206 protein-coding genes, 6 tRNA genes and 1 pseudogene (1 of these 213 cut by a window edge) are annotated in these 228,838 nt (G+C 69.6%); 110 read left to right on the forward strand and 103 right to left on the reverse strand.

Annotated features, from left to right (window positions below; all coding sequences use genetic code 11):
- Positions 1 to 218: hypothetical protein (locus IM767_RS20605; RefSeq protein ID WP_206759220.1), on the reverse strand; the 218-nt coding region annotated here is incomplete at its 3' end.
- Here IM767_RS20605 and IM767_RS09265 point away from each other — a divergent pair.
- The 3 genes from IM767_RS09265 (at position 217) to IM767_RS09275 (ending at position 2,264) form a co-directional block, all read left to right on the forward strand.
- The gene (locus IM767_RS09265) at positions 217 to 567 is read left to right on the forward strand and encodes a hypothetical protein (protein WP_109210098.1); all 351 of its coding nucleotides are present in this window, start codon (positions 217 to 219) and stop codon (positions 565 to 567) included. The two genes, IM767_RS20605 and IM767_RS09265, sit on opposite strands and share 2 nt — an antisense overlap.
- A gap of 3 nt (positions 568 to 570) precedes the next feature.
- Positions 571 to 1,164, forward strand: coding sequence for a recombination mediator RecR (gene recR, locus IM767_RS09270; protein ID WP_109210099.1), 594 nt, complete (start codon positions 571 to 573; stop codon positions 1,162 to 1,164).
- Between the two features lie 170 nt (positions 1,165 to 1,334).
- Entirely contained in the window at positions 1,335 to 2,264 is a 930-nt protein-coding gene (locus IM767_RS09275; protein WP_109210100.1) for a DMT family transporter, read from the forward strand.
- A gap of 36 nt (positions 2,265 to 2,300) precedes the next feature.
- On the opposite strand, the gene IM767_RS09280 is transcribed toward IM767_RS09275, so the two are convergent.
- Positions 2,301 to 2,789 (reverse strand): hypothetical protein, encoded by a 489-nt coding sequence (locus IM767_RS09280; RefSeq protein ID WP_109210101.1) that lies wholly within the window; start codon positions 2,787 to 2,789, stop codon positions 2,301 to 2,303.
- 266 nt (positions 2,790 to 3,055) lie between these two features.
- Here IM767_RS09280 and IM767_RS09285 point away from each other — a divergent pair, with 266 nt between their 5' ends.
- The gene (locus IM767_RS09285; protein ID WP_109210350.1) at positions 3,056 to 4,342 is read left to right on the forward strand and encodes an aspartate kinase; all 1,287 of its coding nucleotides are present in this window, start codon (positions 3,056 to 3,058) and stop codon (positions 4,340 to 4,342) included.
- On the opposite strand, the gene IM767_RS09290 is transcribed toward IM767_RS09285, so the two are convergent.
- A complete protein-coding gene (locus IM767_RS09290) occupies positions 4,321 to 4,938 on the reverse strand; it encodes a TetR/AcrR family transcriptional regulator (protein WP_109210102.1) in 618 nt (205 codons plus the stop codon). The genes IM767_RS09285 and IM767_RS09290 overlap by 22 nt on opposite strands.
- Positions 4,939 to 5,013: 75 nt before the next feature.
- On the opposite strand from IM767_RS09290, the gene IM767_RS09295 reads away from it, so the two are divergent.
- The 5 genes from IM767_RS09295 to IM767_RS09315 all read left to right on the forward strand — a co-directional run bounded on the left by IM767_RS09295 (position 5,014) and on the right by IM767_RS09315 (position 9,761).
- Positions 5,014 to 5,583, forward strand: a complete 570-nt coding sequence (locus tag IM767_RS09295) for a dihydrofolate reductase family protein (protein ID WP_109210103.1) — start codon at positions 5,014 to 5,016, stop codon at positions 5,581 to 5,583.
- Positions 5,584 to 5,822: 239 nt separating this feature from the next.
- Positions 5,823 to 6,893 carry an aspartate-semialdehyde dehydrogenase gene (locus tag IM767_RS09300; RefSeq protein ID WP_109210104.1) on the forward strand — a complete coding sequence of 357 codons (1,071 nt, stop codon included), beginning with the start codon at positions 5,823 to 5,825 and terminating at the stop codon, positions 6,891 to 6,893.
- Between the two features lie 169 nt (positions 6,894 to 7,062).
- Entirely contained in the window at positions 7,063 to 8,562 is a 1,500-nt protein-coding gene (locus IM767_RS09305; protein ID WP_198425836.1) for a malate:quinone oxidoreductase, read from the forward strand.
- Between the two features lie 9 nt (positions 8,563 to 8,571).
- A complete protein-coding gene (locus IM767_RS09310) occupies positions 8,572 to 9,009 on the forward strand; it encodes a pyrimidine dimer DNA glycosylase/endonuclease V (RefSeq protein ID WP_109210106.1) in 438 nt (145 codons plus the stop codon).
- 104 nt (positions 9,010 to 9,113) lie between these two features.
- On the forward strand, positions 9,114 to 9,761 hold the full coding sequence (locus IM767_RS09315; RefSeq protein ID WP_109210107.1) for a thymidine kinase: 648 nt from the start codon (positions 9,114 to 9,116) through the stop codon (positions 9,759 to 9,761).
- Between the two features lie 15 nt (positions 9,762 to 9,776).
- Here IM767_RS09315 and IM767_RS09320 read toward each other — a convergent pair whose 3' ends face one another.
- A complete protein-coding gene (locus IM767_RS09320) occupies positions 9,777 to 10,607 on the reverse strand; it encodes a DUF1295 domain-containing protein (protein WP_109210351.1) in 831 nt (276 codons plus the stop codon).
- A gap of 148 nt (positions 10,608 to 10,755) precedes the next feature.
- On the opposite strand from IM767_RS09320, the gene IM767_RS09325 reads away from it, so the two are divergent.
- A complete protein-coding gene (locus IM767_RS09325) occupies positions 10,756 to 11,526 on the forward strand; it encodes a FadR/GntR family transcriptional regulator (protein WP_239453265.1) in 771 nt (256 codons plus the stop codon).
- Positions 11,527 to 11,544: 18 nt separating this feature from the next.
- The gene (locus IM767_RS09330; RefSeq protein WP_109210109.1) at positions 11,545 to 12,933 is read left to right on the forward strand and encodes an alpha-hydroxy acid oxidase; all 1,389 of its coding nucleotides are present in this window, start codon (positions 11,545 to 11,547) and stop codon (positions 12,931 to 12,933) included.
- A gap of 95 nt (positions 12,934 to 13,028) precedes the next feature.
- Here IM767_RS09330 and IM767_RS09335 read toward each other — a convergent pair whose 3' ends face one another.
- From IM767_RS09335 to IM767_RS09350, 4 genes are all read right to left on the reverse strand, one after another.
- Positions 13,029 to 13,802: an HAD-IIB family hydrolase gene (locus IM767_RS09335; protein ID WP_109210110.1), complete on the reverse strand. Its 774-nt coding sequence runs from the start codon at positions 13,800 to 13,802 to the stop codon at positions 13,029 to 13,031.
- 51 nt (positions 13,803 to 13,853) lie between these two features.
- Positions 13,854 to 13,930: transfer RNA gene (locus IM767_RS09340), tRNA-Pro, on the reverse strand.
- Between the two features lie 29 nt (positions 13,931 to 13,959).
- The gene (locus tag IM767_RS09345) at positions 13,960 to 14,907 is read right to left on the reverse strand and encodes a metallophosphoesterase (RefSeq protein ID WP_109210111.1); all 948 of its coding nucleotides are present in this window, start codon (positions 14,905 to 14,907) and stop codon (positions 13,960 to 13,962) included.
- Entirely contained in the window at positions 14,907 to 17,732 is a 2,826-nt protein-coding gene (locus IM767_RS09350; RefSeq protein WP_109210112.1) for a transglycosylase domain-containing protein, read from the reverse strand. Before IM767_RS09350 ends, IM767_RS09345 begins: the two co-directional genes overlap by 1 nt.
- Positions 17,733 to 17,841: 109 nt before the next feature.
- Between IM767_RS09350 and IM767_RS09355 the strand changes: the two genes are divergently transcribed.
- On the forward strand, positions 17,842 to 18,057 hold the full coding sequence (locus tag IM767_RS09355; protein WP_109210113.1) for a Sp36 family protein: 216 nt from the start codon (positions 17,842 to 17,844) through the stop codon (positions 18,055 to 18,057).
- Between the two features lie 2 nt (positions 18,058 to 18,059).
- Positions 18,060 to 18,527, forward strand: coding sequence for a RidA family protein (locus tag IM767_RS09360; RefSeq protein ID WP_109210114.1), 468 nt, complete (start codon positions 18,060 to 18,062; stop codon positions 18,525 to 18,527).
- A 173-nt stretch (positions 18,528 to 18,700) separates the two neighbouring features.
- Here the strand turns inward: IM767_RS09360 and acs are convergent, their stop codons facing one another.
- Positions 18,701 to 20,695, reverse strand: a complete 1,995-nt coding sequence (gene acs / locus IM767_RS09365; RefSeq protein WP_109210115.1) for an acetate--CoA ligase — start codon at positions 20,693 to 20,695, stop codon at positions 18,701 to 18,703.
- A gap of 862 nt (positions 20,696 to 21,557) precedes the next feature.
- On the opposite strand from acs, the gene IM767_RS09370 reads away from it, so the two are divergent.
- From IM767_RS09370 to IM767_RS09410, 9 genes are all read left to right on the forward strand, one after another.
- Positions 21,558 to 22,469, forward strand: a complete 912-nt coding sequence (locus tag IM767_RS09370; protein ID WP_109210352.1) for a TadA family conjugal transfer-associated ATPase — start codon at positions 21,558 to 21,560, stop codon at positions 22,467 to 22,469.
- A 47-nt stretch (positions 22,470 to 22,516) separates the two neighbouring features.
- Entirely contained in the window at positions 22,517 to 23,563 is a 1,047-nt protein-coding gene (locus tag IM767_RS09375) for a type II secretion system F family protein (protein ID WP_239453266.1), read from the forward strand.
- 191 nt (positions 23,564 to 23,754) lie between these two features.
- The gene (locus IM767_RS09380) at positions 23,755 to 23,997 is read left to right on the forward strand and encodes a DUF4244 domain-containing protein (protein ID WP_109210117.1); all 243 of its coding nucleotides are present in this window, start codon (positions 23,755 to 23,757) and stop codon (positions 23,995 to 23,997) included.
- A complete protein-coding gene (locus tag IM767_RS09385) occupies positions 23,997 to 24,329 on the forward strand; it encodes a TadE family type IV pilus minor pilin (RefSeq protein ID WP_109210118.1) in 333 nt (110 codons plus the stop codon). The genes IM767_RS09380 and IM767_RS09385 overlap by 1 nt, the downstream gene beginning before the upstream one ends.
- Positions 24,330 to 24,363: 34 nt before the next feature.
- On the forward strand, positions 24,364 to 24,708 hold the full coding sequence (locus tag IM767_RS09390; RefSeq protein ID WP_109210119.1) for an Rv3654c family TadE-like protein: 345 nt from the start codon (positions 24,364 to 24,366) through the stop codon (positions 24,706 to 24,708).
- A gap of 39 nt (positions 24,709 to 24,747) precedes the next feature.
- Complete coding sequence (gene topA / locus IM767_RS09395) at positions 24,748 to 27,474, forward strand: type I DNA topoisomerase (protein WP_109210120.1); 2,727 nt, start codon at positions 24,748 to 24,750, stop codon at positions 27,472 to 27,474.
- Between the two features lie 80 nt (positions 27,475 to 27,554).
- Entirely contained in the window at positions 27,555 to 28,166 is a 612-nt protein-coding gene (gene tmk / locus IM767_RS09400) for a dTMP kinase (protein WP_109210353.1), read from the forward strand.
- A 64-nt stretch (positions 28,167 to 28,230) separates the two neighbouring features.
- The gene (locus tag IM767_RS09405; protein WP_109210121.1) at positions 28,231 to 29,427 is read left to right on the forward strand and encodes a DNA polymerase III subunit delta'; all 1,197 of its coding nucleotides are present in this window, start codon (positions 28,231 to 28,233) and stop codon (positions 29,425 to 29,427) included.
- Entirely contained in the window at positions 29,424 to 31,034 is a 1,611-nt protein-coding gene (locus tag IM767_RS09410) for an alpha/beta hydrolase (protein ID WP_422613772.1), read from the forward strand. The genes IM767_RS09405 and IM767_RS09410 overlap by 4 nt, the downstream gene beginning before the upstream one ends.
- 77 nt (positions 31,035 to 31,111) lie before the next feature.
- Here the strand turns inward: IM767_RS09410 and IM767_RS09415 are convergent, their stop codons facing one another.
- The 3 genes from IM767_RS09415 to IM767_RS09425 all read right to left on the reverse strand — a co-directional run bounded on the left by IM767_RS09415 (position 31,112) and on the right by IM767_RS09425 (position 33,797).
- Positions 31,112 to 31,771: a methionine ABC transporter permease gene (locus IM767_RS09415; protein ID WP_109210122.1), complete on the reverse strand. Its 660-nt coding sequence runs from the start codon at positions 31,769 to 31,771 to the stop codon at positions 31,112 to 31,114.
- A complete protein-coding gene (locus IM767_RS09420; RefSeq protein WP_109210123.1) occupies positions 31,764 to 32,801 on the reverse strand; it encodes a methionine ABC transporter ATP-binding protein in 1,038 nt (345 codons plus the stop codon). The genes IM767_RS09415 and IM767_RS09420 overlap by 8 nt, the downstream gene beginning before the upstream one ends.
- A gap of 87 nt (positions 32,802 to 32,888) precedes the next feature.
- Entirely contained in the window at positions 32,889 to 33,797 is a 909-nt protein-coding gene (locus tag IM767_RS09425; RefSeq protein WP_109210124.1) for a MetQ/NlpA family ABC transporter substrate-binding protein, read from the reverse strand.
- 256 nt (positions 33,798 to 34,053) lie between these two features.
- On the opposite strand from IM767_RS09425, the gene IM767_RS09430 reads away from it, so the two are divergent.
- The 8 genes from IM767_RS09430 to IM767_RS09465 all read left to right on the forward strand — a co-directional run bounded on the left by IM767_RS09430 (position 34,054) and on the right by IM767_RS09465 (position 42,437).
- Positions 34,054 to 34,129: transfer RNA gene (locus tag IM767_RS09430), tRNA-Thr, on the forward strand.
- A 202-nt stretch (positions 34,130 to 34,331) separates the two neighbouring features.
- Complete coding sequence (locus IM767_RS09435) at positions 34,332 to 35,234, forward strand: nucleoside hydrolase (RefSeq protein ID WP_109210125.1); 903 nt, start codon at positions 34,332 to 34,334, stop codon at positions 35,232 to 35,234.
- Positions 35,231 to 36,346 carry a Gfo/Idh/MocA family protein gene (locus IM767_RS09440; protein ID WP_109210126.1) on the forward strand — a complete coding sequence of 372 codons (1,116 nt, stop codon included), beginning with the start codon at positions 35,231 to 35,233 and terminating at the stop codon, positions 36,344 to 36,346. The genes IM767_RS09435 and IM767_RS09440 overlap by 4 nt, the downstream gene beginning before the upstream one ends.
- The gene (locus tag IM767_RS09445; protein ID WP_162564260.1) at positions 36,343 to 37,626 is read left to right on the forward strand and encodes a DUF1593 domain-containing protein; all 1,284 of its coding nucleotides are present in this window, start codon (positions 36,343 to 36,345) and stop codon (positions 37,624 to 37,626) included. The genes IM767_RS09440 and IM767_RS09445 overlap by 4 nt, the downstream gene beginning before the upstream one ends.
- Before the next feature lie 62 nt (positions 37,627 to 37,688).
- On the forward strand, positions 37,689 to 39,227 hold the full coding sequence (locus tag IM767_RS09450) for a glycoside hydrolase family 43 protein (protein ID WP_109210128.1): 1,539 nt from the start codon (positions 37,689 to 37,691) through the stop codon (positions 39,225 to 39,227).
- A gap of 2 nt (positions 39,228 to 39,229) precedes the next feature.
- Positions 39,230 to 40,246 carry a LacI family DNA-binding transcriptional regulator gene (locus tag IM767_RS09455; RefSeq protein WP_109210129.1) on the forward strand — a complete coding sequence of 339 codons (1,017 nt, stop codon included), beginning with the start codon at positions 39,230 to 39,232 and terminating at the stop codon, positions 40,244 to 40,246.
- The gene (locus IM767_RS09460; protein ID WP_109210130.1) at positions 40,243 to 41,082 is read left to right on the forward strand and encodes a DUF6807 family protein; all 840 of its coding nucleotides are present in this window, start codon (positions 40,243 to 40,245) and stop codon (positions 41,080 to 41,082) included. The genes IM767_RS09455 and IM767_RS09460 overlap by 4 nt, the downstream gene beginning before the upstream one ends.
- Complete coding sequence (locus IM767_RS09465) at positions 41,079 to 42,437, forward strand: serine hydrolase domain-containing protein (protein WP_162564261.1); 1,359 nt, start codon at positions 41,079 to 41,081, stop codon at positions 42,435 to 42,437. The genes IM767_RS09460 and IM767_RS09465 overlap by 4 nt, the downstream gene beginning before the upstream one ends.
- Here IM767_RS09465 and IM767_RS09470 read toward each other — a convergent pair.
- The 7 genes from IM767_RS09470 to IM767_RS09500 are packed head-to-tail and all read right to left on the reverse strand — an operon-like array spanning position 42,377 to position 48,956.
- On the reverse strand, positions 42,377 to 43,042 hold the full coding sequence (locus IM767_RS09470) for a rhamnogalacturonan acetylesterase (protein ID WP_109210132.1): 666 nt from the start codon (positions 43,040 to 43,042) through the stop codon (positions 42,377 to 42,379). The two genes, IM767_RS09465 and IM767_RS09470, sit on opposite strands and share 61 nt — an antisense overlap.
- Before the next feature lie 4 nt (positions 43,043 to 43,046).
- Positions 43,047 to 43,982, reverse strand: a complete 936-nt coding sequence (locus IM767_RS09475) for a carbohydrate ABC transporter permease (RefSeq protein ID WP_109210133.1) — start codon at positions 43,980 to 43,982, stop codon at positions 43,047 to 43,049.
- Positions 43,979 to 44,443, reverse strand: coding sequence for a hypothetical protein (locus IM767_RS09480; protein ID WP_109210134.1), 465 nt, complete (start codon positions 44,441 to 44,443; stop codon positions 43,979 to 43,981). The genes IM767_RS09475 and IM767_RS09480 overlap by 4 nt, the downstream gene beginning before the upstream one ends.
- Complete coding sequence (locus tag IM767_RS09485) at positions 44,440 to 45,708, reverse strand: glycoside hydrolase family 28 protein (RefSeq protein ID WP_109210355.1); 1,269 nt, start codon at positions 45,706 to 45,708, stop codon at positions 44,440 to 44,442. Before IM767_RS09485 ends, IM767_RS09480 begins: the two co-directional genes overlap by 4 nt.
- Before the next feature lie 25 nt (positions 45,709 to 45,733).
- Complete coding sequence (locus tag IM767_RS09490) at positions 45,734 to 47,257, reverse strand: extracellular solute-binding protein (protein WP_109210135.1); 1,524 nt, start codon at positions 47,255 to 47,257, stop codon at positions 45,734 to 45,736.
- Positions 47,254 to 47,982, reverse strand: a complete 729-nt coding sequence (locus IM767_RS09495) for a YesL family protein (RefSeq protein ID WP_109210136.1) — start codon at positions 47,980 to 47,982, stop codon at positions 47,254 to 47,256. The genes IM767_RS09490 and IM767_RS09495 overlap by 4 nt, the downstream gene beginning before the upstream one ends.
- Positions 47,982 to 48,956, reverse strand: a complete 975-nt coding sequence (locus tag IM767_RS09500) for an ABC transporter permease (protein ID WP_109210137.1) — start codon at positions 48,954 to 48,956, stop codon at positions 47,982 to 47,984. Before IM767_RS09500 ends, IM767_RS09495 begins: the two co-directional genes overlap by 1 nt.
- 337 nt (positions 48,957 to 49,293) lie before the next feature.
- Between IM767_RS09500 and IM767_RS09505 the strand changes: the two genes are divergently transcribed.
- Positions 49,294 to 49,689, forward strand: coding sequence for a hypothetical protein (locus IM767_RS09505; protein WP_109210138.1), 396 nt, complete (start codon positions 49,294 to 49,296; stop codon positions 49,687 to 49,689).
- Between the two features lie 67 nt (positions 49,690 to 49,756).
- On the opposite strand, the gene IM767_RS09510 is transcribed toward IM767_RS09505, so the two are convergent.
- Positions 49,757 to 50,707, reverse strand: a complete 951-nt coding sequence (locus tag IM767_RS09510) for an EamA family transporter (protein WP_109210356.1) — start codon at positions 50,705 to 50,707, stop codon at positions 49,757 to 49,759.
- A 74-nt stretch (positions 50,708 to 50,781) separates the two neighbouring features.
- Here IM767_RS09510 and IM767_RS09515 point away from each other — a divergent pair, with 74 nt between their 5' ends.
- From IM767_RS09515 to IM767_RS09535, 5 genes are read left to right on the forward strand one after another with little or no spacing between them, the layout of a single operon-like run.
- The gene (locus tag IM767_RS09515; protein ID WP_109210139.1) at positions 50,782 to 53,181 is read left to right on the forward strand and encodes an MMPL family transporter; all 2,400 of its coding nucleotides are present in this window, start codon (positions 50,782 to 50,784) and stop codon (positions 53,179 to 53,181) included.
- On the forward strand, positions 53,178 to 53,768 hold the full coding sequence (locus tag IM767_RS09520; protein ID WP_109210140.1) for an isochorismatase family protein: 591 nt from the start codon (positions 53,178 to 53,180) through the stop codon (positions 53,766 to 53,768). The genes IM767_RS09515 and IM767_RS09520 overlap by 4 nt, the downstream gene beginning before the upstream one ends.
- Entirely contained in the window at positions 53,761 to 54,441 is a 681-nt protein-coding gene (locus IM767_RS09525; RefSeq protein ID WP_198425828.1) for a DNA alkylation repair protein, read from the forward strand. Before IM767_RS09520 ends, IM767_RS09525 begins: the two co-directional genes overlap by 8 nt.
- Before the next feature lie 19 nt (positions 54,442 to 54,460).
- Positions 54,461 to 54,910 (forward strand): GNAT family N-acetyltransferase, encoded by a 450-nt coding sequence (locus IM767_RS09530; RefSeq protein WP_109210141.1) that lies wholly within the window; start codon positions 54,461 to 54,463, stop codon positions 54,908 to 54,910.
- Positions 54,907 to 55,215, forward strand: coding sequence for a hypothetical protein (locus IM767_RS09535; RefSeq protein WP_109210142.1), 309 nt, complete (start codon positions 54,907 to 54,909; stop codon positions 55,213 to 55,215). The genes IM767_RS09530 and IM767_RS09535 overlap by 4 nt, the downstream gene beginning before the upstream one ends.
- Before the next feature lie 78 nt (positions 55,216 to 55,293).
- Here the strand turns inward: IM767_RS09535 and IM767_RS09540 are convergent, their stop codons facing one another.
- The 8 genes from IM767_RS09540 to IM767_RS09575 form a co-directional block, all read right to left on the reverse strand.
- Positions 55,294 to 56,517, reverse strand: a complete 1,224-nt coding sequence (locus IM767_RS09540; RefSeq protein ID WP_109210143.1) for a nitrate/nitrite transporter — start codon at positions 56,515 to 56,517, stop codon at positions 55,294 to 55,296.
- Entirely contained in the window at positions 56,514 to 57,302 is a 789-nt protein-coding gene (gene narI, locus IM767_RS09545) for a respiratory nitrate reductase subunit gamma (RefSeq protein WP_109210144.1), read from the reverse strand. Before narI ends, IM767_RS09540 begins: the two co-directional genes overlap by 4 nt.
- The gene (gene narJ / locus IM767_RS09550) at positions 57,302 to 57,925 is read right to left on the reverse strand and encodes a nitrate reductase molybdenum cofactor assembly chaperone (RefSeq protein WP_109210145.1); all 624 of its coding nucleotides are present in this window, start codon (positions 57,923 to 57,925) and stop codon (positions 57,302 to 57,304) included. The genes narI and narJ overlap by 1 nt, the downstream gene beginning before the upstream one ends.
- Entirely contained in the window at positions 57,922 to 59,619 is a 1,698-nt protein-coding gene (narH, locus tag IM767_RS09555) for a nitrate reductase subunit beta (RefSeq protein WP_109210146.1), read from the reverse strand. The genes narJ and narH overlap by 4 nt, the downstream gene beginning before the upstream one ends.
- Positions 59,619 to 63,317: a nitrate reductase subunit alpha gene (locus tag IM767_RS09560; RefSeq protein ID WP_109210147.1), complete on the reverse strand. Its 3,699-nt coding sequence runs from the start codon at positions 63,315 to 63,317 to the stop codon at positions 59,619 to 59,621. The genes narH and IM767_RS09560 overlap by 1 nt, the downstream gene beginning before the upstream one ends.
- 80 nt (positions 63,318 to 63,397) lie before the next feature.
- Positions 63,398 to 63,470: transfer RNA gene (locus IM767_RS09565), tRNA-Lys, on the reverse strand.
- Between the two features lie 47 nt (positions 63,471 to 63,517).
- Complete coding sequence (locus IM767_RS09570) at positions 63,518 to 65,020, reverse strand: serine/threonine-protein kinase (protein ID WP_109210148.1); 1,503 nt, start codon at positions 65,018 to 65,020, stop codon at positions 63,518 to 63,520.
- Between the two features lie 194 nt (positions 65,021 to 65,214).
- A complete protein-coding gene (locus IM767_RS09575) occupies positions 65,215 to 65,877 on the reverse strand; it encodes a fasciclin domain-containing protein (protein WP_109210149.1) in 663 nt (220 codons plus the stop codon).
- 206 nt (positions 65,878 to 66,083) lie between these two features.
- Between IM767_RS09575 and IM767_RS09580 the strand changes: the two genes are divergently transcribed.
- From IM767_RS09580 to IM767_RS09615, 8 genes are all read left to right on the forward strand, one after another.
- Positions 66,084 to 67,811 carry a cytochrome c biogenesis protein CcdA gene (locus tag IM767_RS09580; RefSeq protein ID WP_109210150.1) on the forward strand — a complete coding sequence of 576 codons (1,728 nt, stop codon included), beginning with the start codon at positions 66,084 to 66,086 and terminating at the stop codon, positions 67,809 to 67,811.
- A 33-nt stretch (positions 67,812 to 67,844) separates the two neighbouring features.
- Positions 67,845 to 68,447 (forward strand): ECF RNA polymerase sigma factor SigK, encoded by a 603-nt coding sequence (gene sigK, locus IM767_RS09585; RefSeq protein ID WP_109210151.1) that lies wholly within the window; start codon positions 67,845 to 67,847, stop codon positions 68,445 to 68,447.
- Entirely contained in the window at positions 68,447 to 69,301 is an 855-nt protein-coding gene (locus IM767_RS09590) for an anti-sigma factor (protein WP_109210152.1), read from the forward strand. Before sigK ends, IM767_RS09590 begins: the two co-directional genes overlap by 1 nt.
- A 123-nt stretch (positions 69,302 to 69,424) precedes the next feature.
- The gene (locus IM767_RS09595) at positions 69,425 to 69,772 is read left to right on the forward strand and encodes a helix-turn-helix transcriptional regulator (RefSeq protein WP_109210358.1); all 348 of its coding nucleotides are present in this window, start codon (positions 69,425 to 69,427) and stop codon (positions 69,770 to 69,772) included.
- A gap of 68 nt (positions 69,773 to 69,840) precedes the next feature.
- A complete protein-coding gene (locus IM767_RS09600) occupies positions 69,841 to 70,248 on the forward strand; it encodes a VOC family protein (RefSeq protein ID WP_109210359.1) in 408 nt (135 codons plus the stop codon).
- 83 nt (positions 70,249 to 70,331) lie between these two features.
- A complete protein-coding gene (locus tag IM767_RS09605) occupies positions 70,332 to 70,970 on the forward strand; it encodes a response regulator transcription factor (protein WP_109210360.1) in 639 nt (212 codons plus the stop codon).
- A gap of 760 nt (positions 70,971 to 71,730) precedes the next feature.
- Entirely contained in the window at positions 71,731 to 72,219 is a 489-nt protein-coding gene (locus IM767_RS20775) for an endonuclease domain-containing protein (RefSeq protein ID WP_239453267.1), read from the forward strand.
- A gap of 509 nt (positions 72,220 to 72,728) precedes the next feature.
- A complete protein-coding gene (locus tag IM767_RS09615; protein ID WP_109210153.1) occupies positions 72,729 to 73,616 on the forward strand; it encodes an aminodeoxychorismate lyase in 888 nt (295 codons plus the stop codon).
- 57 nt (positions 73,617 to 73,673) lie between these two features.
- On the opposite strand, the gene pstB is transcribed toward IM767_RS09615, so the two are convergent.
- From pstB to pstS, 4 genes are all read right to left on the reverse strand, one after another.
- Positions 73,674 to 74,453: a phosphate ABC transporter ATP-binding protein PstB gene (pstB, locus tag IM767_RS09620; protein WP_109210154.1), complete on the reverse strand. Its 780-nt coding sequence runs from the start codon at positions 74,451 to 74,453 to the stop codon at positions 73,674 to 73,676.
- A 33-nt stretch (positions 74,454 to 74,486) separates the two neighbouring features.
- Positions 74,487 to 75,593, reverse strand: a complete 1,107-nt coding sequence (gene pstA / locus IM767_RS09625) for a phosphate ABC transporter permease PstA (protein ID WP_109210155.1) — start codon at positions 75,591 to 75,593, stop codon at positions 74,487 to 74,489.
- Between the two features lies 1 nt (position 75,594).
- Positions 75,595 to 76,539, reverse strand: a complete 945-nt coding sequence (gene pstC / locus IM767_RS09630; RefSeq protein WP_109210156.1) for a phosphate ABC transporter permease subunit PstC — start codon at positions 76,537 to 76,539, stop codon at positions 75,595 to 75,597.
- Positions 76,540 to 76,610: 71 nt separating this feature from the next.
- On the reverse strand, positions 76,611 to 77,726 hold the full coding sequence (gene pstS / locus IM767_RS09635; protein WP_109210157.1) for a phosphate ABC transporter substrate-binding protein PstS: 1,116 nt from the start codon (positions 77,724 to 77,726) through the stop codon (positions 76,611 to 76,613).
- Between the two features lie 239 nt (positions 77,727 to 77,965).
- On the opposite strand from pstS, the gene IM767_RS09640 reads away from it, so the two are divergent.
- The 3 genes from IM767_RS09640 to IM767_RS09650 are packed head-to-tail and all read left to right on the forward strand — an operon-like array spanning position 77,966 to position 84,358.
- Positions 77,966 to 79,105, forward strand: coding sequence for a hypothetical protein (locus IM767_RS09640; protein ID WP_162564262.1), 1,140 nt, complete (start codon positions 77,966 to 77,968; stop codon positions 79,103 to 79,105).
- A gap of 1 nt (position 79,106) precedes the next feature.
- Complete coding sequence (locus tag IM767_RS09645; protein ID WP_422613773.1) at positions 79,107 to 83,072, forward strand: Pls/PosA family non-ribosomal peptide synthetase; 3,966 nt, start codon at positions 79,107 to 79,109, stop codon at positions 83,070 to 83,072.
- On the forward strand, positions 83,069 to 84,358 hold the full coding sequence (locus IM767_RS09650; RefSeq protein WP_109210158.1) for a M1 family metallopeptidase: 1,290 nt from the start codon (positions 83,069 to 83,071) through the stop codon (positions 84,356 to 84,358). Before IM767_RS09645 ends, IM767_RS09650 begins: the two co-directional genes overlap by 4 nt.
- A gap of 69 nt (positions 84,359 to 84,427) precedes the next feature.
- On the opposite strand, the gene IM767_RS09655 is transcribed toward IM767_RS09650, so the two are convergent.
- From IM767_RS09655 to IM767_RS09670, 4 genes are all read right to left on the reverse strand, one after another.
- Positions 84,428 to 85,000, reverse strand: coding sequence for a 4'-phosphopantetheinyl transferase family protein (locus tag IM767_RS09655; protein WP_109210159.1), 573 nt, complete (start codon positions 84,998 to 85,000; stop codon positions 84,428 to 84,430).
- Positions 85,000 to 85,938, reverse strand: coding sequence for an NUDIX hydrolase (locus IM767_RS09660; RefSeq protein ID WP_109210160.1), 939 nt, complete (start codon positions 85,936 to 85,938; stop codon positions 85,000 to 85,002). The genes IM767_RS09655 and IM767_RS09660 overlap by 1 nt, the downstream gene beginning before the upstream one ends.
- Entirely contained in the window at positions 85,935 to 88,100 is a 2,166-nt protein-coding gene (locus IM767_RS09665) for an RNA degradosome polyphosphate kinase (protein ID WP_194398852.1), read from the reverse strand. Before IM767_RS09665 ends, IM767_RS09660 begins: the two co-directional genes overlap by 4 nt.
- Positions 88,101 to 88,167: 67 nt before the next feature.
- Positions 88,168 to 88,866 carry a response regulator transcription factor gene (locus tag IM767_RS09670; protein ID WP_109210162.1) on the reverse strand — a complete coding sequence of 233 codons (699 nt, stop codon included), beginning with the start codon at positions 88,864 to 88,866 and terminating at the stop codon, positions 88,168 to 88,170.
- A gap of 140 nt (positions 88,867 to 89,006) precedes the next feature.
- Between IM767_RS09670 and IM767_RS09675 the strand changes: the two genes are divergently transcribed.
- The 4 genes from IM767_RS09675 (at position 89,007) to IM767_RS09690 (ending at position 92,298) form a co-directional block, all read left to right on the forward strand.
- Positions 89,007 to 89,297, forward strand: coding sequence for a hypothetical protein (locus IM767_RS09675; protein WP_109210363.1), 291 nt, complete (start codon positions 89,007 to 89,009; stop codon positions 89,295 to 89,297).
- Between the two features lie 168 nt (positions 89,298 to 89,465).
- Positions 89,466 to 90,068 (forward strand): heme-binding beta-barrel domain-containing protein, encoded by a 603-nt coding sequence (locus tag IM767_RS09680; RefSeq protein WP_109210163.1) that lies wholly within the window; start codon positions 89,466 to 89,468, stop codon positions 90,066 to 90,068.
- Positions 90,068 to 91,174, forward strand: coding sequence for a CAF17-like 4Fe-4S cluster assembly/insertion protein YgfZ (gene ygfZ, locus IM767_RS09685; protein WP_109210164.1), 1,107 nt, complete (start codon positions 90,068 to 90,070; stop codon positions 91,172 to 91,174). Before IM767_RS09680 ends, ygfZ begins: the two co-directional genes overlap by 1 nt.
- Before the next feature lie 11 nt (positions 91,175 to 91,185).
- Entirely contained in the window at positions 91,186 to 92,298 is a 1,113-nt protein-coding gene (locus tag IM767_RS09690) for an FUSC family protein (RefSeq protein WP_162564263.1), read from the forward strand.
- Positions 92,299 to 92,304: 6 nt separating this feature from the next.
- Here IM767_RS09690 and IM767_RS09695 read toward each other — a convergent pair whose 3' ends face one another.
- Positions 92,305 to 93,123: a class I SAM-dependent methyltransferase gene (locus IM767_RS09695; RefSeq protein WP_109210165.1), complete on the reverse strand. Its 819-nt coding sequence runs from the start codon at positions 93,121 to 93,123 to the stop codon at positions 92,305 to 92,307.
- An 82-nt stretch (positions 93,124 to 93,205) separates the two neighbouring features.
- Here IM767_RS09695 and IM767_RS09700 point away from each other — a divergent pair, with 82 nt between their 5' ends.
- A complete protein-coding gene (locus IM767_RS09700; protein ID WP_109210166.1) occupies positions 93,206 to 93,955 on the forward strand; it encodes a phosphoglyceromutase in 750 nt (249 codons plus the stop codon).
- Between the two features lie 94 nt (positions 93,956 to 94,049).
- Here the strand turns inward: IM767_RS09700 and phoU are convergent, their stop codons facing one another.
- A complete protein-coding gene (gene phoU / locus IM767_RS09705) occupies positions 94,050 to 94,730 on the reverse strand; it encodes a phosphate signaling complex protein PhoU (protein WP_109210167.1) in 681 nt (226 codons plus the stop codon).
- Between the two features lie 165 nt (positions 94,731 to 94,895).
- Between phoU and IM767_RS09710 the strand changes: the two genes are divergently transcribed.
- Both IM767_RS09710 and IM767_RS09715 read left to right on the forward strand, forming a co-directional pair.
- Positions 94,896 to 96,698: a sensor histidine kinase gene (locus tag IM767_RS09710; RefSeq protein ID WP_339327393.1), complete on the forward strand. Its 1,803-nt coding sequence runs from the start codon at positions 94,896 to 94,898 to the stop codon at positions 96,696 to 96,698.
- Positions 96,695 to 97,378: a response regulator transcription factor gene (locus IM767_RS09715; protein WP_109210168.1), complete on the forward strand. Its 684-nt coding sequence runs from the start codon at positions 96,695 to 96,697 to the stop codon at positions 97,376 to 97,378. Before IM767_RS09710 ends, IM767_RS09715 begins: the two co-directional genes overlap by 4 nt.
- A gap of 98 nt (positions 97,379 to 97,476) precedes the next feature.
- On the opposite strand, the gene IM767_RS09720 is transcribed toward IM767_RS09715, so the two are convergent.
- The gene (locus IM767_RS09720) at positions 97,477 to 97,914 is read right to left on the reverse strand and encodes a DNA modification methylase (protein WP_109210169.1); all 438 of its coding nucleotides are present in this window, start codon (positions 97,912 to 97,914) and stop codon (positions 97,477 to 97,479) included.
- A 270-nt stretch (positions 97,915 to 98,184) separates the two neighbouring features.
- Between IM767_RS09720 and IM767_RS09725 the strand changes: the two genes are divergently transcribed.
- Entirely contained in the window at positions 98,185 to 98,667 is a 483-nt protein-coding gene (locus IM767_RS09725) for a CarD family transcriptional regulator (protein WP_045298114.1), read from the forward strand.
- Positions 98,668 to 98,787: 120 nt separating this feature from the next.
- Entirely contained in the window at positions 98,788 to 99,990 is a 1,203-nt protein-coding gene (gene ispD, locus IM767_RS09730) for a 2-C-methyl-D-erythritol 4-phosphate cytidylyltransferase (RefSeq protein ID WP_109210170.1), read from the forward strand.
- A 29-nt stretch (positions 99,991 to 100,019) separates the two neighbouring features.
- Here ispD and IM767_RS09735 read toward each other — a convergent pair whose 3' ends face one another.
- Positions 100,020 to 100,487: a GNAT family N-acetyltransferase gene (locus tag IM767_RS09735; protein ID WP_109210171.1), complete on the reverse strand. Its 468-nt coding sequence runs from the start codon at positions 100,485 to 100,487 to the stop codon at positions 100,020 to 100,022.
- A gap of 47 nt (positions 100,488 to 100,534) precedes the next feature.
- Positions 100,535 to 101,515, reverse strand: coding sequence for a DMT family transporter (locus tag IM767_RS09740; RefSeq protein WP_239453268.1), 981 nt, complete (start codon positions 101,513 to 101,515; stop codon positions 100,535 to 100,537).
- A 62-nt stretch (positions 101,516 to 101,577) separates the two neighbouring features.
- Here IM767_RS09740 and cysS point away from each other — a divergent pair, with 62 nt between their 5' ends.
- The 3 genes from cysS to IM767_RS09755 all read left to right on the forward strand — a co-directional run bounded on the left by cysS (position 101,578) and on the right by IM767_RS09755 (position 104,751).
- On the forward strand, positions 101,578 to 103,002 hold the full coding sequence (gene cysS, locus IM767_RS09745; RefSeq protein ID WP_109210173.1) for a cysteine--tRNA ligase: 1,425 nt from the start codon (positions 101,578 to 101,580) through the stop codon (positions 103,000 to 103,002).
- Positions 102,995 to 103,999: a 23S rRNA (guanosine(2251)-2'-O)-methyltransferase RlmB gene (rlmB, locus tag IM767_RS09750; RefSeq protein WP_109210174.1), complete on the forward strand. Its 1,005-nt coding sequence runs from the start codon at positions 102,995 to 102,997 to the stop codon at positions 103,997 to 103,999. Before cysS ends, rlmB begins: the two co-directional genes overlap by 8 nt.
- Positions 104,000 to 104,109: 110 nt before the next feature.
- A complete protein-coding gene (locus IM767_RS09755) occupies positions 104,110 to 104,751 on the forward strand; it encodes an NAD(P)-dependent oxidoreductase (RefSeq protein WP_109210175.1) in 642 nt (213 codons plus the stop codon).
- Positions 104,752 to 104,856: 105 nt separating this feature from the next.
- Here IM767_RS09755 and IM767_RS09760 read toward each other — a convergent pair whose 3' ends face one another.
- Positions 104,857 to 106,164, reverse strand: a complete 1,308-nt coding sequence (locus IM767_RS09760; RefSeq protein ID WP_109210176.1) for a DUF4032 domain-containing protein — start codon at positions 106,162 to 106,164, stop codon at positions 104,857 to 104,859.
- A 73-nt stretch (positions 106,165 to 106,237) separates the two neighbouring features.
- Positions 106,238 to 107,341 carry an ABC transporter ATP-binding protein gene (locus tag IM767_RS09765; protein WP_109210177.1) on the reverse strand — a complete coding sequence of 368 codons (1,104 nt, stop codon included), beginning with the start codon at positions 107,339 to 107,341 and terminating at the stop codon, positions 106,238 to 106,240.
- A 223-nt stretch (positions 107,342 to 107,564) separates the two neighbouring features.
- Between IM767_RS09765 and IM767_RS09770 the strand changes: the two genes are divergently transcribed.
- From IM767_RS09770 to pucL, 10 genes are all read left to right on the forward strand, one after another.
- Positions 107,565 to 108,515 (forward strand): DsbA family protein, encoded by a 951-nt coding sequence (locus IM767_RS09770; RefSeq protein ID WP_109210178.1) that lies wholly within the window; start codon positions 107,565 to 107,567, stop codon positions 108,513 to 108,515.
- Positions 108,516 to 108,553: 38 nt separating this feature from the next.
- Positions 108,554 to 108,629 (forward strand) — tRNA-Thr (locus tag IM767_RS09775).
- A 63-nt stretch (positions 108,630 to 108,692) separates the two neighbouring features.
- Positions 108,693 to 109,649 (forward strand): DMT family transporter, encoded by a 957-nt coding sequence (locus IM767_RS09780; RefSeq protein ID WP_109210179.1) that lies wholly within the window; start codon positions 108,693 to 108,695, stop codon positions 109,647 to 109,649.
- 118 nt (positions 109,650 to 109,767) lie between these two features.
- Complete coding sequence (locus tag IM767_RS09785) at positions 109,768 to 111,054, forward strand: DUF6986 family protein (RefSeq protein ID WP_109210180.1); 1,287 nt, start codon at positions 109,768 to 109,770, stop codon at positions 111,052 to 111,054.
- Positions 111,051 to 111,863, forward strand: a complete 813-nt coding sequence (locus tag IM767_RS09790) for a bifunctional allantoicase/(S)-ureidoglycine aminohydrolase (protein ID WP_109210181.1) — start codon at positions 111,051 to 111,053, stop codon at positions 111,861 to 111,863. Before IM767_RS09785 ends, IM767_RS09790 begins: the two co-directional genes overlap by 4 nt.
- A gap of 17 nt (positions 111,864 to 111,880) precedes the next feature.
- Complete coding sequence (gene allB, locus IM767_RS09795) at positions 111,881 to 113,233, forward strand: allantoinase AllB (protein WP_109210182.1); 1,353 nt, start codon at positions 111,881 to 111,883, stop codon at positions 113,231 to 113,233.
- Between the two features lie 181 nt (positions 113,234 to 113,414).
- Positions 113,415 to 113,903, forward strand: a complete 489-nt coding sequence (gene bcp / locus IM767_RS09800; RefSeq protein WP_109210183.1) for a thioredoxin-dependent thiol peroxidase — start codon at positions 113,415 to 113,417, stop codon at positions 113,901 to 113,903.
- Between the two features lie 23 nt (positions 113,904 to 113,926).
- Positions 113,927 to 114,424: a 2-oxo-4-hydroxy-4-carboxy-5-ureidoimidazoline decarboxylase gene (gene uraD, locus IM767_RS09805; RefSeq protein ID WP_109210184.1), complete on the forward strand. Its 498-nt coding sequence runs from the start codon at positions 113,927 to 113,929 to the stop codon at positions 114,422 to 114,424.
- Positions 114,421 to 114,747, forward strand: a complete 327-nt coding sequence (uraH, locus tag IM767_RS09810) for a hydroxyisourate hydrolase (RefSeq protein WP_109210185.1) — start codon at positions 114,421 to 114,423, stop codon at positions 114,745 to 114,747. The genes uraD and uraH overlap by 4 nt, the downstream gene beginning before the upstream one ends.
- 2 nt (positions 114,748 to 114,749) lie before the next feature.
- Entirely contained in the window at positions 114,750 to 115,649 is a 900-nt protein-coding gene (gene pucL / locus IM767_RS09815; protein ID WP_109210186.1) for a factor-independent urate hydroxylase, read from the forward strand.
- A 51-nt stretch (positions 115,650 to 115,700) separates the two neighbouring features.
- Here pucL and IM767_RS09820 read toward each other — a convergent pair whose 3' ends face one another.
- Both IM767_RS09820 and msrB read right to left on the reverse strand, forming a co-directional pair.
- Complete coding sequence (locus IM767_RS09820; RefSeq protein ID WP_109210187.1) at positions 115,701 to 116,237, reverse strand: nitroreductase family protein; 537 nt, start codon at positions 116,235 to 116,237, stop codon at positions 115,701 to 115,703.
- On the reverse strand, positions 116,237 to 116,653 hold the full coding sequence (msrB, locus tag IM767_RS09825) for a peptide-methionine (R)-S-oxide reductase MsrB (RefSeq protein WP_109210188.1): 417 nt from the start codon (positions 116,651 to 116,653) through the stop codon (positions 116,237 to 116,239). Before msrB ends, IM767_RS09820 begins: the two co-directional genes overlap by 1 nt.
- A 215-nt stretch (positions 116,654 to 116,868) precedes the next feature.
- Here msrB and IM767_RS09830 point away from each other — a divergent pair, with 215 nt between their 5' ends.
- From IM767_RS09830 to groL, 5 genes are all read left to right on the forward strand, one after another.
- Positions 116,869 to 117,885 carry a DUF2332 domain-containing protein gene (locus IM767_RS09830; RefSeq protein ID WP_109210189.1) on the forward strand — a complete coding sequence of 339 codons (1,017 nt, stop codon included), beginning with the start codon at positions 116,869 to 116,871 and terminating at the stop codon, positions 117,883 to 117,885.
- A 9-nt stretch (positions 117,886 to 117,894) separates the two neighbouring features.
- Positions 117,895 to 118,143: a DUF3263 domain-containing protein gene (locus IM767_RS09835; RefSeq protein ID WP_109210190.1), complete on the forward strand. Its 249-nt coding sequence runs from the start codon at positions 117,895 to 117,897 to the stop codon at positions 118,141 to 118,143.
- A gap of 67 nt (positions 118,144 to 118,210) precedes the next feature.
- A complete protein-coding gene (locus IM767_RS09840; protein ID WP_109210191.1) occupies positions 118,211 to 118,783 on the forward strand; it encodes a LytR C-terminal domain-containing protein in 573 nt (190 codons plus the stop codon).
- A 130-nt stretch (positions 118,784 to 118,913) separates the two neighbouring features.
- Complete coding sequence (locus tag IM767_RS09845; protein ID WP_109210192.1) at positions 118,914 to 119,114, forward strand: cold-shock protein; 201 nt, start codon at positions 118,914 to 118,916, stop codon at positions 119,112 to 119,114.
- 190 nt (positions 119,115 to 119,304) lie between these two features.
- The gene (groL, locus tag IM767_RS09850; protein WP_109210193.1) at positions 119,305 to 120,924 is read left to right on the forward strand and encodes a chaperonin GroEL; all 1,620 of its coding nucleotides are present in this window, start codon (positions 119,305 to 119,307) and stop codon (positions 120,922 to 120,924) included.
- Positions 120,925 to 121,007: 83 nt separating this feature from the next.
- On the opposite strand, the gene IM767_RS09855 is transcribed toward groL, so the two are convergent.
- The 3 genes from IM767_RS09855 to IM767_RS09865 all read right to left on the reverse strand — a co-directional run bounded on the left by IM767_RS09855 (position 121,008) and on the right by IM767_RS09865 (position 123,904).
- A complete protein-coding gene (locus tag IM767_RS09855; RefSeq protein WP_109210194.1) occupies positions 121,008 to 121,295 on the reverse strand; it encodes a WXG100 family type VII secretion target in 288 nt (95 codons plus the stop codon).
- Between the two features lie 141 nt (positions 121,296 to 121,436).
- Complete coding sequence (locus IM767_RS09860; protein ID WP_239453269.1) at positions 121,437 to 123,107, reverse strand: sensor histidine kinase; 1,671 nt, start codon at positions 123,105 to 123,107, stop codon at positions 121,437 to 121,439.
- A gap of 104 nt (positions 123,108 to 123,211) precedes the next feature.
- A complete protein-coding gene (locus tag IM767_RS09865) occupies positions 123,212 to 123,904 on the reverse strand; it encodes a response regulator transcription factor (protein ID WP_109210196.1) in 693 nt (230 codons plus the stop codon).
- Positions 123,905 to 124,039: 135 nt separating this feature from the next.
- On the opposite strand from IM767_RS09865, the gene IM767_RS09870 reads away from it, so the two are divergent.
- A complete protein-coding gene (locus tag IM767_RS09870) occupies positions 124,040 to 125,260 on the forward strand; it encodes an NAD(P)/FAD-dependent oxidoreductase (RefSeq protein WP_109210197.1) in 1,221 nt (406 codons plus the stop codon).
- Between the two features lie 197 nt (positions 125,261 to 125,457).
- The gene (locus IM767_RS09875) at positions 125,458 to 127,266 is read left to right on the forward strand and encodes a bifunctional metallophosphatase/5'-nucleotidase (RefSeq protein WP_239453270.1); all 1,809 of its coding nucleotides are present in this window, start codon (positions 125,458 to 125,460) and stop codon (positions 127,264 to 127,266) included.
- Between the two features lie 57 nt (positions 127,267 to 127,323).
- On the opposite strand, the gene IM767_RS09880 is transcribed toward IM767_RS09875, so the two are convergent.
- The 3 genes from IM767_RS09880 to IM767_RS09890 all read right to left on the reverse strand — a co-directional run bounded on the left by IM767_RS09880 (position 127,324) and on the right by IM767_RS09890 (position 131,036).
- Positions 127,324 to 128,982 (reverse strand): DNA repair helicase XPB, encoded by a 1,659-nt coding sequence (locus IM767_RS09880; protein ID WP_109210198.1) that lies wholly within the window; start codon positions 128,980 to 128,982, stop codon positions 127,324 to 127,326.
- A 64-nt stretch (positions 128,983 to 129,046) separates the two neighbouring features.
- A complete protein-coding gene (locus IM767_RS09885) occupies positions 129,047 to 130,768 on the reverse strand; it encodes a helicase-associated domain-containing protein (protein ID WP_109210199.1) in 1,722 nt (573 codons plus the stop codon).
- Between the two features lie 4 nt (positions 130,769 to 130,772).
- On the reverse strand, positions 130,773 to 131,036 hold the full coding sequence (locus IM767_RS09890) for a multidrug ABC transporter ATPase (RefSeq protein WP_109210200.1): 264 nt from the start codon (positions 131,034 to 131,036) through the stop codon (positions 130,773 to 130,775).
- Positions 131,037 to 131,196: 160 nt separating this feature from the next.
- On the opposite strand from IM767_RS09890, the gene IM767_RS09895 reads away from it, so the two are divergent.
- The gene (locus IM767_RS09895) at positions 131,197 to 131,580 is read left to right on the forward strand and encodes a cold-shock protein (RefSeq protein ID WP_109210366.1); all 384 of its coding nucleotides are present in this window, start codon (positions 131,197 to 131,199) and stop codon (positions 131,578 to 131,580) included.
- Positions 131,564 to 132,799: a DUF3027 domain-containing protein gene (locus IM767_RS09900; RefSeq protein ID WP_109210201.1), complete on the forward strand. Its 1,236-nt coding sequence runs from the start codon at positions 131,564 to 131,566 to the stop codon at positions 132,797 to 132,799. Before IM767_RS09895 ends, IM767_RS09900 begins: the two co-directional genes overlap by 17 nt.
- A 78-nt stretch (positions 132,800 to 132,877) precedes the next feature.
- Here IM767_RS09900 and IM767_RS09905 read toward each other — a convergent pair whose 3' ends face one another.
- The 6 genes from IM767_RS09905 to IM767_RS09930 form a co-directional block, all read right to left on the reverse strand.
- Complete coding sequence (locus tag IM767_RS09905; RefSeq protein ID WP_239453271.1) at positions 132,878 to 135,232, reverse strand: exo-beta-d-1,3/1,6-glucosidase; 2,355 nt, start codon at positions 135,230 to 135,232, stop codon at positions 132,878 to 132,880.
- Positions 135,229 to 136,314 carry an ABC transporter permease gene (locus IM767_RS09910; protein WP_109210202.1) on the reverse strand — a complete coding sequence of 362 codons (1,086 nt, stop codon included), beginning with the start codon at positions 136,312 to 136,314 and terminating at the stop codon, positions 135,229 to 135,231. Before IM767_RS09910 ends, IM767_RS09905 begins: the two co-directional genes overlap by 4 nt.
- 1 nt (position 136,315) lies before the next feature.
- Positions 136,316 to 137,296, reverse strand: coding sequence for an ABC transporter permease (locus tag IM767_RS09915; RefSeq protein WP_109210203.1), 981 nt, complete (start codon positions 137,294 to 137,296; stop codon positions 136,316 to 136,318).
- A complete protein-coding gene (locus IM767_RS09920) occupies positions 137,293 to 138,099 on the reverse strand; it encodes an ABC transporter ATP-binding protein (RefSeq protein ID WP_109210204.1) in 807 nt (268 codons plus the stop codon). Before IM767_RS09920 ends, IM767_RS09915 begins: the two co-directional genes overlap by 4 nt.
- Positions 138,096 to 138,983 (reverse strand): ABC transporter ATP-binding protein, encoded by an 888-nt coding sequence (locus tag IM767_RS09925; RefSeq protein WP_109210205.1) that lies wholly within the window; start codon positions 138,981 to 138,983, stop codon positions 138,096 to 138,098. The genes IM767_RS09920 and IM767_RS09925 overlap by 4 nt, the downstream gene beginning before the upstream one ends.
- A 122-nt stretch (positions 138,984 to 139,105) precedes the next feature.
- Positions 139,106 to 140,764, reverse strand: coding sequence for an ABC transporter substrate-binding protein (locus tag IM767_RS09930; protein ID WP_109210206.1), 1,659 nt, complete (start codon positions 140,762 to 140,764; stop codon positions 139,106 to 139,108).
- A gap of 200 nt (positions 140,765 to 140,964) precedes the next feature.
- Here IM767_RS09930 and IM767_RS09935 point away from each other — a divergent pair, with 200 nt between their 5' ends.
- Complete coding sequence (locus tag IM767_RS09935) at positions 140,965 to 141,621, forward strand: TetR/AcrR family transcriptional regulator (protein ID WP_109210207.1); 657 nt, start codon at positions 140,965 to 140,967, stop codon at positions 141,619 to 141,621.
- Positions 141,622 to 141,667: 46 nt separating this feature from the next.
- On the opposite strand, the gene serC is transcribed toward IM767_RS09935, so the two are convergent.
- Positions 141,668 to 142,783: a phosphoserine transaminase gene (gene serC / locus IM767_RS09940; protein WP_109210208.1), complete on the reverse strand. Its 1,116-nt coding sequence runs from the start codon at positions 142,781 to 142,783 to the stop codon at positions 141,668 to 141,670.
- 143 nt (positions 142,784 to 142,926) lie between these two features.
- On the opposite strand from serC, the gene IM767_RS09945 reads away from it, so the two are divergent.
- The 3 genes from IM767_RS09945 to IM767_RS09955 all read left to right on the forward strand — a co-directional run bounded on the left by IM767_RS09945 (position 142,927) and on the right by IM767_RS09955 (position 145,679).
- Positions 142,927 to 143,628: an iron-dependent transcriptional repressor DtxR gene (locus tag IM767_RS09945; protein ID WP_109210209.1), complete on the forward strand. Its 702-nt coding sequence runs from the start codon at positions 142,927 to 142,929 to the stop codon at positions 143,626 to 143,628.
- Between the two features lie 250 nt (positions 143,629 to 143,878).
- Positions 143,879 to 144,808 carry a M23 family metallopeptidase gene (locus IM767_RS09950; RefSeq protein ID WP_109210210.1) on the forward strand — a complete coding sequence of 310 codons (930 nt, stop codon included), beginning with the start codon at positions 143,879 to 143,881 and terminating at the stop codon, positions 144,806 to 144,808.
- Between the two features lie 373 nt (positions 144,809 to 145,181).
- Positions 145,182 to 145,679 carry an HNH endonuclease gene (locus tag IM767_RS09955; protein WP_109210211.1) on the forward strand — a complete coding sequence of 166 codons (498 nt, stop codon included), beginning with the start codon at positions 145,182 to 145,184 and terminating at the stop codon, positions 145,677 to 145,679.
- Positions 145,680 to 145,849: 170 nt separating this feature from the next.
- On the opposite strand, the gene IM767_RS09960 is transcribed toward IM767_RS09955, so the two are convergent.
- The gene (locus IM767_RS09960) at positions 145,850 to 146,371 is read right to left on the reverse strand and encodes a MarR family winged helix-turn-helix transcriptional regulator (protein ID WP_109210368.1); all 522 of its coding nucleotides are present in this window, start codon (positions 146,369 to 146,371) and stop codon (positions 145,850 to 145,852) included.
- A 40-nt stretch (positions 146,372 to 146,411) separates the two neighbouring features.
- On the opposite strand from IM767_RS09960, the gene IM767_RS09965 reads away from it, so the two are divergent.
- The 4 genes from IM767_RS09965 to IM767_RS09980 all read left to right on the forward strand — a co-directional run bounded on the left by IM767_RS09965 (position 146,412) and on the right by IM767_RS09980 (position 153,514).
- Positions 146,412 to 147,317, forward strand: a complete 906-nt coding sequence (locus IM767_RS09965; RefSeq protein WP_198425830.1) for an EamA family transporter — start codon at positions 146,412 to 146,414, stop codon at positions 147,315 to 147,317.
- A 70-nt stretch (positions 147,318 to 147,387) separates the two neighbouring features.
- Entirely contained in the window at positions 147,388 to 148,248 is an 861-nt protein-coding gene (locus tag IM767_RS09970; RefSeq protein WP_239453272.1) for a hypothetical protein, read from the forward strand.
- A 1-nt stretch (position 148,249) separates the two neighbouring features.
- A complete protein-coding gene (locus IM767_RS09975) occupies positions 148,250 to 149,980 on the forward strand; it encodes a DNA polymerase Y family protein (protein ID WP_194398853.1) in 1,731 nt (576 codons plus the stop codon).
- Positions 149,981 to 150,049: 69 nt separating this feature from the next.
- Positions 150,050 to 153,514 carry an error-prone DNA polymerase gene (locus IM767_RS09980; protein ID WP_109210212.1) on the forward strand — a complete coding sequence of 1,155 codons (3,465 nt, stop codon included), beginning with the start codon at positions 150,050 to 150,052 and terminating at the stop codon, positions 153,512 to 153,514.
- A 47-nt stretch (positions 153,515 to 153,561) separates the two neighbouring features.
- On the opposite strand, the gene IM767_RS09985 is transcribed toward IM767_RS09980, so the two are convergent.
- The 3 genes from IM767_RS09985 to IM767_RS09995 form a co-directional block, all read right to left on the reverse strand.
- The gene (locus IM767_RS09985) at positions 153,562 to 153,768 is read right to left on the reverse strand and encodes a DUF2188 domain-containing protein (RefSeq protein WP_109210213.1); all 207 of its coding nucleotides are present in this window, start codon (positions 153,766 to 153,768) and stop codon (positions 153,562 to 153,564) included.
- Positions 153,769 to 153,797: 29 nt separating this feature from the next.
- The gene (locus IM767_RS09990) at positions 153,798 to 154,127 is read right to left on the reverse strand and encodes a hypothetical protein (RefSeq protein WP_109210214.1); all 330 of its coding nucleotides are present in this window, start codon (positions 154,125 to 154,127) and stop codon (positions 153,798 to 153,800) included.
- A 110-nt stretch (positions 154,128 to 154,237) separates the two neighbouring features.
- Positions 154,238 to 154,711, reverse strand: coding sequence for a CinA family protein (locus tag IM767_RS09995; protein ID WP_109210215.1), 474 nt, complete (start codon positions 154,709 to 154,711; stop codon positions 154,238 to 154,240).
- A gap of 260 nt (positions 154,712 to 154,971) precedes the next feature.
- Between IM767_RS09995 and IM767_RS10000 the strand changes: the two genes are divergently transcribed.
- The 4 genes from IM767_RS10000 to IM767_RS10015 all read left to right on the forward strand — a co-directional run bounded on the left by IM767_RS10000 (position 154,972) and on the right by IM767_RS10015 (position 159,560).
- A complete protein-coding gene (locus IM767_RS10000; protein ID WP_109210216.1) occupies positions 154,972 to 155,307 on the forward strand; it encodes a DUF7882 family protein in 336 nt (111 codons plus the stop codon).
- A gap of 220 nt (positions 155,308 to 155,527) precedes the next feature.
- Positions 155,528 to 156,385 carry an ABC transporter ATP-binding protein gene (locus tag IM767_RS10005; RefSeq protein WP_109210217.1) on the forward strand — a complete coding sequence of 286 codons (858 nt, stop codon included), beginning with the start codon at positions 155,528 to 155,530 and terminating at the stop codon, positions 156,383 to 156,385.
- Between the two features lie 35 nt (positions 156,386 to 156,420).
- Positions 156,421 to 157,455 (forward strand): iron-siderophore ABC transporter substrate-binding protein, encoded by a 1,035-nt coding sequence (locus IM767_RS10010; protein ID WP_109210218.1) that lies wholly within the window; start codon positions 156,421 to 156,423, stop codon positions 157,453 to 157,455.
- On the forward strand, positions 157,452 to 159,560 hold the full coding sequence (locus IM767_RS10015) for an iron ABC transporter permease (protein WP_275426018.1): 2,109 nt from the start codon (positions 157,452 to 157,454) through the stop codon (positions 159,558 to 159,560). The genes IM767_RS10010 and IM767_RS10015 overlap by 4 nt, the downstream gene beginning before the upstream one ends.
- A 195-nt stretch (positions 159,561 to 159,755) precedes the next feature.
- On the opposite strand, the gene IM767_RS10020 is transcribed toward IM767_RS10015, so the two are convergent.
- The 3 genes from IM767_RS10020 to IM767_RS10025 form a co-directional block, all read right to left on the reverse strand.
- Positions 159,756 to 160,232 (reverse strand): hypothetical protein, encoded by a 477-nt coding sequence (locus IM767_RS10020; RefSeq protein WP_109210219.1) that lies wholly within the window; start codon positions 160,230 to 160,232, stop codon positions 159,756 to 159,758.
- Between the two features lie 6 nt (positions 160,233 to 160,238).
- On the reverse strand, positions 160,239 to 160,370 hold the full coding sequence (locus IM767_RS21005; RefSeq protein WP_275426019.1) for a hypothetical protein: 132 nt from the start codon (positions 160,368 to 160,370) through the stop codon (positions 160,239 to 160,241).
- 83 nt (positions 160,371 to 160,453) lie between these two features.
- Positions 160,454 to 161,194 (reverse strand): SDR family NAD(P)-dependent oxidoreductase, encoded by a 741-nt coding sequence (locus IM767_RS10025; protein WP_109210372.1) that lies wholly within the window; start codon positions 161,192 to 161,194, stop codon positions 160,454 to 160,456.
- 219 nt (positions 161,195 to 161,413) lie between these two features.
- Between IM767_RS10025 and IM767_RS10030 the strand changes: the two genes are divergently transcribed.
- The 3 genes from IM767_RS10030 to IM767_RS10040 all read left to right on the forward strand — a co-directional run bounded on the left by IM767_RS10030 (position 161,414) and on the right by IM767_RS10040 (position 164,129).
- The gene (locus IM767_RS10030; RefSeq protein ID WP_109210220.1) at positions 161,414 to 162,364 is read left to right on the forward strand and encodes an alpha/beta hydrolase; all 951 of its coding nucleotides are present in this window, start codon (positions 161,414 to 161,416) and stop codon (positions 162,362 to 162,364) included.
- A gap of 25 nt (positions 162,365 to 162,389) precedes the next feature.
- Positions 162,390 to 163,136: an alpha/beta fold hydrolase gene (locus IM767_RS10035; RefSeq protein ID WP_109210221.1), complete on the forward strand. Its 747-nt coding sequence runs from the start codon at positions 162,390 to 162,392 to the stop codon at positions 163,134 to 163,136.
- A gap of 63 nt (positions 163,137 to 163,199) precedes the next feature.
- Positions 163,200 to 164,129: an alpha/beta fold hydrolase gene (locus tag IM767_RS10040; RefSeq protein WP_109210222.1), complete on the forward strand. Its 930-nt coding sequence runs from the start codon at positions 163,200 to 163,202 to the stop codon at positions 164,127 to 164,129.
- A gap of 75 nt (positions 164,130 to 164,204) precedes the next feature.
- Here IM767_RS10040 and IM767_RS10045 read toward each other — a convergent pair whose 3' ends face one another.
- From IM767_RS10045 to IM767_RS10070, 6 genes are all read right to left on the reverse strand, one after another.
- Positions 164,205 to 164,999 (reverse strand): alpha/beta fold hydrolase, encoded by a 795-nt coding sequence (locus IM767_RS10045; RefSeq protein ID WP_109210223.1) that lies wholly within the window; start codon positions 164,997 to 164,999, stop codon positions 164,205 to 164,207.
- Between the two features lie 176 nt (positions 165,000 to 165,175).
- Entirely contained in the window at positions 165,176 to 165,772 is a 597-nt protein-coding gene (locus tag IM767_RS10050; RefSeq protein WP_162564264.1) for a phosphotransferase, read from the reverse strand.
- Positions 165,773 to 166,568: 796 nt separating this feature from the next.
- Complete coding sequence (locus IM767_RS10055) at positions 166,569 to 166,733, reverse strand: hypothetical protein (protein WP_194398854.1); 165 nt, start codon at positions 166,731 to 166,733, stop codon at positions 166,569 to 166,571.
- Positions 166,734 to 166,761: 28 nt separating this feature from the next.
- Positions 166,762 to 166,965, reverse strand: coding sequence for a hypothetical protein (locus tag IM767_RS10060; RefSeq protein ID WP_109210225.1), 204 nt, complete (start codon positions 166,963 to 166,965; stop codon positions 166,762 to 166,764).
- 87 nt (positions 166,966 to 167,052) lie between these two features.
- On the reverse strand, positions 167,053 to 168,456 hold the full coding sequence (locus IM767_RS10065; protein ID WP_109210226.1) for a plasmid pRiA4b ORF-3 family protein: 1,404 nt from the start codon (positions 168,454 to 168,456) through the stop codon (positions 167,053 to 167,055).
- Positions 168,457 to 168,488: 32 nt separating this feature from the next.
- A complete protein-coding gene (locus IM767_RS10070) occupies positions 168,489 to 169,133 on the reverse strand; it encodes a hypothetical protein (protein WP_198425831.1) in 645 nt (214 codons plus the stop codon).
- 119 nt (positions 169,134 to 169,252) lie between these two features.
- Here IM767_RS10070 and IM767_RS10075 point away from each other — a divergent pair, with 119 nt between their 5' ends.
- Both IM767_RS10075 and IM767_RS10080 read left to right on the forward strand, forming a co-directional pair.
- Positions 169,253 to 169,432 carry a MerR family transcriptional regulator gene (locus IM767_RS10075; RefSeq protein WP_239453273.1) on the forward strand — a complete coding sequence of 60 codons (180 nt, stop codon included), beginning with the start codon at positions 169,253 to 169,255 and terminating at the stop codon, positions 169,430 to 169,432.
- 648 nt (positions 169,433 to 170,080) lie between these two features.
- A complete protein-coding gene (locus tag IM767_RS10080; protein ID WP_109210229.1) occupies positions 170,081 to 170,356 on the forward strand; it encodes a hypothetical protein in 276 nt (91 codons plus the stop codon).
- A gap of 764 nt (positions 170,357 to 171,120) precedes the next feature.
- Here the strand turns inward: IM767_RS10080 and IM767_RS10085 are convergent.
- Entirely contained in the window at positions 171,121 to 174,558 is a 3,438-nt protein-coding gene (locus tag IM767_RS10085) for a hypothetical protein (RefSeq protein ID WP_239453274.1), read from the reverse strand.
- Between the two features lie 372 nt (positions 174,559 to 174,930).
- A pseudogene (locus IM767_RS21235) lies at positions 174,931 to 175,275 on the reverse strand (helix-turn-helix domain-containing protein); the annotation flags it as partial.
- Between the two features lie 391 nt (positions 175,276 to 175,666).
- Here IM767_RS21235 and IM767_RS10090 point away from each other — a divergent pair.
- Positions 175,667 to 177,841, forward strand: a complete 2,175-nt coding sequence (locus IM767_RS10090) for a phage infection protein (RefSeq protein WP_109210231.1) — start codon at positions 175,667 to 175,669, stop codon at positions 177,839 to 177,841.
- Between the two features lie 86 nt (positions 177,842 to 177,927).
- Here the strand turns inward: IM767_RS10090 and IM767_RS10095 are convergent, their stop codons facing one another.
- From IM767_RS10095 to IM767_RS10160, 14 genes are all read right to left on the reverse strand, one after another.
- Positions 177,928 to 180,666, reverse strand: a complete 2,739-nt coding sequence (locus IM767_RS10095; RefSeq protein ID WP_109210232.1) for an AAA family ATPase — start codon at positions 180,664 to 180,666, stop codon at positions 177,928 to 177,930.
- Positions 180,667 to 180,999: 333 nt separating this feature from the next.
- Complete coding sequence (gene drmB / locus IM767_RS10100; protein WP_109210233.1) at positions 181,000 to 182,919, reverse strand: DUF1998 domain-containing protein; 1,920 nt, start codon at positions 182,917 to 182,919, stop codon at positions 181,000 to 181,002.
- Positions 182,920 to 182,921: 2 nt separating this feature from the next.
- The gene (locus IM767_RS10105) at positions 182,922 to 186,443 is read right to left on the reverse strand and encodes a helicase-related protein (RefSeq protein ID WP_109210234.1); all 3,522 of its coding nucleotides are present in this window, start codon (positions 186,441 to 186,443) and stop codon (positions 182,922 to 182,924) included.
- On the reverse strand, positions 186,440 to 188,143 hold the full coding sequence (locus IM767_RS10110; RefSeq protein ID WP_109210235.1) for a nuclease-related domain-containing DEAD/DEAH box helicase: 1,704 nt from the start codon (positions 188,141 to 188,143) through the stop codon (positions 186,440 to 186,442). Before IM767_RS10110 ends, IM767_RS10105 begins: the two co-directional genes overlap by 4 nt.
- Entirely contained in the window at positions 188,131 to 189,657 is a 1,527-nt protein-coding gene (locus tag IM767_RS10115; RefSeq protein ID WP_109210236.1) for a hypothetical protein, read from the reverse strand. Before IM767_RS10115 ends, IM767_RS10110 begins: the two co-directional genes overlap by 13 nt.
- Positions 189,654 to 190,688, reverse strand: a complete 1,035-nt coding sequence (locus tag IM767_RS10120; RefSeq protein ID WP_198425832.1) for a hypothetical protein — start codon at positions 190,686 to 190,688, stop codon at positions 189,654 to 189,656. Before IM767_RS10120 ends, IM767_RS10115 begins: the two co-directional genes overlap by 4 nt.
- Before the next feature lie 366 nt (positions 190,689 to 191,054).
- Entirely contained in the window at positions 191,055 to 192,314 is a 1,260-nt protein-coding gene (locus IM767_RS10125; RefSeq protein ID WP_109210237.1) for a DNA cytosine methyltransferase, read from the reverse strand.
- A gap of 45 nt (positions 192,315 to 192,359) precedes the next feature.
- A complete protein-coding gene (locus tag IM767_RS10130) occupies positions 192,360 to 192,818 on the reverse strand; it encodes a very short patch repair endonuclease (RefSeq protein WP_275426020.1) in 459 nt (152 codons plus the stop codon).
- A 19-nt stretch (positions 192,819 to 192,837) separates the two neighbouring features.
- Complete coding sequence (locus IM767_RS10135) at positions 192,838 to 193,548, reverse strand: hypothetical protein (RefSeq protein WP_109210239.1); 711 nt, start codon at positions 193,546 to 193,548, stop codon at positions 192,838 to 192,840.
- Between the two features lie 39 nt (positions 193,549 to 193,587).
- Positions 193,588 to 194,274 (reverse strand): protein NO VEIN domain-containing protein, encoded by a 687-nt coding sequence (locus tag IM767_RS10140; RefSeq protein ID WP_162564266.1) that lies wholly within the window; start codon positions 194,272 to 194,274, stop codon positions 193,588 to 193,590.
- Between the two features lie 157 nt (positions 194,275 to 194,431).
- Positions 194,432 to 196,186: a DEAD/DEAH box helicase gene (locus IM767_RS10145; RefSeq protein ID WP_109210241.1), complete on the reverse strand. Its 1,755-nt coding sequence runs from the start codon at positions 196,184 to 196,186 to the stop codon at positions 194,432 to 194,434.
- Between the two features lie 41 nt (positions 196,187 to 196,227).
- The gene (locus IM767_RS10150; RefSeq protein WP_109210242.1) at positions 196,228 to 197,652 is read right to left on the reverse strand and encodes a ParB N-terminal domain-containing protein; all 1,425 of its coding nucleotides are present in this window, start codon (positions 197,650 to 197,652) and stop codon (positions 196,228 to 196,230) included.
- Between the two features lie 83 nt (positions 197,653 to 197,735).
- Positions 197,736 to 199,580 (reverse strand): DUF2075 domain-containing protein, encoded by a 1,845-nt coding sequence (locus tag IM767_RS10155; RefSeq protein WP_109210243.1) that lies wholly within the window; start codon positions 199,578 to 199,580, stop codon positions 197,736 to 197,738.
- The gene (locus IM767_RS10160) at positions 199,567 to 199,887 is read right to left on the reverse strand and encodes a nucleotide pyrophosphohydrolase (protein WP_109210244.1); all 321 of its coding nucleotides are present in this window, start codon (positions 199,885 to 199,887) and stop codon (positions 199,567 to 199,569) included. Before IM767_RS10160 ends, IM767_RS10155 begins: the two co-directional genes overlap by 14 nt.
- Positions 199,888 to 200,204: 317 nt before the next feature.
- Here IM767_RS10160 and IM767_RS10165 point away from each other — a divergent pair, with 317 nt between their 5' ends.
- Complete coding sequence (locus IM767_RS10165) at positions 200,205 to 201,335, forward strand: site-specific integrase (RefSeq protein ID WP_109210245.1); 1,131 nt, start codon at positions 200,205 to 200,207, stop codon at positions 201,333 to 201,335.
- Between the two features lie 208 nt (positions 201,336 to 201,543).
- Here the strand turns inward: IM767_RS10165 and IM767_RS10170 are convergent.
- Positions 201,544 to 201,615, reverse strand: a tRNA-Arg gene (locus IM767_RS10170).
- 189 nt (positions 201,616 to 201,804) lie between these two features.
- Between IM767_RS10170 and IM767_RS10175 the strand changes: the two genes are divergently transcribed.
- The 3 genes from IM767_RS10175 to IM767_RS10185 all read left to right on the forward strand — a co-directional run bounded on the left by IM767_RS10175 (position 201,805) and on the right by IM767_RS10185 (position 204,946).
- Positions 201,805 to 202,608 carry an N-formylglutamate amidohydrolase gene (locus tag IM767_RS10175; RefSeq protein WP_109210246.1) on the forward strand — a complete coding sequence of 268 codons (804 nt, stop codon included), beginning with the start codon at positions 201,805 to 201,807 and terminating at the stop codon, positions 202,606 to 202,608.
- Between the two features lie 98 nt (positions 202,609 to 202,706).
- A complete protein-coding gene (locus tag IM767_RS10180; protein ID WP_109210374.1) occupies positions 202,707 to 203,906 on the forward strand; it encodes a peptidase MATCAP family protein in 1,200 nt (399 codons plus the stop codon).
- Positions 203,903 to 204,946 carry a glutathione synthetase gene (locus IM767_RS10185; RefSeq protein ID WP_109210247.1) on the forward strand — a complete coding sequence of 348 codons (1,044 nt, stop codon included), beginning with the start codon at positions 203,903 to 203,905 and terminating at the stop codon, positions 204,944 to 204,946. The genes IM767_RS10180 and IM767_RS10185 overlap by 4 nt, the downstream gene beginning before the upstream one ends.
- A gap of 79 nt (positions 204,947 to 205,025) precedes the next feature.
- On the opposite strand, the gene IM767_RS10190 is transcribed toward IM767_RS10185, so the two are convergent.
- The 6 genes from IM767_RS10190 to IM767_RS10215 form a co-directional block, all read right to left on the reverse strand.
- A complete protein-coding gene (locus IM767_RS10190; RefSeq protein WP_109210248.1) occupies positions 205,026 to 205,307 on the reverse strand; it encodes a Fe-S cluster assembly protein HesB in 282 nt (93 codons plus the stop codon).
- A 149-nt stretch (positions 205,308 to 205,456) separates the two neighbouring features.
- Complete coding sequence (locus IM767_RS10195; RefSeq protein ID WP_109210249.1) at positions 205,457 to 207,205, reverse strand: carbohydrate-binding domain-containing protein; 1,749 nt, start codon at positions 207,203 to 207,205, stop codon at positions 205,457 to 205,459.
- On the reverse strand, positions 207,187 to 208,032 hold the full coding sequence (locus tag IM767_RS10200; protein WP_109210250.1) for a polyphosphate polymerase domain-containing protein: 846 nt from the start codon (positions 208,030 to 208,032) through the stop codon (positions 207,187 to 207,189). Before IM767_RS10200 ends, IM767_RS10195 begins: the two co-directional genes overlap by 19 nt.
- Positions 208,029 to 208,643, reverse strand: a complete 615-nt coding sequence (locus IM767_RS10205) for a DUF4956 domain-containing protein (RefSeq protein ID WP_109210251.1) — start codon at positions 208,641 to 208,643, stop codon at positions 208,029 to 208,031. Before IM767_RS10205 ends, IM767_RS10200 begins: the two co-directional genes overlap by 4 nt.
- Positions 208,640 to 209,794, reverse strand: coding sequence for a glycosyltransferase (locus IM767_RS10210; protein WP_109210252.1), 1,155 nt, complete (start codon positions 209,792 to 209,794; stop codon positions 208,640 to 208,642). The genes IM767_RS10205 and IM767_RS10210 overlap by 4 nt, the downstream gene beginning before the upstream one ends.
- A 4-nt stretch (positions 209,795 to 209,798) precedes the next feature.
- Complete coding sequence (locus IM767_RS10215) at positions 209,799 to 210,836, reverse strand: phosphodiester glycosidase family protein (protein ID WP_109210253.1); 1,038 nt, start codon at positions 210,834 to 210,836, stop codon at positions 209,799 to 209,801.
- A gap of 287 nt (positions 210,837 to 211,123) precedes the next feature.
- On the opposite strand from IM767_RS10215, the gene IM767_RS10220 reads away from it, so the two are divergent.
- Entirely contained in the window at positions 211,124 to 212,692 is a 1,569-nt protein-coding gene (locus IM767_RS10220) for a Re/Si-specific NAD(P)(+) transhydrogenase subunit alpha (RefSeq protein ID WP_109210254.1), read from the forward strand.
- Positions 212,689 to 214,104: a Re/Si-specific NAD(P)(+) transhydrogenase subunit beta gene (gene pntB / locus IM767_RS10225; protein ID WP_109210255.1), complete on the forward strand. Its 1,416-nt coding sequence runs from the start codon at positions 212,689 to 212,691 to the stop codon at positions 214,102 to 214,104. Before IM767_RS10220 ends, pntB begins: the two co-directional genes overlap by 4 nt.
- Before the next feature lie 28 nt (positions 214,105 to 214,132).
- Here pntB and IM767_RS10230 read toward each other — a convergent pair whose 3' ends face one another.
- Positions 214,133 to 214,486 (reverse strand): histone-like nucleoid-structuring protein Lsr2, encoded by a 354-nt coding sequence (locus IM767_RS10230; protein WP_109210256.1) that lies wholly within the window; start codon positions 214,484 to 214,486, stop codon positions 214,133 to 214,135.
- 143 nt (positions 214,487 to 214,629) lie between these two features.
- On the reverse strand, positions 214,630 to 215,493 hold the full coding sequence (locus IM767_RS10235) for a LuxR C-terminal-related transcriptional regulator (RefSeq protein WP_109210375.1): 864 nt from the start codon (positions 215,491 to 215,493) through the stop codon (positions 214,630 to 214,632).
- 199 nt (positions 215,494 to 215,692) lie between these two features.
- Between IM767_RS10235 and IM767_RS10240 the strand changes: the two genes are divergently transcribed.
- Together IM767_RS10240 and IM767_RS10245 are read left to right on the forward strand one after the other, a co-directional pair.
- Positions 215,693 to 216,049 (forward strand): DUF485 domain-containing protein, encoded by a 357-nt coding sequence (locus IM767_RS10240; protein ID WP_109210257.1) that lies wholly within the window; start codon positions 215,693 to 215,695, stop codon positions 216,047 to 216,049.
- Positions 216,046 to 217,665, forward strand: coding sequence for a solute symporter family protein (locus IM767_RS10245; RefSeq protein WP_109210258.1), 1,620 nt, complete (start codon positions 216,046 to 216,048; stop codon positions 217,663 to 217,665). The genes IM767_RS10240 and IM767_RS10245 overlap by 4 nt, the downstream gene beginning before the upstream one ends.
- Before the next feature lie 64 nt (positions 217,666 to 217,729).
- On the opposite strand, the gene IM767_RS10250 is transcribed toward IM767_RS10245, so the two are convergent.
- Complete coding sequence (locus tag IM767_RS10250) at positions 217,730 to 218,356, reverse strand: methylated-DNA--[protein]-cysteine S-methyltransferase (RefSeq protein ID WP_109210259.1); 627 nt, start codon at positions 218,354 to 218,356, stop codon at positions 217,730 to 217,732.
- 202 nt (positions 218,357 to 218,558) lie between these two features.
- Between IM767_RS10250 and IM767_RS10255 the strand changes: the two genes are divergently transcribed.
- Both IM767_RS10255 and IM767_RS10260 read left to right on the forward strand, forming a co-directional pair.
- Positions 218,559 to 222,320 (forward strand): AAA family ATPase, encoded by a 3,762-nt coding sequence (locus IM767_RS10255; RefSeq protein ID WP_198425859.1) that lies wholly within the window; start codon positions 218,559 to 218,561, stop codon positions 222,318 to 222,320.
- Positions 222,307 to 222,525: a hypothetical protein gene (locus IM767_RS10260; protein WP_109210261.1), complete on the forward strand. Its 219-nt coding sequence runs from the start codon at positions 222,307 to 222,309 to the stop codon at positions 222,523 to 222,525. The genes IM767_RS10255 and IM767_RS10260 overlap by 14 nt, the downstream gene beginning before the upstream one ends.
- On the opposite strand, the gene mscL is transcribed toward IM767_RS10260, so the two are convergent.
- Genes mscL through IM767_RS10275 form a run of 3 tightly spaced genes read right to left on the reverse strand, consistent with a single transcriptional unit; the run spans position 222,522 to position 223,913 of the window.
- Positions 222,522 to 222,956: a large conductance mechanosensitive channel protein MscL gene (gene mscL / locus IM767_RS10265; protein WP_109210262.1), complete on the reverse strand. Its 435-nt coding sequence runs from the start codon at positions 222,954 to 222,956 to the stop codon at positions 222,522 to 222,524. The genes IM767_RS10260 and mscL overlap by 4 nt on opposite strands.
- 46 nt (positions 222,957 to 223,002) lie before the next feature.
- Positions 223,003 to 223,296 (reverse strand): FmdB family zinc ribbon protein, encoded by a 294-nt coding sequence (locus IM767_RS10270; protein WP_109210263.1) that lies wholly within the window; start codon positions 223,294 to 223,296, stop codon positions 223,003 to 223,005.
- A 20-nt stretch (positions 223,297 to 223,316) separates the two neighbouring features.
- Complete coding sequence (locus IM767_RS10275) at positions 223,317 to 223,913, reverse strand: 5-formyltetrahydrofolate cyclo-ligase (protein WP_109210264.1); 597 nt, start codon at positions 223,911 to 223,913, stop codon at positions 223,317 to 223,319.
- Between the two features lie 77 nt (positions 223,914 to 223,990).
- Between IM767_RS10275 and galU the strand changes: the two genes are divergently transcribed.
- From galU to IM767_RS10295, 4 genes are all read left to right on the forward strand, one after another.
- Positions 223,991 to 224,878: a UTP--glucose-1-phosphate uridylyltransferase GalU gene (galU, locus tag IM767_RS10280; RefSeq protein WP_109210265.1), complete on the forward strand. Its 888-nt coding sequence runs from the start codon at positions 223,991 to 223,993 to the stop codon at positions 224,876 to 224,878.
- Between the two features lie 24 nt (positions 224,879 to 224,902).
- Complete coding sequence (locus IM767_RS10285; protein ID WP_109210266.1) at positions 224,903 to 225,532, forward strand: GNAT family N-acetyltransferase; 630 nt, start codon at positions 224,903 to 224,905, stop codon at positions 225,530 to 225,532.
- Positions 225,533 to 225,648: 116 nt separating this feature from the next.
- Positions 225,649 to 226,674, forward strand: a complete 1,026-nt coding sequence (locus tag IM767_RS10290; RefSeq protein WP_109210267.1) for a large exoprotein — start codon at positions 225,649 to 225,651, stop codon at positions 226,672 to 226,674.
- Between the two features lie 66 nt (positions 226,675 to 226,740).
- A tRNA-Ala gene (locus tag IM767_RS10295) sits at positions 226,741 to 226,813 on the forward strand.
- On the opposite strand, the gene IM767_RS21010 is transcribed toward IM767_RS10295, so the two are convergent.
- The 3 genes in view from IM767_RS21010 to hemL are tightly spaced (at most 20 nt apart) and all read right to left on the reverse strand, a layout consistent with a single transcriptional unit that may run on beyond the window.
- Positions 226,805 to 227,779, reverse strand: a complete 975-nt coding sequence (locus tag IM767_RS21010) for an O-acetyl-ADP-ribose deacetylase (protein ID WP_198425834.1) — start codon at positions 227,777 to 227,779, stop codon at positions 226,805 to 226,807. The genes IM767_RS10295 and IM767_RS21010 overlap by 9 nt on opposite strands.
- Before the next feature lie 4 nt (positions 227,780 to 227,783).
- Positions 227,784 to 228,422, reverse strand: coding sequence for a DUF6624 domain-containing protein (locus IM767_RS10305; RefSeq protein ID WP_109210268.1), 639 nt, complete (start codon positions 228,420 to 228,422; stop codon positions 227,784 to 227,786).
- A 20-nt stretch (positions 228,423 to 228,442) separates the two neighbouring features.
- Positions 228,443 to 228,838: the 3' portion of a glutamate-1-semialdehyde 2,1-aminomutase gene (hemL, locus tag IM767_RS10310; protein ID WP_109210269.1), read on the reverse strand. The gene runs 921 nt beyond the window's last position; the window shows 396 of its 1,317 coding nt (coding positions 922-1,317); its start codon lies off the right edge, out of view — the gene reads right to left on this strand; the stop codon is at positions 228,443 to 228,445.

Below are 228,838 nucleotides of genomic sequence, written 5' to 3' on the forward strand. Positions count from 1 at the left end.
GTCGGCGCGGCGCCCGCTGACGCACGGTCCGCCTCGCGACCGTCGGCCGCCGCACCGCGAGCTTCGATCGCCGCGCCGCCCGCCTCGGCCGCGCCGCGCGCTTCGTCGGCTCCCGTTCCGCGGGCCTCCGCCGCGGCGACCCCGGTCACCGACTGGGCGGTCGCGCCCATCCCGTCCGACGACGACGCTCCGCCGCCCGACCCGGGGCCTGCGGCCATGCCCGCCTCGGCTCCCGGGCAGTTCGCGGTGGACGACGAGCCGGAGGACGCCGCAACCGAGACGCAGGCTCGGGTGGCCACCCTCGCGCCCCCGCGCGAGGGCGACGTGCTGCCGCCCGCAGAGGTCGCGCCCTCGATCGAGCGCGAAGAGGACGACGAAGAGGGCGAGGCTGACACGGATGCCGCGGCCGACCTCCCCGTGCCGCCCACGGTGGTGCCGCCGCTGACCCCCGTCGTCACGACGCGCAACGGCGGCGTCCAGCGCTACGGCGAGGCCGTGGTGCGCCAGGTGCTCGGTGCCACGTTCATCCGCGAAGAGCCCTACGAACCGCCCACGAGGTTCAGCTAGCCCATGTACGACGGCATCGTCCAGGACCTGATCGACGAGTTCGGCCGCCTCCCCGGAATCGGCCCGAAATCGGCGCAGCGCATCGCGTTCCACATCCTCCAGACGCCCAACTTCGACGTCTCGCACCTCGCCGAGCTCCTGCGCGACGTGCGCGAGAAGGTGCGCTTCTGCGAGGTCTGCGGCAACGTCTCCGAACAGGAGCGCTGCTCGATCTGCCGTGATCCCCGCCGCAACGAGACGCTCATCTGCGTCGTCGAGGACGCGAAAGACGTCGCCGCGATCGAGCGGACGCGGGAGTTCCGCGGGCTGTACCACGTGCTGGGCGGTGCGATCAGCCCGATCGCCGGCATCGGACCGGACGACCTGCGCATCGCTCAGCTCATGCAGCGGCTGGCCGACGGCACGGTGCAGGAGGTCATCCTGGCCACGAACCCGAACCTCGAAGGCGAGGCGACGGCGACGTACCTCAGCCGCCTGCTGCACACGCTCGAGATCCGGGTGACACGGCTCGCCTCCGGCCTCCCCGTCGGCGGCGATCTGGAGTACGCCGACGAGGTCACCCTCGGCCGCGCGTTCGAGGGCCGACGCTCCGTCTGAGGCGACGATGTCCGATGCCCGTCGTAGATTGGCGGTCGGCCGCCTCGTGAGGCGCGGGCTCGGTGAGCCATCGTGGTGGGTGCGACGGTGAGCCGCCGCAGCCGCAGCCGCTTCGGCGGCCCACACCGCCTGCGGCACCTCAGCGGCGAGACCCTACGGAGACACCTCGGATGAACCACTCGCAGCGCTTCGACACACGCGCGTGGCTGCTCTTCGCCGCGATGGCGCTGCTGTGGGGCATCCCGTACCTGTTCATCAGCGTCGCCGTCGAGTCGTACTCGCCGGCCGCGGTGGTCGCCGGCCGCACGCTCCTGGGCGCGCTGCTGCTCCTGCCGTTCGCGATCAAGCAGAAAGCCCTGCGCCCGGCGTTCGCGAAGATCGGCTGGGTGCTGGTGTTCGGCGCGATCGAGATGGCGGGCCCCTTCCTGCTGCTCGGCCACGCCGAGCAGACGCTGCCGTCCGGACTGACCGGACTGCTGGTGGCGACCGTCCCGCTGTTCGCCGCGATCATCGCGTTCGGCGGCGGCGACCGCTCCGTCCTCAGCCCCGCGCGGAGCATCGGGCTTTTCATCGGCTTCGTCGGCGTCTTCGTCATCGTCGCCGGCCCGGGGCTCGCCATCGAGGGCGGGGGCGGGCTGATCGCCGTCGGCGAGGTGCTGCTCGTCGCCCTGCTCTACGCGATCGCTCCGTTCGTCATCGCGACCAAGCTGCGCGACGTGCCCTCCCTGGGATCCATCACCCTGGCCCTCCTCGCGGTGGGCATCTTCTACACGCCGATCGCGTTCCTCACCCAGCATCAGGTGCCCACGGTCGAGAGCACCGTCTCGCTCATCGCCCTCGCGGTGCTGTGCACCGCCCTCGCCTTCATCGCCTTCTTCGCGCTGATCGCCCGCGTCGGCCCGGTGCGAGCGCCGCTGTTCACGTACGTCAACCCGGTCGTCGCGATCGTGCTCGGCACGCTCATCCTGGGCGAGCCGCTGACGGTCGGGTTGCTCATCGGCTTCCCGCTCGTCATCGTCGGGTGCTGGCTCGCCGCGACCGGAGGCGCGCTGCGCGCCCCGAAGCCCGAGACCGAGCTTCCTCCGGTGGCGTCAGGCTGACACCCCCGTCCCGCTGCCGGAACGAGGTCGCCTCGGTCAGCGAAGCACCTCGACCAGCACGATCCACGACACGAGCAGGGCGGCGACGATCGCGACGATCGAGCCCGCGGCGAACCACACGAGCCCGTCCGGCTGACCCGCGAGGAGCATCGCACCGCCGATCCCGTAGGCGACGGGTGAGACGAAGCCGACCGCCGACTTGAGTCCGCGCAGCCGGTTGGCCGGATGACGGTTCGCGAAGATGCGGCGGGCCGCCTGCACCTGGAACACCGCCGCGCCCACGGCGAGAAGGATCATCGCGATGCCGTAGGGGAGCGCACCTACCTCAGGCATCAGCCCGATCGCCGAGCCGATGAGCGCGAGCACCAGGCCGGAGATTCCGGCGGCGAGCCGGGCGGTCAGCGACGCCTCCTTGATGATGTCGCCGATGTTGACGCTCGCCGCGACGATCACGAGGCCGGCGAGCGCCGCCGTCGCCCCCACCATCGCGACGTTGAACTCCGACCACGCCTCGATCTGCTCCATTCTCGGATGCTAGCGGCGCGTCGGTTCCCCGCGCAGAATCGGATCCGCGCCAGCGGATCGACCGGGAGACACGCCGGCCGCCGCGGCCGAGGTGCGGCGTGGCGCGTGCGTCCTCCGCACCGGCGGATCCGATTCTGTGGTGGCCGCCGCTGCCAGACCCGGCCGGCGGGGCGACACATGGCCGGGCGCGCATGAGCGCGTCCGTAAGATGGACGTTCGGGTGCGGCATCCGTTCTCGCCCACCCCAGACACGCGTGGAGTTCGATGTGGCGCTGATCGTCCAGAAGTACGGCGGATCGTCGGTCGCTGATGCCGAGAGCATCAAGCGCGTCGCGAAGCGCATCGTCGACGCGCGCCGCGCCGGCCACGATGTCGTCGTCGCCGTGAGCGCGATGGGCGACACCACCGACGAGCTGCTCGATCTCGCCGGCCAGGTCGCTCCGATCCCCGCGCCGCGCGAGCTCGACATGCTGCTCTCCAGCGGCGAGCGCATCTCGATGGCGCTGCTCGCGATGGCCATCCACTCGATGGGCTTCGAGGCTCGCTCGTTCACGGGCAGCCAGGCCGGCATGATCACGACCGCCGACCACGGCTCCGCGCGCATCGTCGATGTCACGCCCATCCGGCTGCGCGAAGCCCTCGACGAGGGTGCGATCGTCATCGTCGCGGGCTTCCAGGGCTTCAACCGCGACACGCGCGACATCACGACGCTCGGCCGCGGCGGCTCCGACACCACCGCGGTCGCCCTGGCCGCGGCGCTCGAGGCCGACGTCTGCGAGATCTACAGCGACGTCGACGGCATCTTCACCGCCGACCCGCGCGTCGTGCCGAACGCGAAGAAGCTCAGCGTCGTCTCGGCGGAGGAGATGCTCGAGCTCGCTGCGAACGGCGCGAAGGTGCTGTACATCCGCGCCGTCGAGTACGCGCGCCGTCATGGCGTGCTGATCCACGCCCGCTCCACGTTCAGCTCGGGCGTGGGGACCTATGTGCTCGGCCCCGGGATGAACATTCCCGAGGGTGAAAAGGGAGAAGAGATGGAAGAGCCCATCGTCGCCGGCGTCGCCACCGACCTCGGCCAGGCCAAGATCACGGTCATCGGTGTGCCGGACGTGCCCGGCAAGGCCGCCGAGATCTTCAAGGTCGTCGCCAAGTCCGGCGCCAACGTCGACATGATCGTGCAGAATGTGTCGGCCGCGACCACGGGCCGCACCGACATCTCGTTCACGCTTCCGAAGACCGACGCGGCGACGGCGCTCAAGGCGCTCGCGGGCGACCAGGCCGAGATCGGCTTCCAGAACCTCGTCCACGACGACCAGATCGGCAAGCTCTCGGTCGTTGGTGCGGGCATGCGCACCCACTCCGGCGTCTCGGCCACGCTGTTCGAGGCGCTCTCGGTCGCCGGCATCAACATCGAGATGATCTCCACCTCCGAGATCCGCATCTCCGTCGTCGTGCGCGGCGACGATCTGGCCGAGGCCGCGCGCGTCGTTCACACGGCCTACGGTCTTGACGGGGACATCGAGGCGACGGTCTACGCCGGCACCGGCCGCTGACGCGCCGGCGTTCGGTCGGCCGAGGGGGCCTTGGTCAGCAGTCCCGCCACCAGCGCCTCGACCACGTCGTCTGTGGGAGTGTCGGGATCGATCGACGCCGTGAGGCGGTCGAGGATGAGCCCCTCGATCGCGTAGTGGAACAGCGCGATCTCGAAGGCGTCGCCCGGGAGGCCCGCGGCACGGTTGAACGCCACGTCAGCGGCGAAGCCCGCGCGCATCCATTCGCCCAGGGCTGATGCGATCGAGGGGGAGCGCGCCCCTTCGAGCCGGAGCGTGAAGAGGGCCAGCGTGACTTCGTGGTTCGTCGTGAGCCGCCGCACGATGTCTCGGGTGTAGTCGGCGAACAGCGCCGCGTCGGGCGTGCGCCCCTGCCACTGCCCATGTACGGCGGGGTCGGGGGCGAGGCGTTCGCCGATGCGTTCGACGAGCGCCGCGACCAGCTGCTCTCGCGTGCGGAAGTAGTTCGAGGCGGTCCCCGTCGGCACGCCCGCCTGCGCGTCGACGGCCCGGTGCGTCAGCCCTCGCATCCCCTCGGCCGCCAGCACCGCGATTCCCGCGTCCGCCAGTTCTCGTCGCCGTTCATCGTTTCGCGCCATGGACTGACTCTAGCCAATCCACGACAGATGTTGTAGTTTCCTTCATGTACGACAGATGTCGTGAAAGGAAATCCCATGCGTGAACTCGTCTACTACGCCGCCGTCTCCCTCGACGGCCGCATCGCTGCACCGTCCGGGGCGTTCGACGCCTTCCTCGCCGAAGGCGATCACGTCGACGCCATCAACGCCGACTGGGCCGACACGGTTCCCGGCGCCGTCTACGACGCCCTCGGGCTGACCGCGCCCCGGGGGCGCTTCTCGACCGTGCTGATGGGGTGGAACACCTTCGCGGCAGGACTGCCGTTCACCGACGACCCGTACCCGCACCTCGAGCAGATCGTCTTCTCGCGCTCGCGCGGACAGGGCGACGTCGGACCCGGCGTGCGCGTCACCGCGGAGGATCCCCGCGCAGTCGTGGCCGACCTGAAGTCGCGGGACGGCGCCGACATCTGGCTGTGCGGCGGGGGAGACCTCGCCGGCCAGCTCCGCGACGACATCGATCGGCTCGTGCTGAAGGTGAACCCGCGGGTCTTCGGCGACGGCCTCCCGCTGTTCGCGGCAGCGTACGATCCGGTGCCGTTCGCGCTGGAGCGGTCGCGCACCTTCGAGTCGGGCGTGGTGATGAACCAGTACCGCCGGGCGTGACGGTGGGCTCCGGCGCCGAGTCGCGGAGACGCGGTTGAGGGGAGCGGATGCCTCGGGCCGAGGCATCCGCTCCTCCCCGTCGTTCGCGCGCGAACGGCAGGAATCGCGCGAACGACGGCCGTCGAAGGCGGTAACGCCGGCGTCGCTGCGCAGGCGGGGCCGGTAGAATCGCCCAAACCCCGCGCGTCCGACGATGCCCGCGCGTCCGCTCCACGCTCGTGCCCACGCTGAGGAACACCATGACCCGCATCTCCGATTCAGGACTCTCCGTCGCCGTCGTCGGCGCCACCGGCCAGGTCGGGACGGTCATGCGCGAGATCCTCGCCGAGCGGAACTTCCCGATCCGCGAGCTGCGCCTGTTCGCGACCGCGCGCTCGGCCGGCACCGCCGTCGAGTTCGCCGGCGAGACCGTGATCATCGAGGACGTCGCGACCGCCGATCCGTCCGGCATCGACGTCGCGCTCTTCTCGGCGGGTGCGACCGGCAGCCGCGCCCATGCCCCGCGCTTCGCCGAGGCCGGCGCCATCGTCATCGACAACTCCAGCGCCTGGCGCATGGACCCCGAGGTGCCGCTCGTCGTCAGCGAGGTCAACCCGCACGTCATCGCGAACCCGCCCAAGGGCATCATCGCCAACCCCAACTGCACCACGATGGCCGCGATGCCGGTGCTGAAGGTGCTCGACGCCGAGGCCGGCCTCGAACGGCTCATCGTGTCGACCTATCAGGCGGTGTCGGGCTCCGGCCTCGCCGGTGCACAGGAGCTGCTCGGCCAGGTCGAGGGCGTGCTCGCGCAGGGGCGCACGCTCGACCTCGTGCACGACGGCTCGGCCGTGGACTTCCCGCAGCCCGAGAAGTACGTCGCCCCGATCGCCTTCGACGTCATCCCGCTGGCCGGCAGCATCGTCGACGACGGCTGGAACGAGACCGACGAGGAGAAGAAGCTCCGCAACGAGAGCCGCAAGATCCTCGAGCTGCCCGACCTCCGCGTCGCCGGCACCTGCGTCCGCGTGCCGGTGTTCACGGGCCACTCGCTCTCGATCCACGCCGAGTTCGCGCGGGACATCACCCCCGAGCGGGCCCGCGACATCCTCGCGTCGGCGCCCGGCGTCGCGCTCGAAGAGGTTCCGACCCCGCTCCAGGCCGCCGGCAACGACCCGAGCTACGTGGGCCGCATCCGCACCGACCAGTCGGCCCCCGAGGGCAAGGGCCTCGTGCTCTTCATCTCCAACGACAACCTGCGCAAGGGCGCCGCGCTCAACGCCGTGCAGATCGCAGAGGTCGTCGCAGCCAACCTCGGCGTGAGCGCCTGACGCTCCGCTCGAACGACTCGAGAGCGAGCGGATGCCGGGGGCCCCGGCATCCGCTCGCTTTCCGTTTCGGCAAGAACCGCCGGTCTTTCGGTGCAATGACCCGCCCCCGGTCGGGGGTGCTTTCCAGCCGAACTAGAATCGACTGGTGACCGAAAAGCCCTCCGACGCCCTGCCCAGCCCTGACGACAGCGATCTCCCCACGGGAACGGTCGACGTCCTGCTGATCGGCGGCGGCATCATGAGCGCGACGCTCGGCACGCTGCTGCAGGAGGTGCAGCCCGACCTCAAGATCGCGCTCTTCGAGCGGCTGAGCGACGTCGCACTGGAGAGCTCCAACGCGTGGAACAATGCCGGCACCGGCCACGCGGCGCTGTGCGAGCTCAACTACATGCCCGAGAGCAAGGACGGCTCGGTCGACCCCGCCAAGGCGATCTCGATCAACGAGCAGTTCCAGCAGAGCCGCCAGTTCTGGTCGTCGCTCGTGGAGGCCGGCGTGCTGGACGCGCCCTCGACGTTCATCAACTCCACCCCGCACATGACGTTCGTGCGCGGCGAGAAGGATGTCGCGTACCTCAAGAAGCGCTACGAGGCGCTCAAGGAGGAGCCGCTCTTCGCCGGGATCGAGTACAGCGAGGACTCGCGCGTCATCAACACGTGGGCACCGCTGCTCATGCAGAAGCGCCGCAAAGGTGAGCCCTTCGCGGCGACCCGCGTGCCGGCCGGCACCGACGTCGACTTCGGCGCCCTCACGCGCCAGCTGCTCGACCGCCTCGCCGAGAACGGCGCCGACGTGCGCACCAACACCGAGGTGCGCAGCCTCAAGCGCCTGCCCGACGGCACGTGGCGCGTGAAGTACCGGCGCACGGTCGGCCGCACCCCCGGCGAGATCCGTGCGAAGTTCGTCTTCGTGGGCGCGGGAGGCTGGGCGCTCAAGCTGCTGCAGCGCTCGGGCATCCCCGAGATCTCGGGCTACGGCGTCTTCCCGATCGGCGGCCAGTTCCTCAAGACGTCCAACCCGGCGATCGTCGCGCAGCACAAGGCCAAGGTGTACTCCCAAGCCTCGGTCGGCGCACCGCCCATGTCGGTGCCGCACCTCGACACGCGCGTCGTGGACGGCGAGGCGTCGCTGCTGTTCGGCCCGTTCGCGACCTTCAGCCCCAAGTTCCTCAAGACCGGCTCGTGGTTCGACATCGTCGGCCAGGTGCGCCCCGGCAACCTCGGGCCGATGCTGAAGGTCGCGTGGGACAACCCGAGCCTCATCTCGTACCTCGTCGGCGAGCTGCTGAAGAACCACAAGAAGAAGGTGGACAGCCTCCGCGTCTTCATGCCGACGGCGAAGGACGAGGACTGGCAGATCATCCAGGCCGGCCAGCGCGCGCAGGTGATGAAGAAGGACCCCGACAAGGGCGGCATCCTGCAGTTCGGCACCGAGGTCGTCACCGGCGCCGACGGCACGATCGCGGGTCTGCTGGGGGCCTCTCCCGGAGCCTCGACCGCCGTGTCGATCATGCTGGGGCTGCTGAAGACCTGCTTCCCCGACCGCATCGACGCCTGGGAGCCGCGCCTGCGTGAGCTGATCCCGAGCTACGGCGAGACGCTGAACGCCCGCCCCGAGGTCGCGCGCGAGTCGCTCGGCGAGACGGCCGGGGCCCTGGCGCTCACGGCCTGACACGCGCCCATGCGGCTCTGGTCGGTGCATCCGTCGATCCTCGATCGGATGGCGCTGGTCTCGTCGTGGCGCGAAGGGCTGCTCGCGCAGCGAGTCCTGGTGGGCGGTACGCGCGGCTACACGAAGCATCCGCAGCTGGAGCGCTTTCGCGCGACTGACGAGCCGCTGGACGCGATCGGCCACTTCCTGACCGCGGTGCGCCTCGAGGCCGTGCGCCGCAGATACGCGTTCGACGGCTCGCGCGTGCTGCGACCGGATGCCGCCAATCCCGGCATCCCGGTGACGACGGGCCAGCTGGCATTCGAGCTCGCCCATCTGCGCGCGAAGGTGATGGTGCGCGACGCGGCCTGGCTTCCGCGCCTGCCCGCGATCGCACCGCCCGCGCCGAGCTTCGCGGAGACTCCGGGCGACATCGAATCGTGGGAGCGTGGCACGCTCGACCCCTAGGGTGGAGCACCGCGGTCGAGCGGGATGCATGGCGGTCTGCTCCCGGCCGACGCGGAGCGGGCGGCCCGGCAGGGCGGAGGATCCCGACCGACTACGCTCGATCCGTGGCCAAGCTCTACTTCCGCTACGGGGCGATGAACTCCGGCAAGTCGACGTCTCTCCTCCAGGCCGCGTACAACTACGAGGAGCGCGGCCAGCACGTGCTGCTGGCCAAGCCCGCCGTCGACACCAAGGGTGCGGACCAGATCGACAGCCGTCTGGGCGTGAAGCGGACGGTCGACTTCCTCATCGCGCCTGGTGACGATCTGCGCACCCTCTTCGCGGAGCATCGCGCGAGGGTGAAGGCGGACGCCGCGACCTCGCTCGTGCCGGAGTCCGAGGAGCACGAGGTCGACGTCGCGTGCCTCCTCATCGACGAGGCGCAGTTCCTCACCCGCCGCCAGGTGGACGACCTGCTGCGCATCGTCGTGATGGACGGCGTGCCGGTGCTGGCGTACGGCATCCGCACCGACTTCCAGACGCAGGCGTTCCCGGGATCGGCTCGGCTGCTGGAGCTCGCCCACAGTCTCGAGGAGCTGAAGACCATCTGCCGGTGCGGCCGCAAGGCGCTCTTCAACGCCCGGCTGGTCGGCGGCCGATTCGTGTTCGACGGCGACCAGGTCGCGATCGACGAGCTCTCGGCCGACCGCGTCACCTACGAGTCGCTGTGCGCCGAGGACTATCTGCGCGCGTCCGGCGGCCGCCTGGAGTAGGCGCCGGCCGGCGGCTCACGCCGTCTCGGGCGCGCGCCCGCGCCGCCGCGGGAGCGGCAGAAGCATCGAGGTCGTGCGCTGGTACTCCCGGTAGGCGGGGTACTTCGCTGCCGAGATGGACTCGGTGAAGACGGTCGAGCCGATGAACAGCACCGTCAGCAGTGCGGGGCCGGCGATCGTCCAGTTCAGCCAGCTGCCGCCGTCGGCGACCAGCGCCACCGCACCGAGGGCGTAGAAGGCCCACCACTGCGCCTGCTCGAAGAAGAAGTTCGGGTGGCGACTGTAGGCGAACAGACCCGTGTTGAGGAAACCCGGCGGGAGCGTGCCGCCCGCCGCCTTCTTGGCCCGGTGGAACCGCCACTGCTGCTGATCGGCGATCGTCTCGCCCACGAGGAACGCGGCGAAGAGCACCGAGAAGACGGCATCCCATCCGTTGAACGGCGCCGGATGCTGCCATGCGATGTAGGCGGGCAGCGTGATCAGCACCAGCAGCGCGCTCTGGAACAGCACGATGAACAGCAGATTGAAGAGCTGGAACTGCCACCGCGTCATGCGACCGCGCAGGATCGCCCAGCGGTAGTCCTCCATGCCGGTGTACCCGCCCTTGCGGGCGAAGTTGAACGTCAGGCGGGCGCCCCACGCCGTCACGAGGACCGCCATCACCAGCAGGCGGACCGGGTCGATGCCCGCGAGCAGAGCCGAGACGGCGAAGACCCAGACGTAGACCACGGGGACGACAGACCAGAGCCGGTCGATCCACGACGTCTCGTGGGTGATGAGGGAGGTGATCCAGCAGAACGCGGCAGAGACTCCGGCCAGGATCAGGACGAGGGCGAGGGGATCCATGGGGTCAGAGTAGCGCCCGGGATGACGGACGCGGACGACATACGCCGACACGCGGGTTGTCTGTGGTCCGACCACAGGCTATCGTGGTCTGACCACACCGTGCCCTTCAATGGGGAGGGCGCCGGATCCGACATCGACGAGGAGATCCGTGGCAGGCACCCCCGAACCGCCGCCCGCGGTCGCGCCCGCACGCGCGTGGCGGGTCGTGCTCGAGAAGATCGAGACCGACCTCCTCGACGGCACCCTCAAGCCCGGCGACAGGCTCGCGCCCGAGCGCGAGCTCGCCAGCACGCTGGGCGTCGGTCGCTCCAGCGTCCGCGAGGCGCTGCGGGTGCTCGAGGTGATGGGCCTCATCCGCACCGGCACCGGGTCGGGTCCGACCTCGGGCGCCATCATCATCGCGACCCCCGAAGGCGGCATGTCGGCGCTGCTGCGCCTGCAGGTGGCGGCCCAGGGCTTCCCGTTCGACGACGTCGTCGCGACGCGCCTCGTGCTCGAATCCGCCGTCGTGGACGCCGTGGCAGCCGACCCCGACCGATCGACCGACCGCGCCCGCGCCGTGCTGGAGGCCATGGACGACGACGGCCTCACAGCGCCGGAGTTCCTCGCCCTCGACGCGCAGCTGCACCTCGCCCTCGCCGAGGCGTCGGGCAACGTCGTCATCGTGGCGATCATGGCGGGACTGCGCACGGCGATCGAGTCCTACGTCCAGGCGGGAGCAGCCGGAATCGCGGAGTGGGATGCCGCGGCCCGGCGCCTCCGCCGCGAGCACCACGCCATCCTCGATGCGGTCGACGCCGGCGATGCCGCCGCTGCGCGCCGCCTCGTGCACGACCACATCGTCGGCTATTACGCCGCAGCAGGACTGGATCGCACTCCCGCTGCCGCCGCCGTCGCATCAGCCCCGCCGCAGACCTGACCCATCGGAGAGAGATTCATGGTCACCCGCCAGTTCCCCAAGCCCGCAGAGCTCCTCGAGCTCATGCAGTTCAAGAAGCCCGAGCTCGACGGCAAGAAGCGCCGCCTCGAGTCCGCGCTCACCATCTACGATCTGCGCGACATCGCGAAGCGCCGCACCCCCAAGGCCGCCTTCGACTACACCGACGGCGCCGCCGAAGGCGAGCTGTCGCTGGCCCGCGCCCGCCAGGCGTTCGAGGATGTCGAGTTCCACCCCGACGTGCTGCGCCCCGCCGAGAACGTCGACATGTCCACCGAGATCCTCGGCGGTCCGTCGGCAATGCCGTTCGGCATCGCGCCGACCGGCTTCACCCGTCTCATGCAGACCGAGGGCGAGGTCGCCGGCGCCGGCGGGGCAGGTGCCGCCGGCATCCCGTTCACTCTCTCGACGCTCGGCACGACGTCCATCGAAGGTGTCAAGGCGGCAAACCCGAACGGTCGCAACTGGTTCCAGCTGTACGTGATGCGCGACCGCGACATCTCGTACGGCCTCGCGCGCCGTGCCGCGGAGGCCGGGTTCGACACCCTGCAGTTCACGGTCGACACGCCGGTCGCGGGCGCGCGCCTGCGCGACAAGCGCAACGGGTTCTCGATCCCGCCGCAGTTGACCCTCGGCACGATCATCAACGCGATCCCGCGCCCGTGGTGGTGGTACGACTTCCTGACCACCCCGAAGCTGGAGTTCGCGTCGCTGTCGACCACGGGCGGCACCGTCGGCGAGCTGCTGAACGCCGCCATGGACCCCACGATCAGCTACGACGACCTCACGGTCATCCGCGACATCTGGCCGGGCAAGATCGTGGTCAAGGGCGTGCAGAACGTGGCCGACTCGAAGCGTCTCATCGACGCCGGCGTGGACGGCATCATCCTCTCGAACCACGGCGGACGCCAGCTCGACCGCGCGCCCATCCCGTTCCGCCTGCTGCCCGAGGTGGTGCGCGAGGTCGGCAAGGACGCGACAGTCATGGTCGACACCGGCATCATGAACGGCGCCGACATCGTCGCCTCGATCGCGCTGGGCGCGAAGTTCACGCTGATCGGCCGCGCATACCTCTACGGCCTGATGGCCGGCGGTCGCCAGGGCGTAGATCGCACGATCGCGATCCTGCGCAGCGAGATCGAGCGGACGATGAAGCTCCTGGGCGTGTCCAGCATCGCCGAGCTCGAGCCCCGCCACGTCACCCAGCTGCAGCGCCTCGTGCCCGTCGGGGTGGCGGCACCCGCACCCGAAGCGGCCGCATCGGTCCCGGCACCGCGGCCGCGCACGCCGCGCGCCACGGCCGCGAGTACGGCGAAGACGGATGCCGCGGCATCCCGCCCCGCGAAGCCCTCGGCCGCGAAGAGCACGGGGTCGGCCACGAAGGCCTGACCCCGTTTGGTCTCGCTTCGCTCGCTCGACGACCGCGACAAGTCCCGGTCGTCGAGCGAGCGAGGCGAAACGTCGTGCGGTTCGGCGCTCCGCCGTCAGACGCGGACGGGGAGCGTCGGGATGAGCTGCTCGAGGTAGGTCACCGTGTCTTCCCAGCCGTCGACCGCGTGGCAGCGCACGCCCATCGCGAGGACCGGGTAGTCGTTGCCGTCGGGGTCGAGGCGGTCGCCGACGAAGAGCATGTCGTCCAGGGCGATGCCGGTCTGCTCCGCGAGCTGTCGCATGCCGTACGCCTTGTCGATGCCCTGCTCGGTGATGTCGACCGAGGTGGAGCCGCCCGAGCGCACCTCGAGGTCGGGCAACAGCGTCTGAACGGCGGCGCGCAAGGTGTTCTTCTTCTCGCCGGTCGGGTCCCAGGCCATCTTCGCGGGGACGGGCGCCTGCTGGCCGAGGGCGGAGAAGGTGATCTGCGACCCGCGGTCTTCGAGGATGTCACCCCACGTCTCCGACTCCCAGAGTCCGAGGCGACGCGCCTCGCCCTCGACGGCGGCGAGTGCGCGGGACTTCTGGTCGTCCGTCAGTGAACGCTGGTAGACCGTGACGACCTCGTCCTCGGTCAGGCGGTAGTACTGGGTGCCGCACGTCGGCAGGAGATGCATGCGGGCGCGGGACTCAGCGGAGCCGTCGGGGAGCTGGTCGACGACCTGGCTCGTGAACTGGGCGAGCTGGCCGCCGGAGATGATCGCCACCTCGACGCGCTCCGCGAGCGCGACGAGCAGCTCGCCGATGCGGGTGTCGATCCGGCTCTTGGACGGCGCGAGGGTGTCGTCGAGATCGAAGGCGACGAGGCGCGGTGCCGGCTCGGTCATCTGTGCGCTCCTTTCATGAAAGAGGCTCCGCCTACCGGCGGAGCCTCTCTGTGGTCGGGGTGACAGGATTTGAACCTGCGGCCTCTTCGTCCCGAACGAAGCGCGCTACCAAGCTGCGCCACACCCCGTTTTGCAACCCTCCGAGTCTAACCGATCGTCAGGGGTGCTGTTGACCACGCCGCGGCACGAGCGTGATCAACGACGCCTCAGGACGGCACGCGAAGCGCACGGGTGCGTAGATCGAGTGGCCCAGTCCGGCGCTCACACTGAGGGGTACGGTCCGGCCCTCGTTCTTCCAGGTGCTCAGTCCGCGCGCCTGCCGGAGCGGGATGTCGCAGTTGGCCACGAGCGCGCCGAACCCGGGCACGCGCACCTGGCCGCCGTGGGTGTGACCGCCGAAGATCGCATCCGCGCCGAGGTCGACGAACTCGTCGAGCACGCGCCGGTAGGGCGCGTGGGTCACGCCGATCGACAGGTCGGCTGACTCCTCGGCACGCAGGGCCGCCAGGGGCTCGGGGAGTGCCTCGAGCCGGTCCCAGTAACGGTGGGCGTCGCTCACGCCGAAGGCGGCGATGCGCAGGCCCGCGGCATCCAACGATCCGACCTTGTTGTTGAGGTCGAGCCAGCCGAGCTCGTCGGTGAGGTAGTCGTCGAGCGCTTGGGTGTCGAGGGGCTCGGCGGTGTGCTTCACCTTCGACGGGCCGGTGAAGTACTTCAGCGGGTTGCGGGGCGAGGGGGCCGCGTGATCGTTGGATCCGTGCACGAAGACTCCCGGCACACCGCTCAGCGGGTCGAACGCGCGACGCAGGCCGCGAAGGCCGTCGAAGTGGCCCATGTTGTCACCGGTGTTGACGACGAGGTCGGGCTGGAGCTCGGCCAGGGCGGCGATCCAGTCCTGCTTGCGGCGCTGCCACGGCGCCATGTGCGCGTCGGACAGGTGCAGCACGCGCACCGGCGCGGAGCCCTCCGGAAGCACCGCAATCTCATGGAAGCGGACGGTGAAGAGGTACCGCTCGATGCCGACGCCCCAGATCGCGGCGCCTGCACCGACCGCCCCCACCACGCCGAGCGCGGTGAGGGCGGTGCGGGTCGGTGCGGTAGGCACTACCCGTTGCCGTTGCCGTTGCCGTTGCCGCCGCGGCCACCGCCGCCACCGCCGCAGACCGCAGCGCTGTAGTCGACGGCGATCGACGTGTTGCGGTTGACGACGCTGCCCGCGGCCGGGTTCGTCGCCGTGGAGCGGGTCTGCGTGCCTGCGGCGGCATCGACCGTGCAGGCGCCGTCGCTCACATTGCCGAAACCGGCGCTGCGCAACGCGCGTTTGGCGTCTTCCAGCGTGCGGCCCGATACGTCGGGCACGGTGACGCCCTGCCCATTGCTCGGACTGATCGTCACGGTGCTGCCGCCGGCGACCTTTCCGGGTCCGGGGTTCTGCGCGCCCACGACGCCTTCGGGCTGATCGGAGTCGACCGGCCCGCCAACCTCGACGGTGAAGCCCGCCTCGGTGAGGATCGTCGTCGCCTCGTCGATCGACTTTCCGACCACGTTGGGCAGATCGGTGAGCACCTGCTTCGTCAGCTCGCTGTCGGGGCCGGCGAACCGGTCGCCGCCGTAGGCCGCGTTGGCTGCGCCCTGGACGTCGCGGGTGATGCGGTACCGGATGTCGGCGAGGCGGAGACCGTTGAAGTACGTCTTGAAGATGTCGCCGCCGCCCTGGACGTTGCCGGCCCAGGTCGCCGTCGCGACCTTCGTGCTCGCCTCGACGAGCCAGGACTGCAGCTCCTCGTGCGTTCCCGTCTTTCCGATGAGAGGCACGTTGTCGCGCGGCTTGCCCTGAGCGCCGGTGCCGCCGTTCATCACGCCCTGGAGCGCGTATGCGGCAGTCGCGGCGACCTTGGGATCGAGAACCGGGGTGCAGGTGCGCTCGGGCTTGGGGAGCTCGTTGCCGTCGGAGTCGGTCACCCGGTCGATCGCCTGCGGCTGGCAGTAGGTGCCGCTGTTGGCGACCGTGGCGTAAGCCTCGGCCATCGCGAGCGGCGACACCGCTTCCGTGCCGATGACGGAGTTGAGGGTGTCCATGTCGATCGGCTCGTTGTCGAAGGTGTCGATGACGCCCATCTTGTTCGCGACTGCCGCGATGTCGCAGTAGTCGAGCTTCTCGGCCATGGCCAGGTAGCCCGTGTTCAGCGACGACGCGGTGAACTGCATGGGTGTGCCGAACCGGCCGCGGTCGCCGCCGAAGTTGCCCGTGGGCTTGGTTGCGCCGGTCCCTCGGCTCTCTCCGCAGTAGGTCATCTTCTTGAAGACGCGCAGCGTGCCGTTGAGCGTCTCATTGACGGACTTGCCCTTCTCGAGCCAGTCGATCAGCGTGAAGAGCTTGAACGTCGATCCGGCGCTGAAGCCCTTCGAGTTGCCGAAGGTCTGATCTCCCGCGTACACCTGCGCGGAGTAGTTGAAATCGGCGGAGTTGGCGGCGTCCTCGCTGAACTTCGTGTTCTGCGCCATGGCGAGGATGCGGCCGGTCGACGCCTCAACGCTCACGGTTGTCGAGCCGAATCGTCCGGTGCTGGGGACGTTGGTTCCCTGCCGCATCTCGATGGCGGAGGGCGCATAGGTCGCCATGGACTGCTCCGCCGTCACCTGGAGGCGCGGGTCGAGAGTGGTGTAGACGTTGAGTCCACCGCGCTGGAGCGTGTCGAGGCGGTCCTCGCTGGTCTCGCCGAACGCGGGATCGTTCAGGATGACGTACTTCACGTACTGGCAGAAGTACGCGGCTCCGCCCGCGTTGGCGCAGCCGGTCTTCGGCTCGACGACATTGGGCGTGATCGGCCACACTGCGGCCTCGACGTACTGCTCCCGGGTGATCTTGCCATCCTCGAGCATCCGGCTGAGCACGTACAGCTGGCGCACCTTCGTTGAGGTGTAGCCGTCCGCCGCGGCGAACTTCTGCTCCTCGGTGATGTCGCCCGATGCGACGAGCGCGTCCAGGGCCGCCAGATTCGCCCCTTCGTCGATGACACCGTCGGCCGCCTTGTTGAACGACGTGCCGTCGGCGCTGAAGATCGAGCCGCCCGCTCGGTCGATGCGGTAGCTGTTCGGGTTCTGCACCATGCCCGCGAGGGTCGCCGCCTGGGCGACAGTGAGGTTCGCGGCGGTCGTGGCGAAGTAGCGGCGAGCGGCGGCCTCGATGCCGTACGTGATGCCGCCGAAGTTCGCGATGTTCAGGTAGCCGAGCAGGATGTCGTTCTTCGAGTACTTCTGCTCGAGCGAGATCGCGTAGCGCATCTCCTGCAGCTTGCGCGTGTAGCCCTCGGCGCCCTCGGCCGTGGTGGCGTCGCTCCAGCAGTTGAGGAGCGCCTGCTCGCGGCTGACCTTCTCGATCGGCAGACCGGTCGCCTCGTCCTTGACGATCTCGCCGGCCTCATTGGTCTCGTACTCGGCTTCGGCGTTCTGCTCGCACTTCTGGATCAGCACGTTCTTGACGTACTGCTGGCTGATCGACGAGCCACCCTGCGTCTCGCTGGCTCCGCCGGCGTTGGACAGGAGCGCGCGCGTCGTGCCGATCAGGTCGATGCCGCCGTGCTGGTAGTAGCGCGGGTCCTCACTGGACAGCAGCGCGTCGTACATGACGGGGTTGATCTGGTCGAAGCCCACCGGAGTGCGGTCCTGCTCCAGGAACTGCGTCATGAGCTGCGGCTGACCCGTGCCGGGATCCGTGTAGTAGAAGTTGCTCGGAAGCATGAGCTTGTCGATCTCGAGCGAGCTCGGCAGGTTGTCGAACATCGTGATCGCGCGCTCTGCCGCGGTGCTCGTGATCGCGACCGCGGGGGTGACGGTCGCGGCGATGAGGACACCGGCTGCGGCACTGAGTCCGACGAGCCCGGCGAGTCCGCCGAGCACACCGGTGGCCGTGCGTTTGGTATCAGGCATAGGCTTGATCGTAGGGGAACTACCTGGGCGATTCCCTCACGGACGTGCGCCCGCCAAGGTGTTTCCCAGTCTTCACCAGCCGTCCCTTTCGCCTACTCGAGGAGTCGCGATGACGACGTGGGAGTACCTCACCACGCCCCTTCTGATCCACAACACCGCCGCGATCCTCAACAACTGGGGCAAGCAGGGCTGGGAGCTCGTCCAGGTCGTGCCCGGCCCCGAGGGCGGCCTGGTCGCCTACTTCAAGCGTCCCGCCGGCGGCGGCGAGCAGAACGCCGGGCTCGGCGCAGCGGCCCAGGCCGCCAAGCAGTTCGAGGAAGCCTGAGCATGGCCGTCAGCGACCGGCTCGCCGAGCTCGGCATCGAGCTGCCCGACGTCGTCCCTCCGGTGGCCGCCTACGTACCCGCCAAGGCGCACGGCGACCTCGTCTACACCGCGGGTCAGCTGCCGATGGTCTCGGGCGCACTGCCCGCCACCGGGAAGGTGGGCGAGGGGCACGGCCTCGTGCCCGCGGCCGACGCCCAGTCCTACGCACGGCAGAGCGCCCTCAACGCGATCGCCGCCGCCGCTGCTGCCGTCGGGGGTGTCGACCGGCTCACCGGCGTGCTCAAGGTCACCGGGTTCGTGGCATCCGTTCCCGAGTTCACCGGACAGCCGGGCGTGATCAACGGCGCGAGCGAGCTGCTGGGCGACGTCTTCGGCGATGCCGGCAAGCACGCCCGCTCCGCCGTGGGCGTACCCGTGCTCCCGCTGGATTCCCCCGTCGAGGTCGAGGTCGTCTTCACCTACGCCTGACCGCATGTCCCCTCGTTGAGCGAGCGAGGAATGAGCGAGACGAAACGCCCCGGACGGCGCGAACGCGCCCGGGGCGTTTCCGCTGCGGGTGCCAGAGCGCCTTTCGATCGACGACCGCGGACGACAGAGCGGATGCCGCGGCCCAGGGCTGCGGCATCCGCTCTTCTCGTTCTCTACTTCAGCTGCGCGGAGATCACCGACATGACCGCGGTGTCGGCGAGCGTGGTCGTGTCGCCGACCTCGCGGCCCTCGGCGACGTCGCGCAGCAGGCGGCGCATGATCTTGCCGGAGCGGGTCTTGGGCAGCTCGCCGACGATGTAGACGTCGCGCGGGCGTGCGATCGGGCCGATCTGCTCGCCGACCCACCCCCGCAGCGTCTGCGCGAGGCCGTCCGGGGAGTGCGCGTCGAGGTACGACTGCTTGATGATCACGAACGCGACCACCGCCTGGCCTGTCGTCTCGTCCGATGCGCCGACGACCGCAGCCTCGGCGACCGCCTCGTTGCCCACGAGGGCCGACTCGATCTCGGTGGTCGACAGGCGGTGCCCCGAGACGTTCATCACGTCATCGACGCGGCCCAGCAGCCAGACATCGCCGTCGTCGTCGAGCCGCGCGCCGTCGCCGGCGAAGTAGTAGCCCTGCTTCTGGAACTTCTCCCAGTAGGTCTCGACGAAGCGCTCGGGATCGCCCCAGATGCCGCGCAGCATCGACGGCCACGGCTCGGTGATGACCAGGAGGCCGCCGTTGCCGTTGCCGACGTGCGTGCCGTCCTCGTCGACCACGTCGATCGAGATGCCCGGCAGCGGGACCTGCGCCGAGCCCGGCTTCGTCTCGGTCACGCCTGGGAGCGCCGAGATCATGATCGAGCCGGTCTCGGTCTGCCACCACGTGTCGACGATCGGGGCCGTCTTGCCGCCGATGATCTTGCGGTACCACATCCACGCCTCGGGGTTGATGGGCTCGCCCACCGATCCGAGCAGGCGCAGCGAAGAGAGGTCGAACTTCTTGGGAATCGCGCGGCCGAGCTTCATGAACGAGCGGATCGCGGTCGGCGCGGTGTAGAGGATGGTCACGCCGTACTTCTGCACGATCTCCCACCAGCGGCCGGGGTGCGGGGCATCCGGTGTGCCTTCGTAGAGCACCTGCGTCGCGCCGTTGGCGAGCGGGCCGTAGGTGACGTAGCTGTGCCCGGTCACCCAGCCGATGTCGGCGGTGCACCAGTAGACGTCGGTCTCGGGGTGGATGTCGTGCACCACCTTGTTGGTGAACGCCGACTGGGTGAGGTAGCCGCCGGAGGTGTGAAGGATGCCCTTGGGCTTTCCGGTGGTGCCCGACGTGTAGAGGATGAACAGCGGGTTCTCGGCGGGGAAGGCCTGCGCCTCGTGCTCGGCCGATGCGGCAGGCACGACGTCGTGCCACCACAGGTCGCGTCCGTCGGTCCAGTCCACCTCGTTCTCGCCGCGCTTGACGACCAGCACGTGCTCGACCGTCTCCTGCGCGCCGGTGCCGCGGTCGCCCAGGGCCAGGTCGACGGCCGGCTTCAACGGCGACACCTTGCCCTTGCGGTAGCCGCCGTCGGCGGTGATGACCAGCTTGGCGCCGGCATCGTCGATGCGGGCCCGCAGGCTGTCGGCCGAGAAGCCTCCGAACACGACGGAGTGGATCGCGCCGATCCGGGCCACCGCGAGCATCGACGCGACGGCCTCGGGGATCATCGGCAGGTAGATCGCGACGCGGTCGCCCTGGCCGATGCCGAGGCCCTCCAGCACGTTCGCGAGGCGCTTGACCTCGTCGGTGAGCTCGGCGTACGTGACGCGACGCTCGTCGCCCGGCTCGCCCTCCCACAGCAGCGCGACCCGGTCGCCGTTGCCGGCCTCGACGTGGCGGTCCAGGCAGTTGTAGGCGACGTTGAGCTCACCGTCGGCGAACCACTGGGCGAACGGCGGGTTCGACCAGTCCAGCACCTCGGTGAACGGCTTGTGCCAGTGCAGGGCGCGGGCCTGATCGGCCCAGAATCCGAGCCGGTCGGCTGCCGCCTGCTCGTACAGCTCCGCGTTCGCGATGGCGTTGTCGGCGAACTCGGGCGCGGGCGCGAAACGCCGGTCCTCGTTCAGCAGGTGGTCGATCTGGCTGCTTCCGGGGTGTGTGACAGCGGTCTGTTCGCTCATTGAGCGCGCTCCTTTGCGGGCTGGTGGAGGCCGAAGACTGTCGGCGAGTCTGCCAGGAAATGTACTCAGCGGCCCGGGTGCCGACTACCCCCGATAGTGGGTGGCTCGGGTGATTTTGGACTGGACCGATATATCAGTGAGAATCCTCTCCTTTTCGTTTTGTCAGGACCCCTGCCTCGCATATGCTGACCGGTGGCCGAACATCGATTCTGGCATTGCGGCACCCGACGTCACCCCCCGAAGTTCGGGTCCGCGCACGGCGGCATCCCATTCCCCCCATGGGATGCCGCCTTCATTTATGGGAGCGATCCCGCTGGGCGCCGGCTCCTCCACAGCGGCTCGGCGGACGCGGTCGTCCACGGATGAACTCCGGCGAAGACACGGCGGGGGAGCAGGCTCCTAGCGTCGGAGCATGTCCGCACCGTTCGTCGTCCGTCGCCGCGTAACGCCCGGCGGGCGTCTCGGCGATTTCGGGGAGACGGATGCCGCGACCCGGCCGGCCGCGGCTGCGCCTGCTCGCGCCGCGGCTCGCACCGCCGCGGGTGTGGTGACAGGCGCCGCGGCGAGTGTGGCGGCGGGCGCTCCGACGCGAGTCGGAGAGGACGCTGCGACCCGACTGACGGGCGCTCCGATGCGGTGGACGAACTCTCCGACCCGGTCGGCGGAGGTGGGACCTTCGGCCGGATCACCGCCGGCGTGGATCCCACGGCGCATCGAAGGTGAAGACGGCGCCGCCCAGCTCCCTGCATCACCCGACCAGCGCGCCGCGGTCGCCTCACGCCCGTCCACGCCGCCCGCGGGCGTCGGGGCGGCCGGCGCTGCGCCGCCCGCCGAACGGCACCCGGTGCTGACCCCCTTCGCGATGTATCTGGACGATCCCTCCGTCACGGATCTGTTCGTCAACGGCGCGGCCGGACTGTTCGTCGACCGCGGGGCGGGGGCGATCGCCGCGCGTGAGTGGCGAGCGACAGAAGAAGAGGTACGCGATCTCGCCGTCGCCCTCATCGGTCTGGGAGGGCGACACATCGACGATGCGTCGCCCTGCGTGGACGTGCGCCTGGAAGGCGGCATCCGCGTGCATGCGGTGCTGCCGCCCATCGCGCCCGAAGGAACGGTCCTCTCCATCCGCGTGCCGCGCGCCGCGGTAGCGACCCTCACCGACCTCCAGCGGACGGGCATGTTCGACGATCGGGTGCGACGCCGCCTCGACGAGGCGATCGGCCGCCGCGAGAACCTCCTGGTGACGGGCGCCGCAGGCGCCGGCAAGACGACGCTCCTGGCGGCACTGCTCGCCGAAGCTCCGGTGGAGGAGCGCATCGTCACCATCGAGGACGTCGCCGAGCTGCGCATCCGTCATCCGCACCACGTGCGCCTCGAAGCCCGGCAGCCCAACATCGAGGGAGCGGGCGGCATCGGCCTGGCTCGACTGGTGCGCGAAGCGCTGCGGATGCGGCCGGACCGGCTGGTGGTGGGGGAGTGCCGCGGCGAAGAGGTGCGTGAGCTGCTGTCGGCGCTGAATACCGGGCACGACGGCGGAGCGGGCACGCTGCACGCCAACAGCCTGCGGGATGTGCCCGCACGGCTGGAGGCGCTGGGCGCTCTGGCCGGTCTCGATGACCGGGCTCTCGCCCGGCAGGCCGCGAGTGCGATCGGGACCGTGATCCACGTCGAGCGCGGGACCGATGGTGTGCGCCGTGTCACCGGGGTCGGACGTCCGGTCGTCGACAGCGAGGGCAGACTCGCCATCGAGGAGGAGCGATGGGGGCCGTCGTGAAAACCTCCTTTCGGCGACCCGTCGACGACGTGCGGCAGGCAGCGGACGTGTCTGAGACCGTGCTGCGGCTCGCCGTGCTGCTGCAGGCCGGCGTCTCACCCGCCCGCGCGTGGGGGCATCTTGCGCGCGCGGGTGATCCGGCGGCCGCTCACGTCGTGTCGTCGATGGACGACGGGATGCCGCTGGCCGAGGCCGTCGCGGCGGCCGGCACCTCCGCCTGGCGCGAGGTGGGAGCGGCATGTCAGGTCGCCGTCGTGGTCGGCGCTCCCTTGGCGGAATCGCTGCGTGGACTCGCCGTCGCACTGCGCGACGCGCAGGAGGCGGCGGACGACGTGCGGGTGGCGCTGGCCGAGCCCGCGGGCACCGCGCGACTCATGGGCTGGCTGCCTTTCGTCGCGGTCGGCCTGGGTGCGGCGCTCGGCTTCGACACCTTCGGCACTCTGCTGACCCAGCCTCTGGGCATCGGCTGCCTGGTCGCGGGCGCGGCGCTCATCCTGCTCTCGCACGGCTGGACCTCGCGTCTGGTGCGCAGCGCACAGGCGGGCGGACGGATGCCGGGGCTCGATGCCGAGCTCATCGCCATCGCGCTGAGCGGCGGCGTCTCGATCGAGCGCGCCCGAGCAGTCGTGCGGGAGGCGAGCGCGCTGCGCGGTGGTGGTGTGCTCGCGACCCGTGCCGGCACGCGTGGCGAGAGCGGCCGCGGCGGGGCCGGGGCGCGAGGCGGCCCAGGCGGCGGCGCGGGGGCCGGAAGCTCCGGCGACGGCGCGGCGGAGACCGGCGGCGCCCAGGTCGGAGTCGGCACATCTTCCGCCGGAGCCGGCGCCGTAGACGCAGGGGCCGCCCGTGGAGCCGGCGACGACGTCGACGAAGTCCTTGCGCTGTCGCGGACGGCGGGTGTCCCCGCAGTGGAGCTCCTGCGCGCGTCTGCCGCGCACGCGCGGCATCGCGCGCGCGTGGACGGACGGCTGCGCGCAGCGAAGCTCTCGTCGAGGCTGCTCCTGCCGCTGGGAGTGTGCACGCTGCCCGCGTTCCTCCTTCTCGGAGTGGGCCCGATGCTCCTCAGCGTCATGTCGACGATGTCGGTGTCGCTGTGATCACTCGGCCGCGGTTCGCGGTGCTCGACCAAAGCCCGGAATCCGGGGTGTGCCCGCCCCGCGCTTCGGTGCCGCGGCGCCCGTCCGGCGCTTCGCGCTGGGGCGCCGGACCATCATCTCGCGATCGCGCCGCTGTGCGCCTCGCCCCCAGACCGTGCCCGCACCACTGGATCCATCGAACGGAGACCCCCATGTCGAAAACCCGGAACGCCACCACGATCCCGCGTCTCACGCGGCGTCGCGCGGAGCGCCTGTTCGCACCGCCGGGCGCAGAGCGCGCCGGCTCCGACGACACCGGTGCGGCGACAGCCGAGTACGCGATCGCGACCATGGCCGCTGTCGCCTTCGCCGGCCTTCTGGTCGTGATCATGCGCAGTGACGAGGTGCGCGGCATCCTGACCGAGCTCGTTCGGCGCGCGCTCACGGTGGCGTGATGCGGCCGCGGCTGGGCGACGACCGCGGGTCGGTCGTCGCCGAGTTCGCGGTCGCCCTCCCGGCGATCGCTCTCGTGCTCGTGGCCGGCGTCGGCGCGCTCGCGGGCGCGGGACGGCAGGTGCGGCTTCAGGACGCCGTCGCCGACGCCGCCCGACTGAGCGCGCGAGGCGAGTCCGACGACCGTGTCCGCAGTGCCGTCGCCGGGGCGGTGGAAGAGGCATCCGTCGACATCCGACCCCGCGGCGAGCTGGTGTGCGTCACCGCGTCGGCGCCCGCGCTGCTCGGCCTCACCCTGACGGCGTCCGGATGCGCGCTGGCGGGCGGCCTGTGACCTCGCTCGCGCGGGCCGCACCGAAGGTCGCCTGATGGCGGGGACGATGGTGGCCGTGGGAGCCGTCGCGGCATGCGCCGTCCTCGCGAGCGGCCTCGCTGCGGTCGGCGCCGCGGCGGTCGCCGGTCAGCGTCTCTCGGCGGCAGCCGACGCGAGCGCGCTCGCCGCAGCGGATGCCGCCTCGGGCGCCGTGCCCGGGATCCCGTGCGAGCGAGCGGGCGAGATCGCCGTCGCCCACGGCGCCGAACTCGAGGCGTGTGAGCTGGACGAGCTCATCGCCACGGTGACCGTTTCGACGCGGTTGGGTCCGCTCGAAGCCCTGGCCTCGGCTCGTGCCGGACCACCCCCTGATTCCGGCTCACAGCGCCCGCACCGATGAGTGGCGTGTATGGTTTGCGTCGAAGAAAGGACGCCCCCGTTGGCAGAAGGCAAGAAGCTCGTCATCGTCGAGTCACCGACGAAGATGAAGTCGATCCAGGGTTACCTCGGCGATGGCTACGAGGTGCTCAGCTCGGTCGGGCACATCCGCGACCTCGCGGACAAGCGCGACATCCCGGCAGACAAGAAGCAGGCGTACGGGAAGTACTCGATCGACATCGACAACGGCTTCGACCCCTATTACGTTGAGAGCGAGCGTGGCAAGAAGACCGTCGCCGAGCTCAAGCGCGCGCTGAAAGGCGCGGACGAGCTCCTGCTCGCCACAGATGAGGACCGCGAGGGCGAGGCCATCGCGTGGCACCTGCTGCAGACGCTCAAGCCCAAGGTGCCCGTCAAGCGCATGGTGTTCCACGAGATCACCAAGGACGCGATCCAGGCCGCCGTCGGCAACACGCGCGAGCTCGATCTCGCGCTCGTCGACGCGCAGGAGACGCGCCGCATCCTCGACCGCCTGTACGGGTGGGATGTCAGCCCGGTGCTCTGGTACAAGGTGCAGCAGGGCACGTCCGCCGGCCGCGTGCAGTCCGCCGCCACCCGCCTGGTGGTCGACCGCGAGCGCGAGCGCATGGCGTTCGTGTCGGCGTCGTACTGGGACATCGAGGCGCTCGCCGCCCCGAACCGGCCGCAGGGGCTCGACGAGTCCTTCTCCACCCGCCTCGCGCGCGTCGACGGCGCAGTCCTCGCCCGTGGAACCGACTTCGACGACCGCGGTCAGCTGAAGAAGGCCGTGCTCGTCCTCGACGAGGCTCAGGTGCGCGAGCTCGCCGCCGCGATCGAGGCGGCGGCCGAGGCATTCGTCACCGCCCTCGAGTCCAAGCCGGGAACCCGCAGCCCGAAGCCGCCCTTCACGACCTCGACGCTCCAGCAGGAGGCCGGTCGCAAGCTCTCGATGAGCGCCAAGCACGCCATGGGCGTCGCGCAGCGTCTCTACGAGAAGGGGTACATCACCTATATGCGCACCGACTCGACCGCGCTGTCGACGCAGGCGGTGCAGGCGGCGCGCGAGCAGGCGGTGAAGATGTACGGCGACAAGGCGGTTCCGCCGAACCCCCGTTCGTACCGCAACAACAGCAAGAACGCGCAGGAGGCGCACGAGGCGATCCGCCCGTCGGGTGAGACCTTCCGCACGCCGTCGGAGGTGTCGGGCCAGCTCGACCGCGACGAGCTGCGCCTGTACGACCTCATCTGGAAGCGGACGATGGCCAGCCAGATGTCCGACGCGAAGTACGAGACCACCACGGTGACCCTCGAGGTCACCGCCGCTGGCCGCCGGGCGGAGTTCACGGCGTCCGGCACCGTCTACACGTTCAAGGGCTTCCTCGAGGCGTACGAGGAGGGCCGTGACGAGAAGCGCGGCGACGCCGACAAGTCCGACGACCAGTCGCTTCCGGCCATGGCGGTGGGCGACGTCCTGCGCATGCGCGAGGTCGAGCCCAAGGGGCACGCGACGAGCCCCAAGCCGCGTTACACCGAGGCCAGCCTCGTGAAGGCGCTCGAGGAGAAGGGGATCGGCCGTCCCTCGACGTTCGCGAGCATCATCGACGTCATCCTCAACCGCGGGTACGTGAGCAAGCGCGGTCAGGCGCTCATCCCCAGCTGGCTCGCCTTCAGCGTCGTGCGACTGCTCGAGCAGCACTTCGCCGACCTTGTCGACTACGACTTCACCGCGGCGCTCGAGGACGATCTCGACGCCATCGCGCGCGGCGAGCAGAAGCGTCAGGACTGGCTGCAGGAGTTCTACTTCGGGTCGGGCGAGCACGTGGGCCTGCGCAACATCGTCGACAACCTCGGCGAGATCGACGCCCGCGCCCTCAACTCGACGCCCATCGGCGACGTCGCGACGCTGCGGTTCGGCAAGTACGGCCCGTACCTCGAGGTCGCCGACAAGGCGAACCCCGAGGCCGAGCCGCGTCGCGTGAACATCCCGGAGGACCTCGCACCAGACGAGCTGACCCCAGCCAAGGCGCAGGAGCTCATCGATGCGCCTGTCGCCGGTGATCGCGTGCTCGGCGAGAACACCGCCAACGGCAAGCTGGTCGTCGTGAAGGACGGTCGCTTCGGGCCCTACGTGCAGGAGACGGACCCGCCCGCGGCCGAAGAGGTCGACGAGGAGACCGGCGAGGTGCTGCCGGTCGCCGAGCCTGCCGAAGCTCCCGCGCCGAAGAAGCGCGGCGCCAAGAAGGAAGCCGCGCCCAAGCCCCGCACCGCGTCGCTCTTCAAGTCGATGTCGGTCGACGCCATCGATCTCGACACCGCGCTCAAGCTCCTCGATCTGCCGCGCACCGTCGGCATCGATCCCGAGACGGAAGCGCCGATCACCGCGCAGAACGGCCGCTACGGGCCGTACCTCAAGAAGGGCACCGACTCGCGCACGCTGCAGAGCGAGCAGCAGATCTTCGACATCACGCTCGAAGAGGCGCTCGCTGTCTACGCGCAGCCGAAGTACGGGGCCCGCGGCGCGAGCTCCGCGCTCAAGGAGTTCGAGGCCGACCCGACCAGCGGCAAGGCGATCAAGCTGAAGGACGGCCGCTTCGGTCCCTACGTGACCGACGGCGAGACCAACGCGACCATCCCGCGCGGCGAGGACGCCATGGAGGTGACGTTTGAGCGCGCGGTGCAGCTGCTGGCCGACAAGCGCGCGAAGGGCCCGGCGAAGCGTCCTGCGCGCCGCACCACGACCACGCGCAAGCCCGCGGCGAAGAAGTGACGCGCGCCGGCGACACCCCACCGGTCCCTGCCGTCCGCCCGGTCGGCGATCCCGTCGAACCACCTCAACCGGCGGAAGGGCTGTTCGTCACGTTCGAGGGCGGCGACGGCGTCGGCAAGACGACGCAGGCGGCGCTCCTGGAGGAGTGGCTGACGGATGCCGGGCGCACGGTCGTGCGCACGCGCGAGCCCGGCGGCACAGAGGTCGGCGTGCTCATCCGCGACATCGTGCTGCACCACCGGGGCGAGGTCGCGCCGCGCGCCGAAGCGCTGCTGTACGCGGCGGACCGCGCGCACCACATCGAGACGCTCGTACGGCCTGCGCTGGCGCGCGGCGAGGTCGTGATCCAGGACCGCTACCTGGACTCCTCGGTCGCGTACCAGGGGGCGGGGCGCGTCCTCGGCCGGGACGAGGTGCGGGACCTCTCGCTCTGGGCGACCGGCGGTCTGCTGCCCGACGTCACCGTGCTCCTCGACCTCGATCCGGCGACCGCCCGCGCGCGGCTGGACGCCGACGACAAGCCCTTCGACCGCCTCGAGGCCGAGCAGGAGCACTTCCACGCCCGCGTGCGCGAGGAGTTCCTCTCGCTGGCCGCAGCAGAGCCCGGCCGGTTCCTCGTACTCGATGCCGCTCGTCCGGCGGACGAGCTCGCCGTCGCCGTGCGTGAGCGGGTGGAGCCGCTGCTCGGCTGAGCATCCGCCGGGGCTGCCCCAGCGGCGCGGCGCGGCGTCGGCGGCCACGGTTAGGCTGGGCGGGATGGATGCCGCGACCCAGCCCGCCAGCGCGGGCGCACCCGACGCGCGCGACGCCGTGGCCGAGAGCGTGCCCTGGGGCGACGTCTGGGGGCAGGACGCCGCGGTCCGGACGCTTCGCGAGGCGGCATCCGATCCCGCGTCCATGACGCACGCGTGGCTGATCACGGGCCCGCCGGGCTCGGGTCGCTCGACGCTCGCGCACGCGTTCGCCGCCGCGCTCATCGCCGAGCCGGGCGACGAGCGCACGATGCGCCAGGTGCTCGCCGGTACCCACCCCGATCTCACGGCGCTGCGCACCGAGGGCGTCATCATCTCCATCAAGGACGCCCGCGCCCTGGTCGAGCGCTCCTACTTCGCGCCGTCGCTGGGGCGCTACCGCGTCATCGTCATGGAAGACGCCGATCGCATGGCCGAGCGGACGTCCAATGTGCTCCTGAAGGCGCTCGAAGAGCCGCCCGAGCGCACGGTCTGGGTGCTGTGCGCCCCCAGCGACGCCGACCTGCTCCCGACGATCCGCTCGCGCGTACGTACTCTCCGGCTGCGCGAACCCGACGTCGACGACGTCGCCGATCTCATCGTGCGCCGCAGCGGCGTCGACCGGGCGATCGCTGAGCAGTCCGCCCGGCACGCGCAGCGCCACATCGGCATGGCGCAGCGACTGGCGACGGATGCCGCGACCCGCGCACGCCGCGACGCCACGCTGCGCGGCGTGCTCGCCGTGCGGGGCGTGGGCGACGCGGTCGAGGTCGCCGGTGCGATCGTCGCCGCCGCGACCGACGACGCGAAGGCCTTGACGGCGGAGCGCGACGAGGCGGAGCGGACGTCGCTCCTGCGCACGCTCGGCATCGCCGAAGGATCCCCGGTGCCGCCCGCGGTCCGCTCGCAGCTCTCCGCGCTCGAGGACGAGCAGAAGCGGCGCGCCACCCGCAGCCTCCGCGACGGGATCGACCGCGTGCTCACCGACCTCGAGTCGATGTTCCGCGACGTCCTCATGCTGCAGTTCGGCCGGGAAGGCGTCCTCATCAACCGCGAGCTCGAGCCCGAACTCCGCGCCCTGGCGACGGCGTGGACCCCCGACCGCACGCTCACGGTGGTCGACCGCATCGGCGTCACGCGCGAGAACCTCGAGCTCAACGCCGCCCCGACGCTCGCCCTCGAAAGCATGCTCGTCACCGTTGCGAGCGGAAGGATCCCGTGAACCGCACCCGCCCCCGCCGCGCCAGCCGCCACCCGCACGCCGAAGACCCGACGGGTCCGGCGCGCAGCCGCGGTCTCCGCAGGATTCCCGCGGTCCTGGCCGGCCTGGTCGCGGCATCCCTCGTCCTCAGCGGATGTCTGTACTCGATGATCCCTGACGCGGCACCGCGGCCGACCACGAGCAAGTCGCCCGACGTCGGGGGAGTTCCGGCCGAGCTGCTGCCCTTCTACGAGCAGACCCTCGACTGGGAGGCATGCGGCGACTTCGACTGCACGATGGTGACGGCGCCGCTCGACTGGGCCGACCCCTCGAAGGGCGAGATCGAGCTGTCGCTCATCCGCAGCCGCGCCGAGGGCACGACCGAGCCGATCGGCTCGCTGCTCACGAACCCCGGCGGTCCGGGCGTGAGCGGCGTGTCGCTGATCCGCGATTCGGTGGACTTCGCCGTCGGCGACCCCGTGCGGGCGCAGTTCGACACCATCGGATTCGATCCGCGCGGCGTCGGCGAGTCGACGGCTGTCACGTGCTTCGACGCCGCCGACATGGATGCGTACCTCTACGACATCCCGGAGAACCCGCGCGGCACCGAAGCCTGGACCGACGAGCTGCGCGAGCGCAACCGCGACTTCGCCGAGGCGTGCGAAGACAACAGCGGCGGCATCCTGCCGTACATCACGACCGACAACTCCGCCCGCGACATGGATCTCATCCGCGCGGTGCTGGGCGACACCGAGCTGTACTACCTGGGGTACTCGTACGGCACCTTCCTCGGCGCGACGTACGCCAAGCTCTTCCCCGACAGGGTCGGCCGGCTCGTGCTCGACGGCGCGGTGGACCCCGCGATCTCCGGGAACGACGTCGGCGTGACGCAGGCGATCGGCTTCGAGTCCGCTCTCCGCGCCTACATGGAGTCGTGCCTCGCCGACGACGAGTGCCCCTTCCGCGGGACCGTGGACGACGCGATGGCCGACCTCGGCACCCTGCTGGCCAGCGTCGACCGCGATCCGCTGCCCAACGCAGACGGCAGGATGCTCGGCGCCGACACTCTCATGACCGCCATCGTGCGCCCGCTGTACGCGGAGAGCACGTGGCCGTACCTCACCACCGCGCTGACGGACGTTCTGCAGGGTGACCCGGCGTTCGCGTTCCTGCTCGCCGACGACTACAACTCCCGTGTCGAAGGCCAGTACATCGACAACGGCACCGAGGCGTTCAACGCGTACAACTGCATGGACTACCCGCTCGACACGACGGAAGAGACGCAGGCCGAGGCCGATGCGCTGCTCGCGGCCGAGGCTCCGACGATCGCACCGTTCTGGGGCGGCTCGGACCCGTGCGAAGTCTGGCCGTACCCGCCGACGGGCGTCCGCGAGCCGATCGCCGCCGAAGGCGCCGCTCCCATCGTCGTGGTCGGCACCACGAACGATCCGGCGACGCCGTACGAATGGTCCGTCTCGCTCGCTGAGCAGCTCTCGTCGGGCGTTCTGGTGACGCGCGTGGGGGAGGGCCACACCGGGTACAACAAGGGCAACGAGTGCGTCGACGCGGCCATCGAGACATATCTGCTCGAGGGCACCCCGCCCGACGGCGACCTGCGCTGCGAGTGACGCGCTCTAGATGAGGAGAGCGGATGCCGCGGGCCGCGGCATCCGCTCTCCCCATTCCTGGACGCGGGCGGCGTCGCTCAGCGGCGCAGCACCCGGCGCGCGAGCGCGTTGCCGATGAACTGCACCAGCTGGACGATCACGATGATCACCAGCACCGCAGCCCACGTGACCCACGGGTTGAACTGCTTGAAGCCGTAGACGATCGCGAACTCGCCGAGACCGCCGGCGGCGACCGCGCCAGCGATGGCCGTCATGTCCACGAGCGCGACGACGATGAACGTGTAGCCGAGGATCAGCGGTCCGAGCGCCTCGCGGGGCAGCAGGCGCAGCAGGATCCGGGATCGGCTCGCACCGGTGGCACGGGCGGCCTCGATCACGCCAGGTCGCACCGTGAGGAGGTTCTGCTCCACGATGCGGCTGATCGCGAAGAGCGAAGCGATCGTGATCGCGAAGATGCCGAACTCCGGGCCGATGCCCGGGATGCCGATGCTGCGGGCGAGCGGCTGCACCGCCGCCAGCAGGATCACGAAGGGAATGGGGCGGAAGAAGTTGACGATGACGTTGAGCGTCCCGAACAGGAACCGGTTCGGGAACAGGCTGCCCGGTCGCGTCGCGTAGAGCGCGAGTCCGACGAGCAGTCCTGCGATGCCGCCGAACACCAGGCTCAGCGACACGACGTACAGCGTCTCGGCCGTGGCCGCCCAGAGCTCCGGGAGCAGATCGACGAGCCTATCCACGGACGTCCTCCTCGATGAGCGGCGCGAACGTGGACGCGGCCCGGATCGCCTGCTCCACGGCGTCGGCCTCTCCGGTCAGCGCCAGTGTGAGATGCCCGAACACGCGGCCGCCGATGTCGTTGATGCCGCCGTGCACGAGCTCGAACCGCACGCCGTGCGACGACAGCGCGGCGAACACGTCGGCCTGCGTCACGTCGCCCTCCCGGATCGTGAACGTCACGATGCGCCCGGGGTGGCGGTCGTGCAGTGTGCGCAGCTGTTCGCCGACCGGCACATCCTCGATGATGCTCGCCACGAACCGCCGCGTGGCCGCGTGCTGCGGGGCGGACAGCACGTCGAAGACGTCGCCGCTCTCGATCACGCGGCCGTGCTCCATCACGATGACGCGGTCGGCGAGCGTGCGGATGACGTCCATCTCGTGTGTGATCACGAGGATCGTGACGCCGAGCTCGTCGTTGATGCGCTTGAGCAGACCCAGCACCTCTTGGGTCGTGTCGGGGTCCAGAGCGCTCGTCGCCTCGTCGGCCAGGAGGATGCGCGGGCTGGTGGCGAGCGCACGCGCGATGCCCACGCGCTGCTTCTGCCCGCCGGAGAGCTGCTCGGGATAGTTGCGTGCCTTGTCGGAGAGTCCGACGAACCGCAGCAGCTCATCGACCCTCGAGGCGATCTCGGCTCGCGGGCGGCGGGCGACCTCCAACGGGTATGCCACGTTCCCCGCGACCGTGCGCGAGTCGAACAGGTTGAACTGCTGGAAGATCATGCCGATGTCGCCGCGCAGCTCGCGCAGCTCGCGCTCGCGCAGGTTCGTCACGTCTCGTCCGTCGATCTCGACGGTGCCGGAGGTGGGAGTCTCGAGGGCGTTGACCAGGCGGAGGACGGTGCTCTTGCCGGCGCCGGAGTAGCCGATGATGCCGCACACCTCGCCGGCGGCGATGTCGAGCGAGACGTCGTCGACGGCGACGACGGGGGAGCCGCCCTTGCCCGACGGCGGGAAGGTCTTGGTCACGCCGGTGAGGCGGATGAGAGTCATGGAGTGCTCCTGGGCGGAACGCGCGTGTGCGGCCCGTGCGCGCGAGGCGCATCGGGCCGCACATGCGGTGCCGTGGTGTGGCGGGCGTTACGAGCCGGCGCGGATGTCGTCCTCGACGTCCTTCAGGGACGTCAGGAGGTCGTCCACGGGCGTCTTGACGAGCACGGCGGACCCGCCGGACACCTCGAGGACGCCGTCCTGCACCGCCTGGGTGTTCTGGTAGATCTCGACGAGCTTGCGGTACGTCGGGTTGTCGGCGTCCTCGGCCTTCGCGGCGAAGATGTTGATGTACGGGAACGCCGACGGGTCGGACGGGTCGTCCTGCGCGAGCAGCTCGTCATCGGTCAGGCCCGACTTCGTGACGAAGTCGTTGTTGACGATCGCGCCCGCGAAGTCGGGGAGCGACGACGCGGTGAAGTCCGCGGCGACGGCTTCGACGCGCACCTTCGACTCGTCCTCGATCACCTCGGCGGGCGTCGAGAACGCCGAGCCGCCGTCCTCGAGCTCGATGAGTCCCGCGGACTGCAGCACGAGCAGCGCGCGGGCGCCGTTCGACTCGTCGTTGGGGATGGCGATCGTCGAGCCCTCGGGGATGTCGTCGACCGAGTCGTACTGGGTCGAGTAGAGGCCGAGCGGGTAGATCGCCGTGGCGCCGATGGGCTCGAGATCGTCGCCGCTCTGCACGTTGTACGTGGCGAGGTAGATGATGTGCTGGAACTGGTTGAGGTCCAGCTCGCCCGCCGACAGTGCGGGGTTGGGCTGCGAGTACTCGCTGAAGTCCACGAGCTCCACCTCGATGCCCTCTTCGGCGGCGGCCTCCTTGTAGGTCTCCCAGTAGGGGTCGCCGGCGCCGACGACGCCGATGCGGACGACCTCGTTCTCGGCGGCGGAGCCGGAGGCGTCGGCATCCGTTGCCCCACCGGCGCAGCCGGCGAGGAGGAGGGCGAAGGGAAGGGCGAGCGCTGCTGCGGCGGTGAGCTTCTTCGGTGTGGACATGTGCGTGCTCCTGTGGATCGAGGCCCGTGTCGGCTTGTGACCGCGCGCACGATCCACGGACCGCGCACGCTTCGTCGCGGACCGCGTTCGAACCTACGTGGGCCGCCGAGGCATCTCGAACCGAGCCGTAACACGTCGACACCGAGTCGGTGACGGCGCGGGATCGGGTTCCGGAGTGCGCCGTGGCCTCGCGTGGTTCGCGAGCACTCCCGAGACCCTGTAAGATCGTTGCTTGTGCATCGCGCAAGCGAGGCGCGCCACCTTAGCTCAGTCGGCAGAGCGATTCACTCGTAATGAATAGGTCAAGGGTTCGATTCCCTTAGGTGGCTCCACATCTCCCTCGCTCTGGCTGGTCTTTCGGTCGACGGGTCTCTTGCAGCCGGCACGCCGGCGCTCGTCGTCTCCCGCACTCGCGGGCGAGACCGGGACCTCGCATGCCTGTTGGCGAACCGGTTGACCTTCACTATCCTGATTGGGAACCGGTTTCTGGCGTCGCTCGCACCGACTGCCGAACCGCGAGCCGAAGGAGGATCAATGAAGATCGACGACGCACGCACCCGCCGGGTGATCATCGATTCCGACGTCAAGAACGAGGCGGACGACCAGTTCGCCGTCGTGCACGCACTGCTGTCGCCGAGTCTCGACATCCGCGGCATCATCCCCGCGCATTTCGGCGCGGGCCGGTCCGCACGGTCGATGCTCGACTCGCGGGACGAGCTCGATCACCTGATCTCGCTGATGGGGGGCAGCGAGGTGCCGATCGCGAACGGCGCCGCCGAGGGATTGCCCGATGAGGCCACCCCGATCGACAGCCCGGGAGCGCGGCTCATCATCGAGGAGGCCCGGCGCACGGATGACGGGCCGCTGTTCATCGCGTTCCTCGGGCCTCTCACCGACATGGCGAGCGCGCTGCTGCTGGCGCCCGACATCGCCGACACCGACACGACCGTGATCTGGATCGGCGGGCCGCCTTACGGCGACCGCGAGTGGCGCGGGACGTGGCCCGAGTTCAACCTGCGCAACGACATCCACGCCGCGAACGTCGTGTTCGGCTCCGGCATCGACATCTGGCAGGTCCCGTCCGACATCTACCGTCTCGTGAGTGTCGGCTACACCGAGCTCCGGCGCCGCGTCGAGCCCTGCGGCGAACTCGGCCGGTACCTCGCGCAGACCGTCGTCGACTTCAACACGGCGCACCACACGGTGCCGGTGGAGTCCCGGTCGCTGGGCGACTCGCCCGCGATCGCCCTCATGCTCGACCCGTGGTGCGCCTCGTTCCGCCGCCAGAGCCCGGTGTCGTTCACCGCCGACGGGCACTGCGTGCCGGCCGAGCGCGGCGGCGATGTGCTCGTCGTCGAGCAGATCGACGTGCGGTTCTTCCTGGAGGACATGTTCGCCAAGCTCGCGGAGTTCGCCGAGGCGGAGGCGGAGCGATGACGGGACGACTCCGTGTCGGAGTCATCGGCGCGCACGGGTACGGCCGACGGCATATCGACCGAGTGCTCACGCGGGGCGACGAACTGGAGCTGGTCGCGGTTGCTGATCCGCGCGGCGGAGGGGACCTGCCGGAGGGGGTGCGGGTCTTCACGGAAGCGTCCGCCATGTTCGAGGCGACCGCGGTAGACCTCGCCGTCGTCAGCACCCCCATCCCGTACCACGCCGATCTCGCCGTGCTCTCGTTGGAAGCGGGCGCGCACGTCCTCCTCGAGAAGCCGCCGGTCGTCTCGACGGGAGAACACCGTCGAGTGGATGCCGCCGCCCGGGTCGCCGCCCGTTCGGTCCAGGTCGGCTTCCAATCGCTGGCGAGCGCGGGGATCGCCGCCGCGCGCGAGCTCATCGCGTCGGGCGGACTCGGCGAGCTCAACCACATCGGTGTGGTCGGGTTGTGGTCCCGCTCGGAGGAGTACTGGCGTCGCAGTCCGTGGGCCGGGCGACGTCGCCTGCCGGACGGTCGGGTGAGTGCCGACGGCGCCGCGACGAACCCGCTGAGTCATGCGATCGCGACGGCGCTCGCGATCGCCGGCGCGGCGGACTCGGGCGATGTGTGCGACGTCCGCACCGATATGCGGCGGGCCGACGACATCGACACCGACGACACGTCTTCGCTCGTGATCGAGCTGACCTCGGGCACTCGGATCGCGGCGGCTCTGAGCGTCACCGCTCCGCTCCAGCAGGAGCCCTACGTGCTGCTCCGGGGCTCGCGGGGCCACGCGCTGTACTTCTACACGCGCGACCTGCTGCAGGTTCACCCCGGCGGCGCTCCCGTTCCGCGCACGTACGCGTTCGAGCGGTCTGAGCTGCTCGACGAGATGATCGCGCACATCCGCCGCGGCGCGCCGCTGTCAGTCCCACTCGCGGCGACCGGCGGGTTCACGCGGGTGCTGGAAGCGATCGTGGCTTCGCCCGAGCCCGTGAGGATCGCACCCGAGCACATCGACGTCGTTCAGCGGGGCGGTGAGGTCTTCCGCGTGGTGCGCGGCATCGAGGAGCTGGTCGAGCGCGCGGCATGGGAAGGCCAGACGTTCGCAGAGGCGGGGGTGTCCTGGTGAACGACGCGAACTCGCAGCCGTCGCTCGGTGCCGCCCCTTCCCTTGGCCTCGGCGAGCGCGCGCGCGTCGTCGTCACGACCGACATCGGCGGAACGGATCCCGACGACTTCCAGTCGATGGTCCATCTGCTGCTCTATGCCGACATGCTCGACATCGAAGGGCTGATCTCGTCACCGTACGGGAACGGGCGTGCCGCCGACATCCACGCCGTGATCGACGCCTATGCCGAGGATCTGCGCAACCTGCGGACGCATCGCCCGACGTACCCCGACGCTGATCAGCTCCGCGCCGTGGTGGCACAAGGGGCTCTCGAGCTTCCGCCCGACGGCGGTGTCTCGGACCCGACCGAGGGTTCGGAGCTGCTCGTGCGCGCTGCGCGTCGCGAAGACCCGCGGCAGCTTCATGTGCTCGCGTGGGGCGGGCTCGAAGACATCGCGCAAGCCCTGCACGATGCGCCCGACATCGCCGGCCGGATGCGAATCCACTGGGTCGGCGGGCCGAACAAGACGATGGGGGTGGACGCCTATCACTACCTGGAGCAGAACCACCGCGACCTGTCGTTCATCGAGTCCAATTCGACGTACCTCGGGTTCTTCCGTGCCGGCGAGGGGACGCTGGCGCCGAAGGAGTTCATCCCCGCTCACGCGGAGGGTCGCGGCGCGCTCGGGGAGTTCTTCGCCGCTCAGCACTGGTACGCGAAGATGGGCGACACGCCCACGGTGACCTGGGTGCTGGGCGGTGCCCAGCGTCCGGATCAGGACAGCTGGGGGGGCCGGTTCGTTCGGATCTGGGATGGTCGCCACTCGGTGCTGCGGCATCCCGCGCATGCCGATGTCGATGTCGTCGAGAACTACGGGGTGGTCGAGCTCCTGGTGGAAGCCCCCCGCGACCTCCCGGCCGATCACGTGACCGACCTCATGTTCGACAATCGCGTGCAGGGGCCGTTCTCGCCTGCGGTCCGCGTGGACGAGTCGACGCTGCGATTCCGGTTCGCACCCCGCGACTATCGGCCGATGCCGTACATCATCCGCAGCACGCACCCCGGCCTGGACGGCATCACCGGGTCGTTCACGAGCGCGCCGCCACCGCCTGAGCGCTGGAAGCATCCATCTGACGCCTACGCGGACTGGTGGTGCGACGATCAGCGCGCCGACCTGGCCGAGGGAGGCATGCCCGGGACCGGCTCGGTGAGCCCGTGGCGCACCGCGGCCATGGCCGACTTCGCCGAGCGCCTGGAGTGGTGCGGCAACGCGGCTGAGCTGCCCGCGCCAGGCGCCTGAACGGGCGATTCGCACGCCCGTGTCGCTTGGACAGGAACCGGTTTCTCGCCTAGTGTGAGGTCATGCCACTCGTCGACGACGCGAGCCAGTACTGCAACCCGATCATCGACGCAGATGTCCCGGATCCCGATGCCATCCGTGTGGGGGATCGCTTCTACCTGGTGGCGTCGAGCTTCCAGCGAGCACCGGGGCTGCCGCTCTTCGTCTCGGACGACCTGGTCGAATGGGAGCGCATCGGCTACGCGCTCGAGCGCAACGAACCCGCCGCCTGGTTCTCCCTGCCGCGCCGCGGCGGAGGAGTGTGGGCGCCGTCGATCCGGCATCACGACGGCCTCTTCCACGTGGTGTACCCCGATCCCGACCAGGGGGTCTTCGTGGTCACCGCCGAGGATCCCGCCGGTCGCTGGTCCGAGCCACGGCTGCTGCTTGCGGGCCTCGGCATCATCGACCCCTGCCCGCTCTGGGACGACGACGGCGCCACGTATCTCGTCCACGGGTGGGCCCGCTCCCGCGCCGGGCGGAAGAACGTGCTCACCGTCGTCCCCGTCGATGCGCAGCTGACCGCGATCGCCGGCCGCGCGATCGACGTCGTCGACGGCGATCGCCTGGAAGGATTCACGACCCTCGAGGGGCCGAAGTTCTACAAGCGCGCGGGCGAGTACTGGATCTTCGCGCCGGCCGGCGGCGTCGCGACAGGATGGCAGACCGTCTTCCGCTCCCGCAGCCCGTACGGACCTTACGAGCACCGGATCGTCCTGTCGCAGGGCGACACCGCGGTGAACGGCCCCCACCAGGGAGCGTGGGTCGAGGACGGAGAGGGCCGCGACTGGTTCCTGCACTTCCAGGACCGGGGCGTCTACGGCCGCGTGCTGCACCTGCAGCCCATGGCGTGGGGCGACGACGGCTGGCCGGTCATGGGGGAGGCGGTCGCCGGTGGTCCTGCGCAGCCCGTGGTGCGGCATCCGTCTCCCCGCGGAGCGCAGCAGGGAATGCGGACCCTCGCACGCGCCGACGACTTCGCCGGGGGCGTGCCGAGCGCGAACTGGCAGTGGGAGGCCAATCCCGACCCCGAAGCCGTCGTTCCTCCGGACGCAGGCGGCCGCGGGGCGAGCGGATTGCTGCTGCGTGGAAGCCCCGACGGCGGGGATCTGCGCACGCTCCCGCGTGTGCTGTCGCAGCCTCTGCCGGGGCAGCCGTCCACAGCGAGCGTCGACGTGGCGATCGCGTCCGCACAGCCGGGTGGCCGCGCCGGCGTCGCCGTTCTGGGACTGGCGTACGTCTGGGCCGGTCTTCGCCACGACGACCAGGGCACGGCGGCCGTCGTCGCGGTACGCGAACGGGACGACCCCGATGAACGCGTGTTCGCGCGCATGCCCGTGGACGTGCCCGAGGTCAGGGTGACGCTCGCGACGGATGCCGACGCCCGTGTCTGCGTGAGCATCGACGCGGGAGGTGCCAGGATCGAGGTGGATCCGCAGTTCCGCGCTGTGGAGGGGCACTGGGTCGGAGCAGGGATCTCGCTCTTCGCCGCACACGGGCACGGACAGGACGAGACGGTCGCCCGTTTCGCGGACTTCGACATCACGATCGGGGAGGCGTGACGATGGCCGGCAAACGCGCACGGACCACACCGACGCGGCCGACGACGATCAACGACATCGCCCGGGCCGCCGGGGTGTCCAAGGCCACGGTGTCGCGTGTGCTCAACGGCGTCCCGACGGTCAACCCCGAGATCGCGCAGCTGGTGCGCGGTGTCATCGACGAGCTGGGCTACACCCCCAGCCAGACGGCGCGCTCGCTGTCACTCGGCGTCAGCCGCACGGTGGGGGTCCTCGTGCCGGACCTCGGCAACCCGATGTTCCACCAGGTGCTGCACGGCTTCAACCAGGCCGCGGCGCGCGACGGCTATCACGTCGTCGTGTCGGACTCGTTCGAGAAGCCGGATGCCGAACCCGAGCTCGCCCGCGACCTCCGCGATCGCACGGACGCCGTGGCGCTGTTCTCGCCGCGCATGACCCGACCGGATCTGCTCGGGCTCCTGCCGCGGGTCGCCCCGGTGGCCGTCTTCAACCGCACCACCGGCAAGAACGCGGGCTCGGTCCTGATCGACTACCACGAAGGCGTCATCGTGCTCGCGCGCCACCTCATCTCGCTGGGACACCGGCGGATCGCGTACCTCGCCGGTCCCGCCGATGCGCGCGCGAACTGGGAGCGGGAGCGAGGTCTCGCCGAGATCCGCGACGCAGAGGCCGACGTCGAGATCATCGAGGTCCCGTGCGGGCACTCCTTCGAGGACGGCTACGACGCCTGGCCGGCGCTGCACGAGACCGGCGCGACCGCGGTGATCGCCTACAACGACGTCGTCGCGCTCGGCCTGCTCGGACGGCTGTCGGAAGAAGGCGTCGCCGTGCCCGGGCAGCTGTCGGTGGCGGGCTTCGACGACATCCCCTTCGCACGCTACTCATCGCCGTCCTTGACGACCATGACCTCGGGTCTCGCCGGCATCGGCGAGCAGCTGTGGGCCGTGCTGCGCGCGGAGATGACACCCGAGCCGTTGCGAGAGCCGATCATGTTCTCACCCGCGCTGGCCCCGCGGGCGAGCACGAAGGCGCCGCGATGACGGCTCGACTCCTCGGAGCCGGCGCAGCGGCGGTGACGCAACAGTCGGGCGTCGACCTGCCGCGGACCTTCTCGCCGCGCCCGTTCCTCACCGCGACGACCCCGTCGGGCGCGCCGGTGACCCAGGTATCGCCGGGAGACCATCTCCATCACCTCGGGGCCAGTCTCGCCCTGCCGGACGTCGACGGCACGTCGTTCTGGGGTGGTCGCACCTACCGGCGAGCGCACGGCTCCGTGATGCTCGACAACCACGGCGTCCAGGTCGTCCGTGAGCAGGAGGCCTCCTCCGGCAGGCTGTGGCAGCGCATCGCGTGGCTGGACGGAGGAGGCCGTCAGCTGCTGGATGAGACCCGGCGCATCGCCGCGCGCGAGGAGGACGGCCGCTGGGAGGTCGTCTGGACGTCCTGCCTCCGCGCGGCATCCGCGGCGGTCAGCTTCGGCAGCCCGCAGACCAACGGGCGGGAGGGCGCGTTCTACGGGGGCATCTTCTGGCGGACCCCCTTCCCGCGTGCACGGGTCTGGACGGCTGACGGCGACGGAGTCGACGCATCGCACGGTTCGCGCTCGCCCTGGCTGGCGATCCAGTCGCAGACGGCGTCCCTGGTCGCCGCGACGACGACCGCGATGCCGTGGTTCGTGCGCAACGAAGGGTATGTGGGATTCCTGCCCGCGGTCGCGGTCACCGAGCGGCGGCTGCTCGTGCCCGGCGAGACGCTGCAGCTGGATCTGGCGGTCTCCATCTCGGACGAGCCTCAGCAGGATCCGGATGCCGTCGCGTCGGGGCTTCTCGACAGGCTCCGCGAAGGCGCCACCCAGGGTGCCGAGGTCGTCGCGTGAGCGGCGGACTGCGGGGGTTCCTGGAGCGGTCCCGGCGAGCCGGCGTCACGATCCACAGCCTGCAGGTGAACGTCGGGGGACGCACCGTCGCCCGTCATGAGCTCCCGCCCTTCGGCACGGGCGTTCCGCACCGCATGTACTCGGTGTCCAAGACGATCACGGCGCTGGCCGTGCTGCTGCTGGTCGAGGAGGATCGGCTCCGCCTCGACGCCCCGATCGCGACGTACTTCCCCGAGATGGGATCGGTCGAGCCCTGGCTTGCAGAGACGCGCATCGACGACATGCTCGCGATGACCGGGCCGCACAGCCGCACCACCTTCGACGACAGCGGGGAGTGGCTCGCGTCGTACTTCCGCCGGCCACCGACGCACCGGCCGGGCACGCAGTTCGTGTACGACACGAGCGCGTCGTACACGCTGGCCGCGCTCGTCGAACGGTGCGCCGGGGTGCCGCTGCTGGAGTACCTGCGCCCGCGCCTGCTCGAGCCGCTGGGGATCGGCTCGTCGGCGCGGTTCCTGACCGGGCCGGACGGATTCAGCCACGGCGGCTCGGGGCTCATCGCTGCGCCGGACGATCTGCTCCGGCTGGGCGAGACGATCAACGGCGCCGGCCGCTTCCGCGGCTCGCGGATCCTGCCCGAACGCGTCGTGCGACGCCTGATCGAGCGACGGGCGGACCCGGGCATGCAGACGTGGGGAGCGCCCTTCCGTGCGGGTTACGGGCGTCAGATGTGGCTGCCGCGGCCGGGCGCGTGGATGATGTTCGGCCTCGGCGGGCAGATCGTCTACGGTGAGCCGGATCGATCGCTGGTGGCGGTCGTCACGGCGGACGCCACGTCGCTCACGGGAGGCGACCAGCGCCTCGTGGAGATGCTGCTCGACGCCCTCTCGCACGATCATCTCGATGACGCGGCCTCGCTCGACGTGCCGCTGAGCTGCCACGACCCGGCGCACTCGCGCACCGTGGCGGGGGAGTTCGTCGCGGTCTCAGGCGAGAACGCCCCGACCCGCGTCGCGCTGTCTCTCGATGCGGACGGCGGCGAACTGGGTATCGGCGACGAACCCCCGCTGCAGTTCTCGACGCGCGGTCCCACGGTGGTGGAGGGTGCGCTCGGCGCTGGGGTCGTCACGGCGGGCTGGTCGCACCCCGGCGTCCTCGAGGTGCGGCTGTCGGCGGCATCCGATGACATCTCGTCGGTCCGGCTGCGGATCGTCGCGACCGGCGACGGCGTCGTGACGGTGCAGTCGCAGGGCTCGGGCCCGGAGATCGGTGCCGCGTGGACGTGGGTGGGCAGCTACCGCCCGGCCGGTACCCGGCCGTCCGACAGCAGCCCGTGGGTGGACAGCCCGGCGTAGACCAGATCGGCGACCATCGCCGCGCCCTCGGTGCGAAGGTGCGTGTCGTCCTGCTGCCCGTCGGGATACCCCTCCCACGCACCGCGGTCGAGCCACATGAACGCCCGCTTGCTCTCGTCCTCGCCCTGGGCCTGCCACAGCACCGCGGTCTCGGCGGTGAGGTCGATGAGCGCCGCGTCCTCGAGCCGCGCGACCGCCCTCGTCTGGTCGGGGTACAGGCCGTGCGTGGACTCCAGCCTTCCGTCGACGAAGTGGCGGCGTTCGATCGGCGTCAGGAGCACCACGGTCGCACCGCGCTCGCGGCCGGCCGCGACGAACCGTCGCAGGTTCGCGGGGAACGCCACCTCGGGATCGCTGAAGCGCTCGCCCTCCTTGGGGTCGTTGTGCCCGAAGCACACGAGCATGAGGTCGCCGTCGCGCACGTCTGCCAGCGCACGTTCGAGCAGCCCCGTGGCGATGAAGCTGCGGGTGGACGCCCCGGGTTTGGCGTGATTGATCACCTCGAGGTCTCCGCGGGCCCCGAGTGCCTGCGCCCAGCCCGCGAGGGGAGCACGGTCGGCGGGGTAGTCGGCGGCGGTGGAATCGCCGGTCACGATGAGGCGCATGCGCTCAGCCCTTCACGGAGCCGATGAGGGCGCCCTTGACGAAGAAGCGCTGGACGAACGGGTAGACCAGGAGCATGGGGAGCGTCGCGACGAAGATCACGGCCATGCGAACCGACTGGGCGGGCGGCACGATGTCGACGGCGGTCTCGTCGGCGTTCATGCCGCTCGCGACGATCACGATCTGGCGCAGCAGCACCTGGATCGGCCACAGCTCGGACTTGTTGATGTACAGGATCGCGCTCTGATACGTGTTCCAGTAGTACACGGCGTAGAACAGGCCGATGGTCGCGATCGAGGCCATCGACAGCGGCAGGACGATCCGCCAGAACACACCGAGCTCGGAGCAGCCGTCGATCCGCGCGGCCTCCTCCAGGCTGTCGGGGATGCCCTGGAAGAAGCTCCGCATGATGATGAAGTTGAACGCGTTGATGGCGACCGGGATCGTCAGCGACCACAGCGTGTCCATCATGCCGAGGTTCTTCACCACGATGAACGTCGGGATCATGCCGCCCGAGAACAGGATCGTGAAGAGCACGAGGAAGTTGATGACGCGGCGGCCCTTGAGATGCCGCTTGGACAGCGCGTAGGCCATCAGCGTGGTGAGCACCAGGCTGATCAGCGTGCCGCCGATCGTGACCACCGCCGAGACGCCCAACGCGCGGAAGATGGTGGGCGTGGAGAAGATGTAGCGGTAGGCGTCGAGCGTGAACGTCTCCGGCCACAGGATGAACGGCCGCGTGGCGAGTTCGCCGGGCGTCGCGAGCGAGCTCGCGAGCACGTTCACGAACGGCAGCAGGCACAGCAGGGCGAACGCGGTCAGGATCAGCCCATTGACGATCACGAAGACGCGCCGCCCCGGCGTCATGCGCCGCCGCCGGCGGTCCTGCTGGCGGATCTTGATCGGGATCGTCGCGTCGTCAAGGCGAGGAGAGATGGTCATGGCGTGCTCCGGGGTAAGGGCTTGCGGACTGCGAACAGCGCGGCTGCGACGAAGAAGAAGAAGGCGACCGGGTACAGCAGCAGCTGCGTCCCGACCAGGCAGGCGAGCCCCGCTCCGACGAACCACCGGCCGGTCGAACGGCGGCGCGGGCGGTGATGTGCGAAGAAGAGGCCGACGGCCCACAGCAGGGCGACGAGCACCAGCGAGTACCCGAACCACGCGGCGAGGGTGTTGAGGGCGACGTCGGCATCGGCATCCGAGATCTCCACGCCGTTGTCGCGCAGCGCCGGGACCACGCCCGTCCGCAGGGTCTCGTCGTCGCTGCGGGTGATGAGCAGCGCGAACCCGCCCTGCAGGACGGCGGCGCCCGCCAGTCCGATGCTCGCGATGGTCACCTCGGCGCGCCGGCGGAACGGCGCCTGCGCCTTCTGCATGCGCGGTGAACCGGTCATGAGCGTCATGCCGGCAGTCCGCCCTGCACGAGGACGTCCGCCGTCTCGTCGGCCACCAGGTCGGGTCCGACGGCGCCGGCGACGCGGAGGCCGGCGACCCGCATGCCGGTGACGAACTGAGCGTGCACGCCTTCTGCCGCCATCGCCGGCACGCCGTCGGCCATGGCCGGCACGACGGGAACGGCGCCGGGCGCGAACGACACGACGACATCGTCGAGGGTGAGGTCTTCCAGCGGCGCCTCGGGTAGGCCCGAGACCCACGCCGCGCACGATTGCACGTTGGTCGCGGTGATGTGCGAGAGATGGATGCCGCGGAATCGAGGTGTTCCGGGTCCCACGGGATGCGGCGCCCGGTCCGAGACGATAGGCAGCTTCCCCTCCGGGCCGCAGAAGTAGAACGGGTTGATCACGAGCGGGCACATCACGCCGTCCATCACGATGTTGCTCACGCGGACGTCGGCGACGGTGCCGCCGCGGCCGCGCCGCGACTTGATCCGGATGCCGCGGTCGGTGCCCTGGAACACGCAGTTCGAGATGACGACGCCGCGCACCCCGCCGCTCATCTCGCTGCCGATCACGACGCCGCCGTGGCCGTGGACCATCGTGCAGTTCGTGATCGCGATGTTCTCGCACGCGACCCGGTCGAGCGAGAGCTCGCTACCCGCCTTGATCGCGATGCAGTCGTCGCCCACGTCGATGTGGCAGTCGCTGATGCGGACGTTGCGGCACGACTCGGGGTTGATCCCGTCGGTGTTCGGCGAGTCGGGCGGGTTCACGATCCGGACGCCGGTGATCCGCACGTCCTCGCAGAGCAGTGGGTGCACGGTCCATGCGGGCGAGTCCCGGAGCGTGACGCCCGAGATCTCGACTCCCGTGCACCCGTGCAGTCCGATCAGCGTCGGGCGGGGGAAGGAGAGGGCGTCACGACGCATCGCGTCCCACCACCAGGCGCCTCCGCCCTCGATGCGGCCACGCCCGGTGATCGCCACGTCGGTCTCGCCCCGCGCGTAGATGCAGGGGGAGTGGATGGTCGTCGCCGCGCCCTCCCACCGCGCGCCGATCGGGGGATAGAGGGCGGGGTCGGCGACGAACCGCAGCACCGCCCCCGCCTCCAGATGGAGCTCCACGCGGGAGCGCAGGCGCAGAGCACCGGTCTCGTGCACGCCCGGGGCGATCGTCACACGACCGCCCCCGGCGTCCGCGGCATCGTCGATGGCGGCCTGGAGCGCCGCCGTCGCGTGCTGCACGCGGCGGGCACCGTTCAGCGTCCTCATGCTCTGCACCTGCGTCCCCGTCATGTCACTCGTTCTCGGCGTACGAGGCGGTGAACTCCTCGATGATGGTGTCCAGGCCCTGGCCGCTCAGCTTGTCGATCGCGTCCTCGTAGCCGTCCATGTCGAGCTGGCCGACCATGTACTTGTTGTACGCGTCGTTGGCGCCCTTCAGGATCGTCGTCCAGCTGCGGTCGTACTCGTCGGACGACAGCGGCAGCGCGATGTTGATCACCGCGAACTCGGTGTTCTCGGCCATCTTCTCGTTGCCCTCGTCGACGTACGGCGTCGTGCTCTTGAAGGTCACGACGTTGTCGGACGGGCGTGACGACGAGTACGGCTGCACCTCCTGCTCCCACTTCGTCTGGTCGGTGATCGTCAGGACGTCGTCGGCGTCGACCGTGTAGTGCTCGCCCTCGATGCCGTTGGTCATCGCGATGAAGGGCTCTTCGTCCAGCAGCTTGTCGATGAACGCGAGGATGGAGGTCAGCTCCGCCTCGTCCTCGACCTTCGTCTTCGACATCGCGAACCAGCCGCCGAAGCCGCCGTTGGTGTCGGACAGGATGCGGCGCGGCACGTCCTCGAAGGTGATGTCGTTGACCAGTGCCCACGCCATCGGGGTGTCGGGGTTGGCGCTCTTGGCGAGGTTCATGTAGTTGCGCGCCTCGAACAGGCCGGTCACCACGATGCCGCCCTTGCCCTGCGCGATGGCGTCCTGCTGGTTCGACTTCTGCATCGTCACGAACTCACCGTTCACTGCGCCCTGCTCGTAGAGGTCGCGGTACCACTCCATCGCGTCCTTGAAGGCGTCCGTCTGGAAGGACGGGACCACTTCGTCATCGTCGTTGAGCTCGAACACGTTGCCGGCCCCGAAGTATCCCGACAGCGACTTGAAGCCGACCTGGAAGCTCTCGGCGCGGTCGATGAACCCGGTGGTGTCGTTCACGCCGTTGCCGTCGGGGTCGTCGTTCGTGAAGGCGAGGGCGACCTCGGACAGCTCCTCGATGGTGTGCGGCACCTCGAGCCCGAGGTTGTCGAGCCAGTCCTGGCGCACGAGGACGCCGTACCGGGCCACCGGCTTCTGGATCGGGACGCCGTACAGCTTGCCGTCGACGCGCGCCGAGGCGATGGTCTGCTCGTTGATCTCCGCGAGGTTGGGGTAGTCCTCGAGGTACTGCTCGACGTCCCAGAACTGTCCGGACTTCATGGCCTGGCGAACAGCGGTGTTGGCCGGGTTGTTCAGGAGCGTGATGTCGGCCAGCGAGTCCGACGCGAGCGCGGCGCTCATCTTGTCGTCGGAGGAGGCGGCCGGCACCCACTGGAACTCCACATCGGTGCCGGTGTACTCCTCGATCGCCGTCTGGACCGGACCACCGGCCTCAGGCGTCGTCGGCGTGTGGAGCACGGTCATCCAGGTGATGCTCTCCGGCGTCTCGCTGCTGCTGTTGCTGCCGCTGTCGGCCGTCTCGCCCGAACCGCCGCATCCGGTCAGCGCAAGCGATACGACGGCTGCGGAAGCGACGGCGATCCCGAGCCTGGTGTGGTGCCTCATTGTGATGTTCCTCTCGCAAGGTGGACGTGGACGCGCGAGGTCTCGCGTGCCCTGGGGGATGAGGTAGAGGTGGCCGAGGTCGGCGCGGTCGCGGCATCCGCTGATCCGCCCTCCGCGTTCGCGGCTTCCGCGGCCAGCTGGTCGAAGATGATCCGGGTGACGAATCCGACGGCCGTCGCAGGTATGCCGGCGCCGAACAGGACGAGCAGCGGCGCGGCGAACGCGGCGAGCAGCCAGACGACGGCGGCGACGGCGGCGCCGGCGACGATCGTCCAGTGCAGTGACCCGAAGCCGATGAGCGTCGCTGCGGCGATGCGCCGGTGGATGCCGCGCACGTCGGTCGCGGCCATCACGGGGAACACGTACGCGGCGATGATCGCGATGACCACGAGCGCGAGCACGTTGGCGAACTGCAGGATCCAGCTGGACGCGGCGAAGATGTTCGTGATGACGACGGCACCGGCTGCGAGGAGGATCCAGCCGATCGCCGCGGCCTGCCAGTACTGCGCACGCAGGTGGGCGATGAACGTCCGGGTCACCGGCGGGGTCTCGCCGAAGCGGAACCAGCGGTCGATGTAGGCGGCGACCGCGTAGGACGCGGGGCCGATGCCGAAGATCACGAGGCCGAGCGCGGTCGCGGCGATCCACAGCAGGTTCAGGTAGGCGACGCGGTAGACGCCCCGCAGGAACATGCTGATGCGGACGAAGCCCTCGAAGGAGAACATCAGAACACCCCCTCCTCACCGAACTTCTTGGCGAGGCGGTTGGCGGCGATGACGAGGATCAGCCCGACGAGACCCTTGAACAGGCCGACGGCGGTGGCGTAGCTGAGCTGCCCGTTCTGGATGCCGGCGGTGTACACGTACGTGTCGAAGATCTCGCCGACCTCGCGGTTGAGCGAGTTGAGCACCAGGAACATGTGCTCGAAGCCGAGCTCGAGGAAGTCGCCGATCGCGAGGATGAACATCACGATGATGGTCGGCCGGATGGCGGGCAGCGTGATGTGCCAGCTCTGCCGCCAGCGACCCGCGCCGTCGATCTCAGCCGCCTCGTACAGCTGCATGTCGACGGCCGTCATCGCCGCGAGGTAGATGATCGTGCCCCACCCGGCTCCCTTCCAGATCTCCTGGAAGACGTAGAGCGGGCGCAGCCAGGCCGGGTCGGTGAGGAACGGAATCGGCTCGAGACCCCACGAGACGAGGAGGTTGTTGATGCCGCCGCCGTCCGTGGTCAGCAGGACGTAGAAGAGCGACACCACGATCACCCACGACATGAAGTGGGGCAGGTAGATGACGGTCTGGATGCTGCGCTGGAAGAACTTGAGCCGCAGCTCGTTCAGCATCAGGGCGAGGATGATCGGCACCGGGAACGAGAAGACGAGCAGCAGCAGCGAGAGGACGATGGTGTTCGTCATCAGCATCGGGAACGCGTCCTGCGTGAAGAAGCGGACGAAGTGCTCGAAGCCCACCCACGGACTGCCGAAGATGCCGAGGAACGCCGAGTAGTCCTGGAAGGCGATCACCAGTCCGCCCATCGGGACGTACTTGAAGATCAGGAAGTACACGATCCCCGGCAGGGCCATCAGGTAGAGCGCGCGGTGCCGCCAGATCTGCTGCCGCAGCGTCCGCTTCCGCTCCCGAGGGGGCAGCGGCTCGACCGCCTTCGCCTCCATCTGAGGGGGTGCCTCGACCGCGGTCATGCGTGCGTCCGCATCTTCGCGAGAACCATGCGCATCGGTGTTTCACTTCCTGTGCTCGTCGTCGAGTTCGGGGTGGGCCACCGGAAAACGTTTCACCGGGAACCGGTTTCTGACCTTAGCACGGCACTTCTGGGACGACAACCGCACATTCCCGATCAACTCGATTGCCGCGTGATTCCGCGGCGCCGGCCTCGGCCGCGGCGACGATCCGCTGGTCGAGCGAGCCGGAACCTCGCCCGAGGAGCGCGCGGGGCCGCACCGGGGGATCGGGTAATGTTGGGGTGACCGGAGCGGCCGCCACGGCGGCCGTTTCTCGTATCCGAAGGACGGTGGTGCGGTGCCCCAGGCGATCGACGCCCTCGCCGAGATCTTCTCGTGGGTCGGGTTCGGCCTGGGTGCGCTGCTGGCCGGCGTCGCCCTCGTGATGTACCTGCTCGACGGCACCTGGGTGCCGGTGCGTGCGGTCGTCGAGGAGACCCCCGACGGCAGGCTGGTCCGCTGGTTCGATGAAGATGGCGGCGTCGGTGAAGCCCGCCTCTCCCACGAGCAGCAGCACCACATCGGCGGCGCCGACATGGCGGATATCTTCGTCCGTCGCGGATCCCTGAATCGGATGCGGCTGACGCAGGGCTCACCGGCCGTCCGGGCTGTCGCGTGGCTCGCCGTCGGGCTGCTGGCACTGGGCGCGGTCGCACTCGTGACTTCGCTCGTGCTGCTGTTCGCGCGCGGCTGAAGGGCCTGAGTCGCTGCGGTTCCTCAACCCGCTGAGGATGCTCTGCCGCTGTGGTCTCTGCGGCCGTTCACGCGGCGGCGAGCATCCCACCCGCTGCGAGGGCGAGCGCCAGACCGATCCACTGGACAGCAGCGACGCGCTCCCGGAGCACGACCGCGGCGAGCAGGATGGTGCCGGCGGGGTAGAGGGCGGTGAGCGCCGAGACGACAGCGAGCTCGCCGATCCGCAGCGCCAGCAGCATCAGGGCGTTGGCTGCGGCGTCCGCGACGCCGCACGCGATGGCGAGCCACCACGCCCGTCGGAGTGACACCGGTATCCCGTTCATGCCGACGTGTTCGAGGTCCGCCCGGCCGCTCGGTGTCGCACCCAGCGCCGGTGCCGCACTCTCGAGCGCGGAGCGCGCGGGAGCTCCCCGGCGCACGGCGGTGACAGCGAGCACGGCCACGATGCCCGCCGTCACGACCGTGCTCGTCGCCCGGCTGGCGATGAGCGGCACGAGGCCGCTGTCGCCGGAGGTCTGGTCGACGATGATCAGGAACGCGCCGATCGCGAGACCCGCGCCGACCGCCATCGCGAGCGCCCGGGCGCTGGGCCGAACGACCTTCTCGCCCGGTACGAAGCCGACGAGCACCACGGCGACGAGGGCGACCGCGAGGCCCGCATAGCCGATCGGCTCGAGTGCGTCGCCTTTCACGAGCAGTCCCCACAGCATCGGTGCGACAGCGGAGACGACCGCTGTCAGGGGCGACAGGATGCTCATCGGACCGAGTGCGAGGCACGCATACAGGAGTGCGATTGCGACGACGCCGACGACGCCGGCCAGAGCTCCCCAGGCCAGGTCGAGACCCGTCCAGGAGCCGCCGATGACCGGCTGCGCCAGCACGAGGGCGACGAGTCCCGAGAGCGCGGCGACGGCGGTCACGAAGATCGACCGCAGCCGGCGGGCGGCGAGGCCACCCAGGAAGTCCGCCGACCCGTAGACGAGTGCGCCGATGAGGGCGAGTGCAGCGGACATCATCGCCACCAGCTTAGGCAGTGTCAAGTGGGCATCGCGGAGTCGTCGATGCCCTGATCGCTAGATAAACTAGCGATATGACCTCGCCTCACCACGCTCGCCGTCAGCCTCCGCGCTGGCTCCGCATCGGCGTCCCGTCCCTGCTCGTGCTCGTGTGGCTCGTCGTCGGCTCGCTCGGCGGCCCCTACTTCGGCAAAGTCGATGAGGTATCGACCAACGACCGATCGTCCTTCCTTCCCGAGAGCGCCGACGCGACGCAGGTGAACGAGCGGCTCGCCGGCTTCCTCGGTGAGGACAGCATCCCCGCCGTCATCGTCGTCACCGGCGACGGCGAGCTGTCCGAAGACGACATCGCCGACGTGCAGGCGCTCGTCGACGACATGGCGGAGATCGACGGGGTCACCGACGACGTGTCGCCTCCGATCCTCTCCGAGGACGGCGAAGCCGTGCAGGTCTTCGTGCCGATCGATGCGTCGGGCGAGGTCGGCGAAGTCGTCGACGAGATGCGGACGATGGCCGCGGAGGAGCTGCCCGACGGGCTCGAGGCGTGGGTGACCGGCCCGGCCGGCTTCACCGCCGATCTCGTCGAGGGATTCCTCGGCATCGACGGCCTGCTGCTGGCCGTGGCGCTGATCGCGGTGTTCCTGATCCTGGTGATCGTCTACCGGTCGCCTCTTCTGCCCGTCCTCGTGCTGCTCACCTCGGTCTTCGCGCTGTGCGTCGCGCTCCTCACGGTCTGGTGGCTCGCCTACGCGGGCGTCGTCGTGCTCAACGGGCAGGTGCAGGGCATCCTCTTCATCCTCGTGATCGGCGCGGCGACGGACTACGCGCTGCTGTACGTGGCGCGCTTCCGCGAGGCAATCGCGGAAGGGCGGGAGCGGTGGGATGCCGTCATCGCGGCGTGGCGCGGATCGTTCGAGCCGATCCTCGCCTCGGGTGGCACGGTGATCGCGGGCCTGCTATGCCTGCTCCTTTCGGACCTCGCGACCAACCGGGCCCTCGGTCCGATCGCGTCCATCGGCATCGCGTTCTCGATGCTTTCGGCTCTGACGTTCCTGCCGGCGCTGCTGGGGCTCTTCGGACGCGCGGCCTTCTGGCCCTTCATCCCTAAGCAGCCCATCGCGATGATCCCGGACGACCTCACGCAGCCGGTCAAGGGCCTCTGGCCGCGCCAGGCGCGTTTCGTCGCCCGTCACGCCCGCATCGTCTGGATCGCGTGCACGATCGTGCTGCTGGCCGGTGCCCTGGGCATCACCCAGCTCAAGGCCGACGGCGTGCCCACGAGCGACCTCGTGCTCGGGGCATCCGGAGCCCGCGACGGTCAGGAGGTGCTCGCCGAGCACTTCCCGGCGGGCTCCGGTTCGCCCGTCTACGTCATCGTGCCCGAGGCGGACCTCGCCGAGACCGTGGAGGTCATCGAGGCGACGGACGGCATCGACTCGGTATCGGTCGCCTCGGACGACTCGCCGACCGGTCAGGCCGAGGTCGCCGTCGAAGACGGCGAGCCCGTGTTCACGGCGGTGGGCCCGCCCGGCACGCCGGCGCCGGAGCCGACCGTATCGGAGGGCGACGTGCTCGTCATCGGCACGCTGACGGATGCCGCAGACTCGGTCGCCGCCGAGGACACCGTGCGCGAGCTTCGAGCCGACCTCGACGAGGCGCTCGGCGAGGGTATCGCCGTCGTGGGCGGCGAGACCGCGACCGACATCGACACGAACGACACCTCGACACGCGACCGGACTGTCATCATCCCGGTCATCCTCGCGGTGATCCTCGTGATCCTGATGCTGCTGCTGCGCTCGATCCTGGCGCCGGTGCTCCTCATCGCGACGGTGATCCTCTCGTTCGCGACGGCGCTCGGCGTCAGCGCGCTCGTCTTCAACGAGGTGTTCGGCTTCCCCGGCGCCGACCCGGCGGTGCCGCTGTACGGGTTCGTGTTCCTGGTCGCGCTCGGCGTCGACTACAACATCTTCCTGATGTCGCGGGTGCGAGAGGAGTCGCTCGTCCACGGCACGCGGTCGGGCATCCTGCGCGGGCTCGTCGCGACCGGCGGCGTGATCACGTCGGCCGGACTCGTGCTGGCCGCGACGTTCGCGGCGCTGGGGGTGATCCCAATCCTGTTCCTCGCACAGATCGCCTTCATCGTCGCGTTCGGCGTGCTCCTGGACACCTTCATCGTGCGATCGCTCCTCGTGCCCGCACTGTCCTACGACATCGGCCGGGCGATCTGGTGGCCGTCGAAGCTGTGGCGGCGCGGGCCGGAGGCCGCTCCGGGAGCCCTCGAGGCGGGCCCCTCGACGAGCGGGGGCACCGGCGAGGTGTGCACCGAGGGGCGCGCGTCGACGAGCTCGGGCGCCGGCGAGAGGGACGTCGTAGACGTCGACGCGGCGCTGCCCGCCGAGACCGACCCGGATCTCGTCGCGCAGGACGGACACCCCCTCACACGCGAGGAGTATCGGCGTACGCTCGACTCATGAGCAAGGCGCTGTTCATCGTCGATGTCCAGAACGACTTCACCGAGGGCGGGGCGCTGGGTGTCGAGGGCGGCGATGCGGTGGCCCGGCGAATCTCGGACTACCTCGTGACCCACGCCGAGGAGTACGCCGTCATCGTGGCCTCCCGCGACTGGCACGACGCCGAGGGCGACAACGGCGGGCACTTCCACCCCGAACCCGACTTCGTCGACACGTGGCCCGTCCACTGCGTGAGCGGCACGGCGGGTGCTGAGTACGACCCGGGGCTGGACACGTCGTCGGTGACGCACCACGTCAAGAAGGGGCAGGGTGAACCGGCGTACTCGCTGTTCGAGGGCACGACCGACGAGGGAGCGACAGTCTCCCACCTCCTCGAAGAGCACGGCGTCATCGACGTCGACATCGTCGGCATCGCGACCGACTACTGCGTGCGGGCGTCTGCACTCGACGCGATCGAGCACGGCCGCCACGTGCGGGTCCTCACCGACCTGGTCGCGGGCGTGGCCGAGGAAACCAGCGACGCCGCCCTCGCCGAACTCGCGCACGCCGGCGCCGAGCTCGCCCACTCGGGCATCACGGGCGGTGACTGAGGGGGAGCAGGGGACGCCCACGGCCGAGGGTGTCCGGGCGGCCCTGGAGGCGGCGGCATCCGCCGACGAACGGGAGAAGATCCGGCGTCGGATGACCGACGACCGCACCGAGGTCATCGGCGTGCGCATGGGCACCGTCTTCGACATCGCGAAGAAGAACGCACGGATGCCGCTCGGCGAGGTGGATCGGATGCTCGACTCCGACGCGTACGAGATGCGGATGGCCGCCGTCTCGATCCTCGACGCCCAGGCGCGTTCGAAAGATGCGGACCGTGCCGCGATGTATGAGCTGTGGATGCGGCGGATCGACCGGATCGACACGTGGGACTACATCGACCGGGCAGCGCCGCGGGTCATCGGGTGGTACCTGCTCGACAAGCCCCGCGACGTGCTGTTCGAGCTCGCGCGCTCGGACGACCGCTGGCATCGCCGCACCGCGATCACGGCGGCCTTCTGGATCATCCGGTCAGGCGACCTCGACGATCCACTCGCGCTCTGCGGGCTCCTGGCGGCCGATCCGGAGCACCTGGTGCAGACTAACGTCGGTGTCGCGCTGCGCGAGATCGGGCGCGTGGACCCTGCGCGCCTCGAGGCGTTCCTCGCCCGGCAGGGCGACGAGCTGAGCCCTGCGGCCCGACGCACTGCGAGGACCGCGCTCACGCCGGCCCCATGAGCCGCTACTCTCAGGTTTCGTGACCCGGATCCGCCCCCTCGCCGCCGCTGACCACGACGCCTGGCTGCCGCTGTGGCGCGGCTACCTCGCGTTCTACGAGTCCCACGTGCCCGATGAGCAGACCGCCCTGACGTGGAACCGGCTGCTCGATCCGCAGTTCCCGATCCACGGCGCGATCGCCGCCGACGATGAGGGCCGCACGATCGGGTTCGTCCATTGGCTCACGCACGCCGCGACCTGGAGCGCGGCGCCCTACGTCTACCTCGAGGACCTCTTCGTCGACCCCGGCGCCCGGGGCGGCGGCGCCGGTCGCGCGCTCATCGCGCACGTGACCGAGTGGGCTGAGGAGACCGGCGCGGCGAAGGTGTACTGGCTCACGCAGGAGTCCAACGCCACGGCCCGGGCGCTGTACGACCGCGTCGCGACGAGCACGGGCTTCGTGCACTACGAGATCGGGATCCGGCGGTGACCGACGAGCCGGCTCCGGCGCCCGCCGGCCGGGTCGTCGACATCGTCGCGACGATCGCGTTGATCCTGGTCTCGGTCGGCACCTCGATCCTGCTCTTCTTCGCCGCGCTCCTGTGGGCGATGGGCGGCAACGACAACAGCGGCGCCGTCGCGCTGGGCGGCTACACGCCGCTCGCGCTGACGGTGCTCGGGGCCTTCGCCGGCATCGTCGCCCTCGCCCGGCGCCGGACGGCGTTCTGGTATCCGCTCGCCGCTCTCGTGCTGAGCCTCGTCGTCTGGTTCATCGCCGGAGCGCTCGTGCGCTGAGGCGATCAGCACCCTCGGTGGTCGGTGACCGGCGCGGTCGGCAGCCGGGCCGAGGACCCACGTCTCGCGCCCCCGCGGTCAGCCCTCGCTGCGGTGGCGACGTGCGAGGAAGATCGTGAACCCGAGTGCCAGCAGCGCAGTCAGGCACAGCAGGCTCAGCCCGATCGTGTAGCTGTGCGTCTCGGCGTTGTAGGTGGCGCCCATCACCAGCGGAGGGAAGTAGCCGCCGAGACCGCCGGCTGCGCCCACGATCCCCGTCACGGTGCCGACGCGCTCGGCGGGAGCGCGCTGGGCCACCCACGTGAAGACCGCACCCGTGCCGAGGCCGAGGGCGAGGGCCATCAGCACGAACGATGTGCCAGCCGCGAGCTCGGGCGGGGGCTTGAGGGCGATCACGACGGCCATGACGGCGGCGCCGCCGAGCGAGATGCTCAGCACCGTGGCCGGGCCGATGCGGTCCGAGAGCCAGCCTCCCACCGGCCGGGCGATCACGGCAGCGATGGCGAAACCCGCGGTGCGGGCGCCGGCATCGGCGAGGTCGTAGCCGTAGACCTCCTTGAGGTAGGTGGGCAGGTACGTCGAGAATGCGACGAAGCCGCCGAAGGTGACCGCGTACAGGAACGCCATCTGCCACGTGATGGCGAGCTTCGACGCCGCCTTGAGCTTGGGCATGACCGGCGCGGTGTTCGGCTTCCACAGCGGCGAGTCCCGCATGAACAGCCACACGATGATCGCGACCACAATGAGGGCGCCGGCGATGATGAGGTGGGTCGCGACGTAGCCGAACCAGGCCACCATGCGCGGCGTGAAGAACGACGACAGCGCGGTGCCGCCCATGCCGGCCCCGAACAGGCCGGTCGCGAAGCCACGCTTGGCAGGCTCGTACCAGGCGTTGACGAACGGGATGCCGATCGCGAAGGTCGTGCCGGCGATGCCCAGCAGGAACCCGAATGCGATCATGAGTGCGTAGGAGCCCCACACGCCGGCGAGAGCCACGAGCACGACGGGCACGGCGGAGGCCGCCGTGAGGATCGTGAACATCAGGCGTCCGCCGAATCGGTCGGTGAAAGCTCCGGTGAGGATGCGGCCGAGCGATCCGACCAGCACCGGCGTGGCGATGAGGAGCGAGGCCTCGGTCGAGTTCAGCCCCATCTCTGCGGTGTACTGCACCGCCAGCGGTGCGACCAGGTTCCACGCCCAGAACGTGATCGCGAAGGCCAGGAGGGCCAGGAGCAGGTTCTTGGTGCGGCCGGGCAGGGCCTGCGTGTTCTGAGCGGCGGTGGCCGCGGCATCCGTTGTCATCGTCGTGTGCCTCCCGTCTTGCCGGTGGTCGAAGCCTTGCGGTCGGGTGTGCGGTCGGTGGTGCCCACCGGGGCCCAGCCGCGCCGGATGCCGCGCGCCGTCGTCGGTCGTCCGTCGCGCGAGCGGTACACGATGTACGGGCGGAACAGGTAGTGCACCGGCGCGGTGAACGCGTGCACGAGCCGCGTGAACGGCCAGATCATGAACAGCACCATGCCGATGAGGGTGTGGATCTGGAAGTCCAGCGACGCCGCGCTCATCGCCGCGATGTCGGGCTGGAAGACGAACAGCGACCGGAACCACGGTGCCACCGTCTCGCGGTACGTCGTCTCGTGCGGCGGCCCGATGACGCTCAGCACGGTGGTCGCGAGCCCCGCGACGATCGCCGCCACGAGCACGACGTACATGGTCTTGTCGTTCTTCGTCGTCGCCATGAAGACCGGTCCGGTGGTGCGGCGCCGGTAGATCAGGATGCCGACGCCCACGAGCGTCGCGAATCCCGCCACGGTGCCGAGTCCCAGCGCGGCGAGGTGGTACATATCCTCCGAGACGCCGAGTGCGTCCGTCCACGCCTTGGGGATCACGAGGCCGACGATGTGCCCGATCACCACGACGAGGATGCCGAAGTGGAACAGCGGCGACCCGATCCGCAGCAGCCGGGACTCGTAGAGCTGCGACGAACGGGTGGTCCAGCCGAACTGGTCGTAGCGGTAGCGCCAGATCGTGCCGCCGACGAGCACGGCGACCATGATGTACGGGAGGATGCCCCACAGGAAGAGGTCCATCAGGGCGTCCCGACCGGCTCGAGCGGCAGCAGCCGCGGGTCGTGGGCGTCGAGCCCGACCGATTCGCGCGGCGGCCCGGCCGCGGCCATCGCCATCGCCTGCTGGCGGTCGGCGGGGGAGCGCCCGGGAAGCGTGTCGCAGACCGCCGCCACGACGCCGGTGTAGGGCGACCCGCGCTCTTCGAGGGCGATCCGGATGAGCTCGAGACTCGGGCGGTACTCCTGGAGCAGCGCCGCGCCCTCGACCGGCGCGTGCCGCGCGAACTCCAGCACGAGCGGCAGGAAGTCGGGCAGCTCCCCGGTGGCCTCGAGCGCCAGCCCCGCCTCGCGGTAGCGGCGTTTGAGATCGGCCAGCACCGCGCCGCGGCGGCGGGTGTCGCCGTCGGTCCAGTAGCTCAGGTACAGGGCATGCCGCCGTGACATGTCGAACGTGTCGACGTACACGGTCTGCACCTCGGGCGCGGGGGTCGTCCGCCACCACTCCAGGAGAGGGGCGAAGGATGCCGCGGCCCGCGGTGCCGTCTCCCGCAGAGCCGCGTCGATCAGCGTCGCCGAGCCGAGCACCGTGTCGTCGGGGTAGCTCAGGCACAGGGAGGCGGCCTGATGGACCACCCGCGCGCTCATGACGGACCTCCGGGCGCGGCATCCGTCTCCGCTTCCCTGGAGCGCGCCGGGAACAGCCCCGGCGGCGCCCCGTTGCCGTCCCAGTTGAGGAGGTTCACGCGGCCGCGCAGCGACTCGCCGCTGGCCGCCGCGTCGGCGGTCTGGCGGTCCTTCAGCGCGTGGAAGGTCTCGACCGCCACCGGCACCGGCCGGCCGCTCGCCTCCCCGAACATGCCCGACTCGTTGCCGTACGGGCCGCCGTCGAAGTCGAGCGAGCAGCCGAGCTCCTCCAGTTCGTGGGCCCGCTCGTAGTGGGCGGTCGGGATGACGTAGCGCTCCTCGTACTTGGCGATCGCGAGCAGCCGGTACATCGCGTAGATGGACTCGCCGGTCATGCCGACGGCGGCGGGGATCGACTCGTCGCGCTCGCGGTCGAGGGTGATGTCGCGCAGGTACGACCGCATCGCCGCGAGACGCCACAGCACGCCGGTGATGATGTCGGTGTCGCCCGCCGTGAAGAGCTCGGCGAGGTACTCGACCGGGATGCGAAGGGCCTCGATCGCGCCGAAGAGCGTGCCTGCGGCCTCGGAGTCGTGGCCCTGGTCGCGCAGGAGGTCGACGATCGGCGACAGCGGCGGGATGTACCAGACCATCGGCATCGTGCGGTACTCGGGGTGCAGCGGAAGGGCCACCCGGTAGGTCTTCGCGAGGGCGTAGACGGGCGAGCGGCGCGCGGCATCCATCCAGTCCTCGGGGATGTCGCCCTGCGCGCGGGCCGCGGCGATCACCTCGGGGTCGTTCGGGTCGAGCATGAGGTCGAGCTGCGCCTCGTAGAGATCCTTCGGATCGGGCGTCGACGCGGCCTCGGTGACGCGGTCGGCGTCGTAGAGGAACAGGCCCAGGTACCGCAGGCGCCCGACGCAGGTCTCGGAGCACACCGTGGGGATGCCCACCTCGAGACGCGGATAGCACAGCGTGCACTTCTCGGCCTTGCCGGTCTTGTGGTTGAAGTAGATCTTCTTGTACGGACAGCCGGTGATGCACTGGCGCCAGCCGCGGCAGCGGTCCTGGTCGACGAGCACGATGCCGTCCTCGGCGCGCTTGTAGATCGCGCCCGAGGGGCACGAGGCCATGCACGACGGATTGAGGCAGTGCTCGCAGATCCGCGGCAGGTAGAACATGAAGGTCTTCTCGAACTGCAGCTTGATCTTGTCTTCCGATTCGCGCCGCACGCGCTCCACGATCGGGTCGAGGTGGCCCATCTCGCTGGCGCCGCCGAGGTCGTCGTCCCAGTTGGCAGACCACGTGATCTTGGTGTCCTCGCCGGTGATGAGCGACTTCGGCCGCGCGACCGGGAAGTCGTCGCCGAGCGGAGCGTCGATCAGCGTCTCGTAGTCGTACGTCCACGGCTCGTAGTAGTCCTCGAGCTTCGGCTGCACCGGCGACGAGAAGATCGTGAACAGCCGCTTCAGCCGGCCGCCGGTGCGCAGCGACAGGCGCCCGCGCTTGTTGAGCGTCCAGCCGCCGCGCCACTGCTCCTGATCCTCGTAGCGGCGGGGGTAGCCCTGACCGGGCCGCGTCTCGACGTTGTTGAACCACACGTACTCGGTGCCCGCGCGGTTCGTCCAGGCCTGCTTGCAGGTGACCGAGCAGGTGTGGCACCCGATGCACTTGTCGAGGTTCATCACCATGCCCATCTGGGCCATCACGCGCATCAGAACACCACCTCCTGCGAGCGGCGGCGCACCGTCGCCACCATGTCGCGCTGGTTCCCCGTCGGGCCGAGGTAGTTGAACGTGTACGACAGCTGCGCGTACCCGCCGATGAGATGCGTGGGTTTGACCAGCAGCCTCGTGACGGAGTTGTGGATGCCGCCTCGCCGGCCGGTCGCCTCGGACTTGGGCACGTCGATCGTGCGCTCCTGCGCGTGGTGCACGTAGACGACGCCGGTGGGCATCCGGTGCGAGACGATGGCCCGCGCGACCAGCACGCCGTTCGAGTTCACGCACTCGACCCAGTCGTTGTCGGCGGCGCCGATGGCCGCGGCATCCGCCGGACTCATCCACACGGTGGGACCGCCGCGCGAGAGCGACAGCATGAAGAGGTTGTCCTGGTACTCGGAGTGGATCGACCACTTCGAGTGCGGGGTGAGGTACCGCACGACGACCTGCTGCGCGCCGTCGGGCCCGAGCTTGGGCTCGCCGAACAGGCGGTGCATGTCCAGCGGCGGGCGGTAGATCGGCAGCGCCTCGCCGAGGTCGCGCATCCAGGCGTGGTCCAGGTAGAAGTGCATGCGGCCGGTCAGGGTGTGGAACGGCTTCAGCCGCTCGATGTTGACGGTGAAGGGCGCGTACCTGCGGCCGCCGGTCTCGGAGCCAGACCACTCCGGCGACGTGATCACCGGCACGGGCGCCGCCTGCGTCATCGCGAAGGTGATCCGCTTCTCCTCGGAGCCCTCGGCCAGGTCGGCGAGCGGCTTGCCGACCCGCTTCTCCAGCGTGCGGAACCCCTGCGCGGCGAGCTCGCCGTTCGTCGTGCCCGAGAACGCCAGGATCGCCTCGGCCATCTTGACGTCGGTGTCCATGGCGGGTCGGCCGTCGGCGGCCCCGCCGAGCATGACGCCGTTCTTCTGGCCCAGCCGCTCCACCTCGTGCGACACGTCGTAGGTGACGTTCTTGATCGTGAACCCGAGCTTGTCGGCCAGCGGCCCGACCGCGGCGAGCTTGTCGGCGATCGCGGTGTAGTCGCGCTCGACGACGGTGAACTGCGGCATCGTCTTGCCCGGAACGCCCGGGCCGTCGCCCCGCGCCCAGTCCCGCACCTCGCCGCCGGGCTGCGCCGTCTCGCCGGGGGTGTCGTGCTGCATCGGCACCGAGACCAGGTCTCTCCGCGTCCCCAGGTGCGTGCGGGCCTGCTCGGAGAACTCGACGGCGATCGCGTGGAACAGGTCGAAGTCGCTCTTCGCCTCCCACGGAGGGTCGATCGCCGGGGTGAAGGCGTGCACGAAGGGGTGCATGTCGGTCGAGGACAGGTCGTGCTTCTCGTACCAGGTGGCCGCGGGGAACACGACGTCCGACAGCAGCGTCGTCGAGGTCATGCGGAAGTCCGCCGACACCAGCAGGTCGAGCTTGCCCTCGGGGATCTCGTCGTGCCACTTCACGTCGTTCGGGCGCACACTCGCCTCGTCGGTCGCCATGACGTTGTTGTGCGTGCCGAGCAGGTACTTGAGGAAGTACTCGTTCCCCTTGGCGCTGGATCCCATGAGGTTCGACCGCCACAGCGTCAGCAGGCGGGGCCAGTTCTCGGGGGCGTCGACGTCGGCGATCGCGGGCTGCAGGTCGCCGGACTGGAGCTGAGAGGAGACGTAGGATGCCGCATCCGCCGCCTCTCCGCCTGCCACCGCGGCCTCTGCCCGGTCTGCGAGGTCGAGCGGGTTGACGTCGAACTGCGGATAGAACGGCATCCACCCGAGCCGGGCGGACTGCGCGATCGTGTCGGCGGTGTGCATGCCCGCGAGGTTGCCGTCGGCGAGCGGAGAGGCCAGCGCGTCGGCGGCATAGCCGTCGAAGCGCCACTGGTCGGTGTGCATGTACCAGTAGGCCGTGCCGATCATCGTGCGCGGTGGCCGCGACCAGTCCAGCGCGTTCGCGAGAGACAGCCACCCCGTGATCGGGCGGCACTTCTCCTGCCCCACGTAGTGCGCCCAGCCGCCGCCGTTGCGTCCCATCGACCCCGTGAGGATGAGGAGCGCGAGGATCGCGCGATAGGTGGTATCGCCGTGGAACCACTGGCAGATTCCCGCGCCCATGATGATCATCGAGCGGCCGTTCGACTCGACCGCGTTGGCTGCGAACTCGCGCGCGATGCGCGTGCACGCCTGGGCCGGAACGCCGGTGATCTCCTCCTGCCACGCGGGGGTGTAGGGGGAGTCGGCGTCGTCGAGGCCCGTCGGCCACTCGCCCGGCAGTCCGTCGCGGGCGACGCCGTACTGGGCGAGCATCAGATCCAGGACGGTCGTGACCAGGATGCCGCCCACCCGTGTGGCGGGCACGCCACGACGCAGCACCGCACCCTCGCCGTCGGCCGAGTCGAACCGGGGGAGGAGCACCTCGACGGGCGTCGCCGCCGTCGCGAGGTCGTCGATCGAGAGTGCCGGTTCCACGCCTTCGAGGTCGAGGTTCCAGCGGCCTTCGCCGGAGGCGGCGTACCGGAAGCCCATCGAGCCGTTGGGGACGCGCGGCGCGGCGGTCGCGGCATCCAGCACCACCGTCTTCCATTCGTCCTCGGGAGTGTCGCCGCCCAGATCCTTCGAGGTGAGGAAGGTTCCGGGCACGTAGGCGCCGTCGCGCTCGGTGAGCCGCACGAGGTGGGGCAGGTCGGTGTATTGGCGCGCGAAATCGGCGAAGAACGGCACGCGGCGATCGACGTAGTTCTCTTTGAGGACGACGTGGCCCATGGCCATCGCGAGGGCGGCGTCCGTGCCGGCCTGGCACGGCAGCCACTCGTCGGCGAACTTGGTGTTGTCGGCGTAATCCGGGCTGACCGTCACGACCTTCGTGCCGCGGTAGCGCACCTCCGCCATCCAATGGGCGTCGGGCGTGCGGGTGACCGGCACGTTCGAGCCCCACATCATCAGGTACGTGGCATCCCACCAGTCGCCGGACTCCGGCACGTCGGTCTGGTCGCCGAAGACCTGAGGGCTCGCGACCGGCAGGTCGGCGTACCAGTCGTAGAACGACGTCATGACACCGCCGACCAGCTGCGTGAACCGGGTGCCGATGCAGTGCGACACCATCGACATCGCCGGGATCGGCGAGAAGCCGGCGACCCGGTCGGGTCCGTACTCCTTGATGGTGTGGACGTAGCCGGCTGCGACGAGCTCGACCGCCTCGCGCCACGACGCCCGCACGAGACCGCCTTTGCCGCGGGCCCGCTGATACCGGCGGCGCTTCTCGGGGTCCTTCGTGATCTCGCCGAACGCTTCGACCGGGTCCTTGCCGCCGGCCTTCGCGGCGCGGTACTCCTCGAGCAGCACACCGCGGACGTACGGATAGCGCACGCGCGTGGGCGAGTAGGTGTACCACGAAAAAGCAGCCCCGCGGGGACACCCGCGGGGCTCGTATTCGGGACGGTCGGGGCCGACGCTCGGGTAGTCGGTCTCCTGGGCCTCCCACGTGATGATGCCGTCTTTGACGTACACCTTCCACGAACAGGAGCCCGTGCAGTTCACGCCGTGCGTGGACCGGACGACCTTGTCGTGACTCCACCGGTCCCGGTAGAACGCGTCTCCGTCGCGGCCGCCCTCGAGGAACGCCGCACGATGGTCGGAGGTCTCGTCCCACCTCGTGAAGAATCGCCCCGCAGCCAGCAGAGCGTCAGAAGCCGGACCGTCCACACCGACACGGGGCGTCATGTCTCGGACCCTAGCGAAAGGTCCAGGCGATGCGCCAGAGGCGCGGCGAGCCTTTTCCCGCCGTCACCGGGTTGTTCAGGTGGGCCCCGTGGGGCTCGAACCCACGACCCGCGGATTAAAAGTCCGATGCTCTACCGACTGAGCTAGAGGCCCTCGATCGACAAGCCTACTTGCCGCGAAGGGTGGGTCGAGCCGCAGCGTCAGCCGTTGCCCCTGCCGTTCCCGTTGCCCTTGCCGTTCCCGTTCCCGTTGTTGTTGCCGGGGCCGCTGTTGCCGCTGCCTCCACCGCTGTTGCCGCTGCTGCCGCTGTCGGTGTCGGCGGGCGGCGCCTGTTCGGGAGTGACCTGCTCGGCCGGCTCGTTCACCGGGGCCTGCTCGACGGCGGGGGCCTCCTCGACGGGCGTGTCTTCGGCGGGCGTCTCCTCGGCCGGCGCCGGAACCGCCGGCTCCTCCACCGGCGTGGTCGGCGCGGGTTCCGGTTCGGCGGCCCAGCTGTTGGCCAGCCACAGCGTCCCGAGGGCGAGCGCGAGAGCGAGGAGCGCGGCGATCACGATTCCGATGACCAGCGCACGGCGCGAGGGACGACGCTCTTCGTCGGAGAGGGTCGGGACGACCGGTGCCGCGGCGGTAGCTTCCACCGGCGCCGCGGGAACGACGGCCGCCCTGCGTGCGTCCCGGCGAAGCGCTCCACGCCCGGGCGGATTCGCCAGCCCTGACTGCACGTCCGCCGGCAGCGGCGGCACGGGCGGCGGCGGCGAGAAGACCTGCGTCGGCCCGGTCGACGGCTCCGGAATCGGACTGGCGATCGCCGCCGGCGCCGTCGCCGGGTCGGCCTTCTCCTGGGCGATGCGGTTCTCCATCGCCGCCAGGCGAGAAGCCGCCGACACCACTTCCAGGGCGGTCGGCCGGTCGTCGGGCCGGATCGCCGTCATGCCGCGGAGAAGGCCCTGCCAGGAGGGGTGGAGCGTCTCGGGGATCTTCGGCGCCGCGGACAGGCGCGCGACGACCGTGCCGATGCCCTCGGCGTCGCCGAACGGACGCTCGCCGGTGAGCGCCTCGATCAGCAGCAGGCCGAACGCGTAGATGTCCGCCGGCGGCGCCGGGACCGCACCGCGCGCCTGTTCCGGCGCCACGTACGCCATCGTGCCGACGATCACGCCGGGCGTGGTCACGCGCGCCGAGTCCATGAGGTAGGCGATGCCGAAGTCGGCCAGCTTCGCGCGCCACTCCCACCCGGGTCGCGGCGACGGCCGCAGCAGCACGTTGGAGGGCTTGATGTCGCGGTGCACGACGCCGTGCTCGTGGGCGACATGCAAGCCCTCGGCGATGTCGATCGCCACGGAGGCGACGACCCTCGGCTCGACGGGGCCGTCGGCGATGAGATCGCGCAGCGTGATGCCGTCGACGTGCTCCATGACCAGGTAGCTGGTGTCATCCGAGCCGACGCGCGCGTCGAACACGGTGACGAGCGAATGGTGGCTGAGGGAGGCGAGGAGCGTCGTCTCCGACAGCGCCCGCTCGACCGAATCGATGCCGTCGGTGGGTTCGCGGAAGACCTTCACCGCCACCGAGCGCTGCAGGTGCGTGTCTTCGGCACGGTACACACGGGCCATCCCGCCCTCGCCGATCCGCTCTTGCAGGACGTACCGATCGTCCAGCAGTTCGCCCGTCGAGAGTTCTCCCGACTCGCGCACGTCCGTCACATGCCCTCCTACCCGGGTCACGCACCCCTCCGGCAGGTCTCCGGGCTGGTCCCACCGTAAGCGTCGCCCTGCTCCGGCATGACCGGCTTGACGATCCCGCGAGACTGTGCAAGGGCACGACGAAGCCGCCGACGCCACCTCGCAGGCGTCGGCGGCCGCGCCGCCCCCCGGATGCCGGCCGCAGCCGGCGGCGGTCACTGTGCCGGAGGCATCAGCACCGCGTCGATGAGGTAAACGGTCGCGTTCGCGGTCTGCACCCCTCCGCAGATCACGTTCGCTTCGTTCACCATCCACATGTCGCCCTCGCCGGTGACCTCGAGGTCGGCGCCCTGCACTGTCGTGTGGGTGCCGGCGATGTCGGCCGGCTCGACGCGGCCGGGGACGACGTGGTAGGTCAGGATCGAGGTCAGCGTCGCGGTGTCGGTCTTCAGCGACTCGATCGTGGCCGGGTCTATCGCCTCGAAGGCCTCGTCGACCGGGGCGAACACCGTGAACTCGTCGCCGTTCAGCGTGTCGACGAGGTCCACCTCGGGGTTGAGCTGACCGCTGACGGCCGCGGTCAGCGTCGTCAGCATCGGGTTGTTCGATGCGGCGACCGCGACGGGGTCGGCCGACATGCCCTCGATCGAGCCGTCGCCGTCCGGCACGGCCTCGGCGTAGGCGGCGCAGCCGGGGCCGACGAGGTCGGCGGCGGGATCGGCGGCCATCGGCTCCTCGGTCTCCTCCATCGCGGGCGTAGACGGCTCTGTCGTGGGCTCGGCGGTCGATCCGCCCATCGAGCACGCGGACAGCGCGAAGGTCGCCGCCAAGGCGAGCGCCAGCCCTGCCGACACGCGCTTCCTGGTCATGCGGGACATGTCTTCCTCCTCACCGCGGTCGTGCGACCGCGTCTGGATCCCCGGTGCGGGGAGCGCCGCAGGAGCGGCTGTACGGGCTGTTCGGAGGTGGCGCCGGATCGGATTGGAGATTCCCCGACGGATGCCGCACCCGCGGCTGCGGCATCCGTCTCGGCCCAATCCGAAGACGGGCCGGATGCGAACAAACGATGACAGAGAGGGGACGCATGGAACTCGTCGTCATCGGCCTGCTGGGCGGACTCATCACCGGCATCTCGCCGTGCATCCTGCCCGTGCTCCCGGTCATCTTCCTCACCGGCGGTGCGCAGTCCGCGCGTTTCGACTCCGACGGCACCGGTGAAGCGGCCCCTGCGTCCCGCTGGCGGCCCTACCTCGTGGTGGCGGGCCTGATGACCAGCTTCACGCTGGTCACCCTCCTCGGCTCGCTCCTGCTGGGGGCGCTGGGACTGCCGCAGGATGTGCTGCGCTGGGCGGGCATCGCGGTCCTCGTGCTGATCGGCGTGGGACTGCTCGTGCCCCGTTTCGAGCGGGTGCTCGAGAAGCCCTTCCAGCGCCTCGCGCGGCGATCCGAGGTGCAGAACCGGGGGAGCGGATTCGGCGTGGGGCTCGCCCTGGGCACGGTGTTCGTCCCGTGTGCCGGGCCGGTGCTCGCGGCGATCATCGTCGCCGGCTCCACCGGCCGCATCGACGCCGGCACCGTCGCGCTCACGGTGTCGTTCGCCGTGGGCGTCGCCGTGCCGCTGCTGTTCTTCGCGCTGGCCGGACGCGGGCTCGTCGAACGCATCCGCGCGTTCCGCAAGCGCGAGCGCGGGCTGCGCATCGCCGCGGGCGTGGCGATGCTGGCGCTCGCGGTCGGTCTCGTGTTCGACGTGCCGCAGCTGCTGCAGCGCGCGGTGCCGGACTACACCGCCGGCGTGCAGCGCGAGCTCACCGACAACCCCGACGCCCGCCGGGCTCTCGATCTCGGCGGACTCGTCACCGAGGAGAACAAGGACCTCGGCCGGTGCACGAACGGCGCCTCCGAGCTCGAATCGTGCGGCACGGCGCCGGGCATCCGCGGCATCGAGGCGTGGCTGAACACCCCCGATGGGACAGGAATCGATCTCGCGGACTTGCGAGGAGACGTCTTGCTGATCGACTTCTGGGCCTACTCGTGCATCAACTGCCAGCGCAGCATCCCGCACGTCGTGGCGTGGGATGCCGCCTATCGTGACGCCGGGCTCCGGGTGATCGGCGTGCACTCGCCCGAGTACGCGTTCGAGAAGGATGCCGCGAACGTCGCGGCCGGCGCGCGGGACTTCGGCATCGAGTACCCGGTCGCGCTCGACAACAGCCTCGCGACGTGGACGAACTACCGGAATCGGTACTGGCCCGCCCACTACCTCATCGACGCCGAGGGGACGGTGCGGCACATCGCCTTCGGCGAGGGGAACTACGCCGCCACCGAGAAGCTGATCCGGGAGCTCCTGACGGATGCCGACCCGTCCGCAGCGCTGCCCGCTCCGACCGACGTCGCCGACGCCGCACCTGACGGACAGCGAACGCGCGAGACGTTCCTCGGCTCGGCCAAAGACGTGAACTACGGCGGTCTCGGCGGGTACCGCGCGGGCGACGGGGAGTACAGCCTGCCCGACGAGCAGCCCGACGACTCGTTCGCGCTCGACGGCACGTGGCGCATCGAGACGCAGTACGCCACGCCGGCCGGGGACGGCGGGGGAGGCATCCGTCTCCGCTTCCATGCCGAGGAGGTGCGCATGGTGCTGGCCGGAGAGGGCGAGGTGCGCGTCCGGTTGGACGGCGGGAAGGTGCAGACGCTGCGGGTGACGGGCACGCCGCGCTCGTACGCGGTCGCGGAGAGGACGGATGCCGGCACCCGCGTCCTCGACGTCAGCGTGTCGGCGGGGGTGGAAGTGTACTCCTTCACGTTCGGGTGACGCGGCCCAGGGTGGCCGGGAGGTGCGTAGGGCATGCTGGTGGATGTGGTGATCGACGGAATCGACGTGCCGGAGGACGGCACCGAGCCCGTCGACCACGTGGGTGAGCTCCTGCAGCGCGTCGCCCAGGCCGACCAGGCGGCGTTCGCCCGGGTCTACGACCTGCTGTCGCCCCGCGTCTTCGGCCTCATCCTGCGCGTGCTCGTCGACCGCGCCCAGAGCGAAGAAGTGCTCCAGGAGGTCTTCCTCGAGGTGTGGCAATCCGCCTCGCGGTTCGCTCCGAACAGAGGACAGGGAAGATCGTGGGTGCTCACGATCGCGCACCGCCGGGCCGTCGATCGCGTGCGGTCGTCGCAGGCGTCGAGCGATCGCGATGTGCGAGCGGGCTTCCGCGACCTCGATGTAGCCCATGACGGGGTCGCGGAGCAGGCCGAGCTGCGCATCGAGGGCGAGAAGGTCGCGACCGCCCTGGCGGCGCTGCCCGACGCCCAGAAGGAGGCGCTGACCCTCGCGTATTACGGGGGTTACAGTCAGAGCGAGATCGCGGCCCTGGTCGGGGCTCCGCTGGGCACGATCAAGACGAGGATGCGGGACGGGCTGTCCCGCCTGAGAGCCGAACTGGGGGTGACCGCGTGATGGAGGAGAAGGAGTTCGCCGAGCTGGCAGCCGGCGCCGCGCTGAACGCGCTGTCGCCCGACGACCGGGTCGCCTTCGATCGCGCCCGTCGCGAGCACCCGGAATGGGAGCACTGGGTGACGACGGATGCCGCCACCGCCGTCGCGCTCTCCGACACCGTCTCGAACGCCCTGCCCCCGCTGACGCTGCGCTCGACCCTGCTCTCGCGCATCGCGACAACCCCGCAGCTGCCGGCGATGGATGCCGCCGTCGCCGCCGCGGCGGCTCCGATGGACCGCTGGTCGCCGCCCGCCGAGACGCCGGCGACCGATCGCGCGGCCGGTGACACCGACGCGGCAGACCGGGGCACGGCCGAGCCCCCGCCGAACACGACGGTGATCCAGGCGGCGTCGCGTCGCAACTGGACCCGCGGCATCCTCGCGCTCGCCGCCTCGATGGTGCTGCTCGTCGCGCTGGGGCTCGGTGCCGCTCTCATCAACGACTACCTGAATCGCCCGCCCGCGGTCGTCGCCCTGCAGCAGATCGAGGCGGCGCCGGACGCGCAGTCCGCGACCGTGGAGGTCGCGGACGGCGGCACGGCGACCGCGCACTGGTCGGAGTCGGTCGGCGAGGCGGTGCTGGTGTCGCAGGGGCTGCCGGCCATCACCGACGACCAGAGCTTCGAGATGTGGTTCGTGCGCGACGGCGCGGCGGTGTCTGCGGGCACCTTCGACGCCGAGGACGGCGCGGCGACGGCGCTCCTGGACGGCGAGGTCGAGTCCGGTGACACGATCGCGGTGACCGTCGAGCCGGAGGGCGGCTCGCCGACGGGCGAGCCGACGTCCGACCCGATCGTCCTGATCCCCACCGCCTGACGGCGCGGGCCGGCGCGTGCTGGAGCCCCGGCGAGAGCGCGGCGATGCCGGTAGCGTGAGGACGTGGCATCCGCCCCGCAGACCGTACAGACCCTCGCGCACCTGCGCCGTGCGCGCGACCTCATGGACCGCGACTACGCCGAGCCGCTCGATGTGCCCACGATGGCCGCGAAGGCCCTCATGTCGCCGGCCCACTTCTCGCGCGAGTTCAAAGCGGCGTACGGCGAGACGCCCTATGCGTACCTCATGACCCGGCGCATCGAGCGCGCCATGGCGCTGCTGCGCGAAGGCGCGACGGTGACGGATGCCTGCACCGCCGTCGGCGCGACCTCGCTGGGCTCGTTCAGCTCGACGTTCACCGAGATCGTGGGCGAGACGCCGAGCTCGTACCGGGCCCGCCCCCACGACGCCGCCGAGGCGATGCCGCTGTGCGTCGCGAAGATCCTGACGAGGCCCACCCGGTACGCCTGAGACAGCACCCCGCGAACGGAGCAGGATCGGAGAAGCGCCCGTGTCGGTGGCGCCGTAGCGTGGCGGACATGACGAACATCTCGCTGGCGTACAGCCCCATCACCGTCGACGATGTCGACGCCGCCATCCCGTTCTACCGTGACGGTCTCGGCCTCGAGGTCGTGAACGACGTGTCGTACGACGGGCACCGATGGGTGAGCTTCGGCTTCCCCGGTCAGCCCGGCCTCTCGCTCGTCGTGTCGGATCCGACCGCCGGCCGTTCGCCCGAGGACGGCGAGGCCTTGCAGCGCCTCGTGGTGAAGGGCTCCGGCCCCGGACCCTACGTGTTCACCACCAGCGACCTCGACGCCACGTTCGAGAAGCTGCGGGCGTTCGGCGCCGAGGTGCTGCAGGAGCCGAAGGAGCAGGGCTGGGGTCCGCGCGACGCGGCGTTCCGCGACCCGGCAGGCAACCACATCCGCATCAACCAGGTCTGATCGGCGGCCGGAGCGTGTGCCTGCCGTGGGTGGCCGCGATGCAGCGCGAGCCCGTGCTCGTGACCGCGAGTAGCCTGGACGGAATGAGCGATTCGTCCAGGGAGTTCCACAAGCCCGTCCGCCGGCCGGCGGAGCTCTTCGACCGCGTGTTCTCAGCCGAGGACCCGGCCGAGGTCTCGCGGGTCGCCCACACCACGGCGCACGCGCTGCTGGCGCGCGTGCGCGCCGATCCCGACGGAGTGGTCGTCGACCGGCTCGTGGCCTTCACCGACGAGCACGGCATCGACGACATCGCCGAGCTGTGGTCGCGCTCACCGGCCAAGACGCTGCCGGGGGCGCTGTGGCGGCTGTACCTGGTGCAGCTTATGATCCACGACGACCCGCGCACCGCCGCGCTGCTCTACGAGCGCGGCCGGGCCGAACTCGCCTCGGCCGACGACGTGGTGGCCGGAGCGCCGTCGCCCGCCGGTCCCGAGGAGCTCGTCGTCCTCGTCGACACGATCCTGCGCGGACTGTTCGAGGGTGACTTCGCCGTGGCGCTCGACCGCGCGGCGGCGTTCTGCCGCGTGCAGGCGTCGGGAGCCACCCACGTCGCCGACGACTACGAGGGCACCGAGCCCGAGCGCGCGTCCGCGTTCACCACGCGGGCGCTGCGCCTGTCGGACTACGCCGCTGACCTGTCGGCCTGCGCCGCCCTCTGGCGCCGCGACGCCCTGACCTGACCGCGCCCGCCGTACGCCCGCCTGTGGCCGAGCGCCTCAGTGCCCATGCGGCCCGCCGTACGCCCGCCTGTGGCCAGCGCCCATGCGGCCCGCCGTACGCCGGCGCTCGGCGCATGCGCCCGCGCTTGGGGCATGCGGCCGCGCTTGGGGCATGCGGCCGCGCTCGGGGCATGCGCCCGCGCTCGTGGTCGTGCGCCGGACCCCGTACACGGAATCGGATCCGTAGGTGCGGGGCGTATCGGCGACACGCCGCTTGTCCTACGGGATGGCCGGCGTGTCGCGTGGTGGCTCCGCGACTGCGGATCCGACGGTGTGCGGCGCCCCGGTCGCCGACTCCTCCCCACTGCCGCGTTTCGCCCTCCTCTGCACAGTTTGCGGGCAGCTCGGGTGGCCGCGGGTCCGCGGGGCCGAGCCTGGGTGCATGTGCTCCGTTGATCAGACCGCTGTGTCGTCGTTCCGCGAGTTGTCAGCACGAGGCTTCACACGCAGGGACATCTCACGAGCTGTCACCGGTGGTTCTCTCCTTCCGCTGCGGCGGGGGGTGTACGCGAGCTACGGGGCTTGCCCTGAGGTGGCCGTCGCCGCGATGCATGGCGGCTCGCTCGCCTGTCTCACGGCGGCTCGCCATCTCGGACTGTGGGTCCTCGGAGCGGACTCAGCACCGCATGTCTGGCTGCGGGGGCACGGTCGTTCTTACCCGCACGCCGGTTGTCGGTGCGTCGCGCACTGGGACGACGGGACCACGACCGATGCCTTCGGGATGCCGTCGGTCCCGCGGGTGCTCCGCCAGATCCTGATCTGCCGGGGGATCGAGGAGTTCTTCGTCACGCTGGAGTCCGCGCGGAGCCTGAAGATGCTGACGGCGACCGGCCTGGCATGGCTCCGCGCCCGTGTCGGACCGGAAGCGCGGGATGCCATGGCGTACTCACGCGACGACGCCGACAGCGGTCTCGAGTCGCTCCTCCGGTGGAGGTTGCGGGCGAGGAATCTGCCGGTGCGGACGCAGATGATGATCGTCTCGGTCGGGCGCGTGGACTTCTTGATCGGCGATCGCCTCATCGTCGAGGTGGACGGAGCGCCCAATCACGAAGGAGAGTCCCACCGGCATAAAGACCTCGTCCGCGACGCGAACGCCGCAGCCTGGGGCTATGTCACGTTGAGGTTCGACTACGCGATGGTGGTGCACGACTGGTCGACGGTCGAGCTGGCCATCCTGTCCTATGTCGATCAGGGGCTTCACCTCTCCTGAACCCGGCGACGCACGCGTGCCTGCTCGGATGTGGATGTGGTGTGCACAGCGCGTCCAGTGGCCGCTGTCTGCGCACAGAATCGGATCCGCAGGTGCGGAGATGAGGACAGACACGCCGGGCTGCGCCGGCATCGACTCGGCGTGGCGCGGCCGGCATCCGTTGCAGCGGATCCGATTCTGTGGGGGAGACGGATGCCGCAACCTCGCCGCGTGCGAAACCCGCACTGTCATCGACCAGGAGGGGTACGCCCAAGGAGCGCACAACTGCGACGCCAGGAGCGCACAACTGCGACGCCAGGATCGAGCCATCGCCCAGCAGTCCACTCGGGACTGGTGGGGCCGGTGGCCGGGCATGAAAGTGCCGGGCCGCAGAACGCCTCTCGGCGCAAGGCCGCTCGCAGCGGCAGAAGATGGAGCCCGGGGTTACTGCGGCCCGGCCGATACAGTCTAACCGAGTCGGCGGGCCTCGCATTCCCGACCACTCACTCCGGCACGCTTAGGCTTCTTGCATGGCCTGGCGTTTCGCGCTCGTGATCGAGCCCGCGGCATCCGATGATCCCCGCTCCGACTTCGCGGACACGTTCCGGGTCATCGATCCGTCGGCACCCGCCCTCAGCGTCGGGGAGCTCAGCACCCAGCGCGGCGACGGCATCTTCGAATCCATCGGCGTCGTCGACGGACACCCGCAGGAAACCGAGGCCCACCTCGAGCGACTGGCGCACTCCGCCGAGATCTGCGACCTCCCCGCCCCGAACCTCGAGCAGTGGCGCGAGGCCATCGCCATCGCCGCGCGGCACGCCCCAGCCGACGGGGAGGGCGTCATCAAGCTCATCCTCAGCCGCGGCGTGGAGCACGGGCCGGCGCCGACGGCGTGGGTCACGGCCGCGGCCGCCGCCGACAACTCCGCGGTGCGCGAGCGCGGCATCCGAGTCGTGACGCTCGACCGCGGGTACGGCATCGACACGCCCGCCACGGCACCCTGGCTGCTGCTGGGTGCCAAGACGCTGTCGTACGCGGTCAACATGGCCGCCATCCGCGAGGCCAAGCGCCGCGGTGCCGACGATGCGATCTTCGTCACGTCGGACGGGTTCGTGCTCGAGGCGCCGACCGCCTCGCTCATCCTGAGGGTCGACGGCCGCTTCGTGACGCCTGCCCCGAACGGCGGCATCCTCCACGGCACGACGCAGCTCAGCCTGTTCGCGCACCTGGAGGAGCAGGGGATCCCGACCGAGTACGCGACGATCCCGACGGCCGCGCTCGCGGAGGCGGATGCCGCGTGGCTGGTGTCGAGCGTCCGGCTGGCGGCCCCCATCACGGCCATCGACGGCGTCGCGGTGCCCGTCGACGCCGAGCTGACGGCATCCTTCAATCGATATCTGCTGAGCCCGCGGGACTGAGTGCTCCGCAGACGACGAAGCCCCCGCCGGACAGCGAGGGCTTCGTGACGGACGGTCTTATCCGAACCGGCCCGAGACGTAGTCCTCGGTGGCCTGGACCGACGGGGTCGTGAAGATCGTCTTGGTCTCGTTGTACTCGATGAGCTTGCCCGGCTTGCCGGTGCCGGCGATGTTGAAGAACGCCGTCTTGTCGCTCACGCGCGAGGCCTGCTGCATGTTGTGCGTGACGATGACGACGGTGTAGTCGTTCTTGAGCTCGCCGATCAGCTCCTCGATCGCGTACGTCGAGATGGGGTCCAGAGCCGAGCAGGGCTCGTCCATCAGGATCACCTCGGGCGACACGGCGATCGCGCGGGCGATGCACAGACGCTGCTGCTGCCCGCCGGAGAGCCCGGAGCCGGGCTTGTCGAGGCGGTCCTTGACCTCGTTCCAGAGGTTGGCGCCGCGCAGCGACTTCTCGACCAGCGCGTCCGAGTCGGACTTCGACATCTTCTTGTTGTTGAGCTTCACGCCCGCCAGCACGTTCTCCTTGATCGACATCGTGGGGAACGGGTTGGGGCGCTGGAACACCATGCCGACCTGGCGACGCACCAGCACCGGGTCGACGTTGGTGCCGTAGAGGTCGTTGCCGTCCAGCAGCACCTCGCCTTCGACGCGGGCGCCCGGGATGACCTCGTGCATGCGGTTCAGGGTGCGGAGGAACGTCGACTTGCCGCAGCCGGAGGGACCGATGAAGGCGGTGACGCTGCGCGGCTCGATGTCGAGAGACACGCCCTCGACGGCCAGGAAGTCGCTGTAGTAGACGTTGAGGTCGTTGACTTCGATGCTCTTGGACATGGTTCCTGTCAGTGCTTTCGGGTAGTGGGATGCTCAGCGGCCGAGCTTCGGCGAGAAGACCTTCGCGACGACGCGCGCGATGAGGTTGAGGAGCATCACGATGACGATGAGGACGAGGGCGCACGCCCACGCACGGTCGATGTAGGCCTGGGCCGGGATGCCCTGGTTCATGTACTGCGAGTACGCCATGACCGGCAGGGTCATCATGCGGCCCTCGAACAGGTTGTAGTTCATCGATGTGGCCACGCCCGCGGTGAGCAGCAGCGGCGCGGTCTCGCCGATGACGCGCGAGATCGACAGCATGACGCCTGTCGTGATGCCCGCGACGGACGTGGGCAGGACGACCTTCGCGATGGTGCGCCACTTCGGCACCCCGAGCGCGTAGGACGCCTCGCGCAGCTCGTTCGGCACGAGGCGGAGCATCTCCTCGGTCGAGCGGACGACCACCGGGATCATCAGCACCGAGAGGGCGACCGATCCCATGATGCCCATGCGGATGCCGGGGGTGAGGAAGAGCGCGAACAGCGCGTACGCGAACAGACCCGCGACGATCGACGGGATGCCGGTCATGACGTCGACGAGGAACGTGATGGCGCGGCTCAGCCGGCCGTCCCGTCCGTACTCGACGAGGTAGATGGCGGTGAAGATGCCGATCGGGATGGAGATGATCGCCGCGGCAAGCGTGATCAGCAGCGTGCCGACGATCGCGTGGAGCGCGCCACCGCCCTCGCCGACGACGTTGCGCATCGACGAGGAGAAGAACTCGGCGGAAAGGCCCGCGACGCCGTTGACCACGACCGTGATCGCGACCGAGACCAGCGGCACCATCGCGATGAGGAACGCGATCGTCACGACGCCCGTGACCAGGCGGTCGACGCCCTTGCGGCGCCCCTCGACGAGGGACGAGACGGTGAGGATCAGCGCGAGGTACACCAGGGCCGCGACGACGGCCCATCCGGCGATGTTGAAGCCGTCGCCGGAGCCCATCGCCAGCACGGCGAAGACGACGGCGCTGACGGCGAGGCTGCCGGCGAGCATCGCCCAGATCGACCAGCCGGGCAGGTGGCCGCTGGTCAGCCGCGGGGTCTCGCGGATCGGCGCCTGCTGGGGCGCCTGCGGGGGAGCGGTCGTCACGGTCATGTCAGTTCGCTCCAGAGAATTCCTTGCGGCGGCTGACGATCCATCGGGCGATGGCGTTGACCGCGAAGGTGACGATGAAGAGGATGAGGCCCGTTGCGATGAGGACGTTGACGTTCACGCCGTACGCCTCGGGGAAGGTCAGCGCGATGTTCGCGGGGATAGTTCCGGGGTTCTCCGACGTGAAGAGCTGGAAGGTGACGACGTTCGCGACGGAGAGCACCATGGCGACGGCCATCGTCTCGCCCAGCGCGCGGCCGAGGCCGAGCATCGAGGCCGACACGATGCCGCTGCGGCCGAAGGGGAAGACCGCCATGCGGATCATCTCCCAGCGGGTCGCGCCGAGGGCGAGGGCGGCCTCTTCGTGGAGGACGGGGGTCTGCAGGAAGATCTCGCGGCAGATCGCGGTGATGATCGGGACGACCATGACGGCGAGCACGATGGCCGCGGTGAAGATCGTGCGGCCGGTGCTGGAGACCGTGCCGCCGAACAGCGGGAACCATCCCATGTTGGCGTTGAGCCACGCGTACACGGGCTGGACGGCAGGGGCGAGCACCATGATGCCCCAGAGGCCGAAGACGACCGACGGGACCGCGGCCAGGAGGTCGACGATGTAGCCGAGTCCCTGCGCGAGGCGGCGGGGCGCGTAGTGCGAGATGAAGAGGGCGACGGCCACCGCGAGGGGGACGGCCATCAGCAGCGCGAGGAAAGACGCCCAGACGGTGCCGAAGGCGAGCGGCCAGACGTACTCCCAGAAGCTGCCCGAGAGGATGCTCGCGGTGTCACCGGTCGCCGTCATGCCGGGGATCGACTGGATGATGAGGAAGATCGCGACGGCGGCGAGCGTGACGAGGATCATCACGCCGGCTCCGAGCGCGGTGCCCGAGAACCAGCGGTCGCCCGGCCGCTGCTTGACCTTGCCCGCTGGGGCGGCGGTCGTCGTGGTCATGGTGTCCTTCTGGTTCGGGTATCAGGGGTGATCCCCGGCCCGGTCCGAAGACCGAGCCGGGGATCGGAGAATCACTCGACGACGATCAGGTCGATCGCCGCGTTGACCTGCTCGCGCAGCGTGTCCGAGATCGGCGCGTTGCCCGCAGCGGCCGCGGCCGCGTCCTGGCCCTCGGCGCTGGCGACGTACTGGAGGTAGCCCTTGACGATCGGGGCGACCGCAGCGTCGGCGTACTCCTGGCACGCGATCATGTAGCTCACGAGGACGATCGGGTAGACGCCGGCCTCCTCCGAGGTGCGCTGCAGCTCGATCGCGAGGTCGCCCTCACCACGGCCCTCCTCGAGGGGCGAGGCGTCGACGATGGCCGCGGCGGCCTCCGGCGAGTACTCGACGAACTCGTCGCCGACCTGGATGGCGGCGGTCGACAGGCCCTCCTCAGCGGCGCGCGACGCGTCGGCGTAGCCGATGGTGCCGTTGCCGCCCGAGACGGCCGAGACGACACCCGAGGTGCCCTGCGCGGCCTCGCCGCTGGAGAGCGGCCACACGCCGTCGGGCTCGCTCGTCCAGACGTCACCGGCGGCCTGGTAGAGGTAGTCGGTGAAGTTCTCGGTGGTGCCTGAGTCATCGGCGCGGTGCACCGGCGTGACGGCCAGGTCGGGGAGCGTGGCGTCGGGGTTCAGCGCCGCGATCGCCGGGTCGTTCCAGTTCGTGATGGTGCCGGCGAACAGGCCCGCGGTGGTCGCCGCGTCGAGGTTGAGCGCGTCCACGCCCTCGACGTTGAAGATGATCGCGATCGGCGAGATGTAGGTCGGCAGCTCGATGATGTCGGTGCCCTCGACGCAGGCGTCGAACGGGCCGGCCTCGATCTCCTCGATCTTGAAGGCGCGGTCGGAGCCCGCGAACGGGAAGGCGCCCGCCTGGAACGACTCGCGGCCCGCGCCGGAGCCCGAGGGGTCGTACGTGATCGTCACGTCGGGGTTCGCGGTCTGGAAGCCGGCGGTCCAGGCCTGGACCGCGACCTCCTGCGACGAGGCGCCGCCGCCGGCGATCTCGCCGGAGAGGTCCGATGCCGCCGTGGTTTCGTCGGTGGTCGTGCCGCCGGCGGTCTCGTTCGCGGCGCAGCCGGCGAGGGCGAGGGCCGCGACAGCGGCGACAGCGCCCACCTGGGCGATGCGGGAGATCTTCACTGTGTGAATCCTTCACGTGTCAGGGAATCAGGCCGTGCAGGCCTTCGGGTGCGAACCCGGTGCGGGGTTCGTTCTGAAACGTAGGCTCGGACTCTTAAGAGACTGCGCTCTGCGGGTGAACGGAAGGTGAACGGGATGCCGACATCCATGCGCAGGTATTGACGTGGGCGCCCGCGATACCGCGGAATCACGCGTCATCCTGCCCCGCCTGTTCACTCACGCGCGCTAAGGTGCCTCGCATGAGCAAGACGACGAAGACGCAGCGCAAGGCGCTCGACGCGATCGACGACGCGGCCGCCGCGGCCAAGCAGGCTCGGAAGGTCGCGAAGACCCTTCCGGGCAAGAACGCGAAGAAGCTGCGCGAGGTCGCCGCCGAGACGTTCGACGACGTCGACGTGTCGAAGAAGGCCCTTCGCAAGAACCCCGGCAAGATCGTCAAGCTCGCGCATCGCGCGGAGGAGCGCGTGCGCAAGGCGACCCGGACGGCGATCGCCAAGGCCGAGAAGAAGGCGCGCCTGCGTGCGGAGGCCGAGCGCGCGGCCGCGGAGGCTGCCAAGGCGGCGGAGGACGCGAAGACGCGTGCGGCCGAGGCCAAGGCGCTGAAGAAGGCGGCTGCGAAGGCGGAGCGCGCGGCGGCGAAGGCTGACGGCGAAGCGCTCGAGGCGGAGCGTGCGCTCGCGCAGCAGTTCAGCGGCGATGATTCGAAGACGGATGCCGCAGCCGCGCCCGCCGGCCGGCGCCAGACTGCCGCCGGGGCTGAGGGTGCCGCCGGCAGCGAGCCCGACGTCGCGCCCGTGAAGCCCGCCGCGTCTGCGGACTCTCCCGACGAGGCGGCCACGCCCGCCGAGTCCGCAGCTCCCGCGAAGACCGCGTCCGCGAAGACCGCGTCCGCGAAGACCGCGTCCGCGAAGACTGCTTCGACCTCGAGGGCCGCGTCGACCTCGAAGTCGCCCGCGAGAGCTGCGGCCGCCGCGAAGAGCCCGGCTCGCGGGAACAGTGCGAAGCCCGCCGCGACCGCCTCCGCGAAGAGCCCGGCGCCCGCGAAGTCCCCTGCTCGCACGACGAGTCCCGCGAAGACCTCGGCCAAGACCGCGGCGCCTGCGAAGCCTGCCGCGGCGGCGAAGGCCTCCGGGAAGACCGCCACTCCCGCGAACACGGCAGCCCCGGCGAAGACGCCCGCCGGCCGGACCACCGCAGCGCCGGCGAAGACCGCCGGCTCCGCGTCACGCCGGCGCCCCGCGTCAGCCGCTGCCGCTCCGGTGGCGCCCGCGGAGCTCCAGGGGCTCACGGTCGCTCAGCTTCGCCAGCGGGCCCGCGCCGCGGGGCACGCGGGCTATTCGCGCCTGTCGAAGGCCGACCTGATCGCCCTGCTGTCCTGACGTGGTCGGCGTCGATTCGCTGCCGGCGGTGCCGGCCACGTTGGATCGCACCGCCGCGGCACCGGCGCCGCGCACGCTGCTGGACATCCTGCGCGCCACGGTGCAGCGCACCCCCGAGGCATCCGCTCTCGACGACGGCTCGGGCGCACTGAGCTATCGCGAGCTCATGGCGCAGGTGAGGACCACCGCCGCGCGACTGCACGAGGCGGGCGTCCGCCGCGGGGACCGCGTCGGGGTGCGCATGCCGTCAGGCTCGAAGGAGCTGTACGTCTCGATCCTCGGAGTGATCGCCGCCGGGGGCGCCTACGTCCCGGTCGACGCCGACGACTCCGAGGAGCGCGCGCGCCTCGTCTTCGGCGAGGCGAAGGTGCGCGGCATCATCTCGGACGGCGGGGTCTACACGCCGGCATCCGATTCGGCGAGCACGGGGGACGGCGGAACCGCTGAGCCGGGATCGCTGTTCGACGGAGACGCCCCGCATCCGAGCACACACGCGCTGGCCGCCGTGCCGCCGCCCACCATCGACGACGACGCCTGGGTCATCTTCACCTCGGGCTCGACGGGCGTCCCCAAGGGCGTCGCCGTCAGCCATCGGTCCGCGGCCGCGTTCGTCGACGCCGAGGCACGGCTGTTCCTGCAGGAGGCGCCGATCGGCCCGGGGGACCGGGTTCTCGCGGGCCTTTCCGTGGCGTTCGACGCGTCCTGCGAGGAGATGTGGCTGGCGTGGCGGCACGGCGCCTGCCTGGTCCCGGCGCCGCGATCGCTCGTGCGATCGGGCGAAGACCTCGCGCCGTGGCTCATCCGCCAGGGGATCACCGTCGTCTCCACGGTGCCGACGCTCGCCGCGATGTGGCCGGCCGACGCCATCGAGAACGTGCGCCTTCTCATCTTCGGCGGCGAGGCGTGCCCGCCGGAGCTCGTCGCGCGACTGGTCGCCGAGGGCCGCGAGGTGTGGAACACCTACGGTCCGACCGAGGCGACGGTCGTCGCCTGCGCCGCGCTCCTCGGCGGCGAGGGACCCGTGCGCATCGGCCTCCCGCTCGACGGGTGGGCGCTCGCAGTCGTAGGCCCGGACGACGTCCAGGTCGCGCCGGGCGAGCTCGGCGAGCTGATCATCGGCGGCGTGGGGCTCGCCCGCTATCTCGATCCTGTCAAGGACGCCCAGAAGTACGCGCCGATGCCGACGCTGGGGTGGGACCGCGCCTATCGCTCCGGCGACCTCGTGCGCTACGAGCCCGAGGGCCTCGTCTTCCAGGGCCGCGCCGACGATCAGGTCAAGGTCGGCGGACGCCGGATCGAGCTCGGCGAGGTCGAGAACGCGCTGCAGGAGCTGCCCGGAGTGACCGCCGCCAGCGCGGCCGTGCGCTCCAGCGACGCCGGGGTGCCGATCCTCGTGGGGTACATCGTCGTCGACGGCGAGCTCGACCGCGCCGCGGCCCGCACGCACCTCGCCGAGCGCCTGCCCGCCGGAGTGATGCCGCTCCTCGCGGTCGTGCCGGACCTTCCGGTCCGCACATCCGGCAAGGTCGACCGCGCGGCGCTGCCGTGGCCGCTGCCCGACGTGGATGTGCCGCGGACCGACCTCAGCCCCGATGAGGCCTGGCTCGCCGAGCAGTGGCAGGCCGTGCTGGGGCTCGCCGTCCCCGACCGCAAGGCCGACTTCTTCGATCTCGGGGGCGGCTCGCTCGCCGCCGCCCAGCTCGTGTCGCGCATCCGGGCGCGCGTTCCCGACTTCTCGGTGGCCGACATCTACGACGTCCCACGGCTGGGAGCCATGGCCAAGGCGCTCCAGCCGTTCCTCTCGCGCGAGGAGGTGAGCGGGTTCCGGATGCCGGAGCCCACTCCGCGCTCGACGCAGTGGGCGCAGTCCCTCCTGGGTGCGCCGCTGTTCATCCTCTCCGGGGTGCGGTGGCTCCTCTACATCCTCACCGCGGGGGCGATCCTCCAGCTGTTCCCCGGATTCGAGGCGCTTCCCAGCGCACCCTGGTGGGCACTGATCCTCGGCCTCGTGCTGTTCGCGACCCCGTTCGGCCGCATGGCCATCGCCGCGGTGTCCGCTCGCCTTCTTCTCGCGGGGCTCCGTCCGGGGGACTACCCCCGCGGCGGCTCGATCCACCTGCGGCTCTGGCTCGCCGAGCAGATCTCCGATCAGGTCGACGCCGTGGGCCTGGCCGGCGCGCCCTGGGTCACCTACTACGCGCGCGCGCTCGGTGCCCGGATCGGCGCCGATGTCGACATGCACACGCTCCCGCCCATCACGGGCATGCTCAAGGTGGGCGACCGCGCGTCGATCGAGCCCGAGGTCGACCTCAGCGGTTACTGGATCGACGGCGACCTCGTCCGCATCGGAGAGGTCCGCATCGGTTCGGACGCCACCGTCGGGACGCGCAGCACGCTGGCACCCGGCACCCGAATCGGTCAGCGGTCCGAGATCGCACCGGGGTCGGCGGTGTTCGGCCGCGTGCGCGCGGACCAATCGTGGGCCGGGTCTCCCGCCGTCCGCGTCGGGGGGACGGCGGAGGGCTGGCCGGCCGAGCGCCCGCCGGCTTCGCAGCGCTGGCTGTGGGCCTACGCGGCGTCCGCCGTCGCGCTCGGGCTCCTGCCCGTCGTCAGCTTCGCGGCCGGCGGCGTCGTGCTGGCCCTGGGTATGCGCGGTGCGCCCGACCTGGGCGGCGCGCTCGCCGCCTCCTTCCTGTGGCTCGTGCCCGCGGTGCTCGTGGCCGGCCTCGTCTACGCCGGAACGGTGGTCGTGGGCGTGCGGCTCCTGTCGCTCGGGCTCCGGGAGGGAACGCATCCCGTCCGCAGCCGCGTCGGCTGGCAGGCGTGGACGACGGAGCGGCTCCTGGACTCCGCCCGGACGGTCCTGTTCCCGCTGTACTCGAGCCTGTTCACCCCGGTGTGGCTGCGCATCCTCGGCGCGCGCGTCGGGCGCGATGTCGAGGCATCCACCGTCCTCCTGATCCCCGCGATGACCCGCATCGAGGACGGCGCGTTCCTCGCGGACGACACCATGGTCGGCTCGTACGAGATGCGCGGCGGCTGGCTGCGGCTCGGCGAGGTGCGGATCGGCAAGCGGGCCTTCCTCGGAAACTCCGGCATGGCCTCGCCCGGACACACCGTCCCGCGCGACGGGCTCGTCGCGGTGCTCTCGGCGGCGCCGGTGAAGGCCAAGCCCGGGTCGTCGTGGCTCGGTTCGCCGGCGGCGCGGCTGCGCCGGCAGCCCAACGAGGGGGACGGCAGCCGCACGTACGACCCGCCCGCTTCGCTGCGCATCGCGAGGACGCTGTGGGAGCTGTGCCGCTTCATCCCGGTGGTGCTCACGTGCGCCGTCGGACTGCTGGTGCTGTTCACGCTCGCCGCACTCGTGCAGACCGTCGGACCGTGGTTCGCGCTCCTGCTGTCGGGATTCGTGCTGCTCGCGGCCGGTGCGCTGGCGGCGGGCATCTCGACAGTGGCGAAGTGGCTCTTCGTCGGACGGATCCGCGCCGGTGAGCAGCCGCTGTGGTCGAGCTTCGTGTGGCGCACGGAGGTGTCCGACACCTTCACCGAGATGCTCGCGGCACCGTGGTTCGCGCGTGCCGCTGCGGGCACGCCCGCCCTCGCGATGTGGCTGCGCAGCCTCGGCGCGCGCGTCGGCCGCGGCGTGTGGTGCGACAGCTACTGGCTCCCCGAGCCCGATCTCGTCACGCTCGGCGACGCGTCGACGGTGAACCGGGGGTGCGTCGTGCAGACCCACCTTTTCCATGATCGAATCATGAGCATGGACACCGTCGAACTCGAACCCGGTGCGACGCTCGGCCCGCACAGCGTGATCCTCCCCGCCGCATCGATCGGAGCGCACGCGACCGTGGGCCCCGCGTCCCTGGTGATGCGCGGTGAGAGCGTGTCCGTCGGCTCCCGTTGGAGCGGAAACCCGATCGGCCCCTGGCACGCCGTGAAGGTCCGCGCCTACCAGTCGACGTCGTGATCGGTCCCGACCCGTATACGCCACGCAGCGGCGACGGCTCCTACGACGTCGTGTCGTACGACCTCGACCTCCGCTACCGCGTGCGCACGAATCGCCTCGAGGGGCGCGCGATCGTCAACGCGGTGGCGGCCGAACGGGTGCGCAGCATCCGGCTCGATCTGGTCGGGCTCCGCGTCTCGCGCGTGCGGGTCGACGGCGACGCGCGTACGAGATTCCAGCAGGATGCCTCGTCTCTGCGTGTCACGCTGCCACGGCCGCTCGCCGCCGGCGAGGAGTTCTCGGTCGACGTGCGGTACGCGGGCGCACCCAGACCGCGACGGTCGACGTGGGGCACGATCGGGTGGGAGGAGCTGGAGGACGGAGCGCTCGTCGCCTCGCAGCCGATCGGCGCGCCGACCTGGTTCCCGTGCAACGACCGCCCCGACGATCGCGCGCGGTTCCGAATCGCGGTGACCACCGAGGACGAGTACGCCGTCGCGGCGACCGGGGTGCCGCGGGCGCCGGTGCGCTCCGGAGGGCTCGCGCGATGGGAGTTCCTCTCGGAGGTGCCGACCGCGACGTACCTGGCTGCCGTGCACGTGGGTCCGTACCGCGAAACCGCGCTCGGCGACGTGCGGCTGTTCGCCCCGGCTGCTCTGCTGCCGGCCGCCCGGGCCTGGTTCGCCGACGTCCCCCGCATCCGCGCCTGCTTCGAGTCCGCCTTCGGGCCGTACCCTCAGGAGCACTGCACCGTGGTCGTCACGCCGGATCCGCTCGAGATCCCGCTCGAGGCGCAGGGGCTGGTGGTCTTCGGAGCCAACCACCTCGTGCCGGAGGCCTCGCGATTGGTTCCGCACGAGATCGCCCACCAGTGGTTCGGCAACAGCGTCGGCCTCGAGAGGTGGAGCGACATCTGGCTGAACGAGGGCTTCGCGTGCTTCGCGGAATGGGTGTGGTCGGAGGCGTCCGGCGGCGCCGACATCGCGACGCTCGCCGAGGCGCACCATGCCCGGCTGCAGGCGCTGCCACAGGACCTGGTCATCTCCGACCCCGGTCCTCGGCGCATGTTCGACGACCGCGTCTACAAGCGGGGAGCTCTCACGCTCGAGGCGCTCCGCCGCACCGTCGGCCGCGATGTGTTCGGCGAGCTCCTGCGCACGTGGGTCCGCACGCACCGGCACTCGCTCGTGACCACCGCCGCCTTCCGCGAGTGCGTCGAGAGCGTATGCGGCCCCGCGGGGCTCGCGCTCGTCGGCCCGTGGCTGGACTCGCCGGTCCTGCCTTCGCTGCCGCCGCGCACTCCGTGATCCGCGCGGGCGACGCGCTTTCTCCCTGGTCCCTGCGGCCACGCCGGTCGGCGACCGGCAGGCAAGACGTCAGCGTGCTCGGTCGGTGCGTCCGCCCCGCGGCTGCACGGCCACGCTGACCAGCACGCCGCCCGGGCCCGCGGCATCCGATCCGTCGTAGACCCCTTCGTCGGGCACGACGGCCGTCCAGCCCCCGGCATCCGCCATGACGGCGACCGATCGAGGATCGACGCGCAGGCCGCGGCCGTCCGCCTTCAGAACGGACTCGACCCGCACCCAGTCCCGGACCGTCGCGTCGTCGTCCTCGAGGAGTCCGGCCATACCGGCGGCGTCACGGCGCGAATCGACCTCGAGCTCGGCGTCGACGCCCAGCGCCCCGGCATCGCCCGTCGCCGCGACCGCGGCGATCGTCCAGGAGCCGGCATAGGTCACGCTCGCGAGGAACGGGGCACCCCGCACGACCACCGGGCCGTGCGGTCCGCCGCAGCGTGGACAGGTGTTGTCGAGCTCCGCGCCGGCCGGCAGCATCTGTGCGAGCAGGCGCCAGGCATGATCGCGGCGGGGTTCGGCCGGCGGCACCTCCGCCCATGCGAGGCGCACCTCCGTCGACCCGACGCGCACGCGCGACGTCGCCCGGTGCATCAGACCTTCGGGGCGTGCGTCTCGATCGTGACGATGCCCGACCCCGGATTCTCGACCGAGAGATGCACCACCGAGAACGCCGCCGGCTCGAGCGCCGAGGCGCTGCCGAGATACGACCCGCGCAGCGTCCCGGTCGCCAGCGCGAGCTCGCTCAGGATGTCGGGCAGCACCGGTCCGTGGCTGCACAGCACGGCGGGCATCCGGGCCCGCACGCGCTCCCCGATGACGGTGCGCGCGTCGGACTTGCCGTCCTCCCAGGCGTCCTGGCTGATGAGCTTGCTCATCTCAATCTGCCGTCCGAGGGCGGCAGACAGCGGTGCGACCGTCTTCACGCACCGGGTGGCGGGACTCGAGACGATCCGGCGGACACCGAACGCGAGCAGGGGGCCGACGATCGAGCTCGCCTGCTTGCGCCCGCGCGGAGCGAGCGGGCGCGCGGCATCCTTCCCCTCCCAGTCCTCGCGGGAGACGGCCTTGCCGTGTCGCAGCACCACGATCGGGAAGGTCCGCAGCACGCTCTCGTCGATGAGGCGGAGGAAGTTCTCCATGATCTCGGTGTCGACGGGGTAGCTGAGCCGCTTCATCGCCTTCTTGGGCGAGACCCACTCGAGAGCGGCGATCTCCTTGTTGGGCACGAACGCCGACGAGCGGATGGCGGCATCGGTCGCCTCGGCCGCCCAGTAGTGCACGATCTTCGTGCGCTTGCTCGGCAGACGGTACCGCGACACCCCGACGGGGACGCCGAGCGAGACGCGGATGCCGGTCTCTTCGTGGATCTCGCGCACCGCGGTCTCGGCGAGCATCTCGCCGGGATCGACCTTGCCCTTGGGGAGCGTGACGTCGCGGTACTTCGTGCGGTGGATCAGCAGCACACGGAGCTTGCCCTCCACGACGCGCCAGACGACGCCCCCGGCCGCGTAGACCGCGGTCTCGGTCATCGCACCGCCCGTGCCCGCCGGCGGCGCTGCACGTTGGTCATGGTCCGGTCTTGGAGGTCCACGAGCGGCTTGCCGTCTTCGCCGAGGTTGTGACGCACCCACTCGCCCTCGGGCCCGAGGTGCCATGAGCTCGTCGTGTCGCTCATCGACAGCGTGAACAGGTCGTTCAGCTCCTTGATGTGCGCGGGGGAGGACACCCGTACCAGCGCCTCGACGCGGCGGTCGAGGTTGCGGTGCATCATGTCGGCGCTGCCGATGTAGACGATCGGGTCGCCGTCGTTGTGGAAGGCGAAGATGCGCGAGTGCTCGAGGTAGCGGCCGAGGATGGAGCGCACCGTGATGTTCTCGCTCATCCCCTCGACGCCGGGCTTGAGCGAGCAGATGCCGCGGACGCAGATCTCGACCTTCACGCCGGCCTGGCTGGCCCGGTACAGCGCGTCGATGATCTGCTCGTCGACCATCGAGTTGACCTTGATGCGCACGCTCGCGGGCTTGCCGGCCAGCGCGTTGCGGCGCTCCTTGTCGATCAGGCGGAGCAGGCCCTTGCGCAGGTGCAGGGGAGCGACGAGCAGGCGCTTGAACTTCTTCTCGATCGCGTAGCCGCTCAGCTCGTTGAACAGGCGGGTGAGGTCGCGGCCCACCTGGTCGTCGGCGGTGAACAGGCCGAAGTCCTCGTAGATGCGGCTCGTCTTCGGGTTGTAGTTGCCCGTGCCGACGTGGCTGTAGCTGCGCAGCACGCCGTTCTCCTCACGGATGACGAGGGCCAGCTTGCAGTGCGTCTTGAGGCCGACCAGGCCGTACACGACGTGCACGCCCGCCTTCTCGAGCTTGCGCGCCCACACGATGTTGTTCGCCTCGTCGAAGCGCGCCTTGATCTCGACGAGCGCGAGCACCTGCTTGCCCGCCTCAGCCGCGTCGATGAGGGCCTCCACGATCGGGCTGTCGCCCGAGGTGCGGTACAGCGTCTGCTTGATGGCGAGCACGTGCGGGTCCTTCGCGGCCTGCTCGAGGAACGCCTGCACGCTCGTCGCGAACGACTCGTACGGGTGGTGCACCAGCACGTCGCCCTTGCGGATCGACGCGAAGATGTCGGGCCGCTCGTTGTTGTCGCCCGGCTGGAACGCCAGTGCCGTCGTGGGCAGGTGCGGCTTGTAGTGCAGGTCGGGCCGATCGATGCGCGACAGGTCGAACAGGCCTCGCAGGTCGAGCGGGCCAGGAAGGCGGTAGACCTCCTGCTCGGTGATGTCGAGCTCCCGGATGAGGAGGTCGAGTGTCACGTCGTCCATGTCGTCGGTGATCTCGAGGCGGATGGGCGGGCCGAAGCGGCGCCGCAGCAGCTCGGCCTCGAGCGCCTGGATGAGGTTCTCGGTCTCGTCCTCCTCGATCACGACGTCCTCGTTGCGCGTCAGGCGGAAGGCGTGGTGGTCGAGCACCTCCATTCCGGGGAACAGGTCGTCCAGGTGGTTGGAGATCAGCTCCTCGAGCGGGAGGTAGCGCACGGTGCCGTCGACCGGCGGCAGCTCGACGAAGCGGGGGAGCATGGGCGGAACCTTGAGGCGCGCGAACTCCTGGCGACCCGTGCGGGCGCTGCGGATGCGGATCGCGAGGTTCAGCGACAGGCCCGAGATGTACGGGAACGGGTGGGCGGGATCTACCGCGAGCGGCATCAGCACCGGGAAGACCTGTGCCTGGAAGTAGTCGTACAGCTGAGCGCGCTCGTCGTCGTCGAGCGTGTCGTACGAGACGACCTCGATGCCGGCCTCGGCCATCGCGGGCTTGACGAGCGAGGTCCAGGCTTCAGCGTGACGCAGCTGCAGCCGGTGCGCCTCGGCCGAGATGTCGGCCAGCGCGTCCGCAGCCGATCGGCCGACGTTGGTGGGCACGGCGAGGCCGGTCACGATGCGGCGCTTGAGCCCGGCCACGCGGACCATGAAGAACTCGTCGAGGTTGCTCGCGAAGATCGCCAGGAAGTTGGCACGCTCGAGCGTGGGCAGGTTCGGATCTTCGGCGAGCTCGAGCACGCGCTGGTTGAAGGCGAGCCAGCTGAGCTCGCGATCCAGATAGCGATGGTCGGGCAGCTGCGAGTCGAAGACCTCGGAGAGGTCGAAGTCGTCGTCGTCCGCATCGCCCAGGCCGGCGTCGAGCACCTCGGGTTCGATCATCCCCTCATCATTGCAGGGTCGCGTGACGAGAGTGTGAACGAGACGGATGCCGTTGACACGGCGCTCGCTATGCGTCAGTGCGCTCGCGCGGGGCCGGTTCGGGCTCGTCCTCGTACACGTTGAAGCGATAGCCGACGTTGCGGACCGTGCCGATCAGCTGCTCCATGTCGCCGAGCTTGGCGCGCAGGCGTCGCACGTGCACGTCGACGGTGCGGGTGCCGCCGAAGTAGTCGTATCCCCACACCTCGCTGAGCAGCTGCTCCCGCGTGAACACGCGCGACGGGTGGGTGGCGAAGAAGTGCAGGAGCTGGAACTCCTTATAGGTGAGGTCCAGCGGGCGGCCGTGCACCTTCGCCGAATACGACGATTCGTCGATCGTGATGCCCGAGGTCTGGATGCGGGTCGAGACCTGCTCGGCGGACTGCCGTCCGACGGCCAGACGGATGCGGGCGTCGACCTCTGCGGGGCCGGCGGTGAAGAGGATGACGTCGTCGATGCCCCAGTCGGGGGAGACGGCGGTCAGTCCTCCCTCCGTCACGATGAGCAGGAGCGGCGCGTCCAGTCCCGTCGTGTTGAGGATCTTGCACAGCGACTTCGCGCCGACCAGGTCGACGCGGGCATCGACGAAGATGATGTCGGCGCTGGGGGCGTTGACCAGCTGGGCGGGTTCGGCGGGGATCTGGCGCACGCGGTGGCTCAGCAGTTCGAGCGAGGGCAGGACGGGACCGCCTCCGTGGGTGGAACTGAGAACCAGGAGCTGTGCCAATGGATCGCCTTCCCGGCGCGTGGGGGCGCGCCGCGAACCCCAGTGTAGGGCGTGGGGGACAGGCAGTCGGTTCGCGTGACGTCCGCGCGCGGCCATGACAGCGGGTGCGGCGCGGGAGCCGATGGGGGAAGATGGGACGCGTGGCCGTGCCAGAACTCGCCCCGCGTCGCACTTTCGGCGGCATCGTCGCCGTGTGGGTGCTCGCGGCGCTGATCGCGATCGTGGTCGGTGTCTTCGCGACGCCGGACTGGCGTGCGGCGTGGCTGGGCGTCGGATTGGGCGGATGCCTCATCGCGGCGTTCGCGGTGCAGCTCTGGTCCGGCCGTTCGCAGGGTTTCACCGAGCGGGTCGCGGCGAGCGTGCTCGGCGCGGCGCTGGTGATGGGCGTCATCAGCCTCGGTTTCGGACTCGCCTCGCTCGTTCCCGGCTAGCGCCGCGCGGCGCAGGCGACGGCTCCTCGACTAGACTGGCTGCATGGATCTCGTCGCGCTCGAACTGTTCTTCGTGGGCCTGCTCGGTCTGGCGTCGCTCGCGATCGTCTTCGTCTCGGGGGCCGTCGTCTGGAACCTCTACCGCGGCCAGCGCTGACCGGACGCGTCGTGCTCGACATCCCGACCGACCTTCCTTCGGAGCTCGTCCCGCTCTCGTGGCTCATCGGCGTCTGGGAGGGCACGGGCGTCATCGACTACGGCGACGGCGCCTACACGGGCGAGTTCACGCATCGCGTCAGCTTCAGCCATGACGGCGGCGGCTATCTGAACTACTCCGCCGACGCGTGGCTGCACGACGCCGACGACTCCGCCCAGCGCACGCGCCTGGTCGCCGAGCTCGGCTACTGGCGGCTCGCGATCCCGGCGACCGACGGCGATGCCGGGCCCGGGCTCCTTCCCCCGATCGCGGCGCCCGTCGCGCGCAGCGCGGACGACATCGAGCTGCTACGCAACGCCGACGGAGGCTTCGACCTCGAGGCGGTGCTCGTGCACGCCGACGGCGTGAGCGAGCTCTACCTCGGGCAGATCAAGGGCCCCCGCATCGACATCGCGACAGACGCGGTCGTACGGCCCGCCGGCGCGAAGTCATACGCCGCCGCGACGCGCATGTACGGACTCGTCGACGGCCACCTGCTGTGGGCGTGGGACATCGCCGCACTCGGCTACGAGCTGGCCGCCCATGCCTCCGCACGTCTTGCGCGGGTGGAGTGATGACTGACGCCTTCGCCGCCGTTCCGGGCGCAGTGGTCGATGAGACGGGTCTGCAGCACGTCGGCAACCCGCTGGTCGAGCAGCGCCGGCTCGCCTCCGGCGCCGCCATCGCTCCCCGTGCCGATCGCGCCGTCATCGCCGTGCCGGGCGAGGACCGCCTGACCTGGCTGGACTCGCTGTCGTCGCAGGCCCTCTCCCGTCTCGCGCCGGGCGTGGGCACGGAGCTGCTGATCCTCGATCCGCAAGGACACGTCGAGCACGCGGCATCCGTCGTCGACGACGGCGAGACGACCTGGCTCATCGCCGATCGCGCTGACGCCGCTGGCCTCTACGACTGGCTTCGCAAGATGCGCTTCCGCCTGCGCGTGGACCCGCGCATCGCCGACGAGGAGTACGCCGTCGTCGGCGGCACGGCCGCTGCGCTCGAGAAGGTGTCGCCGGCCGCGCCCTCCGGGATGCCGCTGGTGTGGCAGGACCCGTGGCCGGATGTGACGCCAGGTGGCCATGCCTACGCCGTCGTCGACCCGCACCCGGGTGCCGAGCGCGACTGGGCCGAGGCCATCGTCACGCGCGACGAGGAGCGGCGGATCGCGGATGCCGCCACCCGCGGCGACCTCGAGCTCGCCGGACTGACCGCGGTCGAGGCCCTGCGCGTGGCGGCGTGGCGGCCGCGGTGGGCGGCGGACGTCGACGAGCGCGTGCTTCCGCACGAGCTGGATTGGCTGCGCACGGCCGTGCACCTCGACAAGGGCTGCTACCGCGGCCAGGAGACCATCGCCAAGGTCCACAATCTCGGCCACCCTCCGCGGCGACTGGTGGCGCTTCAGCTCGACGGCTCGGGCAGCGTGCTGCCCGAGCACGGCGCGCCGGTGCGTCTCGGCGACACCGAGGTGGGGATCGTGACCTCGGCGGCGCTCCACTACGAGGAGGGTCCGATCGCGCTGGCCGTGCTGCGCCGCACGACCCCGGTCGACGGCGCGCTGACGGTCGACACCGCGGACGGCCCGGTCGCGGCGGCGCAAGAGGTCGTGGTGCCCCCTGACGCCGGGGCGACGGCGAACGTCCCCCGCATCACTCGGCTGTCGCGCCGCGCGGCGGCGCAATAGGAGCGGCGGCGGTGAGCGGCGACGGCGACACCGCCGCGGTCACCCAGGTCGTGCCGACCGGCTGGCGCGCCCGCCTGGACCTGCGCCCGCAGCTGTCGCGTACGCGCGGTTCGGCCATCGCGATCCTGCAGATCACCGTCGCGGCCACCGCGGCGTGGGCGTTCGCGCACTATGTGGTCGGGCATCCGGCGCCGCTGCTGGCAGCGACGGTGACGATCTCGAGCCTCGGATTGGTGCGCGATGCGCGACCTCGCCGCGTGCTCGAGACCGTGGTGGGCATGCTCGTCGGCATCCTCGTCGCCGAGGGGTTCGTCGTGGTCGTCGGCCCCGGTTGGTGGCAGCTGGCGCTCGCCCTGGGCGTCACGCTGCTGGTCGCCCGCTTCCTGTCGCCTTACCCGCCCTTCGCGATCATGGCGGGGATCCAGGCGTCGATCGTGATGTCGCTGCCCGCGACGCAGCCCTTCGTCCGCCTGATCGACGGCATCATCGGCGGTGTCGCCGCCCTCGTGGTGACCGCGCTCATCCCGCGCAATCCGCGCCGCGAGGAGGCGCGCGACGGGCACGCCGTGTTCGCCGAGGCGGACGCCGCGGCCCGCACGATCGTGCAGGCGCTGCGTCGCGGCGACGCGATACGTGCGGCGCGCGGGCTCGACAAGGCGCGCGCGATCGGGCCGCGCATCGACGAATGGCGAGCCTCGCTGGACTCGGGGCTGGCGGTCGCCGGCTTCTCGCCGTGGCTCCGCCCGCAGCGCGCCGAGCTGCGCCGCCATCACGCCGTGCTGCAGTCCATGGACTTCGCCACGCGCAATCTGCGCGTGGTGGCGCGCCGCGCCGTGTACCTCTGCGACGACGGGCAGCGCCGGCCGGTGCCCGCCGAGCTCCTCGCCGAGCTCATGCGGGCCGCAGCCCTGGTGGGCGACAGCCTCGACGACATCGCGCTGCAGCCGGCGGCCCGCGAGGCGGTCCGCGCGGTGGCGGTGCGACTGGATCCGGCGCAGATCCTTCCTGACGGCTCGCAGGGCGAGCAGAACCTCATCACGGCGCTGCGGCCCCTCGCGGTGGATCTGCTCACCGCGACCGGCATGCCCTCGGCCGAGGCCCGCGCGGTGCTTCCCCGCGTGTAGGCGGCGCTACCGCGGCGCGACGGCCTCCCACGGCACCGTGACCTCGCCCAGCCGCCACCGCGACCGCTCGAGCACGGGCCACCCGCCGGCGACGAGGGCCGACAGCGCCGTGCGCCACCGATGGACCGGGCCGAACGGCGAGACGCTCGCGGCGCGCTCCCACTCGGTGTCGAGGGCACCCAGGAACGCGTGGACCCGCTCGCCGGGGACGTTGTGATGGATGAGGGCCTTGGGGAGCCGCTCTGCGGCGACGGACGGATGCTGCAGCCCGGCGAGCCGCAGCGACACCGTGAGCGTGCGGGGCGCGGCATCCGTCCCCATCGCGACCCACGTCGCGATCCGGCCGATCTCATCGCACGTGCCCTCGACGAGGAGACCCTCCGGAGCAAGGCGCGCGGCCATGCTCGCCCAGGCGCCGGCGACCTCGGCCTCGTCGTACTGCCGCAGCACGTTGAAGGCCCGGACGACCGCGGCCCGCCGTCCGTCGGGCACGGGCACCTCGAAGCCGCCGCGGGCGAACGACACCGCCGCATCCGGGGCGAACGTCGTTCCGCCCGCTCTCACGAGGTCCAGCTGGGCGCGGGCGCGCGCGACGCGGGCCGGATCGATCTCCAGACCCAGCACCTCGACGTCGGGTCGCGCTCGCGCGAGACGCGCATACAGCTCGAGGGCGGTGACGCCGCTCGCGCCGTAGCCGAGATCCACCACGAGCGGGTCGGCCGCGCGCCGCAGAGCCGGGTGCCGCGCGATCCACCGGTCCACGCGCCGCAGCCGGTTCGTCCCCGTGGTGCCGCGCGTGATCTGCCCCACGGGTCCGCGCGCCATCCCCCCATGATGCCAGCCGGTCGCCCTGCCCCGGCCGACACGTCGCCGGGAGCGGCACCCCTGCGCCGATATCATGGGGCGCATGACCGCGCCCTATACGCTGATCCTCCTCCGACACGGCCAGAGCGAGTGGAACAAGACCAACCAGTTCACCGGCTGGGTCGACGTCCGTCTCACCGAACAGGGCAAGGCCGAGGCCCAGCGCGGCGGCGAGCTGCTCGCCGAGTCGGGGATCCTCCCCGACGTGCTGCACACGTCCGTGCTCAGCCGTGCCATCCAGACCGCCGACATCGCCCTGGACGCCGCGGACCGCCTGTGGATCCCGGTGAAGCGCTCGTGGCGCCTCAACGAGCGCCACTACGGCGCGCTGCAGGGCAAGGACAAGGCCCAGACGCTCGAGGAGTTCGGCAACGAGCAGTTCATGCTGTGGCGTCGCTCGTTCGACGTGCCGCCGCCGCCGCTGCCGGCCGACGACCAGTACAGCCAGGTCGGCGACCCGCGCTACGTGGGCATCGACGGCGAGGTGCCCGACACCGAGTCGCTCAAGATCGTCATCGACCGCATGCTGCCGTACTGGCACAGCGACATCGTCCCCGACCTCAAGGCGGGCAAGACGGTGCTCGTCACCGCGCACGGCAACTCGCTGCGCGGACTGGTGAAGCACCTCGACGGCATCAGCGACGCCGACATCGCCGAGCTCAACATCCCCACCGGCATCCCGCTGGTCTACCGCCTCGACGAGGACCTCAAGCCGATCGGCGAGGGGGAGTACCTCGACCCCGAGGCCGCCGCCGCCGGCGCAGCCGCGGTCGCGAACCAGGGCAAGGCCTGACGGACAGCACAGAAGAGCGGATGCCTCCCCCCGAGGCATCCGCTCTTCTCATTCGCACGTCGCCCGATCCCACGAGCGTGCGCCGTGCAGGCTGCTAGGCCGTGGGTGCGACGACGTCGATCGTGTCGGTGCTGGTCGTCCAGTCGCCGGTCGAGAGATAGGCGACCTTCTTGGCGACCGACACCGCGTGGTCGCCGAAGCGCTCGTGGTAGCGGCTGGCGAGCGTCGCGTCGACGGTGGCGGACGGGTCGCCCTGCCAGCTGTCGCTGAGGACCTTCTCGAACACCGACACGTGCAGCTCGTCGAGCTTGTCGTCGGCGTTGCGGATCTCGTCGATGAGGTCGCCGTCCTGCGTGCGCAGCAGCTCAGTGAGCTGGCGAGCGGCTTCGACGTCGAGCTCGCCCATCTTGAGGAATGTCGACTTCAGGCCCTTGGGGATGGCCCGCTCGGGGAAGCGCATACGGGTGAGCTGAGCGATGTGCTCGGCGATGTCGCCCATGCGCTCGAGCGACGCGCTCATGCGCAGGGCGCTCACGACGATGCGCAGGTCGCGGGCGACCGGCTGCTGACGAGCGAGGATCTCGATCGCGAGCTCGTCGAGCTCGACCGCCTTCTCGTCGATGACCGCGTCGGCCTCGATGACCTCCTCCGCCAGCGAGACGTCGCTCGTGCCGAACGCACGCGTCGCCTTGTCGATGGCGACGGTAACGAGCTCGGCGATCTCGACGAGTCGCCCCTGCACGTCCTCGAGGGACTGGTGGAAGACTTCGCGCATTCGGGTGCACCTTTCCTGTTTTCGGGGAGGCTTCGCCTGCGCCCCGGCGATTGTCGCCAGGGAAGGTTAACGGATGGTGCCGCCGTGGTGAACAGTACCGGGCGCCTGCATCGCCCCGGCGGATCCGGTCCGATCGGCCGGTCGGCGTGCCCGTACGCTGGTGACATGGACACGACGCAGCTCGCGCTGCTCGCCCTCCTCGCGGGGATCTTCATCGGTGGTTCGATCTCCGCCGTCGTCGTCGCGGCGATGCGGGCGCGCGATCGCGCGCACGCCTCCATGTCGGTCGAGATCCCCGACGGCGTGCGCGGCGTCCTCCACGGCATGGACGACGCGGCGCTGGTGGTCGACGCGTCCTTCACGGTGCTGGCGGCATCGTCGGCGGCCGCCGCGTTCGACCTCATCGAGGGCGGCACGCTGCCGACCGACGAGCTGCGCACCCTCGCCCGCCGCGTCCGCACGAGCGACTCCGTGGTGACCGAGACGAGCGCGACCGAGACGATGCGGCTGCGCCGCGGCGCGCCGCCGGCCGAGCCCCGGCTGGTCGCCGTGCGTGCGTCCCGCATCTCGCCGCGCCTGACGCTCCTGGTCCTCCGCGACATCACCGAGCGGGAGCGCGTCGAGGAGATGCGCCGCGACTTCGTCGCCAACACCAGTCACGAGCTGAAGACGCCGGTCGGCGCGGTGAGCCTTCTCGCCGAAGCGATCGAGTCCGCCGCCGACGACCCGCCGCAGGTGCGGATCTTCGCCACGCGCCTGCAGGCCGAGGCCTCCCGCCTCGCCCTCCTGACGGCGCGCATCATGAACCTCTCGCGTCTCCAGGCGTCCGACGAGCTGCCCCAGCAGGACGTGTCGGTCGACGAGGTCGTCGCCTCCGCGCTGGACGCGCACGCGATCCAGGCGGACTCGGCCGGCGTCGAGGTCACGCGCGGGGGTTCGCGCGGCCTCTACGTGCACGGCGACGCCCAGGTGCTGAGCGAGGCCGTGGGCAATCTCATCGCGAACGCCATCGCGTACTCGCCGCGCGGCTCGGGCGTCGGCGTCGGCGTGAGGGCGGCCGACCGCATCGTCGAGATCACCATCACCGATCGCGGGATCGGCATCGCCGAGGGCGAGCAGGATCGCGTGTTCGAGCGCTTCTACCGCTCCGACCCCGCCCGCGCGCGCCGCACCGGCGGCAGCGGCCTCGGCCTGTCGATCGTCAAGCATGCGGTGCAGCGCCACGGCGGCGAGGTGCGACTGTGGTCGCGGCCCGGCCGCGGCTCGACCTTCACGATCCGGCTCCCGCAGATCGATGCGCCCGAGATCGACGCCGCGCCCAAGCGCGGGCGCAAGAAGAAGCGCGCGTCCGCCACCGTCGACACGGCCGCGGCCGGGTCCGCCGTCGCCGCCGCGCCGGCCCCGTCGGGCGCGCGGGGACGGGCGGGGAAGGGCGCCGCCGTGGCGCCGAAGGACTCCGTGGCGCCGAAGGCCTCAGCAGCCCCGAAGGCCTCTGCAACCCCGAAGGCCTCCGTGACGCCGAAGGACTCCGTGGCTCCGAAGGACTCCGTGGCGACGAAGGCCTCAGCAGCCCCGAAGGCCTCCGCAGCGTCCAAGCCGCGGGCCACCCGCGCGAAGTCGGGCCCTGCCGCGAGCGACGCGGCGCCGGCCACTCATCCCGAGTCGACCGTCGCGCAGGCCCAGACCATGCCGGTCAACGAGACCGTGCCCGCCGCGCGCCCGGAAGCGGCTCCGGTCGCGATCGAGACCGGGCCGCGGGCCGGCGAGGCCCGGCAGGCTGCGCCGATCGCTGCTGCGCCCGCCGCACCCGAGGCCGAGCGCTCCGCGCCGGACGCGGAGCGCACCTCGGCGGCAGCCGCCCAGGTTGCCGCTGTGCGGAAGACCCGTACGCCCCGGTCTCCGGCCCCAACGTCCGCCGATCCCGCTGTCAAGAAGCCCGCTCCCGTGCCGAATGGAGACACCGCATGACCCGCGTCCTGATCGTCGAGGACGAGCCAGACCTCGCCGACCCGCTCGCCTACCTCTTGCGTCGTGAGGGCTATGAGGTGGAGATCGCGGAAGACGGTCCGACCGCGCTCCTGGCGTTCCGTGAGCGCGGAGCCGACATCGTGCTGCTCGACCTGATGCTCCCCGGGATGCCGGGCACCGAGGTGTGCCGCCAGATCCGTGCGACCTCGGCGGTCCCGATCATCATGCTGACCGCGAAGGACTCCGAGGTCGACATCGTGGTGGGGCTGGAGCTGGGCGCCGACGACTACGTCACGAAGCCCTACTCGGCTCGCGAGCTCCTGGCCCGCATGCGGGCGGTGCTCCGCCGCTTCTCGCAGATCGACGCCGACCTGGAGGACCGGGTTCTCGAGGGCGGTCGTGTGGTGCTCGACATCGACCGGCACACCGTGGCGGTCGAAGGCGGCGAGATCAACATGCCGCTCAAGGAATTCGAACTCCTCGAAGTGCTGATGCGCAACGCCGGCCGGGTCCTGACCAGGGGCCAGCTCATCGACCGGGTGTGGGGGAGCGACTACTTCGGCGACACCAAGACGCTCGACGTGCACATCAAGCGCATCCGCTCGCGCATCGAGCGGAACCCCGGCTCGCCCGAGATGCTCGTCACCGTGCGGGGACTGGGCTACCGGTTCGAGGGCTGACCGCTCGTACCGGTTCGAGGGCTGACCGCTCGCGACCCCGCCTCACGCCGAAGAGGGCGCCCCACCGGGGGCGCCCTCTTTCGGTCGTGCGATCGCGCTCAGGGCGCGAGCGGAGCGAGATAGTCCAGGGAGCCGTCGAGGACCGGCACCGATGCCAGTTCGCCCTCGGCATCGCCGGACTGGAAGAACGCCGTGATGTCGGTGCCGGGAAGGGCGTCGAGATCCTCGATGAGGATCGGCTCCTCCTCGTCGGTGCCGGGGCTCACCGTGGTGCCGGCGGGAACCCGCACCGTCAGCGACGGGCCGCCTTCGCCGAACTCGATGTTGAGCGTCTGCGACTCGTCGGTCTCGTTGATCAGCGCGGCGACGAAGTTGCCCTCCGAGCCGTCCTCGTTGGCGACGATCTGCGCGTTGCGCACCTGCACGGGACCCGAGTCGTAGACGTTGGTGCCCTCGGCCGCCGAGTACTCGATCGTGGTCGCCTGCGGGGAGATCATGCTGCAGCCCGTGGCGGCGAGGACGAGCGCTCCGCCCATGGCCAGCGACGCGATCAGCCGACGGCTCCTCGGAGCGCGTGCCGCCGCGGAACGTCCCTGCGAAGAATCGCTGCGGCGGTGTATCGAGATCACGGATCCTCCAAAGACGGATGACGGTTCTCCAGCATTCTAGGGGCTCGCCCTGGGCGTCGCGGAGCACCGCCCGCGGCGATGCCGCGCGGGCGATGAGACGGCCGCGCGTCGGAGGGCGGAGAACCTTAGCGTATTTCTCCTGTGGTATCCTGGAGGTTGCCGAAAGGACATAACTCCATGCTTTTTGAGGTTGGCGAGACGGTCGTCTACCCCCACCACGGGGCGGCTACGATCATCGAGGTCAAAGACCGGATCATCAAGGGCGAGACGAAGAAGTACCTGAAGCTCAACGTCACGCAGGGTGATCTCATCATCGAAGTCCCCGCAGAGAACGTCGACCTGGTCGGCGTACGCGATGTCATCGGCAAGGAGGGCCTCGACAAGGTCTTCGAGGTGTTGCGCGCTCCCTTCACAGAGGAGCCGACCAACTGGTCGCGCCGCTACAAGGCGAACCTCGAGAAGCTCGCCTCCGGTGACGTCATCAAGGTCAGCGAGGTCGTCCGCGACCTCTGGCGCCGCGATCAGGACCGCGGCCTCTCGGCCGGAGAGAAGCGGATGCTCGCCAAGGCGAAGCAGATCCTGATCTCCGAGCTCGCCCTCGCCGAGAAGACCGACGAAGAGAAGGCGAGCGTCCTCCTCGACGAGGTCCTCGCGAGCTGAGACTCTTTCAGAACGGCGCCCTGCGGGGCGCCGTTCTGCTGTGTGCCCCGGCTTCGCGCCGTGCACGCGAGGGTTCGCACCGCGCCCGGCGCCCGGCGCCGATCGCGGTAGCGTGATCCGGTGAGCATCACTCCCGTGCCCCGTGTCGGCATCGTCGTCGTGGCAGCCGGTTCCGGCACACGGCTGGGCGCCGGCGGCCCGAAGGCCTTCGTGGGGATCGACGGGCACAGCATCCTCCGCCACGCGCTGGTGGGGGTGTTCGCCGCTCCCGTCGCCCAGGTCGTCATCGTCGCGCCGGCCGGTCGTGAGGGCGACGCGCTGAGCGAGGCGCTGGCCGCGGCGGGCACCCGCCGCGATCTCGTATCGGTCGTCGCGGGCGGCGACACCCGCCAGGCGTCCGTGGCCGCGGGACTGGATGCGCTGTGGGCCGACGTGGAGGTCGTGCTCGTGCACGATGCCGCGCGGTCGCTGACGCCGCCCGAGGTCTTCGAGCGGGTCATCGCGGCGATCGACGGCGGCGCCTCCGGCGCGATTCCCGTGCTGCCCGTCATCGACACCATCAAGCGCGTCTCCGGAGCCGAGATCGTCGCCGCCGTCGACCGTTCCGAGCTGGCAGCGGCCCAGACCCCGCAGGGCTTCCGGCGCGACGTGCTCGATGCGGCATATGCGGCTGCCGCCCGGGACTTCACCGACGACGCCGCCCTGGTCGCCGAAGCGGGTCACGCGGTGGCGGCGGTGGCGGGGCATCCGCTCTCCTTCAAGATCACGACCGCGGCCGACCTCGAACGAGCCCGCCACCTGGTCGCCGCGCCGCTGGCTCACACGGCCGCCCACCTCGAGCACGCGCCGGTGGTTCCGCGGGTCGGCATCGGGACGGACGTCCACGCGTTCGGCGGCGAGGGCACGTTGTGGCTCGCCGGACTCGAATGGCCCGGAGAGACGCCGCTGTCGGGGCACTCCGACGGCGATGCCGTCGCCCACGCCATCGTGGATGCGCTGCTGGCCGCCGCCGGCCTCGGCGACATCGGCACGCACTTCGGCACGGACCATCCCGAATACGCCGGGGCACACGCCGACGCGTTCCTCACCCGCACCGTCGCCCTTCTCGGGGAGGCCGGCTGGCGTGTCGGCAACGTCTCGGTGCAGGTCCAGGCGAACCGGCCCCGGTTCGCGGCGCGCCGCCAGGAGGCCGAGCGGGCGCTGTCGGCGGCGCTCGGCGGCGCGGCCGTGTCGGTCTCGGCGACCACGACCGACGGCCTGGGCTTCACGGGGCACGGTGAGGGCGTGTCCGCCTTCGCGGTGGCGGTGGTCGTCCCCGCGTGACCGCCCAAACCGGCGGATGGGCGGGCGCGTCAGAGCGAGCGCGTCATGAACACCGAGAACGGGTCGAGCACGTAGTCCTCGAAGGGCCCGCACACCGCGAACCCCTCGCTCTCGTAGAGTCGCTGCGCGGGGGCGAAGTCGGCGGTGGTGCCCGTCTCGAGCCACAGGCTCGACATGCCGCGCCGGCGCGCGTCCTCCACGATGTGTCGCAGCAGCGCCCGTCCGACCCCCGAGCCCCGGAACCGGTGGTCCACGCGCATCGACTTGATCTCGCCGCGGTCGCCGTCCAGAGCCTTGAGCGCCCCGACTCCCGCGAGCTCGCCGTCGACCCACGCCGACCACACCGTCAGCGACGGGTGCCGGAGCGCCTCGAGGCCGAGTGCGTGCACGCTCTCGGGAGGGGAGGTGTCGTGCATGCCGGCGAGGTGAAGGGCGATGAGGCCACGGGTGGCCTCGCCGCTCAGGTCGTCGGTGCGGATCTCGATGGTGCGCTGCATGTCGGGCCCAGTGTGGCACGCGCGGATTGCGGCGGTGTTTCGGCGGATCAGGCCTCGACGGCGTAAGGCACCGGATCGCGCGGAGTGCGCGAACCCCATGCCAGGAGTGCGAGCCCGGCCGCGAGCACGATGAGCCCCACGACCGCCAGCGCCGAAAGCCGCTCGCCGAGCACGACGATGCCGAGCACGCTCGCGGTGAGCGGCTCACCGAGCGTGAGTGTGGCGGCGGTGGCGGCGGTCAGCCCGCTGAGCCCCCACGTGAACAGCACGTAGGCGATCGAGATGGTCGCCAGTCCGAGCCACAGCGCCATGACCAGGCCCGGCGTCGTGCTCAGCCACGAGAGATCGACGAACGGCAGCGCGAACGCGCAGATCGCCGCCGAGCTCGCCCCCATGGCGCCGACGACGGTGAACGGATCCCAGCCGTCGTCGAGCAGACGCCGCTGGGCGTTGGCGATCACGGCGAACGAGGCGCCGGCGCCGACGGAGCCGAGGAGACCGACCGGGTCGGTGCCGCCGCCCGCGCCCGCCTCGCCGCCGAATCCCAGCAGCACCACACCGATCGTCGCGAGCGCGGTGGCGGCCATCCACGTCGGGGTCGGCATCCGTCGCGTCAGCGCCCATTCCAGCAGGCCCGCGAGGATCGGCGCGGAGCCGAGCGCGACCACCGTGCCGACCGCGACGCCGTTGCGGCCGGTGCCGAGGAAGAAGAGCGGCTGGTACACAGAGATGCAGACGCCGGTGAGGACCATCAATGCGAGGGGACGGATGCCGCCCCGCGAGGGACTGAGCGAGCGGAGGGTCGGCGCGCCCGGGCGAGGGTGACGGCGGGCGTGGCGCGCGGCCAGCGCGAACGCGATGACCGCGAGCCCCGTTCCGCCCAGGACCATGCGCATGACGCCGATCGAGAGCGGCGTGGTGCCGTCGGGCCCGAGCGCTTGCGATGTTCCGGTGGTGCCGAAGAGCACGGCGGCGGCGAGGACGGCGAGCACGTGCACCATCCGTTTATACCGAAGTCGGCGCAGCACCGCGGCGTGGTACCGCCCGCCTTTCCCAGGGCCGGGGCGAGCCCCGCCGGTAGGCTGGTGCGGTGACGGTTCAGCTGTACGACACCAAGGCCCAGGCGCTGCGCGACTTCGCGCCCCTCGACCCCGGGAACGTCACGATCTACGTCTGCGGTCCGACGGTGCAGTCGGGCCCGCACATCGGGCACCTGCGCGGGGCGCTGGCCTTCGACATCCTGCGGCGCTGGCTCGCGCACCGCTACGGCCGCGTGACGTTCGTGCGCAACGTCACCGACATCGACGACAAGGTGCTGGCGAACGCGACAGACGGCGAGCCGTGGTGGGCGCTGGCCTACCGCATGGAGCTCGAGTTCACGCGCGCCTACACGGCGATCGGCATCCTCCCGCCGACCTACGAGCCGCGCGCGACGGCCTCCATCCCGCAGATGCAGGAGATCATCCGGCGGCTGATCGAGGCCGGCTACGCGTATCCGGCGGGGGAGGGGACGGATGCCGCCGGCGACGTCTACTTCGACGTGCGGTCGTGGGCGGACTACGGTGCGCTCACTCGCCAGAGCATCGACGCGATGGAGCCCGCCGCCGACGCCGACCCGCGCGGCAAGCGCGACCCGCGCGACTTCGCGCTCTGGAAGGGCGCCAAGTCCGACGAGCCGGCATCGGCGACCTGGGACTCGCCGTGGGGTCCCGGGCGCCCGGGCTGGCACATCGAGTGCTCCGCGATGGCGCGGCGCTACCTCGGCGCCGAGTTCGACATCCACGGCGGCGGTCTCGACCTGCGCTTCCCGCACCACGAGAACGAACTCGCGCAGTCCACCGCCGCCGGCGACGGCTTCGCCCGCTACTGGGTGCATAACGGCCTCGTGACGGTCGGCGCCCAGAAGATGTCGAAGTCGCTCTTCAACTTCGTGCTCGCCGAGGACCTGCTGCGCGAACGCGATCCACTCGTTGTGCGCTACGCGCTCGCGGCCGCCCACTACCGGTCGAACCTCGACATCACGGCGTCCACCTTCGACGAAGCCGAGGCGGCTCTGGATCGCATCCGCACCTTCCTCGAGCGCGCGCTGCGCACGCTGCGCGCCGACGAGGACGTCCGCGTCGAGGCCGCGGTGCCGGCCGCGTTCGCCGGGGCGCTCGACGACGACCTGGGCGTGCCGCAGGCGCTCGCGGTGCTCCACGAGACGGTGCGGGAGGGCAACAGCGCGCTCGACGCCGGCGACCGGCAGGCCGCGCTCCGCGCGTTCGCCGACGTGGCCGTCATGACCGGCGTGCTCGGCATCGACCCCCTCGACCCGCAGTGGCGGTCGACGGATGCCTCGGCCGAGGCATCCGCTCTCGACACGCTCGTGCAGACGATGATCGCGCAGCGCGCCGAAGCGCGCGCCGCCAAGGACTGGGCAGCGGCCGACCGCATCCGCGACGCGATCGCGGCGGCCGGCATCGCCCTGGAAGACACCTCAGACGGAACACACTGGAGCTTGATCGATGGCTAAGCCGACGCGCCCGGGAGCGGGCAACAGCAAGAAGAAGGGCGCCACCAAGGGAACGGGCGGCAAGAACAAGCGCTCCCTCGAGGGGCGCGGGCCGACTCCCAAGGCGGAGGACCGCGCCTGGCACCCCGCCGGCAAGCGCAAGGCCGCCGCCGAGCGCTACGCCGCGGCAGGCGGCAAGGGCGCGCCCGGACAGCGCGCGCCGCAGGGCTCGAACCCGAACCGCACGAAGTCGAAGGCCGGCGACGACACCGAGACCGTCACCGGGCGCAACTCGGTGCTCGAGGCGCTGCGGGCGAAGATCCCGGCGACGGCGCTCTACATCGCGCAGCGCGTCGAGATGGACGACCGCGTCAAGGAGATGCTGTCGATCGCCACCCACCGCGAGATCCCGGTGCTGGAGGTCATGCGCCCCGAGCTCGACCGCATGGCGGGTTTCGACGGCGTGCACCAGGGCGTCGCGCTCAAGGTGCCCCCGTACGAGTACGCGCACCCGCAGGACCTCCTCGAGCAGATCATCGACCGCGACGAGGTGCCGCTGCTGGTCGCGCTGGATGGCGTCACCGATCCGCGCAACCTCGGTGCCATCATCCGCTCGACCGCCGCCTTCGGCGGGCAAGGCGTGATCGTGCCGCAGCGCCGCTCGGCCGGCGTGAACTCGGCCGCGTGGAAGACGAGTGCCGGCGCAGCGGCCCGCATCCCCGTCGCGGTGGCGGCGAACCTCACCACGATGCTCAAGGAGTTCAAGAAGCAGGGCGTGTTCGTCCTCGGACTCGACGGCGGGGGAGACGTGTCGCTGCCGGCTCTCCAGCTGGCCGATCGGCCGGTCGTCATCGTCGTCGGTTCGGAGGGCAAGGGCCTCTCGCGTCTGGTGACCGAGACGTGCGACCAGATCGTCTCGATCCCGATCTCGACGGCTGCGGAGTCGCTGAACGCCGGGATCGCGGCGTCCGTCGCCCTCTACCAGGTCTACACTCTCCGGGCGGCGCCCGCAGAGTGAACCGCCCCGCGACGCTCCCAGGGGAATGAACTCCGGCGTCGCGCGTTCCCGCCACGAGGGCCGGCGCCGCCGGTCCCGGGCACAGTCGCAGCACCGTCGAAAGGCAGAACATGGCACGCATCGCCGTCATCGGAGGCTCGGGGTACGCCGGCCGTCACATCGTCGCCGAGGCGGTGAGCCGCGGCCACAGCGTACTGTCGATCGCACGGCGGCTCCCGGCGGAGCGCCATGAGGGCGCCCTCTACGTCGAAGGCTCGCTGACGGACGTGCCCGACCTCCTCGCGCAGCTCGAGGGCGTCGACGTCGTGGTCTCGGCGGTGCCGCCGCGGGGCGACATGCAGGGCCTCGTCCGGCCCAACCTCGCGGCCCTCGCGTCGCTGCTGCCCGAGGGCGTGCGCCTCGGCGTGATCGGCGGCGCCGGCGGCAGCCTCGTGACCGAGGGCGGCGAGCGGGTCGTCGACCTGCCGTCGTTCGCGGAGGAGTACAAGGCCGAGGCTCTCGAGGCGATCGGGGTGCTCGAGGACCTGCAGAACGGGCCGGAGTCGCTCGACTGGTTCTACATCCACCCGGCCGGCGGCTTCGGCGCCTATAACCCGGGCGAGCGCACCGGCGAGTACCGCACGGGCGGCGAGGTCATCGTGACCGACGCCGAGGGGGAGTCCTTCATCTCGGGTGAAGACCTCGCCGTGGCGATCGTCGACGAGATCGAGAAGCCGCAGCACCCGCGCAAGCGGTTCACCGTCGGCTACTGACGTTTCGTCTCGCTTCGCTCGCTCAACGACCGGTTCTCGGTTCGCTCGCTTGACGACCGCGTCCCGGTCGTTGAGCGAGGAGCGCAGCGACGAGACGAAACGCGGTCAGACGAGGTCGCGCCAGTCGATCTCGTCCTCCTCGTCGTCCAGGACGGGATTGGGCGAGGTGATGACCGACAGCGACACCGTCTCGGTGGGCGGGCCCATCAGGGTCGCCTCGTCGCGGCGGTGACGCAGCACGTTGTCGATGTAGCTGGTGAGCGCCTCGGCGAGGGGCACGGACTTGCCCTTCGCCTGCGACAGGTACCAGCGGTGCTCGAGCAGCTGGTGGAAGACCTCGGCGGGCTCCAGCTTCGAGCGCAGATCCCACGGCACGGCCTTGACGACCGGCTCGAACACGCGGGTCAGCCACTCGTGCGCGACCATCTCCTCGTCGTCGCCGAGACGCGAGATGCGCGCGCGGAACTCGTCGAGGTCGTTGAGCAGGCGCCGGGCCTGGTTCTCCTCCACATCGAGCCCGGTCAGCCGCAGCAGCCGCCGCTGGTGGTGGCCGGAGTCGACGACCTTCGGCTGGATCGACACCTTGGCGCCGTCGGCTGTCGCCTGGATCGACATCTCGCCGATGTCGAAGCCCAGGTCGTTGAGCCGCTGCACGCGCTCGGTGATGCGCCAGGCCTCGTCGGCGCGGAACGTCTCCTCGTCGGTGAGCGCCGCCCACAGCGAGTGGTACGACGAGACGATGCCGTCGGCGATCGCGATGGCGTCGACGCCCCCTTCCAGGCGGCCGCCGGCCTCGAGGTCCATGATCTCGCCGGCGATGTTGGTGCGGGCGACGTCGAGGTCGTGCGCGCGCTGTCCGGGCGTCAACCCGCTCTCGTGCAGCTCGCCGGTCTCGGCGTCCACCAGGTAGGCGGCGAATGCGCCCGCGTCGCGGCGGAACAGCGTGTTCGACAGCGAGACGTCGCCCCAGAAGAAGCCGACGTTGTGCAGGCGCACGAGCAGCAGCGCGAGCGCGTCGACGAGCCGGGTGGCGGTGTCCGGCCGGAGCACCTGAGTGAACAGCGCGCGGTAGGGGAGTGAGAACTTCAGGTGGGCGGTCACCAGCGCAGCGGGAAGCGGCTCGCCCGCGTCATCCGTCCTCCCCGCGATCACCGCGACGCGCTCGACGCACGGCACGTCCAGCCGGGCGAGGTTGCCGAGCATGTCGTACTCGCGCTGAGCCATCGCCTGCGTGGTCTCCTTGATGGCGACGACGCGGCCCGAGAGATTCGCGAAGCGCACGAGGTGGCGCGAGATGCCCTTGGGGAGGAAGACGATGTGGCTCGAGGGCCAGTCGCCGAGCGGTGTCGACCAGGGCAGCGTCAGCAGGCCGGGATCGACGCTCGAGGCGGTGATGCTCAGGGCGTCAGGCACGTCCCCTCCAGAGAAACGAGCGACGGCGCGGGGGGATGTCTCCCACCCGCGCCGTCGCGAATCCGATCAGCGGTTACGCCGCGGCGATCGCCTTGTCGGTGAGGCGCTCGCCCGACTCCACGTCGAAGACGTGGACGTGGCCCGGAACCGGCGCGAGGGTGACGGTGTCGCCGGCCATCGGGTGGCGGCGGCCGTCGACGCGGGCGACGATGTCGGTGCGCTTGCCGGCGACCTCGGTGTGGCCGTAGAGGTAGCCGTCGGCGCCGAGCTCCTCGACGAGGTCGACCTTGACCGAGAGGCCCTTGCCGTCCTCGGGGGCGACCACGATGTCTTCGGGGCGGACGCCCACGGTGACCTCGCTGCCGTGCGCCTTGCCCAGCGTCTCAGCCTCGATGCCGACGACCTTGTCGCCGAACTGGATGCCGCCCTCGGCCAGGTGGGCCGGGAACAGGTTCATCGCGGGCGAACCGATGAAGCCGGCGACGAACACGTTGTTCGGCTTCTCGTAGAGGTCGCGCGGGGTGCCGACCTGCTGGAGGAGGCCGTCCTTGAGGACCGCGATGCGGTCACCCATGGTGAGGGCCTCGGTCTGGTCGTGCGTGACGTAGACGGTCGTGACGCCGAGGCGGCGCTGCAGCGACGCGATCTGCGTACGGGTCTGGACGCGGAGCTTGGCGTCGAGGTTCGACAGCGGCTCGTCCATGAGGAACACCTGCGGCTGGCGGACGATCGCGCGGCCCATGGCGACGCGCTGACGCTGACCACCCGAGAGGGCCTTCGGCTTGCGGGTGAGGTACTGCTCGAGGTCGAGGAGCTTGGCGGCCTCGAGGACGCGAGCGGCGCGCTCCTCCTTGCCGACGCCGGCGATCTTGAGCGCGAAGCCCATGTTCTCGGCGACCGTCATGTGCGGGTACAGCGCGTAGTTCTGGAAGACCATCGCGATGTCGCGGTCCTTCGGGGGGACGTCGGTGACGTCGCGGTCGCCGATCAGGATGCGGCCCGAGTTGACCTCTTCGAGGCCGGCCAGCATGCGCAGCGACGTGGACTTTCCGCAGCCCGACGGGCCGACGAGAACGAGGAACTCCCCGTCACCGACCTCGAGGTTGAGCTTGTCCACAGCGGGGCGAGTGCCCCCGGGGTACAGACGAGTTGCGTTGTCAAACGTGACGGACGCCATGTTCTCTTCTCCTTCACCGGCAGGTACGTGCCGGACGATCCGTAGTGATGGAATGAGCGGGGGCTTACCCGCACGCCCGCCATCGGGCGCAGGAACAGTATGACACGGCTCGCGCGGAGGTTGCGTCTGGGCATTTCCCAGGGTGGCTGACTAGCATCGTGGACGGCCGCTTTCCCGCCTGGCCCCGCCGGATCACCGGCCTTTTCACGCCCCGAGAGGTTCCATGTCGAGCGACGAGTCATCGAACGCCGCGTCCAGCGAGCGCCGCGACGCGGTGCGCGAGAAGGCGCTGCAGGTGAAGGCGCGCCAGTCGCGCGCCCGCCTGATCCGCCGGACGTCGCTGGCGGCTGTCGCGGTGGCGTTCGTGGCGGTCATCGCCGTCGTCGTGACCTGGACGGTGTCCTCGAGCGCGTCCAAGCCGACGATGAGCCCCGCGAACGGCGTCAACGGCGGCTTCGTCATCACCGACGTCACCGGGAGCGGCATGGAGGCCGAGGCGGCCGACCCCAACGGCGCCGCGCAGGGCGACGCCGTCGCGACGCCGGAGGCGACGGAGCCCGAGCCGACTCCCACGGCGACGCCCACCGAGGCCCCTGCCGTCGACATCCGCGTCTACGTCGACTATCTCTCGACCGGCTCGCGCGACTTCCAGCTCGCCAACATGAAGCAGCTGTCGGAGTGGGTCGAGAACGGCGCCGCCACCCTCACGTACTACCCGGTCGCGATGCTCACGGCGAAGTCGAACGGCACCAAGTACTCGCTGCGCGCCGCCGGCGCTGCGGCCTGCGTCGCCCAGAACTCGCCGGAGTACTTCTTCGCGTTCAACGACGCCCTCCTGCGCCAGCAGCCCGACGTCGACTCCGACGGCATGACCGACGCCGAGCTGGCCGCGCTGGCGCTGGCGACGGGCGTCGACGGCCCCAAGGTCGTGCGTGCGTGCATCGAGGAGCAGTCGTACACGTCGTGGGCGAAGACCGCGACCGAGCAGGCCCTCAAGGGGCTGCCCGGCACCGACGGCGCCTCGCTGACCGGCACCCCGATGGTGCTGGTGAACGGCACGCAGTACGTCGGCAAGCTCGACGACCCCAAGGAGTTCGCGCAGTTCGTGCTCACCGTCGCGAGCGACTCGTACTTCAAGGCGACCCCGACGCCCACGCCGACCACCACCCCCTGATCAGGGGCGCGCGCGGGCGCCGCTAGACTTGGCGCTCTGCCGACTTGGCGCAATTGGTAGCGCACCGTACTTGTAATACGGGGGTTACGGGTTCGAGTCCCGTAGTCGGCTCCACCTGGGCTTTCCCACCCACCCCCCCCGCCCACCGTGCGATCGCGGCTCCCCGCGCACGGCAAGATGGATCGGGTGACCGCACGCCGCCTGCCCGCCTGGATCGGCCTCGGCGGTGCGGTCCTCATCGGCGTCCTCACCGCCGTGCAGGCGCGCATCAACGGGCAGCTGGGCGTGCGCCTCGAAGACGGCTTCGCCGCCGCCGTGATCTCGTTCGGCTCCGGACTCGTCGTGCTGATCGTGCTGTCGGTCGCGCTGCCGCAGGGGCGGCGCGGGTTCAGCGCCCTCGTGACGGGCATGCGCGGCGGAACCATCCCGATTTGGATGCTGTGCGGCGGCGTCGCCGGCGCGCTCTCGGTCGCCACGCAGTCCCTCGCCGTCGGCATCATCGGGGTCGCGCTGTTCACGGTCGGCGTCGTCGCGGGCCAGACGGTGAGCGGTCTGCTGCTGGACCGCGCCGGCGTCGGGCCCGCGGGAATCGTCGCGGTCACGCCGGCGCGCCTCGTGGGCGGCGCGCTCGCGATGCTCGCCGCGGGGGTGTCCCTCGCCGGCGGCGTGGATGCGCCGCTCGTGCTCGTCGTGCTGCCCTTCCTCGTCGGAGCGGGCATCGCCTGGCAGTCGGCGGTGAACGGCCGGCTCCGCCAGCGCGTCGGCACGCCGCTGACCGCGACCCTCGTGAACTTCATCGGCGGCACGGCCGTGCTCGGGATCGCCGAGCTCATCCACACCGCGGTCGCGGGCTCTCCCACCTCGTACCCCTCCGACCCCTGGCTGTACCTCGGCGGAGTCATCGGCGTCAGCTACATCTTCCTGGCGGCCGCGCTGGTGCCCTACACCGGGGTGCTGCTGCTCGGCCTCGGCACGGTCGTGGGGCAGGTCGTCACGTCGGTGATCATCGACGCGCTCTGGCCCACCAGCGCGGCACCGGCGCTGGGCGCGTCGCTGCTCATGTCGACGCTCGCGATCCTCTCGGTCGTCGTGGCGGCGGTGCCGTGGAGACGGATGCCGCGACCCGGCCGCTGACGCCTTCCCCCGCGCCCGCTCGCCGCCGGGCGACCGGCGGTGGCATGCTGAGACCGTGCCGAAGGGGCCGCCGCCCAGCCACGACCGCCCGTCGCACGCCGACACGGGCGTACGACCGGTGGGCCGTGCGGGCGGACCGGCCCTCGGTCAGGTCGACCTCGACCGCCTCGACGGGCTCCTCGCCGCCACGGACCTTCTGCTCGCCCGCGGGTACCCGGGCGACGACGGCACGCGCCAGCCCGTGCACACCGTCTACGTCCCGGGCGATCGCTACACGCCCGCGCTGCCGCGCGAGTGGGGTGACGCGGCGCTGGCCGCGGTCGCGGCACAGGGTGGCATGGCGGCGGTCGTCCGCGAACTGGGCGTCCCCGAGGAGCACGGCGCGACGGTCGCCGAGCTCGTCACGGCGAAGCTCACCTCCGAGCCGATCGAGGATCTCCGCCTGGACTTCGAGGACGGGTACGGCGACCGCGGCGATGCCGAAGAAGACGCCGACGTCGTCCGCGCGACGGAGCGCCTCGCCGAGGCCCGCAGCCGGGGAACGGCGCCGGCGTTCTTCGGCATCCGGTTCAAGGGGCTCGAGGCGCGGACGCGGGGTCGCGGCATCCGTTCTCTCGATCTCTTCCTCACGACGCTGCACGACGCGGCCGGGCCGGTCGACGCGGTCAGGCTGACGCTGCCGAAGGTGAGCACGGTCGCGCAGGTCAGAGCGATGGCGGAGCTGTGCGGGCGGTTCGAGCAGCGTCTCGGGTGGGGCGTCGGAACCCTGAGGTTCGAGATGCAGGTCGAGACGCCGCAGATCGTGCTCGGTGCCGACGGCTCATCGCCCCTGGCCGCCGCGATCCACGCCGCCGAGGGGCGGGTGAGCGGGCTGCACTACGGCACCTACGACTACAGCGCGGCTCTGGGCATCGCGCCGGCATATCAGGCGATGGATCATCCCGCGGCCGATCACGCCAAGAGCGTCATGCAGGTGGCCGCTGCGCAGACGGGCGTGCGGCTGTCCGACGGATCGACGAACGTCCTGCCGGTTGGCGACGCGGAGGCGGTCCGCGCGGCCTGGCGGTCGAGTGCGCGGCTCGTCCGCCGATCGCTCGAGCGCGGCTTCTTCCAGGGCTGGGACCTGCACCCGGCGCAGCTCGTGCCGCGGTTCGTCGCCGACTTCCTGTTCTATCGGGAGGGGTTCGGGCCGGCGGCGGCGCGTCTGCGCGCCTACGCGGACGGCGCCGACACCGGCGTGCTGGACGAGCCCGCGACCGCCCGCGCGCTGGGCGCCTTCCTCTCCCGCGCCCTGGCCTGCGGGGCGGTCAGCGAGACGGAGGCCCGCCAGGCGGCCGGCCTCGATCGCGCCGCCCTCGCCGCCCTCGCCCGTCCGCCGTCCGCCGTCACCGAGGAGACCCGATGAGCTACCACACGCCGCGGGGCGGCCTGCCGTCGCAGACCGAACTCCTGACCGATCGCGCCGTCGTGAAGCAGGCGTACACGTTCATCCCCAAGGGCGTGCTGCGCGACATCGTGACCAGCAGGCTGCCGGGCTTCGCCGACACGAGGGCGTGGATCCTCGCCCGTCCCATCGCGGGGTCGGCGACGACGTTCGCGCAGCTGATCGTCGAGATCTCACCCGGCGGCAGCGCCGACACCCCTGAGCGCGAAAGCGGCGTCGAAGGTGTCGTGTTCGTCACCGACGGCGCCCTCACGCTGACGATCTCGGGCGAGCGACACGTGCTCGAGGCGGGCGGGTACGCGTTCCTCGCGCCCGGCGCCGAGTGGACGCTGGCGAACCGGAGCGACAGGCCGGTGACTTTCCACTGGATCCGCAAGGCGTACGAGGTCGTGGAGGGCGTCGCGGCCCCGACGTCGTTCGTGTCGCGCGACCAGGACGTCCAGCCGCAGCCGATGCCCGGCACCGACGGCGCCTGGGCGACGACCCGGTTCGTCGATCCCGACGACCTGTCGCACGACATGCACGTCAACATCGTGACGTTCCAGCCCGGCGGGGTGATCCCGTTCGCCGAGACCCACGTGATGGAGCACGGGCTCTACGTGCTGCAGGGCAAGGCGGTCTACCGCCTCAACGACGACTGGGTGGAATGCGAGGCCGGCGACTACATGCTGCTGCGGGCGTTCTGCCCGCAGGCCTGCTACGCCGGCGGTCCGGAGCCGTTCCGCTACCTGCTCTACAAGGACGTCAACCGCCAGATCCGGCTGATTTGACCGGCTGAGGAGGGGGAATGACGGACGAGCGGATGCCGGAGCACGACCTGGTCGTCCGCGGCCGGCGCGTGCTCGTGCGGGGCGCCTTCAAGCCGTGCGAGGTCGGCATCACTCGGGGTGCGATCGTCGCCGTCGAGCCGCTCGGTGCTGGACTCCGGGGGAGTGAGGTGGTGTCGCTGCGCGACGACGAGACGCTCCTTCCCGGTCTCGTCGACACGCACGTGCACGTCAACGAGCCCGGTCGCACGGAGTGGGAGGGGTTCGCCTCGGCCACGAAGGCCGCCGCGGCGGGCGGCGTGACGACCATCATCGACATGCCGCTGAACAGCATCCCGCCGACGATCTCGCTCGACGCGCTCGAGCGCAAGCGACGCGCCGCGCGCGATCAGGTGTTCGTCGACGTGGGCTTCTGGGGCGGCGCGGTGCCCGGAAACATCGGCGCCCTGCGCGCCATCCACGATGACGGCGTGTTCGGCTTCAAGTGCTTCCTCGTGCCGTCGGGGGTCGACGAGTTCCCCGCGCTCGGCGCCGCCGACCTGGAGCACGCCATGGCGGAGCTCGCCCGGTTCGACGGCGTGCTCCTCGTGCATGCGGAGGACGCGGCGACGATCGCCGGGGCGCCCGCCGGTGGAGGCCGCGGGTACGAGCGGTTCCTGGCGTCTCGCCCGCGGCTCGCCGAGGACCGCGCCATCGCACAGGTCGTGGAGTGCGCGCGACGGACCGGCGCCCGGGCCCACATCGTGCATCTCTCGTCGTCCGACGCACTCCCGCTGATCGCCGAGGCCAAGCGCTCGGGCGTGCGCGTGACGGTGGAGACCTGTCCGCACTATCTGACCCTGCGGTCGGAGGACATCGCCGACGGAGCCACTGCGTGCAAATGCTGTCCGCCCGTGCGCGAGGGCGCGAATCGGGATCTGCTGTGGCAGGGGCTCCTCGAGGGGATCATCGACGCGGTCGTCAGCGACCACTCGCCGTCCACCGCCGATCTCAAGGACCTCGAGAACGGCGACTTCGCGGCGGCGTGGGGCGGTATCGCCTCGCTCCAGCTGGGCATGCCGCTGGTGTGGAACCACGCTCGGGGGCGCGGCATCCCGCTCGAGAAGGTCGTCGAATGGATGTCGGCGCGTCCGGCCGCGCTCGCCGCCCTCGCCCGCAAGGGCAGGATCGAGCCCGGTGCTGACGCCGACCTGTCGGTGTTCGCGCCCGACGAACGATTCGTCGTCCACGCCGACCGGCTGCTGCACAAGAACCCCGTCTGCCCGTACGACGGCTGGTCGCTCACCGGCGTCGTGCGCGACACCTTCGTGCGCGGCGAGCGGGTCGACTTCGCCGAGCCGCGCGGGCGGCTGCTGCGCCGAGGAGCCGCCTGAAGCTCGCGGGGCTCCGCATCAGCGACGCAGACGATCGGATGGGGGTGCGGCGACTCGTCCGTGCCCCTGACGACTTGCCGAGCGTCGGTCGTGCGTCGAAGATCGAGAGGCGGCGTCCGCGCATCGGGGAGGCACCCGATCGATGACACCGCCGCAAGACCGATCGAAGGGGACGCCGCCCATGGCCGATGACATCCGACCGCAGAACACCGCGCTGAGGAGCGGCGACCCGAACCCGGGCTTCGCGCTGCCGGACTCCACCGGCGCCGTGGTGCGGCCGGAGGATTTCGCGGGCCGCCGCCTGGTGGTGTACTTCTACCCGGCAGCCTTCACGCCGGGCTGCACGACCGAGGCCTGCGACTTCCGCGACAACCTGGCGTCGCTGCAGGCGGCCGGGGTGGCCGTCGTCGGCATCTCGCCCGACTCGGTCGAGCGGCTCGCGGAATGGGCCGAGGCCGAGCAGCTGCAGTTCCCGCTCCTCTCGGACGAGGATCACGCCGTGGCGGAGGCGTGGGGCGCGTGGGGCACGAAGGTCGTCGGCGGCGAGGAGCGTGTCGGTCTCATCCGCTCGACGTTCGTGCTCGAACCCGACGGCACCGTCCAGTCCGCCGAGTACCGCGTCGACCCGAACGGCCACGTCGATCGGCTCCGGGCGCAGCTCGCCGCCTGAGTCCACCCCAGGTCGATGCAGCGATGAAGCTGGAGGCGTTCAACCGGCTCGACGCCGGATCGGCGCGAGAGGCCGTGCGCCCCTGCGTCGACATCGACCGCTGGATCGACGCGCTCGTCGCGGGCCGGCCGTATCGCGACCGCGACGCGCTTCGGGAGGCGGCTCGCACCGCCGCTTCCCCCTGGACGGCCGACGAGATCGACCACGCGCTCTCGCATCACCCGCGCATCGGCGAACGGCCCACCGGCACGAGCGCCGAAGCATCGCTCTCCCGCTCGGAGCAGGCGGGCCTGGGCGCGACCGCGGACGCGACCGCGGTCGCGCTCGCTGCCGGCAACCGCGCCTACGAGGAGAGGTTCTCGCGGGTGTTCCTCATCCGCGCCGCCGGCCGCAGCGCGCCGGAGATCCTCGCAGGGCTCACCGCCCGGCTGGAGCACACTGAGGACGAGGAGATCGCCGTCGTGGCCGACGAGCTGCGTCAGATCGCCGTCCTCCGACTGGAAGGGATCATCGAGCCATGAGCCAGGTCACCACCCACGTGCTGGACGCCGCGCTCGGGGGCCCGGCCCGGGGCGTCGGCGTCGTGCTCAGCCGCACCGACGGCAGCGAGGTGGCCTCTGGCGTCACCGACGACGCCGGACGCATCGCCGACCTCGGTCCCGACGGCCTCGACGCCGGCACGTACCGGCTGACGTTCGCCACGGGCGAGTACTTCTCCGCCACGGGCCGCGCCACCTTCTACCCGGTCGTGTCCATCGACTTCGCCGTCGCGGACGCCGGTGAGCACTACCACGTGCCGCTCCTGCTCAGCCCGTTCGCCTACTCCACGTATCGGGGGAACTGACGATGCCGGGGCCCGCCGCCGTGCTCGGGGAGAACCAGTACGGCAAGGCGCAGGTGCGGCTCGTCCGGATCGACCGCGGCACAGCGCGCCATCAGATCACCGACCTGAACGTCACCTCGCAGCTGCGCGGCGACTTCGCCGCCGCTCACACCGCCGGCGACAACGCCGCCGTGATCGCCACAGACACGCAGAAGAACACCGTGTACGCCTTCGCGCGCGACGGCGTGGGCACGCCCGAGGAGTTCCTGCTGCGGCTGGGCCGCCACTTCACCGGCGAGTTCGCCTGGGTCACCGGCGGCCGGTGGGAGGCCGAGCAGTACAGCTGGAGCCGCATCGCGGTCGCCGGCGAGGAGCACGACCATGCCTTCGTGCGCGGTGGAACCGAGACGCGCACCGCGGTGGTCGTCTTCACGGACGGCGAGCCCACCGTCGTGGCGGGCCTCAAGGATCTGGCGGTGCTGAGGTCGACCGGCTCCGAGTTCCGCGGGTTCGTGCGCGACAGGTACACGACCCTCGCCGAGACCGGCGACCGGATCCTCGCGACGTCGGTCACGGCTCGCTGGCGGTACAACCGCACGGACGTCGACTACGACGACGCCTTCGCCCGGGTGCGCCGCGAGATGCTGGAGGCCTTCGCGCAGACGCATTCGCTCGCCCTCCAGCAGACGCTCTACGAGATGGGCAGGCGAGTGCTGGGGCAGTGCGCCGAGGTCGACGAGATCAGGTTCTCGATGCCGAACCTCCACCACTTCGCGGTCGACCTGGCTCCGTTCGGCCTGGACAACCCCGGTGAGGTCTTCTTCGCGGCCGACCGGCCCTACGGGCTGATCGAGGCGTCCGTGCTGCGCGAGGGCGTCGCCGCCCATCACCCGGTCTGGGAGAGCGTCACGGGCTTCTGCTGAGCGCTCGGCTTCACGCGAGGCTGGGGCGGTCTGCCGTCGTGATCCTGCCGGTCAGGGCATACGGCTGACGAACTTGTGCGCGTCGATGCCCTTGCGCCGCGAGGTGCGCGAGCTCTTCGGCTTTCCGCCGACGTACAGCCAGCCCAGGAGCTCCTCGTTCTTCTTCAGCCCGTGGGCCTTGGCGACGGCCTTGGCGCGGGTGTAATGGCCGGTGCGCCAGATGACGCCCCAGCCCGCCTCGTCCAGCAGCAGGCTGAGCACGTGGGCGACGCCGGAGGCGACAGCCTCCTGCTCCCACGCCGGAACCTTGTGGCTCTTGCGGTGCGTGAACACGACGGCGACGAGCAGCGGCGCACGCAGCGGTTTCGAGGAGGATCCCTTCTCGCCCTCGGCCTTGTTGATCGCCCGGCCGAGCCGCTCCCGGTCGGCGCCGCGAAGCTCGATGAGCCGCCACGGCTTGAGCGACGAATGATCCGCCACGCGGCCGGCGGCGGCGACGAGATCCAGCAGCTCCTGATGGCTCGGCGCCTCGTCGGTGACCTTCGACCACGATCGCCGCGAGAGCGCGGCGTCCCGTGCGCCGTGCATCAGGCGCCCTGGCCGTCGGTGCCGGGGGTGAACTGCAGCGAGATCGAGTTCATGCAGTAGCGGTCGCCGGTCGGCGTGCCGAACCCGTCGGGGAAGACGTGTCCGAGGTGCGAGCCGCAATTCGCGCAGCGCACCTCGGTGCGCACCATGCCGTGGCTGTTGTCTTCGATGAGTTCGACCGCCTCGGGACGGATCGACTCGTAGAAGCTCGGCCAGCCGCAGTGCGAGTCGAACTTCGTGCCGCTGCGGAACAGCTCGGCGCCGCACGCCGCGCACGTGTAGAGGCCGGCGCGCTGCTCGTCGAGCAGTTCACCGGTCCAGGGCCGCTCGGTGCCGGCTTGACGCAGCACCGCGTACTGGTCGGGCGTCAGCTCTTCGCGCCACTGTGCGTCGCTCTTGTCGACGGCGTAGGTCATGGTTCCTCCTCGGCCGGGTCTCCGGGCACCCTCCATTCAACCTCAGCCGCCTGCAGGTCGGGTCGTCGCGGCGTCATCCGGCCGCTCTGCCCGTGAGACGACAGCCGGCGGACGAGACGCCGGGGGAGGCCCACGGTCTCATCCGCCGACTGTCGTCTCACGGAGAGCGGGATGGTGCCGGGGAGGCCCAACGGCGGGTGGGGGAGGATAGCGGGGTGGACGACTTCGCCGCCGAGACCGAGGCCGTCGTCGAGCGCTACGGCCGGTTCGCCCGCGACGAGGCGCCCGGGCGCTCCGCGCTCTACGCCGACTGGGCCGCAGGCGTCGCCGCTCACCCCGAGATCGCCGGCCTCCTCGGCCGCATCCCCGCCGAGCGCCGGCAGCCCCCGCTCGTCTTCGCTGTCACCCGCATGCTCGGCGCCCCCGAGGCTGCGTTCCCGGCGTGGGCGGCATGGCTCGCCGGGCATGCGGACGAGGTCGTGGCCGAGGCATCCGCTCGCCGACTTCAGACCAACGAGCCGCAGCGCTGCGCACCGCTCCTGCCCGCCCTCGCGACGGTCGAAGGGCCGATCGCGCTGCTGGAGCTCGGCGCGAGCGCGGGGCTGTGCCTCTACCCCGACCGTTACTCGTACCGTTTCCGGGGGAGCGACGGGGGCATCCCGCTGGATCCGGCGGAGGGGCCTGCCTCCGTCGTGCTCGAGTGCGACGTCACCGGCGACCCGCCGCTGCGGATGCCCGAGGTCGTGTGGCGCGCCGGGATCGATCTCGGCCCGCTGGACGCCCGCGACCTGCGCGACCGCCGCTTCCTCACCAGCCTGGTGTGGCCGGGGGAGGACGGCCGGGTCGACCGCATCGACGCCGCGCTCGACATCGTCGCCGCGGATCCGCCGCTGCTCCTGGCCGGCGACGCGTCCGACCCGCAGGTGCTGCACGCGGCGGCCGCGCTGGCTCCCGCCGGTGCGACGCTCGTGGTCACCACCCCCGGCGTGCTCCCGCACATCGCTCGCCCTGGACGCGAGCGGCTGGTCGACGCCGTCCGAGCCCTCGACGCGGTGTGGATCACGATCGATCCGCCCGCGCTGCACGAATGGTGGCGCCCGGAGGTGGACCCCGAGACCTGGGGTGGGTTCGTGCTCGCCCGCGACGGCTCTCCGCTGGCGGCGGTCGATCCGCTCGGCGCGTTCGTGCACTGGCGCGCGTGGCGCACGGGATCCACGGATGCCGCGGTCTAGCGTGGATGCGTGCCTCTGACCGACCGCGACCGCGCCATCCTCGACTTCGAGGCCGAATGGCGCCGGCACGCCGGGGCGAAGGAGGAGGCGATCCGCGCCGACCTCGGGCTCTCGCCGGCCCGCTACTACCAGCTGCTCGGGCGCCTGATCGACACGACCGAGGCGCAACAGCACGATCCGATGCTCGTGAAGCGGCTCCGCCGTCTCCGCGACGCGCGGGTGCACGAGCGCGCGGGGCGCGCCGCCGACGCACGCTGACCCCCGGTCTGCGCGGCACCGGCTGTCGCCGCCGGGACGGCCAGGCTTCGGCGGGTAACATCGACGGGTGCCGACGACCACCGACTATCCCCGGGATCGCTTCGACGAGGTGCCCGAGACGGATCGCGTCGGTGCCCACCGGGCCGAGAATCCCCGCATGCGGGGATGGGTCGTGCTGCTGTGGGCGGCGCTGGCGACCGTGGTGCTCGTCGCCGTCGGCATCTTCGGCACGCTGCTGGCGTCCGGTCGCATCGAGCTGGCACCGACGCCCGTTCCGACCGCGGAGACGGTGCCCACGGTCGAGCCCGTGGTGGACCAGACCTTCGACGTGATGATCCTCAACGCCACTCCCGAGTCGGGCCTCGCGACGCAGATGAAGGATGTCGTGGTCACCGCCGGCTGGGCCGACGACAAGGTCACCGCCGGCGAGGCCGGCTCGCAGGACTTCCCGACGACGACCGTCTTCTACGTGGATCCCGCTCATGAGGCGGCGGCCGCGGGCCTCGCTGAGGTCATCGGCGGCGCGGCGATCGAGCAGAGCGATGCCTACCCGCCCACGACCGAGGGCGTCCCGCAGCTGACCGTCGTGATCGGTGTGGACCGCACCGCAGCGGGTCAGACCCCGGCCCCTACGCCCTGAACGCGGCACGCCGTGTTTCGCGTGGGTAAACACTTGTGTGCCTGCGTGTCAACAAGTGACGAAACCGCCGGGAGCCGCGTCGGCGCCTGCATACGATGAAGCCCTGCACCGCCGGCTACAGGAGATACGCATGACCCAGGGCACCGTGAAATGGTTCAACGCCGAGAAGGGATTCGGCTTCATCACCGTCGCCGACGGCCAGGACGTCTTCGTCCACTACTCGAACATCGACATGACGGGCTTCCGCGTGCTGGAGGAGGGTCAGACCGTGGAGTTCACGGTCGGCTCGGGCCAGAAGGGTCCGCAGGCGGAAGCCGTGCGCGTGGTCTGAACCGCGAGAACCGGCGCGCGACGCCGGTGCTTCACAGAGACGGGATGCCTCAGGGCATCCCGTCTCGTTGCGTTTCGGCATCCTTCATCGCGGCTTGCACTCGATAGGGGCGAGTGCCAGAATGTTTTAGCACTCGCGTTTGTTGAGTGCTAATACCCAAAAGCCAACGTTCCGGAGGGACGACACACACATGGCAAAGATCATCGCTTTCGACGAGGAGGCCCGTCGCGGCCTCGAGCGCGGCCTGAACACCCTGGCCGATGCCGTCAAGGTGACGCTCGGCCCGCGCGGTCGCAACGTCGTGCTCGAGAAGAAGTGGGGCGCCCCCACGATCACGAACGACGGTGTCTCCATCGCCAAGGAGATCGAGCTGGACGACCCGTACGAGAAGATCGGTGCGGAGCTCGTCAAGGAGGTCGCCAAGAAGACCGACGACGTCGCCGGTGACGGCACCACCACCGCGACCGTCCTCGCCCAGGCGCTCGTGCGCGAGGGCCTGCGCAACGTCGCGGCCGGCGCCGACCCCATCTCGCTCAAGAAGGGCATCGAGAAGGCCGTGGCGGCCATCACCGCCGAGCTGCTCGAGTCGGCCAAGGAGGTCGAGTCCAAGGACCAGATCGCCGCGACCGCGTCGATCTCGGCCGCCGACCCCGAGATCGGCCAGCTCATCGCCGAGGCCATCGACAAGGTGGGCAAGGAGGGCGTCGTCACCGTCGAGGAGTCGCAGACCTTCGGCACCGAGCTCGAGCTCACCGAGGGCATGCGCTTCGACAAGGGCTACATCAACCCCTACTTCGTCACGGACCCGGAGCGCCAGGAGGCGGTCTTCGAGGACCCGTACATCCTCATCGCGAACCAGAAGATCTCGAACATCAAGGACCTTCTGCCCGTCGTCGACAAGGTGATCCAGGACGGCAAGGAGCTCGTCATCATCGCCGAGGACGTCGAGGGCGAGGCTCTCGCGACCCTCGTGCTCAACAAGATCCGCGGCATCTTCAAGTCGGTCGCCGTCAAGGCCCCCGGCTTCGGCGACCGTCGCAAGGCGCAGCTGCAGGACATCGCGATCCTCACCGGCGGCCAGGTCATCACCGAGGAGGTCGGTCTCAAGCTCGAGAACGCCACCCTCGACCTGCTCGGCCGTGCGCGCAAGGTCATCGTCACCAAGGACGAGACCACGATCGTCGAGGGTGCCGGCGAGGCGGACCAGATCGAGGGTCGCGTGACCCAGATCCGCCGCGAGATCGACAACACCGACAGCGACTACGACCGCGAGAAGCTGCAGGAGCGCCTCGCCAAGCTCGCCGGCGGCGTCGCCGTCATCAAGGCGGGCGCGGCCACCGAGGTCGAGCTCAAGGAGCGCAAGCACCGGATCGAGGACGCCGTCCGCAACGCGAAGGCGGCCGTCGAGGAGGGCATCGTCCCCGGTGGTGGCGTCGCGCTCATCCAGTCGGGCCGCAAGGCTCTCGACGCGCTCGAGCTCTCGGGTGACGAGGCGACCGGTGCGAACATCGTCAAGGTCGCGATCGAGGCTCCGCTGAAGCAGATCGCCCTCAACGCCGGTCTCGAGCCGGGCGTCGTGGCGAACAAGGTCTCGGAGCTCCCCGCGGGCCACGGCCTCAACGCCGCTTCGGGCGAGTACGGTGACCTGTTCGCGCAGGGCATCATCGACCCCGCCAAGGTGACCCGCTCGGCGCTGCAGAACGCCGCGTCGATCGCCGGCCTGTTCCTCACGACCGAGGCCGTCGTCGCCGACAAGCCCGAGAAGGCCGCCGCTCCCGTCGGCGACCCGACCGGTGGCATGGACTTCTGATCCAGAACTCCACGACCGCGTAACGCGTTCGCAGAACGGCCCCTCCTCGCGGAGGGGCCGTTCTGCGTTCCACCGTCGGGGGATCAGCGGAACAGGCCGGTGGTCGCGAGCTCCGTGTCGGCGTACTGGCGACCGGCGGCCGCGAGTGAGGCGTTGATGTTCGCGAGCGCCTCCTCCACCTGTCGCTGGGTCGCCCGCCACTGCTCCACGACGCCGCCGAACGCCGCCGAGGCCGAGCCGGTCCACGACGACTGGAGCTGCGTCAGCTGCGCCAGCATGGCGTTCGACTCGGCCTGCAGCCGGTCGATCGTGCCGCGCACGGTGGCGGTGGAGGTGAGGATGCTGTCGCTGTCGACGGTGAAGACGGCCATGAGGACTCCTGATCGATGTGCGGCGGCCGGATGCCGAACCCGCGCTGCCGGCAACGCTAGGTGTCCGCGCGGGCGCGGGCCGCGGCATCCGTCGTCATCTGTGGAGCAGGAGCGGATCGCGCGCGCTGGGGAGGAACCGCGTCACTCGGAGGCGTCGGCCAGGCGCGGCAGCGGCTGCGTGGGGATCGCGAGGTGCTCGGCGGCGTCCCGGATGTCGGCCAGCGGGAACGCGACGCGGAAGGTCGCGCCGCCGCCGGGGGTGTCGACGACGCCGACGGTCCCATGAAGCGCCTCGACGATCGACGCCACGATCGACAGGCCGAGGCCCGACCCGCCCGTCTCGCGGGTGCGGGAGGTGTCGGCACGCCAGAAGCGCTGGAAGATCTTCTCCTTGATCTGGTCGGGCACGCCCTCGCCGTGGTCGATGACCTCGATCCAGCCCATGCGATCGCGGGTGTCGACGCCGACGCGCAGCTCGATGGAGGAGTCCTCCGACGAGTAGCGCCGCGCGTTCCCGACGAGGTTCGTCACGACCTGGCGGATGCGGTTCTCGTCGCCGAGCACCACGGGGGCGAGCACGTCGCGCTGCTCCGCTTCGGCGTCGCCGGGGAGCGTCGACGCCGCATCGCCGGCCGACCCTGCCGCCGGCAGCGGCTTGGGTCGGCGGCGCAGCAGCGACAGCGTCGCTCCGGCCCGCGAGATCGCCGACGGTCCGGTGCTGCCGCGGCGCCTCGCGTCGGGCGAGACGGATGCCTCCTCCTCGGGCGGCAGCGGCGGCTCGTCCATCGTGGTGTCGAGGACCGCGACAGGGCGCAGCGGTGAGGCCGCCCTCACGTCGAGCGCGGCATCGCGGGCGACCAGCCGCAGGTCGACCGGAGCGATGACCACGTCGCGGCGCTCGTCGAGGCGCGCGAGGGCCAGCAGGTCCTCGACGAGGAGGCCCATGCGGATCGCCTCCTTCTCGATGCGGTCCATGGACTGCGAGATGTCCTCGTCACCGCGGACGGCTCCCATCCGGTAGAGCTCGGCGTAGCCGCGGACGGTCACCAGCGGGGTGCGGAGCTCGTGGCTCGCGTCGCCGATGAACCGTCGCATCTGGCTGACCGTCGAGTCGCGCTGCGAGATGGCCGCGTCGACGCGGTCGAGCATCGCGTTGATCGCGGTCTTGAGGCGGCCGACCTCGGTCGTCGTCGGCTCGATGTCGGTCATGCGCAGGCTGAAGTCGCCGGCGGCGATGGCGTCGGCCGTCGACTCGACCTGCCCGAGGCTGCGGAAGGTGAGGGTCACGAGATAGCGGGTGGCGACCGCCCCGCCGACGAGGATGAGGATGGCGAGGATGCTGTAGATGCCGATGTACGACGCGATCGTGCGGTTCACCGTCGCGAGTGGCACGGCGACCATCTGCGTGTACAGCAGCCCCGAGTTGCCGAGTTCCTCCACCCTCACGCTCGCGCGGAACTCGGCGTCGCCGTCCTCCGAAGGGATCGTCTTGATCTGCAGCTCCTGAGCGGTCGCCACGTCCAGGGCGAAGTGCTCGGGGAACGCCGGCGCCGGGCCGCCGCGGCCGCCCGCGGTGCGGAGCAGCTCGCCGTTGGTGGGCTCGTACACGGCCACGAAGTAGTCGACCGAGGGCGCGTTGTCGACCGGTTCCGCCACGAGTGTGCCTTCGTCGGCGCTGAGATTCAGCAGCGGGCTCGCGGCATCCGTTCGCGCGAGGGAGTCGACCTGCGCGTCGACGCCGTCGATCAGCGAGTTGCGCAGGAACAGGGCGGTGCCGACGCCGGCCGCGAGCAGCCCCACGGCCAGGAGCACGACCGTGACCCCGGTGACCTTTGCGCGCAGGCTCGTGCCGCGCCACCACCGGGTGACCGCATCGGGCTTGTTCGCCAGGTCGCCCCCTCCCGCTCGGGTCCGCGTTAAGCGGTCTTGCCGGCCTTCAGCATGTAGCCGAAGCCGCGCTTGGTCTGGATGAGCGGCTCGGTCGAGTGCGGGTCGATCTTGCGGCGGAGGTACGAGATGTAGCTCTCCACGATGCCGGCGTCGCCGTTGAAGTCGTACTCCCAGACGTGGTCGAGGATCTGCGCCTTCGACAGCACGCGGTTGGGGTTGAGCATCAGGTAGCGCAGGAGCTTGAACTCGGTGGGGCTGAGATCGATGGATGCCTCGCCCACCTGCACGTCGTGGGTGTCCTGGTCCATCGTGATCTCGCCCGCGCGGATCACGGACTCCTCGTCGGCCTGCATGGTGCGGCGGAGGATGGCCTGGATGCGGGCGACGATCTCGTCGAGGCTGAACGGCTTGGTCACGTAGTCGTCACCGCCGGCGTTCAGGCCGGTGATCTTGTCTTCCGTCTCGTCCTTCGCGGTGAGGAAGAGGATCGGGGCGGTGTAGCCGGCGCCGCGGAGGCGCTTGGTGACGCTGAACCCGTTCATGTCGGGCAGCATGACGTCGAGCACGATGAGGTCCGGCTCCTCTTCGAGGACGGCCGAGATCGTCTGGGCACCGTTCGAGACGGCGCGGACCTGGAATCCGGCGAATCGCAGGCTCGTGATCAGCAGGTCGCGGATGTTCGGTTCGTCGTCCACGACGAGGATGCGCGGTGCGGTCATGCCCTCATTATGTCGGCGGAACCCATGCCAAGTCTGGATATCGGCGACGCGGGGGCGAATTCGTCGTGGTGAGGGGCCTCGCGGAATGCGGGCGCGGGGTCTAGCGTCGGGGCAAGGCGGGCGAGAGGAGTCGTCATGGCCAGCATGCTCATCATCGGCGGAGGTCTTGCCGGGGGAACGGCCGCAGAGGCGCTGCGCGACGAGGGATTCGACGGCGACATCACGTTGGTCGCCGCGGAGGCGCATCCGCCGTACCAGCGCCCGCCGCTGTCGAAGGGGTATCTGGCCGGTGACGAGGGGGCAGATGCCGTCTTCCTTCATCCCGCCGACTGGTATGCCGATCGAGGCATCCGGCTCGTCACCGGCGTCTCGGCGATCTCGCTCGATCCGGCCGCGCACACCTTGGAGCTGGAGGACGCGACCCGTCTGGACTACGACGCGGTGCTGCTCGCGACCGGGGCGACGCCCCGGATGATCCCGCTCGAGGGGCATGATCTGCCCGGCGTCATGACGCTGCGGCGGGTCGGCGACTCCGAGGATCTCGCCGCCCGACTGCGCGACGGCGGGCGTCGGCTCGTGATCATCGGAGCGGGCTGGATCGGCATGGAGGTCGCCGCGACCGCGCGCAGGTTCGGCAACGACGTGGCGATCCTCGAACGCGACGCGGTGCCGCTCGCGGCGGCCCTCGGCCCGCAGATGGGCGAGGTGTTCGGCGAGCTGCACCGCGCGCACGGTGTCGACCTGCGGACCTCGGTCGGTGTCGAGCGGATCACCGGGGAGCGCGCCGCGGAGGGCGTCGTCGTCGACGGCGAGACGCTTCCGGCAGACCTCGTCCTCGTCGGCATCGGGGCAGCACCTGACACGGCTCTCGCCGAGGCTGCCGGGCTCGACGTGCTCAACGGCATCCTGACCGACTCCGCGCTGCGCACCAGCGCCACCGACGTATTCGCGGCGGGCGACGTCGCGAACGCCTTCCACCCCGTGATCCAGCGCCACCTGCGCAGCGAGCACTGGGACAACGCCCTGAAGGCGGGAAAGGTTGCGGCCCGCTCGATGCTCGGGAAGCCGGCATCCTTCAACGGCATCCCGTACTTCTACACGGACCAGTACGACGTCGCGATGGAGCTGTCGGGGTACGCACCGCTCATGACGGAGGCCGAGATCGTCGTCCGCGGCGACCTCGAAGCGCGCGAGTTCATCGCTTTCTGGATCGACGACGGGCGCGTGGTCGCCGGCATGAACGTCAACGTGTCGAAGGTCAACAGGAAGGTGCAGGCGCTGATCCGCTCGGGAGAGCGGATCGACCGCGATCGGCTCCGGGATCCCGCCGTGCCGCTGGAGGATCTGCTGCCGTGACGATCGCGGCAGACCTGCGCCGTCGGTGACGACGGATGCCTCGCCCGCCGCCCGTGGTGGGCTCTTCCACGAGGTGGTTCGGACATGGTCCTTTCCCCTGTCGATCCGGGGCCCCGTGTATTAGGTTTCTCGTGATCGCGCCCACGAGGACGCGTGCATGCCGCGGGCGACGCCGCCCGCCAGAAGGGGAGGGCCCTGTGCACACGCGCAAGACATCGATCGCACGGCTGGCGGGAGGAGCGGTCGTCGCCGCGACCACAGTCGCGCTCGCCCTGGCCGGCACCAGTGCCGCGTCAGCGGCGCCGCCGAAGGGACCGAACAACGGCGGGAACATCCCGAACGGTCCGACGATGGAGATCCAGCTGCTGTCGTTCAACGACTTCCACGGCAACCTGGAGCCGCCCGCGGGATCCAGCGGCCGCCTGAACCTGCCCGGTGGCACGACCACCGACACCCTCACGCCTCCCGGTGTCGGCGGCGTCGAGTATCTCGCCACCCACCTCGCGCAGGCGCGGCAGGGCTACGAGAAGAACTCGCTGACGGTGGCGGCCGGCGACCTCATCGGCGCATCACCGCTGCTGTCGGGCGCCTTCCACGACGAGCCCTCGATCGAGGCGCTCAACGCGCTGCACCTCGACGTCTCGGCCGTGGGCAACCACGAGTTCGACGAGGGCTACGTCGAGCTCCTGCGCATGGCCGACGGCGGATGCCTCGACGACGGAGACGGCGCGAACAACCAGAACTCGTGCCCGGACGGCTCGTTCGACGGCGCCGACTTCGACTTCCTCGCCGCGAACGTCGTGTACGAAGGGACGGACGACACGATCCTTCCCGCCTACTCGATCGAGAACGTCCGCGGAGCGAAGATCGGCTTCATCGGCATGACGCTCGAGGAGACGCCCGACATCGTGACGGCGGCGGGTGTCGCCGGGCTGGACTTCAAGGACGAGGTCGAGACGGCCAATGCACTGGTGCCCGTGCTGAAGGCTCAAGGCGTGAACGCGATCGTGGTGCTGATCCACCAGGGCGGCACGCCGCCGTCGAGCGCGGCGTACAACGCGGCGTGCGGAAACGGCGCCGAGATCGCGGCCAACAGCCCGATCATCCCGATCGCGCAGAACCTCGACCCCGAGATCGACCTGATCGTGTCGGGCCACACCCACGCGCCTTACATCTGCAACATCAAGGACCCGGCCGGTCAGGATCGCCTGGTCACGTCGGCGTCGTCCTTCGGCCGCCTGTACACCGACACACGGCTGGAGTACGACCGTCGCACGAAGGACATCGTTCGCACTTCGGTCAAGAGCGCCAACATGCTCGTGACCCGCAACGTCGATCGGGATCCCGACCAGACGGAGCTCATCACGAAGTACAAGGAGCTGGTGGAGCCGATCGCGAGCGAGGTCATCGGCTCGATCGCGGCCGACATCAACCGCGTGCCGAACGCGGGCGGCGAGACGGCGCTGGGTGACCTGATCGCCGACGCGCAGCTGGCGGACCCGAGCGTGATCGGTCCGTATTCGGCGCCGGTGATCGCGCTGATGAACCCGGGCGGCATCCGCACCGATCTGACCTACGCGGCGTCGCCGTGGGGCGAGGATCCCGGTCTCATCACCTATGAGGAGGCGTTCAACGTCCAGCCGTTCAACAACTACCTGGTCTCGCTGGACCTCACGGGCGCCGAGATCAAGACGCTGTTGAACCAGCAGTGGTCGGGCGCCAACGCGGCCGCCCCGAAGATCCTGCAGGTGAGCGAGGGCTTCTCGTACACCTACTCGGGAACCACGCTCGGCCAGGTGACGCTCAACGGCGTTCCGCTGGACGACGCCGCGGTGTACCGCATCGTGACGAACAACTTCCTCGCGGGAGGCGGCGACGGGTTCCCCGCGTTCCTCGGCGGAGACAATGTCTACTACGGCGGGCTCGACATCGACGCGTTCGCGGCGTACCTGACGGCCAACAGCCCGTACGCGCCGACGCCGCTCGATCGCATCATCAAGAACTGATCGAACGAAGACGAGTGGCCCGGCGCTGCATCGCAGCGCCGGGCCTCTCCGTGTCGGTCAGGCAGCGAGGGAGTGCGCGTCGAGGATCGTGTACGCGTAGCCCTGCTCGGCGAGGAACCGCTGGCGGTTCTGCGCGAAGTCCTGGTCGACGGTGTCGCGGGCGATCAGCGTGTAGAAGCTCGCGGTGTGGTTCGACTGCTTCGGGCGCAGCAGGCGTCCGAGCCGCTGGGCCTCCTCCTGGCGCGAGCCGAACGAGCCCGACACCTGGATGGCGACGGATGCCTCGGGCAGGTCGATCGAGAAGTTGGCGACCTTCGACACCACGAGCACCGAGATCTCGCCGACGCGGAAGGCCTGGTACAGCTCCTCGCGCTCGTCGACGGGCGTCTGGCCGGTGATCTTGGGCGCGTTCAGCGCCTCCGCGAGGACGTCGATCTGGTCGAGGTACTGGCCGATGATGAGGATCCGCTCGCCCTCGTGACGCTCGACGAGCTGTCGTACGACGCCGATCTTCGCCGGAGCGGTCGCCGCGAGCCGGTAGCGCTCGTCGTCTGCCGCCGCCGCATACTCGAGGCGGTCGCCCGCGGGCAGGTCGACGCGGACCTCGTAGCAGACAGCGGGGGAGATGAAGCCCTGAGCCTCGATCTCCTTCCACGGCGCGTCGAACCGCTTGGGCCCGATCAGGCTGAACACGTCGCCCTCGCGACCGTCCTCCCGCACCAGCGTCGCGGTGAGCCCGAGCCGGCGGCGTGCCTGCAGATCGGCGGTGAGCTTGAACACCGGAGCGGGGAGCAGGTGCACCTCGTCGTAGACGATGAGGCCCCAGTCCAGGGCGTCCAGGAGCGCCAGGTGCGCGTACTGTCCCTTCCGCTTGGCGGTGAGGATCTGGTACGTCGCGATCGTGACCGGCTTGATCTCCTTGGTCTGACCGGAGTACTCGCCGATCTCCTCCGGCGTGAGCGATGTGCGCTTGAGCAGCTCGTCGCGCCACTGCCGCGCGCTGACCGTGTTCGTCACGAGGATCAGCGTCGTCGTCTTCGTCTCGGCCATCGCCCCGGCGCCGACGAGGGTCTTGCCCGCGCCACAGGGGAGCACCACGACGCCCGAGCCGCCGTCGGTGAAGATGTCGACGGCCTGACGCTGGTACGGCCGCAGCTGCCAGCCGTCCTCGGCGAGGTCGATCGGGTGAGGTGTGCCGGGCGTGTAGCCCGCGAGGTCCTCGGCGGGCCAGCCGATCTTGAGCAGCTCCTGCTTGATGTGGCCACGGGCCCACGCGTCGATGACGAACGCGTCGGGGGAGGGGTGGCCGATCAGCAGCGGCTGGATGCGCTTGTTCTTCGACACCTCGGCCAGGACCGCGGCATCCGTCGACCGCAGGATCAGCTCGCCGCCGGAGCCGTCCTCTGCGACCGGCGTGCGCTCGATGACGAGGCGGCCGTACCGGCCGACCGTCTCGGCGATGTCGATCGACACCGACGGCGGCACCGGGAACCGCGACCAGCGGTCGAGGGTGGCCAGCATGTCGTCCGCGTCGTGTCCGGCCGCGCGCGCGTTCCACAGTCCGAGCCGCGTGATGCGGTACGTGTGGATGTGCTCGGGTGCGCGCTCGAGCTCGGCGAAGATCGCGAGCTCGTGGCGCGCGCTCTCCGCGTCGGGATGTGCCACTTCCAGGAGCACGGTGCGGTCGCTCTGGACGATGAGGGGGCCGTCAGCCATAACGAGCCAGTCTACCGGCGGCGGCGCACGCCCGGGCCCGCGGGCTCCGTTCGTCGACGGTGGCTCAGACGGCGCTGACGCTCACGATGCTCGACACGGGGAGGGTGCGCTCGATGTCGGCGGCGCGGTCGCGGCCGCGCAGGCGCCCGCCGCCGAGGCCCGCCGCTTCGAGGGTGAAGGAGCGCTCCGAGCCGTCGGGCATGCGCACGACCACCACGATCTCGGCGCGAGCGCGGACCGCCTGCTCGAGCTCCCGTTCGAGCCAGCCCTCCTCGCCCTCGGTGCCGTGGCCGCCGCGCAGGGTGCCGATCAGGCGTGCGTACGTCTCTTCCGCAGGAGCTACGGGCGCCGAGGGGGTCGCCGCGGTGCGGCGGTGGATGGACTCGGGGTTCCCCTTCGGGTCGAGTGCGACGACCGGGTACCGCGCGTCGGCGAGCGTCCAGTACACGGCGTCGCGTGCGACGCGCGACGACAGGGCGTCGTCGCCCTCGAGCACGAGGAGTCCCAGCGGCCGCAGCGCCTGGTCGACGGTGATCGCCTCGAGCAGGCCCTCGTCGGCGCTCTCGACCCGCGTCCGGCCCGTCGCCTCGTCGGCGCGCACGCGCACCAGGCCGTGCCGGGACGCCGTGCTCTCGATGAGGTAGGCCAGCGGCTGCGGGATGCCGGTGAGCGAGAGTCCGGCGAGGAACTCGCGCATCGATTCGGCCGTCTCGCCCTCGGTCATGCCGGCCCCGAGCGACTGGGCGGTGAACCGGTAGGTCGAGGCCTGCGCGCGCGACTCCCGCACGGCGATGGATCGCAGCCGCAGGTCGAGCGCCGGCGCGAGCGGACCCGGCGCGATCGCGGTGAGGTCGGCCTGCAGATAGACACGGTCGATCTCAGCCGGGAGGTACGGCGCCATGGTCGCGGCATCCGCCTTCTCTCCGGAGCGGAGGGCCGCCGTCCAGGGGAACTCCACGGACTCATCGCCGAACAGTCCCCAGCGGGCGCCGATGCGGCGCAGCCTCTCGGCGCGCGCCGGCCACTCCGCGTCCAGCGGATACACCCCCGCCCAGGCGGAGTGAGGCAGGAAGCCGCCCGCCGGCGTGCGCACCCCGCCGGGGAGACCGGCGCGGAACCCCTCCGCGATCGTCGCCCAGCGCTGCGGCGTCGGCGCCTCCAGCCAGCGTTCACCGGCCTCGGTGACCGTCCACTCGCGCTCGTGGGGCGCCGCGAGCCCTGCCGCGGCGGCGGAGGCGAGCAGATCCTCGAGGTCGTCGGAGAACTCGATGGCGCCGGCTTCCGTCAGCCGTCGCCGGTCCGCCGCACTGACGGGTCCGGCTCCGGTGCGCGCGAGCGGCGTGTGCAGGCACGCGAGCAGCACGTCGGCGAGCGAGCCGGCGGTGGTGAACGCGCGCTCCGCCGCCGCGGCGGCCGAGCGCTGGTCGGCCGGGGCAGGCTCGGGAACGGCGGGCGGTGGCGTGAAGGCGTCGGGGGCGACGGTGGCCGCCGCGGCCACCCGCTCGGCGACCGGCGTATAAGCCGCGCCGTGCTGGTCGACGAGGGCGAGCCGTGCCGCCGTGCCATCCGCCGACCCGGGGCCCGCGTGGAGGGCGACGAGGTCCCGGCGGTCGAGCCGGGTCAGCGCGCGGTCGATCGAGGCGGCGTCGAGCAGGCCCTCGGCGGCATCGAAGAAGTCATGCCACGGCGCCTGCGGCGAGACGCCGCGGGCCGCGAGCGTCCTGGCGAGCGCGGCGTCGCCGAGATCGGCGAGCCGCGTCGCGAGGGCACGCGCGTCGGAGACCAACGGGTCAGCCTCCTCGGTTCGCCCGGGACCTCCGCACGAAGCTCATGATCAGCACGGTGAGCAGCAGTGCGAACGCGATGATCGGCGCGACGTAGACGAGCACGCCCACGAGGGGCCAGATCCCCGTGCCCATGTCGGCACCGGAGGCCGACGCGATCATGATCGCGAAGAAGCTCACGATCGAGAGCAGGAGCAGCCCCAGCGACATGAAGGCCAGGACGCGATCGATGCGGCGGACCGGGACATCGCCGGAGGGGTTCGTGCTCATCCGCCCCAGCCTACTCGCTGGCGTTCCGGCCGCGTCGCGATCGCCGGTGACGTGGGTCCGCCGCGCACGCTCTCGACTAGGCTGGGAGGTGGGGTTGCGACACCCCGATTTCGTCATGCTCGCCCGCGACTGTGCGGCGCCCGATTCAGCGAGGTTCTCGATGCCCACCGGCAAGGTCAGGTTCTACGACGAGGAGAAGGGGTTCGGCTTCATCACCACTGAAGACGGCCAGGACGTCTTCCTGCACGCCACCGCCCTGCCCGCCGGCACGCCCGCGCCGAAGGCGGGGACGCGGCTCGAGTTCGGCATCGCGGACGGCAAGCGCGGTCCGCAGGCGCTCTCGGTGCGCGTCCTCGAGGCTCCGGTGAGCCTCGCCAAGCGCTCGCGCAAGCCCGCCGACGACATGGCGATCATCATCGAAGACCTCGTGAAGCTGCTCGACGGCATCGGCGGCGACCTGCGTCGCGGCCGCTACCCCAGCGGCTCCCACGGCAAGAAGGTCGCCGCGGTCCTGCGCAAGGTGGCCGATGAGCTCGACGCCTGATCCGATCGACCCCTCCGCCGAGTTCCTGCTCGAGCTCGACGGTCTTCCCGGCGCGCCCGCGACCGGTGAGACGTCGGGAACGGATGCCGCACCCGCCGCCGACGACGCGGCCGCGGTCGCTCTTCCCGATGGCGCCGACGCGGTCGCCGAGGGCGCCGACTCGGCCGCTGACAACACCGACTCTGCCGCCGAGGACGACGCGGTCGCCCAAGGCGCCGACGCAGCCGTGGAGTCGGAGTCGGCCGCGACCGATGCCCCCGCGGGTGACACCGACGGTGGCGGCGAGGATGCTGCGGTGACCGACGCGGCCGAGGCTTCGGAGGCTGAGCAGGCGCAGAGCGAGCCGGCCATCCCCGCCGAGCCGGATCCGCAGCTGCTGGCCGCGCATGACCTGGCGCTGGCCGCGCTGCGCGAGATCACGCCCGAATCGACCATCGGCGAGCCCGCGGACTACCGCGTCGAAGCCGACGGCGTCGTCTCGCTGCGGTTCGCCAATCGCCTCGCGGGCTACCCGGGCTGGTTCTGGACGGTCAGCCTCGCACGCGTCCAGGACGCAGAGCCCACGGTGCTCGAGGTCGAGCTGCTCCCCGGCGACGGCGCGCTCCTGGCTCCCGAGTGGGTGCCCTGGGCGGTGCGGCTGGCGGACTACCACGCCGCGCAGGCCGCGCTCGCCGAGGCCGCGCACGCGGACGACGAGGACGCCGACGAAGACACCGAGCCGGGCGAGTTCGACGACGTCGACGACCTCGACGCGTCGGACTTCGATGAGGACGGGTCGCCCATCCTCCACGCCGGAGACGTCGACGGCGTCGACATCGACGAGCTGGCGGACGCGGAGGCCGAGAACGACGAGTCCGATGCCGACGACGAGTCCGACGAGTCCGACGAGGACGACGAGTCCGACGAGTCCGACGAGTCCGACGAGGACGAGGATGACTCGTACGACGACGAAGACGACGCCTCGGATGACGACGGCGACGACTCGGACGATGACGACTCGTACGACGATGACGACGACTCAGACGACTCGGATGAGGAGGACTCGTACGACGAGGACGACTCCGACGACGAGGACTCGGACGATGACGACTCGTACGACGAGGACGAATCCGATCAGGACGACGACTCCGATCAGGACGACGACTCCGACGACGACGACGACTCGTACGACGATGACGAGTACGACGACGGCGAGGACGACGACGCCCTGGAGCGCTGACCCTCGTCACCCCTGACACGACGAAAGGGTGGATTCCGTCGCCCGCAGCGCGGCGGAATCCACCCTTTCGCGTCGGTGTCAGCGGCGCTCGACCGCCTGCCTGTCGGACGCCGCCCGGCTGGTCTCGGCGGGGGCGACCCGGAAGGTGGCGCTCAGCAGGGCCGCGTCGCGGGATGACGGGCCCACCAGCAGCTCGAACTCTCCCGCCTCGACGAGGCGCCGGCCCGCGGCATCCACGATCGTGCATTCCGCGACCGGGAGGGAGAGCTCGACGGACGCGGACTGCCCGGGCGCGAGATCGACGTGGCGGTACGCCTTGAGCTCCTTGTCGGCCCAGCTCACCGACGTCACGCTGTCGCGCACGTAGACCTGCACGACCTCGTGCGCCGGGCGCTCACCCGTGTTGCGCAGCTCGACCACGGCGCGCACGGTGTCGTCCCCTCCGAGCTCGGCCTCGACGATCCGCAGCCCCGAGTACTCGACCGACGTGTACGACAGGCCCTCGCCGAAGGCGAAGGCGGGGCTCTGCGTGAGGTCCGCATAGCGGTCGCCATGCTGCCCGCGGATCTGGTTGTAGTAGATCGGCAGCTGTCCGGCGTGGCGCGCGAACGAGACCGGCAGGCGGCCGCTCGGCTCGATGAGGCCGAGGAGCAGCTCGGCGATCGCCTGGCCCCCGCGCATGCCCGGGTTGGCCGCCCAGACGAGGGCCGCGGCATCCGTCACCGCCGCCGGCAGCACGTGCGGCTTGGACGCGAGCAGCACCACCACGAGCGGCTTCCCAGTGGCCGCGAGCGCCTCGAGCATCGCGATCTGGCCGCCCACGAGCTCGAGCGTCGCCGTCGACCGTCCTTCGCCGACGAGCTCGATGCGGTCGCCGACCACGGCGACGACCCAGTCCGCCGCCTCGGCGGCGGCGACCGCCTCGGCGATGAGCCCGGCGTCGGGAGCACTGGGCACGACCACCTGCGGTCGCGGCTGCCCGTCGGGGAAGTAGGCGCCCTCAGGATCCTCCTCGAGGCGGAGGATGTCGGCGCCGCGGGCGTGCGTGATCTCCCACTCGACGGGGGCGTGCGCGCGCACGCCGTCGAGCACGGTGGTGATCATCTCGCGTGGGTGGCCCTCGGGGATCCAGTCGACCTGGCCCGACGAGCCGGCCCAGTCGCCGAGCTGGGTCTGCGCGTCGTCGGCGAGCGGGCCGACGACGGCGATCCGACGGGGACCGGTCGCACCCGCGGCGCGCCCGGAGCCGTCGGCGACGAGTCCGCCGTCCAACGGCAGCGTGCCGTCGTTGCGCAGCAGGACGAGCGACCGCCGGGCCACCTCCAGGTTCAGCGCGGCGTGCTCGGCCGAGCCGACCGCGGTGGCGATGCGCTCGCGGTCGGGGAGACGCGGATCCTCGAAGAGCCCGAACTCGAACTTGAGCAGCAGGATGCGCGCCACGGCGCGGTCCAGTGCCTCCTCGGTCATGAGCCCCTGGGCGAGGGCGTCGAGAGCACCCTGGTAGAAGCCGGGCGTCGTCATGATCATGTCGTTGCCGGCGAGCACGGCCGCCGCGGCCGCGTGCGCGTAGTCAGGCTGCACCTTCTGCTCCCACACCATCCGGCCGACGTTGTCCCAGTCGGTGATGAGGGTGCCGGTGTAGCCCCACTCGCCACGCAGCACGTCGTTCAGGAGCCAGTCGTTCACCGTGATCGGCACGCCGTCGGTGGACTGGTAGCCGAGCATGAAGGTGCGGCATCCCTCCCTCGCCACCCTCTCGAACGGCGGCAGGAACCACGACCGCAGCTTGCGGCGCGACAGGTCGGCCTCGCTGGCGTCGCGGCCGCCCTGGGTCTCGGAGTAGCCCGCGAAGTGCTTGGCGGTCGCCAGGATCGCGGTCGGATCCTCCAGCCCGCCGCCCTGGTAGCCGCGGACCATGGCCGAGGCGAGCTCGCCGATCAGGAACGGGTCCTCGCCGAACGTCTCGTCCACGCGGCCCCAGCGCAGGTCGCGGGTGATGCAGAGCACCGGCGAGAAGGTCCAGTGGATGCCGGTCGCCGAGACCTCGACGGCGGTCGCCCGCGCGACACGCTCGGCCAGCCCGGCATCCCAGGTCGCCGCCATGCCGAGCTGCGTCGGATAGATCGTCGCGCCCTCCCAGAAGGAGTGACCATGGATGCAGTCCTCGCCGACGAGCAGCGGAATGCGCAGGCGCGTCTGCAGCGTCAGCTCGCGAGCCCGCAGCACCTTCTCGGGCGAGGCGTGCAGGATCGAGCCCGCGTGCTTGTGCAGCACCTGGTCCTCGAGGTCGTCGCGGGCGTCGAGCTGCAGCATCTGGCCGATCTTCTCCTCGACGCTCATGCGGCCGAGGAGATCGGCGATGCGATCGGCGACCGGGAGCGAGACGTCGAGATAGGCCGGGCACCCTCCTTCGTGATGGCGGGCGTCGGTCACGGGGTCTCCTGTCGGGCGGCTGCGGGGGAAGCGGATGCTGCGACCCGGCCGGGTGCGGTCGCGCCGGTGCGCACGGCGGTCACGGCGGCGTTCGCCTTGAGCCCCTTCTTGCGCAGGGCGCGCGAGCGCTCGCCGGCCGAGCGCAGGCGCGGGTTGACGTACTCGTCGATGCCGAAGTTGATGAGCGACAGAGCCATCCCCAGGAGCGCGATGCACAGACCCGCCGGGATGTACCACCACCAGTAGTCGGGGAAGGCGCCGTTCTGCTGCGCCCAGAAGAGGATCGTGCCCCAGTTGAGGTTGGTGATCGGGATCACGCCGATGAAGGCGAGGGTGGTGAGCCCCAGCACGGCGGCCGTTACGGTGCCGACGAAGCTCGACGCGATGATCGCCATCAGGTTCGGCAGCATCTCGACCGTGATGATCCGCCCGAGCGGCTCGCCGTTGGCGCGCGCCGCCTGCACGAAGTCGCGGTTGCGCAGCGACATCGTCTGCGCCCGCAGCACGCGCGCGCCCCACGCCCACCCGGTGAGCGCGAGCACGGCCGAGATCAGCAGGAGGCTCGGGTCCTCGAACTGCGAGGCGATGATGATCATGAGCGGCAGGCCGGGCAGCACGAGGAAGACGTTCGTGATCGCCGACAGGCTCTCGCTCTTCCAGCCCGTGACGATGCCGGCGGTCACGCCGATCGCGACCGCGATCGCGGTCGCCAGCACGCCCGAGAGCAGGCCGACGACGAGCACGCCGCGCGTCCCGTAGATGATCTGGCTGAAGATGTCCTCGCCCATGTGGCTCGTGCCGAGGAGGTGCTGCCACGAGGGCGGCTGCTTGAGCGCTGAGTAGTCCTTATCGAGCGGGCCGTACGGGGCGATCAGGTCGCCGAAGATCGCGAGCAGCACGAAGAAGCCCAGGATCGCGATGCCCGTGAGCGACTTGCGGTTGCGGAACATCGCGAACGACGAGCCGATGCGCGACCGCACCGAGGGGTTCGCGGGCTTCGGGGCCGGCGCGACGGAGGGCTCGTGCTCGTTGCCGGGGCGCGGGGTCTCGGCGTCCAGCGCGGAGGTGGTGGGAACGGTCATGTCAGGCCTCCTGGCGGGCGCGCGGGTCGAGGATGACATACGCGATGTCGGCGAGGATGTTGGTGAACAGCACCGCGAGCGTGATGACGAGGAACACGCCCTGCATGAGCGGGTAGTCCTTGGCGTTGGTCGCGTCGAGCAGCAGCTTGCCGATGCCCGGATACGAGAACACCAGTTCCATGACGAGGGTGCCGCCGACGATGAAGCCGAGGGCCAGCGCGAAGCTCGACAGCTGCGGCAGCATCGCATTGCGGGCGGCGTACGTCGTCACGACGCGGCGGTCCGAGAGGCCCTTCGCCTGCGCGACGGTGATGTAGTCCTCGTCGAGGACGGTGATCATCATGTTGCGCATGCCGAGGATCCAGCCGCCCAGCGACGCGATCACGATCGTGATCGCGGGGAGCGCGCCGTGGTACAGCACCTCTCCCACGAACTCCGGTGTGAGGCCGGGCCTGGTTCCCTTGCCGTACGCGTGGGATGCCGGGAACCACCCCAGCGCCGACGCGAAGACCGCGATCGCGATGAGGCCCATCCAGAAGTAGGGGACCGTCGAGAAGAACGTGGCGACCGGGATGACGGCATCCGATCCGCGTCCGCGGCGCCAGCCGATCACCGCTCCGACGACCGTGCCGAGCACGAACGAGATCACCGTGGCGATGCCGACGAGGCCGACGGTCCAGGGCAGCGCCGTGCCGATCACGTCGGTGACCGGTGCCAGGCCGTGGGAGAACGACCGGCCCAGGTTGCCCGAGAACAGCAGCTGCCAGTAGTCGAGGTACTGCTGCCAGAGGCTCTTCTCCTCGTCGAGGCCGAAGAGCGTGCGCAGCGCCTCGATGGCCTCGGGACTGATCTTGCCCTGGTTCTTCTGCAGGTAGGCCGAGACCGGGTCGCCCTTCATCGAGTGCGCGATGACGAAGTTGATCGTGATGGCCGCCCACGCCGTGAACAGGTAGAACAGGGTGCGTCGGAGCGCGAACCTCATGCCGAGGCTCCTTCCGTGTCGGTGCGCGCGAAATGGCGGTCGGGATCGGGGGAGGCGTTGCGCAGGGCGCGGGTGTACTCGTCCTGCGGGTTCAGGATCACTTCGTCGGCAGGCCCGCGCTCGACGACGCGGCCGCGGTTGAGCACCATGATCTCGTCGCTGAAGTGGCGGGCGGTCGCCAGGTCGTGCGTGATGTAGAGCACGCCGAGGTTCGACTCGCGCTGCAAGTCGGCGAGCAGGTTGAGCACGCCGAGCCGGATCGAGACGTCGAGCATCGAGACCGGCTCGTCGGCGATGAGCAGGCTCGGGCGCGACGCGAGCGCGCGGGCGATCGCCACGCGCTGGCGCTGGCCGCCCGACAGCTCGTGCGGGCGCCGGTCGATGATGCTGCCGGGGTCCAGGCGCACGCGCTCCAGGAGCCGGCGCACCTCGGCCTCGACCTCGTCGGAGGGCACCACACGGTCAAGGCGCAAGGGGCGCTCGATGTGGTGGCGGATGGTGTGGTACGGGTTCAGCGACGCGAACGGGTCCTGGAAGACCATCCGCACCTGCTGGCGGTAGCGACGCAGACCGCGGCCGCTGCGCGGGATCGGCGAACCGTCGAGCAGCACCTCGCCGGTCGTCTGGCGCTCCAGCTGCGTGATGATCTTCGCGATCGTGGACTTGCCGCTGCCGCTCTGCCCGACCAGGGCGATCGTCTGGCCGCTGTGCAGCGTGAAGCTGACGTCGTCGAGCGCGAGCATCTTGCCGGCGCCGCGCACGCGGTAGCGCTTGGTGACGTGGCGGAATTCGAGGGTCGTCATGCGGAGACCTCCAGAGAATCGGATGCCGCGGGCGAGGCATCCGTCGATCCTCCGCCGCCGCGCACGAAGTCGCCCCGGTCGCCCGTGAGACTGGGGAACGACGACAGCAGCCGCTTGGTGTACTCGTGCTGCGGGTTGCGGTAGATGTTCTCGGCGGTGTCGAGCTCGACGATGCGGCCCTCGCGCATCACGGCGATGCGGTCGGAGATCTCCAGGAGCAGCGGCAGGTCGTGCGTGATGAAGACGACCGAGAAGCCGAACTCGCGGCGGAGGTCGGAGATCTGCGCGAGGATCTCGCGCTGCACGAGCACGTCGAGGGCCGTCGTCGGCTCGTCCATGATCATCAGCTGAGGGTGCAGCGCGAGGGCCATCGCGATCATGACGCGCTGGCGCATACCGCCCGACAGCTCGTGGGGGAACGACTTGAGGCGGTCGCGACCGACGCCGACGAGGTCGAGCAGATCGCCGCAGGCGCGGGTGCGCTCGCCGCGGGACATCTCAGGCCGGTGCGTCGTGAAGACGTCGCCGAGCTGCCGCCCGACGTTGATCACGGGGTTCAGCGCGTTCATGGCGCCCTGGAAGACCATCGAGGCCTTGTCCCAGCGGAACCGCCGCATCTCGTCGTCGCTCAGGGCGCCGATGTCGACGACCTCGCCGGTCGCGTCGTGGAACACCGCACTGCCGCCGGTGATGACGGCGGGCGGCTTGAGGAGGCGCTGGATGCCGTAGGCCAGCGTGGTCTTGCCCGAGCCGGATTCACCGGCCAGGCCCAGGATCTCTCCGCGCTTGAGCTCCAGCGACACGTCGCGCACCGCCTCGACGGGCGGGTCGACGTCGTAGGTGACGCTGAAGTCGGAGATCGTCAGCAGAACGTCTTCGGTCATATCTCGATCGGGCTCGTGGGATGGATGGGCTCGTCTTCGCGGGGGAGGCCCGGGCGGCCATGGGCTGCCCGGGCGCCGTGCAGGGGCTGGGCCGGCGGGCCCAGCCCCTGCAGCGGTCGCTCTCAGTCCGCGGGCTGGAGCTTGGTGAGGATGTACACCGCCGTCGGCTGCGTCGGGTCGGCGGGGACGTACGGGTCGTCCTCACCGGGCCAGCCGACGAAGCTGCGGGTGTTGTACTGGCTCAGGAACGGACGCGTCCCGATCGGCATCGCCGGCACCTGGTCGACGAAGATCTTCTGCACCGTCTCGAGCGCGGCGGCGCGCGTCGCGTCGTCGGTCGTGCTGGCGTACTCCGAGAGCGCGGCCGTCGCCTCCGGGCTGTCGAACCGCCCGAAGTTGAAGTCGGCGGTCTCGCCCAGGGGCTTGAGGAACCGGCCGTCCATCTGGTCGCTGTACAGGTCGTACGGGGTAGCGCCCGAGTCGGTCCAGTGCAGGATCGCCTGGAAGTCGCCCGTGCCCTTGGCCTCCCACCACGAGTCCGCGTCAGGGGTGTCGACAGCCGCCTCGACGCCGAGCCCCTTGACGGAGTCCGAGATGAGGCTGATGCCGGTGACGTAGTCGTTCCAGCCCTGCGGCACCGACAGCGTGAACGTCACCGCTTCGCCGTCGGGGTCGATGAGGGCGTCGCCGTCCCACGTGTAGCCGGCCTCTTCGAGCACCTTCTTGGCACCGTCGACGTCGACCGCGTACTCCTGGCCGTCGAACTCCGAGGCGATGTACGCATCGCCGGCGGGGGTCGGCAGACCCGTCACCGAGGTGAGCGCCGGAACGCCGCCCTCGCGTGCGATCTCCTGGTGCTTGGCGCGGTCGATGACCATGTTGACGGCCTTGCGGAACGCGACGTCGCTGAAGGGCTTGGTCTCGGTGTTGACGAACATCGTGTCGATGCCCAGACCCGCGGCCGCCCAGTAGACGTTGTGGTCGGGGTCCTTGTCGAGGTACGCGGACTGCACGTTCGGGATGAACGCCTGCGCCCAGTCGGCGTCGCCGCCTGCGAGCGCGGTGGTCAGGGCGGTGTTGTCTGCGTACGACACGTAGTACAGCGTCGGAACCGCGAGCTCGCCGCCCCAGTAGTCGTCGCGCGCGGTGAGCTCGACCGCCTGGGTGCTGAAGCTGCTCAGCACGTAGGGGCCGGTGCCGACCGGCTCCTCGTTGGCGAAGGTGGTCGGGTCGTCGACCTCCTCCCAGATGTGCTTGGGGACGATGAGCTTGTGCAGGACCTTGTCCTGCTTGATGAACATGGGGTTCTCGAACGAGAGGGTCACGGTGTCGCCGTCGACCGCGATGTCGGAGATGCCGAGCGCCGTCGTGTCCAGCGCCGGGTTGTCCTTGACCATCTGGAACGTGTAGGCGATGTCGTCCGCCGTGAAGTCCTCGCCGTCGTTCCAGGTCACGCCTTCGCGGGCGGTGAGCTGCACGGACTTGTAGTCCTCCGACCAGGTGATCTCCGACGCCAGCCACGGCACGACGTCCGCGGTGGGGTCGACGAGGTTCACGATGCCCAGCGGCTCGAAGATGGCGTTGGCGTATCCCAGGCGCAGCGCCGAGGAGTCGCCCACCCAGGGGTTGTTGCCCTCGGTCGTGATGGGGCCGTCGGGCTTGGCGATGGTCAGGGATGCGCCGTCTCCGGGCTCCGCCGAGTCGCCGCCGCCGGCTGCGCAGCCGGTCAGCGCGATCGCCGCGGCGAGGCCGACGGCGACGAGGGAGGATCTGAGCCTCATTGCTACTCCTTCGTGTGTGCACGACGTCGTGCTCGCGAGGTCGACCGCGACGTCGAGGGGGTGATTGCCGGATCAACTTACAATCAAGTAAGTAACTTGTGCAAGTAGGGTGTGCAGAGGAGCACGGATGGCCGTGCGTAGACTCACAGGCGCCGGCGCAGACGCACACCGACAGCCGGCGAAGAAGGGGGTGCCGACCCATGGCAGGACCGCGTCGGCAGCCGCGTTCGCGGCCCGAGACACTCGCCAAGCGGCGCGACATCCTCGATGCCGCCGTGGAGATCTTCGGAAGCAAGGGATTCGCCGGCGGCACGCTGCAGGAGATCGCCGACCAGGTGGGCATGACCCACGCCGGGATCCTCCACCACTTCGGCTCGAAGGATCAGCTGCTGCTGCAGGTGCTCCAGCACCGTGACGAGACGGACGTCGCCGATCTGGAGGAGCAGCACATCCCCGACGGTATGCCGCTGTTCCGGCACCTCGTGCGCACGGCGTTCGTCAACGCCCATCGCGCGGGGATCGTGCAGGCGTACGTCGTGCTCTCGGCTGAGTCGGTGACCGACGACCACCCCGGCCGCGACTTCTTCCAGAAGCGGTATCAGACCCTCCGGACCGAGGTCGCCCACGCGTTCGCCGTCGTGTGCGCCGAGCGCGGCGTCACCGAGCCCGCCACCGTCGCCTACGCGTCGACGAGCATCCTCGCCGTCATGGACGGCCTCCAGGTGCAGTGGCTCCTCGATCCCGACGACGTCGACCTGGCGCGGGCCTCCGAGTTCGCGATCGAGGCGATCGTGTCGGCCGTGCTGACACCGCAGCCCTCGCCGCTGTCCGAACCGGCCTCGAACGCGCAGACATGAGCCGAGCGGATGCCGGGGGTCCGGCATCCGCTCGCCCGACGTCTTGTCAGCCCAGCCGCTCGACGGTGTAGTCGATGCAGCGGACGAGCTGGCGCACGTCTTCCGGGTCGATCGACACGAACGTCGCGACGCGCAGCTGGTTGCGGCCGAGCTTGCGGTAGGGCTCGGTGTCGACGATGCCGTTGGCGCGCAGGCTCTTGGCGACGGCCGCGGCATCGACCGACTCGTCGAAGTCGACCGTGACGACGACGGAGGAGCGGTCGGCCGGGTCTGCCACGAAGGGGGTGGCGTAGGCGGATGCCTCGGCCCAGTCGTAGAGCGCCTGCGACGACTCGCGCGTGCGGGCGTCGGCCCACTGCAGTCCGCCGCTGCTGTTGATCCACCGCAGCTGCTCGTTCAGGAGGAACAGCGTCGTGAGGGCGGGGGTGTTCAGGGTCTGGTTGAGCCGCGAGTTGTCGACGGCCTGCTTGAGGCTGAGGAACTCGGGGATGTAGCGGCCCGAGGCGGCGATGCGCTCGATCCGCTCGATCGCGGCGGGCGAGACGAGCGCGAACCACAGCCCGCCGTCCGAGCCGAGGTTCTTCTGCGGCGCGAAGTAGTACACGTCGGCCTCGTGCAGCGAGAAGTCGATGCCGCCCGCGGCGCTGGTCGCATCGATGACGGTGAGCGCCCCGTCGTCGCCCTGGACGCGCTGCACCGCAGCGGCGACACCGGTCGACGTCTCGTTGTGCGGCCACGCGTACACGTCGACGCCCTCGACCGCCTCGGCGCCGGTGCGGGTGCCGGCGGCGACCTCGCGCACGTCGGGCGCCTCCAGCCACGGTGCCTTGGCGGCCTTGGCGAACTTGCCGCCGAACTCGCCGAACACGAGATTCTGGCTGCGCTTCTCGATGAGGCCGAAGGCGGCGGCATCCCAGAAGGCCGTGGACCCGCCGTTGCCGAGGATCACCTCGTAGCCGTTCGGCGCGCGGAAGAGCTCGTGCAGCCCCGCTCGCACGTGTCCCACGAGATCCTTCACCGGAGCCTGGCGGTGCGAGGTGCCGATCAGCGCCGCGCCGCGGCCGGCCAGCGCCTCGAGGTGGGCGGGGATGACCTTCGACGGGCCGCACCCGAAGCGTCCGTCGGCGGGCAGGATCTCTCGGGGAAGCTCGATGTGCGCCATGCGTCGATTCTAGAGAGCCACGGGCCCGCGCCCCGCCCGCGTGACGGGGCGTGACGGGGTGCCGCGCCAGGACCGGCCCGGCCCGGCGTCGGGAGCAGAGGATAGGCTGTCCTCAGCCCCTTGAGACCCCTGAGGACACCGCGATGACCGACCTGATCGACACGACCGAGATGTACCTGCGCACGATCCTCGAGCTCGAGGAGGAGAACATCGTGCCGCTGCGGGCCCGCATCTCGGAGCGTCTCGGGCACTCGGGTCCCACCGTGTCGCAGACGATCGGCCGCATGGAGCGCGACGGCCTCGTCGTGGTCTCCGAGGACCGCAGTCTCGAGCTCACCGACGCCGGACGCCAGAAGGCCGTCGACGTGATGCGCAAGCACCGGCTCGCGGAGCGCCTGCTGTCCGACGTGATCGGGCTGGACTGGGCGTACGTGCACGAAGAGGCCTGCCGCTGGGAGCACGTCATGAGCGAGCAGGTCGAGCGCCGGCTCGTCGAGCTGCTGGGCCACCCCACCGAGTCGCCCTACGGCAACCCGATCCCCGGTCTCGACCAGCTGGGCGACGTGCCCACCGGCGGCTTCGAGCAGGGCGTCGTCGGTCTCGTGCGCCGCCTCAACGACGCCGGCGAGCCCATCACCGGCACGGTGCGCCGCCTGGCCGAGCCCGCTCAGGTCGATCCCGAGCTGCTGCAGCAGCTCAAGGGCGCGGGCGTCGTGCCCGGCGCCGTCGGCGACTACCGCTACAACGAGGGCTACGTGCTCGTGCAGATGCAGGGCAGCGACGAGGGGCTGGAGCTCCCGGTCGAGGTCGCGTCGCACATCTTCCTGGTCGACGAGGCGCGCTGACGGGAAAGCGGATGCCGCGCCCCGGCGCCCGTCCGACACACTGTGCGGAGATTGCCAGGCGTGGAGCGTGACAGAATCGTGACCTTCGGGTAGCCTCGAACAGTCCACCAGGCCAGAAGCCCGCCGACCGGACCCCGCGTGGATTGCCTCACCGGCTCGTCGTCCACACGTGGCATAGCCCGCACATCGTGCCCCGACATCGAGTGCTGACGAGCCAGGCGCCCCGGCGCAGAGGCGCCGGAGGACCAGTTTGGCTGAAGAGATCGAGTCGCACGCGAACGTGCCCGAGCACGCCGCGGCGGACCAGAACCGCCGCGCGCGCAACAGGAAGACCCCCGTGCGACGCACTCGCGCCGCCGCGCCCGCGAAGCCGTCGCCCGCTCGTGCGACGACCGCGCCGTCGGCGTCGGCCCCGTCCAAGAAGGGGCGCATCACCAAGCCGCTGCGCAGCCTCGTCATCCTGAGCATGGTCGGCGGCCTGGTCGCCACCGTGGCGCTGCCGGCGTTCGCCGCCGGCGCGGCGCGCACCACCGAGGGGCCGCTCACGCTGCAGCAGATGGCAGTGGATGACGCGCAGTCCTTCGTCGCGGCATCCGACGCGAACGCCTCCGAGCTCTCGCGCGACAGCTACGCGGCCACCACGCCGGAAGAGATCGAGAAGAAGAAGGCCGAGGAGGCCGCCGCTGAGCGTGCTCGGCAGATCGCGGCCGCTGCCGCCGCGGCCGCTGCTTCGCGCAGCTCCTCCTCCTCCGTTCCGACGAACATCGCGCTCACGTCACCGGGCACCGGCGAGGTGCGCTGGCCGATCCTGAACTTCACCAAGGGCCGCGGGCTCTGGGACTCGGGCTACCACCAGGGTGTCGACCTCCTGTCCTCGTGCGGCACCCCGCTCTACGCGGCCGCGGCCGGCGTGGTCAAGGTCTCGCAGGAGAGCTACGGCGGCTACGGCGTCGGCGTCTCGATCGACCACGTCATCGGCGGCCAGCGCGTCAACACCCTCTACGGCCACATGACCTACGGCAGCCGTCAGGTCTCGGTCGGCCAGTCGGTCGAGGCGGGCCAGCTCATCGGCCTCGTCGGCAGCACCGGCAGCTCGACCGCCTGCCACCTCCACTTCGAGGTCCACATCAACGGCTCCGTCGTCGACCCGTGGGCCTGGCTGCAGGCGAACGCGGGCTGAGCCCTCGGAGCCTTCGCGAGATCTCTGCAATCACACGAGAAACGGATGCCGCCGCCCGCACCGGGCGGCGGCATCCGTTCTTCGACACGCCCGCCGTCGTTCACCGCGCCACGGCCCCGGTGTCCGCTGCGTGCGTTAGCCTGATTCCCGACGCTGAGAGAGCGGAGGGAGCCGATGGGCTGCACACCACGCATCCGAACCATGGATGCGCTCGGACGCCTCGTCCTTCGGCATTGCACGAGCGGATGCCGCGGCACTGCCGTGGCGCCAAGGCGCTGTCTGTAGACAGCGCCTTTTTTCATGCCCCTGCGCCCTCGATCGTCGCGCAAGTCGAATACCGAGAAGCCGTCCCGGCCATTCGAGAGGATGATCAATGCGCACTCTGGTGCTGAACGCGGGCTACGAACCGCTCGCCGTCGTGTCGTTCAAACGGGCGCTCGTGCTCGTGATGAACGAGAAGGCCACCGTGATCGAGCACACCGAGACAGATCCGGTGTGGGGGACCAGACGCTCGTACGAGCGCCCGGCCGTGATCATCCTGACCCGCTATGTGCGGGTGCCGGGCGGTCGCCACGTTCCGGTGACCCGTCGCGGCGTGCTGCGGCGCGACAACCACCGCTGCGCGTACTGCGGCAAGGCGGCGTCCACGATCGACCACGTGCTGCCGCGCTCCCGCGGGGGCGCCGACTCGTGGGAGAACCTTGTCGCGTGCTGCCTGCGCTGCAACAACGTCAAGGGCGACCGGACGCCGCAGGAGATGGACTGGGAGCTGCGCTTCCTTCCCCGCCCGCCGCGCGGCGGGCAATGGACCGTGCGGGGCACGGAGCGCACCGACCCGCGCTGGGAGCCTTATCTCGCACTCGCGGCCTGACCGCCTCGCGCGAGCGGGCTGACCGCCTCTCACTCGCGGCCCGAGCTCGTCGGCTCGGCGCTGGGCGCGTCGGGTCGAGGCCCGAGCGCGTCGCCTTCGGGCTGAGCGCGTCCCTCGAGGCCAGGTGTCGTCGCTCGCCCGAGCGCGCCGCCTCAGGGGGTCGAGGCGAGTCAGCCGACGTCGAGGATGCGCAGCCACCGCGTGAGGATGGGCTCGAGGGCCGCGGCATCCGTCTTCCCGAGCTCTTCCAGGATCCGGTGCTCGTTGGCCAGGTGCGCGGCGATGGCGCGATCGATGAGATCGCGCCCCTCAGGGGTGAGCCGCACCAGTCGCTTGCGGGCGTCGGATGCCTCGACTCTGCGTTCGACGAGGCCTCGGGCGGCGAGGCGGTCGACGCGCTTGGTGAGCCCGCCGGTGGTGACGAGCGTGTGATCGGCGAGCTCGCCGGCGGCCCGCTCGAACGGGTCGCCGGCGCGGCGGAGGGTCGCGAGCACATCGAACTCGCCCTCGCTCAGGCCGAACTCGCCGTATACCGCGACGAGTCGCTCCGTCAGCTCGAGGGCGACGCGATGCAGGCGGCCGATGACTCCCTGCGGAGAGGGGTCGAGGTCGGGCCGCTCGCGACGCCACTCGTCCTGGATCTGCGAGACGCGATCGGGGAGGGCGGACAGGTGAGGGTCTTCTTCGGCCATGCGCCACATCTTATCTTCCCGGTAAGATAAAGTATCTTCCATGGAAGATAAGCGATGGGTGTGGATCCTGGTGACGGCGATCGCGCCGATCGCGTGGGGGAGTGGCTACGTCGTCACGCGGAGCCTCCTCCCCGCGGACGCACCACTGTGGGGTGGGGTGCTGCGGGCGCTGCCAGCGGGCGTCATCGTGCTCCTCCTGGCGCGCCGGCTGCCGCGCGGCTCGTGGTGGTGGCGGTCGCTCGTGCTCGGCACCCTCAACGTGGGCGGCTTCTTCGTGCTCGTCTACATCGCCGGTCAGCGGCTGCCTTCGAGCCTCGCGGCGACGCTGATGTCGGCATCCGCCGCGAGCATGCTGCTGTTCGCGTGGCTGCTGCTGCGCCGGCGCCCGCGGCTGGCCTCGGGCATCGGGGCGGCCGTGGGGCTCGCGGGGGTCGCGGTGATGCTCGGGTTCGACGCCGATGGCGCGGATTCGTGGGGTGTCGCGGCCTCGCTCGGGGCGATGCTCGCCTCGTCGCTCGGCTTCGTGCTCACCTCCCGGTGGGGCTCCGACGTTCCGGCGCTGCCCATGACGGCATGGCAGCTCATCGGCGGCTCGGTCGTGCTGCTCCCCGTCGCGGTGTTCGTGGAAGGGCCCCCGCCGACGCTCACGGCGCCGTCGGCTGCGGGCTTCGCATATCTCACCCTCATCGCCACGGCGCTGGCGTACGTGGCGTGGTTCTCGGGACTGCGGCACCTGGCGCCCGGCGTGGTCGGCGTGGTGGGCCTGCTCAATCCCGTCACGGGAGTGGTGCTCGGCGTCGCGCTGGCGGGCGAGGCGTTCGGAGTGCCGCAGTTCGTCGGCGTGGGGCTCGTGCTCGCAGGAATCGTGCTGGGGGCGGCGTCGCCGGTTCGGCGTCGGGGGGACCGGCTGCGCGTCGTGGCGGCTGTGGCGGATTCTCGAACATAACTGTCGGAAGTCCGGGTTACCCTCGTTCCCAGCGATTGAATCACTAGAACATCTGTTCTAGCATGTGGGAATGAGGGCGATCGTGCAGCTCACGGCACAGCACGTGCACGAGGCCGTCGGGCAGGATCCGACGGGTCCGGAGCCTGCCGGTATCGCGACGGTGGGCGACGGGCCCGGCGCGGCCGGCACCGTCGCCCGCCTCCGCGCCCAGCTCGAGCGGGTGCAGGGGCGCCGGCTCGATGCGCCGGTGCTTCCGGTGCATCCCGCGCTGGCGTCGCTGCTTCCCGGTGGCGGACTCCGCCCCGGGGCGGCCTACTCCCTCCCGCGGTCGACGTCGGTGCTGCTGGCGCTGCTCGCCCAGCCCTCGCAGTCGGGGTCGTGGTGCGGGGTGATCGGGATGCCGCGGCTCGGCGCCGAAGCCGCCGAGGGGCTCGGGGTCGATCTGTCGCGGCTCGTGCTCATCCCCGATCCCGGGGCGCGCTGGCTGGCCGTGACCTCCACCGTCGCCGAGGTGCTGCCGGTGGTCGCGGTGAGGCCGGCGGGCCGGGCGGCCGACGGCGAGATCGCCCGTCTGGCGGCACGCCTGCGCGATCGCGGTGCGGTGCTCCTCGTGCAGGGGCCCTGGCCGCAGGCCGAGGCGGTGCTCGAGGTGGGCGAGCCGTCGTGGGAGGGCGTCGGCCGCGGGCACGGATACCTCGCGGGGCGCGAGGTGACGATCACGGCGTCCAGCCGGCGCTGGCCGCGGTCGCGGCGTGCCCATGTGATGCTGCCGGATGCCGCGGGGCACATCTCGGTCGCACCCGAGCGCATGCGTCGGGTCGAGCCGCTGCCCCTGGCCGGGGACTCCTTCCCAGCCGAGGCCTCGTTCTCCGATCGGGTCTCGGTCCCGGATCGGATCCCGATTCCCGACCGGATGAAGCGGGTGGGGTGACATGACGCCGGGGACGCCCGTCCGGAGCCTCGTGCTGTGGTTCCCCGACTGGCCGGTCACGGCGCTCGAGCGCGGTGCGGCGGTCGAGGAACGTCCGGGCGCCGCTGACGTGGGGGAGAGGCCGGGGTCGGAGCCTGCTTCCGGAGAGGCCGTCGCTTCCGGACAGGCCGCCCGCTCCGGACGACGGCCTCCGATCGCCGTCGTCGAGCGCAATCTGGTCGTGGCGTGTTCGGCGTCGGCACGGGCAGAGGGGGTGCGGCGGGGGCAGCGCCGGCGCGACGCGCAGGCGCGGTGCCCGGGGCTGGCGATCGTCGACGCGGATGCCGCGCGCGATCATCGCGCCTTCGCGCCGGTCGTGTCGCTCATCGAGGAGCGGGCCCCGGGGGTCCAGCTGGTGCGGCCGGGGCTGTGCGCGCTCCGCGCCCGCGGTCCGGCGCGGTACTACGGCGGAGAGACCGAGGCCGCCCGCATGCTGATCGGTGCGCTGCGCGAGGCGGGGCTCGACGGGGTCAGAGCGGGGATCGCCGACGGTCCGTTCACGGCGGAGCAGGCGGCGCGTGGCGGCACGAGCATCGACGACCCGGTGTTCGTCGTGCCCGCGGGTGGCGCCGCCGGGTTCCTCGCACCGCTGTCGGTTGCCGTGCTCGAGGCCTCGGCGACTCTGGGCGGCGGCGCCGCGGACGTGAAAGAGACCGCCGACCTGGTGGGTCTGCTCGCACGGCTGGGGGTGCAGACCCTGGGCGGGTTCGCCGCGATGGAGCCCGATCGCGTGCGGGAGCGGTTCGGGGATCGGGGCGTGCGACTGCACGCCCTGGCGGCAGGACGCGACTCCCGGCCGGTGCAGCCGCGCACGCCCCCGCCCGAGCTGCAGCGCGAGGTCGCCTTCGAGCCGCCGCTCGAGATCGCCGACCAGGTCGCGTTCGCGATGCGCGTCACCGCCGACGACTTCGTCGCGGGGCTGGGGGCGGTCGACCTGGTATGCACCGAGCTGCGGGTCGAGCTCGTCGGTGATCGAGGCGAGCGCAGCGAGCGGGTGTGGCTGCACCCCGGTTCGTTCGACGCGGCGGCGGTGGTCGACCGCGTGCGGTGGCAGCTCGCCGAGGACGTCGGCGCGGGCGAGTCAGCCGGGGGCGGCCTGCGCAGCGGGGTCACCCTGGTGCGGATCTCTCCCGAGGCGGTGGACGAGGCCTCCCACCATGCTCCTGCCCTGTTCGGCGGCGGCCCCGAGGAGCGGGTGCACCATGCCCTGTCGCGCGTGCAGGCCATGCTGGGGCATCGCGGCGTGCTCACCCCCGCGATCGGCGGCGGCAGATGGCTGGCGGAGCGCCAGGTGCTCGTGCCGTGGGGAGACCGCGACGAACGCGATCGAGCGGCGAACGGCGCAGGCGGGCTCGCGGCGCAGCGCGCACGGCCCTGGCCGGGAAGCCTTCCCGACCCGCTGCCGGCGACGGTGTTCGCAGATCCGGTGCCGGTCGACGTGCGGGCGCTGGGCGGCGAGCTGGTCGACGTCGACGAACGGGGGAACGTCTCGGCTGTGCCGGCCTTCTTCGCCGAGAGCGGGCGACGGCGGGCGATCGAGGCGTGGGCGGGGCCGTGGCCGGTGGTCGAGCGCGGATGGGATGCCGCACGCGCACGTCGTGCGCATCGGTTCCAGGTCGTCGACGCCGACGGGGGCGCGTGGCTGCTGGTGTGCGACGGGGACGTCTGGACGGCGGAGGCGACCTATGACTGACGTCTCCCGCCGGTCGTTGTGCGTCGACGAGCTCGGCAACCGATCCCTGAGCTCGTCGAGGGGCAGCTGATGGGCTTCAACAACCCGGGCGTTCCGTGGTCCGAGATGGAGCGGGTGCTCAGCGGCCGACGCCGGCCCGAGTCGGCGCCCGTCGGCGCCGACGGCGGCGACAGCCCGGCGTGGTCGCGCAAGCGAGGGCCGTACATCGCTCCCACGATCCCGCGCCCGGCCGAGGCGATCCCCTACGCCGAGCTGCACGCGCACTCGTCGTACTCGTTCCTCGACGGCGCCTCCTCGCCGGAGGAGCTGGTCGAGGAGGCCGAGCGACTGGGACTGCACGCCCTGGCGATCACCGACCACGACGGCTTCTACGGCATCGTCCGATTCGCCGAGGCGGCTGAGGCGCTGCAGCTGCGCACGGTCTTCGGCGCCGAGCTGTCGCTCGAGCTGCCGAAGCCGCAGAACGGCGAGGCCGATCCGGTCGGCGCGCACCTGCTCGTGCTCGCCCGAGGCGAGGAGGGGTACCACCGGCTGGCCGGGGCGATCACGCATGCCCAGCTGCAGGGAGCCGAGAAGGGGCGCCCGGCCTACGACCTCGAAGAGCTCGCCGCACAGGCCGAGGGGGAGTGGGCGGTGCTCACCGGATGCCGCAAGGGCGCCGTGCGTCGCGCGCTCGCCTCGGCGCCGGGAACCGCGGGAGCCGGCGCCGCCGGCCGCGAGCTCGACCGCCTCGTGACTCTCTTCGGGCGCGACAACGTGCACGTCGAGCTCATCGACCACGGCAATCCGCTCGACACGCGCGACAACGACGTGCTGGCCGGGCTCGCCCGCGAGCGAGGCCTGCCGCTCCTCGCGACGAACAACGTGCACTACGCCGTCCCGCAGCGACAGCTCCTCGCTGCGGCGGTCGCGGCGGTGCGCGCCAATCGGGGACTCGACGAGCTCGACGGCTGGCTGCCCGCGCACGCCGGTGCTCACCTGCGCTCGGGGGCCGAGATGGCGGAGCGGTTCGTGAGGTTCCCCGACGCCGTCGCCCGCACCGTGACCCTGGCCGACGAGCTCGCCTTTCCGCTGCGCCGGGCGAAGCCGGCGCTGCCCAAGCAGAAGGTGCCCGAAGGGCACACGCCCATGTCGTGGCTGCGGCACCTGGTGTGGGAGGCGGTGCCGCGCAAGTACCCCGGCCTCTCGGAGGACGACCGGGCGCGCATCGAGAAGGAGCTCGCGGTCATCGAGCTGAAGGACTTCCCGGGCTACTTCCTGATCGTGCACGGCATCGTCCAGGAGGCCCGGCGGCGCGGCATCCTGTGCCAGGGGCGCGGATCCGCCGCCAACAGCGCGATCTGCTACCTGCTCGACATCACGGCCGTCGACGCGATCGGGTACGACCTGCCGTTCGAGCGGTTCCTGTCGAGCCTGCGCGAGGAGGAGCCCGACATCGACGTCGACTTCGACTCCGATCGCCGCGAGGAGATCATCCAGTGGGTCTACCAGGAGTACGGGCGCGACCGCGCGGCGCAGGTCGCGAACGTCATCCAGTACCGGCCGAAGAACGCGGTGCGCGACATGGCCAAGGCGCTGGGTCATTCGCCCGGGCAGCAGGACGCCTGGTCGAAGCAGATCGAGGGCTGGGGGGCGCTCCTCGAGACCGGCGCGGGCCACGACATCCCCGATCAGGTGCTGGAGTTCGCGGGCGAGCTGCTCAAGGCGCCGCGGCATCTCGGCATCCACTCCGGCGGCATGGTGCTCACCGACAGGCCGGTGGGGGAGGTCGTGCCGATCGAGCACGCCCGGATGGAGAACCGCACGGTGATCCAGTGGGACAAGGACGACGCCGCCTGGATGGGGCTGGTGAAATTCGACCTGCTGGGCCTCGGGATGCTCGCCGCCCTGCAGTACTGCTTCGACATGATCCGCGCGTCGACGGGGGAGGAATGGGAGCTGTCGACGCTCCCGAAGGAGGAGAAGGCGGTCTACGACATGCTGTGCCGGGCGGATTCGATCGGGGTGTTCCAGGTCGAGTCCCGCGCGCAGATGGGTCTTCTCCCGCGCCTGCAGCCGCGGCGGTTCTACGATCTCGTGATCGAGATCGCGCTCATCCGCCCGGGGCCTATCCAGGGCGGCGCCGTGCACCCGTTCGTCAAGCGCAAGCTGGGGCAGGAGGAGATCACCTACGCACACCCCAAGCTCCAGCCGGTGCTCGAGCGCACGCTCGGGGTGCCGGTGTTCCAGGAGCAGCTCATGCAGATGGGCATGGCCGTCGGCGGGCTCACCGGAGAGGACGCCGACCTGCTGCGGCGGGCGATGGGCTCCAAGCGCGGGATCGAGCGCATCGACTCGCTGAAGGAGAAGCTGTATGCCGGCATGGCCGAGAACGACCTGGTGGGGGAGGAGGCCGACGCGATCTACGCGAAGATCCAGGCGTTCGCGAACTTCGGGTTCGCCGAGTCGCACTCGCTGTCGTTCGGACTGCTGGTCTATGCCAGCTCGTGGATCAAGCTGCACTATCCCGCGGCGTTCCTGGCGGGGCTGCTGCGCGCCCAGCCGATGGGCTTCTACTCGCCCGCCACCCTGGTGAGCGACGCGCGCCACCACGGCGTCGAGGTGCGCCGCCCTGACCTGCACCTGTCCGGTGTCGAGGCCGTGCTCGAGCCTTCCTCCCGGTCGTTGAGCGAGCGAGGAACGAGCGAGACGAAACCCTCCGAACCCGGAGCAGACTTCTCATCGCGACCGACCGGCCTGGACTCCTGCCTCCTGCGCGACCAGCCGCCCGTGGGGCTCTTCGAGCTCGACGCCCCCGACGAGTCCGCGGCGCATCGCCGTGACGGGCGATTCGCGGTGCGGCTCGGGCTCGCCGGCGTCAAGGGGATCGGCACCGCGGTCGCCGAGCGCCTGGTCGCCGCCCGTGAGGAGGGCGGGCCGTTCCGCGATCTCCGCGACCTGGTGCGGCGTACGAGCATCACGGCCGTGCAGGTCGAGGCGCTCGCCACCGCGGGGGCGTTCGAGTGCCTGGGCCTCAGCCGGCGCGAGGCGATCTGGCTCGCCGGCTCGGCGGCGCAGGATCGTCCGGAGTTCCTGCCGGACTCCCTCATCGCGGTGCAACCGCCGCTGTTCGCCGACCCCACCAGCTACGAGCGGCTCGCGGCCGACCTGTGGGCGACCGGCATCTCCACCGACGACCACCCGCTGACCCACTACCGCTCCGGGCTGGACGCCCGCGGCGTGGTGACCTCCCGCGGGCTGCGCAGCCACGAGGTCGGCCGCCGCGTCGAGGTGGCGGGACTGGTGACCCACCGCCAACGGCCGGCCACGGCATCCGGGATCACCTTCATCAATCTCGAGGACGAGCACGGCCTCGTGAACGTCGTGTGCTCGCTCGGGGTCTGGAACCGCTACCGACGAGTCGTGCGCGACTCCCCGGCGCTCATCGCGCGCGGCATCCTGGAGCGCTCGTCAGAGGGGGTGACGAACCTCATCGCCGACGGCTTCGAAGACCTGCGGGTCGGCGTGCAGCATCGCGCGAGAGACTTCCGCTGACGGATGCCGCCACCCCGCCGTCGTGCTCCCGCGGGGTGGGTTGCAGATCACTCCGGCTCGTCGGTGATGACGCCGGTCGGTTCGGCGTCCTCCACCACGTGGTCCACCCCGAGCTCGTCCGCGACGCCGCGTCCGGCATCCACCGCCTCCTCCTTGCTGGAGAAGCTGAGGGACAGTTCCGGATGCCCCTCGACGTGGTTCTCCCATTGGCCGCGGTTGGACCGCGTGACCACGGGCTCTGTGCTGCCGTTCATGTCTCCTCCTGTGCCGGTCCCGCCCGGGGTCAGAGATCGCCGTCCCAGTCGCTCATATCGGGCGCCTCCGTATCGACCGCGGCGACCGGGCGCAGCCGCCGCTGGATGGCGTTCAGCCGCGCCACGGCCGTGGCATCGACGAGCTCCTCACCGTCCTCGTGAACGTCCCGAGCGACGATCTGGCTGGCCGGACCGATGAGCACCATCACGTTCCCGATCGACCCGTCCTCCTCCCGGGTGGGCACCGAGACCGTCTCGGCGACTCCCACCTCGGCGAGCGCCTGGCTGCAGTACAGCAAGGCTTCGGCGATGTCGTCCCCGGTAAGGAAATCGCTTCCCGCGTAGATCACCCTCTTCACGTGCACTTTTCTACCTGCGTCCAGCGCATCCGCTCTTGGGGTTGCAGGAGACCCGAGAACGGGCTAGACAACGCACCTGGTCTGCGGAGTCCGCGTGGACCGTCGGCGATTCAGCGGGGTGGATCCGCGTCGCCCGCGAGGGCCGCCAGCAGCCTCAGCGCGTGGTCGACGGCTGCGTCGAGCACCTCTGCGGGTTCGCCCTCGAGCTGAAGATGCTCGGCGCCGGTGCCAGCGGCCGACGCCCAACCCAGGTAGACCGTGCCCGGCGCGTGCCCGTCCTCCGCTTCCGGTCCGCCCACACCCGTCGTCGCGACCGCGATGTCGGTCTCCAGCAGCGTTCGCACGCCGGCGGCCAGCGCCGTGGCGCACTCCGCGGAGCACGGGTCGACGCCCTCCGGCACCCCCAGCACCTGGGTCTTCACGGGCATCCGGTAGGCGATGACGCCACCCGAGAACCAGTCCGCAGCGCCCTCGCCCTTGCCGACCTCGCTCGCGAGAAGGCCGGACGTGAGCGATTCGGCGACGGCGACGGTGAGGTCGCGCTCTTGCGCGAGACGGGCGAGAAGCTCGATCGGACCTGCCATGCGTCAACCCTGCCACGCCGTCAGGTGACCGGGATCGGTCCGTGTCGCGCGCAGGGGTTTCGCAAACGGGGCCATCGGCCGGTCGAGCGGCAGGACGCGCGTAGCGTTCAAGGGGAGCCGGACCGGCTCGTCGTCGAACGCAGGCTCGCCCCTGCAGATCGCGTCGCACGACGCAGGAAGTCTGGGCAGAGCGTGTCGGAGATCCCATCGGGCGAGTCCTGTCGCATCGCAGCCGGATCCCGAGGCGGGCGGGGTCCGTCGTGGGCAAGCTGACGTACGAGAACGCGATCAAGGTCGATTTCGACGATCGGACGCTCGCTCACCTGCAGCTCGTGATCGGTGCGAAGCTGCGGCGGGGTGAGCCGCTGCACTTCACCTGGCGCGACGACATCAGCATCGGCGGCGGCCGCACCTCGATCTGGATCCACCCGCAGTCGACGCTGGTGTACAAGTTCTACGGCAGCCGCAAACCTCAGCTCAACCCGGCGTGGATCGATGCGCTGGCATACACCGCGAACTCGTCCACCGGCCTTTACCTCGTTCCCGAGCCGCCGATGCCCAATGGGGAGACCGCGTCGCAGGCGATGTCGGCCTGAGCCGCGCTCGCGCCCACCGTCACCGATCGCCGTGAGCCGCGGCGGCGCGGCTCGCGGCGCCGCAAGGTCGCCAGGGCGCGAGGTCGCCAGGCCGAGAGGCCGCGCGGCGCGGCCCGCGGGCCGGAGAGCGCGAACCCCGGACTCACCTCCGAGCCCTGGCGGGCGCGGAGGTTACGGCCCTGTTTGAGCACCGTCCGGAGATAGGTTAGGCTCCCCTAACGTGATCCCCGACGGCAGCCCAGCACGGTCCACGGACGAGCTGCGAGGTGACGCGCTGGCCCTGAGCTACGGTCGCACCCGCGTGGTCCACGATGTCTCGCTCCACCTGAGGCCGGGCGTCGTCACCGCGCTGATCGGGCCCAACGGCAGCGGCAAGTCGACCGCGCTGCGCGCCCTCGCCCGCCTGCATCGGATCGACGCCGGCTCCGTCCACGTCGACCGGGGCGAAGACCGGCGGGACGCCGCATCCCTCTCCGCAAAGGAGTTCGCCCGCACCGTCGCGATGCTGTCGCAGTCACGCCCGCACCCGTCCGGACTCGAGGTGCGCGACGTCGTCGCGTACGGCCGTCACCCGCACCGCGGACGCTTCGCCGGGCTGCGGGACGACGACCGCGCGGCGATCGATCGGGCGCTGGGTCTGACGGGGCTTACCGCGATGGGGCACCGGCCGGTCGACGAGCTGTCGGGCGGCGAGCTGCAGCGGGTGTGGCTGGCCACCGCGCTCGCCCAGAGCACCGGCATCCTCCTGCTCGACGAGCCCACCAACCACCTCGACCTGCGCTACCAGATCGAGACCCTCGACCTCGTCTGCGACCTGGCCGACCACGGCACCGCCGTCGGTGTGGTGCTGCACGACCTCGACCACGCGGCATCCGTCGCCGACGAAGTCGTGCTCATGCGCCGCGGCCGCGTCCACGCGGCGGGCTCGCCCGCGGAGGTTCTGACCGCTGAGCACCTCAGCGAGGTGTACGGCTTCCGCATCGACACCGCGGTGGACCCCGACACCGGCCGCGTGCGGGTGATCCCGCGCGGCCGCCATCACGAGCGCGTGCGCCGCCACGAAGCCCTCCCCGCCTGACCCCCTCCCGCACCGAATCCTCTGGAGCCCCCTCGATGACCAAGCGTCTGCCTGCCCTCGCCGTCCTCAGCGCCCTCGCGCTCGCCCTCGCCGGCTGCGGCACCACTCAAGTGGCGGCGTCCACCGACACCGACGCCGGGACAGTGACCTCGGCCAGCGCCGGCTGCGCCGACGACAGCACGACTTCGTCGACCGACCCGGTGGAGCTCACCGACGCGTTCGGCCGCACGGTCTCGCTCGACGAGCCGGCCCAGAAGGTCGCCGTGCTGGAGTGGCAGCAGATCGAAGACGTGCTCTCGCTGTGCCTCACGCCGGTGGCGGTGGCGGATGCCGACGGCTATCGCACGTGGGACACGGCCGAGGTCCTGCCCGACAGCGTGGAGAGCGTGGGAACCCGCCAGGAGCCGAACCTCGACGCCCTGTTCGCTACGGAGCCCGACCTCGTGATCGTCGAGGCGTACACGCGCGACGACGCGATCATCGCGCAGCTCGAGGAGTACGGCGTTCCGGTGCTGGCCACGATCGGCGCGAACGCCGAGGACCCGATCGCGCAGATGCTCGACACCTTCGACCTCATCGCGGAGGCGACCGGCCGCACCGAGCGGGCCGAGGTCGTGAAGGACGAGTTCGAGCAGCACCTCGCCGACGCGAAGGCCGAGGTCGCGGATGCCCAGCCGGAGGTCACCGACTTCGTCTACTTCGACGGCTGGGTCGACGGCGGCAACGTGTCGCTGCGCCCGTTCGGCCAGGGTTCGCTCGTCGGCGAGATCGGCGAGGAGCTCGGACTGACCAACGCGTGGACCGGTGAGGTCGACCCGGCCTACGGCCTCGGCCAGACCGACATCGAGGGCATGACGACCATCGGAGACGCCAGCCTGTTCTACACCGGCACCGTCGACCCCGACTCCGAGAGCTTCGTGGACGCGGCGGCCGAGAACCCGGCGTGGGCGTCGATCCCCGCGGTGCAGGACGGTCGGCTCGCGGCCTTCCCCGGCGGCATCTGGACCTTCGGCGGACCCCGCTCGGCGCAGCAGATCGTCGACGCGTACGTCGCAGCGATCACCCAGTGAGCTCGCGGTCGTCGAGCGAGCAGGCGGCGCCTGACTCGCTGAGCGAGGTGGCCGCCGGCCGCGACCTCGCGGGTCTTGCGCAGGCGGGCGGCAAGCCCGCGCGCGGCGCTCGCTCGACGACCGGTGCCGCTCTCGGCGTGCTGGCCGCACTGCTCGTGCTCCTCGTGCTCGCTGCCGGCTGGCATCTGACGCAGGGCACGAGCGGCGCGGTGTTCGCGGACCCCGACGTGTTCTGGGGTTCCCGCGTCCCTCGGCTCGCCGCCGGCGTCGCCGTCGGAATCGCACTGGGCTGCGCGGGCCTGCTGATGCAGTCGCTGTCGCGCAACGCCCTCGCCTCTCCCGACACCCTCGGCGTGACCGCCGGGTCGTACCTCGCGGTCACCGCGGTGGCGGCGTTCGGGATCGCCGTGCCGATCTGGGCCTCCGGCTTCGTCGCGTTCGCGGGCGGCATGATCGCCGCGGCCCTGGTGCTCGGCCTCGCCGGGGGGGCGGGCACCTCCACGACGCGGCTCGTGCTCGCAGGGTCGGCGCTCGCATTGGCCTTCCAGGCCGGCACGTCCGCGCTGCTCGTCCTGTTCTCCGAGGAGACGAAGGGACTGCTCGCCTGGGGCAGCGGCAGCCTGTCGCAGCTGGGCCTCGAGAGCTTCCTCCGCGCCACGCCGGTGGTCGTCGGAGCGCTGGTCGTCGCCCTCGTGCTCGCCCGCCGCTTCGATGTGCTCGCTCTCGGCGACGACACCGCGTCGTCGCTGGGTGTGCCGATCCGCTCGACGCGGGTGTACGGCATCCTGCTGTCCGTCCTTCTCACCGCCACGGCCGTCACACTCGCCGGCCCCATCGGCTTCGTCGGGCTCTGCGCGCCGGTGCTCGCCCGGCTGCTCGCCCGCGTCGTGCCGGCGCTGGGCCGCCACCTCCTGCTGATCCCGCTGTCGGGCCTCATCGGCGCGATCGTCGTGATCCTCGCCGACGCGCTGCTGCGCGCCCTCATCGGTCCGGAGGGCGCGATCGCGGTCCCCACCGGGGTGGCGACGACCGTGTTCGGCGCGATCGTGCTGGTCGTGATGGCTCGCCGGCTGCGAGACTCGGGCCCGACCCGCCGTCCGCCGACAATGCGCATCGGCGTGCGCAGCGAGCGGCGGTTCGTGATCGTGCTCGTCGTCGGGCTGGTCGCCCTCGGCGCCGTCGTGCTCGTCGGCATGCTGGTGGGCAGCACGCAGCTGCTGACCGGCGACATCCTCTTGTGGCTGCAGGATGCCGCACCCGCCCGCATCGCCTTCGCCCTGGACGAGCGTGCCCCGCGCGTCATCGCGGCGGTGACCGCCGGCGCGGCCCTCGGTCTGGCGGGCACCCTCACCCAGGCAGTGAGCCGCAATCCGCTGGCCGACCCCAGCCTGCTCGGCATCACCGGCGGCGCAGGTCTCGGCGCCGTGCTGGTCGTGACCAGCGCCACCGCGTCCACGTTCGGGATGCTGGTGGCCGCGGTCGCCGGCGGACTGCTGGCCTTCGCGCTGGTGTACGGCGTGGCCTGGCGCGGCGGCCTGAGCGCCGACCGGTTCATCCTCATCGGCATCGGCGTCTCGTACGGGGCCGTCGCCCTCACGACCTTCGTGCTCCTGCGGGCGAACCCGTGGGACACGCCCAAGATCTACACGTGGCTGTCGGGCACGACCTACGGCCGCATCTGGGAGCAGGTCATCCCGCTCGCGATCGTGCTGCTCGTCGTGCTTCCCTTCGCGTTCGCGCACCGACGCGACCTCGACATCCTCGCGATGGACGAGGACACGCCGCGTCTGGTGGGCATCCGCCTCGAGCGCACTCGTCTCGCCCTGCTGGTCTCGGCCGCCGTGCTCGCCGCACTCAGCGTCGTCGCCGTGGGTGTCGTCGGGTTCGTCGGGCTGGTCGCGCCGCACGCCGCCCGAGCCCTCGTCGGTGCGCGCCACAGCCGTGTCATCCCCGTCGCCGTCGTGCTCGGCGCGGTGCTCGTCGGCACGGCGGATGCGCTGGGGCGCACGGTGATCGCCCCCGCTCAGCTGCCGGCCGGTCTCGTCGTCGCGCTCATCGGTGCGCCGTACTTCGTCTGGCTGCTCTGGCGGTCGCGCGACGCCTGAGTCGCGCCGCGCGCGCGTGCGCCGACTCTTCGAGACCCGCCGCGCGGGGCCTGTGTGTGCCGCCGACGCTCTCTCGCCGCCGCCGTCTTCGACACCCCGGGTGCCCGCTCGCTGTTCGGGTGTCACGACACGCGGCGACCTCGTGATCGAAGCAACCACTCGCGACCCCCGAACGCGCAGCGACGCAGCGTTCGCTCAGCCTTGCTGCGGTGCCGGGTCCGGCGCGGCCGCTGCGATGCGCCGACGTTCGTAGCGCAGGGTGGCGGTGAGCAGGACCGCGCCCACGACGACCCCCGCCAGCACGGCGGCGATGCGCGGCAGCGACAGCGTCATCGCGAGTGTCAGGCTGACGATCGCGCCGCCGAGCACCGCGTTGACGGCGCCGATCGTGGTCGCCATCGTGAAGAGGTAGGACGACCTCAGGTACCGCACTCCGAGCTCGCCGTTGGTCCGCGGATCGTCCGCGGCGATCAGCGCAGGCCCCATCGGATGCAGCGACGCGAAGTACTCGCGGATCAGCCGCATCCGGCGCCGGGCGATGATGTTCTCGATGCTGGTGTCGACCAGCCGAACCACCGTGAACCACCCGAGCAGGAAGATCGTCGGCAGCACGGTGAGCGTGAAGAGCGGCAGCAGGGATGGGGATGCCGCGACGAAGCCGATCGCGACCAATCCGCCCTACAGGGTCGTCAGGTAGATGGTCGACCGCGTGCCGGCCTCGCTGATCGTCGAGCTGGCTGCCGACTGCAGCACGAACAACTCGGTGCCGAGCGCGCTGCGCAGCGCCGTGGGGTCGGACTGTTCGTCCACTGATCCTCCTTCGAATAGGTGGGGAGTTCCGGGGCTCGCGGCTCGCGGCTCGCGGCCAAGCGAATGCGTGTGGAGCGACGGCGTCAGCGCACCTGGTCGGTCGGCCGGATCAGGATCCCGTTCACGGCGACGTGATCCGGCTGCCGCAGGGCGTAGAGGACGGCCTCGGCGATGTCATCGGCCCGCAGAGTGCGCATCGACGCCCCGATCTCGCTGGCAGCGGCGCGCATCGCGGGGTCGGTGATGTGGGTCGTCAGCTCGGTCGAGACGAACCCCGGCTCGATCAGCGTCACCCGGACGCCTTGGGCGGTGACCTCCTGCCGCAGTGACTCCGTGAAGGCGCTGATGCCGAACTTGGTCGCGGAGTAGACGCCGCTGCCGAGGGACGCGATCCGCCCCGAGGTCGAGGACACCTGCACGAGGTGTCCTCTGGACTCGACGAGGTGCGGAAGCGCAGCGTGCGTCGCGAACATCGAGCCGAGTAGGTTCGTCTCGACCATCCGCTTCCATTCCCGGACGTCGGCGCCGAGGATGGGGCCGTTGAGCATCAGGCCGGCGTTGTTGATGAGCACGTCGAGCCGGCCGTACTCCTCCAGGACGCGCGTGACAGCCCCGTCGACCGAAGCCGCATCGGTGATATCCAGGTGAAGAGCCGTCACGGGGCCGGGCGCGTCGTCGCTCAGCAGATCGAGACGGTCCAGGCGCCGAGCACCGACCGCGACTCGCAATCCGGCACGCGACAACGACAGTGCCGTCGCTCGACCGATCCCCGAAGAGGCGCCCGTGACGAGGGCGACCTTGTTCTCGAGGTCATTCGGGGTCATGTCCATCGACTTCTGCTCCTTCTGCGACCGGCGGGCGCCGAACGTGTGGCCGCCCAGAAGATCTGACAGCGCAGCGGTCGGGATTGTGACGCAGCTCGCTGAGGGGGACGGATTTCGCTCGGCTCGTCACAACCCGGGGGACCGCGCGGTCCTTCTCTACAACCGCGATTTCGCGGTGACACCGGAAGACCAGCACGACAACTCACGGAAGGCTGCGACATGACCGAACACACTCTTCAACCGGAAGCGCGAGCATTCGCTGACGCGGCCGCCGCGCCGCCCACGCTGGTGGAACGCGGGGTCGACGGCGCGCGCAAGCTGCTGGACGACGTGCAAGCCGCGCCGATCGATCTGCCCGCCGTCGACGACGAGTGGGTCACCGTTCCCGCCGCCGTCGGTGACGTCCGCGTCCGCATCGTGAAGCCGGTCGGAGCGACGGCGCCGCTGCCGGTGATCCTCTACGTGCACGGCGGGGGATGGGTGCTGGGCAACGCCGGCACGCACGATCGACTCGTGCGCGACCTCGCCACCGGGGCCGACGCCGCGGTCGTCTTCGTCGAGTACACGAGATCGCCCGAGGCGCGGCATCCGGTCGCCATCGAGCAGGCGTACGCGACCGCCCGCTGGGTCACCGAGAAGGGCGAGGAGAGGGGGCTGGACGCCTCACGGCTGGCCGTGGCGGGCGATTCCGTCGGCGGCAACATGGCCGCGGTGCTCGCGATCCTCGCGAAGAAGCGCGGTGATGTCTCGTTCATCCATCAGTCGCTCTATTACCCGGTGACGGACGCGCGCATGGACACGCCGAGCTATCGCGAGTTCGCGGAGGGCTTCCACCTCCGAGCCGACGCGATGGCCTGGTTCTGGGACAACTACGTGCCCGATCTGCACAAGCGGTCGGATGTCACGGCGTCGCCGCTGCAGGCGCCGGTCGACGAGCTGAAGGGGCTGCCCGAGACCTTCCTCGTCGTCGACGAGAACGACGTGCTGCGCGACGAGGGCGAGGCCTACGGTCGCAAGCTCATCGAGGCGGGAGTGCCGACGACGCTCGTGCGCTACGACGCCACCATCCACGACTTCATGATGCTCAACCCGCTCCGCCCGTCGGCCGCGTCGACTGCCGCGATCGAGCAGGCGATCCACATCCTCCGCAAGGCCCTCCGCAACCGCTGACCCCATCCGAGAAAGAGAGAGAACCATGAACACTCAAAAGCCCACCATCGTCCTGGTCCACGGTGCCTTCGCCGAATCGGCATCCTGGAACGGCGTGATCGCGCTGCTGCAGGCGCGCGGTGTCACCGCCGTCGCGGCGGCGAATCCGCTGCGCAGCCTCGCCGGCGACGCCGCGTACGTCCGTGACGTCATCGCGTCGATCGACGGTCCGGTCGTGCTCGTCGGCCACTCCTACGCCGGTCTGGTCATCACCGAGGCCGCCGCGCAGAACGCCGCCGTCGTCGGCCTGGTCTACGTCGCCGCATTCGTTCCGGAAACGGGCGACAGCGCATTCGCGCTCTCCGCCAGTGAGCCCGGATCGACGCTCGGCGCTGCCCTCAACGCGTATCCGGTCGCCTCCGGCGGCAATGAGTTCGCGATCCGCGCCGAGGCGTTCCACCAGCAGTTCGCCGCGGACATCCCCGAGGAGACGGCGGCGCTGATGGCGGCGACGCAGCGACCGGCCACCGAGGCCGCGCTGACCGACGGCCTGCCCACCACGACGCCCGCCTGGAAGGACATCCCGTCGTGGCACGTGTTCGGTGACCAGGACCGGAACATCCCTGTCGCCGTTCACCGGGCCGGCGCGAAGCGCGCGGGCTCACGTCAGACCTGGGAGGTCGCCGGCGCCTCGCACGCGGTCGGCGTCTCGCGTCCGGAGATCGTCGTCGAGGCGATCGCCGCCGCCGGCAAGGCGTACCTCGCGTCCTCACAGGCGGAAGCCGCCGCCTGACCCGAACGTGGTGTCCCGGTCGCGGTCCGGCGACCGGGACACCACCCGAACCCTGGAGGTTCCATGCTCGAGCCGAACTGGCCCCTGCGTCGCGTGCGCGCGGGAGTGCTCGATGTCGGTTATCACGACCTCGGCGGGCCGAACGACGAACCGGTGGTGCTGCTGCACGGGTTCCCCTATGACGTCCGCAGCTTCTCGGAGGTGGCGCCGCTGCTGGTGGAAGCCGGGTTCCGGGTGATCGTGCCTTACCTCCGCGGTCACGGGCCCACGCGCTTCTCACACGAAGACGCACCTCGAAGCGGGCAGCAGGCGGCGCTCGGTGCCGATCTCATCGCCCTCCTCGACGCCCTGGACCTGCACGAGCCGATCCTCGCGGGTTACGACTGGGGCGGCCGAGCCGCCTGCGTGGTGGCTGCGCTCCAGCCCGACCGGGTCGGAGGGCTGGTCTCGGTCAACGGCTATCTGATCCAGGATGTCGCGGCCGCCGGCATGCCCGGCGACGCGGAGCGCGAGGCCGGGTTCTGGTACTTCTGGTACTTCGCGACCGAACGCGGCAGGGCGGGCCTGACGGCCAACCGCCGAGACATCGCGCGCGTCATCTGGCGCCGCAACTCGCCGGCGTGGCGCTTCGACGAGGACCGGCTGGCCGCGACCGCGGAGTCGTTCGACAACCCCGACTACGTCGACGTCGTCATCCACTCCTATCGGCACCGGCTCGGCCTCGCGCCCGGATTCGACGAGTACGCCGACATCGAGGAACGACTGGCTGCGCTGCCTGCGATCTCGGTGCCGACCGTCACCCTCGACGGCGCAGCCGACGGCAACTTCCCAGCCACGGACGGCCGGCTGGAAGCGCGTCACTTCATCGGCTGGCGAGAGCATCGCATCGTGCCGGATGCCGGACACCACCTTCCGGCGGAAGCGCCGAGGGCGTTCGCCGATGCCATCCTCGCCGTCGCCGAGACGCCGGGCGACGGTGCCGGCACGCCGTGATCACTCGACGCCTGATTCATGAAGGGCATCCTCGCGTTCGAGTCGACTTCGCACCCGCAGCCGGGCGGCGTGGGCTCAGGATGCGAGCGAAAGGACCGCTGACGCGACCGCTCTGGGCGCTGAGTGCTGTGCCACGTGGTGATGCTCCGGGATCTGCACCAGCTCGGCGCGCGGAGCGTCATCGCGAAGGCGCCGGCACCACTCCAGCCCCGCGATCGGGTCGGCGCCGCCCCGGATGATGAGGAGCGGCACCGTGAGCTGCGGCACGCGTTCCTCCAGCCGGTAGGCGAGCATGTGCCGTAGCTGAGTGAGGTACCAGGGGATGCCGCAGCGAAGGTAGTCGGTGAGGACGATCGTGTTCACCGTCGGTGGCTCGAGGAGCGTGTCGATCGAAAGCGCCCGGGTCTGCCGGAGGATCGTCCGGTGGCGATCGTCTGCCACGGGGCCCATCACGACGACCGACGTCAGCAGCTCCGGTCGCTGCAGCGCCGTCTCGACGACCCACTGCGAACCCATCGAATGGCCGAACAGCACGACCGGGCCGAGTGACAGCTGCTCGAGAACGCGTCCGATCGCCTCGCCCATGGTCGGCACGTCGACGTCGGTGCCGGGTTTGGGGAGCCCGCCGAAGCCGGGGAGGTCGACCGAGATCACGGTGCGGTGGGCGGCGGCGAGTTCGTCGTGCAGTCGTGAGAGGTAGCGGTGCGACACTCCGATACCGTGCACCAGCACGATCGCGGGCTCCGCCGTGGTGGGGGAGACCGACGAGAGCACCCGGAAGGCGAGACCGCCGATGTCGACGCGCTGGGTCGTGATCTTCGCCGCGCCCCTTCGCCTTGTCGCGGGCAGGTCGTCCTCCGTGAGCACCATGTGGTCATGCTACGAAGCGGCGGGTGGGGGCGGGCGCATGTTGACAAGGCGGGCGGCGTCGTGTGATTCCTCCGTCAGGAGGGGAGAGCGGATGCCGTAGCCGCCGTCGATCGCGAGGTCGTTCTGGTTGTTCCGACCGGTGGGGCCGAGTTTGTTATGCCTAGCTGTGGTCGGCCTCAGTTGAGGAGGCGGCGGGTGATCGCTCCGCTGTTCGCTTGGAGCCACGCGAACTTGCGCTCGAATCGTGCGCGGGCGGGTGCATCCCACATGGCAACGAATGCGGGCGACCCGCTTGCGGCCTGATCCGCGACGAAGCGCCGCGACGCCTCCTCCGCCTCCAGCAGCACGCCGGCCAGGATGCGGCGATCGGCACGTCCCAGTCCGTACGCGTCGACGAACGTCCGCAGCCTCTCGATGGGATCCTCGACGCCGCGCTCTACCGCCGCGGGGAGCGTCGGGTCCGTCATCGGCACCCAGTACCGCGCGGTCATGGCGACATCCCACACGCGTCGCCCCGGTGCCGCGAAGTCGAAGTCGATCAGCGCGGCTGCCGCTCCGTCACGGAAGACGACGTTCTCGATGCAGACGTCGTTGTGGCAGATCACTGAGCCGCCGGCGGGATCAGCGAATGCGGTCGACCAGGCGGCGTCGGATGGCGGCTGCCACCCGACAGTCGCGTCGTGGAACCTGCGCAGCAGGGTCGCGACGGTGACGAGTGAATCGCGCGTGCTGACCCACGGCGCATAGGGGGAGAGGCCGACCTCGCCCTCCACGTAAGTCAGGATTTCGGTCTGATCCTCGACGCGGAGTGGGTGGGGAACCTCGACATCAGAACGCGACCGGACATGCTTCAGAAGCGCGTGCAGCGTCGCCGCGTTCGCAGGGAGGGGACGGCGAACCGTCTGCCCCTCCCGCAGCACGCGGCCGTCATTCACGGCGCCTCCGCCGAGGGGTTCAGTGTCCTGCGACATCGCCCGATCGCGCATCGTCCCATTCTTGACGACATCTGCCGCCGGTTCGGGTCTGTCGTCGCCGTCCTGGGCCGAGGGGACGTTGTGATCCGTCGACCGGATCACCACGCGGCTCCCGTCACACGGCGAATGTCGACCGGCGATGACGTCTTGTCAATGAGCATTCGGCCGGGGTCCTCGGTGGTGCGCTGATTCTGGATGAAGAAGGCATGATGCCCCTGGAGGGACTCGAACACGACTGAGCATAATGCTCAATCCGGCCCAAACCGGCAAGAACAGCGGAATTACGCGAATGTTGAGGAGGCTGGGCGGCGTCGCGCAACCCTGCGAAACGTGCTGCGGCAAATGGTTTGCGGGCAAAACGAGGGCAAGAATCGTTGAAAAATCAGCGTTCTGGAGCGGTCCGAGACGCGGGCTGTTCAGCGCCCAGATTCGCTCTTGCGGCAACGAGAAGCAAATGAGCACATTGCTAAGCAAGGAGCGACTTCGCGAGCTTGCGCTGTGCAATGTGCTCAAGTGAGGCATTGCTGGCCTCGCCCCGGAATGGACCCACGACGGCTCGCGTCCTGCCCGGGCGACCCTGCGCCTGAGTTGCTGGTCAGCCCAAGGGAAAGGTGTGCTTGTCGAGCCACAGTTCGACGTCGTGTAGAGGTGGCGGATTCGCGCCGGCGATGAGCCGGATATAGCGGTCGGCGTCCTCGGCGCCGGCGCGCAGGTCGTAGCCGTTGATGTCATAGAAGGCCACCGTGACGAACCAGCTCAACCGCTTGTTTCCGGTTCGATGTACTCCGTCACTGGGACAGCCGGTCGAGCAGCTCAGCGTCTCGGTCGCGGACCCGATCGAACGCACGGCGCACCCGCTCGCGTCGGATCGTGCGAGCGTCCAACTCGAGCACGGCCATCTCAATCACGCTGCTCTTGCTCTGTCCCAACAGAGTGGCGAGCTCGGTGAGCTTCGATTCCGCCTCTGGCGAGAGGCGCACAGTCCGGGCCATGGCGGTTCCTTCCATTGTGGTGTCACGAAGATACCGCCGTCGGACGGCAGTCGGCAGGCGAAGGAAGGGCTTGGTTCGTAGCAGGCGCTACTTGAGCGCGAGACGCGCGATCAGGCGAACGGCGTCCGTCGGTGGGACGTCTCGCCGACGGCGGCCCGAGCGCCAGAGACCGAGCACCTCGAGTACGTCGAGTACCGGCTCGGTCAGCGCGGAGAACCAGCGATGGTCGAGTTCTTGACCCTGTGCGTCGACATATCCGAGTTCGTTGACGAGTTCGAGTACCTGGTCTTCCGCATCACGTCGTGTCGTGATGCTCTCGTCGGCGAGACCGATGACGAATGCCGTGCTGGCAACGCGCTGACCTTCCGTCATCCGCTGACGCAGGAGCATCCGCGCAATCTGTCCGGCCAGCGTCGCGGGCCGCCCGATCGTCGGGCACGCCCGACCCACCACTTCGAGACGACCTTTGAGCTTGCGGACCAGACGCAGTCGTTCGGCCGACGCGCGCAGATCGCGCATGGGGTAGGTGAGGTCTTCGCGGTTCCCTTCGCCGATCCAATCGTCGCGCCAGCCGAGCGCCGTCATCCCTTCCAGCACAACGGCGGGCGGCATCCACCCTGCCTTGGTCAACGTCAGCCCGTCGACGCCGATGCGGTCGATCAGCCAGGCGTACGGCTTTACGGCCTCGGCGACATCCTCGTCGCGCAGTGGCTCGGGGGTAAGCGCTCCTCCCCGCCGAAGGTGCCGGCGCAGGTTCGACCGTAGCGGCACGGACAGACCCGACGCGAACTGCGCGATAGGCGAGTCGTGCGTCACACCTGTGGCGGCATCCACCAGTCCTGAGAGGTCGGATGCCGCCGGGCCGAAGAGTGCGGCAAGCTCACCGCGCGCGCCAACCAAATCGGCATCCTCGAGGTCGTCTGTGGCCCACGGTCCGACTGCCGTAGCGACCCATGCCTTCGTCGATCCATACTCGGGATGCGAGTCGTCGGCGAGGATTATGGCAATCTCCTCGTAGCCGGTTCGGCCGCCGGAGTCCTCGAACGGCGCACGCCGTTCGCCCGAGATCAGTTGCGCAAGCGGCTCGTGAGGTCTCGCGACATCGCGATCGATCAGATCGATGCGGTGCAACCAGTTGTCGCCTTGGTCGTAGATGTACCACAGCGGCCCGTCGTGCTGCATTGCCTCACCGATGGTCGTTTCGGCCTCATCCTCTTCGCCCTCGAGTTCGACCTCTGTCAGCGACCAGGCATCAACCCACGCCCGAGGCTGCCGCCCGATGCGCGGGATCCCGTTGGTCCGGACCCACGGATCTTCCTCGGAGAAGCGGTGCAGGTGCGAGTCGAACCAGTTGAACGCCACTTGCAACACCACGTGCAGCTGGGCGAGCGACAAGCTGTCATCGACGTCGATCGTGCGCCAGATCTCCGGTTCCAAGCCCACGATCGAGACGCGTAGGCGAAGAATGCGGCGGGTGGGGTGGGTGGACACCCAACAACGCTACTGGGGGCGCCGCTTTGGAGTCATCGGCCGATCGATGGGCCTCCGGGCTGAGATGGCCCAGAGTGGGGTGCCGCAGGGTCGTATGGCTGGCCCGGGTTGTATGGGTCGACCGCCGGTGCCCGCCGCGGCTCCTGGATCCGGACCTCGGGAGCCAGACCCGAGTCGCGCGCGCGACTCATGAGACGCGTCGCGGTGCTCTGGCTGATCTGCAAGGTGTCGGCGACGAGCTTGAGCGGCGGATAGCTGATTGCTGTCGCGACGCGATAGACGGAGATCGCGGCGTGGAGGGTCTCCAAGGGCTCGCGCTCGTCACGCGCCCGCACGCGACTAAGAAACTCGCGCACTGGAATGCGATCGCGTTCGCCGCCGTCCTCTGCGCCGACGTCAACTGTGACGACGTCAAGAGCTGACCTCGTCATGATCCAGTGGGTCCGCACCTCGCGAAGTACCTGACTCGTGATGTCGACGCCTTCCGCTTCGCGCTCGAGCGCAGCGAAGACGACGGCGGTGCGTCCGAGCGTGCTATCCCACTCCACGCGGACGGTGATCGTGCCGGGTACGTCCTGCTCACCCGACACGCGCGCGCGCCAGGACTTCGGAAGTGTCACGCCACTCCCGAGATCAATGCGTTCGTCGCTGAACTCATACGCCTCGACGTCTGCCATGAGGCCCACTATTCCACGTCGCCGAAGATTCGCGAAGAAGACTGTCGATCTTGGCTCATGCGTGTGGTACCTTGCGACGAAGGGAGAGTGACACTGCTGGCTCACTGGAAGGCAGGACCATGAATCGTTCACAAGATTGCCTGGCACTGACAATGAAGGATGCCGCGAAGCTCGTCGGCGTCGACTACCGCACGATCAAGCTCGGCATCGAAAGCGGGACTATCCCCACGGTCCAGCTCGGCCCGCGCCGGATGATCCCGCGAGTCCCGCTGCTGCGTGCCTTCGGCGTCGACGCCTGATAGCGGCGCGAAGGGCGGTACTGCCCTGACCGGCAGGCACCGCGTGATCCTTGTCCGCGCCCTGCCTGCTACGGGCGCCGATTCGCGGGCGACGGTGACGAGGTCCTTCGTGCGCACGCGGGTCGCCAGCAGTGACTGGTGCGCGTCGCTGACTCTACTCCCCACGTCGCGTACGTGACTTAACGCGTTCTCCTTCGTCAGGACGCGGCCGCTCAGCCCCGCTCTAACTGATGAGCGGGGCGGGCGCGGCTTTCCGGGCCGCCCCGCTTTGCGCCACGGTCGTGACATATTTCCCTACGTGCAGTGCATCCGCGGCAACGGAGAATTCCACGCGGCCGTCCACCTCCTCAGCCTCATCAAGACTCATTTCGTCTCCGTTCCCTAGGGTGCGTCGTGAAGCCCTCTAGTGAGGGATTACGTCTGACGGAGCGATTCGTCCGACCTCCGAGCGACTGAATTCTTGATCGCGTTCCGCTTCGATCCCGCTCACGGGCAATGCGGGATCGGGAAGCCCGGCGTGGAGCACGCGTCGTTGCGCTACTGCGAACACCGCCGGAGTCGTGCGGCTGGGGCCGATTGAACTCGATCCGGACCCCTATCGATGGCGTTGCGAACGTGCTGCATCGCGGTACGGCTACGATGCGAGACATGGTGGAGTACAAGGACGCAGACGGCAACCCGCTCACCGAGGATGAGGCGTTGGCCCTGCCCACGAATGAGCGATTTACGGCGACGTGGGACGATGGCCGGTCCGTCGAATGCATCGTTTCGGACGAGGGCAAGTGGACTGTCGGGCACCGGTCGAGCGGTGAACTCAAGCATTACGGCGCAGTGGTGCGCGAAGGCGAGATGTACCAGGCAGCGAACATCGTCTACATGAAGCCACAGGAGACCTTCTCGGCTGCGGCGCGGAAGTACCTGTAGCCCGGACGGTCCCTTAATCCCGCCGGCCCGGCGGGCTAGGAGATCCCGCCGATCCCTCCGAGTGCACCGGCGCGCTGAGGGCCGCTCTCGGCGCAATGGCGTCCGCGGTGAGCCTGAGTTCGACGCAACCCGGGTTCGCGGCTCGATCAGGTCTGGGTGCAGGCGATGAATGTCGACGCGCCGCGTGCGCGCGTTGGCCGTGGCTATTGAGCCAGGTTGAGTGAGTGCTTAGCGGGGGCGCGTAGTGAGAGTGTGTCGTGAACCGCAGTTGACGACCCATTCCGGCGCCTATAGCAATCATGGGGTCGGCCAAGGGCTCGATGAGATGGCACCAGACGGCTGTCGTGTACCTCTCGCTGGCCGCCTCGTCATCGTAGCGATGCCCGCGGAAGCCAGCAGGCGCCGAGCCGCGACGGCGCTCAGGTTGAACCCGATCACAGCACTTTCCGCTTATTGAGGTAGAGCATGCGTCCGATGTGCTCGGCGCTCAGCTGAGCGCTCCGACGGCAACCACGATCTCCAGACACGAACTCGGCCTCCGCAGGTGATTGCGCCGTCGGTCTCCGTAACGAGTTCGATCTCCTCCATCGCCGCCAAGGGTCGAGAGTGTCTCGGCGATTGGTTCTCGCCATGACACCGTCCTTCGAACAAACCCAGCGCGACGCGAGGCGCACGGGGGCGGGCGCTCTTCCCCCGCCCTTTCCTTCCATACCGTTACGGCATCGCGTCTGGCTGTGCAGGCACATCCAGCCGGATCCCGCCGCTCATGCGTCGTCCTCGTCCCATTTCGCAGAGGAGTCCTCGTTCCGCGATTCGCGCTCGTACGCATCTGCGATGGCGCGCAGAAGGCGACTCGTGCGCCGCCAATCACGACATTCCTCGGCGCGAGTTCGGAAGCGCTGCGCGAGTTCCCGCTCCTGGTCGCCCCCCTCATAGATGCTCTTAGTCCACATCCCGCGTGCACCCCGCGCGCTCGAATAGAACCCGCGATCAATCTCCCGCGACGCCAGTTCCTCGAGTAGATCGCGAACGGCGTTGCATGGCCATCCCTCAGAAGCCGATCCGGCGCCAGTCGCGAGAATCTGGCCGATCTGCTGGTCGCCGATCTTTGTGCGACCGGATGCTGCAAGCATCTCGCGTGCGGACACTACCCATTCACGAAGTGAGTCGGGCTGAGCGTCCCAGTGAGTCCCGTCCGTGCCCGGCAGTTGGCGCCACTCGCGCAGAACCTGCCAAGCCAAGGTAGCGAGCCCGTTGTCCACCTGAGTTTCCTCATCGTCGTCCCCCCTAGTCGCCATCTTCACGAGATTCACAAACTCTGAGGGGGTGTCTCGCAACAACCCGAAGAGGGCAGCCGGATGGTGTGACGAGTGCTTGATCAGCACGAAAAAGTAGAACTCAAGGGTGGCCAACGCGCCGCGATCCGCCCCTCTGGCCTCAACGAAGTCGAGTGCAGCAGCGATGATGCGCGGTCCGTCTGCCCCGATAGGCTCCGCGCCCTCCCCCCGTAGGATCATGCCGAGCGCGGCTTGCGCATCCGCGAGCTCGAAGCCGGTTGCGGCACCGTCCTCCTCTCGTTTGGAAGTGAACTCCAGCAGGCTCAAAGCCGACACCGACCGGCCTACCGCCAGCAATCTCTCGAATGCGGTCCGCGCATTCTCAGGCGCTACGCGCCACGGGTTCACCTTCTTCCAGTAGCGAGCAGCGAGCTCCGGAGCCACACGATCCAACAGAGTGATAGCGACATCTGTCTCCAGAAGCAGGGCGAGAGCGAGGGCACGGTCGTCGTCCTGTTCGAGGTCGTTGAGCTTTGCCTCAACCCACGACTGCCCACCTTCGGCGTTGGCTCGCCACGACAAGTAGCCTCTGCTCACCTGTGCCCGAGCTTCGTTATCGGAATCGAGCCAATCGAGCATCAAAGAGTCGTGCTCGTCGGAGGGCCACTCCGCGAGAATGTGGCCGATCCCATATGGATTCTCGGCCAAGTCGACTAGCTCGCGGAACTCGATTGGCTCCGCTGCCAGAATCTCGCTCATGGCCTCGACCTGGAGTCGGTGCCATTCCGAGCGGAAGTTCTCGTTCGAGCGATCGAGGCCCTCGATTTGCGGCCACCAGCCGAACAGCTCCGCTTGCTTGGAGGCGGCCCCGGGTGACGGAAGCAGGTCGAGGATTTCTTCAAGCCGCTTCACCTGATCCGGTTGGAGCGACCAGAATTGCGGTTCATGTTCCTTCTGGCGCCGAACCTCCGAATCCAGCGCTCGCCAGAGCAGCCGTGCATCGGCAGGTGGCGCATCGATCCCGCGGACTGCTTGCTCGAGCCCCAACGAGATGCGCTCGAAATTCTCACGGCTCAAGTCGTCCAGGTTCGGGACCACTTGAGCCCAGCGCGATAGATCCTTCCCGGCGCCCTCGATGATCTGTTCGACTATGTGATCGACCACTGGAAGCCACTCGTCGCTCGAAACTTGGTCCTGTTCGGGCCCCCAATCTCGGAACCTCGGCTTTGCCGGCACTATGGAGGAGAACTGCCTCGTAGGAAGAAGCCCTAGAAGAACGCGCCACCCGACTTGCGGGTGGCGGATCGCGACTCGGTCGATGACCGCGAGCTTCGATGCCGTTCCCGCGTCTGAGTAGCGTAGCCATGGATAGAGGTAGTTCTGGAGGCTGCCAAAGGCAGTGTTGCCAGATCCATTGTCGTCGGTCGTCAGTTCGCTCAGGCGAGCTAGCGCCCGCATCGCAGAGTCGAAATGCTCAGATGATCGGGCGAGAATTTCCAGGGCCCAAAGTAGGTACACATGTGGCGACGTCGGGGAGAAGAGATCTGATCCCGGTTGGCCGTCACCGGGGAACAACTCGAGGATCGCAGGATCGTCCCTAGACAGGTCATCCAAGACTGCGTCGATGAAAAGATCCGGGGCAGCCTCGGCGCACAGAGGAAGCGCCCAACTCAGACGGCTCCATGTCGCGGAGTCGATGAGATCGTCTTCGTCTAGGAGCACATCACGGACGACCGCGGCTCCAAGCTCGCTGCCGCGTCGTCCTGCAATCTCATCCTCCACAAGTGCGATCAAGGCCACTCCTTGCATGATGCCCTCCGCGAGAGTCGAGGACCGCGGTCGCTCTTCCCCTCGGATTTCTGCCAGCAGCGTCTGCACCTGATCCATGTCGTCGAAGGGGTGGGGCGCAAGCAGCACGTCCTTCACAACCGCGATCCACGTACTGACGTCGTGCGACGTCAGTCGAGGGAACTGCACCACCGACGATTCGACCGGCGCAGCGACTCGCCAGGATTCCCCCGCGCGAACAAACATCGGGTCATCACTCGACGCCTGAGCAAGTAGCAGCCGCTCAAGGTACTCCCAACTGCTGCCAGTCAATTGCTCGAGGAAGCGGCGGTCCGCCTCCCTCGCGCTCCACTGCATGGCGAGGGCGAGCCGCGCCGCGTTGCCACTCTCTTCGTGGGTCGCTCTCGGCAGTGCCGATCTCGCGCGCGGGTCCAACGCGATCGATCGTACGAATGCCTTCGGGCTCCTCCTGAAGAGGGCAGCGAGCCGCTCTGCGCGTGTGGACCCAAGACCGCGCTCCTCGAGTACGCGAGCGGCTTCAGCGCGCCCGGGCGGCCGGATTTCGACGACTCTGGTCCCCGGGCGGAGATTGGTGTCAGCTGTGGCGATCAGCGCTACGCGGTGCCCTCGAGCTAGTGCGCCGCCGATGTCCGGCTCGTCGAAAAGGGGGATCAACACCACTGGCGAGTCGTTGTCGATCATGCGGGCCCAAGCCGTTGCTGTGTGCACAACGACCGGCGTAGCGTCGTCGTCCGCGCTTCGGAATGCGCGGTGCATGGTAGCTAGGGCTTGGTCCCGCCAAGTTCCACGGACGATCAAGACCTCGATATCCGCCTCCCCGGCCGCGAAGGCTCGCAGCACTTCGGCTTCCTCTGTGTGACTCAAGCTGAAGAGTTCTTCAGGCAGCGTCGGATCTGTGCTTCGCGAGAAGTCGCGCCACCAGCGGGCAAGGGTTTGAACATCTCGTGGCTGCATGCCGAAGAGTTCCGATAGCCATACATGGACGTTTCGCTCTGCTTGCAGCCAGCCTTCGAGGTCGTCGGCATCCAGCACACTCACACTTGCGAACTTGCCAAGCGAGTCCTTCGCGGCAGCCCATATCGCCTTGTCCCGCCATCGGCGGGTCGTGATGAACACGAAGTGGGTGTTGCGTCTGACAGAAACGGGGAGGGAAAGTCGGTTGTCAAAATCTTGGTCGGCCTTACCTGCGCTGCCAGGAGTTGTGCCGATCTCAATACCGAGATCGCCTGTCGGCAAGAACGACCCGGCATGCCCATTTGAGTGAGCGACTCCGTCCCATCCGCCAAGCGCGACTCCGTCTCCTGCTCGCACAGAGATGCCGGACACTCCTCGAGTAGCACGTAGCAGTCGGCGGATCAACTCTGGCGCGGTGTCCTGCGCAACACGTCCCGCCCACCCTTGGAGCTCATTAGCGGTCACGAGCTCCGGCTCGATCGTGCGCCTGCGGGCGCCACTGGAAGCGGTGCGGGATGTCCCACGTTGCGAGACGTAGTTATCCAGATCGTCCTGCCGGAAATGCAGTCCTCTTGATCCCGGCACCGTGATGCCATGCAGGCGCCCCTGGCGTGCAAGCCTGCGGACAGTGCTCTCGTGCACACCGAGGTGCGCTGCGGCCTGCGCGACGTTCAGGGGTTCAGCCATAGCTCCATCTTGTTTGCCGACGCCCTGATCGCCGCCTCGACCCGCTGGCGCGTGGCGCGCTCGAGCGGTCGAACGCCAGATGATCGAACGCATCACCCGCACTGCAGACACCAGCAGGTCTAGCAGGAAGCAGGCTGATAGATCAACGAATACCAGGAACCTTTGTAAGAACCACAGGAGCGCCCTCTGCATTGCGAGAAGGGCGTCCTCGCTGATGTCATCCGCCAGCCGTAGTGTGGCTTTCGTGGCGCGGACATTGCCGACGACGGTAAGAGCGTTCGCCTTGCGTTAGTGGGACTCATCCACGACCCCACGGGTCATCGTCGAGCCGTTCGACTTTGTATACCTGCAGCTCAGGTACCGGATGGAAACGCCCGGAGGGGAACACCAAGACGTTCTGAAGTCGGGCCCAAAGTGGCTCGCTCGCGAGTTCTAGGAGATCGAGGACGAGCTCGAGAAGCGCTACCCCGAGGTGCTCCTCGGCAAGGGCAAGCCCGACTAGGCTACACACACCCGTCGCCCGGCAGCGACGCAACCTGTTCACGCCGGCGGAGCGAGCGCGTGGGCACCATAGTCTGTTGGCATGAAGACGCTTCACGTTGAGCTGACGAACTGCCACGGCATCCGATCGCTTGACGCGACGCTGGACTTCGGCGACCGCAATGCGGTGGCCATCTATGCGCCCAACGGCACGATGAAAACCTCGTTCGCGCGGACCTTCAAGGACCTCGCCGCCGGCAAGGAAACCACCGATCGAGTGTTCCCTGATCGCGCGTCCTCGCGCTCAATCACCGACGAGAACGGCCAATCGCCGAACCCCAGCGACGTCGCGGTTGTCCTGTCCTACGACGAGGAGCTAGGCCCGACAGAGTCAACCTCGACTCTCCTCGTGAACCCTGAGCTTCGGCGAGAGTACGAAACACTCCAGGTGGAGCTCCTCGATGCCCGTGACGCTTTGGTACAGCAGTTGACGGCTCAGGCGGGTACGAAGCAAGATGTGCTCTCGACGATCTCGAAGGTCTTCACCCAGAGCGATGGCAAGTTCTACGACGCCCTTGTCCGCATCGCCTACGAGGTCGAACAGCTTGAGGACGCTCGGTTTGCCGACCTTCCACACGACCTGCTCTTCAACGACAAGGTGGTAACCGCGCTCAAGGGCGCTGACGTCCAGGCGCAGCTGGCCGCGTACGTGACCCGACTCAACCAGCTTCTAGACGAGTCCACCTTCTTCAACCGAAGTTCCTTCACGTATTACAACGCCACGAACGTTACGAAGAGCCTCGGTGCCAACGGCTTCTTCACGGCTCAGCACTCGCTCCTGCTGTACGGCGAGGATGAGCCACGTCAGATCACGAGCGACGCAGATCTGCAGGCGCTGATCACCGAAGAGAAGAAGCGCATCGGCGACGACGATGCGCTGCGCAAGAAGATGGATGCGGTCGAGCGTGCCGTCCAGCGCAATGAGGACACGCGAAAGTTCTTCGAGTTCATTACGAACAGGGAAAACCTGCTCCCAGAGTTTGCCAACGTCGAAGCCTTCCATCAGGACGTGTGGAAGTCGTACCTCAAGGCGCACGAGGAGGCGTTCCTGAAGGTCGTGGCGTGCTACAAAGACACCGAGAAGCGCCGTAAGGCCATCGAGCAGCAGGCGGCTACTGAAAGCACCCAGTGGGACAAGGTCATCAAGATCTTCAACGAGCGCTTCTTCGTGCCATTCACTCTCCGCGCGGAGAACAAGCACCAAGTGGCCCTCGGCCAGGACTCCATGCTCAAGCTCGTCTTCGAGTTCAATGACGGCCAGGAGTCGGCCAGCGTCGAACGGGATGACCTGCTGTCGGTGCTCAGCAACGGCGAGAAGAAGGCGCTGTACATCCTCAATGTCCTCTTCGAGATGGAAGCACGCAAAGCAACGGGACGGGAGACGATCTTCGTCATCGATGACCTCGCCGACTCGTTCGATTACAAGAACAAGTACGCCATCATCCAGTACCTCAAGGAGATGGCTGACCACGCGAACTTCAAACTCATCCTCCTCACGCACAACTTCGATTTCTTCCGCACGCTTCTCAGTCGAGGCGTAGTGGGCTACAACAAGTGCTTCATGGCTCAGAAGGGCGAGGGGAAGGTCTCGCTGAGCCAGGCCAGCCATGTGAAGAACCCGTTCATCTATGGCTTCAAGAAGAACTTCTTCGACAACGGCATGCAGCGCATCGCCTCGGTGCCGTTCGTGCGCAACATCCTCGAGTACACCAAGGGCGAGGATGACCCCGATTACTTGAAGCTGACCTCGCTCCTGCATTGGAAGGCCGACTCAGCGAGCATCGACAACACCGAGCTCGACAGGATCTTCAATGAAACCTTCCAGCCGACGAAAAAGAAGTCGTGGCGCACAGGCAAGAAACCCGTCATCGACTTGCTGCTGGAGCAGGCGGAAGTCGCGCTCACCGCAGACGAGGGTATCAACTTCGAGAACAAGATCGTGTTGTCCATCGCGACCCGCATTGTCGCCGAGCAGCACATGGTGGCCGTCCTTGCCGACCCGACGTTCACGGACGGGATCACTGGCAACCAAACCCATGCGCTGTTCCAGGCGTACAGGAGCCGGGGCCACGGGACCGACGAGTCGCTCCGCACACTCGACGACGTCGTGCTCATGACTCCCGAGAACATCCACGTGAATTCGTTCATGTACGAACCGATCATCGACCTCTCCGACGCGGCTCTGCGCGAGCTCTACACTCGGGTGAAGAGCCTCTAGCTGCGCATGCGCCAGCGGCCGTTTCTATTTGCGGCCGCGCCCACGGCTCGACCGAGCGTTGGCCAAACGCTGCTGATCGAGCAGCTCTACTTCCCGATCCCGCGCCCCGCACCTGGCGCGCCAACCACCGGCCCCGTAGCCATCGTCTCTTCGCGGTTCCGCGCCGCGCGTCGCATCTCCGCCTGCGCCGCGCGCGCAGCATCCTGCATCGTCAACTCCGGAGTGCCGCGCCCCATCGACTCGGCGAGGCACTCGCGGGCCGCGGCGTCCGTCCGCGCGACGACGATCGCGACGTTGTGCACCCGACCCCGCGTGAGGCCCACGTAGAGCCCCGCGGCATCCACATCCGGCCCGACCACTGACGCATCGGCGGTGTCGCCCTGCACACCGTGCACGGTGGACGCGTAAGCGAGCTGCAGGTGCTCGCGCGCGTACTCGGTGGACACACGCGCCACCTCGCCGCTGTCGCTCACGGAGACAAGAGACAGGTACTCGTCGCGGATGCCGCGCACGATCCACTGCGCGCGATTCTCGACTCCCGTGAGCCGGTCGTTGCGACGGGTCTGGACCGTGTCGCCGACGAGGATCCGCTGCTGCGCCATTCCCCACGCGACGACGTGGACGCCGAGCTCGCCCTGATCGACTCGCCGCTGCTGGATGGCGTCGTTGATCGCATCCGCCTCAGCATTCGTGCCGGATACCAGCGTCACCCGCTTGCCGCGTGCGTGCCAGTCGAAGTACGCGTCGATCATCCGCTCACGCGCCGCGTCGTGATGTTCGACCCGGTCGACGTGACCGTGCTCGGCAAGCTCGCCCGCAACCACGAGCGCACGCTCGCGATCACCCGCATCCCGGAGCCGCAGTGTGAGAGCGGCGTAGTCGGGATCGCGGAACCGGTGCACCGTGTCGAGCTCGACCGCAGCGTTCGCGTGCCGGATCGCAGAACCCATCGCGCCCGCATGTCCGACCGGCAACGCCTGATGCGTGTCACCCACGAACGCCAGCCCGACCCCCTGCTCTATCGCGAGCTCGACGAGGACGTTCGCCGTCTGCAGGTCGACCATGCCGGCTTCGTCGACGACGATCCGATCGCGAGAACGCAACACGTACTGGGTTGGTCCGCCGTATACGGCGCCCGTGCTGGGATCGACATCTCCCACTCGAAGCCTGGTCCACACCTTCGCGCCTGCCTGGTCGGTGCCCCATCGGTAGCCATGGTCCAAAAGCAAGGCATGAATACTCGATGCCGCGGCCCCGACCTCGCGAGAAGCCACCGATGCCGCCTTTCGCGTGGGAGCAACAACGAGCATCCGCCGCCGTTGCGACGTGAGCGCCGCAAACGCAGAGCGGAGCATCGTCGTCTTGCCCGCGCCGGCGGGGCCGGTCACAGTCACGAGCCCGTCCGTGCCGGCGATCGCGCACGCGGCAACGCTTTGCGACGCATCCAGCGCCGACAAATCCGCGTTCGGTGCGTGCCGGTGCAACTCGCCGGGCAGCAGGGAGCGCCCGGGTCGGGCGAGCACGTCCAAGCGGCCCGCGAGACGCACCTTGGCGCGTACGGTCTCGGTCGCCATGAACGCTTTGACGTGCGCCGGCGGTTCCGCAACGAGCTGGAAGACGGAACGCGTGGCACGCTCCGTGATCTCGGCGATCACGCCATCGAGCCGGTTGCGCTCCGCAACGACGCCCGTGCGCGAGAGCGCGCGTATCGCGCCCGCGCGGACGTCGAAACTACTGAACCTCCCGCCGCATGATGTGGACCGTTCGTCCGCGTCGACGACCGCCTGTGCAGCGAGCAGATCCAGGTCGACGGCATTGATGTCTGTCGCTCTGACGGGAACAGGCGCGCGCGGGTTGGTCAGATTCGGATCGATCGCGGCGATCTCGTCGCGGACGCGCGTCTCCCATGACGCCTCGTCGAGATCGGCTGGCTTGTTCGGACGCGACACCGCCCACGCGAGCCGATCGATCTGCTGCAGCACCTCCACGCTCGGCGCGGATCCTCCGTGCGTTGCCGACCACTCCGCGATCAGGCGCGCGCGGTTGGCTTCGATCTGCGCCGACCGACGCGAGACGGGTCGGACGGCGCCGGCGAGTTCGGCGATCTCGCCAGTGTCGTCGAGCGTATATCCGTGCCGGGCGAGCGCGGCGATCCAGGTGGGATCGGTGCGCGCGGCGAGCTCGCCCTCGGCGTTGACGACGGTGTGCAGTTTCATCGCGACCCGCGAGTCGAGGTTCGACCACTTGCCGTCCGCGCCGAGCACCTTGATGTTCAGCCACAGATGACGGTGGATATGCGGGTCGAGCGCGCGCGAGCGCCGATGCTGCAGCTCGACGACCTCGATGCGGGTGATCTCCTCGCGGATGAGCCCTCCGTGGCCGCGCCGCGCGTTGAGCTCCGTCTGCCACGTGAGCAGGATGCGGTCACGTAGCCGGTCCTGCAGCGCTTCGAACTCGGCGGCGAGTTCGGGATGCAGCAGCGCGGCGATGCTGTACGACTTCGGGTGGTTGAGCGTTCCGTCGAGCAGCAGGTCGGCGTCGGGGCTCAGCCGCTGACGGCCGCGCTCTTCCCCGGTGATCGGGTCGTGGCCGGTGAGCCAGACGCGAAGGCCGCCGGCGGTGAGCTCGTCCGAGGTGATGACGCCGTTCTCTACGATGAACCGCGAGACAGTCGAATCGGATGCGGCACTGTACGCTTCGAGCGCGTCAACGCCGGGGGAGTGCTGCAAGCGAGCGTCGCAGGTGCCCTCGAGCGCGTAACCGATCGCCTGTCGAACCCCTCTGGAGTCGACACCTCGCTTCCATCGCTCGAGGCCTCCTCGCATGCCGACAGGATAGGGCGCGTTTTGCCCATTATCCAGGGAGTTTTATGGCATGCAGGTATGGGTAGGGGAGTGCTGCTAAAGGGTTCCCGTCACCCTGGGTGCCTGCGTGCATCGCATAGATCGCGATGCACGCAGGCGTCGGGATCTATGCGATGTTGCTCCGCGTGAGGTCGTTGCCCGCGCAGGGTATGGCGATTCCGTTGCTGGTAAATCGATAGCGCCCGCGGCGTTGGTGGTATGCGTCCAGCCGACCGCAAACGTGTGGGCGCCGCGCTGGCCGACAGGCGCTTCAGACTAAGTACGGTGGTCAGCGGTTGGCCACCGCAGCGAGTATCAACCGAGGGCCGAGAAGAAGCCCAGGCTGGGATTGTCGAAGGTTCCTACAACGAGGCCGCGGTCCAGAAAGCGATTGAACTCTTCGCAGCTGGTTTCAGGAAGCAAGGCGCATCCGTGGCAGGCGGCCAAGTTGCAGCTGTCGGGTCCCTGGCCCTTCTCACCGGCGTCCATACAGACGGGATCCGTCGAACACCAATGTGCATCATCTAGAGCTGACGAGAAGACCACCTCAAGGTGCTCCGGACGAGCCATCCTTACCAGGCCGCCCATGGTTCCTTCTGAGTCGCCGGCTGCTGTGTATATCAGGAGTCCCGCCATGTTGAGTGTTCCTTGGTGGGAGACATAGAGGCGCTCTCGCAGCGATGCCGAGCTGTAGCCGCAGCTGAAGACCAGCTCGTTGATCAGCAAGTGTCCCAGCGTGTGGAGCATCACCATCCGGGGCGAAATGTCGCGTTCCCGGCCGCCGCGATCTGTGATCACCTGTCCGTACTGCTTCGCAATGCGGTCGGCGCGTGCTTGCACCTCGCCGCGAGCTTCCCATTCGGCAAGTCTGTCTGGGTTCAGTTCGACGTAGACGCCCTCCCCTTTGACTACATAGGCCGGCAGCCAGTCCCGCTCCGGTTGCAGAGGACGGCGACGCAGCAGCGCCTTGCCCGCCTGCAACTTCAGGTCCCCGTCGCGGCCGCGGGTGAAGCCACGGAGCGTCCGCGTTTCTCGGAGTACAGAAATGCTGCGCACTCGGTCCAGGTGACTCACGAGCGGAGAGGGCACTCCGGGGTCGGATGCTCGGAGCTCGTCATCCTGCGGCGTCTCGCGGATCATCTTGAACTCCGGGTATCGCCAGGTCCCGAGTGCATCCGCGTCATCGTCCTCCTCTTCGGGTAGCTCATCTCCAATCCCGAAGCGATCCTGGCAGGCCGCGAGCAATTCCTCGTCCGAGTACGAGTCGAACAGCTCAGGAGGGATCAGGTTTCGAATTTGCCCAGCCGTTGCGCCTGCTCCAGCGAAGGCGTGAACGGCGTTGATGGCGGGCTCCACGTCGGCTCGGCGTAGCAAGTCGCGCATCGCACCACTAACGGCGCCGACTTTCTGAGGCAGAAAGATAGACGATTCGACCAGCGGGAAGTAGACGTTGCCGGCCGCTCGCAGGGCACCTCGCAATGGTTTGTCACATGGTCCATCGGCTTCGTGCAACCAGGGCCGAGCGCCGTTACAAAGGTAGGGATTGGCGCGCCCCTGAAGATCCTGAGTGAGCACTGTGCTTTCGTTTCCGGCGTCGTCCCTTCGACCGGCCGTTGTGATGCCCATGAGCGAGCGGGAAGCGCCACAACCTGTTGCGTCACGTCTGTTCTTCGAGTCGTAACCGCAGCGAACCAGCTGGCCCTCCAGCCCGCCGCCGCCGGTGGAGACGAGGCGCAGTGTCCCTGCGCAGTTTGTCTCGGCCGAGCGATGCACCCACTCACGGAACGGGAAGTCGTCCAAATGGCCGTCATCACAAATCGCCACGAACGGCACCTGCGACATGCGCGGTCCCTTGCCCTTGACTCCTGTATGCGCTGCGTCTTCACAGCGCACGGTGTCCTGGTAGCTCAGCGGCACTTGCTTGAGACGCTTGCAGTACATGCAAAAGGCGTAGCGGGGGAAACGCAGCACCGGCACGCTGAGGCGCGCGTTGCGAGGGTCGCCGTTCGCGCCCGACCGCCAGTCAGGGGGTAAGCGGAACTCTTTGACGTTCAGTCGCGCTTCGAGCCGCCAGTCATGGACCGTGAAGTCCTCCATCGCAAGGTCGCTACTGTCTTTCGGAAACCAGTGGTCGAGCCCGGCTGTGATCACCGACGTGCCATCGACGAGCACGCTCATCGCTCCAACTCCGAATGGCGAGACGAGCTGAGCACGCCGAATGCTGCCTGACACCATGGCTAGACCTCCTCGGCTTCCATGTCTTCGCTGATGTACGAGAGCGTGATGTCCAGGCGGCACTCGGCGTCAACGCTACGCATGCTCATCGGCGTGTCCCAGGTGATGTTCTTGTTCGCGGGATCCGCCAGGTCACCCGCGGGACGCATCAGCCCCTGCTTCGGGTCGCCTTTGAAGTAAGTACTGGCCGCCCAGGTGGTCCTCTCCCCTTTCTTCCACTGCCGGGCCCGTTCGCCAACCCAGTGATCAAAGACGGCCAGCTCGTCACTGTCCACGAGTTCCGCCCGCTCGCGAAGCAGGGCGACCGCATCGTTGAAAGCCGCTTCGGGAAAGGGGCTCGGCTCGAGTGCTGGCTGGAGCTGGCGCATTCTCGCGATAGCTGCGGCATGCAGAGCGCGCTTGAGCACCGGCTCGGCGAAAGGGGTCACGGAGGTGGGCTCGACCTGAGCGTAAAGCTGCTGGTGGTACGTCCTGAAGCGCTCGTAATGGCTGCGGTCACGCGGCTTAGCGGCTCCGTAGATGGTCACGACGAGCCCGGGGGTGCGCGGGTTTCGGCCGACGCGGCCGCTCACCTGGATGTACTGCGCGGTCGTCTTAGGCTGGCCCACAATAGTCATCAGGCCAAGGCGGTCGATGTCAACGCCGACCTCGATGATGTTCGAGGCCAAGCAAACGTCAACGCACTTGGCGTTCTCCGGACACGACCCGCTTTGAACGCACTTGGCGGTTCCCACGCACTCGGGATGCGGCAACCGCATCTCGAGTTCCTCGATCGCCTTGGGGATCTCGTCGCTTCGGCGCCGCGACGTTAGCTCCATGATGTTTCTTGGGTAGCGCGCCGCAACACCGTCACGACGCTGTAGTCCGACGAGGTAGTCGGGGATGTCCGAGTCCAGCAGCGACAGCGTGTTGCCGAGTTCACGAAGGCTGTTTAGGAAGTTGACGTTGGTCCAATATCCATCACGGTCGGCGGGATCAGCTATTCGAGGGCCTGCTTGGAGAAGGGCCGCACCGACGCGCACCTGAACAGTCTGAGTTGAACCCAACGAGGGGCTCATCACGCCCAGGTAGCGGCGGCCGGGAGCATGCCGACCATCGTCGAGCCGAGCAGGCTCGGCGAAGAACGAGTGCCCCTCTTCCAGGCCATGAGGAGGGAACAACGCCACTTCACGTCGCCCGAACAAACCCATTATCTGGTCTGCATACCGCCGGACTGTCGCCGTCGAGGCAATGATCTTCGCGGGAATTGGCGACGCGCCGCGGCGGTCCGTGGTCAGATCGTCGATGACCGGCTCGTAGAGCCCCACCATCGAGCCGAGGGGACCCGAGATGAGGTGGAGCTCGTCCTGAATGATAAGGCTGGGAGGGGAGACGAGTCGCTCCCCATTGTCGTCCAGGCCAAACAGATTGCGAGCTGCCGGCTGCCAGGCCAAAGTCGCGAACTTGTCGACCGTACCGATCACAATCGAAGGGCGAGATGCGTAGATGTCTTCGTCGACGACGTGGACGGGGAGACCCTCGCGACCGTTGTAACGGCATAGATCATCAACGCAGCGGAACAGGAAGCGGCCACCCGCCCAGATGTAGCCAGGGGTATCCTGTCCCTTCTTTGCCCGCCGGATCGGACCCATCCGGGTCCCACACCACGGACACTTCAGCAACAAGAACTGATTTGAAGCGTAGTAGTCACGGCGCAGCTCCCCGAGACTGCGCTGCGCACTGCTCCACGTGTTTGGCGTCGAGTCGTTTCCGAGCCACACTCCGATCCCGAACGGACTCGTTCCCAGTTCCGTCGGAAGACCGGAGCGTAGGTCTTCCAGCACGCAGATTAGGGACGAGGCGCGTAGGAACTGCTGGGCCGTGAGCAGTCGAAGCGTGTAGCGCATGAGCGTATCGGTGCCTAAGTCATCCGGATTCCGTAAGCGCCGCGCGAGCAGGGAGATGGCCGACGCGCCGAGATACGCCTCTGTTTTGCCGCCACCAGTGGGGAAGAAGATCAGGTCAACAAGTTCTCGCCTGGGGTGGTTTGGGTACACGAGCTCCGGCAGGCTGGCCAGGATGAATGCGATCTGGAATGCCCGCCAGCGTCCATCTGATGGACTGGGCGTGGCCGCGGGGTGAGCGCCGACCGGTCTAAAAACCCCCGCGCTGTCCAACACCACGTCACGAAGGGGCAAGCGAGACCGAATCTGCTGATACAGCATCGCAAAGTTCGCGAGCTGGAAGGCCCGGGCAGCGAGCGGTTCCTCCTGGACCAGCCGCCAACCCTCCAGCATCCTTTCGTGGGCCTCTCGGCACAGGCTGACGTGACGAAGGGCCGCGTCTTGATACCGCGCCGGGAGGTCAGGAATCGAGGCGCCTCTATCGTTGATCCACTGCGCGTAAAGTGACAGCACCTTGTCGACTTGTGCGACGCCTTCCGCCGACGCATCCGCGAGATCCCTCATGCTGACGCTCACCGGGGCACGGCTCCCGTCGGCTAGAAGTTCGTAGACGTCAGGAGTCAGGCTGGTCACCTCGTAGCTCGGCAGTGCGTCGGCAAATACTCTGGCAACGGTCGGTACTTCATCCTCGGACGTGGACGGATCTACCCATTTCGCGGCGCAGCCGTGCCCGATCGCAAATGTGCGCTGATGGCGATAGAGCAGTGCGATCGAGTCCTCTTCTTCATCACTGTCGGCGCGCTGAATGTCAGGGTACGGCTCAATGCGAAGTCCGCCTGCGGCTTCCGCCATGAAGTCGATCTGAAAGAAGGCGCTGCGCGGACCAGTGCCGACGACATCGTTAACGACAGCTAGCGTCACGAGGCGGAGATCGGGGTTGGGGTCGCTCGGCATCAGTCGGCTGAACACCGACACTGTCGGCGTGATTCGCGGAGCGAGCTTGGATTCCTCGACGAGAGGTGTAGTCGGGATGGTGGAACGCCTCCTGTCGCGACGGAGGACGCCCGCTGGAACCGCGGCTTCGAGCGTAAACGGCCTACGAACCCACCACTCCATCGGCGGGGAGGCAGGGACTGCGATCTTCACAGGATCGTAGTAGGCACCGGTAATCCGCAGCCGAAGCTCTCCGGAGTCCGGGACACGAACCTTGAATGAAATCGCCATCGCCGACGGCTTGCGGCGGTTCGCGTCAGAGAGGTCGAAATCGTCGGAGTCGGCTTCGTCCTGACGAGGCCTAAGAGGAAGCTCGGGGGGAGGCTGATTCGGGATCTCCTCGTTCTCTGCAGCCCCAGTGATGATCAGAGGCTCGTCTTGCTCAAGATCGCCAGCGCCGCCGCTCGCTTGCCCGCCGCTGTAGAGAACGCCGACGCCGTACCGGCGTAACGGGTCAGTGCGCGTCAAGACCTCTTCGAGTGTGTCGCGATCGTGGAACTGGCCCACGGCTTCTTCCTTGGTCGTGAAGGTCCATGCCGGGCCCGAGCAGTCGAGTGGCTTGCCGCTCGGCGCCTCACTCTGCGGCGGACCGAACAGCTCGCGCCGTACCGCCGCCTCGACGACCTCACGTGCTTCTACACCGGTCACAATGTCCCTCCCAATCCGGCTAGGCCGGTGGTTGCCTCGACGACGCCGTAGAGCCGATCTGTCGCCCGAGTTAAGCCGACGTACAGAACCGACTCGAAATTCGGCACTACGTCACGATCTAGATCTGTCACGATCACAGCCGGAGCCTCTAGGCCCTTGAAAGCTTGAATCGTCCCATATCGCAGCCGCCCGCGTTTCGGCTCCCCTCCATCGACCTGCTCCAACACGCCCCGTAACCAGGGATCGGTTGTGGTCGCAGCAGTGGATTTCTGTCCGAGCGGGCTCAACACGACAATCTCGGACAGATCGAAACTGTCGTCGCGGAGGCGTTGAACCGCTTCGCGCAAGAGCCGTGACTGGTCGGCACCACGCGAGTACCTAAGCCAGACGGGGTTCACGCCGTCGTCGTCACGACGGAATGTCTTGTATCCGGGTGCGAGGCCGCTGAAGAGATTGACGCTGTACCCAATGCGCGGCAAGTTTCGGCAGTTAACGGTGAGTCGATGCGATGGCATATGTGGCATGCGCGAGTTCAGCAACCGACGCCCCTCACCGTCGTCGAAGATCGCTTGGCGTTCGAAGTCGCCGAAGAGCAAGACACGTCCCGATGCCAGGCCACCGCGGACCATAACGTCGAGGACGTCGAGGTATGCGTCGGTCAGCAGATCTTGTACCTCATCGATTATCAGGAAGTCGACCGGCTCGCCACCCGACTCCAGGAGAACTTCAAGAGCGCGCTCCGGCAGCTCACTCCGCCAGAACTCTTCGCTCGCATCCTTCGGTACGCGAAGCCCCGTGAGAGCCAGCAGTTCGCGATGGAATGTGCCGACGCTTAGCCGAGGGTCTTCCGGCATGTCTCTCGCCAGCCGCCTACCAAGCAGTCCGTTGAAGCATATGAGTCGACCGGAGTTGCCAGCTGCAATCTCGCGCCGCGCAGCCTCCATGGCCAGTAGGGTCTTGCCCGAACCGGCAGGACCGGTGAAGAGGACAGCGCGATTCTCAGTCATCGCATCCAGCGCGGAGTACTGCTCCTCGACGAAGCGTACAAGCTGGTGCTCGCGTGCTGCCCGCACGTCGCCTGCGACAACTCCCATCTCGAAGTTCGGCCGGAGTACACTCGCGATCTTTTTCGCCGTCTGTTCGTCCGGGCCGAGGCCTCCGGCGGAGTAGCCGGCAAAGGTGGCGTCAAGGTGCGCGATGCCGCCGAGGAACGCCCGTCGAACTGCGGCAACGGGGTCTTGCTTGAGATCCTCGGAATCGAGCACTTGCCAGCTGGCCCACTCGGACGAAGGCTTCAACATCGTCCGCGCACGAACCGCCGTGAACCAAACCGCACTCAGCATGGGTAGCGACCGGAGCTCGATCTTCCGGCGAAGCAGCTCCTTTCGGATGGAATGCATAGCTTCATTTGCCTGTTTGAATGGACCTCGCGCCGTCGGTGGGTGTCGTCCGAGATACCAAGCTCCATCGCGAACGTCAATCTGCTCGTGGGACTTAACCTCGATTACCAATACGCCCAGGTGCGGCGCAATCACGACGAAGTCCGCTTCCCCTTCCGGGTTTCGAACATGCTCAGCGATGTTGAGTGAATGAAGTACGATCCAGTCTTCGGTGTCGGAGGAGCTGGCGAGGGCCCGATAGACGGATTTCTCACCCGGCGCAGAGTCCTCAGGAAAGAACGGTGGCATCATTCGAGCCATTGCAAACTCCCATCAGCGAATGGCACACGAATCTGTGCCCGGGCCACAATCTCGGTAAAGGGTGATCGCGCCAGCACTCGCGCCACGATCATTCTGCGGAAACCATTGCGTTGCAGGTCAAGACGCAGGACTCCGTCTTTCTCCAACGTTCCTAGATCGGCAAGGCTGACTGCCGCTTCCAGCTCCTTGCGCAGATCTGCGGTCGCCTTATACACGGCACGGCGCAACATCACCGCATTCCCATAAGTCGGCTGCAACGGCATGCCCAGCCAGCTCAGGAGCCCGCCGAAATCGGCATCCAGCTGCGGGCATATCAAACGTGGATCGGCCCAAGCGCGAACCTGGCCAGCGGAACGAACTCCACGAGCAGACAGCTCCCTCGCGGCAGCCTTAGCACCGTGCTCGGAGAGCCGCGCATGTAGGGCCTGCTTCCACTGCTTCTGAGTGGCGAGCACTGCATCCGCGCGTGACCCGAGCGAACGTAGCGCCTGCTCGTACATCGCGCCGCGTTCCGTCTCGCCCTCCCTTAGAACTAGGTAGGTGCCCGGAATCACATCAGTGACCAACGCGTAGTCGATGCGATCACCCTCCGGCTGGCGCGGATCCAGAGAGCGAATGCGATCGCCGTCATCGAGCCACAGAGCGAGCCCACCACCGAGCAGCAACTTCCATGCTTCTACTTCGTCGGTCGCGGGTTCGCGGTCGTCGGATTGCCGGTTGCCCCAGACGGGTTGAGGGAAATAGCTGTCCTCGGCCGGGCTATCGCCGTCGCCGTCGCCGTCGCCGTCGCCGGGCTCGCTAACGTCGCCGATCGGGTGCACTGCAGCATTAAATGTGATGCGTCCCTCGGCATGGGGCCCAAGGACGGAATCTGGCAACGAGTGGTTCCGGAACCACGCTGGTAGGACGAAGGTGACCTCGTCTGTGGAGGGCGCCATCACCACGGAGGACGGCACGAACATCGGCGGAGCGATGACATAGCTTTGCTCTACCCCCGCATGCAGTTCACTCAACCCACTCGGAACTAAGACGACCGCGCCGACGCTATGGAGCCACTCCTGTAGGCCCGCGCGAGCTGCGCCGCCGCTCGCGACGACGACGCAGTTGCCCGCTCCCACCTCAAGAATCGACTCAAGAAGTACCGCTCCAAGCGGCGAGTCCGTCTCTCTCACGGCTGTCGCAGCGGATGCAAGTTCGTCGAGAAGGGACTCGTGCCCCACAAAGGCACGCAGCCGCGTCGTCTGTCGCAGTAACTGCTCTACGATCTGCGCCTGCACCGGTTGGAGGGAGTTGGGAAATGGTTGTGTAATCCGTCGCCACCGCAACGCCTTCGCAGCTTGGAGGAGGTCCGACCATACCTCGCTCGGCTCGTCGCCGAGCGCGAAAATCGTTCGGCGGATCGCAGCGTTGAGCTGGGCGCCGGCCGGGTCGCCGACGGCGAAGATGGAAAGACCGTTCTCGACGAGCGCGCGGGCACACTCGTAGCGCGCAATGACGTCGTTGATGCGGCTCATAGAGCCACCGTGAAGGCGATGGCTTCGATTGGCCGCGGCGGCTTCCAAAACAGATCCGTGGCCACCGAAAGTGGTTGGCTATTGCTAAGCCGCGCTTGCAAGATTGCCTCTGCCGCCGATTCATCGGCGATTGATCGGTCGATGATGCAAACGACGATCGGCACTGTTATGTCATTAAGGTACTTGATCGCGCCGTAACGGTCCAAGATCGCCGCCAGGCACGATTCGGGCAACTCTTCCCCTTCGCTCAACCGGGCCGCAGGAATAATAGGCGTCGACCAAGTGGCGGCGCTCTTGTCGTATGGCAATACGTAGTCGCGAAGCCGGGTGCTGCTAGTCGCTCCTTCGCCTCCACCGCCGATCAGTGCATCGAGGTCATCGCGTAGCCATTTGGCGGTTCCGATCAGTGCAAGGTCCATCGGCGGGGCGGCCAAACGCTCCAACCAGCTATCAGCCACTCCGGTGAGCTCGCCGAGAAATCCGGCGGCGGGCACGTCGGAAACGACACTTGTTACCACTCGGTCAAGCTCGACCACGGCCTTGTGCCGGTCCACGGGCAGTAGCTTCCCAGCAGTGAGAACACGTGGATCGCTACGTTTCTCATCCAAGTGCGTGAAAGGCCCCGCCATGATCAGTCTTTCGGTAACAGCGCGGAGGTATGTGCTGCGATCAGCCGTCCGGAACACGGCGATCGGCTCGTCTAGTGTCGGCGCCGGGCTGGACAGCATCCAGCCAGCGCCAATCAGGGCGGCGGCGTAGTCTCGGCGTGGTACCGAGACTGCGAGAACCAGTTGACGACCGTCGAGCTTCTCCACTTGTCTGCGCAACAACGACCCGAGGCTGACTAGGGCACCGATCCATGCCGCGGTGGCAAGTGGCTCACCAGCCTCGTCCGCAAGTCCCAGGCACACCCGCGGGCTACCCATCAGCGCGTTCGGCCGAGAGGTTCGGGTAACCGTTATCACGCCCGGGTCGGTGAGAGTTTCGTAGGCACGGCGGATTCGGGCGCCGAGCAGGGTCCCTTGCGGCATCACTCGAGTAGAGGTCGCCACCTGGGCTGATGTGAAGAACGTGCAGGACTAGCGGCTGACCACCGTATTCGCGCGTGGCTGTACGTGCGTTTGTCGGCACGACTTCGGTACCCATCCCAGCCGCTCCCCATCCCCATGCCCCGCTGCAGTATTTCAATCACCGTACCGAGAAACCGGACTCACCCGCTTGCGCCATGGACGCGTGTCCCAAGCCGAGTATTTGGGTGCATCCAGGCGAACCCGTCGGCCACTCTCGCCCTCTGCTGCGGATGAAGAGGATGAGGATCTCGCGTTAGGGTGACCGCTCACTTGTGTCAACGGCGACCTTGGAGGCTTGTGCCGCCTGTGGCCGCTACATCCCGCACGTCAGCTCACGCGGCTGCGGTGAGTCGTCATGTACTTATTGCGACGGTGATCGATCTGGCCGGTGAACCCTTTGAAGCCGCCGAGCTTGTACGAGGTGGTTCGATCGGTGACCTTGACCTCGAGGTCGAAGTCCTGCGCGAGCATCGCGAGGTGTTGCTCGACGGTAGCGGTAGTTGTCTCCGACATGATTCGAACGAGGCGTTCGAGAGAAATGAACTGATCGGCGTTTGCAAGGGCTCGATAGACAGGGTCGTGGACGTCCGCACTTAGCTGCGGGACTTCGTGGGGTGTGCCTTCGTGGGCGAGCGCCGCGCGAATCGACTCACCAACGGCTGCAGCAACCGGAGGAGGGAAGGCGTTTCCAATCTGTCGATATTGCGACGTCTTTCTGCCTGCGAACTGCCAGTGATCCTCATCCCTCCACCCCTGGAGGCGGGCGACCATGGGGATGGTCAATCGTGGATGCCAGACTGACGGGTGCAACGCGTTCGGCTCCGGAGCCGCGTTAGCGATCCCGCGACCGTCGACGGCGAGCTTGGCCCATGCGGCCTTGGCACGAGTGGGCCCGAGATCCGCGCCTCCGTGTTTCTTGCTCCCGCCTACCAGAGTTGGCCCCACCCCGTTGGCCATGGCAGCCCAGTCGTCGGCGTACTTCCAGCCTCGCTCGCTCATTAGGTCGCGGAGGGTCTCGCCGACCGTCGGGGACGATGCCAGCGGTTCGGGCCACCGGAAGTAAGCCGCGTCATCGGGACGCATCGCGACCAGCACGAACCGTGGTCGGAGCTGGGCGACGCCAAAGTCAGCCGCATGAAGGAGCTTCCAGTTGGCGACGTATCCGAGCTGCGCAAGCCGGTCGAGTACGCGCTGACGATAGCCCGAGAATCGTGGAGCAGTCAGCCCGCGGACGTTTTCCAGCATGAGAGCTCGGGGCTGCATCACAGCGACTTGCTCAACTGCCCAGGCAAACAGGTCACGCTCGTCCGAGGACCCGAGTTGTTGCCCTGCGATCGAGAACGGTGGGCATGGGACTCCGCCAGCGAGGAGGTCGATTCCCTCGTAGTCGGATGGGCGCCAGACAGCGGTGTCTGCGACATCACCCACGGCTACTTCGAATCCGGTGCTCTGGCGCAAGGTCTGGGCGGCAAAGCCATCGAGTTCGACGGCGAGTACGTGATCGAAACCAGCTCGATGCAGTCCGAGAGCTTGGCCACCGGCGCCAGCGCAGATCTCTACGACTGTGGGCTGCGACCGTTTCTGCATGTCTGAGTCTCCCGAGTGCGTTTTCGTGCGTAGCTCACCCTAGTTTCATTCCGTGCTCGGACATCGCATCGACGTCGGCACGTCGTGCTCAGTGGCCGCGGGCAGTGCGCGGCGCACCATCGCGACGGCGTCAGACACATCGGTATGCTCCCAGATTCGGAGTACGAGCCACCCGGCAGCCTCGAGCGCGCGTGTGTTCGCTCGGTCGCGAGCGCGGTTTCGCTGCAGCTTTGGTGCCCAGTAGTCAGGATTGGCTTGTGGCGTTCGGCCATGTTCCGGGCAGGAGTGCCAGAAGCACCCGTCCACGAAGACCGCAACCTTGGCCCGTGTAAAGGCGATGTCCGGGCGTGCTCGCCCGCCCGCGACGTCTATGCGGTAGTCGCAGCGGTACCGGTACCCGGCGGCATGGAGCGCCTTGCGGAGCGCAAGTTCAGGGCGCGTATCGCGCCGCCGAATGGCTTGCATATTCCGGCGACGTCCTGCGGTCGGGTGTGCTTCGTCCACAGTTGGAGCTCCACGACGGTCAGAGTTTTGTTTGCGAGCCCGGAGATGACGGGCGCATCAATGCTTCAACGGCATCCCGGGTGTCGGCGGGCAACCGACGATACGCGCTCCATGCGCGCTCGAGCGGCGAGGTCTCGCGGCGTCCCATCGCCATCCAGTGCAGCAGGGTTTCGCGCTGTCGCGAGTCGAGCGCAGCTATTCGCTGCAGAGCCTCGTCGCGCGACAGGGATTCATTGGTCCCGCCCGACGCGCAACGCCGGCACTGGGTGATCAGGACAGTTTCGTCGCCGTCGTCAGCCGAGGGCCGGCGCACGACGCCGATGCTTGCCGTTTCGAGGCCTCCATCGGGATAGTTGTCACCGGCCGATACGCCGCAGGTCACGCACATGTAGTCGTCACGCGCAAGGACGGCTGCTCGAAGCTTCGATGAAATGGCGCTCTTCGGTGCGGCTGTCTTGCGTGCTGCTGGATCCCAGACGGGCACACCGACGTGGACGAGTCGCTGCTCGTCGGGCCTGAGTGTGCCATCTTCCGCGCTTGAGTGGAGGACCCACTCGTAGTCACGCAGATCTCTCACGCGTCGATCAATCTGCCCGACCCTCGGGAACGCTTCTCGAAGGCGAGTCTTCGTGAAGGTGTTGCCAACGCCGACCTCTTGGACAAGCCACAGCGCTCCGAGCACCATACTTCCGGTGGTGAGATCCGGATCGTTCCAACGTGGGATGTCCATCGTCCCTCATCCTCCAACGTCGGGCCAGGGCAGCTGTTCCTACAGCCCTGGCCACGCGAACAACTCTCGTGCCTCATTCTTGTCGAGGATCGGAGACAAGAGACCGAGCCCCGGCACAATTGAGTCGGTAGGCACGTCGACCCGGCAGGACTCCCAACTGCCGTGGTCTCCCGTGTCAGTGGGCATCTGTTGCGCGAGCCACTCCGAGTCGATCGTCGCCACCGACCGCAGGCGGAAATCGTCGGGATCTAGCCGCAGCGCGACAAGTATCCAGGCCGGGTCCCTCTGTGACACTAGGAACTCGTTCCGGCTCAGATGCAACGTGAGGCGGTGTCGCCTCGTTGTGCTCTTCACTTCCAAGTGACCTTCTTGGAGCCCATGCCGAACCGATACGTCGTAACCCAGCCCGTCTGCCCAGAGCGCAACATGATCGACTGTCGCGGCGGGGTTCGCTTCCAAGAGCTCGACGAGCGCCCGCTCGCCGGCAGAGCCGATTCTCGCTCTCAAGTCGACGTCGACTTTTCCCCACGCTGACCGGATGTAGCCTGCCGCGGTCGGTCGATCGATTCCTAGTGCTTCGGCGGCAGCCGCCACATCGTCCGGGAGCAAATCCGGATCATCGGCAAACTCGTCCGCGTTCGGCAGCCAGACGGCGTCGCTGGTCTCGATGGCGGAGATTAGAACCCGATGGTTGGGTGGAATCGGGCCCCGCTCGGCTTCTAGCACTCCAGTGCTTCGTAGCCACTCGTATGCGGTCTCATATTGGGTGCTGGTCAGGTCGCTGTATCGCGGGACGGTCGCGAACGTAGCTCGCGCACGCGTCTCACCGTGCTTCGGCAGCAGCTCCAGCCACCGCTGCGCTGCGAGCAGTATCGGGCCGGGCCTAATGGGCATCGATGTGTGCCATTAGTTGGTTCAGATCCTCGGCCGATAGACCCTCGCCGAGTGGCGGTTCGTCGGCGACCTGAGCGAGCTCGGTAAGTGCCGGGTCGTCGAGCACTGTTCCCATGAAGTCCAACTTCAACTCAAGGCGCTGCGCGACGACTTCGTCGATCGACCCCTTTGAGACGAGAATCTTCACACGAGTCTCAGTACCGGGCGCTAGCCCCAGACGATGAATCCGGTCAACGCTCTGCAGGTAGCGGCCAGCCGCGAAGTCTCTGTCTATGTAGATCGCATCGTGGCATTCGTGGTGGAGGCTTATACCTTCCCCGAGCGTGGCAGGGTTCGAGAGCAGCACCATGCAGTCCGGGTCGCTCCGAAAGCGTGCGATCTGCGCCTCTCGATCTTCCGTCCCGCCGTGGACGATCGCTGGATTGAACGGCTTCAGCAGCCGATCGAGTGTTGTGAGATTGCGGATGAAAGTCGACCAGACGAGGGTCTTTCGCCCAAGGCTGGCATTTTCTCGGACCTGGGCCAAGACCTCACGAAGTTTAGGTGACAGTTCGAGGGACGGGAGATCCCGCATCAGCGTCGAAAGCGCAGCGTCTTGCGCGACAACAAGCGGATCGACCCGATACGCAAGAGGCTCGTATCTAGTTGCGCCCGCGGCGAGCAGCGCGGGACTTGTCGCAGCCATCAGCAGATACATGATCACTCGGCCAAGCGCCGCAAAGTCGCCGGCTTCGGCGGCAGCCCGAACTGACATCTGGCCAACCAGCGCGTCATATATTTCGCGGTGAAGTGGAGGCATCTCGACTGGAACGAGCGTTGTGGTGACGGCAGGTAGCCCGAGCTCGTGCTTAGTGGTACGCGTGTAGAGGGGCTTGAGGATGCGGCTCGCCTGAGTCAAGTTGCCGCCGGCAACAGCGGTTGTCACTGCTCTTCGACCTTGCCCTGGCCAGACGAATCCGAAGATGCTCTCGAGATCACGCACTCCGTTGGGTGCGGGGGTTCCCGTGAGCGCTAGGCGGTGTCGGCTTCGTGGCCCGAGTGCGAGGCACGCTGCTCCGTACGCGCCGTCCGCGCCCAGTTTCATCCGGTGGGCCTCGTCGAGAATCAGCATCGATGAACGTGCGCTCAGCCACTGGCCCAACTCATTGACGCTGTTCGGAAGTCGCTCGTAGTTCACGATCACCGCGTCCAAGCCTGCCGACGCGACCGCGGGGTAGTCCGCCATCCGAAGCGGCTTCTCGAGGCATTCAGTGTTTTCGTAGTGCCACGCCTCCCGAGCGGATTTCGGAGCGACAATAAGCAGCCGCTCGACATTTCCCTTGGCCCGGAGTGCTTCGAACACTGCGAGGCCGACGCGCGTCTTCCCGGCGCCGGGAACAGAGAAGTTGGCGCCGTGTCTGAGTGACATGAGCTTCGCGATGTCGCGTTGCTGGAAGGGCGTCAGATCTCCCACCCAGTTGGGTCCGATGTCGAGGTCTGGCCTTTTCAGTGCGAGGTCCGGTGTGCCTGGCTGCTGCAAGTGGTCGTGCACGACTTGAGCATCGACGGTGACGTCGCTCGCGAGTCGGGCGAGGTCGTCATCCCACGAAACGCCGGCGGGGTCGGACCAACCGGCCAGCGCCACGAGAGTCGTCAGCAGTTCGTCGAGGTCGACGTCCACAACGCTTGACACGGGATGCCGGGCTGTCGCAAAGCGCAGAGACAGCTCCCGAAGCTCGGCCTCGAAGCCCGGTTCTGCGACCATGCGCGCAGTTGTTGGGGAGCCTCCGAAGCCGATGTGAAGGCTCACGCCTGATCTGCCGGATGGGTCGCGGAAGCCAGCAGCCACGCTACCCCGTCGCCAGGGGAATCGAAGGCGCGGGCTGCCTGCCTTGCAAGCTTCAGCAGGCTGTCTCGGAGCGCTTCGAGGGCGTCGTCGAACGCATCCTCGTCGAGCACGCCAGTCGCGCGCGCACTCGCGAACTCAGCTACGGCCTGATCGATGTACTCCGTCGCGTCAGACAGGCGATCCGGCACCGCTGACTTCTTCTTTCTCAGCGTGGCGTTTCGTCCGGCCAGTTCTACGGCTGTCTCGAAGGTCGCACTTGCGGATGCCAGTAGCTCGGAGGACTCGCTTAGCTCAGATGCGGACGACTCCGTGGGTGGAAGCTTCTGGACTGCGCTCGCTCGCAATAGGGCATCTGTGATCGCAACTACCTGCTTGGTAGCAGTGCTGCTGTCAGCCACCTCGACGCCTGGAAGTCCGGGGATCTGGACCTTCGCCTCGCCTGTCGCCTCTGTCCGAAGCACGTCAGGGAGGCGCGGTGCAAGGTACTCGGCGAAGAAGCCCTCGTCAGCGAGCCGGAGCGAGGTTTTCGCATAGTTCAGGACGACCATTTGGAGGCGGGACTCTTTGAGCCGTTCAGCTGCGTCTGGATCGGTCGGCTTCAGCTTGAAGTAGTCCCGACTCAGCTCCCGCAGTTTCTCTTGGTGCTCCTCAAAGTCAGAGAGCGCGAGCATCGCACCGTTCGAAGTCCGGCTTCGAGCTATCGCGTCCTTTATGAGCCCGTACACCCAACGGTCCCTCTGCAGGGTGATGGTCTTGACGTTGAAGTCGCGTGCGACGTCCTCTTCCTTCCTGCCGCTCGCGATCTGTTCGTCGATCGTGATCAGCCGGTTGACGTACGAATAGTCTCGCCGCTTGTCGCGCCGGAGCTGGAGGGACAGCTCGACCCGGTTGATGTCGTCCCAGGTCGAGGTCTCCGGTAGCACGCCGACGCGGATGTCGGGGACTCCAAGGTCTCTGAGGGCCGCGCACCGAGTGTTTCCATTCGCGAGGATGCCTTCTCGAGTGATCACCCCCGGCTCGCGCTGGCCGAAGGTCTTGAGTTCATCTCTCAGCTGTTCGTAGTCCGGATCAATTTGACCTGGCGCCGAGGGCCGCCATGAAAGCAGGTCTTTCAGGTAGGCCTGACCGGCAGCCCCCCAGGGATCTTGCGTCAGCTCCGCGTCGCGCTCCGGATTGCTTGTTCGTTGCGCCCGCACGCGATGCGTGTCCGGGTTTAGGTAGAGCATGTCCGTTGGCATGGCGATCACATAGAGGTGCTTCTGGGCGCCACGGTACTCCACGGTGAGTTTTTCGGCGTTCTCCAGCTCCGCCTCCCTCAGACGGTCTGCAACGAGCGCGCGGATGTCTTCAGCAAGCGGGGGGCTGCCCGGGGTGGTGCTCACGTTGTCGATCTACCTTCCGCGCGATTAGTGGGCCCGTCATCCAGACAGGTCCAGTCTCTCGCCACATTAGCCGCGACGACACGTCAGTTAAGCGAACGCCGCCCGAAGTGACTGCCATCACGCGCGTGATGGGTCTCTGCTGTGCGCGGCTCTGATTCGGACGACTCGTAACCGCCGTGGTCCGACGTTTCGCTGTTCACGACTGACGAGATGTATGTGCGGAGGCGCGGGTCGCAGACGTAGACGTATGTGCCTAGGACACCTCGGGTCAGCAGCACGCCGTAAATGTTCTTTATGAGTGCAAGGAGATCGTCGTCCGTCGTTGGCCGCCGAAGCTGCGCGAGGTTCTCCTTGCCCTTCTTGTCGCGGTAGGCGTCACGGTCTACGACAACCTGTCGCGTGAGTTCGTCGTAACGGAGGTCCGGGCCAATGATCACGCCCGCGTAGTTGAGGTCGTAGCCCTGCACTGTGTGAATTGAGCCGACCTCATCGATCGATCCCTGCGAGTTGATCCAGTCCCTGTCCGTACGATTCCAGGTGAACTCCGTTCCCTCGAGTGCGAAGTCGAAGCCGGGCTTGTTGCCGCGGGTCCTCCAGTCCCAGGCGTAGCCGGCGACAAGCCGGGCCAGCCCCGCCTCGCGGTCGCGTTCGTGGATCGCTTCCTGCATGTCGACGACGCTCTCAAAGAACCGCAGGTCGTACTCGCCGAAGTCCGGGCGCTCACCTGCGCGAAGTTCACCTCGAAGCAGCTGGCGGACGAATCCCACGTAGTCTGCGTCCGCCCTCACACGCATCTGCCTTGCCAACGGAAACCACCGATGCACGCGCTTTGCGTCAGCGATCTCAGCGGCGAGAGTCTCACCTGGGAGGTCTGCAGGCCGTACGCCTTGCTGCTCGTCGATGAGCAGGATCTGATTCGTGCTCTGGGCGCGGATCCAGTCGAGCTGCGTCCTGCTGAGGTCATCCGATCCGAAGAGTCGCTCGTTGATGTCCGCGAAGTCGCGGTTGCGCATACCCGATGACTGGTTCGCGCGGCGATTGAGCCGGTGCGTCTCGTCGACGATGAGTAGGTCGAAGGGCGTAGACGACTTGCCAGCGTCGAACGGGTTCAAGACGAGATCCTCACTGACCTTCGGCGTCTTCTTGAACACCTTCTTGATCGAGTCTCGAAGCGACTGCTGGGGTACGACCAGCCCGACGCGAACGCTCCTCAGTAGCTTCCGGTTCTCCGGCACGAAGAACTCAGAGAAGAGTGAGTCCTGCTCGATCTCATCCGTGTCTACATAGTCGCGAATGTCGGCCAGCAGCTTCATGAGGAAGATCGCCACGATGGTCTTGCCCGTACCCGGATTGCCCTGAATGACGCTGGTCGATCGCGTGCCTGTCTTTAGGTCCTCGAGGAGTGCCTCGACGATCTGCTCGACGGCGATGGCCTGCTCTCGGGTGAGGACCTTGAAAGGCGAGAGCTTGAAGAGATCGCTGTTCTCGATCTCGGGGATGCTGCGCTGAAAGATCCCGTCCGAGCGCAGCTGCTCGAAGATGTCACGGAAGCTCTCGCGGTACTGGTCGCGCTCGTAGTACCGCGCATCGATGATGCCCTCGTTCCCGTTGAGCACTGTGAAGTGCCCATCGCCGGCGAGCCACCGGATGAGGTGCGACTCGAGGTCGAGACACGCCGACTTGTTGAACGTCTCGTCTATGACGACACGAACACGGCGGAACCCTGCCTTCGACGGATTCTGGAGGTGCTGACGCATTCGCGACACAGCACTGACCGTCTCGCCGACGTAGACAGATGGCGCATCTGGGGACCCGGCGCTGTCGAGCACGTACACGACGGGCCAGTTCGTTCGGCGTTCATCGCCGGCCGCCCAAGTTGAGATCGCGGGTGTAGTGAAGTCGAGCCGTTCGATCTCAAAAGGCGTCATACTTCGTGCTCCGCCCCCTCGATCGATCTGCGGGATACTTCGAGCTCGTTACGGCGAGCTTCTGCAGGACGAGTTCGTCCAGGTCGACTCCCAGACGAGCGGCGAGCAGTGTGCAATACGTGACGACGTCGGCGAGCTCCTCGCGCACGCGAACCTCGTCTGCATCGTCGCTCCACTGGAAGCACTCGAGCAGTTCGCCCGCCTCGATCGAAATGCTCTTTGCGAGGTTTGCCGGCGTATGAAACTGAGCCCAGTCGCGCTCGCGGACGAACTCCGATAGGGCTTCAAGAACTCGCTCACTCGTCACGGTGCGACGGTATCGCACAGCGGCCTTCCCTCCGATAATCAGCCCATACAGCGGTCGGGCGCGGCGCAGTGCTCGTCGTCGAACGGCTGCTACGCGACGCGCATCAGCGCGGAGTCTGCAAGGAGTGAGCGGCGAGAACGGAGGCGCGATCGACCGCTACACTCTCGGCGTCGGAGGGAGGCGCTTCCAACCCAACGCCAGTTGACGACGTCTTCCGACATCTGTCCACATCTGTGATCGGCCGCGTTGACGAGGCGCGCGCAGTGTCCGACACTGGCCCGATACTGACCCTGAACCCGGCATGAGCGGAGGTCGAGATGGGCAGCATCACCCCGTATGAATCGGCGAAGGGCCGTCGCTACCGCGTGCGCTATCGCAAGCCGGATCGCACGGAGGCGGAGAAGCGCGGCTTCACGACGATGCGCGAAGCGAAGCTGTACCTCTCGATGGTCACGGTGTCGAAGTCGAAGGGTGAGTACATCGATCCGTCCTCGTCGCGGGTTCCTGTCCGGATGTTCGCGGACAGCTGGCTGCGATCCAAGCAGCCGCCGATGTCGAAGCCCTCGTACTACATGACGCTCGAGCGGGCGTGGAAGAACCATGTCGCGCCGGTGTGGGCCGACAGGGAGATCTCGTCGATCCGTCGCTCGGAAGTTCAGGATTGGGTGTCTGACCTTGCGACGCAGAAGTCGCGCACGGTTGTTCTTCGAGCACTGGGAGTCCTCGCCGGCATCCTCGACGTCGCCATTGACGATCGCCGCCTCGCGAGCAATCCAGCCCGCCATGTGCGCAACCTTCCTCGGCACGGGCCTGGCAAGCGTCGCGTTTACCTCTCGCATGATCAGGTCGCGACGCTGGCGGCGTGCTCCGCGTATCCGACGCTTGTCCTGACGTTGGCGTACACCGGCCTCCGCTGGGGCGAGGCGACGGGACTGCGCGTGCGCAGCGTGAACCGCCTTCGTCGGCGCTTCGTCATCGAAGAAAACGCGGTGATGATCGCCTACGAGATCCATGTCGGCACGCCGAAGACGCATGAGAAGCGCTCGGTTCCGTACCCCGAGCGTCTCGCGCCGATGATCGAGCAGGCGTGCGCCGGCAAGGGGCCGGAGGGTCTGCTGTTCGGCGACGGGGTCAATCACATGCGCAACTCGGGCAACAAGGGATGGTTCGCGAACGCGGTTCGGCGTGCGCAGGAGTTCGATCCGTCGATCCCTCGAGTCACTCCGCACGACCTCCGCCACACTGCCGCGTCCCTGGCGATCAGCTCGGGCGCGAACGTGAAGGCCGTGCAGCGGATGCTCGGCCACGCGTCGGCGGCGATGACGCTGGACACCTACGCCGATCTCTTCGACGACGATCTGGATGCCGTGGCGACGCGCCTGAACGACCAGATGCCGCTCGTGGCGCTGCCATCGGGTCCGCAAACCCGGTACGCCCGACCGCAGTAACTGCGGAGAGCAGATTGCTCAGTTTTTCGACGAGGCAGATTTCGCTCGAAACGCTCGATTTTGGCGCTCTCAGACGTCGCGCGCAGGCCGTTGCGGACGGCTATTTCGGCTCACCGAATTTTCAGAATGCGGGCAAAAAGCGGGCAAAAACGCATTCTGAGTGGTCTGACCACAGAAGAAATACCTGGTCAGAGGCGAAAAGAGACTGTGCCCCTGGAGGGACTCGAACCCCCAACCCTCTCCTTAGGACGGAGCTGCTCTTCCATTGAGCTACAGAGGCAGGCGGCATCCAGTCTAAGCCGGGTAGCCGTCGCTCCCGCCCACGGCCCCGCGGCGCGCGTGCGCGGGCGCACCCTCGCCCAGCATCGCAGGCGCGCGACGCGCGGACGCGCCGCCCGCACGGGCTACGGCGCGGCGGCGGAGGTGTCAAGAGCTTGAAGCCCAGCTCCAGGCGGAAAACAATGGGCTGATGGTCACGAGGGAGCGCCCGGCGTTCGAGTTCGTCGGCGACTGGACCGGACAGTTCGTCGCCACCGCGATTCACAACGGGCACGACATCCGTCCAGAGCTGGCGGCCGAACTGGTCCTGCCCGAAGCGGATCGACTGCGCGAGGAGGATCCGTACACCGACGAGATCGGTGCGCTCGTGCCTGCTCGCGTGGTCGTGCACCGGTCCCGCTTCGAGGTCGACCTGAATCGCGCGCGCGAGGATGCCGTGTACCGCACGTCGGAGGAGGCGTGGGGGCTGGAGGTCTTCCGCGATCCGCCGCTGGACGAGGCGCTCGTCGCCGGATCGCTCGAGGTCTACGACGCCTTCTACGCGGCACTCGCTCGGCGACTCGACCCGGTCGCCGAGCGTGGCCCGTTCGTGGTGTTCGACGTTCATTCGTACAACCACCGCCGCGATGGTGCCGACGCCGCGGAAGCGCCGGCGGCGAAGAACCCCGAGGTGAACGTCGGCACCGGCTCGCTGGACCGCGACCGCTTCGGGCCGGTGGTCGACACCTTCATCGAGACCCTTGCGGGGAGCGGATCGCCCGCGGGGCGGCTAGACGTTCGGGAGAACGTGCGCTTCCGGGGGCGACAGCTCGCGGCCTGGATCCACGCCCGGTACCCCGAACGGGCCGTGGTGCTCGCGCTCGAATACAAGAAAACCTTCATGGACGAATGGACCGGGAACGCAGATCACCCCCGCGTCGACGAGCTCGCGCGGGCGCTGGCATCCACCATCCCGTCCCTTGAGGAGGCGCTCGACACGGTGGTGGCGCGGTGACCGCCCAACCGCCTCACGGCCGCGACGATGTCGGGCCGGAGACGCGGGTCCTGGACACCGGCGGCTTCTCGCCCGCCGATCTGGCGGCGGATCACGCCATGGCTGCGCTGGCCGGAAGCGTGCGGTTCCTCCTCGAGATGACACCGGTGAACGCGGACGAGGTCCGCGGACAGTTCCTCAAACATCCAGAGACAGATCCGGTCTTCGAGTACCGGCCTCTCGATGTGGATCCGGATGTGCTCGACGCGCAGGTAGAGGCGTTGCCGCTGGACGCCGTCACGGACGCGACCCTCGCTGCGCTCTTGCGCAACCGGCAGCGCGAGATGACATTGCGGGTGGAGATGCTCCGCGCACGCAACACGCCCGAATTCCTGCAGCTGTCGATCGCGCAGTACGGACCGGTGCTGCCCCCGCTGGTGGACCGCGCCGAGGATCTGCTGCGGCGGCTTCCGCACGGGCGGCTGGAGCGGGAGTCGGTGGACGCCACCGGCTTCCTGGCGGCGGCGGAGGCGGAGATCGCCCACTATCGCTCGATCGATCCCGACGTCGGCATCCACGCCGAGATCCGCGACGACGTCTCGGGTGTGCTCGTCGAGGGCGACACCCTGCTCATCTCGAGCAACGCGTCGGTGGCAGGCTCCCGCGTCGACGCCCTGCTGCAGCACGAGGTGGGAACGCACCTCGTCACCCATGTGAACGGGTCGGCCCAGCCCATCCGCATGCTCGGCGCCGGACTCGCACACTACGACGAGACGCAGGAGGGCCTCGCCGTGCTGGCTGAGATCGCCTGCGGCGGTCTGACCGCGTCGCGGCTGCGGCAGCTCGCGGCGAGGGTTGTGGCGGTCCACGCGCTGGTGGGCGGCGCCGGCTTCGTCGAGACTCACCGGCTGCTCACAGATCACGGGCTGCCCGCCGGCAGCGCCTACGGCGTCGCGATGCGCGTCTTCCGCGCCGGCGGCTTCACCAAGGACGCGATCTACCTGCGCGGGCTGCTCGCGCTGCTCGGGCACGTCGCCGCCGGCGGCCGGCTCGATCTGCTGTTCCTGGGGAAGTTCGCGCTCGAAGACCTGCCGCTCGTCGAGGATCTCGCCGAGCGAGGACTCCTCACGCGGGCTCGCATCATGCCTCGGTACCTCTCGCAGCCCGAGGCCGCCAAACGGTTGCGACACGCCGCCGACGCCGACGACCTGGTCTCCCTGGTGGGCGCGGAAACGCCCCGCGCCGGCGCCGACGCATCGCCCAGAGACACCCGACCGGGTGCGCCCGCCGAGACCACCCCCGCCGAGGAGCCCGCATGAAGATCGCCTTCGCCGTCAACGACATCGCCACCGAGAAGCCCATCTACACGACCACGCGCCTCGCGATGACCGCCGTCCGGCGGGGACACGAAGCCTGCCTGGTGGGGCTTCGGGACTTCGGGTACGAGCCCGACGGCTCGCTGTCGGCGATGGCGGCGTCCGCGGAGCCGGGCAAGGTCTATCGATCGCTGGATCGCTATCTCGGCGCTGTCCAGTCGGCGCCCCGGACGCGGGTGCAGCTGAGTGACTTCGACGTGCTGATGCTTCGCGCAGACCCCGCCGCGGAGACCGCCGAGACCACGTGGGCGACCACGTCGGGTCTGGCGTTCGGGCACCTGATCGCCGAGACGGGCGTGCTCGTCGTCAACGAGCCGCGCTCGCTGGCCGACGCCATGTCGAAGGCGTACTTCCAGCACTTCCCCGAGGCGGTGCGCCCGCGAACTCTGATCTCGCGGGACGAGGAGCGGGTGCGCGGCTTCATCGACGAGCTGGGCGGTCGCGCGGTGCTCAAGCCCCTGCAGGGCTCCGGCGGCTCCGGCGTGTTCCTGGTCGACCTCGACAAGGAGCCCAACATCGCTCAGATCGTCGAGGCGATCGCCCGCGACGGCTACGTCGTGGCGCAGGAGTACCTCCCCGCGGCCAAGGAGGGCGACGTGCGGATGTTCGTCATGAACGGGCGCGCCCTCGAGGTGGACGGCGTCCACGCCGCCTTCCGCAGGCGACCCGGCGGCACGGATGTGCGGTCCAACATGTCGGTGGGGGGCAAGGCCGAGGCCGTGAAGGTCACCGGCGAGATGCTCGAACTCGTCGATGCGGTGCGTCCGAAGCTGATGTCGGACGGAATGTTCCTGGTGGGCCTCGACATCGCGGGCGACAAGCTCATGGAGGTGAACGTGTTCTCGCCGGGCGGCCTCGGATCGAGCGAGGCGCTGTACGGCGTGGACTTCGCGGCCGCGGTCATCCAGGACCTGGAGCGCAAGACGCGGATGCGGGAGCACTATGGCCGGCAGCTGTCCAACATCCAGCTCGCCACCGCCTGACGTCGGCGCGAATCAGTCCCAAGAAAGGCGAGGGCCCCGACAGCCGTTGATGACGGATGCCGGGGCCCGAGCGCGTGGGTCAGCCCTGGGTTCCGAGGGCGAAGCGCACGGCGCCGTCGTTGGAGAGTTCGGCGTCGAGCACGCGGTCCTCCAGGGCGGCGGCCGCCGACTGGTCGAGGTAGACGCGCGCGCCGCGTTCGACGACCACCGTGTCCTGCGGGTCGCGCGCCGGCACGACGCTCAGCTCGAATCCGGCCGAGCCTCCCGTGTCGCGGATACGCACACCCCCGTCCTCGGCGAGGGGCACACGGGCGACGAGTTCTTCGACGGCCTCGGCGGCGGTCTGGGTCAGCGTGAGCATGCTTTTCCTTTCCGTTGCGGTTCCGGACGGGCCACGATTCCGAGATCGGGCCGACGATGCAACCCCGACAAGCCGAACCCGCGCCATTCGGAGGAAGCTCCCATGTTCGATCGCATCGACCTCGAAGCCTCCCGCGGCCACAGAGAAGGTCACGGCCGCCGTCCGCCGCCACCGCCCCCGGGGCCGCCGCCCATGCCGGACGACACGTTGACCCCCTCCGTCACGGTCGCGGCCGACGAGCCGTTGACCGTCACGATGTAGGAGCCGCCGTCCGCGAGCGCGGGCCCGCTGTGGAAGACGGCACCGAAGCCCTGGTCGGCCTCGAATGAGGCGATGACCGCGCCCGCGGCATCCGTCACCTCCACGATGTCGCCCGCCGACCCGGTGACCGTCGCCGCGATCCACTGCTGCGCGCCGGTCGGGGTGACCAGCACGGAGCCCGCGACGAGCACCTCGCCGCCGTCGATGGCCACGGCGCCGTTCGCGTCCACCGCGCCCTGGCCGCCGGCAGCGCTCGGACCACTGACCACGGTCGTGCCGCCGGCGATCGAGATCGAGCCGTTGGAGTCCAGGCCGTCGCCGCCGGCGGTGACGCGCACGGTCCCGCCCGAGATGACGAGGGTCTCGCCGGTGTCGGCTTCGCCGCCTCCGCCCATGCCGCCGCCTTGCCCGGCAGAGGCGGTGCCGCTCGCGGCGTTGATGCCGTCGTCGCTCGCCGAGATGTCGACGGTGCCGCCCGAGATCGCGACGTCGGCCGCCTCGAGCCCTTCGACGGCCTCCGCGATCGTGACCTCGCCCGCGCGGATCTCGAGCCGCTGCTCGGCGTGGATGCCGTCGTCACCGGATGAGACCGCCACCGTCCCGCCGCCGATCCCGACCGAGCCGTCGGAGTGCACCGCATCGTCGTCGGCGGCGATCGCGACCTCGCCGCCGTCGATGGCCCCGACCACGCCTGCCGAGACGCCCCTGGGCGAATCGTCGGAGGCGGAGGCATCCGATCCGGCAGTCAGGTCCACCGTGCCGCCGGTGATCACGGCATCGGTCGCCGCGGCGATGCCGTCGTCGCCGCTGTGGGCGGTGACCTCGCCGCCGGTGATCGCCACGAAGCCCTGAGTGGCGTCGTCGGTCTGATCGCTCTTGAGCGCATCACCGCCCGCGGTGAGGGTGAGCGTGCCGCCGGCCACGGTGAGGGAGTCCTTTCCCCTCAGCGCATCGTCGGTCGCGTCGACGGTGACCTCTCCCGCCAGAATCACGAGGTCGTCGGTGCTCGCGATGCCGTCGTTGCCGTTGCCCGACACCCTGAGTGCGCCGGTGCCCGAGATGGTCAGGTCGGCGTCGGCGTAGATCGCGGCCTTCGCGTCGGCGTCGTCGGTGTAGGCCGAGGCGTCCGAGAGGGCGTTGTCGCTCCCTTCCGCGAGCGAGATGGCCACGTCGTCCGCGCTCGTGACGGTAATGGCGGGGGAGTCGGATGCCGAGATCTCGGCGTCGTCGAGGATCAGCACGAACTGCGCGTCGTCGGGCGCCGCGACGACCACGTGGCCGTCCAGTGACCCGGACAGGCGGAAGACGCCGCCCTCGGTGATCGTCACCGTCGACCCGTCGATCGTGACGGCATCGGCCTCGGTGGACGCGGTGGCGCCCGAGAGCCGGATGTCGACGGCATCCGCTTCGCTCCACTCGTCGTCCTCGACGACGGTCACGTCGGCGTTCGCGGCCAGCACGGCGGCGGCGCTCAGGTCGGAGTCGACGACGGCGGCCGCCTGGGTGCTGGAGGTGTCATCCGAGCTGGAGCCGGAGCTCGAGCCGGTCGGCACGGCGGTCTGCGTGGCGCAGCCGGCGAGCACGAGTCCGGTGACGAGCAGGGGAGTGGTGGCCAGGATCAGGCGGCGACGGAGCATGAGGGGTCCTCCTCGGAGATGGGGGTGGCAGCCGGACGGGGGATGGGCGGACGGGTGGCGGGTGCAGCGCGACGGGCGGGGTCGAACGGCCCGCGCAGCAGGCGCGCCCACCGGTTGCGCGGCAGGTCGGGGTGCAGCGCCGCGAGGCCGGTCGCGTACTTGCTGACCGTCGCGGGGCGATGCCCGGCGCGCCAGAGGGCGCGGTCGACATCGGATGGGCTCGCGCCGGACTTGGTCTCGACGATGACCGTTCCGGGGAGGGCGAAGCCGCGCCCGTCCGGTTGCACCCACTCGAGGTCGGTGTCGACGGTGGCGCGCCCCGTGCCGTCGGCGGCGAGCAGGGTCGCCCGCCGGTAGCGGGTGAGGAGGGTCGCGTCGAGCTCATCCGCCCGCTCGGCGGCGACGCCGATCGCGGCGAAGGCGTCGGCCACGTCGTCGCGCGCGTCGTCGGTGAGCCGGTCGCGCAGGCGCGCGTCGTACTCGTCGCGATCCTTCACGGTCGTGCCGCGAGCCCCACGGGTCTTGATCTCGAGGTACGACGTGCCGGTGTCGAGGTAGCTGCGGGTGCGCAGCTTGAAGCGACGCCGCCGCGGCTGGGCCGCCATGCGGAAGCTCAGCAGGTCGGGGGTGTCGAAGTACACGGACTCGTAGGCGAAGTCGCGGGCGCCGGCGATCTCGAGCACACGGGTGCGGGGGTCGAGGGCGGCCATCACGGCGTCGACTCCGGCGCGCGGCACGACGTACTTGCGGTCGACGCGGGTGAGGAGGGATGCCTCGGCCACGAGCGCGTCCAGGCTCACCGGTTCGAAGCGGTCGAGGCTCTTCATTGCCGGGCCCCCTGAGCAAGCGCCGCGGATTCGGGTGCCGGGCGGCGGGTCGCCGTTCGCGGACGTGCCACGCGGTAGCGGACGTCGACGAGCGTCGTGTCGTTCACGAGATCGAGCTCCTGGACGGTCGTCGATGTCACGGTGCCCCCGAGGCGCGCGGCGAGCTCGTCCACCAGTTCCCGCTCATCGGCGACGGCGCGGTCCAGGCGCACCAGCTGGTGGCGGCTGCGCGACAGGAAGGCCGGGTTGTCGGCGGCCCACAGCACCACCAGGATGAGCGCGACGAGCGCGGCGACCGGCCACGGATCGGTCTGCGGCAGTCCCGTGACCAGCCCGATCGCGAGGGCCGCGAAGTAATAGGCAACTTCGCGCTGGCTGATCTCCGACGAGCGCAGCCGGATGATCGACAGCACACCGAACAGCCCCAGCCCGAGTCCCAGCGCGACCTCGGCTGTGCCGAGAACGGCAGCGACCGCCATCACCCCCACGTTCACCCCGAGGAAGGCGACCACAAGGTCGCGCCGGTGGTGCCGGCGGTAATAGAGCCCAAGGCTCAGCACGAGGGCCGCGGCCAGATCGATGCCGATCAGGATCAGCGCGTTGGTGGTCATGGGTTCCTCCCGGTGGGGTGTTCGTTCGTTTCCATCCGATCCGGCGCCGCTATGGAGTTCCTATGCCGCACGTCAGGCGCACGCCCGAGTTCTAAACGGTCCGGCTGAACGCCGAAGACGAAGCTGCGCTGAACCCCGTAGCTCGTGACGAAGAGCACTGCCTCGGTCGCGATCTTCGCCACGACGAGGGGCAGACCGAACCGCGTCAGCGCGTCGAGCCACACGACGTTCGACGCGAGGAGCGCGACCGCCAGCAGGGCGTAGCGGACGGCTTGCTGCGGCATCCGTCCTCGCCGCTCGGGTGTGGCCGTTGAACCGGCCGGAAAGACGAGCCGCCGGTTGACGGCGAAGTTCACCGACGCGCTCACCGCCCGCGCGGCGATGATCGACGGAATGAGCAGACCGGTGAGCGCCTCGAGCAGCAGCAGCACGACGGTGTCGACGAGGAAGGCAAGCAGCGACGACGCGGCGAACAGCAGCAGCGGCAGCACGATGCGCACCGAGTCGACGACGGGACGGAAGTGGCTCGACGCGTTGCCGTCGAGGTAGACGGTCTCGATCGGCACCTCGCGGGTCGCGACGCCGTCGCGACGGCAGCGCAGCAGCACGTGCTGCTCGAACGCGAAGCGCTCGCCGGGCTGGCCGCGCACCCATGCGAGAAGACCGGACGGGATGCCGCGCAGTCCGGTCTGCGTGTCGCTCAGGCTCCAGCCGGCCGCGAGCCGGAAGGTGCCACGGGCCACCGCGTTGCCGACGCGCGACCGCAGCGGGACGCGGCCGGTGAACGACCGGCAGCCCAGGACGAGAGCCGGCGTGCCGTCTGCGGCGTCCTCGCGGAGGGCATCGGCGACGCGCAGGATGTCGCGCGCGGTGTGCTGCCCGTCCGCGTCGGCGGTGACGACGTCGTCGCCGGGGTGAGTCGCCAGCACGTGGTCGATCCCGGTGCGCAGAGCGGCGGCCTTGCCTCGATTGCTCTCATGCCGGAGCACCGTCGCGCCGGCCGCGGCTGCGCGCTCGAAGACCGCCGTGAACGACGGGCCGCTGCCGTCGTCGACGACCACCACCGCGATGTCGTGATCGTCGTCGTGCAGTCCGGCGATGACGGCCTCGAGGCGGAACCCCGGCTCGAATGCGGGGATGAGGACGATCATGGCGTCACTCGGTCCCGGCGGAGGGGTCGGCGATGTAGAGGATGTCGCTCGTCCCGCGCTCGCCGCCGTTGGACGGCGAGTTGATCACCTCGCCGTTGAAGAACATCGTCGATGAGCCGCCGCCGTCGAGGTTGTACGCCGTGGTGGCGCCGAGGTCGATCATGATGTCGGCGAGCTCGGTGAGTGTCACGCCCTCGCTGTAGCCGGTCTGGCGGCCGTCCACGACGACGAACACGAGGTGGTTCTCATCGATCACGCCGACGGCGGTGCGCGGCTGGTCGCCCTGGATCGAGTGGTTGCCGAAGTTCGTGTCGATCTCGACGCTCTCGATGCCGTCCACGACGGCAGCGTCCTCGACGATCGCGGGGCCGAAGCTGAGCGTGTTCCACGCGCCGTCGGCGAGGAGCTCGTCGGCGCTCGTGGTCGTCTCGTCGTAGACCTCGACCCGCCCGTCGCTGTAGAACACGAGGCCCTCGCGCGCAGGCTCGTCACGGTAGACGACGCCGTTGCGGATAACGATGCCGGTGTCGCGGAAGCCGTAGTAGTCGCCGTTGATCGCGAGGATCGCGTCGTGGGCGGCCGCGATCGCGCTCGTCGTCTCGGTGATGTTCTCGCCGAACTGGTCCTTCGCGAACGCGCTGCGCAGAGCCGTCGCGTCTGTCAGCGTCACCTCGGCGACGTAGTAGGTGACCGCGTCGGAGCCGGAACCCTCGGAGACGGTCGACACGGTGACGGAGGTGGTGCCGTCGGAGTACGACGTGTCTGTGACGGTCGTCTCGGCGGCTGCGGCATCCGTCTCCTCCGCCATCTCGTCCACCGTCCCGTCCGTCGTGTCGTCGGCGGTGGAGTTCTGCGCCTCGTACTCCGACACGTCGGCGATCTCGACGTGCTCGACCAGGAACCGATCGGCCGCCCAGACGGCACCGGCGCCGCCGGACAGCGCGAAGACCAGCCCGGCGGCGATCGCGATGTGCCGGGTGCGGCGTCCGCCGGGAGCCGCTCGTGGGGAGCTGAGGGTTTCTGCGTTGCGCTTCTCGTCCATGCATCCAGGGATAGACGGCCGACTTACGGCGACCTTTGCCGGCGCCTATGAACCTGCTACGCGCGGGTTCCGCGCCCGCTCGAGGGTCGCACCCGCAGGAAATCCGCGGCATGTGGTGCGTGGGGAGAAAGTTCTGTGATTCTTGTCATCGTGTCGAGCGCCATGCGCGGTCGATCCGCATCGCCGTCTGACAGGGTGGAGGCGTCGCCGCGAGCACCGAGGAAGGTGCCCGCGACAGTTCGCCGACACAGCAGCGTCGGACCGTCGCACCCGATCAAGAGGAACGCATGACCCGCATTGGCATCGTCGCCGAAGGGCCCGGAGAGACCCGGGTGGCAGCGACACCGACCACCGTCCCCAAGCTCATCGCCCTCGGCTACGACGTCGTCGTCGAAGCCGGCGCCGGCTCGGCGTCATCGTTCCCCGACGCCGCCTACGCCCGGGCCGGGGCGACGGTCGTCGACGGACCGACGGCGTGGTCGTCGCCCATCGTGCTCAAGGTGAACGCGCCCACCCCGGCCGAGATCGACCGTCTCGCGGACGGGGCGACGGTCGTCGCGACGCTGAGTCCGGCGCTGCGGCCGGATCTCGTCGAGTCGCTGGCGACGCGCGGCATCACGGCGATCGCGCTGGACGCGGTTCCGCGAATCTCCCGCGCACAGTCCATGGACGTGCTGAGCTCGATGGCGAACATCGCGGGCTACCGCGCGGTCGTCGAGGCCGCCCACGAGTTCGGGCGGTTCTTCACGGGTCAGGTGACGGCGGCGGGCAAGGTGCCGCCGGCGAAGGTGCTGGTGGCCGGTGCGGGAGTCGCGGGTCTGGCGGCGATCGGTGCGGCCTCGAGCCTCGGTGCGATCGTGCGCGCCACGGACCCGCGGCCCGAGGTCGCCGACCAGGTCGCGTCGATCGGCGGCGAGTATCTCGAGGTCGTCGTGCCGGAGGAGGCGAAGCAGGTCTCCGCCGACGGGTACGCGAAGGCGACGAGCGCGGCGTACGACCGCCGCGCGGCCGAGATCTACTCGGAACAGGCCGCCGACGTCGACATCATCATCACGACGGCGCTCATCCCGGGCCGTCAGGCGCCGCGCCTCATCACGGCTGCCGACGTCGCGTCGATGCGGCCGGGCAGCGTGATCGTCGACATGGCCGCCGCGCAGGGCGGCAACGTCGAGGGCTCGGTCGCGGGGGAGCGGGTGGTGACCGACAACGGCGTGGTGATCCTCGGGTACACCGATCTTCCGGGTCGCCTGCCTCAGCAGGCGTCGCAGCTGTTCGCCACCAATCTCGTGAACCTGCTCAAGCTGTTGACGCCGGCGAAGGACGGCGTGCTGACGCTGGACTTCGACGACGTGGTGCAGCGCACCGTGACGGTCGTGCGAGACGGCGCCGTCACGTGGCCTCCTCCGCCCGTGCAGGTCTCGGCGGCCCCCGCGCCCGCGCAGGCCGCCGGCACGGGACCCGCGGCCGCCGCCGCACCGGCCGTCGCCGCGAAGAAGCCGATGTCGAAGGGCGCGCGCACCGGCCTCGTCGTCGCCGGCATCGCGGCGCTGTTCGCCGTGTGCGCGTTCGCGCCGCCGCCGCTGCCGCAGCACTTCCTCGTGCTCACGCTCGCGATCGTCGTCGGGTTCTACGTGATCGGCCACGTCGCGCACGCGCTGCACACGCCCCTGATGAGCGTGACCAACGCCATCTCGGGCATCATCGTGGTCGGCGCCATGGTGCAGATCACCGTTCCTGATCTCACGGTGCAGATCCTCGCCGCGATTGCGGTGCTCGTCGCGTCGATCAACATCTTCGGCGGCTTCGCCGTCACGCGGCGGATGCTCGCGATGTTCCAGAAGGGTGAGACCCGATGACCGGGGTGGCCGGAGCGGTCGCCGGTGCCGCCTACATCGTCGCGGCGCTGCTGTTCATCCTGAGCCTCGCGGGCCTCAGCAAGCACGAGACCAGCCGCCGCGGCGTGGCCTACGGCATCATCGGCATGACGATCGCGCTGGTCGCCACAGTGATCCTGGTGGCGGCCGGTGCGTGGGGGCAGCCGTCCGGAGCGCTCGGGTTGACGCTGCTGGTAGTCGCGGTGCTGACCGGCGCGGCGATCGGGCTGTGGCGCGCACGGATCGTGCAGATGACCGGGATGCCGGAGCTCATCGCTCTGCTCCACTCCTTCGTGGGTCTGGCCGCCGTCCTCGTCGGCTGGAACGGCGCGCTCTACGACACCGGTCTGGAGGGAGCCCTGGCCGACATCCACCATGCCGAGGTCTTCATCGGCGTCTTCATCGGCGGCGTGACGTTCACCGGTTCGATCGTGGCGTTCCTGAAGCTCTCGGCGCGGATCTCGTCGAAGCCGCTGATGCTGCCCGGCAAGAACGCGCTCAACATCGGAGCGCTGATCGCGTTCCTCGCGCTGACCGTCTGGTACGTCATCACGCCGGAGCTGTGGCTGCTGGTGGCGGTCACGGCGCTCGCGCTCGCGCTGGGCTGGCACCTCGTCGCCTCGATCGGCGGCGGCGACATGCCGGTCGTCGTCTCGATGCTCAACAGCTACTCCGGATGGGCCGCGGCCGCGGCGGGCTTCCTGCTGAACAACGACCTGCTCATCGTCACCGGCGCGCTCGTGGGATCGTCGGGTGCCTACCTCAGCTACATCATGTGCAAGGCGATGAACCGGTCGTTCTTGTCGGTGATCGCGGGCGGCTTCGGCATCGAGGCACCGCGCGCCGGCGACGAGGAGCAGGGGGAGCACCGCGAGATCGACGCCGAGGCGGCCGCCGACCTTCTCGCCGGCGCCTCGAGCGTCGTCATCACGCCGGGCTACGGCATGGCCGTCGCGCAGGCGCAGCACGGCGTCGCCGACCTCGTGCAGAAGCTGCGGGAACGCGGCGCCGACGTGCGGTTCGGCATCCATCCGGTCGCCGGTCGCCTTCCGGGGCACATGAACGTGCTGCTGGCCGAGGCGAAGGTGCCGTACGACATCGTGCTCGAGATGGACGAGATCAACGACGACCTGTCGAGCGTCGACGTCGTCCTCGTCATCGGCGCGAACGACACCGTGAATCCGGCGGCAGCCGAAGACCCGACGAGTCCCATCGCCGGAATGCCGGTGCTCCGCGTCTGGGAAGCCGACAACGTCATCGTATTCAAGCGGTCGATGGCGTCCGGATATGCGGGCGTGCAGAATCCCCTCTTCTATCGCGAGAACGCGCAGATGCTGTTCGGCGACGCGAAAGAGAAAGTCGACGAGATCCTCTTCCAGCTTTCACGCGTGTAGAAAGCCGGAAGAGGCGAGGCGGCGTGCGTCAGTGCGCCGCCTCGTAGGCTTCCAGGACGGATGCCGGAACCCGGCCCCGCTCCGAGACCTGATAGCCGTTCTGCTTCGCCCACTCGCGCACGCCGCTGTAATCCTGCTGTCCGCTGCGTCGCCGCTTGCGGCCCGCTGACGCGGCGGTCGTCGTGGCGCGCGACGACGACACGGTGCGAGCCGCATTCGTGTAGCGCTCGAGCGCCCCGCGCAATGCGGCGGCATTCTCGTCGGTGAGGTCGATCTCATAAGCGACGCCGTCGAGCGAGAACAGCACGGTCTCGCCCTCTCCGGCTTCCAAAAGGGTTCCGTCGATGTCGTCGACGAGCTGATGAACGATTCTGCGGGCCATGACTGGAACAATACGCGCAATTGTCGCCCGCCACGATGAGGAGATCGTGAATTGGGGGAGAATGCTGTCCGGTCCGAATTCGACGTTCGCATTCGCCATGCGAGGGCAATTCTCCGCCGCGCGGATTTCGGATCTCACAGGGTTCAGGGGAGGAGGCCGGCCCGCCGGGCGGTGACCACCGCCGCGTGGCGGGTCGAGGCGTCGAGCTTGGCCATCGCCGACTGGAGGTACGACTTCACCGTGCCCTCCTTCAGTTCGAGCGTCGCGGCGATCTCGGCGTTGGTGGCGCCCAGTGCCGCGCACGAGAGCACGTCGATCTCGCGCGGCGAGAGCCGCACGTCGAGTTCGAGCGACGGCTCGGACGCGTCCTGCGAGAGGGCGGCCAGCCGGCGCTCGAGGCGGTCCAGGCGCGCACGCAGCGCCGGATCGTCGACGATCGCCGCGATGCTGCGCAGCTCGGCGTACGTCTCCCGCAGCTCTTCGCGGGTCGCGGCGGGCATGGCGATCGGCTCGGTGCGCTGCGGTGAGAGCGTGAGGCGGCGCTGCACCTCGTCGCGGATGCGCAGCTCGCTCGAGAGCTCCTCGGCGATGGCGAACGCCGGCCGGGCGACGACGTCGCCGACCGGGGACTCCGCCCACGAGCCGCAGTAGATGACGCCGCGCGCGCGGTCGCCCACCATCACCGGTACGGCGAACAGCGTCGCGATGCCCTCGCCGAGGACGGCCCGGTCGTAATCGTGCGTGATGCTGCGCGACGATCCGTAGTCGAGCGCGAGCCGTGGGCGCTTCTCGACGAGCGCGCGGCCGCCGAGACCTCTCGAAGCCTGCACGACGAGGCCCTCCAGTGCACGGGTGCGCGCCCCGTGGATGGAGGTGACGTGGATGGCGTCACCGAGCGCCAGGCCGCCGAAGGCGACGGGGAACCGGGTGCGCCGCACCAGCTCGGCAACGGCGTGATCGAGCGCGTGCACGTCGCCGACCTCGCCGTCGCGACGACCGGCGGGGATGCGGACCCCCGCGCGAGTGCGATCGGGGGCCGGTGCGCGGTGTGGGAGGGACGCGCCCACGACTACCTACTTCCGGGGGTGACGGCGTCCTCGCCGCCTTTCGTAGCGTCGACCCTACCACCCGGGGCACGGCCCAGACGTGGTCCGGGTCCCCCCGAAGGGCGCGACGAAGCGCCCGTTCATGAGGCAAGGAGGCCACATGTCCGAACCGACGACCGAGACCGCCCCACCAGGCGGTGTCGATTACATCGCGGTCGAGGAGTCGCCGCGATTCGTCGAGCTCAAGAGGCGCCATCGCGGGTTCGTGTTCCCATTGGCGATCGCGTTCCTCGTCTGGTACTTCGTGTACGTGCTGCTGTCGTCGTTCGCGCGCGACTTCATGGCGCAGCGGGTGTGGGGTGACATCACCGTGGGCCTGCTGTTCGGGCTCGGTCAGTTCGTCACCACCTTCGCGATCACGATGACCTACGTCTGGTACGCCAACCGCAAGCTCGACCCGATCGCCGAAGAGATCCGCGGCGAGCTCGAGGCGCAGGAGCAGGAGGCGAAGGCATGAACGAGGTCTTCGGTGCCGTCCACGCCGCCGTGCAGACGGTCGAGAACAACCCCGTCCTCAACATGACGATCTTCGGCGCGTTCGTGGCGGTGACGCTGTTCATCGTCATCCGGGCCAGCCGCAACAACAAGACTGCGGCCGACTACTACGCCGCGGGCCGGTCGTTCACCGGGCCGCAGAACGGGTTCGCCATCTCGGGCGACTACCTGTCGGCCGCGTCGTTCCTCGGCATCTGCGGTGCGATCGCGATCAACGGGTACGACGGGTTCCTGTACTCCATCGGCTTCCTGGTGGCGTGGCTGGTCGCACTGCTGCTCGTGGCCGAGCTCATGCGCAACACGGGCAAGTTCACGATGGCGGACGTGCTGTCGTTCCGCCTGAAGCAGGGGCCGGTGCGGATGGCAGCCGCCATCACGACGCTCGCGGTCTGCTTCTTCTACCTGCTGGCGCAGATGGCCGGGGCCGGTGGCCTCGTGGCGCTGCTTCTGGGCATCGACGACGCCCTCGGCATCTCGCTCGTCGTCGCCGTGGTCGGCGTCCTCATGATCGTCTACGTCCTCGTCGGCGGCATGAAGGGCACGACGTGGGTGCAGATCGTCAAGGCGTTCCTCCTCATCGGCGGTGCGCTGGTCATGACGATCTGGGTGCTGGCGCTCAACGGGTTCAACCTGAACGCCCTGCTCGAGAGCGCGGTGGCGCAGTCGACCACCGACCCGCAGGACGCGATCCTGGGTCCGGGCCTGCAGTACGGCGCGAACCCGTGGGACTTCATCTCGCTGGCGATCGCCCTCGTGCTCGGCACCGCGGGTCTGCCGCACGTGCTCATGCGCTTCTACACGGTCCCCACCGCCAAGGAAGCCCGGCGCTCGGTGGTGTGGGCGATCTGGCTGATCGGCCTCTTCTACCTGCTCACGCTGGTGCTCGGCTACGGCGCGGGTGCGCTCGTCGGTCCGGATGCGATCAAGGCGGCCCCGGGTGGCGTCAACTCCGCCGCGCCGCTGCTGGCGCTCGCGCTCGGAGGGCCGCTGCTGCTCGGCTTCATCTCCGCGGTGGCGTTCGCGACGATCCTCGCGGTCGTCGCGGGCCTCACGATCACCGCGGCCGCGTCGTTCGCCCACGACATCTACGCGAACGTGGTGAAGAAGGGCAACGTCCCGCCGGACGGCGAGGTGAAGGTCGCCCGCCGGACGGTGATCGTGATCGGGATCCTGGCGATCCTCGGCGGCATCGCCGTCCAGGGCCAGAATGTCGCGTTCCTCGTCGCGCTCGCGTTCGCGGTGGCAGCCTCGGCGAACCTGCCGACGATCCTGTACTCGCTGTTCTGGCGCGGCTTCACCACCCGCGGCGCGGTGTGGAGCATGTACGGCGGCCTCGCCGCGGCCGTGATCCTCATCATCCTGTCGCCGGTGTTCTGGGGAGGCGAGACGAGCGTGTTCAAGGTCGGCACGCCGATCTGGCCGCTCAACAACCCGGGCATCGTGTCGATCCCGCTCGGGTTCTTCCTCGGCTGGCTCGGCTCGGTCACCTCGCGCAAGGCCGAGAGCCGTGCCAAGGCGGCGGAGATGGATGTGCGCTCTCTGACCGGCTACGGCGCGGAGAAGGCCACGCATCACTGACCCGGATCGGGTATCGCGGGACCCGGGCGGCTCCACCGCCCGGGTCCCGCTGCGTGCGGACGGCCTACACGCCCGCCGCCTCGGGGGCGTCGATCGCCGCGCGAGGAGCGGCGGGAATGGTCGGCCCCTGCTCGAGGTCGATGAGGAATCGCTTCACCTCGGGCCGCCCTCCGTACTCGCCGAGGGAGCCGTCGGCGCGCACCACCCGGTGCACGGGCACGACGATCGAGAACGGCGTGGTGGCGCAGGCGGTGCCCACCGCGCGAGCGGCACGAGGGGTGCCGGCCGCGATCGCGACCTCTCCGTAGCTCGCCGTCTCGCCGTACGGGATGTCGCGCACGGCCTCGAGCGCATCGCGCGTGAAGCCGCGCACCAGTCGCCAGTCCAGCGGAAGATCGAACTCGCGCCGGTCGCCCGCGAAGTACTCGTCGAGCTGCGCCGTCGCCTGGGCGAAGACATCGCCGGCGTCCGGGGCGGGTTCGTCGGGCGCCGGCGCTGCGCCGCGGGCGGCGGCATCCGCGTCGTCGGGCACCGGCAGGGCGCGCAGCTGCAGCGCGACGCGCTCGAGGTCGGCGTGGAGGGGGCCGTCGAACGGATGGAGTGTCACGACGCCGTCGGCGGTCGTGACGATCAGGATGTCGCCGATCGGCGACGGATGGACGCGGTAGCGGGGCGGATCCTCGGGGGTCATGCGACCATCCTGGTCGGTGTCGCCGACGGGCCGGCGAGTCTCATCCCGGATCTGTGGGAACGTCGGCGGTGCGCCGGGCTGGGGAGGAAGGGGCGATCGCCGGCGCGTCGTCCAATACCGCGAAACTCAGGTCCATTGCAAGTACCCGGCATCGGGCGCCTTTAGGGTGGCACGTGTGTGGCGAGCAGAACGGAGCGCCGTGCTGGGCCGAGCAGACGCCGAGCGCGGGTACGACGTGACCCCCGGTGATCTCGGTCTCGCGGAGCCCGACGTCACCGTGGTGCACGTCGCCCAATCGGAGCGCGACCGCCTCCGCGTGCAGTCCGCTGATCTCGGCGGCAGGTCGACGCTGCTGCACTTCGTGGACGGCCAGGACGCCGCCATCGAGATCACCAAGGCGCACCCCGGCAGCCTGCCGCAGTTCATCACCGGACGCTCGACGCTGCTGTCGAACCTCTTCCGCGACGAGGTGGCGCTGCGCAACGCGCGACTGGCCGCCGAGCGCATCACCGCGAAGGATCAGGAGCTGCGGACGACCCGCGGCCTCGACGCCGTGCGTCTGGCCGTGGGCCTGGCGAACTGGCGCATCGGCGGCGTGGCCTGGAGTGCGCCGGTTCTTCTGCGACCGCTCGCGATCCGCCGCCACCACGGCGACTTCGAGCTGAAGCTGCACGGCACGTTCTCGGTCAACCCCGAGCTCATCCGCGCACTGCGCACGCATTTCGGCATCCTCCTCGATGCCGCGGGGCTCGCGGCGCTGGCGTACGAGGGCGGGGTGTTCAAGCCGCAGCCGGTCATCGACCACCTGCGCGCCCTCACCGCGTCGACCGAGACCTTCGTCGTCAAGCCCCGGCTGCTGGTATCGAGCTTCGCCGACGTGGGCGGCGACATGGCGCTGGACGCCGCCGACCTCGACCACCGCATCCTGAACGCGCTCGCCGGGCACGTGGCCGATCGCGAGTCGCTCACCATCCGCCGCGACGGCCCGCAGCCTGCGAACCCCGACGAGCGCCCGCCCGGGGCCGACACGCTGCTGCTGGACGCCGACTCCGAGCAGGAGCGGGTGCTCGCGCGGATCGCGGACGGCCAGTCGCTCGTGGTGCACACGCTTCCCGGCACGGGCGGCACTCAGACCGTGATCAACGCGGTGGGCGCCCTCGTCCGCGACGGCAAGCGCGTCCTCGTCGTGAGCGCGCGCCGCTCCACGCTCGACGGCGTTCGCCATCGCCTTGCCGGCATCGGCCTGCCCGGGCTCGCGGTCTCACCGGAGCGGCTGCAGCGCGACCTCATCCGCGCGATCGGACGCAACGAGAAGGCCGAAGCACCCAAGGTCGCCGACATCGACGACGCGCTCGTGCGCCTGCGCGGGGTGCTGCGCGACTACCGGTCGGCGGTCACCGCGCGCCATCCCGACTTCGGCGTGTCGGTCCTCGACATCCTCCGCGAGTTGGCGGCGCTCTCCGAGAAGGGCGTCGCCCCGGCGACCGAGGCCCGGTTCGACGCCGAGGCGCTCGCCCGGCTCGCCACGACCCGCGCCGACGCGGCCGCCAAGCTCGCCGCCGCCGCGCGGCTCGGCGAGTTCCGCTTCGGGCCCGACGACTCCCCGTGGTACGGCGTGACGTTCGCAACGGTGGAGCAGGCGCGTGCCACCCACGCCCTCGCCGGCAAGCTGCACCGCAGCGACGTCCCGACCCTGCTGGAGCGCGGCTACGAGCTGATCGCCCAGACGCGCATGCGGCCGTTCCAGACGGTCGCAGAGCTGGGCGTCTACCTCCGCCTGCTGCGCGGCATCCGCGACTCTCTCGACCGCTTCAGCCTCACGGTCTTCGAGCGGCCTCTCGGCGAACTCATCCAGGCGCACGCGCCGCGTCGCGACGCCCCCGAGATGAACGGCGCCAACCGCCGGCGCCTGCGCCGGCTGTCGCGCGAGTACCTGCGTCCGGGCGTGCACGTGCCCGACATGTACGAGGCGCTCCTTCGCGTTCAGCAGCAGCGCACCGAGTGGCAGCGCCACGTCGACATGGGGGTCACTCCCGAGGTGCCGCTGGGCCTGGCCGATGTGCAGGTGGCCTGGCAGCGCGTGGACGCCGAGCTCGCCGAGCTCGATGCCGTGCTCGGGCGCAGCGACGCAGACCGGCTCGGCACCATCCCCGTCAAGCAGCTCGTCCGCACACTCGCGGGCCTCGCCGCCGATTCCGACGTGTTCGACAACCTGAAGGAGCGCGCGACCCTGCGCAGCGAGCTGGCCGCGATGGGCCTGGAACCGCTCCTGCTCGAGCTCTCGGTCCGCCACGTGCCCGAAGACCACGTGGCCGCCGAGCTCGAGTTCGCGTGGTGGCAGTCGGCCCTCGAGGTCCTGCTGCGCACCGACCGCGCCGTGCTCGGCGCCAACACGGCCGTGGTCGACCGGCTCGAGCGCGACTTCCGGCTGGTCGACGAAGCGCACGCCGCGGCATCCGGACCCCTCCTCGCCGCCCATCTCGCGACGCAATGGCGCATCGGGATCGTCGACCACGCAGCCGAGGCGGAGGGCCTCAAGCGGGCGCTCAAGCGCGGGGCGATCACTCCCGCCGAGCTCGCCGCCGTCGCCCCGGAGCTCTCGCGCACCCTCGCACCCGTGTGGCTCGCGTCGCCCTACGAGGTGCCTCGCATCCCCGAGTCCGTCTCCTTCGACGTCGTGGTGCTGGCGGATGCCGGTGCCCTGTGTCTCGCGGAAGCCTCGCCGGCACTGCGCCGGGCCGGGCAGATCGTCGCGTTCGGAGACCCCGTGACGCAGAAGCCGACGCCGTTCCTCGTGGCCGCCGGATCGCCGGTCACGGCCGCCGTGCCGGCGTCCGGCAACGGCAATGGCACCGGCAACGGCGTCGCCGCGCCCGGCCCGGAGTCCGGCGAGGAGGTGCCGTTCGACTCCACGAGCGTGTTCGAGCGCCTGGCCGAGCTGCTGCCCGTCGAGACGCTCACGCGCAGCTATCGCGCCGGAGGCGAAGACCTCGCCGCTCTCGTCAACGACGCGTTCTACGGCGGCGAGCTCGTGTCGCTGCCGTGGGCCGGCTCGTACCTCGGTCGCGGCAGCCTCGCCGTCGACTACGTCGAGGGCGGCCACGGCACGCCCGATCCCGTCACCGGCGCTGTGGAGAGCCCCGACTCCGAGGTGGCGCGGGTCGTCACACTCGTGGTCGAGCACGCGGTGAACCGGGGGACCGAGTCGCTCATGGTGGTCACGGCCAGCGCGCGGCACGCCGAGCGCGTCCGGGCCGCCGTCGAGTCGGCGTTCGCGGGCCGCTCGGACGTCGCGGACTTCGTCTCACGCGACACGGCGGAGCCGTTCTCGGTGCTGACCCTCGAGGAATCGGTCGCCGAGAGCCGCGACCGCGTGATCTTCTCGCTGGGCTTCGGCCTCACCAAGCACGGCCGCGTGCTGAGCGACTTCGGCGACCTCTCGTCGCCCGACGGCGAGCGACTGCTCACGGTGGGGATGACCCGCGCGCGGCGCTCGATGGTCATCGTGTCGTCGATCCGCCCGTCCGCCTTCGACGACGGGCGTCTCGAGTACGGCGCCGCGACCCTCATGTCGATCCTCGGAGGCCTCGCCGCGCGCTCGCGCGAAGCACGCCTCGAAGACCTCGCCGACCCGTTGACCCGCGCGCTCGCGCGCGAGCTGCGGCGCGCCGGCCTCTCGGTGGACGTGCACTACCGAGGCCTCCTGCCGCTCGTGGCGCAGTACGACGGCAAGGCGGTCGTCGTCGAGAGCGACCCCGAGACCATCGGCGAATCGCTGCGGGAGTCGCTGCGCCTGCGCCCGCAGATCCTGCGGCGGCTGGGCTGGCACTACGTGCGCGTGCACTCCTTCGACCTCTACCGCGATCCCGCCGACGTGGCGCAGCGCATCGCGGCGATGCTCGGGGTGCCGCCCGACGCCCCCCGCGTCGACAGCGAGACGCAGCCCCTCGATGTCGTCGAGTGACCGGCAGCGGATCGAACGCGTCAAGGGCTCCCGGAGGGCGAAGCTGACCCCGGCGCCGGGGACGACGTCCGAGCCGGTCCCCGCCGATGAGAAGATGACGGATGCCGCGCCCCCGGCGGGCCGCGAAGGCCAGGGGAACGCGGCATCCGATTCCGGCGGTCCGAACGACGAGCGCCTGCGGCGCGACGTCCCGCCGCACTATTAGAGGTTGGGCGACCTCGGAGCGGTGCCCTGCGCCTCGAGCAGGTCGCGGATCTGCACGAGCAGCTCCTGCTCGGTGGGAAGCTTCGGCTCCTCGTCGGCGGGCGTGATGCCGGCCTTCGCGGCGGCGCGCTCCTTGAGCCTGTTCATCGGGTAGACGAAGACGAAGTACACGACCACCGCGACGGCGAGGAAGTTGACGATCGCACCCAGGATTAGGCCGATCGGGAAGTCGGTGGTGCCGCCGCGCACGTTCGGCACCGCGATGATGATGTCGTTGAGGCTGTCGGCCTGGAAGATGAGGGCGATCAGCGGATTGATGAGCCCGGTGACGATCGCGTTGACGATGCCGGTGAACGCCGCACCGATGACGACCGCGACGGCCAGGTCGATGACGTTCCCGCGCAGGATGAACTCTTTGAAGCCCTTGATCACGTGCAGTACCCCCCTGGGTGTCTCCCGCGCCGGGGGCTCCGGCTGATCAGGTTCCGGACGACGCGGGCGAGGCCTTCGCCTCGGACTTCGATGATGTCGAAGTCGACGAGGAGGCGCCACTCGCGGCATCCGATCCGCCGCCGCCCGCGCCCGTCTTGGCACCCGCACGGGAGTCGGTGCGGTAGAAGCCCGAGCCGTTGAAGGTCACGCCGATCGAGCCGTACTCCTTGCGCAGCGCGCCGCCGCACTCGGGGCATTCGGTCAGAGTCGGGTCGGCGAAGGACTGCACGGCGTCGAAGCGGTGACCGCACTGCTTGCAGGCGTAGGCGTAGGTGGGCATTGCTCTCTCGGTTCTGGCTGTCAGCGCCGCGTGGGCGCGAGGGTGATGGTCCGCGTCGGCGTGACGACGCCGGTGACGGGCTGGTCGTGGACGTCGCTGGGCACCTCGTCGACGAACTCGGAGTCGAACACGACGGCGTAGACGGGCGGGCACCGCTCCATCGAGCCGAGCGTCTTGTCGTAGAACCCGCGTCCCCAGCCGAGCCGCATGCCGTTGCGATCGACGCTGGCTGCGGGGATCACGAGGAGGTCGACGTCGTTGACGGCGATCGGCCCCAGCAGCTCGCCGACGGGTTCGGGGAGTCCGTACATGCCTTCGGCGATGTCGCCGTCGGCCGTGGCGACCGACCAGTCGAGCAGGCCGTCGGCGCGCGTGACAGGAAGGAGGACACGGATGCCTCGTCCCACGGCATCCGCCACGAACGAACGCGTGCCCGGCTCTGCGGTGGTCGACAGGAAGCACGAGATCGACCGCGCGCCGTGCTCTGCCACGAGGGCGTCGAGCTGCTGGTGGATGCCGGCCTCGGCGTTCTCGCGTGCCTGCTCGGAGAGCAGCTGGCGGCGCTCGCGGAGCTCCGCTCGCAGCGCGCGCTTCGCATCGGCGATCGCGTCGGACATGCAGTCGATTGTACGGGGCCGATATCACACGTCGTCCGCGCGCGGGGAAGGTGCGGCCCGGCACCTAGACTCGGGGAATGCCCCACACCACGATCAAGGCAGTCATCCCCGCGGCGGGTCTCGGCACCCGCTTCCTCCCCGCAACGAAGGCGATGCCGAAGGAGATGCTCCCCGTCGTCGACAAGCCGGCGATCCAGTACGTCGTCGAGGAGGCCGCTCAGGCGGGCATCGACGACATCCTGGTGATCATCGGGCGCAACAAGAACGCGATCTCGAACCACTTCGACTCGGTGCCCGAGCTCGAGGAGAAGCTCAAGGACAAGGGCGACACCGACCGCCTCCGGCGCGTGCTCGAGTCGAGCGACCTCGCCGACATCCACTTCGTGCGCCAGGGGGAGCCGAAGGGCCTCGGCCACGCGGTGCTGCGGGCCAAGGCGCACGTCGGCGACTCGTCGTTCGCCGTCATGCTCGGCGACGACCTGATCGATGAGCGCGACGAGCTGCTGACGACGATGATCGCCGAGCACGAGCGCACCGGTGCCGCGATCATCGCCCTCATGGAGGTCGACCCCGAGCACATCGACCTCTACGGCGTGGCCTCGGTGGCCTCCAACAACGGCAACGGCGTGGTGAAGGTCGACGGCCTCGTCGAGAAGCCGAAGGCCGAAGACGCACCGTCCAACCTCGCGGTGATCGGCCGCTACGTGCTCTCGCCGAACGTCTTCGAGATCCTCGAGCGCACCGAGCCCGGCAAGGGCGGAGAGATCCAGCTCACCGACGCGCTCCAGGAGCTCGCCACCGACCCCGACGGTCCGGGCGTCTACGGCGTGGTGTTCCGTGGCCGTCGCTACGACACCGGCGATAGGGTGGACTACATCAAGGCCATCGTGCAGCTCGCGGCCGATCGAGACGATCTCGGTCCCGCGCTGCGTCCCTGGTTCAAGGATTTCGCGGCGAACCTCTGACGCCGCCCGTTCGAGGGGGTCTCGTTGGATCTGTCGGCTCCCCGCAGGCACGGATCGGTGGCGATCCGCCTCGTGCGTCAGCGCGATGCGCGCGTGCTGCAGAACGAGCTGCTGGCCAATCGCGGCTGGCTGCGGCCGTGGGAGGCGACGAGCCCCGACGGGCCCGTCTCGTTCGACATGCGCGTGGGGGTCCGCCGGCTGCTGCAGCAGTACCGTGACGGCGTCGGCGTGCCGTTCGTCATGGAGTCCGACGGCGAGGTCGCGGGCCAGCTGAACGTGTGGGGCATCGCGCGCGGGTCGCTCGCGTCGGCGACGATCGGCTACTGGGTGAGCGAGCGGTTCGCCGGGCGGGGCATCACGCCCACCTCGGTCGCGCTGGCCACCGACATCTGCTTCTCCGAACTCCGGCTTCACCGCATGGAGATCTGCATCCGCCCCGAGAACCGTGCGAGCCTGCGCGTCGTCGAGAAGCTGGGCTTCCGCTACGAGGGCCTGCGCCGCCGGTTCATCCACATCGACGGCGACTGGCGGGATCACTACGCGTTCGCCCTGGTGCGCGAGGACGTGCCCGAGGGCGTCCTGCAGCGGTGGGTGTCCGGTCGCGCGCCGCAGGACGCGGCCACCGTTCCGCCGGCCGACCGGCTGCACGCGTAGCCCTCCCGCGACGCGCGATCGGTCCACGAGGCGACCGTCCGGATCGCCGGATCGGCTTTCGTGACACGCGACTCGATACCGGGGGTCGCGGCATCCGGTCCCTTACCGTGGTCTGCATGGGCGGGCAGGTGCTGGGTGGGGGAGTGATCGTCCTCGTCGCCGTGGTCTTGTGGCTGGTCTACCTGCTGCCCACGTGGCACAGTCGCCGTCAGTTCGACGCGGCCGAGCGCAACGCCGTCCGGTTGAACCAGGCGCTGCGGGTGCTCGCCGAGACGAGCGAGACGCCCGAGGAGGTGCGCCTCGAGCTCAACGCGCGCACCGCGGCGGCGCAGCAGCGCCTGGCCAAGCGGGCGCTCGCCGAGCGCGAGCATGCGGCCCTCGAGGGCGCACGGCTCGACCTCGAGCGCGCCCGCACCGAACGTGAGGTCGCAGAGGCCACGGCTCGTGTCGATCGAGAGCGCGCGCGCACCGAGCGGGTCGCCGCCGAGGCGGCAGCCCGGGTGGATCTCGAGCGCGCACGCGCCGCGCGCGCAGCCGCCGAAGCGTCCGCGCGCTCCGAACTCGCCGCCGCCCGCGCGCTGCCGGCGGCTCGGCGCGCCCGTGCACGGCGCCGCTTCCGGCTGACCTCGACCCTGATCGCCGCGTTCGGCCTCGGACTGACCGCGTGGGGCGTCTTCGAGACGGTGACCACGGGCGTGCAGACGCTGATGTGGATCGGGGTCGCGATGGTCTCGGCATCCGCTGTCGTCCTCCATCGCCTCTCGCGCGTGGCCGCGCGTGCAGAGTTGCGGGCGACGGATGCCGCACCCCGGCGCGTCGCGGAGGTGCAGGACGTCACGCTCGAGCCCGCGCAGCGCGCGTGGGCGCCGCGTGATTTGCCGCGTCCGCTCACGGCATCGGCAGGCTCTCGTGCGGCCGCCGTGCTCGACGCCGAAGCGGCCCGTGCGGCCCTGCGTCAGGCGGCGCTGGAAGAGGCGATGCTGGCCCGCACGGCCGCCGAGCAGCCGCCGTCGATCGACACCGCGCGCACCGCCCGTCCGGTCGCGTCCGAGAGCGAATACGCCCGGATGGGCTACGTCGACGACGCCGAGATCGAGGCGCATGTGCGGCAGCTTCTGACCAGGCGCGCGGCCGGCGAATAGGCGCGCCCGGAGGGCCCCGCCGATTCGGAGCGCCCCTTGAACCGTGATAGTGTTTCTGAGGTTCACGGGCCTGTAGCGCAGTTGGTAGCGCGCCTCGTTCGCATCGAGGAGGTCAGGGGTTCGATTCCCCTCAGGTCCACCCGGTGAAGGCCCCCGCGATGCGGGGGCCTTCTGGTTTCCGGTCCGGCCAGCGGGGCGGCTTCGGGTATCGCAGGCCGCTTCCCCAGCCGATCTCCCAGCCCTCGGAGTCGTCGAAGTAGTCCGCGAACGCCACCGGCAGCGCGTGCTCCGGCTCCACGGCGGCCAGCAGGCCCGCGAACCACGCCGCGTAGTCGGGAGCGTCGTTCGTGACCTCCAGGCGGGGCAGCGCGCCCCGGATGAGCTCGGCCGCCTCGCGGGGCGTCGACATCGCGTCCACCGTGCCCGCGGCGAACTGCGCTTCGTTCCCCGACGTGTAGTGGATGGCGGGGTCGTCCGGATGCGCGGCGTCGGTCAGGACCGCTCGCCAGAAGAGCCCGGAGGGTGCGACCCCGGGCCACACGCGGAGCGTGTGATAGCCGCGGCGATGCAGGTCGCGCACGCCCTGCAGGATGCGCACGCCCGTCGACATCCTGAGCACGGAGGCGATCTCACGGTGGGCGGCCTCGTCGTAGGCGACGAGCCGCACCTCTTCGACGGCGGTGGGCGTGGCCGCGATGGTGTCGACGGCCGCCGTGATCGCCTCGCGGCGCGGCCACGCGTACACCCCGGCGCTGATGAGCGGGAACGCGACGCTGCGCGCGCCGAGCTCGTCGGCGACTTCGAGCGAGCGCCGGTAGCTGGACTCGAGGAGTGCGCGATCGCGCTGCCCGTCACCGTGGTTCGGGCCTACCGTGTGCACGACCCAGCGTGCGGGGAGCCGGCCGGCAGTGGTCCATCCGGCATCGCCGGTGGCAAGGCCGTCGGGGAAGCGCGCGATGCAGTCCCGCAGGATCTCAGGACCCCCGGCGCGATGGATCGCGCCGTCGACCCCGCCACCGCCCCGCATGGCGTTGTTGGCGGCGTTGACGATGGCGTCGGTGGTCTGGGCGGTGATGTCGCCCTGCACGGCGACGAGCGCGGTCATGCACTCATTCTTGCGCGCAGAGGGCCTCGAGCTCGGCGTAGTAGTCGGCGAGCGGGGGCAGACCGACTCCGGCGCGACGTTCGTCGACGGTCGCCTCGTCGGCGATTGGTGTCGCGGGCGACGGGCCGTCGTCGCCGCACCCGATCTGCGTGCCGTAGGTCTGCGGATCTCCGGCACCGACGGCGACGCGGTCGGTGAGGTAGGCGAGGTTCCCGCCGGACGCGTCGCCGTTCTCGACGGCGACGCGGAGCCACTCCAGCGCCTCTCGCTGGAAGGCGGGGTCGTGGTCGGAGTGCTGAGCGATCGCCCACGCCGCGTCTTCGGCTTCCTCTCCGACGAGCGAGTACGTCGGCCAGCCGTGAGCTTCGATGATCTCGCGGAGCCGCTCGGTGCGCTCTTCGTCGGTGCCCTCGCCGTCGCCGGTGTGCCGGTCGGCCTGATCCTGCGCGAGCATGGTGAGGAGCTCGGCCGACAGCGCGGCATCGAAGCTCGACGGCGTCCACGACGCGGCCGGAGTGGGTTGCGCCGTGACGCGTGTCGGCTGCGGCTGGGGTGCCGAATCGGGCTCCGCCGGGACCCCGCACGCGACGAGCACGCCGGCCACTGCAAGCAGTGCCGTGGCGGCGAGCCGGCGTCGGGACATCGTCGTCCTCCTCGAGCGTGTCAGTCGGGCTCGGCCTCCGCGGCGGCGCGCGCGGCCGCGGGAAGCGCCTCGACGACGCGGCCCACGGCGGCATCGTCGTGGGCGGCCGAGACGAACCAGGCCTCGAAGACCGACGGCGGCAGCGAGACGCCCTGCGCGAGCATGGCGCGGAAGAAGGCGGGGTAGCGGAACGCCTCCTGCGCCTTCACGGTGTCGTAGTCGGTGGGAGCCGTCTCGGCGAACTGGATCGAGAACAGGTTGCCCGATCGCTGCACGACGTGGGTCACGCCGGCGTCGGCGAGAGCGGATGCCGCCGCATCGGCGATCGTCGTCGCGGCGTCGTCGATGCGGGCATAGGCGGCGGCGTCGAGGTGGTCGAGCGTCGTGCGCCCCGCCGCGACCGCGAGCGGGTTGCC

Origin of the sequence: Microbacterium ureisolvens, assembly GCF_015278315.1 — a bacterium.
GTDB classification, from domain to species: domain Bacteria; phylum Actinomycetota; class Actinomycetes; order Actinomycetales; family Microbacteriaceae; genus Microbacterium; species Microbacterium ureisolvens.

Coding starts and splice junctions, on each gene's coding strand:
- IM767_RS10215 (WP_109210253.1), bottom strand. CDS start 210,836: ATGGACGAGAAGCGCAACGCAGAAACCCTCAGCTCCCCACGAGCGGCT.
- IM767_RS09865 (WP_109210196.1), bottom strand. CDS start 123,904: ATGACCGCACCGCGCATCCTCGTCGTGGACGACGAACCGAACATCCGC.
- IM767_RS10240 (WP_109210257.1), top strand. CDS start 215,693: ATGTCCGAACCGACGACCGAGACCGCCCCACCAGGCGGTGTCGATTAC.
- IM767_RS09790 (WP_109210181.1), top strand. CDS start 111,051: ATGAGCTACCACACGCCGCGGGGCGGCCTGCCGTCGCAGACCGAACTC.
- IM767_RS09710 (WP_339327393.1), top strand. CDS start 94,896: ATGGACACGACGCAGCTCGCGCTGCTCGCCCTCCTCGCGGGGATCTTC.
- IM767_RS10135 (WP_109210239.1), bottom strand. CDS start 193,548: ATGGACATCCCACGTTGGAACGATCCGGATCTCACCACCGGAAGTATG.
- IM767_RS09595 (WP_109210358.1), top strand. CDS start 69,425: ATGGACCGCGACTACGCCGAGCCGCTCGATGTGCCCACGATGGCCGCG.
- IM767_RS09265 (WP_109210098.1), top strand. CDS start 217: ATGCCCGCCTCGGCTCCCGGGCAGTTCGCGGTGGACGACGAGCCGGAG.
- IM767_RS09915 (WP_109210203.1), bottom strand. CDS start 137,296: ATGAGGTTCGCGCTCCGACGCACCCTGTTCTACCTGTTCACGGCGTGG.
- IM767_RS10125 (WP_109210237.1), bottom strand. CDS start 192,314: ATGCAGAAACGGTCGCAGCCCACAGTCGTAGAGATCTGCGCTGGCGCC.
- IM767_RS09510 (WP_109210356.1), bottom strand. CDS start 50,707: ATGATGTCCGCTGCACTCGCCCTCATCGGCGCACTCGTCTACGGGTCG.
- IM767_RS10270 (WP_109210263.1), bottom strand. CDS start 223,296: ATGCCCACCTACGCCTACGCCTGCAAGCAGTGCGGTCACCGCTTCGAC.
- IM767_RS09355 (WP_109210113.1), top strand. CDS start 17,842: ATGACGACGTGGGAGTACCTCACCACGCCCCTTCTGATCCACAACACC.
- IM767_RS10165 (WP_109210245.1), top strand. CDS start 200,205: ATGGGCAGCATCACCCCGTATGAATCGGCGAAGGGCCGTCGCTACCGC.
- IM767_RS09765 (WP_109210177.1), bottom strand. CDS start 107,341: ATGGCGTCCGTCACGTTTGACAACGCAACTCGTCTGTACCCCGGGGGC.
- IM767_RS10245 (WP_109210258.1), top strand. CDS start 216,046: ATGAACGAGGTCTTCGGTGCCGTCCACGCCGCCGTGCAGACGGTCGAG.
- IM767_RS10190 (WP_109210248.1), bottom strand. CDS start 205,307: ATGCTCACGCTGACCCAGACCGCCGCCGAGGCCGTCGAAGAACTCGTC.
- IM767_RS10010 (WP_109210218.1), top strand. CDS start 156,421: ATGACCAAGCGTCTGCCTGCCCTCGCCGTCCTCAGCGCCCTCGCGCTC.
- IM767_RS09735 (WP_109210171.1), bottom strand. CDS start 100,487: ATGCAGCGCACCATCGAGATCCGCACCGACGACCTGAGCGGCGAGGCC.
- pntB (WP_109210255.1), top strand. CDS start 212,689: ATGACCGGGGTGGCCGGAGCGGTCGCCGGTGCCGCCTACATCGTCGCG.
- IM767_RS10185 (WP_109210247.1), top strand. CDS start 203,903: ATGAAGATCGCCTTCGCCGTCAACGACATCGCCACCGAGAAGCCCATC.
- IM767_RS10025 (WP_109210372.1), bottom strand. CDS start 161,194: ATGACCCCGAATGACCTCGAGAACAAGGTCGCCCTCGTCACGGGCGCC.
- IM767_RS10110 (WP_109210235.1), bottom strand. CDS start 188,143: ATGGCTCGAATGATGCCACCGTTCTTTCCTGAGGACTCTGCGCCGGGT.
- IM767_RS09275 (WP_109210100.1), top strand. CDS start 1,335: ATGAACCACTCGCAGCGCTTCGACACACGCGCGTGGCTGCTCTTCGCC.
- acs (WP_109210115.1), bottom strand. CDS start 20,695: ATGAGCGAACAGACCGCTGTCACACACCCCGGAAGCAGCCAGATCGAC.
- IM767_RS10095 (WP_109210232.1), bottom strand. CDS start 180,666: ATGCGAGGAGGCCTCGAGCGATGGAAGCGAGGTGTCGACTCCAGAGGG.
- IM767_RS09920 (WP_109210204.1), bottom strand. CDS start 138,099: ATGACGACCCTCGAATTCCGCCACGTCACCAAGCGCTACCGCGTGCGC.
- IM767_RS09900 (WP_109210201.1), top strand. CDS start 131,564: ATGAGCTCGACGCCTGATCCGATCGACCCCTCCGCCGAGTTCCTGCTC.
- IM767_RS09655 (WP_109210159.1), bottom strand. CDS start 85,000: ATGCACCGGGCGACGTCGCGCGTGCGCGTCGGGTCGACGGAGGTGCGC.
- IM767_RS09665 (WP_194398852.1), bottom strand. CDS start 88,100: ATGATCGAACCCGAGGTGCTCGACGCCGGCCTGGGCGATGCGGACGAC.
- IM767_RS10070 (WP_198425831.1), bottom strand. CDS start 169,133: ATGGCAGACGTCGAGGCGTATGAGTTCAGCGACGAACGCATTGATCTC.
- IM767_RS09720 (WP_109210169.1), bottom strand. CDS start 97,914: ATGGGCGGAGCGCTCGTCCTCGCCGCCACGGGCTGCAGCATGATCTCC.
- IM767_RS09660 (WP_109210160.1), bottom strand. CDS start 85,938: ATGACCGAGACCGCGGTCTACGCGGCCGGGGGCGTCGTCTGGCGCGTC.
- IM767_RS09770 (WP_109210178.1), top strand. CDS start 107,565: ATGTCGAGCGACGAGTCATCGAACGCCGCGTCCAGCGAGCGCCGCGAC.
- IM767_RS10180 (WP_109210374.1), top strand. CDS start 202,707: ATGGCTGCGCTGGCCGGAAGCGTGCGGTTCCTCCTCGAGATGACACCG.
- IM767_RS09965 (WP_198425830.1), top strand. CDS start 146,412: ATGGAAGATAAGCGATGGGTGTGGATCCTGGTGACGGCGATCGCGCCG.
- IM767_RS10200 (WP_109210250.1), bottom strand. CDS start 208,032: ATGAAGAGCCTCGACCGCTTCGAACCGGTGAGCCTGGACGCGCTCGTG.
- IM767_RS10195 (WP_109210249.1), bottom strand. CDS start 207,205: ATGCTCCGTCGCCGCCTGATCCTGGCCACCACTCCCCTGCTCGTCACC.
- IM767_RS10290 (WP_109210267.1), top strand. CDS start 225,649: ATGGGCGGGCAGGTGCTGGGTGGGGGAGTGATCGTCCTCGTCGCCGTG.
- IM767_RS09350 (WP_109210112.1), bottom strand. CDS start 17,732: ATGCCTGATACCAAACGCACGGCCACCGGTGTGCTCGGCGGACTCGCC.
- IM767_RS09435 (WP_109210125.1), top strand. CDS start 34,332: ATGAAGATCGACGACGCACGCACCCGCCGGGTGATCATCGATTCCGAC.
- IM767_RS09520 (WP_109210140.1), top strand. CDS start 53,178: ATGAGCAAGGCGCTGTTCATCGTCGATGTCCAGAACGACTTCACCGAG.
- IM767_RS09880 (WP_109210198.1), bottom strand. CDS start 128,982: ATGGCTGACGGCCCCCTCATCGTCCAGAGCGACCGCACCGTGCTCCTG.
- IM767_RS09580 (WP_109210150.1), top strand. CDS start 66,084: ATGGAACTCGTCGTCATCGGCCTGCTGGGCGGACTCATCACCGGCATC.
- IM767_RS10115 (WP_109210236.1), bottom strand. CDS start 189,657: ATGAGCCGCATCAACGACGTCATTGCGCGCTACGAGTGTGCCCGCGCG.
- IM767_RS09945 (WP_109210209.1), top strand. CDS start 142,927: ATGACCGACCTGATCGACACGACCGAGATGTACCTGCGCACGATCCTC.
- IM767_RS10175 (WP_109210246.1), top strand. CDS start 201,805: ATGGTCACGAGGGAGCGCCCGGCGTTCGAGTTCGTCGGCGACTGGACC.
- IM767_RS09485 (WP_109210355.1), bottom strand. CDS start 45,708: ATGAGGACGCTGAACGGTGCCCGCCGCGTGCAGCACGCGACGGCGGCG.
- IM767_RS09405 (WP_109210121.1), top strand. CDS start 28,231: ATGGATGCCGCGACCCAGCCCGCCAGCGCGGGCGCACCCGACGCGCGC.
- IM767_RS10305 (WP_109210268.1), bottom strand. CDS start 228,422: ATGTCCCGACGCCGGCTCGCCGCCACGGCACTGCTTGCAGTGGCCGGC.
- IM767_RS09560 (WP_109210147.1), bottom strand. CDS start 63,317: ATGACGCCCCGTGTCGGTGTGGACGGTCCGGCTTCTGACGCTCTGCTG.
- IM767_RS09540 (WP_109210143.1), bottom strand. CDS start 56,517: ATGACAACGGATGCCGCGGCCACCGCCGCTCAGAACACGCAGGCCCTG.
- IM767_RS10080 (WP_109210229.1), top strand. CDS start 170,081: ATGGTGGAGTACAAGGACGCAGACGGCAACCCGCTCACCGAGGATGAG.
- narJ (WP_109210145.1), bottom strand. CDS start 57,925: ATGAGCGCGCGGGTGGTCCATCAGGCCGCCTCCCTGTGCCTGAGCTAC.
- groL (WP_109210193.1), top strand. CDS start 119,305: ATGGCAAAGATCATCGCTTTCGACGAGGAGGCCCGTCGCGGCCTCGAG.
- IM767_RS09725 (WP_045298114.1), top strand. CDS start 98,185: ATGCTTTTTGAGGTTGGCGAGACGGTCGTCTACCCCCACCACGGGGCG.
- IM767_RS09330 (WP_109210109.1), top strand. CDS start 11,545: ATGGTCACCCGCCAGTTCCCCAAGCCCGCAGAGCTCCTCGAGCTCATG.
- IM767_RS09590 (WP_109210152.1), top strand. CDS start 68,447: ATGGAGGAGAAGGAGTTCGCCGAGCTGGCAGCCGGCGCCGCGCTGAAC.
- IM767_RS09985 (WP_109210213.1), bottom strand. CDS start 153,768: ATGAACGGCAGCACAGAGCCCGTGGTCACGCGGTCCAACCGCGGCCAA.
- IM767_RS21010 (WP_198425834.1), bottom strand. CDS start 227,779: ATGACCGCGCTCGTCGCCGTGCAGGGCGACATCACCGCCCAGACCACC.
- IM767_RS10035 (WP_109210221.1), top strand. CDS start 162,390: ATGAACACTCAAAAGCCCACCATCGTCCTGGTCCACGGTGCCTTCGCC.
- IM767_RS10275 (WP_109210264.1), bottom strand. CDS start 223,913: ATGTCCGACGCGATCGCCGATGCGAAGCGCGCGCTGCGAGCGGAGCTC.
- IM767_RS09960 (WP_109210368.1), bottom strand. CDS start 146,371: ATGGCCGAAGAAGACCCTCACCTGTCCGCCCTCCCCGATCGCGTCTCG.
- IM767_RS09380 (WP_109210117.1), top strand. CDS start 23,755: ATGTCGAAAACCCGGAACGCCACCACGATCCCGCGTCTCACGCGGCGT.
- IM767_RS09440 (WP_109210126.1), top strand. CDS start 35,231: ATGACGGGACGACTCCGTGTCGGAGTCATCGGCGCGCACGGGTACGGC.
- IM767_RS09925 (WP_109210205.1), bottom strand. CDS start 138,983: ATGACCGAAGACGTTCTGCTGACGATCTCCGACTTCAGCGTCACCTAC.
- pstB (WP_109210154.1), bottom strand. CDS start 74,453: ATGTCCAAGAGCATCGAAGTCAACGACCTCAACGTCTACTACAGCGAC.
- bcp (WP_109210183.1), top strand. CDS start 113,415: ATGGCCGATGACATCCGACCGCAGAACACCGCGCTGAGGAGCGGCGAC.
- IM767_RS09280 (WP_109210101.1), bottom strand. CDS start 2,789: ATGGAGCAGATCGAGGCGTGGTCGGAGTTCAACGTCGCGATGGTGGGG.
- IM767_RS09500 (WP_109210137.1), bottom strand. CDS start 48,956: ATGACCGCGGTCGAGGCACCCCCTCAGATGGAGGCGAAGGCGGTCGAG.
- IM767_RS10220 (WP_109210254.1), top strand. CDS start 211,124: ATGACCCGCATTGGCATCGTCGCCGAAGGGCCCGGAGAGACCCGGGTG.
- uraH (WP_109210185.1), top strand. CDS start 114,421: ATGAGCCAGGTCACCACCCACGTGCTGGACGCCGCGCTCGGGGGCCCG.
- IM767_RS10090 (WP_109210231.1), top strand. CDS start 175,667: ATGAAGACGCTTCACGTTGAGCTGACGAACTGCCACGGCATCCGATCG.
- IM767_RS09310 (WP_109210106.1), top strand. CDS start 8,572: ATGCGGCTCTGGTCGGTGCATCCGTCGATCCTCGATCGGATGGCGCTG.
- IM767_RS09295 (WP_109210103.1), top strand. CDS start 5,014: ATGCGTGAACTCGTCTACTACGCCGCCGTCTCCCTCGACGGCCGCATC.
- IM767_RS09450 (WP_109210128.1), top strand. CDS start 37,689: ATGCCACTCGTCGACGACGCGAGCCAGTACTGCAACCCGATCATCGAC.
- IM767_RS09575 (WP_109210149.1), bottom strand. CDS start 65,877: ATGTCCCGCATGACCAGGAAGCGCGTGTCGGCAGGGCTGGCGCTCGCC.
- IM767_RS09845 (WP_109210192.1), top strand. CDS start 118,914: ATGACCCAGGGCACCGTGAAATGGTTCAACGCCGAGAAGGGATTCGGC.
- IM767_RS09935 (WP_109210207.1), top strand. CDS start 140,965: ATGGCAGGACCGCGTCGGCAGCCGCGTTCGCGGCCCGAGACACTCGCC.
- IM767_RS09370 (WP_109210352.1), top strand. CDS start 21,558: ATGTATCTGGACGATCCCTCCGTCACGGATCTGTTCGTCAACGGCGCG.
- sigK (WP_109210151.1), top strand. CDS start 67,845: ATGCTGGTGGATGTGGTGATCGACGGAATCGACGTGCCGGAGGACGGC.
- IM767_RS09780 (WP_109210179.1), top strand. CDS start 108,693: ATGGATCGGGTGACCGCACGCCGCCTGCCCGCCTGGATCGGCCTCGGC.
- IM767_RS09970 (WP_239453272.1), top strand. CDS start 147,388: ATGAGGGCGATCGTGCAGCTCACGGCACAGCACGTGCACGAGGCCGTC.
- IM767_RS09385 (WP_109210118.1), top strand. CDS start 23,997: ATGCGGCCGCGGCTGGGCGACGACCGCGGGTCGGTCGTCGCCGAGTTC.
- IM767_RS10145 (WP_109210241.1), bottom strand. CDS start 196,186: ATGGTCGCAGAACCGGGCTTCGAGGCCGAGCTTCGGGAGCTGTCTCTG.
- IM767_RS09460 (WP_109210130.1), top strand. CDS start 40,243: ATGACGGCTCGACTCCTCGGAGCCGGCGCAGCGGCGGTGACGCAACAG.
- IM767_RS09475 (WP_109210133.1), bottom strand. CDS start 43,982: ATGACCATCTCTCCTCGCCTTGACGACGCGACGATCCCGATCAAGATC.
- narI (WP_109210144.1), bottom strand. CDS start 57,302: ATGGACCTCTTCCTGTGGGGCATCCTCCCGTACATCATGGTCGCCGTG.
- IM767_RS09420 (WP_109210123.1), bottom strand. CDS start 32,801: ATGACTCTCATCCGCCTCACCGGCGTGACCAAGACCTTCCCGCCGTCG.
- IM767_RS09895 (WP_109210366.1), top strand. CDS start 131,197: ATGCCCACCGGCAAGGTCAGGTTCTACGACGAGGAGAAGGGGTTCGGC.
- IM767_RS10040 (WP_109210222.1), top strand. CDS start 163,200: ATGCTCGAGCCGAACTGGCCCCTGCGTCGCGTGCGCGCGGGAGTGCTC.
- IM767_RS10030 (WP_109210220.1), top strand. CDS start 161,414: ATGACCGAACACACTCTTCAACCGGAAGCGCGAGCATTCGCTGACGCG.
- IM767_RS10155 (WP_109210243.1), bottom strand. CDS start 199,580: ATGACGCCTTTTGAGATCGAACGGCTCGACTTCACTACACCCGCGATC.
- IM767_RS09360 (WP_109210114.1), top strand. CDS start 18,060: ATGGCCGTCAGCGACCGGCTCGCCGAGCTCGGCATCGAGCTGCCCGAC.
- drmB (WP_109210233.1), bottom strand. CDS start 182,919: ATGGTGTCAGGCAGCATTCGGCGTGCTCAGCTCGTCTCGCCATTCGGA.
- IM767_RS09715 (WP_109210168.1), top strand. CDS start 96,695: ATGACCCGCGTCCTGATCGTCGAGGACGAGCCAGACCTCGCCGACCCG.
- IM767_RS10075 (WP_239453273.1), top strand. CDS start 169,253: ATGAATCGTTCACAAGATTGCCTGGCACTGACAATGAAGGATGCCGCG.
- IM767_RS09425 (WP_109210124.1), bottom strand. CDS start 33,797: ATGTCCACACCGAAGAAGCTCACCGCCGCAGCAGCGCTCGCCCTTCCC.
- IM767_RS09600 (WP_109210359.1), top strand. CDS start 69,841: ATGACGAACATCTCGCTGGCGTACAGCCCCATCACCGTCGACGATGTC.
- galU (WP_109210265.1), top strand. CDS start 223,991: ATGCCCCACACCACGATCAAGGCAGTCATCCCCGCGGCGGGTCTCGGC.
- IM767_RS10205 (WP_109210251.1), bottom strand. CDS start 208,643: ATGACCACCAACGCGCTGATCCTGATCGGCATCGATCTGGCCGCGGCC.
- IM767_RS09290 (WP_109210102.1), bottom strand. CDS start 4,938: ATGGCGCGAAACGATGAACGGCGACGAGAACTGGCGGACGCGGGAATC.
- serC (WP_109210208.1), bottom strand. CDS start 142,783: ATGGCGCACATCGAGCTTCCCCGAGAGATCCTGCCCGCCGACGGACGC.
- IM767_RS09700 (WP_109210166.1), top strand. CDS start 93,206: ATGACCGCGCCCTATACGCTGATCCTCCTCCGACACGGCCAGAGCGAG.
- IM767_RS09870 (WP_109210197.1), top strand. CDS start 124,040: ATGGCCAGCATGCTCATCATCGGCGGAGGTCTTGCCGGGGGAACGGCC.
- recR (WP_109210099.1), top strand. CDS start 571: ATGTACGACGGCATCGTCCAGGACCTGATCGACGAGTTCGGCCGCCTC.
- pstA (WP_109210155.1), bottom strand. CDS start 75,593: ATGACCGTGACGACCGCTCCCCCGCAGGCGCCCCAGCAGGCGCCGATC.
- IM767_RS09615 (WP_109210153.1), top strand. CDS start 72,729: ATGGCCTGGCGTTTCGCGCTCGTGATCGAGCCCGCGGCATCCGATGAT.
- IM767_RS09975 (WP_194398853.1), top strand. CDS start 148,250: ATGACGCCGGGGACGCCCGTCCGGAGCCTCGTGCTGTGGTTCCCCGAC.
- ygfZ (WP_109210164.1), top strand. CDS start 90,068: ATGACTGACGCCTTCGCCGCCGTTCCGGGCGCAGTGGTCGATGAGACG.
- IM767_RS10260 (WP_109210261.1), top strand. CDS start 222,307: ATGTCGTCGAGTGACCGGCAGCGGATCGAACGCGTCAAGGGCTCCCGG.
- IM767_RS09855 (WP_109210194.1), bottom strand. CDS start 121,295: ATGGCCGTCTTCACCGTCGACAGCGACAGCATCCTCACCTCCACCGCC.
- pstC (WP_109210156.1), bottom strand. CDS start 76,539: ATGACCACGACGACCGCCGCCCCAGCGGGCAAGGTCAAGCAGCGGCCG.
- IM767_RS10210 (WP_109210252.1), bottom strand. CDS start 209,794: ATGATCGTCCTCATCCCCGCATTCGAGCCGGGGTTCCGCCTCGAGGCC.
- IM767_RS09955 (WP_109210211.1), top strand. CDS start 145,182: ATGCGCACTCTGGTGCTGAACGCGGGCTACGAACCGCTCGCCGTCGTG.
- IM767_RS09390 (WP_109210119.1), top strand. CDS start 24,364: ATGGCGGGGACGATGGTGGCCGTGGGAGCCGTCGCGGCATGCGCCGTC.
- IM767_RS09995 (WP_109210215.1), bottom strand. CDS start 154,711: ATGGCAGGTCCGATCGAGCTTCTCGCCCGTCTCGCGCAAGAGCGCGAC.
- IM767_RS10230 (WP_109210256.1), bottom strand. CDS start 214,486: ATGGCCCGCAGAATCGTTCATCAGCTCGTCGACGACATCGACGGAACC.
- IM767_RS09515 (WP_109210139.1), top strand. CDS start 50,782: ATGACCTCGCCTCACCACGCTCGCCGTCAGCCTCCGCGCTGGCTCCGC.
- IM767_RS09820 (WP_109210187.1), bottom strand. CDS start 116,237: ATGCACGGCGCACGGGACGCCGCGCTCTCGCGGCGATCGTGGTCGAAG.
- IM767_RS09930 (WP_109210206.1), bottom strand. CDS start 140,764: ATGAGGCTCAGATCCTCCCTCGTCGCCGTCGGCCTCGCCGCGGCGATC.
- IM767_RS09495 (WP_109210136.1), bottom strand. CDS start 47,982: ATGTTCTCCTTCGAGGGCTTCGTCCGCATCAGCATGTTCCTGCGGGGC.
- IM767_RS10120 (WP_198425832.1), bottom strand. CDS start 190,688: ATGCCGCAAGGGACCCTGCTCGGCGCCCGAATCCGCCGTGCCTACGAA.
- IM767_RS09910 (WP_109210202.1), bottom strand. CDS start 136,314: ATGACCGTTCCCACCACCTCCGCGCTGGACGCCGAGACCCCGCGCCCC.
- msrB (WP_109210188.1), bottom strand. CDS start 116,653: ATGACCTACGCCGTCGACAAGAGCGACGCACAGTGGCGCGAAGAGCTG.
- IM767_RS09320 (WP_109210351.1), bottom strand. CDS start 10,607: ATGGATCCCCTCGCCCTCGTCCTGATCCTGGCCGGAGTCTCTGCCGCG.
- IM767_RS10045 (WP_109210223.1), bottom strand. CDS start 164,999: ATGGTGCTCACGGAGGACGACCTGCCCGCGACAAGGCGAAGGGGCGCG.
- phoU (WP_109210167.1), bottom strand. CDS start 94,730: ATGCGCGAAGTCTTCCACCAGTCCCTCGAGGACGTGCAGGGGCGACTC.
- IM767_RS10250 (WP_109210259.1), bottom strand. CDS start 218,356: ATGACCCCCGAGGATCCGCCCCGCTACCGCGTCCATCCGTCGCCGATC.
- allB (WP_109210182.1), top strand. CDS start 111,881: ATGACGGACGAGCGGATGCCGGAGCACGACCTGGTCGTCCGCGGCCGG.
- uraD (WP_109210184.1), top strand. CDS start 113,927: ATGAAGCTGGAGGCGTTCAACCGGCTCGACGCCGGATCGGCGCGAGAG.
- IM767_RS09980 (WP_109210212.1), top strand. CDS start 150,050: ATGGGCTTCAACAACCCGGGCGTTCCGTGGTCCGAGATGGAGCGGGTG.
- IM767_RS09755 (WP_109210175.1), top strand. CDS start 104,110: ATGGCACGCATCGCCGTCATCGGAGGCTCGGGGTACGCCGGCCGTCAC.
- IM767_RS09695 (WP_109210165.1), bottom strand. CDS start 93,123: ATGGCGCGCGGACCCGTGGGGCAGATCACGCGCGGCACCACGGGGACG.
- IM767_RS09640 (WP_162564262.1), top strand. CDS start 77,966: ATGAGCAAGACGACGAAGACGCAGCGCAAGGCGCTCGACGCGATCGAC.
- IM767_RS09490 (WP_109210135.1), bottom strand. CDS start 47,257: ATGAGGCACCACACCAGGCTCGGGATCGCCGTCGCTTCCGCAGCCGTC.
- IM767_RS09480 (WP_109210134.1), bottom strand. CDS start 44,443: ATGACGCTCATGACCGGTTCACCGCGCATGCAGAAGGCGCAGGCGCCG.
- IM767_RS20775 (WP_239453267.1), top strand. CDS start 71,731: ATGCCGTCGGTCCCGCGGGTGCTCCGCCAGATCCTGATCTGCCGGGGG.
- IM767_RS09455 (WP_109210129.1), top strand. CDS start 39,230: ATGGCCGGCAAACGCGCACGGACCACACCGACGCGGCCGACGACGATC.
- pucL (WP_109210186.1), top strand. CDS start 114,750: ATGCCGGGGCCCGCCGCCGTGCTCGGGGAGAACCAGTACGGCAAGGCG.
- IM767_RS10060 (WP_109210225.1), bottom strand. CDS start 166,965: ATGGCCCGGACTGTGCGCCTCTCGCCAGAGGCGGAATCGAAGCTCACC.
- IM767_RS09605 (WP_109210360.1), top strand. CDS start 70,332: ATGAGCGATTCGTCCAGGGAGTTCCACAAGCCCGTCCGCCGGCCGGCG.
- rlmB (WP_109210174.1), top strand. CDS start 102,995: ATGGCTAAGCCGACGCGCCCGGGAGCGGGCAACAGCAAGAAGAAGGGC.
- IM767_RS09300 (WP_109210104.1), top strand. CDS start 5,823: ATGACCCGCATCTCCGATTCAGGACTCTCCGTCGCCGTCGTCGGCGCC.
- IM767_RS09335 (WP_109210110.1), bottom strand. CDS start 13,802: ATGACCGAGCCGGCACCGCGCCTCGTCGCCTTCGATCTCGACGACACC.
- narH (WP_109210146.1), bottom strand. CDS start 59,619: ATGCGCGTGATGGCCCAGATGGGCATGGTGATGAACCTCGACAAGTGC.
- IM767_RS09890 (WP_109210200.1), bottom strand. CDS start 131,036: ATGAGCACGAACCCCTCCGGCGATGTCCCGGTCCGCCGCATCGATCGC.
- IM767_RS09470 (WP_109210132.1), bottom strand. CDS start 43,042: ATGCGCCTCATCGTGACCGGCGATTCCACCGCCGCCGACTACCCCGCC.